The 230,686-nt window shown below is 70.8% G+C and carries 183 protein-coding genes, 3 rRNA genes, 14 pseudogenes and 2 riboswitches (2 of these 202 only partly in view); of the genes and pseudogenes, 145 read left to right on the plus strand and 55 right to left on the minus strand.

Annotation, left to right across the window (positions count from 1 at the left end):
* The 11 genes from pdxS to HUV60_RS28570 form a co-directional block, all read left to right on the plus strand.
* Positions 1 to 127, plus strand: the 3' portion of a protein-coding gene (gene pdxS / locus HUV60_RS28520) for a pyridoxal 5'-phosphate synthase lyase subunit PdxS (RefSeq protein ID WP_257850041.1). Its footprint begins 785 nt before the window's first position; only the last 127 of its 912 coding nucleotides appear in the window; its start codon lies beyond the left edge, outside the window; the stop codon is at positions 125 to 127.
* A gap of 9 nt (positions 128 to 136) precedes the next feature.
* Positions 137 to 742, plus strand: a complete 606-nt coding sequence (pdxT, locus tag HUV60_RS28525; protein WP_257850042.1) for a pyridoxal 5'-phosphate synthase glutaminase subunit PdxT — start codon at positions 137 to 139, stop codon at positions 740 to 742.
* 117 nt (positions 743 to 859) lie between these two features.
* Positions 860 to 1,612 (plus strand): YebC/PmpR family DNA-binding transcriptional regulator, encoded by a 753-nt coding sequence (locus tag HUV60_RS28530; protein ID WP_257850043.1) that lies wholly within the window; start codon positions 860 to 862, stop codon positions 1,610 to 1,612.
* Positions 1,613 to 1,815: 203 nt separating this feature from the next.
* Positions 1,816 to 2,439, plus strand: a complete 624-nt coding sequence (gene ruvC, locus HUV60_RS28535) for a crossover junction endodeoxyribonuclease RuvC (protein WP_257850044.1) — start codon at positions 1,816 to 1,818, stop codon at positions 2,437 to 2,439.
* The gene (gene ruvA, locus HUV60_RS28540) at positions 2,436 to 3,041 is read left to right on the plus strand and encodes a Holliday junction branch migration protein RuvA (RefSeq protein WP_257850045.1); all 606 of its coding nucleotides are present in this window, start codon (positions 2,436 to 2,438) and stop codon (positions 3,039 to 3,041) included. The genes ruvC and ruvA overlap by 4 nt, the downstream gene beginning before the upstream one ends.
* 49 nt (positions 3,042 to 3,090) lie before the next feature.
* Complete coding sequence (gene ruvB / locus HUV60_RS28545; RefSeq protein WP_257850046.1) at positions 3,091 to 4,161, plus strand: Holliday junction branch migration DNA helicase RuvB; 1,071 nt, start codon at positions 3,091 to 3,093, stop codon at positions 4,159 to 4,161.
* A gap of 164 nt (positions 4,162 to 4,325) precedes the next feature.
* Complete coding sequence (gene yajC, locus HUV60_RS28550) at positions 4,326 to 4,889, plus strand: preprotein translocase subunit YajC (RefSeq protein WP_257850047.1); 564 nt, start codon at positions 4,326 to 4,328, stop codon at positions 4,887 to 4,889.
* Positions 4,890 to 5,024: 135 nt separating this feature from the next.
* A complete protein-coding gene (secD, locus tag HUV60_RS28555) occupies positions 5,025 to 6,830 on the plus strand; it encodes a protein translocase subunit SecD (RefSeq protein WP_257851809.1) in 1,806 nt (601 codons plus the stop codon).
* 3 nt (positions 6,831 to 6,833) lie between these two features.
* Positions 6,834 to 7,949: a protein translocase subunit SecF gene (secF, locus tag HUV60_RS28560; protein ID WP_257851808.1), complete on the plus strand. Its 1,116-nt coding sequence runs from the start codon at positions 6,834 to 6,836 to the stop codon at positions 7,947 to 7,949.
* Entirely contained in the window at positions 7,946 to 8,494 is a 549-nt protein-coding gene (locus HUV60_RS28565) for an adenine phosphoribosyltransferase (RefSeq protein ID WP_257850049.1), read from the plus strand. Before secF ends, HUV60_RS28565 begins: the two co-directional genes overlap by 4 nt.
* Before the next feature lie 219 nt (positions 8,495 to 8,713).
* Entirely contained in the window at positions 8,714 to 11,290 is a 2,577-nt protein-coding gene (locus tag HUV60_RS28570) for a RelA/SpoT family protein (RefSeq protein WP_257851807.1), read from the plus strand.
* Positions 11,291 to 11,389: 99 nt separating this feature from the next.
* Here the strand turns inward: HUV60_RS28570 and HUV60_RS28575 are convergent, their stop codons facing one another.
* Positions 11,390 to 12,619, minus strand: coding sequence for a DUF349 domain-containing protein (locus HUV60_RS28575; protein ID WP_257851806.1), 1,230 nt, complete (start codon positions 12,617 to 12,619; stop codon positions 11,390 to 11,392).
* A 136-nt stretch (positions 12,620 to 12,755) separates the two neighbouring features.
* The gene (locus HUV60_RS28580; protein WP_257850298.1) at positions 12,756 to 13,583 is read right to left on the minus strand and encodes a peptidylprolyl isomerase; all 828 of its coding nucleotides are present in this window, start codon (positions 13,581 to 13,583) and stop codon (positions 12,756 to 12,758) included.
* Positions 13,584 to 13,763: 180 nt separating this feature from the next.
* Between HUV60_RS28580 and HUV60_RS28585 the strand changes: the two genes are divergently transcribed.
* From HUV60_RS28585 to HUV60_RS28620, 8 genes are all read left to right on the plus strand, one after another.
* The gene (locus HUV60_RS28585) at positions 13,764 to 14,480 is read left to right on the plus strand and encodes an MBL fold metallo-hydrolase (RefSeq protein WP_257850050.1); all 717 of its coding nucleotides are present in this window, start codon (positions 13,764 to 13,766) and stop codon (positions 14,478 to 14,480) included.
* An 11-nt stretch (positions 14,481 to 14,491) separates the two neighbouring features.
* A complete protein-coding gene (gene hisS / locus HUV60_RS28590) occupies positions 14,492 to 15,754 on the plus strand; it encodes a histidine--tRNA ligase (RefSeq protein WP_257850051.1) in 1,263 nt (420 codons plus the stop codon).
* A gap of 346 nt (positions 15,755 to 16,100) precedes the next feature.
* The gene (locus HUV60_RS28595) at positions 16,101 to 16,577 is read left to right on the plus strand and encodes a hypothetical protein (RefSeq protein WP_257850052.1); all 477 of its coding nucleotides are present in this window, start codon (positions 16,101 to 16,103) and stop codon (positions 16,575 to 16,577) included.
* A gap of 505 nt (positions 16,578 to 17,082) precedes the next feature.
* Positions 17,083 to 17,871 (plus strand): IS5 family transposase, encoded by a 789-nt coding sequence (locus tag HUV60_RS28600; protein WP_257851805.1) that lies wholly within the window; start codon positions 17,083 to 17,085, stop codon positions 17,869 to 17,871.
* 277 nt (positions 17,872 to 18,148) lie between these two features.
* Entirely contained in the window at positions 18,149 to 18,781 is a 633-nt protein-coding gene (locus HUV60_RS28605; RefSeq protein ID WP_257851804.1) for a hypothetical protein, read from the plus strand.
* 155 nt (positions 18,782 to 18,936) lie between these two features.
* On the plus strand, positions 18,937 to 19,278 hold the full coding sequence (locus HUV60_RS28610) for a hypothetical protein (protein ID WP_257850300.1): 342 nt from the start codon (positions 18,937 to 18,939) through the stop codon (positions 19,276 to 19,278).
* On the plus strand, positions 19,271 to 19,546 hold the full coding sequence (locus tag HUV60_RS28615) for a DUF7848 domain-containing protein (RefSeq protein WP_257850054.1): 276 nt from the start codon (positions 19,271 to 19,273) through the stop codon (positions 19,544 to 19,546). Before HUV60_RS28610 ends, HUV60_RS28615 begins: the two co-directional genes overlap by 8 nt.
* Positions 19,547 to 20,120: 574 nt before the next feature.
* Complete coding sequence (locus HUV60_RS28620; protein ID WP_269441247.1) at positions 20,121 to 20,636, plus strand: hypothetical protein; 516 nt, start codon at positions 20,121 to 20,123, stop codon at positions 20,634 to 20,636.
* A 185-nt stretch (positions 20,637 to 20,821) separates the two neighbouring features.
* Here the strand turns inward: HUV60_RS28620 and HUV60_RS28625 are convergent, their stop codons facing one another.
* Complete coding sequence (locus HUV60_RS28625; RefSeq protein ID WP_257850056.1) at positions 20,822 to 21,526, minus strand: transposase; 705 nt, start codon at positions 21,524 to 21,526, stop codon at positions 20,822 to 20,824.
* A gap of 362 nt (positions 21,527 to 21,888) precedes the next feature.
* Between HUV60_RS28625 and istA the strand changes: the two genes are divergently transcribed.
* Positions 21,889 to 23,121, plus strand: coding sequence for an IS21 family transposase (gene istA / locus HUV60_RS28630; RefSeq protein WP_443047441.1), 1,233 nt, complete (start codon positions 21,889 to 21,891; stop codon positions 23,119 to 23,121).
* Positions 23,118 to 23,609: pseudogene (locus tag HUV60_RS28635) on the plus strand (ATP-binding protein); the annotation flags it as partial. The gene istA and the pseudogene HUV60_RS28635, both read left to right, overlap by 4 nt.
* Positions 23,610 to 23,645: 36 nt before the next feature.
* Here the strand turns inward: HUV60_RS28635 and HUV60_RS28640 are convergent.
* The 3 genes and pseudogenes from HUV60_RS28640 to HUV60_RS28650 all read right to left on the minus strand — a co-directional run bounded on the left by HUV60_RS28640 (position 23,646) and on the right by HUV60_RS28650 (position 25,675).
* Positions 23,646 to 24,960 (minus strand): annotated as a pseudogene (locus HUV60_RS28640) (ISAs1 family transposase).
* A 239-nt stretch (positions 24,961 to 25,199) separates the two neighbouring features.
* Positions 25,200 to 25,445, minus strand: coding sequence for a DUF7848 domain-containing protein (locus HUV60_RS28645; RefSeq protein WP_331462026.1), 246 nt, complete (start codon positions 25,443 to 25,445; stop codon positions 25,200 to 25,202).
* The gene (locus HUV60_RS28650) at positions 25,433 to 25,675 is read right to left on the minus strand and encodes a hypothetical protein (protein ID WP_443047443.1); all 243 of its coding nucleotides are present in this window, start codon (positions 25,673 to 25,675) and stop codon (positions 25,433 to 25,435) included. Before HUV60_RS28650 ends, HUV60_RS28645 begins: the two co-directional genes overlap by 13 nt.
* 283 nt (positions 25,676 to 25,958) lie before the next feature.
* Between HUV60_RS28650 and HUV60_RS28655 the strand changes: the two genes are divergently transcribed.
* The 3 genes from HUV60_RS28655 (at position 25,959) to HUV60_RS28665 (ending at position 28,150) form a co-directional block, all read left to right on the plus strand.
* Positions 25,959 to 26,678, plus strand: a complete 720-nt coding sequence (locus tag HUV60_RS28655) for an XRE family transcriptional regulator (protein WP_257850302.1) — start codon at positions 25,959 to 25,961, stop codon at positions 26,676 to 26,678.
* 2 nt (positions 26,679 to 26,680) lie between these two features.
* Complete coding sequence (locus HUV60_RS28660) at positions 26,681 to 27,151, plus strand: NUDIX domain-containing protein (protein WP_257850060.1); 471 nt, start codon at positions 26,681 to 26,683, stop codon at positions 27,149 to 27,151.
* Positions 27,152 to 27,628: 477 nt separating this feature from the next.
* Positions 27,629 to 28,150 carry a hypothetical protein gene (locus tag HUV60_RS28665; RefSeq protein WP_257850061.1) on the plus strand — a complete coding sequence of 174 codons (522 nt, stop codon included), beginning with the start codon at positions 27,629 to 27,631 and terminating at the stop codon, positions 28,148 to 28,150.
* 32 nt (positions 28,151 to 28,182) lie between these two features.
* Here HUV60_RS28665 and HUV60_RS28670 read toward each other — a convergent pair whose 3' ends face one another.
* Positions 28,183 to 29,349 carry an IS630 family transposase gene (locus HUV60_RS28670; protein WP_257850062.1) on the minus strand — a complete coding sequence of 389 codons (1,167 nt, stop codon included), beginning with the start codon at positions 29,347 to 29,349 and terminating at the stop codon, positions 28,183 to 28,185.
* Between the two features lie 87 nt (positions 29,350 to 29,436).
* Here HUV60_RS28670 and HUV60_RS28675 point away from each other — a divergent pair, with 87 nt between their 5' ends.
* The 19 genes from HUV60_RS28675 to nusB all read left to right on the plus strand — a co-directional run bounded on the left by HUV60_RS28675 (position 29,437) and on the right by nusB (position 47,277).
* Positions 29,437 to 29,763 (plus strand): hypothetical protein, encoded by a 327-nt coding sequence (locus HUV60_RS28675; protein WP_257850063.1) that lies wholly within the window; start codon positions 29,437 to 29,439, stop codon positions 29,761 to 29,763.
* A 233-nt stretch (positions 29,764 to 29,996) separates the two neighbouring features.
* Complete coding sequence (locus HUV60_RS28680; RefSeq protein ID WP_257850064.1) at positions 29,997 to 30,656, plus strand: vitamin K epoxide reductase family protein; 660 nt, start codon at positions 29,997 to 29,999, stop codon at positions 30,654 to 30,656.
* Between the two features lie 116 nt (positions 30,657 to 30,772).
* On the plus strand, positions 30,773 to 32,128 hold the full coding sequence (locus tag HUV60_RS28685) for a replication-associated recombination protein A (protein WP_257850065.1): 1,356 nt from the start codon (positions 30,773 to 30,775) through the stop codon (positions 32,126 to 32,128).
* A gap of 330 nt (positions 32,129 to 32,458) precedes the next feature.
* A complete protein-coding gene (gene rpsD, locus HUV60_RS28690; RefSeq protein WP_257850066.1) occupies positions 32,459 to 33,073 on the plus strand; it encodes a 30S ribosomal protein S4 in 615 nt (204 codons plus the stop codon).
* Positions 33,074 to 33,379: 306 nt separating this feature from the next.
* On the plus strand, positions 33,380 to 33,853 hold the full coding sequence (locus HUV60_RS28695) for a DUF948 domain-containing protein (RefSeq protein WP_257850067.1): 474 nt from the start codon (positions 33,380 to 33,382) through the stop codon (positions 33,851 to 33,853).
* A 7-nt stretch (positions 33,854 to 33,860) separates the two neighbouring features.
* Positions 33,861 to 34,232, plus strand: coding sequence for a hypothetical protein (locus HUV60_RS28700; protein WP_257850068.1), 372 nt, complete (start codon positions 33,861 to 33,863; stop codon positions 34,230 to 34,232).
* Entirely contained in the window at positions 34,232 to 36,901 is a 2,670-nt protein-coding gene (alaS, locus tag HUV60_RS28705) for an alanine--tRNA ligase (RefSeq protein ID WP_257850069.1), read from the plus strand. Before HUV60_RS28700 ends, alaS begins: the two co-directional genes overlap by 1 nt.
* A 35-nt stretch (positions 36,902 to 36,936) precedes the next feature.
* Positions 36,937 to 37,401: a Holliday junction resolvase RuvX gene (gene ruvX / locus HUV60_RS28710; protein ID WP_443047552.1), complete on the plus strand. Its 465-nt coding sequence runs from the start codon at positions 36,937 to 36,939 to the stop codon at positions 37,399 to 37,401.
* 124 nt (positions 37,402 to 37,525) lie between these two features.
* The gene (mltG, locus tag HUV60_RS28715) at positions 37,526 to 39,283 is read left to right on the plus strand and encodes an endolytic transglycosylase MltG (RefSeq protein ID WP_257850070.1); all 1,758 of its coding nucleotides are present in this window, start codon (positions 37,526 to 37,528) and stop codon (positions 39,281 to 39,283) included.
* The gene (locus HUV60_RS28720; protein WP_257850071.1) at positions 39,283 to 40,110 is read left to right on the plus strand and encodes a shikimate dehydrogenase; all 828 of its coding nucleotides are present in this window, start codon (positions 39,283 to 39,285) and stop codon (positions 40,108 to 40,110) included. Before mltG ends, HUV60_RS28720 begins: the two co-directional genes overlap by 1 nt.
* Before the next feature lie 50 nt (positions 40,111 to 40,160).
* On the plus strand, positions 40,161 to 40,457 hold the full coding sequence (locus tag HUV60_RS28725) for a hypothetical protein (protein ID WP_257850072.1): 297 nt from the start codon (positions 40,161 to 40,163) through the stop codon (positions 40,455 to 40,457).
* A 172-nt stretch (positions 40,458 to 40,629) separates the two neighbouring features.
* On the plus strand, positions 40,630 to 40,803 hold the full coding sequence (locus tag HUV60_RS28730) for a hypothetical protein (RefSeq protein ID WP_257850073.1): 174 nt from the start codon (positions 40,630 to 40,632) through the stop codon (positions 40,801 to 40,803).
* A 182-nt stretch (positions 40,804 to 40,985) separates the two neighbouring features.
* Positions 40,986 to 42,170: a chorismate synthase gene (aroC, locus tag HUV60_RS28735; protein WP_257850074.1), complete on the plus strand. Its 1,185-nt coding sequence runs from the start codon at positions 40,986 to 40,988 to the stop codon at positions 42,168 to 42,170.
* Between the two features lie 26 nt (positions 42,171 to 42,196).
* Entirely contained in the window at positions 42,197 to 42,679 is a 483-nt protein-coding gene (locus HUV60_RS28740) for a shikimate kinase (protein WP_257850305.1), read from the plus strand.
* Entirely contained in the window at positions 42,676 to 43,770 is a 1,095-nt protein-coding gene (gene aroB, locus HUV60_RS28745; protein WP_257850075.1) for a 3-dehydroquinate synthase, read from the plus strand. Before HUV60_RS28740 ends, aroB begins: the two co-directional genes overlap by 4 nt.
* A gap of 228 nt (positions 43,771 to 43,998) precedes the next feature.
* Positions 43,999 to 44,844 carry an ATP-binding protein gene (locus HUV60_RS28750; protein ID WP_257850076.1) on the plus strand — a complete coding sequence of 282 codons (846 nt, stop codon included), beginning with the start codon at positions 43,999 to 44,001 and terminating at the stop codon, positions 44,842 to 44,844.
* 265 nt (positions 44,845 to 45,109) lie between these two features.
* Positions 45,110 to 46,216: an aminopeptidase P family protein gene (locus HUV60_RS28755; RefSeq protein WP_257850077.1), complete on the plus strand. Its 1,107-nt coding sequence runs from the start codon at positions 45,110 to 45,112 to the stop codon at positions 46,214 to 46,216.
* 57 nt (positions 46,217 to 46,273) lie between these two features.
* Positions 46,274 to 46,840 (plus strand): elongation factor P, encoded by a 567-nt coding sequence (gene efp / locus HUV60_RS28760; protein WP_257850078.1) that lies wholly within the window; start codon positions 46,274 to 46,276, stop codon positions 46,838 to 46,840.
* A 2-nt stretch (positions 46,841 to 46,842) separates the two neighbouring features.
* A complete protein-coding gene (gene nusB, locus HUV60_RS28765; protein WP_257850079.1) occupies positions 46,843 to 47,277 on the plus strand; it encodes a transcription antitermination factor NusB in 435 nt (144 codons plus the stop codon).
* 118 nt (positions 47,278 to 47,395) lie between these two features.
* Here the strand turns inward: nusB and HUV60_RS28770 are convergent.
* Positions 47,396 to 47,786: pseudogene (locus HUV60_RS28770) on the minus strand (transposase); the annotation flags it as partial.
* 196 nt (positions 47,787 to 47,982) lie between these two features.
* Positions 47,983 to 48,486 carry a transcriptional regulator BldD gene (bldD, locus tag HUV60_RS28775; protein WP_042174065.1) on the minus strand — a complete coding sequence of 168 codons (504 nt, stop codon included), beginning with the start codon at positions 48,484 to 48,486 and terminating at the stop codon, positions 47,983 to 47,985.
* Between the two features lie 275 nt (positions 48,487 to 48,761).
* Here bldD and pyrR point away from each other — a divergent pair, with 275 nt between their 5' ends.
* The 14 genes from pyrR (at position 48,762) to HUV60_RS28845 (ending at position 65,495) form a co-directional block, all read left to right on the plus strand.
* Entirely contained in the window at positions 48,762 to 49,319 is a 558-nt protein-coding gene (gene pyrR, locus HUV60_RS28780; RefSeq protein WP_257851629.1) for a bifunctional pyr operon transcriptional regulator/uracil phosphoribosyltransferase PyrR, read from the plus strand.
* Positions 49,320 to 49,427: 108 nt separating this feature from the next.
* Entirely contained in the window at positions 49,428 to 50,408 is a 981-nt protein-coding gene (locus HUV60_RS28785; RefSeq protein WP_257851624.1) for an aspartate carbamoyltransferase catalytic subunit, read from the plus strand.
* A 4-nt stretch (positions 50,409 to 50,412) separates the two neighbouring features.
* Positions 50,413 to 51,726, plus strand: coding sequence for a dihydroorotase (locus HUV60_RS28790; RefSeq protein WP_257851623.1), 1,314 nt, complete (start codon positions 50,413 to 50,415; stop codon positions 51,724 to 51,726).
* Positions 51,723 to 52,304 (plus strand): PH-like domain-containing protein, encoded by a 582-nt coding sequence (locus tag HUV60_RS28795; protein ID WP_257851622.1) that lies wholly within the window; start codon positions 51,723 to 51,725, stop codon positions 52,302 to 52,304. Before HUV60_RS28790 ends, HUV60_RS28795 begins: the two co-directional genes overlap by 4 nt.
* The gene (gene carA / locus HUV60_RS28800) at positions 52,301 to 53,455 is read left to right on the plus strand and encodes a glutamine-hydrolyzing carbamoyl-phosphate synthase small subunit (RefSeq protein ID WP_257851621.1); all 1,155 of its coding nucleotides are present in this window, start codon (positions 52,301 to 52,303) and stop codon (positions 53,453 to 53,455) included. Before HUV60_RS28795 ends, carA begins: the two co-directional genes overlap by 4 nt.
* A complete protein-coding gene (gene carB / locus HUV60_RS28805; protein ID WP_257851619.1) occupies positions 53,448 to 56,756 on the plus strand; it encodes a carbamoyl-phosphate synthase large subunit in 3,309 nt (1,102 codons plus the stop codon). Before carA ends, carB begins: the two co-directional genes overlap by 8 nt.
* A gap of 96 nt (positions 56,757 to 56,852) precedes the next feature.
* Positions 56,853 to 57,959, plus strand: a complete 1,107-nt coding sequence (locus HUV60_RS28810) for a quinone-dependent dihydroorotate dehydrogenase (protein ID WP_257851617.1) — start codon at positions 56,853 to 56,855, stop codon at positions 57,957 to 57,959.
* Positions 57,956 to 58,804 carry an orotidine-5'-phosphate decarboxylase gene (gene pyrF / locus HUV60_RS28815; protein ID WP_257851615.1) on the plus strand — a complete coding sequence of 283 codons (849 nt, stop codon included), beginning with the start codon at positions 57,956 to 57,958 and terminating at the stop codon, positions 58,802 to 58,804. The genes HUV60_RS28810 and pyrF overlap by 4 nt, the downstream gene beginning before the upstream one ends.
* A gap of 257 nt (positions 58,805 to 59,061) precedes the next feature.
* Entirely contained in the window at positions 59,062 to 59,385 is a 324-nt protein-coding gene (locus HUV60_RS28820) for an integration host factor (protein ID WP_003977346.1), read from the plus strand.
* A 37-nt stretch (positions 59,386 to 59,422) separates the two neighbouring features.
* A complete protein-coding gene (gmk, locus tag HUV60_RS28825; protein ID WP_257851573.1) occupies positions 59,423 to 60,016 on the plus strand; it encodes a guanylate kinase in 594 nt (197 codons plus the stop codon).
* A gap of 84 nt (positions 60,017 to 60,100) precedes the next feature.
* Positions 60,101 to 60,373, plus strand: coding sequence for a DNA-directed RNA polymerase subunit omega (rpoZ, locus tag HUV60_RS28830; RefSeq protein WP_028814064.1), 273 nt, complete (start codon positions 60,101 to 60,103; stop codon positions 60,371 to 60,373).
* A 157-nt stretch (positions 60,374 to 60,530) separates the two neighbouring features.
* Positions 60,531 to 61,733, plus strand: coding sequence for a bifunctional phosphopantothenoylcysteine decarboxylase/phosphopantothenate--cysteine ligase CoaBC (coaBC, locus tag HUV60_RS28835; RefSeq protein ID WP_257851572.1), 1,203 nt, complete (start codon positions 60,531 to 60,533; stop codon positions 61,731 to 61,733).
* 248 nt (positions 61,734 to 61,981) lie between these two features.
* Positions 61,982 to 63,190 (plus strand): methionine adenosyltransferase, encoded by a 1,209-nt coding sequence (gene metK / locus HUV60_RS28840; RefSeq protein ID WP_257851571.1) that lies wholly within the window; start codon positions 61,982 to 61,984, stop codon positions 63,188 to 63,190.
* Positions 63,191 to 63,338: 148 nt separating this feature from the next.
* Positions 63,339 to 65,495 (plus strand): primosomal protein N', encoded by a 2,157-nt coding sequence (locus HUV60_RS28845; RefSeq protein ID WP_257851570.1) that lies wholly within the window; start codon positions 63,339 to 63,341, stop codon positions 65,493 to 65,495.
* 279 nt (positions 65,496 to 65,774) lie between these two features.
* Here the strand turns inward: HUV60_RS28845 and HUV60_RS28850 are convergent, their stop codons facing one another.
* The gene (locus HUV60_RS28850; protein WP_257851569.1) at positions 65,775 to 66,323 is read right to left on the minus strand and encodes a hypothetical protein; all 549 of its coding nucleotides are present in this window, start codon (positions 66,321 to 66,323) and stop codon (positions 65,775 to 65,777) included.
* A 418-nt stretch (positions 66,324 to 66,741) separates the two neighbouring features.
* On the opposite strand from HUV60_RS28850, the gene fmt reads away from it, so the two are divergent.
* Both fmt and HUV60_RS28860 read left to right on the plus strand, forming a co-directional pair.
* Positions 66,742 to 67,674, plus strand: a complete 933-nt coding sequence (fmt, locus tag HUV60_RS28855; RefSeq protein WP_257851568.1) for a methionyl-tRNA formyltransferase — start codon at positions 66,742 to 66,744, stop codon at positions 67,672 to 67,674.
* A gap of 104 nt (positions 67,675 to 67,778) precedes the next feature.
* Positions 67,779 to 69,188 carry an RsmB/NOP family class I SAM-dependent RNA methyltransferase gene (locus HUV60_RS28860; RefSeq protein WP_257851566.1) on the plus strand — a complete coding sequence of 470 codons (1,410 nt, stop codon included), beginning with the start codon at positions 67,779 to 67,781 and terminating at the stop codon, positions 69,186 to 69,188.
* On the opposite strand, the pseudogene HUV60_RS28865 reads toward HUV60_RS28860, so the two are convergent.
* Positions 69,169 to 70,282: pseudogene (locus HUV60_RS28865) on the minus strand (MMPL family transporter). The gene HUV60_RS28860 and the pseudogene HUV60_RS28865 overlap by 20 nt on opposite strands.
* A gap of 151 nt (positions 70,283 to 70,433) precedes the next feature.
* On the opposite strand from HUV60_RS28865, the gene rpe reads away from it, so the two are divergent.
* The 6 genes from rpe (at position 70,434) to HUV60_RS28895 (ending at position 74,959) form a co-directional block, all read left to right on the plus strand.
* Positions 70,434 to 71,120, plus strand: a complete 687-nt coding sequence (gene rpe / locus HUV60_RS28870; protein WP_257851565.1) for a ribulose-phosphate 3-epimerase — start codon at positions 70,434 to 70,436, stop codon at positions 71,118 to 71,120.
* A 79-nt stretch (positions 71,121 to 71,199) separates the two neighbouring features.
* On the plus strand, positions 71,200 to 72,246 hold the full coding sequence (locus HUV60_RS28875; protein ID WP_257851564.1) for a sugar-binding transcriptional regulator: 1,047 nt from the start codon (positions 71,200 to 71,202) through the stop codon (positions 72,244 to 72,246).
* Positions 72,247 to 72,326: 80 nt separating this feature from the next.
* A complete protein-coding gene (locus HUV60_RS28880; RefSeq protein WP_257851563.1) occupies positions 72,327 to 72,683 on the plus strand; it encodes a ribonuclease domain-containing protein in 357 nt (118 codons plus the stop codon).
* Positions 72,684 to 72,711: 28 nt separating this feature from the next.
* Positions 72,712 to 72,912 carry a hypothetical protein gene (locus HUV60_RS28885; protein WP_257851562.1) on the plus strand — a complete coding sequence of 67 codons (201 nt, stop codon included), beginning with the start codon at positions 72,712 to 72,714 and terminating at the stop codon, positions 72,910 to 72,912.
* 67 nt (positions 72,913 to 72,979) lie between these two features.
* Positions 72,980 to 74,422 (plus strand): GuaB1 family IMP dehydrogenase-related protein, encoded by a 1,443-nt coding sequence (locus HUV60_RS28890; RefSeq protein WP_257851796.1) that lies wholly within the window; start codon positions 72,980 to 72,982, stop codon positions 74,420 to 74,422.
* 84 nt (positions 74,423 to 74,506) lie between these two features.
* Positions 74,507 to 74,959: an Lrp/AsnC family transcriptional regulator gene (locus HUV60_RS28895; protein ID WP_042174027.1), complete on the plus strand. Its 453-nt coding sequence runs from the start codon at positions 74,507 to 74,509 to the stop codon at positions 74,957 to 74,959.
* A gap of 337 nt (positions 74,960 to 75,296) precedes the next feature.
* Here the strand turns inward: HUV60_RS28895 and HUV60_RS28900 are convergent, their stop codons facing one another.
* Positions 75,297 to 76,631 carry an ISL3 family transposase gene (locus HUV60_RS28900; protein WP_257851561.1) on the minus strand — a complete coding sequence of 445 codons (1,335 nt, stop codon included), beginning with the start codon at positions 76,629 to 76,631 and terminating at the stop codon, positions 75,297 to 75,299.
* Between the two features lie 499 nt (positions 76,632 to 77,130).
* Between HUV60_RS28900 and HUV60_RS28905 the strand changes: the two genes are divergently transcribed.
* Complete coding sequence (locus tag HUV60_RS28905) at positions 77,131 to 77,919, plus strand: carbon-nitrogen hydrolase family protein (RefSeq protein WP_257851560.1); 789 nt, start codon at positions 77,131 to 77,133, stop codon at positions 77,917 to 77,919.
* A 71-nt stretch (positions 77,920 to 77,990) separates the two neighbouring features.
* Positions 77,991 to 79,688, plus strand: a complete 1,698-nt coding sequence (locus HUV60_RS28910) for a flavin monoamine oxidase family protein (protein ID WP_257851559.1) — start codon at positions 77,991 to 77,993, stop codon at positions 79,686 to 79,688.
* A gap of 76 nt (positions 79,689 to 79,764) precedes the next feature.
* Here the strand turns inward: HUV60_RS28910 and HUV60_RS28915 are convergent, their stop codons facing one another.
* The 3 genes and pseudogenes from HUV60_RS28915 to HUV60_RS28925 form a co-directional block, all read right to left on the minus strand.
* On the minus strand, positions 79,765 to 80,451 hold the full coding sequence (locus HUV60_RS28915; RefSeq protein ID WP_257851558.1) for a DUF5995 family protein: 687 nt from the start codon (positions 80,449 to 80,451) through the stop codon (positions 79,765 to 79,767).
* A gap of 292 nt (positions 80,452 to 80,743) precedes the next feature.
* Positions 80,744 to 80,896: pseudogene (locus tag HUV60_RS28920) on the minus strand (nitrate reductase); the annotation flags it as partial.
* A gap of 135 nt (positions 80,897 to 81,031) precedes the next feature.
* Positions 81,032 to 82,237, minus strand: coding sequence for an MFS transporter (locus HUV60_RS28925; RefSeq protein ID WP_257851557.1), 1,206 nt, complete (start codon positions 82,235 to 82,237; stop codon positions 81,032 to 81,034).
* A 184-nt stretch (positions 82,238 to 82,421) separates the two neighbouring features.
* Here HUV60_RS28925 and HUV60_RS28930 point away from each other — a divergent pair, with 184 nt between their 5' ends.
* On the plus strand, positions 82,422 to 83,630 hold the full coding sequence (locus HUV60_RS28930) for an ROK family transcriptional regulator (RefSeq protein WP_257851555.1): 1,209 nt from the start codon (positions 82,422 to 82,424) through the stop codon (positions 83,628 to 83,630).
* Between the two features lie 86 nt (positions 83,631 to 83,716).
* Here HUV60_RS28930 and HUV60_RS28935 read toward each other — a convergent pair.
* A pseudogene (locus HUV60_RS28935) lies at positions 83,717 to 84,510 on the minus strand (SDR family oxidoreductase).
* 479 nt (positions 84,511 to 84,989) lie between these two features.
* Positions 84,990 to 85,120, plus strand: a riboswitch (FMN riboswitch).
* A 144-nt stretch (positions 85,121 to 85,264) separates the two neighbouring features.
* Between HUV60_RS28935 and HUV60_RS28940 the strand changes: the two are divergent.
* From HUV60_RS28940 to HUV60_RS28970, 7 genes are all read left to right on the plus strand, one after another.
* A complete protein-coding gene (locus HUV60_RS28940; protein ID WP_257851553.1) occupies positions 85,265 to 85,909 on the plus strand; it encodes a riboflavin synthase in 645 nt (214 codons plus the stop codon).
* Positions 85,906 to 86,550, plus strand: a complete 645-nt coding sequence (locus tag HUV60_RS28945; protein WP_257851551.1) for a nicotinamide mononucleotide transporter family protein — start codon at positions 85,906 to 85,908, stop codon at positions 86,548 to 86,550. The genes HUV60_RS28940 and HUV60_RS28945 overlap by 4 nt, the downstream gene beginning before the upstream one ends.
* Positions 86,547 to 87,836: a bifunctional 3,4-dihydroxy-2-butanone-4-phosphate synthase/GTP cyclohydrolase II gene (locus HUV60_RS28950; protein WP_257851550.1), complete on the plus strand. Its 1,290-nt coding sequence runs from the start codon at positions 86,547 to 86,549 to the stop codon at positions 87,834 to 87,836. Before HUV60_RS28945 ends, HUV60_RS28950 begins: the two co-directional genes overlap by 4 nt.
* Positions 87,837 to 87,924: 88 nt before the next feature.
* Complete coding sequence (ribH, locus tag HUV60_RS28955) at positions 87,925 to 88,410, plus strand: 6,7-dimethyl-8-ribityllumazine synthase (protein WP_257851548.1); 486 nt, start codon at positions 87,925 to 87,927, stop codon at positions 88,408 to 88,410.
* 34 nt (positions 88,411 to 88,444) lie between these two features.
* Positions 88,445 to 88,717 (plus strand): phosphoribosyl-ATP diphosphatase, encoded by a 273-nt coding sequence (locus tag HUV60_RS28960; protein ID WP_010046365.1) that lies wholly within the window; start codon positions 88,445 to 88,447, stop codon positions 88,715 to 88,717.
* A 73-nt stretch (positions 88,718 to 88,790) separates the two neighbouring features.
* Positions 88,791 to 89,654, plus strand: a complete 864-nt coding sequence (gene hisG, locus HUV60_RS28965) for an ATP phosphoribosyltransferase (protein WP_257851795.1) — start codon at positions 88,791 to 88,793, stop codon at positions 89,652 to 89,654.
* 25 nt (positions 89,655 to 89,679) lie between these two features.
* Positions 89,680 to 90,174 carry a PH domain-containing protein gene (locus tag HUV60_RS28970; protein WP_257851545.1) on the plus strand — a complete coding sequence of 165 codons (495 nt, stop codon included), beginning with the start codon at positions 89,680 to 89,682 and terminating at the stop codon, positions 90,172 to 90,174.
* A 148-nt stretch (positions 90,175 to 90,322) separates the two neighbouring features.
* Here HUV60_RS28970 and HUV60_RS28975 read toward each other — a convergent pair whose 3' ends face one another.
* The gene (locus HUV60_RS28975; protein WP_257851544.1) at positions 90,323 to 92,194 is read right to left on the minus strand and encodes an AAA family ATPase; all 1,872 of its coding nucleotides are present in this window, start codon (positions 92,192 to 92,194) and stop codon (positions 90,323 to 90,325) included.
* A 430-nt stretch (positions 92,195 to 92,624) separates the two neighbouring features.
* On the minus strand, positions 92,625 to 93,245 hold the full coding sequence (locus tag HUV60_RS28980; protein ID WP_257851543.1) for a hypothetical protein: 621 nt from the start codon (positions 93,243 to 93,245) through the stop codon (positions 92,625 to 92,627).
* A gap of 274 nt (positions 93,246 to 93,519) precedes the next feature.
* On the opposite strand from HUV60_RS28980, the gene HUV60_RS28985 reads away from it, so the two are divergent.
* The 4 genes from HUV60_RS28985 to HUV60_RS29005 all read left to right on the plus strand — a co-directional run bounded on the left by HUV60_RS28985 (position 93,520) and on the right by HUV60_RS29005 (position 97,878).
* On the plus strand, positions 93,520 to 94,902 hold the full coding sequence (locus HUV60_RS28985; RefSeq protein WP_257851541.1) for a peptidase C39 family protein: 1,383 nt from the start codon (positions 93,520 to 93,522) through the stop codon (positions 94,900 to 94,902).
* 169 nt (positions 94,903 to 95,071) lie between these two features.
* Positions 95,072 to 95,230, plus strand: coding sequence for an SCO1431 family membrane protein (locus HUV60_RS28990; protein WP_257851540.1), 159 nt, complete (start codon positions 95,072 to 95,074; stop codon positions 95,228 to 95,230).
* A gap of 99 nt (positions 95,231 to 95,329) precedes the next feature.
* The gene (locus tag HUV60_RS28995; protein ID WP_257851539.1) at positions 95,330 to 96,001 is read left to right on the plus strand and encodes a TetR/AcrR family transcriptional regulator; all 672 of its coding nucleotides are present in this window, start codon (positions 95,330 to 95,332) and stop codon (positions 95,999 to 96,001) included.
* A 701-nt stretch (positions 96,002 to 96,702) separates the two neighbouring features.
* Positions 96,703 to 97,878: an acyl-CoA dehydrogenase family protein gene (locus HUV60_RS29005; RefSeq protein ID WP_257851538.1), complete on the plus strand. Its 1,176-nt coding sequence runs from the start codon at positions 96,703 to 96,705 to the stop codon at positions 97,876 to 97,878.
* A gap of 516 nt (positions 97,879 to 98,394) precedes the next feature.
* Here HUV60_RS29005 and HUV60_RS29010 read toward each other — a convergent pair.
* Complete coding sequence (locus HUV60_RS29010) at positions 98,395 to 98,838, minus strand: hypothetical protein (RefSeq protein ID WP_257851537.1); 444 nt, start codon at positions 98,836 to 98,838, stop codon at positions 98,395 to 98,397.
* A gap of 265 nt (positions 98,839 to 99,103) precedes the next feature.
* Here HUV60_RS29010 and HUV60_RS29015 point away from each other — a divergent pair, with 265 nt between their 5' ends.
* The 4 genes from HUV60_RS29015 (at position 99,104) to fxsA (ending at position 103,385) form a co-directional block, all read left to right on the plus strand.
* Positions 99,104 to 99,544 (plus strand): Lrp/AsnC family transcriptional regulator, encoded by a 441-nt coding sequence (locus HUV60_RS29015; protein ID WP_109379411.1) that lies wholly within the window; start codon positions 99,104 to 99,106, stop codon positions 99,542 to 99,544.
* Positions 99,545 to 99,656: 112 nt separating this feature from the next.
* Positions 99,657 to 101,276 (plus strand): amidohydrolase, encoded by a 1,620-nt coding sequence (locus tag HUV60_RS29020; protein ID WP_257851535.1) that lies wholly within the window; start codon positions 99,657 to 99,659, stop codon positions 101,274 to 101,276.
* 527 nt (positions 101,277 to 101,803) lie between these two features.
* On the plus strand, positions 101,804 to 102,697 hold the full coding sequence (locus HUV60_RS29025; protein ID WP_257851533.1) for a polyprenol monophosphomannose synthase: 894 nt from the start codon (positions 101,804 to 101,806) through the stop codon (positions 102,695 to 102,697).
* A 106-nt stretch (positions 102,698 to 102,803) separates the two neighbouring features.
* Positions 102,804 to 103,385 (plus strand): FxsA family membrane protein, encoded by a 582-nt coding sequence (gene fxsA, locus HUV60_RS29030; protein ID WP_257851532.1) that lies wholly within the window; start codon positions 102,804 to 102,806, stop codon positions 103,383 to 103,385.
* Positions 103,386 to 103,512: 127 nt separating this feature from the next.
* On the opposite strand, the gene HUV60_RS29035 is transcribed toward fxsA, so the two are convergent.
* From HUV60_RS29035 to yczE, 4 genes are all read right to left on the minus strand, one after another.
* Positions 103,513 to 103,887, minus strand: a complete 375-nt coding sequence (locus HUV60_RS29035; RefSeq protein WP_042173984.1) for an RNA polymerase-binding protein RbpA — start codon at positions 103,885 to 103,887, stop codon at positions 103,513 to 103,515.
* Between the two features lie 266 nt (positions 103,888 to 104,153).
* The gene (locus HUV60_RS29040) at positions 104,154 to 105,503 is read right to left on the minus strand and encodes an MFS transporter (protein WP_257851530.1); all 1,350 of its coding nucleotides are present in this window, start codon (positions 105,501 to 105,503) and stop codon (positions 104,154 to 104,156) included.
* Between the two features lie 47 nt (positions 105,504 to 105,550).
* Positions 105,551 to 106,318, minus strand: a complete 768-nt coding sequence (locus HUV60_RS29045) for a glycerophosphodiester phosphodiesterase (protein WP_257851528.1) — start codon at positions 106,316 to 106,318, stop codon at positions 105,551 to 105,553.
* Positions 106,315 to 106,980, minus strand: a complete 666-nt coding sequence (gene yczE, locus HUV60_RS29050; protein ID WP_257851527.1) for a membrane protein YczE — start codon at positions 106,978 to 106,980, stop codon at positions 106,315 to 106,317. Before yczE ends, HUV60_RS29045 begins: the two co-directional genes overlap by 4 nt.
* Before the next feature lie 98 nt (positions 106,981 to 107,078).
* Here yczE and HUV60_RS29055 point away from each other — a divergent pair, with 98 nt between their 5' ends.
* Positions 107,079 to 108,578: an SCO1417 family MocR-like transcription factor gene (locus HUV60_RS29055; protein WP_257851526.1), complete on the plus strand. Its 1,500-nt coding sequence runs from the start codon at positions 107,079 to 107,081 to the stop codon at positions 108,576 to 108,578.
* Between the two features lie 169 nt (positions 108,579 to 108,747).
* Here HUV60_RS29055 and HUV60_RS29060 read toward each other — a convergent pair whose 3' ends face one another.
* Both HUV60_RS29060 and HUV60_RS29065 read right to left on the minus strand, forming a co-directional pair.
* Positions 108,748 to 110,478 (minus strand): hypothetical protein, encoded by a 1,731-nt coding sequence (locus HUV60_RS29060; RefSeq protein ID WP_257851525.1) that lies wholly within the window; start codon positions 110,476 to 110,478, stop codon positions 108,748 to 108,750.
* A gap of 64 nt (positions 110,479 to 110,542) precedes the next feature.
* Positions 110,543 to 110,737, minus strand: coding sequence for a hypothetical protein (locus HUV60_RS29065; protein WP_257851524.1), 195 nt, complete (start codon positions 110,735 to 110,737; stop codon positions 110,543 to 110,545).
* 312 nt (positions 110,738 to 111,049) lie between these two features.
* Between HUV60_RS29065 and HUV60_RS29070 the strand changes: the two genes are divergently transcribed.
* The 9 genes from HUV60_RS29070 to HUV60_RS29110 all read left to right on the plus strand — a co-directional run bounded on the left by HUV60_RS29070 (position 111,050) and on the right by HUV60_RS29110 (position 124,542).
* Positions 111,050 to 111,442: an ankyrin repeat domain-containing protein gene (locus HUV60_RS29070; protein WP_257851522.1), complete on the plus strand. Its 393-nt coding sequence runs from the start codon at positions 111,050 to 111,052 to the stop codon at positions 111,440 to 111,442.
* A gap of 404 nt (positions 111,443 to 111,846) precedes the next feature.
* On the plus strand, positions 111,847 to 113,265 hold the full coding sequence (locus tag HUV60_RS29075) for a HEAT repeat domain-containing protein (RefSeq protein WP_257851521.1): 1,419 nt from the start codon (positions 111,847 to 111,849) through the stop codon (positions 113,263 to 113,265).
* Positions 113,266 to 113,427: 162 nt separating this feature from the next.
* Positions 113,428 to 114,552, plus strand: a complete 1,125-nt coding sequence (locus HUV60_RS29080) for a glycosyltransferase family 4 protein (protein ID WP_257851519.1) — start codon at positions 113,428 to 113,430, stop codon at positions 114,550 to 114,552.
* The gene (locus HUV60_RS29085; RefSeq protein WP_443047446.1) at positions 114,549 to 115,883 is read left to right on the plus strand and encodes a glycosyltransferase; all 1,335 of its coding nucleotides are present in this window, start codon (positions 114,549 to 114,551) and stop codon (positions 115,881 to 115,883) included. Before HUV60_RS29080 ends, HUV60_RS29085 begins: the two co-directional genes overlap by 4 nt.
* Positions 115,880 to 116,866, plus strand: coding sequence for an SGNH/GDSL hydrolase family protein (locus HUV60_RS29090; protein ID WP_257851516.1), 987 nt, complete (start codon positions 115,880 to 115,882; stop codon positions 116,864 to 116,866). The genes HUV60_RS29085 and HUV60_RS29090 overlap by 4 nt, the downstream gene beginning before the upstream one ends.
* Positions 116,749 to 117,090: an FCD domain-containing protein gene (locus HUV60_RS29095; protein ID WP_257851515.1), complete on the plus strand. Its 342-nt coding sequence runs from the start codon at positions 116,749 to 116,751 to the stop codon at positions 117,088 to 117,090. Before HUV60_RS29090 ends, HUV60_RS29095 begins: the two co-directional genes overlap by 118 nt.
* A gap of 69 nt (positions 117,091 to 117,159) precedes the next feature.
* Positions 117,160 to 118,686 (plus strand): hypothetical protein, encoded by a 1,527-nt coding sequence (locus tag HUV60_RS29100; RefSeq protein WP_257851514.1) that lies wholly within the window; start codon positions 117,160 to 117,162, stop codon positions 118,684 to 118,686.
* A gap of 187 nt (positions 118,687 to 118,873) precedes the next feature.
* A complete protein-coding gene (locus HUV60_RS29105) occupies positions 118,874 to 119,755 on the plus strand; it encodes a hypothetical protein (protein ID WP_257851513.1) in 882 nt (293 codons plus the stop codon).
* 137 nt (positions 119,756 to 119,892) lie between these two features.
* Positions 119,893 to 124,542, plus strand: coding sequence for a hypothetical protein (locus tag HUV60_RS29110; protein WP_257851512.1), 4,650 nt, complete (start codon positions 119,893 to 119,895; stop codon positions 124,540 to 124,542).
* A 105-nt stretch (positions 124,543 to 124,647) separates the two neighbouring features.
* Here HUV60_RS29110 and HUV60_RS29115 read toward each other — a convergent pair whose 3' ends face one another.
* Entirely contained in the window at positions 124,648 to 125,286 is a 639-nt protein-coding gene (locus HUV60_RS29115; RefSeq protein WP_257851511.1) for a hypothetical protein, read from the minus strand.
* Between the two features lie 416 nt (positions 125,287 to 125,702).
* Between HUV60_RS29115 and HUV60_RS29120 the strand changes: the two genes are divergently transcribed.
* The 5 genes from HUV60_RS29120 to HUV60_RS29140 are packed head-to-tail and all read left to right on the plus strand — an operon-like array spanning position 125,703 to position 133,814.
* Positions 125,703 to 128,672, plus strand: coding sequence for a nitrate- and nitrite sensing domain-containing protein (locus HUV60_RS29120; RefSeq protein WP_257851510.1), 2,970 nt, complete (start codon positions 125,703 to 125,705; stop codon positions 128,670 to 128,672).
* A complete protein-coding gene (locus HUV60_RS29125) occupies positions 128,669 to 129,103 on the plus strand; it encodes a roadblock/LC7 domain-containing protein (protein ID WP_257851509.1) in 435 nt (144 codons plus the stop codon). The genes HUV60_RS29120 and HUV60_RS29125 overlap by 4 nt, the downstream gene beginning before the upstream one ends.
* Before the next feature lie 9 nt (positions 129,104 to 129,112).
* On the plus strand, positions 129,113 to 129,508 hold the full coding sequence (locus tag HUV60_RS29130) for a DUF742 domain-containing protein (protein WP_257851508.1): 396 nt from the start codon (positions 129,113 to 129,115) through the stop codon (positions 129,506 to 129,508).
* A gap of 24 nt (positions 129,509 to 129,532) precedes the next feature.
* Positions 129,533 to 133,228 carry a hydantoinase B/oxoprolinase family protein gene (locus tag HUV60_RS29135; RefSeq protein ID WP_257851507.1) on the plus strand — a complete coding sequence of 1,232 codons (3,696 nt, stop codon included), beginning with the start codon at positions 129,533 to 129,535 and terminating at the stop codon, positions 133,226 to 133,228.
* Positions 133,209 to 133,814 carry a GTP-binding protein gene (locus tag HUV60_RS29140; RefSeq protein WP_257851506.1) on the plus strand — a complete coding sequence of 202 codons (606 nt, stop codon included), beginning with the start codon at positions 133,209 to 133,211 and terminating at the stop codon, positions 133,812 to 133,814. Before HUV60_RS29135 ends, HUV60_RS29140 begins: the two co-directional genes overlap by 20 nt.
* Here the strand turns inward: HUV60_RS29140 and HUV60_RS29145 are convergent.
* From HUV60_RS29145 to HUV60_RS29155, 3 genes and pseudogenes are all read right to left on the minus strand, one after another.
* Positions 133,804 to 134,517, minus strand: coding sequence for an ATP-binding cassette domain-containing protein (locus HUV60_RS29145; RefSeq protein WP_257851505.1), 714 nt, complete (start codon positions 134,515 to 134,517; stop codon positions 133,804 to 133,806). The genes HUV60_RS29140 and HUV60_RS29145 overlap by 11 nt on opposite strands.
* Positions 134,518 to 134,823: 306 nt before the next feature.
* Positions 134,824 to 134,958, minus strand: a pseudogene (locus HUV60_RS29150) (IS5/IS1182 family transposase); the annotation flags it as partial.
* A gap of 175 nt (positions 134,959 to 135,133) precedes the next feature.
* Positions 135,134 to 135,931: an HARBI1 family protein gene (locus HUV60_RS29155; RefSeq protein ID WP_443047447.1), complete on the minus strand. Its 798-nt coding sequence runs from the start codon at positions 135,929 to 135,931 to the stop codon at positions 135,134 to 135,136.
* A 249-nt stretch (positions 135,932 to 136,180) separates the two neighbouring features.
* Between HUV60_RS29155 and HUV60_RS29160 the strand changes: the two genes are divergently transcribed.
* Positions 136,181 to 136,717 (plus strand): NUDIX domain-containing protein, encoded by a 537-nt coding sequence (locus tag HUV60_RS29160; RefSeq protein ID WP_257851500.1) that lies wholly within the window; start codon positions 136,181 to 136,183, stop codon positions 136,715 to 136,717.
* Positions 136,718 to 136,781: 64 nt separating this feature from the next.
* Here HUV60_RS29160 and HUV60_RS29165 read toward each other — a convergent pair whose 3' ends face one another.
* Positions 136,782 to 139,148 carry a glycoside hydrolase family 31 protein gene (locus tag HUV60_RS29165; RefSeq protein WP_257851498.1) on the minus strand — a complete coding sequence of 789 codons (2,367 nt, stop codon included), beginning with the start codon at positions 139,146 to 139,148 and terminating at the stop codon, positions 136,782 to 136,784.
* A 212-nt stretch (positions 139,149 to 139,360) separates the two neighbouring features.
* On the opposite strand from HUV60_RS29165, the gene HUV60_RS29170 reads away from it, so the two are divergent.
* Positions 139,361 to 141,328 (plus strand): acetoacetate--CoA ligase, encoded by a 1,968-nt coding sequence (locus tag HUV60_RS29170; RefSeq protein WP_257851497.1) that lies wholly within the window; start codon positions 139,361 to 139,363, stop codon positions 141,326 to 141,328.
* A 91-nt stretch (positions 141,329 to 141,419) separates the two neighbouring features.
* Positions 141,420 to 142,307 (plus strand): hypothetical protein, encoded by an 888-nt coding sequence (locus tag HUV60_RS29175; RefSeq protein WP_257851495.1) that lies wholly within the window; start codon positions 141,420 to 141,422, stop codon positions 142,305 to 142,307.
* A gap of 86 nt (positions 142,308 to 142,393) precedes the next feature.
* On the opposite strand, the gene ptsP is transcribed toward HUV60_RS29175, so the two are convergent.
* Positions 142,394 to 144,064, minus strand: coding sequence for a phosphoenolpyruvate--protein phosphotransferase (ptsP, locus tag HUV60_RS29180; protein ID WP_257851494.1), 1,671 nt, complete (start codon positions 144,062 to 144,064; stop codon positions 142,394 to 142,396).
* 76 nt (positions 144,065 to 144,140) lie between these two features.
* Positions 144,141 to 144,590, minus strand: coding sequence for a PTS sugar transporter subunit IIA (locus tag HUV60_RS29185; RefSeq protein ID WP_257851493.1), 450 nt, complete (start codon positions 144,588 to 144,590; stop codon positions 144,141 to 144,143).
* Between the two features lie 565 nt (positions 144,591 to 145,155).
* On the opposite strand from HUV60_RS29185, the gene HUV60_RS29190 reads away from it, so the two are divergent.
* The 13 genes from HUV60_RS29190 (at position 145,156) to HUV60_RS29250 (ending at position 160,889) form a co-directional block, all read left to right on the plus strand.
* A 16S ribosomal RNA gene (locus HUV60_RS29190) occupies positions 145,156 to 146,683 on the plus strand.
* 309 nt (positions 146,684 to 146,992) lie between these two features.
* A 23S ribosomal RNA gene (locus tag HUV60_RS29195) occupies positions 146,993 to 150,113 on the plus strand.
* A gap of 97 nt (positions 150,114 to 150,210) precedes the next feature.
* Positions 150,211 to 150,327: ribosomal RNA gene (gene rrf, locus HUV60_RS29200) — 5S ribosomal RNA — on the plus strand.
* The 16S, 23S and 5S rRNA genes sit together here, the layout of an rRNA operon.
* A gap of 108 nt (positions 150,328 to 150,435) precedes the next feature.
* Complete coding sequence (gene pgsA / locus HUV60_RS29205) at positions 150,436 to 151,044, plus strand: CDP-diacylglycerol--glycerol-3-phosphate 3-phosphatidyltransferase (protein WP_257851491.1); 609 nt, start codon at positions 150,436 to 150,438, stop codon at positions 151,042 to 151,044.
* 114 nt (positions 151,045 to 151,158) lie between these two features.
* Complete coding sequence (locus HUV60_RS29210; protein ID WP_257851793.1) at positions 151,159 to 153,654, plus strand: mannose-1-phosphate guanyltransferase; 2,496 nt, start codon at positions 151,159 to 151,161, stop codon at positions 153,652 to 153,654.
* Between the two features lie 110 nt (positions 153,655 to 153,764).
* Entirely contained in the window at positions 153,765 to 154,682 is a 918-nt protein-coding gene (locus HUV60_RS29215) for a DUF881 domain-containing protein (protein ID WP_257851490.1), read from the plus strand.
* The gene (locus HUV60_RS29220; protein WP_030808725.1) at positions 154,679 to 155,011 is read left to right on the plus strand and encodes a small basic family protein; all 333 of its coding nucleotides are present in this window, start codon (positions 154,679 to 154,681) and stop codon (positions 155,009 to 155,011) included. Before HUV60_RS29215 ends, HUV60_RS29220 begins: the two co-directional genes overlap by 4 nt.
* A 59-nt stretch (positions 155,012 to 155,070) precedes the next feature.
* Positions 155,071 to 156,024, plus strand: coding sequence for a DUF881 domain-containing protein (locus HUV60_RS29225; RefSeq protein WP_443047553.1), 954 nt, complete (start codon positions 155,071 to 155,073; stop codon positions 156,022 to 156,024).
* A gap of 61 nt (positions 156,025 to 156,085) precedes the next feature.
* Positions 156,086 to 157,033: a zinc-ribbon and FHA domain-containing protein gene (locus HUV60_RS29230; RefSeq protein WP_257851487.1), complete on the plus strand. Its 948-nt coding sequence runs from the start codon at positions 156,086 to 156,088 to the stop codon at positions 157,031 to 157,033.
* Positions 157,034 to 157,079: 46 nt separating this feature from the next.
* Positions 157,080 to 157,823: a transcriptional regulator FtsR gene (gene ftsR, locus HUV60_RS29235; RefSeq protein ID WP_257851486.1), complete on the plus strand. Its 744-nt coding sequence runs from the start codon at positions 157,080 to 157,082 to the stop codon at positions 157,821 to 157,823.
* 83 nt (positions 157,824 to 157,906) lie between these two features.
* Positions 157,907 to 158,380: a bifunctional nuclease family protein gene (locus HUV60_RS29240; protein ID WP_003988851.1), complete on the plus strand. Its 474-nt coding sequence runs from the start codon at positions 157,907 to 157,909 to the stop codon at positions 158,378 to 158,380.
* Positions 158,381 to 158,597: 217 nt separating this feature from the next.
* Positions 158,598 to 159,284 (plus strand): MerR family transcriptional regulator, encoded by a 687-nt coding sequence (locus HUV60_RS29245; protein WP_257851478.1) that lies wholly within the window; start codon positions 158,598 to 158,600, stop codon positions 159,282 to 159,284.
* A 108-nt stretch (positions 159,285 to 159,392) separates the two neighbouring features.
* Entirely contained in the window at positions 159,393 to 160,889 is a 1,497-nt protein-coding gene (locus HUV60_RS29250) for a DNA polymerase IV (RefSeq protein WP_257851477.1), read from the plus strand.
* Between the two features lie 106 nt (positions 160,890 to 160,995).
* Here HUV60_RS29250 and HUV60_RS29255 read toward each other — a convergent pair whose 3' ends face one another.
* Positions 160,996 to 161,370 carry a PRC-barrel domain-containing protein gene (locus HUV60_RS29255; protein WP_257851476.1) on the minus strand — a complete coding sequence of 125 codons (375 nt, stop codon included), beginning with the start codon at positions 161,368 to 161,370 and terminating at the stop codon, positions 160,996 to 160,998.
* A 120-nt stretch (positions 161,371 to 161,490) separates the two neighbouring features.
* A riboswitch (glycine riboswitch) is annotated at positions 161,491 to 161,587 on the plus strand.
* 171 nt (positions 161,588 to 161,758) lie between these two features.
* On the opposite strand from HUV60_RS29255, the gene gcvP reads away from it, so the two are divergent.
* Positions 161,759 to 164,644, plus strand: a complete 2,886-nt coding sequence (gcvP, locus tag HUV60_RS29260; RefSeq protein ID WP_257851474.1) for an aminomethyl-transferring glycine dehydrogenase — start codon at positions 161,759 to 161,761, stop codon at positions 164,642 to 164,644.
* A 161-nt stretch (positions 164,645 to 164,805) separates the two neighbouring features.
* On the opposite strand, the gene HUV60_RS29265 is transcribed toward gcvP, so the two are convergent.
* Positions 164,806 to 165,201, minus strand: a complete 396-nt coding sequence (locus tag HUV60_RS29265; protein WP_257851470.1) for a TOBE domain-containing protein — start codon at positions 165,199 to 165,201, stop codon at positions 164,806 to 164,808.
* A 513-nt stretch (positions 165,202 to 165,714) separates the two neighbouring features.
* Between HUV60_RS29265 and HUV60_RS29270 the strand changes: the two genes are divergently transcribed.
* The 3 genes from HUV60_RS29270 (at position 165,715) to HUV60_RS29280 (ending at position 168,971) form a co-directional block, all read left to right on the plus strand.
* Positions 165,715 to 167,007 (plus strand): extracellular solute-binding protein, encoded by a 1,293-nt coding sequence (locus HUV60_RS29270; RefSeq protein WP_257851469.1) that lies wholly within the window; start codon positions 165,715 to 165,717, stop codon positions 167,005 to 167,007.
* 6 nt (positions 167,008 to 167,013) lie between these two features.
* Positions 167,014 to 168,012 carry a carbohydrate ABC transporter permease gene (locus HUV60_RS29275; protein WP_257851468.1) on the plus strand — a complete coding sequence of 333 codons (999 nt, stop codon included), beginning with the start codon at positions 167,014 to 167,016 and terminating at the stop codon, positions 168,010 to 168,012.
* Between the two features lie 194 nt (positions 168,013 to 168,206).
* The gene (locus HUV60_RS29280; protein ID WP_257851792.1) at positions 168,207 to 168,971 is read left to right on the plus strand and encodes a carbohydrate ABC transporter permease; all 765 of its coding nucleotides are present in this window, start codon (positions 168,207 to 168,209) and stop codon (positions 168,969 to 168,971) included.
* A 115-nt stretch (positions 168,972 to 169,086) separates the two neighbouring features.
* Here the strand turns inward: HUV60_RS29280 and HUV60_RS29285 are convergent, their stop codons facing one another.
* Positions 169,087 to 169,293, minus strand: coding sequence for a DUF5999 family protein (locus HUV60_RS29285; RefSeq protein ID WP_331462027.1), 207 nt, complete (start codon positions 169,291 to 169,293; stop codon positions 169,087 to 169,089).
* Between the two features lie 390 nt (positions 169,294 to 169,683).
* Entirely contained in the window at positions 169,684 to 170,268 is a 585-nt protein-coding gene (locus tag HUV60_RS29290; RefSeq protein WP_257851466.1) for a hypothetical protein, read from the minus strand.
* A 556-nt stretch (positions 170,269 to 170,824) separates the two neighbouring features.
* Here HUV60_RS29290 and HUV60_RS29295 point away from each other — a divergent pair.
* From HUV60_RS29295 to HUV60_RS29310, 4 genes and pseudogenes are all read left to right on the plus strand, one after another.
* A complete protein-coding gene (locus tag HUV60_RS29295) occupies positions 170,825 to 172,342 on the plus strand; it encodes a glutamate-cysteine ligase family protein (protein ID WP_257851465.1) in 1,518 nt (505 codons plus the stop codon).
* 146 nt (positions 172,343 to 172,488) lie between these two features.
* Positions 172,489 to 173,289 (plus strand): CPBP family intramembrane glutamic endopeptidase, encoded by an 801-nt coding sequence (locus HUV60_RS29300; protein ID WP_257851464.1) that lies wholly within the window; start codon positions 172,489 to 172,491, stop codon positions 173,287 to 173,289.
* 143 nt (positions 173,290 to 173,432) lie between these two features.
* Positions 173,433 to 174,213, plus strand: a pseudogene (locus HUV60_RS29305) (transposase); the annotation flags it as partial.
* A 148-nt stretch (positions 174,214 to 174,361) separates the two neighbouring features.
* A pseudogene (locus HUV60_RS29310) lies at positions 174,362 to 175,253 on the plus strand (transposase); the annotation flags it as partial.
* Positions 175,254 to 175,527: 274 nt separating this feature from the next.
* Here HUV60_RS29310 and HUV60_RS29315 read toward each other — a convergent pair.
* Positions 175,528 to 176,339: pseudogene (locus HUV60_RS29315) on the minus strand (PhzF family phenazine biosynthesis protein); the annotation flags it as partial.
* Between the two features lie 162 nt (positions 176,340 to 176,501).
* Here HUV60_RS29315 and HUV60_RS29320 point away from each other — a divergent pair.
* From HUV60_RS29320 to HUV60_RS29335, 4 genes are all read left to right on the plus strand, one after another.
* A complete protein-coding gene (locus HUV60_RS29320) occupies positions 176,502 to 177,131 on the plus strand; it encodes a PadR family transcriptional regulator (protein ID WP_257851462.1) in 630 nt (209 codons plus the stop codon).
* A gap of 292 nt (positions 177,132 to 177,423) precedes the next feature.
* On the plus strand, positions 177,424 to 177,984 hold the full coding sequence (locus tag HUV60_RS29325; protein WP_257851460.1) for a Clp protease N-terminal domain-containing protein: 561 nt from the start codon (positions 177,424 to 177,426) through the stop codon (positions 177,982 to 177,984).
* Positions 177,985 to 178,106: 122 nt separating this feature from the next.
* Positions 178,107 to 179,120: an EamA family transporter gene (locus HUV60_RS29330; protein ID WP_257851791.1), complete on the plus strand. Its 1,014-nt coding sequence runs from the start codon at positions 178,107 to 178,109 to the stop codon at positions 179,118 to 179,120.
* Positions 179,121 to 179,371: 251 nt separating this feature from the next.
* The gene (locus tag HUV60_RS29335; RefSeq protein WP_257851459.1) at positions 179,372 to 180,328 is read left to right on the plus strand and encodes a DMT family transporter; all 957 of its coding nucleotides are present in this window, start codon (positions 179,372 to 179,374) and stop codon (positions 180,326 to 180,328) included.
* Between the two features lie 76 nt (positions 180,329 to 180,404).
* Here the strand turns inward: HUV60_RS29335 and HUV60_RS29340 are convergent, their stop codons facing one another.
* Entirely contained in the window at positions 180,405 to 181,103 is a 699-nt protein-coding gene (locus HUV60_RS29340; RefSeq protein ID WP_257851457.1) for a pyridoxamine 5'-phosphate oxidase family protein, read from the minus strand.
* Positions 181,104 to 181,138: 35 nt separating this feature from the next.
* On the opposite strand from HUV60_RS29340, the gene HUV60_RS29345 reads away from it, so the two are divergent.
* A complete protein-coding gene (locus HUV60_RS29345; RefSeq protein WP_257851456.1) occupies positions 181,139 to 182,476 on the plus strand; it encodes an aminotransferase class I/II-fold pyridoxal phosphate-dependent enzyme in 1,338 nt (445 codons plus the stop codon).
* Between the two features lie 38 nt (positions 182,477 to 182,514).
* On the opposite strand, the gene HUV60_RS29350 is transcribed toward HUV60_RS29345, so the two are convergent.
* Positions 182,515 to 182,982 carry a pyridoxamine 5'-phosphate oxidase family protein gene (locus HUV60_RS29350; RefSeq protein ID WP_257851455.1) on the minus strand — a complete coding sequence of 156 codons (468 nt, stop codon included), beginning with the start codon at positions 182,980 to 182,982 and terminating at the stop codon, positions 182,515 to 182,517.
* A gap of 228 nt (positions 182,983 to 183,210) precedes the next feature.
* Positions 183,211 to 183,708, minus strand: a complete 498-nt coding sequence (locus tag HUV60_RS29355; RefSeq protein WP_257851453.1) for a Rieske (2Fe-2S) protein — start codon at positions 183,706 to 183,708, stop codon at positions 183,211 to 183,213.
* A 329-nt stretch (positions 183,709 to 184,037) separates the two neighbouring features.
* On the opposite strand from HUV60_RS29355, the gene HUV60_RS29360 reads away from it, so the two are divergent.
* From HUV60_RS29360 to HUV60_RS29370, 3 genes are all read left to right on the plus strand, one after another.
* Positions 184,038 to 184,280 carry a DUF6411 family protein gene (locus HUV60_RS29360; RefSeq protein WP_257851452.1) on the plus strand — a complete coding sequence of 81 codons (243 nt, stop codon included), beginning with the start codon at positions 184,038 to 184,040 and terminating at the stop codon, positions 184,278 to 184,280.
* Positions 184,281 to 184,618: 338 nt separating this feature from the next.
* Entirely contained in the window at positions 184,619 to 185,389 is a 771-nt protein-coding gene (locus tag HUV60_RS29365; protein ID WP_257851450.1) for a HipA family kinase, read from the plus strand.
* Entirely contained in the window at positions 185,386 to 185,787 is a 402-nt protein-coding gene (locus tag HUV60_RS29370; protein WP_257851448.1) for a DUF3037 domain-containing protein, read from the plus strand. Before HUV60_RS29365 ends, HUV60_RS29370 begins: the two co-directional genes overlap by 4 nt.
* 149 nt (positions 185,788 to 185,936) lie before the next feature.
* Here the strand turns inward: HUV60_RS29370 and HUV60_RS29375 are convergent, their stop codons facing one another.
* Positions 185,937 to 186,386, minus strand: a complete 450-nt coding sequence (locus tag HUV60_RS29375) for an excalibur calcium-binding protein (protein WP_257851446.1) — start codon at positions 186,384 to 186,386, stop codon at positions 185,937 to 185,939.
* Between the two features lie 306 nt (positions 186,387 to 186,692).
* Here HUV60_RS29375 and fabG point away from each other — a divergent pair, with 306 nt between their 5' ends.
* The 5 genes from fabG (at position 186,693) to HUV60_RS29400 (ending at position 191,608) form a co-directional block, all read left to right on the plus strand.
* Positions 186,693 to 187,457 (plus strand): 3-oxoacyl-ACP reductase FabG, encoded by a 765-nt coding sequence (gene fabG, locus HUV60_RS29380; RefSeq protein ID WP_257851443.1) that lies wholly within the window; start codon positions 186,693 to 186,695, stop codon positions 187,455 to 187,457.
* Positions 187,458 to 187,582: 125 nt separating this feature from the next.
* The gene (locus HUV60_RS29385) at positions 187,583 to 188,341 is read left to right on the plus strand and encodes an SDR family oxidoreductase (protein WP_257851441.1); all 759 of its coding nucleotides are present in this window, start codon (positions 187,583 to 187,585) and stop codon (positions 188,339 to 188,341) included.
* A gap of 243 nt (positions 188,342 to 188,584) precedes the next feature.
* Complete coding sequence (locus tag HUV60_RS29390) at positions 188,585 to 190,180, plus strand: ABC transporter substrate-binding protein (RefSeq protein ID WP_257851439.1); 1,596 nt, start codon at positions 188,585 to 188,587, stop codon at positions 190,178 to 190,180.
* A 78-nt stretch (positions 190,181 to 190,258) separates the two neighbouring features.
* Positions 190,259 to 190,942 (plus strand): uracil-DNA glycosylase, encoded by a 684-nt coding sequence (gene ung / locus HUV60_RS29395; RefSeq protein WP_257851438.1) that lies wholly within the window; start codon positions 190,259 to 190,261, stop codon positions 190,940 to 190,942.
* 135 nt (positions 190,943 to 191,077) lie between these two features.
* Complete coding sequence (locus tag HUV60_RS29400; RefSeq protein WP_257851436.1) at positions 191,078 to 191,608, plus strand: hypothetical protein; 531 nt, start codon at positions 191,078 to 191,080, stop codon at positions 191,606 to 191,608.
* Positions 191,609 to 191,620: 12 nt separating this feature from the next.
* Here HUV60_RS29400 and HUV60_RS29405 read toward each other — a convergent pair whose 3' ends face one another.
* Both HUV60_RS29405 and HUV60_RS29410 read right to left on the minus strand, forming a co-directional pair.
* On the minus strand, positions 191,621 to 192,118 hold the full coding sequence (locus HUV60_RS29405) for a hypothetical protein (protein WP_257851434.1): 498 nt from the start codon (positions 192,116 to 192,118) through the stop codon (positions 191,621 to 191,623).
* A gap of 148 nt (positions 192,119 to 192,266) precedes the next feature.
* A complete protein-coding gene (locus HUV60_RS29410; RefSeq protein ID WP_257851432.1) occupies positions 192,267 to 192,776 on the minus strand; it encodes a DinB family protein in 510 nt (169 codons plus the stop codon).
* A 492-nt stretch (positions 192,777 to 193,268) separates the two neighbouring features.
* On the opposite strand from HUV60_RS29410, the pseudogene HUV60_RS29415 reads away from it, so the two are divergent.
* The 3 genes and pseudogenes from HUV60_RS29415 to HUV60_RS29430 all read left to right on the plus strand — a co-directional run bounded on the left by HUV60_RS29415 (position 193,269) and on the right by HUV60_RS29430 (position 196,872).
* Positions 193,269 to 194,512, plus strand: a pseudogene (locus HUV60_RS29415) (IS110 family transposase).
* 234 nt (positions 194,513 to 194,746) lie between these two features.
* Positions 194,747 to 195,967, plus strand: a complete 1,221-nt coding sequence (locus HUV60_RS29425; protein ID WP_257851428.1) for an FAD-dependent monooxygenase — start codon at positions 194,747 to 194,749, stop codon at positions 195,965 to 195,967.
* The gene (locus HUV60_RS29430; RefSeq protein ID WP_257851427.1) at positions 195,964 to 196,872 is read left to right on the plus strand and encodes a Gfo/Idh/MocA family protein; all 909 of its coding nucleotides are present in this window, start codon (positions 195,964 to 195,966) and stop codon (positions 196,870 to 196,872) included. The genes HUV60_RS29425 and HUV60_RS29430 overlap by 4 nt, the downstream gene beginning before the upstream one ends.
* On the opposite strand, the gene lnt is transcribed toward HUV60_RS29430, so the two are convergent.
* Together lnt and HUV60_RS29440 are read right to left on the minus strand one after the other, a co-directional pair.
* Positions 196,793 to 198,370: an apolipoprotein N-acyltransferase gene (gene lnt, locus HUV60_RS29435; protein ID WP_257851426.1), complete on the minus strand. Its 1,578-nt coding sequence runs from the start codon at positions 198,368 to 198,370 to the stop codon at positions 196,793 to 196,795. The genes HUV60_RS29430 and lnt overlap by 80 nt on opposite strands.
* 80 nt (positions 198,371 to 198,450) lie before the next feature.
* Positions 198,451 to 198,939 carry a nuclear transport factor 2 family protein gene (locus tag HUV60_RS29440; protein WP_257851425.1) on the minus strand — a complete coding sequence of 163 codons (489 nt, stop codon included), beginning with the start codon at positions 198,937 to 198,939 and terminating at the stop codon, positions 198,451 to 198,453.
* 167 nt (positions 198,940 to 199,106) lie between these two features.
* On the opposite strand from HUV60_RS29440, the gene HUV60_RS29445 reads away from it, so the two are divergent.
* On the plus strand, positions 199,107 to 199,847 hold the full coding sequence (locus HUV60_RS29445; RefSeq protein WP_257851424.1) for an SDR family NAD(P)-dependent oxidoreductase: 741 nt from the start codon (positions 199,107 to 199,109) through the stop codon (positions 199,845 to 199,847).
* 50 nt (positions 199,848 to 199,897) lie between these two features.
* On the opposite strand, the gene HUV60_RS29450 is transcribed toward HUV60_RS29445, so the two are convergent.
* A complete protein-coding gene (locus tag HUV60_RS29450) occupies positions 199,898 to 200,077 on the minus strand; it encodes a hypothetical protein (RefSeq protein WP_257851423.1) in 180 nt (59 codons plus the stop codon).
* A 223-nt stretch (positions 200,078 to 200,300) separates the two neighbouring features.
* On the opposite strand from HUV60_RS29450, the pseudogene HUV60_RS33675 reads away from it, so the two are divergent.
* Positions 200,301 to 201,047 (plus strand): annotated as a pseudogene (locus HUV60_RS33675) (transposase); the annotation flags it as partial.
* A 140-nt stretch (positions 201,048 to 201,187) separates the two neighbouring features.
* A complete protein-coding gene (locus HUV60_RS29470; RefSeq protein ID WP_257851417.1) occupies positions 201,188 to 201,397 on the plus strand; it encodes a hypothetical protein in 210 nt (69 codons plus the stop codon).
* Between the two features lie 54 nt (positions 201,398 to 201,451).
* Here the strand turns inward: HUV60_RS29470 and HUV60_RS29475 are convergent, their stop codons facing one another.
* The gene (locus tag HUV60_RS29475; RefSeq protein ID WP_443047555.1) at positions 201,452 to 202,000 is read right to left on the minus strand and encodes a Uma2 family endonuclease; all 549 of its coding nucleotides are present in this window, start codon (positions 201,998 to 202,000) and stop codon (positions 201,452 to 201,454) included.
* Positions 202,001 to 202,373: 373 nt separating this feature from the next.
* Here HUV60_RS29475 and HUV60_RS29480 point away from each other — a divergent pair, with 373 nt between their 5' ends.
* Both HUV60_RS29480 and HUV60_RS29485 read left to right on the plus strand, forming a co-directional pair.
* Positions 202,374 to 202,820 (plus strand): hypothetical protein, encoded by a 447-nt coding sequence (locus HUV60_RS29480; protein WP_269441248.1) that lies wholly within the window; start codon positions 202,374 to 202,376, stop codon positions 202,818 to 202,820.
* A complete protein-coding gene (locus HUV60_RS29485; RefSeq protein ID WP_257851415.1) occupies positions 202,817 to 203,179 on the plus strand; it encodes a hypothetical protein in 363 nt (120 codons plus the stop codon). Before HUV60_RS29480 ends, HUV60_RS29485 begins: the two co-directional genes overlap by 4 nt.
* Before the next feature lie 555 nt (positions 203,180 to 203,734).
* On the opposite strand, the gene HUV60_RS29495 is transcribed toward HUV60_RS29485, so the two are convergent.
* The 8 genes from HUV60_RS29495 to HUV60_RS29530 form a co-directional block, all read right to left on the minus strand.
* On the minus strand, positions 203,735 to 204,769 hold the full coding sequence (locus HUV60_RS29495) for a ketoacyl-ACP synthase III family protein (protein WP_257851414.1): 1,035 nt from the start codon (positions 204,767 to 204,769) through the stop codon (positions 203,735 to 203,737).
* The gene (locus HUV60_RS29500) at positions 204,759 to 217,340 is read right to left on the minus strand and encodes a type I polyketide synthase (protein WP_269441249.1); all 12,582 of its coding nucleotides are present in this window, start codon (positions 217,338 to 217,340) and stop codon (positions 204,759 to 204,761) included. Before HUV60_RS29500 ends, HUV60_RS29495 begins: the two co-directional genes overlap by 11 nt.
* 330 nt (positions 217,341 to 217,670) lie before the next feature.
* Positions 217,671 to 218,126, minus strand: a complete 456-nt coding sequence (locus HUV60_RS29505; protein ID WP_257851412.1) for a transposase — start codon at positions 218,124 to 218,126, stop codon at positions 217,671 to 217,673.
* Positions 218,123 to 219,202 (minus strand): transposase, encoded by a 1,080-nt coding sequence (locus HUV60_RS29510; protein WP_257851411.1) that lies wholly within the window; start codon positions 219,200 to 219,202, stop codon positions 218,123 to 218,125. The genes HUV60_RS29505 and HUV60_RS29510 overlap by 4 nt, the downstream gene beginning before the upstream one ends.
* Before the next feature lie 893 nt (positions 219,203 to 220,095).
* Positions 220,096 to 220,800, minus strand: coding sequence for a VC0807 family protein (locus HUV60_RS29515; protein ID WP_257851410.1), 705 nt, complete (start codon positions 220,798 to 220,800; stop codon positions 220,096 to 220,098).
* Between the two features lie 51 nt (positions 220,801 to 220,851).
* Entirely contained in the window at positions 220,852 to 221,472 is a 621-nt protein-coding gene (locus tag HUV60_RS29520) for a TetR/AcrR family transcriptional regulator (RefSeq protein WP_257851408.1), read from the minus strand.
* An 83-nt stretch (positions 221,473 to 221,555) separates the two neighbouring features.
* Positions 221,556 to 222,554 carry a Gfo/Idh/MocA family protein gene (locus HUV60_RS29525; RefSeq protein WP_257851407.1) on the minus strand — a complete coding sequence of 333 codons (999 nt, stop codon included), beginning with the start codon at positions 222,552 to 222,554 and terminating at the stop codon, positions 221,556 to 221,558.
* A complete protein-coding gene (locus HUV60_RS29530) occupies positions 222,551 to 223,930 on the minus strand; it encodes an NDP-hexose 2,3-dehydratase family protein (RefSeq protein WP_257851406.1) in 1,380 nt (459 codons plus the stop codon). The genes HUV60_RS29525 and HUV60_RS29530 overlap by 4 nt, the downstream gene beginning before the upstream one ends.
* A gap of 353 nt (positions 223,931 to 224,283) precedes the next feature.
* Here HUV60_RS29530 and HUV60_RS34110 point away from each other — a divergent pair.
* Together HUV60_RS34110 and HUV60_RS29535 are read left to right on the plus strand one after the other, a co-directional pair.
* Positions 224,284 to 225,765, plus strand: a pseudogene (locus tag HUV60_RS34110) (beta-ketoacyl synthase N-terminal-like domain-containing protein); the annotation flags it as partial.
* Between the two features lie 153 nt (positions 225,766 to 225,918).
* Positions 225,919 to 230,686: pseudogene (locus HUV60_RS29535) on the plus strand (type I polyketide synthase) (its annotated part continues 5,542 nt past the right edge of the window); the annotation flags it as partial.

A 230,686-nucleotide genomic window follows, 5' to 3' on the forward strand; every position in this document is an offset into this window, starting at 1 on the left:
GGCGACCACCTTCTTCGACGACCCCGAGGTGATCGCGGAGGCGTCCCGCAACCTCGGCGAGGCCATGGTCGGCATCAACTGCGACACCCTCCCCGAGGCCGAGCGCTACGCCAACCGCGGCTGGTAGGTCCCGGGCATGAGTGACATCGTCATCGGTGTCCTGGCCCTCCAGGGCGACGTACGAGAGCATCTCGTCGCCCTGGCCGCGGCCGACGCCGTCGCCAGGCCGGTGCGGCGCCCGGAGGAACTCGCGGAGGTCGACGGCCTCGTCCTTCCCGGCGGGGAGTCCACCACCATCTCCAAGCTGGCCGTCCTGTTCGGCCTGATGGAGCCTCTGCGCGCGCGTGTGCGCGACGGCATGCCGGTCTACGGCACGTGCGCCGGAATGATCCTGCTCGCCGGCAAGATCCTCGACCCGCGCTCCGGCCAGGAGACCGTGGGCGGCATCGACATGATCGTGCGCCGCAACGCGTTCGGACGGCAGAACGAGTCCTTCGAGGCGGCAGTCGACGTCCGGGGCATCACGGGCGGCCCCGTGCACGGGGTCTTCATCCGTGCTCCCTGGGTCGAGTCCGTCGGCGCCGGCGCGGAGGTGATCGCCGAGCACGACGGCCACATCGTCGCCGTCCGCCAGGGCAACGCGCTGGCCACGTCGTTCCACCCGGAACTGACAGGCGATCACCGGGTGCACGGCCTGTTCGTCGACATGGCGCGCGGACACGGGGCGGCCGGCTCCCGGTAGGGCTTGGTCCGGCGTCCTCTGCCTGCCCGGCGGGCGGACGACGGGAAATGTCGGACCGGGCCCTTGTAAGATTCCTGCGTTCGTTGCAGAGATGGGTTACGCGAAGGAGACAGGCAGATGTCCGGCCACTCTAAATGGGCCACGACGAAGCACAAAAAGGCCGTGATCGACGCCAAGCGCGGCAAACTCTTCGCGAAGCTGATCAAGAACATCGAGGTCGCCGCGCGAATGGGCGGTGTCGATCTGGAGGGCAACCCGACTCTCTACGACGCCGTCCAGAAGGCCAAGAAGCAGTCGGTGCCGAACAAGAACATCGACTCCGCCATCAAGCGCGGCGGAGGTCTCGAGGCCGGTGGCGCCGACTACGAGACGATCATGTACGAGGGCTACGGTCCCAACGGCGTCGCGGTACTCATCGAGTGCCTCACCGACAACCGCAACCGCGCGGCCTCCGACGTGCGCGTCGCGATGACCCGCAACGGCGGCTCGATGGCCGACCCGGGCTCGGTGTCGTACCTGTTCCACCGCAAGGGTGTCGTCATCGTTCCCAAGGGCGGGCTGACCGAGGACGACGTCCTCGCCGCCGTCCTGGACGCGGGCGCCGAGGAGGTCAACGACCTCGGTGAGTCCTTCGAGGTGCTCAGCGAGGCCACCGACCTGGTCGAGGTCCGCACCGCTCTGCAGGACGCCGGGATCGACTACGACTCCGCCGAGGCCAACTTCGTCCCGACCATGCAGGTCGAGCTGGACGAGGAGGGCGCCAAGAAGATCTTCAAGCTCATCGACGTACTGGAGGACAGCGACGACGTGCAGAACGTCTTCGCCAACTTCGACGTGAGCGACGAGATCATGGAGAAGGTCGAGGCGTAGCGCCGCCGCGTGCACGACGATCCCGGCGGGCCGGTGGGGGACGGGTCCTCACCGGCCCGCCGCTCCTGTCCGTGGCAGCCGTTAGCCTGGCACACGTCAAGGATCACCGTCCGCCGGACCGCAACCATCGATTGAGGAACCCCGACGGTGATCAACCAGGTCTGCGAGAGCGGCGGCGGGTCAGCCGCGAAGAGGGGTGCAGGGTGCGCGTGCTGGGGGTGGACCCGGGACTGACGAGGTGCGGTGTCGGGGTGGTCGAAGGGGTCGCAGGGCGGCCGCTGGTCATGCTCGGCGTGGGTGTCGTGCGCACGCACACCGACGCCGACCTCGGGCACCGTCTCGTCGCCGTCGAGCAGGGCCTCGAGCAGTGGCTGGACGAATACCGGCCGGAGTTCGTCACCGTCGAGCGCGTCTTCAGCCAGCACAACGTCCGTACGGTGATGGGCACCGCCCAGGCGAGCGCCGTCGCCCTGCTGTGCGCCTCCCGCCGCGGGATCCCGGTCGCCCTGCACACCCCCAGCGAGGTCAAGGCGGCCGTGACCGGTTCCGGGCGTGCGGACAAGGCCCAGGTCGGTGCGATGGTCACCCGCCTGCTCCGGCTCGACGCGCCTCCGAAGCCCGCCGACGCGGCCGACGCCCTCGCCCTCGCCATCTGCCACATCTGGCGGGCCCCTGCGCAGAACCGGCTCCAGCAGGCCGCCGCCCTGCACGCCTCACGCACCGCCGTGCGCACGGCCGTCTCCAGGGCGTCCGGCCCGAGAACACACACAGCACCGAATCCGTTGCCCGGCCCATCGCCCGACCCATCGAAGGGGCGCACCGCATGATCGCCTTCGTCAGCGGCACCGTCGCCGCACTCGCACCCGACGTCGCGGTCGTCGAGGTCGGCGGTGTCGGCATGGCCGTCCAGTGCACGCCGAACACGCTGTCCACGCTGCGCGTGGGCCAGGCCGCCCGGCTCGCCACCTCCCTCGTCGTGCGCGAGGACTCGCTCACCCTCTACGGCTTCGCGGACGACGACGAGAGGCAGACCTTCGTCCTGCTGCAGACCGCCAGCGGTGTCGGCCCCCGCCTCGCCCAGGCCATGCTGGCCGTGCACACCCCGGACGCGCTGCGCCGCGCGGTCGCGACCGCAGACGAGAAGGCGCTCACCGCCGTTCCCGGCATCGGCAAGAAGGGCGCCCAGAAGCTGCTCCTGGAGCTGAAGGACCGCCTCGGCGCACCGGTGGGGGCGGCGGTCTCGGCGAGCCCCGTCACCGCGGGCTGGCGCGACCAGCTGCACGCCGCCCTGATCGGTCTCGGCTACGCGGCGCGCGAGGCCGAGGAGGCCGTCGCCGCCGTCACCCCCCAGGCAGAGGCGGCCGAGGGCACACCCCAGGTGGGCGCCCTGCTGAGGGTGGCCCTGCAGACCCTGAACCGCGCCCGCTAGCCCTGTATCCCTCGCACCGCCCGCCGCCCCGCCCGGCTAGGAGACTTCAGTGAACTGGGACGACACGACCGACCCCACGGCCGCCGAGCGGCTGGTGGGATCCGTCGCCGACGGGGAGGACCAGGCAGTCGAGGCCGCCCTGCGCCCCAGGGACCTGGACGAGTTCATCGGCCAGGAGAAGGTCCGCGAGCAGCTCGACCTCGTGCTGCGCGCCGCACGCGCGCGCGGCGCCACCGCCGACCACGTGCTGCTCTCCGGCGGCCCCGGCCTCGGCAAGACCACCCTCTCCATGATCATCGCGGCCGAGATGGAAGCCCCCATCCGCATCACCTCGGGACCGGCCATCCAGCACGCCGGCGACCTCGCCGCGATCCTCTCCTCCCTCCAGGAGGGTGAGGTCCTCTTCCTCGACGAGATCCACCGCATGTCCCGGCCCGCCGAGGAGATGCTCTACATGGCGATGGAGGACTTCCGCGTCGACGTCATCGTCGGCAAGGGCCCAGGCGCCACCGCCATCCCCCTCGAACTGCCGCCCTTCACCCTGGTCGGCGCCACCACCCGGGCGGGCCTGCTGCCACCCCCGCTGCGTGACCGTTTCGGCTTCACCGCGCACATGGAGTTCTACGAGCCCACCGAGCTGGAGCGGGTCGTCCACCGCTCGGCGAGCCTCCTGGACGTGGGGATAGAGGCCGACGGCGCCGCCGAGATCGCCGGCCGTTCGCGCGGCACGCCCCGCATCGCCAACCGCCTGCTGCGCCGCGTCCGCGACTACGCGCAGGTCAAGGCCGACGGATGGATCACCAGGGAGATCGCCGAGGCGGCCCTCGCGGTCTACGAGGTCGACGCCCGCGGCCTCGACCGGCTCGACCGGGCGGTGCTGGAGGCCCTGCTCAAGCTGTTCGGCGGCGGCCCCGTCGGCCTGTCCACGCTCGCCGTCGCGGTGGGGGAGGAGCGGGAGACCGTGGAAGAGGTCGCCGAACCCTTCCTCGTACGGGAGGGGCTGCTCGCCCGTACCCCGCGCGGCCGGGTCGCCACGCCGGCTGCCTGGGTGCATCTCGGCCTTGCCCCGCCCGGCTCCCAGGCTGCCGGAAACGGACAACGGGACCTGTTCGGGGCGTGAGGCGGACGGCACTGGCCACGCCAGGAACCCCGGTGCCATGCTGAGCGTTGTTCCCTGCGCGCGAACTCGCCTAGACTCCGCCGGTGCCACCCTTGTCGGCGGCATCACATACCCCCAACCATCAGGCCGTTCACCATCGCGGTCGTGTGAAGGAAGTCCGACCCGTGAGTCTCCTGACCCTCCTCCCGTTCATTGTGCTCATCGGGGCCATGTTCCTGATGACCCGGTCGGCCAAGAAGAAGCAGCAGCAGGCCATCGATATGCGGAACCAGATGCAGCCGGGTTCCGGTGTCCGCACGATCGGGGGTATGTACGCCACGGTGAAGGAGGTCAGTGACGAGACAGTTCTCCTCGACTCCGGTCCCGGCGTGGAGCTGCTGTTCGCGAAGAACTCCATCGGCGCCGTCCTGACCGACGACGAGTACAACCGCATCGTTCACGGCATCGAGCACGACCTGAAGTCCGACGCCGATGCCGTTCCCGACGACGCCTCCTCCCTCACCGAGACCGACGACGACTCCTCCTCCGCCGCCTCCGACGACGCGCCGGTCGATTTCGGAAAGAAGGACGCGGCCGACACCGCCGGCGCAGAGCCCGCCGACACCGCCGGCGCAGAGCCCGCCGACACCGCCGGCGCAGAGCCCGCCGACGCCGACGCCGACACCGCGGACAAGACGAAGACGGACGAGCAGGCGAAGAAGTCCGACGGCGGTTCCGAGGCGAAGTAGTCGTGTCCCGGGGTGCGCGGGCCGTACCGCCCGCGCACCCCGGGACATGCCCAGCTCGCGCGGCACCCCGAGACCATGGCACGGCCGCCCGTCCGTCGACCGGGCGCGAGGCGGCCCGAGAGGGAGTACGAGAAGGTGGCAGCACTCAAAAAGGGACGCAACGCGAGCGCCACAGGCAAACCGTGGCGCTCGCTGGCCCTGATCCTGATCGCCATCGTGGCGCTCACCGGGGGGATGTTCGCCTCCGGCCACACCACTCCGCGTCTGGGCATCGACCTCGCCGGCGGCACCAGCATCACGCTGGCAGCCGTCCCCGAGGCCGGTCAGGAATCCGCGATCAACCCGACCAACATGGCGACCGCGGTCTCCATCATGGAGCGTCGTGTCAACGGCCTCGGTGTCTCCGAGGCCGAGGTCCAGACGCAGGGTGACCGCAACATCATCGTCAACATTCCCAAGGGCACCAACTCCGAACAGGCCCGGGAACAGGTCGGCACCACCGCCAAGCTCTACTTCCGTCCGGTCGTCTCCACCGAGCTCGCCGCGGGCGGTGCCGCTCCCACGCCGAGCGGCACCGGTGACACCTCCGCCGAGGGCGCCGAGGACACCGACGGCGACAAGGCCACCGACGGCGCGAGCGAGGGGGAGGCCACGGACAAGACCACCGACGAGGGGTCCCCGTCCGCCTCCACCAGCCCCTCGGCGAGCGCCACCACCCAGGGCCGTGCGGTCACCGAGGCCCTGAAGGCCGACCCCACCCCGTCCACGACCGCCGGCGGCTCCGCCGAGGCCAGCCCTTCCGGGCCCGCGACGGACGGCGCCGCCGAGGCCGACAACGAACTCCAGGCCCAGTACGCCGCGCTCGACTGCACCAAGGCGAGCGTCCGCGCCACCGCCGGTGACGGAGCCAAGGCCACCGACTCGACCGTGGCCTGCGGCCAGAACTCCCAGGGCCAGTGGCAGAAGTACGTCCTCGGCCCAGCCGCCGTCGACGGCACGGACGTCGACGACGCCCAGGCGATCCTCAACACGCAGACCGGTGCCGGCTGGACCGTCACCATGGACTTCACGGACGAGGGCAGCAAGAAGTTCGCCGACATCACCGGCCAGCTCGCCCAGAACCCGTCCCCGCAGAACCAGTTCGCCATCGTCCTGGACAACGAGGTCGTCTCCGACCCGTACGTCAGTCAGGCCCTCACCGGCGGCAACGCGGAGATCTCCGGCAACTTCACCCAGAAGTCGTCCGAGGAACTCGCCAACATGCTGTCCTACGGCGCCCTGCCGCTGACGTTCCGCGAGGACAGCGTCACCACCGTCACCGCCGCGCTCGGCGGAGAACAGCTCGAGGCCGGCCTGATCGCCGGCGCGATCGGCGTCGCCCTGGTCGTTCTGTACCTGCTGCTCTACTACCGCGGCCTGTCGTTCATCGCCATCGTCTCGCTGCTGGTGTCCGCCTCCCTCACCTACGTGATCATGGCGCTGCTCGGCCCGACCATCGGCTTCGCGCTGAACCTGCCGGCCGTCTGCGGCGCCATCGTCGCGATCGGCATCACGGCGGACTCGTTCATCGTGTACTTCGAACGGGTGCGGGACGAGATCCGCGAGGGCCGCGTCCTGCGCACCGCCGTGGAGCGTGCCTGGCCGCGTGCCCGGCGCACCATCCTGGTCTCGGACTTCGTGTCCTTCCTCGCCGCCGCGGTGCTCTTCGTGGTCTCCGTCGGCAAGGTCCAGGGCTTCGCGTTCACACTCGGCCTGACCACGCTGCTCGACGTCGTGGTGGTGTTCCTGTTCACCAAGCCGCTGCTGACGCTGATGGCCCGCCGGAAGTTCTTCGCGAGCGGCCACAAGTGGTCCGGCCTGGATCCGAAGGCCCTCGGGGCGAAGCCCCCGATCCGCCGTACCCGCCGCCACTCCGCCCCCGCCCAGACGAAGGAGGCGTGAGAGATGTCGAAGCTCGGTCAGCTCGGCGCCCGGCTGCACCACGGTGAGGTCGGCTACGACTTCATCAAGAACCGCAAGATCTGGTACGGCGTCTCCATCCTGATCACCGTCGTGGCCATCGTCGGCCTGGCGGTGCGCGGCCTGCACATGGGCATCGAGTTCCAGGGCGGGGCGGTCTTCACCACCCCGAAGAACATGAGCGCCTCGGTCTCCCAGGCCGAGGAGTACGCGGAAGAGGCCTCCGGGCACGACGCCATCGTCCAGAAGCTCGGTGACGGCAGCCTGCGCATCCAGATCGCGGCCATCGACACCAGCACCTCGGACAGGATCAAGACGGCGCTCTCCGAGGACCTGGGCGTCGAGGCGGAGCAGATCAACGCCGACCTGGTCGGACCCAGCTGGGGCGAACAGATCGCCAACAAGGCGTGGCAGGGCCTCGGCATCTTCCTGGTCCTGGTCGTGATCTATCTGGCGATCGCCTTCGAGTGGCGCATGGCCCTCGCCGCGTTCATCGCGCTGATCCACGACATCACCATCACCGTCGGTGTCTACGCCCTCGTGGGCTTCGAGGTCACACCGGGCACGGTGATCGGTCTGCTGACCATCCTCGGCTATTCGCTCTACGACACGGTCGTGGTGTTCGACAGCCTCAAGGAACAGACCAAGGACATCACCAAACAGTCCCGCTGGACCTACAGCGAGATCGCCAACCGCTCCATCAACGGCACCCTGGTCCGTTCCGTCAACACCACGGTGGTCGCGCTGCTGCCGGTGGCGGGCCTGCTGTTCATCGGTGGTGGTGTCCTCGGCGCCGGCATGCTGAACGACATCTCGCTGTCCCTGTTCGTCGGCCTCGCCGCCGGCGCGTACTCGTCGATCTTCATCGCCACCCCGCTCGTCGCCGACCTCAAGGAACTCGAGCCGTCGATGAAGTCCCTGAAGAAGCGCGTCCTGGCCAAGCGCGCCCAGGGCACCGGCACGGACGACGAGCCGGGGGAGGCCCGGGTGCCCGACGACGGTCACGACGACGGGCCGGACGCCGCCGCTGCCGCCGTCGTCGGCCCCCGCAGCCAGTCCGCGTCCCGTGGCCGCGGCCGACCTTCGGGAAAGCGCCGATGACCGAACTCACCGATGTCCCCGCACTGCTGCTGAGCCGCATCCGGGACGTGGCGGACCACCCGGAGCCGGGCGTGATGTTCAAGGACATCACCCCGCTCCTGGCCGACCCGGCGGCGTTCGGCGCCCTCAGTGACGCCCTCGCGGAGATCGCAGGACGCACCGGCGCCACCAAGGTCGTCGGCCTGGAGGCCCGCGGTTTCATCCTCGGTGCCCCGGTCGCCGTCCGCGCGGGCCTCGGCTTCATCCCCGTGCGCAAGGCGGGCAAGCTCCCCGGAGCCACGCTCAGCCAGGCGTACGACCTGGAGTACGGCTCCGCCGAGATCGAGGTGCACGCCGAGGACCTCGACGCCACCGACCGCGTCCTGGTGATCGACGACGTGCTCGCCACCGGCGGCACCGCCGAGGCGTCGGTCCAGCTCATCCGCAGGGCGGGCGCCGAGGTCGTGGGCCTCGCCGTGCTGATGGAGCTCGGCTTCCTCGGTGGCCGGGCGCGCGTGGAACCGGCTCTGGCCGGCGCGCCGCTGGAGGCACTGCTCACGATCTGACAAGCGACGCAGAACGCCGTTCCCCAGCGCCGCACGACGTGGGACGGGCGCGACGGACACCGCACGGGGCGGGCACCGGAGGAATCCGGCGCCCGCCCCGTGCGTTTCACGGGGAAACGGTCCGCACACCGGTCCGAAGGAGATCCGCCGGCCCGGGATGGCTACCATGGGGGCTCCGGAACCTGACCTGGGGACCCGGATCGCGTACGAGGAGTCCTCTTGGCAGACGAGGCCCAGCACCTGACCGCAGACAAGCCCGAGTCCGGCTCGGCTGCCGCGGCCAAGCCCGTGCCGAGCGCGCCCCACGCGAAGAACGACCCGCGCGGGCCGGTCCGGCATGCCCAGGCCGCCGCCGCCGAGAAGCCCGAGCAGCCACGCCCCAAACCGTTCCCCGCTCCCGACGCCGACCGCGCGGGGGAATCCCCGTCGCCCGACCGCCCCGCCCCCGTAGGCCGCCCCAACAGCGGGCAGCCGTCCCGTTCCGGCTCCTCCAACCGCGTCCGTGCCCGGCTCGCCCGGCTCGGTGTCCAGCGCGCCAACCCGTACAACCCGGTGCTGGAGCCGCTGCTGCGGATAGTGCGCGGCAACGACCCCAAGATCGAGAACGCCACGCTCCGCCAGATCGAGAGCGCCTACCAGGTCGCCGAGCGCTGGCACCGCGGCCAGAAGCGCAAGAGCGGCGACCCGTACATCACGCACCCGCTCGCCGTCACCACCATCCTCGCCGAGCTGGGTATGGACCCGGCCACCCTGATGGCCGGCCTGCTGCACGACACGGTGGAGGACACCGAGTACGGGCTGGAGCAGCTCCGCCGCGACTTCGGTGACACCGTCGCCCTGCTGGTCGACGGCGTCACCAAGCTGGACAAGGTCAAGTTCGGCGAGGCCGCGCAGGCCGAGACCGTGCGCAAGATGGTCGTCGCCATGGCCAAGGACCCCCGTGTCCTGGTCATCAAGCTCGCCGACCGTCTGCACAACATGCGCACCATGCGTTACCTCAAGCGCGAGAAGCAGGAGAAGAAGGCGCGCGAGACCCTGGAGATCTACGCGCCGCTCGCCCACCGGCTGGGCATGAACACCATCAAGTGGGAGCTGGAGGACCTCGCCTTCGCGATCCTCTACCCCAAGATGTACGACGAGATCGTCCGCCTGGTCGCCGAGCGCGCCCCCAAGCGCGACGAGTACCTGGCGATCGTCACCGACGAGGTCCAGCAGGACCTGCGCGCGGCCCGCATCAAGGCGACCGTCACCGGCCGCCCCAAGCACTACTACAGCGTCTACCAGAAGATGATCGTCCGCGGCAGGGACTTCGCGGAGATCTACGACCTGGTGGGCATCCGCGTCCTCGTGGACACCGTCCGCGACTGCTACGCGGCCCTCGGCACGGTGCACGCGCGATGGAATCCGGTCCCCGGCCGGTTCAAGGACTACATCGCGATGCCCAAGTTCAACATGTACCAGTCGCTGCACACGACGGTCATCGGCCCCGGCGGCAAGCCGGTCGAGCTGCAGATCCGCACGTTCGACATGCACCGCCGCGCCGAGTACGGCATCGCCGCGCACTGGAAGTACAAGCAGGAGGCCGTCGCCGGCGCCTCGAAGGTGCGCACCGACGCCGCCCCGGGCAGGTCCGGCAAGGCCGACAAGGACTCCGCCGGCGTCAACGACATGGCGTGGCTGCGGCAGCTGCTCGACTGGCAGAAGGAGACCGAGGACCCCGGAGAGTTCCTGGAGTCCCTGCGCTTCGACCTGTCCCGCAACGAGGTCTTCGTCTTCACCCCCAAGGGCGACGTCATCGCGCTCCCCGCGGGCGCCACCCCGGTGGACTTCGCGTACGCGGTCCACACAGAGGTCGGCCACCGCACCATAGGAGCCCGGGTCAACGGCCGGCTCGTACCGCTCGAGTCGACCCTGGACAACGGCGACCTGGTGGAGGTCTTCACCTCCAAGGCGGCCGGCGCGGGCCCCTCCCGGGACTGGCTCGGCTTCGTCAAGTCGCCGCGTGCCCGCAACAAGATCCGCGCCTGGTTCTCCAAGGAGCGCCGCGACGAGGCGATCGAGCAGGGCAAGGACGCCATCGTCCGCGCGATGCGCAAGCAGAACCTGCCGATCCAGCGCATCCTCACCGGCGACTCCCTGGTCACCCTCGCGCACGAGATGCGCTACTCGGACATCTCCGCGCTGTACGCGGCGATCGGCGAGGGCCACGTCGCCGCGCAGAACATCGTCCAGAAGCTGGTGCAGGCCCTCGGCGGCGAGGAGGCGGCCACCGAGGAGATCGACGAGTCGGTGCCGCCGGCCCGCGGCCGGGGACGCAAGCGCCGCTCCAACGCCGATCCCGGCGTCGTCGTCAAGGGCGTCGACGACGTCTGGGTCAAGCTGGCCCGCTGCTGCACACCGGTCCCCGGCGACCCGATCATCGGCTTCGTCACCCGTGGCAGCGGCGTCTCCGTCCACCGCAGCGACTGCGTGAACATCGACTCGCTCTCCCGTGAGCCCGAGCGCATCCTCGAGGTCGAGTGGGCGCCCTCCCAGTCCTCGGTGTTCCTCGTCGCCATCCAGGTGGAGGCCCTGGACCGCTCCCGCCTGCTCTCGGACGTCACCCGCGTGCTGTCCGACCAGCACGTCAACATCCTCTCTGCGGCTGTCCAGACCTCCCGTGACCGAGTCGCCACCTCCCGCTTCACCTTCGAGATGGGCGACCCGAAGCACCTCGGGCACGTCCTGAAGGCGGTGCGGGGCGTGGAGGGCGTCTACGACGTGTACCGGGTGAACTCGGCCCGCAACCGGACGTAGGGTCCGTCCGGCCGCAGCGCACGACACGCACGGCAGAGGGGCTCCCGTACACGCGGTACGGGAGCCCCTCTCACCTCGCGGTGACGGTGACGGCGGTCGTCAGCCGCCGAACTCCTGCAGACCCTTCAGAGCCTGGTCCAGGAGTGCCTGGCGCCCCTCCAGCTCACTCTCGAGCTTCCGGGCCCTGGCGTCGTTGCCCTGCGCCCGTGCCTGCTCGATCTGGCCCTTCAGCTTGTCCACGGCCGCCTGGAGCTGACCGGTCAGACCCTCGGCACGCGCGCGGGCCTCCGGGTTGCTCCGGCGCCACTCGGCCTCCTCGGCCTCCTGCATGGCCCGCTCGACGGTGTGCATCCGGCCCTCGACCTTCGGCCGGGCGTCCCGCGGCACGTGGCCGATGGCTTCCCACCGCTCGTTGAGCGCGCGGAACACGGCGCGGGCGGCCTTCAGGTCCGTGATCGGCAGGAGCTTCTCGGCCTCCCCGGCCAGCTCCTCCTTGAGCTTGAGATTCTCCGTCTGCTCCGCGTCACGCTCGGCGAAGACCGAGCCGCGAGCGGCGAAGAAGACGTCCTGGGCACCGCGGAAGCGGTTCCACAGGTCCTCCTCGTGCTCGCGCTGGGCGCGGCCCGCGGTCTTCCACTCCGACATCAGGTCCCGGTAGCGCGCCGCCGTCGCACCCCAGTCCGTCGACTTCGACAGCGTCTCGGCCTCCGCGACCAGACGTTCCTTGGTCTTGCGGGCCTCCTCGCGCTGCGCGTCCAGGTGCGCGAAGTGCTGCTTGCGCCGCTTGGAGAACGCCGACCGCGCGTGTGAGAAGCGGTGCCACAGCTCGTCGTCGGACTTGCGGTCCAGTCGCGGCAGGCCCTTCCAGGTGTCCACCAGCGCCCGCAGCCGCTCACCGGCCGCCCGCCACTGGTCGGAACCCGCCAGCTCCTCCGCCTCGGCGACCAGAGCCTCCTTGGCCTTGCGCGCCTCGTCGGACTGCTTCGCCCGCTGCGCCCTGCGCTCCTCGCGCCGGGCGTCCACCAGCTCCACGAGCTTGTCCAGCCGCACCCGGAGGGCAGCCAGGTCACCGACCGCGTGATGGGCGTCGACCTGCTCGCGCAGGTGCCCGATCGCCGTCGTGGCGTCCTTCGAGGACAGGTCGGTGGTCCTCACCCGCTTCTCGAGGAGGCCGATCTCCACAACCAGGCCCTCGTACTTGCGCTCGAAGTAGGCCAGAGCCTCCTCGGGGGAGCCCGCCTGCCAGGAACCGACGACCTGCTCTCCGTCGGCCGTACGCACGTACACGGTCCCCGTCTCGTCGACGCGGCCCCACGGGTCGCTGCTCACAGCGCCTCCTCCACATGATGCCTGCGGGGGCTCTGCTGCCCCCGGGCATCGTCCACAGTTTTCGTCACGGCCAATCTAGGCGACCGACGGGATGCCTGTCCGCATCCCGCGCGACCGAAATTCCGCGGTGAAGCGGTCAGGATTCGCTGACAGTGGCCTTGTCGATGACGACCGTCGCGTTGGGGGCACCGTCACCCGCTCCGGTGCTGTCACCGGCCTCGGCGATCTTCTTCAGGACCTTCAGGCCGTCCGCCGAGACGGTGCCGAACGGCGTGTAGCTCGGCGGCAGCGGACTGTCCTCGTACACCAGGAAGAACTGGCTGCCGCCGCTGTCCTTCTGCCCGGTGTTCGCCATGGCCACGGTGCCCGCAGGGTAGGTGTCGTCCTTGAGGCTCTTGTCCTTCAGGTTCTCGTCCGGAATCGTGTAGCCGGGGCCGCCGGTGCCGGTGCCCGTCGGGTCACCGCACTGCAGCACGTAGATGCCGTTGGTGGTGAGCCGGTGGCACGTGCTGTGGTCGAAGTAGCCCTCACCCGCGAGGAACTCGAACGAGTTGACGGTGTGCGGGGCCGCCGACGCCTTCAGCGCCATGTCGATCGTGCCGCAGGTCGTCTCGAGCGTCATCGTGTACTTCGCCGACTCGTCGATGGACATCGCCGGCTCCTTCTTCCAGGTCTTCGAGGCGACCTTGCCCTCCGCCGGCTTCTCGCACGGATCGGGCGCCTTGCTCGGCGCCTCGGCGCTGGGTGTGGCCTCCGCGTTCGCGTTGGACTTGTCCTGGTCCTCGTCCTGGTCGAACGCCCCGGCCGTGTACAGCCCGAGGCTGCCGACCAGGACCACACCGAGGGCGGACGCGATCACCGAGTTGCGGACCCGCGACTTGCGGCGCGCCTCGGTACGCCGCTGCTGCTGCCGCAAGAACTTCTCCCGGGCGAGCTGACGCCGCCGCTGCTCCTGGCTGACCACCGGGTTACTCCTCATGCCTCTCGTGTGCCGACCGAATACGCGTGCGGGCGGCGGGCCGACTGACTGCGTGTGTCCCGTACCGTATATGGGTTGGCTGAGGAAACGGCAGCGCCGGTAGGCTCTGCCCACGGGCGCGAGCCCCGTGGCAAGCCTCCCGTACCGACACAACGAAGGACGAACGTGCTCATTGCCGGGTTCCCCGCCGGGGCCTGGGGGACGAACTGTTATCTCGTCGCCCCCGCCGCCGGTGAGGAGTGCGTGATCATCGACCCCGGCCATCAGGCCGCCCCCGGAGTCGAGGAGGCGGTCCGCAAGCACCGGCTGAAGCCCGTCGCCGTCGTCCTCACCCACGGCCACATCGACCACGTGGCCTCGGTCGTCCCCGTGTGCGGCGCGCACGACGTGCCGGCCTGGATCCACCCCGACGACCGGTACATGATGAGCGACCCCGAGAAGGGCATCGGCCGTGCCATCGGCATGCCGCTCATGGGCGAGCTGAGCGTCGGGGAACCGGCCGACGTCAAGGAACTGGCCGACGGAGCCAAGCTCGGCCTGGCCGGACTGGAGCTGACGGTCGCGCACGCGCCGGGCCATACCAGGGGGTCGGTGGCCTTCGGCCTGCCCGAGGCGGCGGACATCCCGCCGGTGTTCTTCTCGGGCGACCTACTGTTCGCCGGCTCCGTCGGACGCACCGACCTGCCCGGCGGTGACATGGCCGACCTGCTCGACTCGCTGGCCCGCGTGTGCCTGCCGCTCGACGACTCGACCGTGGTGCTGTCCGGACACGGCCCCCAGACGACCATCGGCCAGGAGCGCGCCACCAACCCGTATCTGCGGCAGGTGACGGCGGACCGTCAAGGACGCGGCGCCGCCGAAGCTCCCCGACGAGGAATGTGACAAGACCTTCCGTGAGCACCTTCAAGGCCCCCAAGGGCACCTACGACCTGATCCCGCCGGACAGCGCCAAGTACCTCGCCGTCCGCGAGGCCATCGCCGCCCCGCTGCGCGGCTCCGGCTACGGCTACGTCGAGACGCCCGGCTTCGAGAACGTCGAGCTGTTCGCGCGCGGTGTCGGTGAGTCCACCGACATCGTCACCAAGGAGATGTACGCCTTCGAGACCAAGGGCGGCGACCGGCTCGCCCTACGGCCCGAGGGCACGGCCTCCGTGCTGCGCGCGGCTCTCGAGGCCAACCTGCACAAGGCGGGCAACCTCCCGGTCAAGCTCTGGTACTCCGGCTCGTACTACCGCTACGAGCGCCCTCAGAAGGGCCGCTACCGTCACTTCTCCCAGGTCGGCGCCGAGGCGATCGGGGCCGAGGACCCGGCGCTCGACGCCGAGCTGATCATCCTTGCCGACCAGGCGTACCGCTCCCTGGGGCTCAGGGAATTCCGCATCCTGCTGAACTCCCTGGGAGACAAGGAGTGCCGCCCCGTCTACCGTGCCGCGCTCCAGGACTTCCTGCGCGGTCTCGACCTGGACGAGGACACCCTGCGCCGCGCGGAGATCAACCCGCTGCGTGTCCTGGACGACAAGCGGGAGGCGGTGCAGAAGCAGCTGACCGGCGCCCCGCTGCTGCGCGACTACCTGTGCGACGCCTGCAAGGCGTACCACGAGGAGGTCCGCGAGCTGCTCACGGCCGCGGGCGTCGCCTACGAGGGCGACCCCAGGCTGGTGCGGGGGCTGGACTACTACACGCGCACCACCTTCGAGTTCGTCCACGACGGTCTGGGCTCCCAGTCCGCGGTGGGCGGCGGAGGCCGCTACGACGGTCTCTCGGAGATGATCGGCGGCCCCGCGCTGCCGTCCGTCGGCTGGGCGCTCGGCGTCGACCGCACCGTGCTGGCCCTGGAGGCAGAGGGCGTCGAGCTCGAACTCCCGGCCACCACCAGCGTGTTCGCCGTCCCGCTCGGCGAGGAGGCCCGCCGGGTACTGTTCGCCAAGGTCACCGAACTGCGCAAGAACGGCGTCGCCGCCGACTTCGCCTACGGCGGCAAGGGCCTGAAGGCGGCGATGAAGGCAGCCAACCGCTCGGGCGCGCGCTACGCCCTGGTGCTCGGCGAGCGCGACCTCGCCGAGGGAGTCGTCCAGCTCAAGGACATGGATTCCGGCGAGCAGACCGCGGTGGGCGTCAACGAGATCGTGGCCGAGCTGGAGGCCCGGCTCGGCTGACTTCCGTCCCTGCCCCCACGCGCACGAAGGCGCCGTCGTGCCCCGAAAGCACCGGCGCCTTCGTCGTCGATGCGCGTCGTCGCGTCAATGCCTCGGACGTCGATTCCCTCGATCGGGGACTTAGTGGTCCGCTCCGTAAGTCCTTCGGGGGTTGACTGCGGAGGCGGTGCTGTGGAGGCGGCTAGCGCTGCGTCAGGCAACGTTGGCCCCGTCGTGCGCCTGGCCGCGCTCTTCCGGGTCACCCATGCGGGGCCACTCCGCGGCCGATCCTGCGCCTTGCCCTGCACCGCGCCGGACACCGATCCTCCCGGACAGGCCCGCCTGACGTGGGCGCTAGCATTGCGCCATGGGCCGGGGCAAACAGCGCAGCAGGGTCACGAACCCACGCTGGCAGTGGCCGTCCGGCGACGAAGAGGCGCCGGAGCTGGCCGACTTCAAGAACGTCTGCTTCGAGGTCGCTCGCCAAACCGGTGGGCACGTCGAGTCGGCGTCCGACGGTCGCTTCCCGCCCAACTTCCACCACGTGGTGATCACTTTCCGTGATCGCCGGGTGGCGGTCCTGTGCCATCAGGCCCTGGCGCTGCTCGCCCTGGCGACCCCTCCCGTCGAGTCGTCGATCTGGCCGCTTTCTTTCGTCGACGACCCCGCCATTGGACCGACCATCGCGGCCCTGTTGCGGGTTCGCCTGCTGACGGCGGCCGAGCTGGAACTGGACTGGTCACGGGCGGCCACCCACCCGCCGGCGGAGGTGGCCCACGAGGAGGATCTGAAGTACTGGCGGCCTGGATCTGTCGGTGACGTGATCTTCAACATGTGGGACTGACCAGTGCCGGTCGGCAGGTGTGTCCGGGAGAATCGGCGCCCGGCGCGGTGCAGGGCAAGGCGCAGGATCGGCCGCGGAGTGGCGCGTTACGTCACACAACAGGGCCAGCGTTGCTTGATGCGGCACTCGTCAGATGTCGGGGGCGGCGAGGTGGAGTCGGCAGGCGCAGTCGAGGGCGTCTGCGGTTCAGGGTGCCTGTGGCGCTGCCGGTGGGCAGCATGGAGTTCCCAGAGGGCGTTCATCCAGATTTTCTCCTGAATGCGGCTTTCATCGCTGCCCTAATTTGGGGCCTTTGATCGCGTGCGCAACATTTACACTGCATCCGACAGGGAGGGGCGGTGTCCATCTCATCCGCTTCCATGCCCGGAAGTACGTCTGATTTGAGAATGCTCCAGACTCTCCTAACGATCGGCGGAACGCTGCCTTCCGAGCATCGATGTGATCGATCTTGGGCGTGAGTCAGCGCAAGCCATACCCCAGTGACCTGTCCGACGCCTGATGGGCCTTGATCGAGCCGACCTTGACGGCCTGGCGACAGGCCCGGCTCGACCGCCGGCCCACGGGTGCGCCGGCCAAAGTCGAACTGCGCGATGTGTTCAACGCGATCCTCTACGTGAACCGCACCGGAATCCCCTGGAAATACCTCCCCCACGACTTCCCGAGCCACGGCACCGCCTACTTCTACTACGCCGCCTGGCGCGACGAGGGAATATTCGAACAGCTCAACTACGACCTCGTCGGCCTCGCCCGGGTGAAGGATGGGCGCAAGCCCGAACCGACGGCCTCCGTGATCGACACCCAGAGCGTGAAGACCTCCTCCAACGTGCCTGTGACCAGCCAGGGAACGGATGCGGCGAAGAAGATCGTCGGCAGGAAGCGAGGCATCCTCACCGACACGATCGGGCTCCTCCTCGCCGTGACCGTCACCGCCGCGAGCCTCTCCGAGAACGCTGTAGGAATTCGCCTTCTCGACCGGGCCAAGGAGGCCTATCCGACCATCTCCAAAAGCTGGGTCGACACCGGCTTCAAGAACGCCGTCATCGAGCACGGAGCCAGCCTCGGAATCGACGTCGAAGTCGTCAACAGAAACCCAGGCGTTCGCGGATTTCACGTAGTCAAAAGGCGCTGGGTAGTGGAGCGAAGCATCGGATGGATCATGATGCACCGCCGCCTTGCCCGCGACTACGAGACGCTGCCCTCCAGCTCCAAAGCCATGATCCACATCGCCTCGATCGACAACCTCGCCAAGCGTATAACGGGCGAAGTCACACCCACCTGGCGAGGAACCTACTAGGAGATAAAGGGCAATTCATCTAGATCAAACGCCCTCTGACAGCTACAAGAGCGTCGCCTCCCAACTCCCTGGCCTTCTACGGGACGCCAACAGCGCGGTCGCCTACTACGACAATGGTGAGGAACACCGTCAGGCGCTTCTGGCCCGAGCTGAAGCCCTGCAACTGGCAGGGCGGTACCTGACTCAGGTCCGGCAGTACGACCTCGGCTACACCGCCCTGGCCGGGGCGATCACCGACGCCCGCCGTGCCGCAGACACCCTCACCGCAGCATCCGGCGTGATCGGCATGTGCTGGCTGCTTTTGCGCCAGGGCCGACTGGACGAGGCAGAAACCCTCGCCGCCCAGACCGCCGACATGATCGAGCCGAGGCTGTCCAGGGCCACCCCCGACGAATGCGCGGCGTGGGGCTGGCTGGCACTACGGGCTGCGGCTGCCGCAGGCCGCAACAACCGCCCGCAGGAGGCCCGCCACTACCACCGCGTGGCCACCACGGCGGCATCAGCGGTGGGACGGGAACACACCGGCTCGTTCTTCCGGCACTGGACGACTTTCGGTCCGCTGACCGTCGGTATGAAGGGCGTGGAGGACGCCATGGTCGTAGGGGACGCGCGGACCGTTGTCTGCAAGGCCGGCGAGGACGCACTGTCGCCGAAGGCGTGGAAGAGCACCGGGCGGCCGAGTGACGACAACTGGAACCGCCACCGCATGGACGTAGCACGCGCCCACGCCCGTACCGGCGACCTGACCGCGGCCATGGACGAGCTGACTGGAGTACGCCGAGCATCCCCCCAGTGGCTCCAGCATCAGCACGTGGCCGCCGAGACCATGCAGGAGATCCTGAAGAAGCGCAAGCGCACCCTCACCGCCGCGATGCGCGACATGGCCTCCTACCTGGGCGTCGTCGGATAGTCACCACGCAGCGCAGCACTTCGCACACCCTGTGTCGCAAACTGCCCTGGTCCATACATGGAGTGACGGTCAGTCAGCTCCTACGGTCACCGTGTCTCTATCAGCGACCCAGCCGGGGGTGCACGGTGACCAAACCCAGGAGCGACGTGGACCGCATGCGACGCAGGGAGCTGTACGACGCGGCAGCAGGCGTGGCCGGTCCCCGCTTACTCCCGTGGACCACCCCGGACGGGAACCCCTGCTACCTCAGCACCGACGGCAGGGGCTACCTGTCCACACTCGCCGACAGCATCGAAGCCGTCCAACTCGGCATGGGCGAAGAACTGCTGGAACACGCTCGCGAAGTCCTGGCGCCCGGCGCACGAGCCCTGTCGGCCACCGAGTATCGCTGGCTCGCCTTACGGCTGGCCGAAGCCCTCACCGACGCGCTCCGGGTGGCTGAATCGCGAGGACAGCGCATCCCCGACCCGCAGGAAGAGGCGGCCGAGCATGCCTGACCCGGCAACCACCGGCACGCCAGCCCGCAAGCGCTACCGCTTCCGCGAGTACCACGTGACCGCGGTCGTGGACCCTATGACCCTGCCCACCTTCGCGGCCGTCTGCGTTACCGGCGAAGACCAGGACTGCGGCGCTACCTCCGGCGAACTCCACGCCGAGGACGAACTGACCCGCTGGATCGCCGAGCACTGCGCCGGGACCGGCCACGACTTCTACCACCGGACCACCCGCGCCATCCTCCGGGCTGAACCCGGCGCCTGGCAGTAGCGGCCCTTCCGCCGCCCGTACGTCCTGACGGCAGTAGCGACGGCAACAACCACGGATTTCCACGCACAACCACGGACGCCAGCGGATCGCAAAACCAGCACTGACCAGCGAAGAAGCAGGTAGAGGGGTGTCGCGTAGCACACGTACTATGTACTCGCGGGCCAGACTCCGGTTCTCGTTCACAACTGCAATGCGAACGGCGAAGCCGAGGTCAGGATCCCCGAGTGGGCTACAGATGACGAGGCACAGCAGTTCGCGGACTACGTAGATGCAGCCAGTGACGCCATTGCCCAGGGGCAGATGTCACCCACGGGCCGGGTTTCTACTGCTGGTGCAATCAGGAGGGAGGCAGCTCGTGAGGCAGCGAGCGAGCGGCGCCGTGCGGCGGCGGCCGGCATCCCCTACTCCGGTGTTGCCGGGCATGCACCTGACGCGATGTGGCTGGGCCATGGAAAGCCGCCGACCTGGATCGATATGACGAAGCGGGTGAACAGCAGTCTTTCTGCCCAGGGGCAGCGCTGTCCCGTGGGGTGCAGTCCTAGGAGGTTCGTACTGGTGGATAATAGGGGCGGCGGTGTCTGACTGGTCGGCGCTTTTTGCGGAAATGGAAACGGCTAAGCGCAGGTTGGCGGTGAGTGACCGAGACGGGCTCTGGCGTCATGAGTCACGTCGACCTCCAGTCGTGTCGGAGCGGATCACAGAGATCGCTACGGTGACGCACTGCCCTGTGGACCCTGAGTATGCCGATTTCCTGCTGCATGCGGATGGTTGGCCAGCCATTTTGCAGGACATCGACCTCTTTGGGACAGCAGACTTCGGTACCGCCGCTTACGTGGAGGCCGAGGAACTGGTGCGTGTGATCGAGGATGAGGTGGAGATCGAGCGCGGAGAAAATTTCACCCGCTTGATTCCCATCGGTGCCTCACGGGCAGACATCGACATCCTCGTCATGCCGTGTGCGAGAGAGTCGAATCGACCGACCCCGGTTATCTGGCTTGCAGGCGGGGAAATCGAAAGGTATCGAACCTTCTCCGATTTTTTTCGTGGGATGATCGCCGAGAATCATGCGGAGGCGGACTCTCTGGCGTAAACCCGCCAGGCCTCGACCTGGATTCGTCTGTGGGCTGATCGGTTCGGCTGCTCCGGCGGCTTGCCCCGGTTTGTCCAGCCGGTTGGCGCGGGGGCCTTCGCATCCGCTGCGGGGGCGTCGGGTTCCACGGGCCCGAGGTGGTGCGGTCCTCTCCTCTCCGGGATCGTCGGGATGGTGTCCGGCCGTCAGGCGAGGGCGGGGAGCTGGGTGGCCCGCTGCCAGGCGGTGGTGAACTGGCGTGCCCAGGGCCAGGTTTGGTCCAGGTGCAGGGTGCGGCGGCGGACGTGGGTGCTGAGGCGGGCGGGCAGGTGGTAGAGCTTCATCCGGATTGTCTCCGGTTCGGCGGCGGCGAGTTCGGGCTCGTCGTGCAGGAGGAGGAGCCGCATCCAGGCATCGAGGTCGGCGGCGATCGTGGCGGCGAGCACCCAGGCCGTGTTGAGCTGCCAGGACTTGGACGGCATCAGGCCGAGCCCGACCCGCTTGATCGCCTTCACACGGTCCTCGACCTCGGCGTGGTCCCGGTAAAGGGCGTCGACGAACCAGGCCTGCCCGGAGCCGGGAACCCCGCAAAGCCCCTGGTGAGCGGGGATGTTGGTGGCAACGATCTGGTAGCGCCGGCCGGTCTGCTTCTCGAAGGCGGTCAACTTCTTCGCGTCGCGGCGCGAGGGCTTGACCCGCCGCACGATCAGCCGCGTCCCCTCCGGCCGGCCGGTCAGGTCGCGCAGGCCGGTGATCTCGGCGACCTGGTAGGAGATCCGGTCGCCGTCGGGCCCGGTGATCTCGTGCACGCGGCCGTCCTGCCGCAGCGCGGTGGTCCACACGCGCTCGGGCAGCAGCGCGATGGCCTGTTCGTCCACCTCGTTGATGGCCCAGCCGGTGACCCGTCGCACCCGGCGCCGACTTGTGGTCAGGGCCTGGAGGTGGTCGATGTCGGCGTACGGGCTCTGATGCAGGGGTCCGTACGGGCTGATGTACAGAGATCATCCGGCGTGTCCGTACGGTGCTCGGGGGTGATGGGAGGAGCCTGGCGCTGATCGTGTGCGGCGTTGAGGAGGGCTTGGGCGGGTGTTGCTGGAACCGGAGCGGTGGCTGGAGCTGCGGCGTTTCCGAGCTCTGCACGAGGCGGGCGCGACGATCTCCGAGATCGCCCGGGAGACCGGCCTGAACTGGCGGACGGTCAAGAAGTACCTGGAGAGCGACGGCCCTCCCGCCGGCGCCGGCGCCGGCTCCGCGTTCCGATCTGGGCAATCAGGTGATCAAGCCGTGGGCGCATGTCATCGATGCCTGGCTGCGGGCCGAGATCCTGTTGAAGGCCGCGGTCATCCATGAGCGCCTGGTTGAGCAGTACGGCTTCCCGCACCACTACCAGCGGGTGAAGATGTATGTGCGGCAGGCCCGTCCCAGGGTTGCGGAGGAGCTCGGTTTCACCCCGCGCGAGCTGGCGAAGCTGCATCGTCGCTTCGAGGTGGTTCCCGGGGCCCAGGCCCAGGTCGACTGGGGCGACGAGGGCAGGATCCTTACGCACATGGGCATCGAGAAGGTCTGTTCCTTCCACATGGTGCTGTCCTACTCCCGGGATCCGTTCTGCTGTTTCACCACCAGTCAGAACCCGGCCTCGTTCTTCGAGTGCCACCGCCGGGCGTTCGCGCACTTCGGCGGGGTGCCCGGGGTGATCGTCTACGACCGGACCAAGACCGTCGTACGCCGTCACGTCGCACCCGGCGAGGCCGTGCCCCTGCACCCGGAGGCCGTCGCGTTCGCCGGGCACTACGACTTCGACATCGACGTCCTGGCCGCCTACCGCCCGACCGGGAAGGGGCGGGTGGAGCGGCAGGTGCGGATCGTTCGTGATCATGTGCTGGCCGGGCGGTCCTTCTCCTCGATCGAGGACATGGACGGGGCGTTCATGGCCTGGGTGCCCAGGCGCCGGGCGGTGACGCACCGCACCCACGGCGAGGTGATCGGGGTGCGGGCCGAGCGGGACCGTGCCGCGCTGCGAGCCCTGCCCGCCAAGCCCTATATCGTCGCCGACCGCTTCCTTCGGCACGTCGCCAAGGACTGCCTGGTCGCCTTCGACGCCAACCTCTACTCGGTGCCCGCCACCAGGGTCCGCCACCGCCAGCTCGTCGAGGTGCGGGCCTCGGCCGCCACCGTCGCCTTGCACTCCACGGTCCCCGACGCACAGGGCATCACGCTGCTGGCCGTCCACTCCCGCGCGGTCGGCCGCGGCGCGAGGATCGTGGACGAGGACCACTGGAAGGCTCTGCCCGACGGGCATACCCGCGCCACCACCACCGACCCCGGCACCCCGAGCCCAAGGCCGGCCCGTCCGCCCGAGCAGGAACCGGGAGGGCTCATCTCGCTGCTGGCCCGGGCCCGCGCCGCGCAGGTCCACGTCGGGACCCGCCCGCTGGCCCTCTACGACCAGATCACCGGGACCCGCCCGTTCACCCCCACCCCTGTCGACCCCAAGGACATGCGTTGAGCGAGCTGGTCACCTCCCGGATCCGCACCACCGCCACCAAGCTCGGCCTGCCGCACCTCACCGAAGCCCTGGCCGAGCACGTCGGCCGGGCCGACGCAGGTCAGATGGCCTACCTCGACTTCCTCGACCTGGTCCTGGAAGAAGAACTCGCCGTCCGCGAAGAGCGCCGCTTCCGTCATGCCCTGCGAGTCTCCCGGCTGCCGCACCACAAGACCATCGAGGAGTACGACTTCTCCTACCAGCCCGAACTCGACCCGCGGAAGGTCAAGGACCTCGCCACCCTGGCGTTCGTCGAGGCCAGGTCCAACGTCGCTCTGCTCGGCCCGCCCGGGGTCGGCAAGACGCATATCGCTGTCGCGCTGGCGGTCGCCGCCTGCCGGGCCGGCTACACGATCTACTTCACCACCCTCGACGACATGGTCCGCCAGCTGAAGGCCGCCGACTCCATCGGCCGCCTGGCCAGCAAACTCCGCACCTACCTAAGGCCCCAGGGCCCCGGCGAGTGCCTGGATCGTCCGGTTTGATCATGTGATGCCGTAGAGGGCGAGGGTGAGGGCGAGGGCGAGGGCGCGGGGGCGTTCGGTGTGGGCTCGTCGTCCGGCGGCGGTGTTGATGTAACCCGCGAGCTTGAGTGTGCTGCGGATCAGGTCGCGGAGGGCTGCGAGTACGGCGGGCGTGTTGTGGGTCCTGACCTGGGACTTGTCCTCGTTGAAGGTGGCATCGCGGCACCAGTGGACGGTGTTTTCCGCGGTCCAGTGCCCGCGAGCCCAGGACGCGATCTCGGCGGCGTTCGCTTCCTCGGCGGGCAGGTCGGTGATCGCGTAGACGGTCTCGCTGGACCACTTCTTCGCCCCTGTAGAGGCGGCGTCTGCGCTGGATGCGCAGGACCTGGGCCGCGTGCGGGAAGAGCAGGCCGTCGACGGTGACGACCTGCACGAGCCGCTGCTCGTGTCGGCCGTGGCCCCGGGCGTCGTCACGGTGGATCACGGGGATCTTCTTCCAGGGCAGGGCGTGGAGCTGACGGGCTTGTGCGCGTTGGTTGTTCTTGATGGTCAGCAGGTAGTGAGCGCCGCGTTCGTGCAGGTAGGTGGCGTGGTCGCGTGGGGCATGGAGTGCATCGGCGGTGACGATCGTCCCCGCGAGATCTGCGTCGTCGATTCCGTCGAGGAGGGGTGCGAACTCGGGGATTTCGTTGGTCTTCGCGCCGATCTCGCGGGAGGCGAGCGTGACGCCGTCGCCGTGGCGGACGGCGGACAGGACGAAGACCCGGCTGCCGTCCGGGCGGCGGGCGCCGCGCAGGCACTTGCCGTCCACAGCGATCGCCCGCCGCCGGATGCGTACCGGATCGGCGTGGGCGGCTGTCCGGTGGGCCCGGCGCTGTTCGCGCTCGGTGCCGCCGTCGGGCATGACCGGTTCCGGCCGGCGGGGCCGTGGGGACAGCAGGGGCCGAAGGTAGCCATAGGCCGCCGCGCTGATCTCGCCGGGATCCAGGCGTCCCAGGACACTGCGCAGGGTCTTCTCGCTCGGCACCCGGTAGCGGCCGAGGAGCGGATGGTAGGGCAGGCCGAAGGCAGCCAGTTCCTCCGGCGTCGCGCGTCGGCACCACTCCGCCGCCGCGGTGATCGAGTCGTGTCCGGACGGGGTCATAGCGCAGACCATCAGGGCCAGCAGCGAGGAGAGCCGGTAGCGCACCCCGCGCGCCCCTCTCGGATCGGTGACCGACTCGAACTCGACGATCAGGTCACGGACTTGGTCCTTGGCGGCTCCCTCGCCGAGGGCTTCCAGGCGGGGCACCGCGCAAGCGGGGGCAGCGACAGGGGATGATGGAGGAACGAACACGGCACCTTCGTGGATCTTGAAGCGGAGAGAACTCCATGATCCACAGGTGCCGTGTTCACCTGCTTCCCGGGCCCACCCTCCAGATCAACACCCCAGAACAGGATGTTCCCGACACTCGCCGGGGCCCTGCCCGTCCCTGCCGGGGCTGATGAGGATGGGGGAGCCTCAATCGGTCACGCCTGGCAGGGACGGGGGTCGGGTGGGTCGGCCCGGTCCGGTGCGTGGGCCAGCGGGGCGGGTCACGTCTGGCGCCAGGTCCGCCAGGGGCGGGTGATGATCTCCCGGTAGGTGTGGTGGGACGGGTTCTGGCCGCAGTGGCGCAGGACCCAGTTCTGCGGTTCGGCGAAGTCCTCGCTTGTAGGTGAGGTCTCTCCGTCCACGGCGCACTGCATCGCGTACAGGACCGGCTCCGCGTCCGGCTCGCGGTCGGGCTGGAGCGTCCAGGTCTCGTAGCGCAGGACCGAGCGCGGGGTCACCGTCCCCACCTCCGGTTGGCCACCGCCACCTTGGCGCTCAGCTCCTCGGCCGGGGTCGGCGTACGTACGTCCTTGGGCGGTACGTCCCACTCCTGGCCACCGTGCGGTGGCCGAAGCTGCACGTACGGCCCCACATGCCCTATCACCACGCCCACCTTGCCGCTTCGCCGGTCGACCACCAGGGCGCCGGCATCGGGCGAGACGGTGTGCCCGTCGGCATCAGGGGTGGGGGCCGTCATCGTGACCACCCCGGCGAGGCGGCGCGGGGCCGGGCGTCCAGTCGCAGGGCGGGAACACGTGGGGTGGCGCTCATTCGCACGGTGACGCTCCTCGGCGGCGTTGATGCGTGCCCCTTGGGCCTGTTGGTGCCGCAGGGTTGGCACCGATCCTCACGCCGGTCACCGGGACGAAGGAACCTCCACCAAACCCCACTCCGGGACGTCCCGCACCGTGTAGAACGTCCCTGGTGCCGTCCTGAGATGTAGGGGGAGACTCGTGCCGAACGAGAGACTACGAGCCGTCATGGCAGCCGGAGGCTGGACGTACGCGACTCTTGCCCAGGAGGTCGAGGTCGACCCCAAGTCGGTCGAGCGCTGGGTGCACCTCGGACGTATCCCACGTCGTGCCACCGCCCTCCAGGCGGCCAAGGCCCTGGGAGAAGACGTGCACGCACTCTGGCCGGCGCTCCGCCAGGCCCGCCCCGCCCGCGCCATCAGCCCCGAACTGGTGGCGCTCTACGAACAGCGGGCCGACCTCCCCGTCTCGACGTTCACCGACCTGATGGCCCAGGCCCGAGAACGGATCGACATCCTCGTCTACGCGGCCGTCTTCCTCCACGAGGCGTACCCGCGACTGAACGAACTCCTCACCGAACGCGCCGCCGAAGGCTGCACCGTCCGCATCACGATCGGGGACCCCGACAGCGACAACGTCCAAGCCCGCGGCCAGGAGGAGCGGTTCGGCCACGGCATCGAATCCCGCTGCCGCCTCGCACTCATGCACTACAAGCCGCTCGCCGACACCCCCGGCATCGAAGTCCGCACCCACGCAACTACCCTCTACAACTCCTTCTACCGCGCCGACGACCAGCAACTCGTCAACGCACACGTCTGGGGCGTCAACGCCTACGCCGCCCCCGTATGGCATCTTCGCCGACACGAGGCAGGCGGCATGTTCGACACCTACGCCGACAGCTTCGACGCCGTGTGGACGGCGGCAACCCCCGTGCGAGAGGAAGGCTGACCGTGGCCCGCACCGAGTACTACGACGACCCCAACGCGCCCGAGCCGAACAGCATGGTCGTCGCCGCATCCGCCGTCGTCACCGACGACCACGGCCGCATCCTCCTCCAGCGCCGCCGCGACAACGACCTGTGGGCCCTGCCCGGAGGCGGCATGGACCTCACCGACTCCCTGCCAGGCACAGCCGTCCGTGAGGTCAAGGAAGAAACCGGCCTCGACGTCGAGATCACCGGCCTGGTTGGCACCTACACCGACCCGAAACACATCATCGCCTACACCGACGGTGAGGTCCGCCGCCAGTTCAACGTCTGCTTCACCGCCCGCATCACCGGCGGCCAACTGGCAATCTCCGACGAGTCCACCGAACTCCGGTTCGTGCCGCCGAAAGAGGTCGAGCAGTTGCCGATGCACCACACCCAACGACTCAGGCTTCAGCACTTCCTGGAACAGCGCGAGAAGCCGTACCTGGGCTGAGCCGTCTGACGGCAGTAGCGACGGCAACAACCCCGCACAACCACGGACACCCACGCACTTCACCGGACCAGCAAACTGCGCTTGACCTGCGAAAAATCAGGTCGAAGGTGTCGCGTAGCACACGTACCATGTGCTGGCGGGGGCTACGCCGGTCCTCGTTCACAACTGTGGTGGATCGCAACCCGGACACTCCGATCTTTGCAGGTGCGACCCGGAGAAGCCCCGCAGCGAGGTTGTCCTGGACGCGGACTCGTTCGAACAGGCCAGAAACCAGGCCCTGGACACCGTGGGGCCCATCGATACCGGTTCGTGGCAGCGTCGGCAGGGGACGATGGAGTCTGCGGTCGAAACATTCGGTAGGGATACCGGGTTCACCGCGACCAGTGGTGGGGAATACAGGTCGTTCCGCCTGGATACCGACGACCGAATCGGCCCGCACATCAATGTGATGACGGGTAAGGGTGCGGCGGTTCGAAAATGGGCGATAAGGTTCCCTGGCGGGAGCGGGGGTATTTCGACGTGGTTGAGGCGGAACGTATGACCGACGGTAGTTCTTATGGGAGTCATCCGGAATACCTTCCGGACTTCATGAATGACCCCCGTGACGATGACGGCCGACAGGTGATGAAGCTGGATCTCGCCGAGAACCGCGCGCTGGCGGCAGCGACGCTGAGCAGATTTCCGGCTGCTACCGGCGACGTGATCGACTTCGAGTCCGCTCCGTTCGAAGACCGACTCTGGTGGGACGATGAGGAGCACTGGACGAGGATGGCGGCGGAGCTGCTCTCCTCGTACGTACAGCGGGGTGAGCAGATCGCCGTCATCTGGGGCAACTATCTGATGCCGGCCGTGACCATGCCTGCGGATGTTGCGGTGCGACATGCGTGGGACATCCTGGACGCTGGGCCGCACTTCTGGATCCATCCGCTTGGCGGTTCGGTGCTCATCGAATGCCTAATGGATGGACAAGTGACGGTCGTGACGATTCCGTCAAGCTAAGTGGTCCGCGTCGTAAATCCTTCGGGGGTTGATCAGGCTGCGAGATGGGCGGAGGATTCTTCTGGGTGATCGGCGGTGTGCCGGTCGAGCCTGGCCAGGAGATCGTCCAGGTCGGAGGTGGTGAACTTCCACTGGAACGGCTGTGCCGTGGCGTTGTAACGGTCTTCGAAGGATCGGAGCCGGTCCCTGACCTGGGCAAGGTCGGTGAAGTCGTTGGGCGAGACGACCTTGCGCTGGACGACGGAGAAGTAGATCTCCACTTGGTTCAACCACGAAGCGTGGACCGGGGTGTGGACCATGACCGCGTTCGGGAACGCGCTGGTCAGCCGGTCGGCAGCCTTCTTGCCGCGGTGGGAGGAGCCGTTGTCGACGACCCAGAACACGCGTTTCGCGCTGGCGTACGGCTCCTGGGTCATGATCTGGGCGACCAGGTTCATGAACGGGTCGATGCCGGTCCTGGGTTCGGTGCGGCCGGACACTTTCGCGCGGTGCACGTCGTAGGCGGCCAGGTAGGCCAGGGCGCCGCCGCGCCCGTAGGTGTGGTTCACCCGCATCGCTCTGGCCTGGCCGGGGGCGAGGGTGGGGTGGCAGCGGCAGCGGGCCTGGACGGAGGTCTTCTCGTCCGCGCTGATCACGTACTCGTCCGCGCCGAGAGCCTTGCCCTGCCAGGTGCGGGCGTACAGATCGAGAACGCGCTCGGCCCTGGCACGGAAGTCGGGGTCGGTGATGAAGATCCAGGACTGGTACTGCCAGGGCTTGAGCGCGTCCTGCGTGAGCCAGCGCCGCACGGTGGAGGCGGAGATCGCGCCGGCGATGGCGCGGCCGACGACCTCGCGGGCCGGCTCCGGGGCCGACCAGCGCGAGAGAGGGGTGCCGCTCTCGGCGGGCAGTTGGCAGGCCAGGGCCTTGACCTGGGCTGTCTGCAGCGCGGTGAACGACGGCGGCCGCCCGGACCGCTCGCGGTCCCCCAGCCCGCCGAGACCGTGCTCGGCGAACCGGCCCGGCCAGCAGCGGACCGTGTCCAGGTGCAGGCCCGTCTCCCGGGCGATGCGCGCGTTGGAGCGTCCCCGTGCGGCATGCAGCACCACCTGCGCGCGGGTGCGTAACCGGTACTCGGTCTTGTGGCCGTAGGCCATCTTCTTCAGTCGCTCGCGCTCGGCGGCGCGCAGTGCTATCGGGCGTGCGGTGGCAACGGGCAAGGCAGGCAGGCCGATCGGGAGAAGTGAATCACGACAGGCCAGAGCCTGCCGTACCCGACGACCGGCCCCTCGGGCAGGATGGACGCCATGCCCACGCCTTCGGAACACACCCGGCTCTCGCTGGAGGGGCGCCTCGGCGAGCACGCCCGCACTGCCTGGCCGCAACTGGAGCAGTTGCACGTCCGCCACCGCGGCGCCTTCGCCTATGTGGAGGCCGAACTCGCCGACGGCGAACAGGTCAAGCTGATGCGACTGCGCTACACCGGCGCCGTCGGCAAGTGGGGCTTCGCCCTCTACTACGCCGGCAGCGACCGCTACGAAGACTCCCTGCTGCCCACCGGCAGCCCCACCGGCACCCCCGCAGACGCACTCGACTGCGCCTGCCGGCTCCACCTCACAGCCCCCGACATCTGACCAGACGCCAGCCACAGCACCGCCTCCGCCGTCAACCCCCGAAGGATTTACGACGCGGACCACTTAGGCTGGAGTGTATGTACGGCTGGGGCACACACTGCGGCCGAAACCGCACACCTGCGGGGACTGTTCGTACGTTCTTATGACCGGAGGACGGGGAACCCACAGCCACGTGCGGCACAATGGCCCTGCCCGAAGCAGGTCCACACTCTCCAAGTGACGGAATCGGCGTGATGAGCAAGACGACAGTGAAGGACGTTTCCACCGGGCCCGATCCCGCTCCGGGGCCCGCCGCCGGGCCGCCGCGTGAGGGCACCGGCCGTGCGTTCGCCCTGCTGCTGGTCATCACCGGCGCCGCCGGTGTCCTGGCCGCGTGGATCATCACCCTGGACAAGTTCAAACTGCTCGAGGCCAAGGTCAAGGGCGAGACCTTCGTTCCCGGCTGCAGCCTCAACCCGGTGGTCTCCTGCGGCAGCGTCATGGAGAGCGACCAGGCGAGCGTCTTCGGTTTCCCCAACCCGATGCTGGGCCTCGTGACCTACGGCATCGTCGTCTGCGTGGGCATGAGCCTGCTCGCCGGGGCACGCTTCCCGCGCTGGTACTGGCTCACCCTCAACGCGGGCACCCTCTTCGGCGTCGTCTTCTGCGCCTGGCTGATGATCCAGTCCCTGTACCGGATCAACGCCCTGTGCCTGTGGTGCTGCCTGGCCTGGGTCGCCACCATCATCATGTTCTGGTACGTCACGTCGTTCAACATCCGCAAGGGCTTCCTGCCCGCCCCCGGCTGGCTGAGGAGCTTCTTCGGCGAGTTCACCTGGGTCATGCCCGTGCTGCACATCGGCATCATCGGCATGCTGATCCTGACCCGCTGGTGGGAGTTCTGGACCAGTTGACCGCACCGGCCGCACCGCCCCCCCCGGGCCGCGGGAACCGCACAGGCCCCCGGAGCCGCGAGGACCGCACCGACCGCGCGAGCCGCGCTGTCGGTGCGGTCCTTTAGGGTTTCGGTGTGGAGCCCGACCTGTTCACCGCCGCAGCAGAAGAACGCCAGGAGAAGGACCCGACCGGCAGCCCCCTCGCCGTCCGGATGCGCCCGCGCACCCTCGACGAGGTGGTGGGCCAGCAGCATCTGCTGAAGCCGGGCTCACCCCTGCGCCGGCTGGTCGGCCAGGGTGCCTCCGGCCCCGCGGGCCCGTCCTCGGTGTTTCTGTGGGGACCGCCCGGCACCGGCAAGACGACCCTGGCCCACGTCGTCTCCAAGGCCACCGACCGGCGCTTCGTCGAACTGTCGGCGATCACCGCGGGCGTCAAGGAGGTCCGCACGGTCATCGACGGCGCCCGCCGCGCCTCGGGTGGGTACGGCAAGGAGACCGTCCTCTTCCTCGACGAGATCCACCGCTTCAGCAAGGCGCAGCAGGACTCCCTGCTCCCCGCGGTCGAGAACCGCTGGGTCACGCTGATCGCCGCGACCACCGAGAACCCCTACTTCTCGGTCATCTCCCCGCTGCTGTCCCGCTCGCTCCTGCTCACCCTCGAACCCCTCACCGACGACGACATCCGGGACCTGCTCCACCGCGCGCTCGGCGACGAGCGGGGTCTGAAGGGCGCCCTCACCCTCCCCGGGGACACCGGCTCCCACCTGGTGCGCATCGCCGGCGGGGACGCCCGCCGCGCCCTGACCGCCCTGGAGGCCGCCGCGGGGGCCGCACTGGACAAGGGGGAGACGGAGATCTCCCTGGCCACCCTGGAGGAGACGGTCGACCGGGCCGCAGTGAAGTACGACCGTTCCGGAGACCAGCACTACGACGTCGCCAGCGCCCTGATCAAGTCCATCCGCGGCTCCGACGTGGACGCCGCCCTGCACTACCTCGCCCGGATGATCGAGGCGGGTGAGGACCCCCGCTTCCTCGCCCGCCGCCTGATGATCTCCGCCAGCGAGGACATCGGCCTCGCCGATCCGAACGCCCTGCAGATCGCGGTCGCCGCCGCCCAGGCCGTCGCCATGATCGGCTTCCCGGAGGCGGCCCTCACCCTCAGCCACGCCACCATCGCCCTCGCCCTCGCCCCCAAGTCCAACGCGGCCACCACCGCGATCGGCGCCGCCCTCGACGACGTCCGCAAGGGGCTGGCCGGGCCCGTCCCGGCCCACCTGCGTGACGGGCACTACAAGGGCGCGGCCAAGCTGGGCCACGCCCAGGGGTACGTGTACCCGCACGACCTGTCCGAGGGCATAGCCCAGCAGCAGTACGCCCCGGACGCCCTCAAGGACCGCGCGTACTACGAACCCACCCGGCACGGCGCCGAGGCGCGGTACGCCGACGCGGTGGAGTGGACCAGGAAGCACCTCGGCCGGAAGCAGCCGTGAGCACCCTGTAGAATCTGCCGAAGCTGCGTCCCGCGTCCGGTACCCGCAAGGGAAACCGGCACCACCAGAGCGGGACATCCAGCCGGAGACCCCCGCCCTCCGGGGCAGGGAATCCAGGAGCGTCGCGCACCGTCGAACGGTGTCGCGGGCAGCCCACCACCACCCGGATTTCCGGGAGCGGCCGGTGGGCCACTCGCGTACTGCACGTATGTGCCCAGATCAGGGGAGCGGCTGCCCGGCAGGTCCGTCACGGACCCGCGGGGTTTCCCCGGCTGCGGATGCGACCTCCCTTAACCCTGGTGAGCCGACAACACGAAGGTGAAAGAGACAGTGGCTAATCAGCCCCGCCCCAAGGTCAAGAAGTCGCGTGCCCTGGGTATCGCGCTGACCCCGAAGGCCGTCAAGTACTTCGAGGCCCGCCCCTACCCGCCGGGTGAGCACGGCCGCGGCCGCAAGCAGAACTCGGACTACAAGGTCCGTCTGCTGGAGAAGCAGCGTCTGCGCGCCCAGTACGACGTCAGCGAGCGCCAGCTCGTCCGCGCGTACGAGCGTGCCGCCAAGACCTCGCTCAAGACCGGTGAAGCGCTCGTCATCGAGCTCGAGCGCCGTCTCGACGCCCTGGTCCTGCGTTCGGGCATCGCCCGCACGATCTACCAGGCCCGCCAGATGGTCACCCACGGCCACATCCAGGTCAACGGCAAGAAGGTCGACAAGCCCTCCTTCCGTGTCCGCCCGGACGACGTCGTGCAGGTCCGCGAGCGCAGCAAGGACAAGACGCTGTTCACGATCGCCCGCGAGGGTGGCTTCGCCCCCGACGGCGAGATCCCGCGCTACCTCCAGGTGAACCTCAAGTCCCTGGCGTTCCGCCTGGACCGTGAGCCGAACCGCAAGGAGATCCCGGTGATCTGCGACGAGCAGCTGGTCGTCGAGTACTACGCCCGCTGACCCCGGCAGGCACGCGGTACCTCAGCCCGCCGCTTCTCCCGCCCGTGAGGGCGGGAGAAGCGGCGGGCTGCTGCGTGGGCGCCCCGGCAGCCGCCTGTCGCACGGTCGTGCCCGGCCGGGCCGAAGCGGCCCGCCACGGCTCCGCCTCCCGGCCCCGTGCAGAGCCCGGCGGACCGCCTCGGCCCGGCCGGGCAGCGCTCCCGCGCCGGGCGGTAATCCGGTACGGAGTCCCGCCGGCGGCGCGATAGGCTCGGTCCACGATTCTCTCGATGTTCAGGCATGTTTCTCAGGGAGCAGGTGCGCACAGTGTCCGGTGGAGAGGTGGCCGGAATCCTGGTGGCCGTGTTCTGGGCGATCCTGGTCTCCTTCCTCGCCGTTGCGCTGGCGAGGCTGGCCCAGACGCTCCGGGCCACCACCAGGCTCGTGGCGGACGTGACCGACCAGGCCGTTCCGCTGCTGGCCGACGCCTCCACCGCGGTGCGCTCCGCACAGACCCAGATCGAGCGGGTCGACGCGATCGCCTCCGACGTCCAGGAGGTCACCTCCAACGCCTCCGCCCTGTCGACCACCGTCGCCTCCACCTTCGGGGGCCCGTTGGTCAAGGTCGCCGCTTTCGGCTACGGCGTGCGCCGGGCCGTCAGCGGCCGCAAGGAGGACGCGTCCGCCAGGCCGGCGTCCGACAGGACCGAGCCCGCGAAGGCGCCGGGCCGCACCGTGATCGTGGGCCGCACCGTCCCGGGCACGCGGCGGGCCAGGCGTACCCGGGGAAAGAAGGACTGACCCAGCGATGTTCCGCCGTACGTTCTGGTTCACCACCGGCGTCGCCACAGGTGTGTGGGCCACCACCAAGGTCAACCGGAAACTGAGGCAGCTGACGCCCGAGAGCCTCGCCGCGACCGCGGCGAACAAGGCGATCGAGGCCGGCGGCCGCATCAAGGACCGGGCGGTGGACTTCGCCCTCGACGTCCGCGACAACATGGCCCGGCGCGAGGCCGAACTGGGCGACGCCCTCGGCCTCGACGCCCCGGCAGACCGGGAACTGCCGCGCTCCGGCCGGTACGCCGTCCTCGAGAACCGCAACAGCCCGAAGAGCAGCCCACGGTACGCCGAGGGCTCGGCGTACCCGACGAGCCCGTACAACCGGAATGAGGACCACTGATGGAGTCGGCCGAGATCCGCCGCCGCTGGCTGAGCTTCTTCGAGGAGCGCGGGCACACCGTCGTCCCTTCGGCGTCGCTCATCGCGGACGACCCGACTCTGCTCCTCGTCCCGGCCGGCATGGTGCCCTTCAAGCCCTACTTCCTGGGCGAGGTGAAGCCGCCCTTCGCGCGCGCCACCAGCGTCCAGAAGTGCGTCCGCACGCCGGACATCGAAGAGGTCGGCAAGACCACCCGGCACGGCACCTTCTTCCAGATGTGCGGCAACTTCTCCTTCGGCGACTACTTCAAGGAAGGCGCCGTCAAGCTGGCCTGGGAGCTGCTCACCAGCCCCCAGGACAAGGGCGGCTACGGCCTTGACCCCGAGCGCCTGTGGATCACCGTCTACAAGGACGACGACGAGGCCGGGCGTATCTGGCGCGACGTCGTCGGCGTGCCCGCCGAGCGCATCCAGCGCCTGGGCAAGAAGGACAACTACTGGGACATGGGCGTCCCCGGGCCCTGCGGTCCCTGCTCCGAGATCAACTACGACCGCGGCCCCGAGTTCGGCGCCGAGGGCGGCCCCGCCGTCAACGACGAGCGGTACGTGGAGATCTGGAACCTCGTCTTCATGCAGTACGAGCGGGGCGAAGGGGCGGGCAAGGACTATCCGATCCTCGGCGACCTGCCGAGCCAGAACATCGACACCGGTCTCGGCCTCGAGCGGCTTGCCATGATTCTGCAGGGCGTGCAGAACCTGTACGAGATCGACACCTCCATGGCCGTCGTCGACAAGGCCACCGACCTGACCGGGGTCCGCTACGGCGATGCCCAGGACTCGGACGTCTCGCTGCGCGTGGTCACCGACCACATGCGCACCTCGGTCATGCTCATCGGTGACGGCGTCACCCCGGGCAACGAGGGCCGCGGCTACGTGCTGCGCCGCATCATGCGCCGTGCCATCCGCACCATGCGCCTGCTCGGCGCCACCGGCCCGGTCGTCGAGGACCTGGTCGACGTCGTCATCGGCATGATGGGGCAGCAGTACCCCGAGCTGATCACCGACCGCGAGCGGATCGAGAAGGTCGCCGTCGCCGAGGAGAACGCCTTCCTCAAGACGCTGAAGGCCGGCACCAACATCCTCGACACCGCCGTCACCGAGACCAAGCAGTCCGGTGGCACGGTCCTCTCCGGCGACCGGGCCTTCCTGCTCCACGACACCTGGGGTTTCCCGATCGACCTCACCCTGGAGATGGCCGCCGAGCAGGGGCTGTCCGTGGACGAGGACAGCTTCCGCCGGCTCATGAAGGAGCAGCGGGAGCGGGCCAAGGCCGACGCGCGGGCCAAGAAGACCGGCCACGCCGACCTCGGGGCCTACCGCGAGATCGCCGACCGGGCCGGTGTCACCGACTTCACCGGCTACACCGCCACCGAGGGCGAGTCCACCGTCGTGGGCATCCTGGTCGACGGCGTCTCCTCACCGGCCGCCGCCGAGGGCGACGAGGTGGAGATCGTCCTCGACCGCACCCCGTTCTACGCCGAGGGCGGCGGCCAGATCGGCGACACCGGGCGGATCAGGGCCGACTCCGGCGCCGTCATCGAGGTCCGTGACTGCCAGAAGCCGGTCCCGGGCGTGTACGTCCACAAGGGCGTCGTCCAGGTCGGCGAGGTCACCCTCGGTGCCAAGGCCCACGCCTCCGTCGACGAGCGCCGCCGCACGGCCATCGCCCGCGCCCACTCGGCCACCCACCTCACCCACCAGGCACTGCGCGACGCCCTCGGCCCGACGGCTGCCCAGGCCGGTTCCGAGAACCAGCCCGGCCGCTTCCGCTTCGACTTCGGCTCGCCGTCCGCCGTGCCGACGGCCGTGATGACCGACGTCGAGCAGAAGATCAACGAGGTGCTCGCCCGTGATCTGGACGTGCGTGCCGACGTCATGGGCATCGACGAGGCCAGGAAACAGGGTGCCATCGCCGAGTTCGGCGAGAAGTACGGCGAGCGCGTGCGCGTGGTGACCATCGGCGACTTCTCCAAGGAGCTGTGCGGCGGCACCCACGTGCACAACACCGCCCAGCTCGGCCTGGTCAAGCTGCTCGGCGAGTCCTCCATCGGCTCCGGTGTGCGCCGTATCGAGGCCCTGGTCGGTGTGGACGCCTACAACTTCCTCGCCCGCGAGCACACAGTCGTCGCCCAGCTCCAGGAGCTGATCAAGGGCCGCCCGGAGGAGCTTCCGGAGAAGGTCTCCGCCATGCTCGGCAAGCTCAAGGACGCCGAGAAGGAGATCGAGAAGTTCCGTGCCGAGAAGGTGCTCCAGGCCGCCGGAGGCCTTGCCGAGTCCGCCAAGGACGTGCACGGCGTCGCCCTGGTGACCGGCCGGGTCCCGGACGGCACCACCGCCGACGACCTGCGCAAGCTGGTCCTCGACGTACGCGGCCGGATCCAGGGAGGCCGGGCCGCCGTCGTCGCCCTGTTCACCACCGTGGGCGGCAAGCCCCTCACCGTCATCGCCACCAACGAGGCCGCCCGCGAGCGCGGTCTCAAGGCCGGCGACCTGGTTCGCGCGGCTGCCAAGACCCTCGGCGGCGGCGGTGGCGGCAAGCCGGACGTCGCCCAGGGCGGCGGCCAGAACGCAGCCGCCGTCGGCGACGCCGTCGACGCCGTCGAGCGGCTCGTGGCGGACACGGCCAAGTGAGCGACCCGATGCCCGGTCCGTCGGACGGCCCGGCGATGCGCCGTGGCCGCCGGCTCGCGATCGACGTCGGGGACGCCCGGATCGGGGTCGCCTCGTGCGACCCCGACGGGATCCTCGCCACCCCGGTGGAGACCGTCCCCGGCCGGGATGTCCCGGCGGCCCGCCGGCGCCTTCGTCAGCTCGTGGAGGAGTACGAGCCGATCGAGGTCGTCGTCGGCCTTCCCCGCTCCCTCAAGGGGGGTGAGGGCCCCGCCGCGGCCAAGGTCCGCGGCTTCGCCCGGGAACTGGCCCGTGGGATCGCACCGGTGCCGGTGCGGCTCGTCGACGAGCGCCTGACGACGGTGGCGGCGAGCCAGGGGCTGCGGGCCTCCGGAGTGAAGTCCAGGAAGGGACGCTCCGTCATCGACCAGGCCGCCGCTGTGATCATTCTCCAGCAGGCCCTCGAATCCGAACGGGTGTCAGGCAACCCACCCGGTGAGGGCGTCGAAGTGGTGAGCTGATCGCGGTACGGTAACGTTCCGCGCGATGCGGTGGTGTTCGAACAGCCGCCGCGAAAGAGAGGCGGAACGGACGCCGGCAACCCCCACAGCCGCGTGACCGCCGCCTCGCGGCTCTAGGGGATCGATGACTGAGTATGGCCGGGGCCGAGGCTCCGAACCGTGGCATCCGGACGACCCGTTGTACGGGGACGGCGGATGGGCAGGGCAGCAGACCCAGCAAGGTCAGCAGACCCCTTACGACGGCCAGGCGCAGCACTATCCGCAGCAGCAGCAGTACGGCGAATGGGGCACCGCCGGGCAGCAGGGCGGGTACGGACAGCAGCCGTACGCGCAGTACGACCAGCAGCAGGGGCACCAGCAGCAGTACGACCAGCAGTACGCCCCCCAGCAGGTCCACCACTCCCACCAGCACGGGGACCAGCCGCATCCGGACCAGCAGCAGTACGACACGGGCGGCTGGCAGACCGGTGCCCAGCCCCACCCCCAGGACCCGTACGCGGCCGACCCCACGGACCCGTACGGGCAGCAGGGCGGGGCGTACGGCGCCCAGCAGTCCGACTACTACGCGACCCCCGACGCCTATCCGCCGCCGGAGCCCCCGGCCCGTCGCAACACCGAGCCCGGCCGGCAGCCTGAGCAGGACGCGGAACCGGAGCCGCGGACCGACTGGGACCCGGGGCCGGACCAGGGCGAACACGCCTTCTTCTCGGGCGACGACGGGGACGGGGACGGGGACGACGAGCCCGGCGGCCGCGGCGACCGCCGGGGGAGAGGCGCAAGGGGTGGCAAGGGAGCCAAGGGCAAGAAGCAGCGCGGCGGGTGCGCCTGCCTGGTGGTGGTGCTGGTCATCGGCGGCGGTGTGGCCGGTGTGAGCTATGTCGGCTGGCAGTTCGTCAAGGATCGTTTCGCCAGCGCCCCGGACTTCGCGGGCGAGGGCAACGGCGAGCAGGTGACCGTCACGATCCCCAAGGGTGCGGGCGGGTACGCCATCGGCCAGGTACTCAAGAAGGAAGGCGTGGTCAAGAGCGTCGACGCCTTCGTCGCGGCCCAGGCGGGCAACCCGCAGGGCGCCACCATCCAGGACGGCGTCTACACCCTCGAGCGGGAGATGTCGGCCGCCAGCGCGGTCGAGATGATGCTCAGCCCCGAGAGCCGCGACAACCTGATCATCGCCGAGGGCCGGCGCAACGCCGCGATCTACCAGCTCATCGACCAGCGCCTCAAGATCGACGAGGGGACCACCGCCAAGGTCGCCAAGGAGGACTGGGAGAAGCTCGGCCTGCCCGACTGGGCGGTGAACAACGAGGACGTCAAGGACCCGCTGGAGGGATTCCTCTTCCCGTCCAGTTACGGTGCGGCCGAGGGGCAGACGCCCGAGGACGTGCTGAAATCCATGGTCGGGCAGGCCACCGCGACCTACGAGAAGCTCGGCGTCGTGGAGAAGGCCGAGAGTCTCGGTCTCGAGGACCCGTGGCAGCTGGTCACCGTGGCGAGCCTCGTCCAGGCCGAGGGCACCAGCCACAGCGACTTCCGCAGGATGTCCGAGGTCATCTACAACCGGCTCAAGCCGGGCAACACCGAGACCAACGGCATGCTGGAGTTCGACTCCACCTACAACTACGTCAAGAACCAGAGCAAGCTCGACCTGACGATCAGCGAGCTCCGGAACTACGACAACCCGTACAACACGTACTTCTACAAGGGCCTGCCGCCCGGACCGATCAGCAACCCCGGCGAGGACGCCATCAAAGGCGCGCTCAACCCGACGGACGACGGCTGGTACTACTTCATCTCGCTCGACGGCAAGACCAGCGAGTTCACCAAGACCAACGCCGAGCACGCGAAGCTGGTCGAGAAGTGGAACGCATCGAGGGGCAACTGATGGCCGTACCCCGCCGTGCCGCCGTCCTCGGTTCCCCGATCGCCCACTCCCTCTCCCCGGTGCTGCACCGCGCAGCGTACGCGGAACTGGGGCTGGAGGACTGGACGTACGACCGCTTCGACGTCGACGAGCAGGCCCTGCCGGGCTTCTTCGAGGAACTCGGGAGCGACTGGGCCGGCCTGTCGTTGACCATGCCGCTGAAGCGGGCCGTGATCCCGCTGCTGGACAGCATCAGCGGGACCGCGGCCTCGGTCGACGCGGTCAACACCGTTGTCCTCACCGAGGACGGTCGCCGGACGGGTGACAACACCGACATCCCCGGCATGGTCGCCGCCCTGCGTGAGCACGGCATCGACAAGGTGGACACCGCCGCGATCCTCGGCGCCGGAGCCACCGCGTCGTCCGCGCTCGCCGCGCTCGCGAGGATCTGCACGGGCGAGGTCGCCGTCTACGTCCGCAGTGAGGCCCGCGGCGCCGAGATACGGCAGTGGGCCGAGCGCCTGGACGTGGCGGTGCGCATCGCCGACTGGGACGACGCCGAGCAGGCCCTGCACGCACCACTGGTGGTCGCTACGACCCCGGCGGGCGTCACCGACACCCTCGCCCGAGCCGTTCCCGAACGTCCGGCGGCTCTCTTCGACGTCCTCTACGATCCCTGGCCGACCGTTCTCGCGGCCCGCTGGTCGTCGTACGGCGGCGCGGTGGTCGGCGGGCTCGACCTGCTGGTGCACCAGGCGGTGCTCCAGGTCGAGCAGATGACGGGGCGCTCACCGGCCCCGCTGGACGCCGTGCGGAAAGCGGGGGAGCGGGCGCTCGCGGCCCGATAGGGTCCCGTCCGGTTCCGCAGGGGACGGAGCCGGGGGAGGGACACGCGTTCATGTCCGCAGGCACGCCACTGGTGTCCTGGAAGACTCGGATCTTCGAGTCCGTACCGGGCTTTCTGCCCGACCGGGTGCAGATCACGGTGCTGGCCCTGGTCGTTCTCGTCGTCGTGTCCCGGGCCGTCAGGACCAAGCGCCGGACCGCCCACCGGCGTGCCACCCGTGCCGGCCGGCCGGTCCACGTGGCGGCCCCGCACGGACAGGACTCCGCTGCTCAATTCGGCGAGCGATCACGTGCCGTGCTTTCAGGGCTCGGCCGCGCCCGGCCTGCCTGCATCCGCGACGCGCTCTGAAGGCCGTATCGGCACGGCGTCATCACGCCGGGTAATTGCGCGGCAGAGTCGGACAGGACTCTGCTGCTCAATTCGAGGGATGGTCACGCACCGCATCCGAGAGGGGCCGGACCGCCTCCTCGCGAGGCCCGTTCCACGCGCCCCGTCGAGGGGCCGGCGTCACTCTCCGCAATTGAGCAACAGAGTCGGACAGAGCGGCAAAGCCGACCACCTGGGCCAGTACGCGCCGCGGTCCGCTCAGCCCGCACCGCACGTCACCGCGCAGGTCACGGCGGGACAGAGCGGCGCCGGCTTCCTCGGGGCCCACGCCCCCGGGCAGCACCGCCCGGGCGACGGCCGCGCCTGACGCCCCGGCGGTCCTGCCGCCCCGGCGGTGCTCGTCCGACTGATGGACCGGCGACCGGACACGCCGCCCGGACGTGGGAGGATCGGACGTGGCGGGCCGGGGCCGCGCACCCCGTCGCGCCGTAGCCGTACGCGACGACGCGTGCGCAGGGCAGTACCGGGCGCGAGCATGGAGGAGCACCGTTGAGCAGGTTGCGCTGGCTGACCGCGGGGGAGTCCCACGGTCCCGCACTCGTCGCGACGCTGGAGGGTCTTCCCGCCGGCGTGCCGATCACCACGGACATGGTGGCGGACCATCTCGCGAGGCGGCGGCTGGGCTACGGACGCGGTGCCCGGATGAAGTTCGAGCGGGACGAGGTCACCTTCCTCGGTGGTGTCCGGCACGGCCTCACCCTCGGCTCCCCGGTCGCGGTGATGGTGGGCAACACCGAATGGCCGAAGTGGGAACAGGTCATGGCGGCCGACCCGGTCGACCCCGAGGTGCTGGCCGGCCTCGCCCGCAACGCCCCGCTGACCCGCCCCCGCCCCGGCCACGCCGACCTCGCCGGCATGCAGAAGTACGGCTTCGACGAGGCCCGCCCGGTGCTGGAACGGGCCTCCGCGCGGGAGACCGCGGCCCGGGTGGCACTGGGCGCCGTGGCACGCTCGTACCTGAAGGAGACGGCCGGCATCGAGGTCGTCTCCCACGTCGTGGGGCTCGCGGCAGCCCAGGCCCCCTACGGCGTGTACCCGACCCCGGACGACGTGGAGCGGCTGGACGAGGACCCGGTGCGCTGCCTGGACGCCGACGCGTCGAAGGCGATGGTGGCGGAGATCGACCAGGCCCACAAGGACGGCGACACCCTCGGCGGGGTGGTCGAGGTGCTGGCGTACGGCGTACCGGTGGGACTCGGCTCGCACGTGCACTGGGACCGGCGTCTCGACTCCCGGCTGGCCGGCGCCCTGATGGGCATCCAGGCGATCAAAGGCGTGGAGGTCGGCGACGGCTTCGGCCTGGCGCGGGTGCCCGGCTCCCAGGCGCACGACGAGATCGTCGCCACCGACGACGGCATCAGGCGTTCCTCGGGCCGCTCCGGCGGCACCGAGGGCGGCCTGACCACCGGTGAACTGCTGCGGGTGCGGGCGGCGATGAAGCCGATCGCGACCGTGCCGCGGGCGCTGAAGACCGTGGACGTCGTCACCGGCGAGGAGACCGCCGCCCACCACCAGCGCTCCGACGTGTGCGCCGTACCGGCGGCCGGCATCGTCGCCGAGGCCATGGTCGCCCTGGTCCTCGCGGACGCGGTCGCGGAGAAGTTCGGCGGCGACAGCGTCACCGAGACCCGCCGCAACGTGACGTCCTACCTCGAGAACCTGGCCATCCGGTGACCCCGCTGATCGTGCTGGTCGGCCCGATGGGCGTCGGCAAGTCCACCGTCGGACAGCTGCTTGCCGAGCGGTTGGGCGTCGGCTACCGGGACACCGACGACGACATCGTCGCCGCCAGGGGCCGCAGCATCGCCGAGATCTTCGTGGACGAGGGCGAGAGCGCCTTCCGCGCGATCGAGAAGCAGGCGGTACGCGCCGCCCTCGCCGAGCACGAGGGCGTCCTCGCTCTGGGCGGCGGTGCCGTCCTCGACGCACGGACGCGCGCGCTGCTCGCCGGACGGCGGGTCGTCTATCTGTCGATGGACGTCGAGGAGGCGGTCAGGCGCACCGGCCTCAACGCCGCCCGGCCACTGCTGGCCGTCAACCCGCGCAAGCAGTGGCGCGAGCTGATGGAGGCCCGGCGCCATCTGTACGAGGAGGTGGCCACGGCCGTCGTGGCCACGGACGGCCGTACGCCCGAAGAGGTCACCGCCTCCACCCTGGACGCACTGGAGTTGAAGCAGGCATGAGCAGCGAGGCAGTGACGCGGATCCACATCGGCCCCGCCGCGGGCACCGACCCGTACGAGGTCCTGGTGGGCCGGCAGCTCCTGGGTGAGCTCGGCGGGCTGATCGGGACCGACGCCAAGCGGGTCGCGGTCGTCCACCCCGAGGCCCTGGCCGAGACCGGCGAGGCGCTTCGCGCCGATCTTGCCGGCCAGGGCTATGAGGCCGTCGCCATCCAGGTACCCAACGCGGAGGAGGCCAAGACCGCCGAGGTCGCCGCCTACTGCTGGAGGGCGCTCGGACAGTCCGGGTTCACCCGCACCGACGTCATCGTCGGCGTGGGCGGCGGAGCCAGCACCGACCTGGCCGGGTTCGTGGCCGCCACCTGGCTGCGCGGGGTGCGCTGGATCGCGGTGCCGACCACCGTGCTGGCCATGGTCGATGCGGCCGTCGGGGGCAAGACCGGCATCAACACCGCAGAGGGCAAGAACCTGGTGGGCGCCTTCCACCCGCCCGCCGGGGTCCTGTGTGACCTCGCCGCCCTGGACTCCCTCCAGACCAACGACTACGTCTCCGGGCTGGCGGAGGTCATCAAGGCCGGCTTCATCGCCGACCCGGTCATCCTCGATCTCATCGAGGCCGATCCGCAGGCCGCACGCACCCCGGCGGGCCCGCACACCGCCGAGCTCATCGAGCGCTCGATCCGGGTCAAGGCCGACGTCGTCTCCTCTGATCTCAAGGAGGCGGGCCGGCGGGAGATCCTCAACTACGGCCACACGCTCGGCCACGCCATCGAGAAGAACGAGCGCTACAAATGGCGCCACGGAGCGGCGGTGTCGGTGGGCATGCACTTCGCCGCCGAACTCGGCCGGCTCGCCGGCCGGCTGGACGACGCCACCGCCGACCGGCACCGCGCCGTCCTCGAATCGGTCGGGCTGCCCCTGCGCTACCGCCACGACCAGTGGCCCAGGCTGCTGGAGAACATGAGGGTCGACAAGAAGTCCCGCGGCGACCTGCTGCGCTTCATCGTCCTCGACGGCCTCGCCAAGCCCACCGTGCTGGAGGGCCCGGACCCGGCGGTGCTACTCGCCGCGTACGGGGAAGTGGCGGAATAACACCCGAGGGGGCTTGCCCGGCCGGGCAACCGGTGAATCGGCCCGGCGGTCAGGGCACTCGAAGCCGCCTTCGGCCGTTCACCGGACAACGGCAGGGACGGTACTCGTTCGAACAGCCGCTCCGACGCTCTAGGCTGTCGGAGAGCAGGGGGGATTCCCCCTGCCATCAGTGCTTGTCGCCTGCGGCGAGTGAACCGAGCCCAGCAGACCGAGACGGAGTGGCACCGGATGCAGCACGCAGGGGGTTCTCCGCTGCAACCGCCCCACCGGCCGGGGCACGGACCGGCCGACGGCTGGTCACCGCCCGCACACCATCCGGGACCGCGCCAGGGATCCGTCCCGGTGCCCGCGCCGCCGCCGGCTCCCGGCTACCCCGCCCCCCCGCCCGGACCCACACAGCGGCCCGCGGGCGCCCCGCATCAGCCGCCGGACACCACCGGGCACGTGCCGCTGCCGCCGGGCGGCCCCGTCGCCATACCCAGCGTCCCGCAGGCACCCGCGGCCCCCGACCCGGCCGGTACGACCCTCGCGGTCCTGCTCATAGGCCCCGCGGGCGCCGGGAAGACCAGCGTCGCCAAGTACTGGGCGGACCACCGCCGGGTACCGACCGCGCACATCAGCCTGGACGACGTACGCGAGTGGGTGCGGTCCGGCTTCGCCGACCCGCAGACCGGGTGGAACGACCACTCGGAGGCGCAGTACCGCCTGGCCCGACGCACCTGCGGCTTCGCCGCGCGCAACTTCCTCGCCAACGGGATCTCCTGCATCCTCGACGACGCCGTCTTCCCCGACCGACCGGTCGTCGGCCTGGGCGGCTGGAAACGGCATGTGGGGCCGGGCCTGCTGCCGGTCGTGCTGCTGCCCGGTCTGGACATCGTCCTGGAACGCAATGCCGAGCGGTCCGGCAACCGCCGCCTCGACGACGAGGAGGTCGCCCGCATCCACGGCCGCATGGCCGGCTGGTACGGCTCGGGCCTCCCGATCATCGACAACTCCCAGCTCGGCATACCGGAAACGGCCGCCGTCCTGGACGACGTCCTCGCCAGGTCCATCGCCAGCCCGCCGTCCTGGTGAGCCACCGGCGGCGACCGCCCCGGCACGACAGGTGCGCTGCCCGGCCGCCCTGCACCGGGCAGCCGGAGCCGTGCGACCGGCCGGCATGCCGACCGCTTTCGCCGGACACGGCCGCAGCGGCCCGGCGGGCCACAAGCGCCTGGAGCGCACGCAGGGCCGTCGGACCGCCCGGGCCTGCCCGGGACACTGCCGCAGGCGCTGCACACCGCCGCCCACTCGGACCTCTCGACCGGCGGTTCTCGGCCACCGCTCATAGGCTCGTGACATGTCTGAGGTGTACGCGCTCCGCCGGAGGCGGCTGAGGGAAAGCTGCAACGCGGGAGGCAGCGCGGCGGCGCTGGTCACCCGGCCCGCCAATGTGCGCTATCTCACGGGCGCAGCTCCCGAAGGCGCCGCGCTGCTGCTGGGCCCCGCCGAGGACCTCCTGCTGTGCGTCGGCCCGCCCGACGACCGTTCCCCGCAGACCCGGCCCGACGAGGCGCTGCGGGTGCACGTCGTGCCCGGCTCCGGTGGTGATTCCGCCGTCGCGGCCGCCGGGCTCGCCGCCACCGGGGGCGCCGACTCCCTCGCCGTCGAGGAGCACCACCTCACCGTGACCCGGCACCGCGCCCTCCGCTCGGCCGCCCCCGGACTGCGCCTGGCGGGCGTCGGCAGCGCCGTCGAACAGCTCCGTGTGGTCAAGGACGAGGAGGAGATCTCCTGTCTGCGCATCGGCGCGGAGATCGCCGACCAGGCCCTCGGCGAGCTGCTGGAGTCCATCCTCGTCGGCCGCACCGAACGCCATCTCGCACTGGAACTGGAGCGCCGCCTGGTCGACCACGGCGCCGACGGTCCCGCCTTCGCCACCTCGGTCGCCACCGGCCCGAACGCCGGGCGGCCCGGTCACCGGCCCACCGACCGGCGGGTGGAGGAGGGCGACTTCCTCTCCGTCTGTCTCGGCGCCACCTACCGCGGGTACCGATGTGAGATCGGACGTACGTTTGTCATCGGCACCGCTCCCGCGGACTGGCAGATCGAACTTTACGACCTCGTCTTCACCGCTCAGCGGGCCGGCCGGGAGTCCCTCGTACCGGGCGCCGCCTGCTGTGACGTGGACCGTGCGGCCCGCCAGGTGCTGGACAGCGCGGGGTACGCCGCGGCCCTTCCGGCGCTCACCGGACACGGGGTCGGACTCGAAATCGACGAGGACCCGCAATTGACCCCCGGGGCCATGGGTAAACTGGAGGCTTGTGTGCCGGTCACCGTCGAACCGGGGGTCCACCTCCCGGGCCGGGGCGGTGTCCGGATCGATGACACGCTCGTCGTACGCCCCGAGGCGGACGGCGGACCCGAGCTACTCACCATCACGACCAAGGAACTGCTGGCGCTCTAGCTTCGCGCCGAGTGCCGGCCCCGGGTCGTCTCACGTCAGTCCAGGAGATTGCGCAACGTGGCTTCCACGAACGACCTCAAGAACGGCATGGTGCTCAAGCTCGACGGTGGCCAGCTCTGGTCCGTCGTCGAGTTCCAGCACGTCAAGCCCGGCAAGGGCCCGGCTTTCGTGCGCACCAAGCTCAAGAACGTGCTCTCCGGCAAGACCGTCGACAAGACCTTCAACGCCGGTGTGAAGGTCGAAACGGCCACCGTCGACAAGCGGGACATGCAGTTCTCCTACATGGACGGCGACTACTTCGTCTTCATGGACATGGAGACCTATGACCAGCTGCACGTCGACCGCAAGGCCGTCGGCGACGCCGCCAACTTCCTCATCGAGGGGTTCGGGGCCACCGTCGCGCAGCACGAGGGCGAGGTGCTCTTCGTCGAGCTTCCGGCCGCCGTCGAGCTGACCATCGCCGAGACCGAGCCGGGAGTCCAGGGCGACCGCTCCACCGGCGGTACCAAGCCGGCCACACTGGAGACCGGGCACCAGATCCAGGTCCCGCTCTTCATCACCACCGGTGAGAAGATCAAGGTCGACACCCGTACGAGCGACTACCTCGGCCGGGTGAACAGCTAACCGTGGCTGCCCGCAACACGGCCCGCAAGCGCGCCTTCCAGATCCTCTTCGAGGGCGACCAGCGCGGCGCCGACGTCCTGACGGTCCTCGCGGACTGGGTCCGGCACTCCCGGTCCGACACCCGGCAGCCGCCGGTGAGCGAGTACACGATGCAGCTGGTCGAGGGGTACGCGCAGCACGCGACGCGCATCGACGAGCTGATCGCGCAGTACTCGGTCGGCTGGACCCTGGACCGCATGCCGGTCGTCGACCGCAACATCCTGCGTCTCGGCGCCTACGAGCTGGTCTGGGTCGACGAGACCCCGGACGCCGTCGTGCTCGACGAGATGGTGCAGCTGGCGAAGGAGTTCTCCACGGAGGAGTCGCCCTCGTTCGTCAACGGCCTCCTCGGCCGGTTCAAGGAACTCAAGCCCTCGCTGCGCCGCGACGGGGTCTGAGCAGGCGTCGGCCAAGGGCGCACAGGCCGTGACCCGGCACGGACACGCCGGAGGGGCCCGCAGCGGTCGCGGACGCTGTTGGTTGATTCGGGTCTTGTTGCTTCGCCCCGCCGACTTGGTCGGCGGGGCGAAGCGCTGCGAAGTGGCGGGTGCGGGTTCGTGGTCGTCCGGTGAGGTGGGTGTCAGTGCGGGCGAGGTTGATCGCGGCGCCGGTCAGCTGGTGCTGGAGGCTGGTCTTCGCCAGGCCGCGGTAGCGGGATCTGCGCAGGCCGCAGCGCCCGACGCCTTGGGAGATGGTGCCTTCGACGCCGGCGCGGACCTTGTAGCGGTCTTTCCGGTCATCGGTCATCGGTCTGCTGGAGAGCGCGGGTGCGTTGAAGGGCCTGGTGCTTGTCGTGCTGCCGCAGAGTGAGTTCCCTGCGCTCGGCCTTGGGTGAGCTGACGCAGTCTCGCAGTGCGGGGCAATGGCGGCAGTCGGCGGGAGAAAATCTGACCCGGATCACGGGAAGGTGAATGCGCTCCGGGCCCCTCCGGCATGTCCAGGGCTTTCCCCCCCGGGGCAGCACGGGCCCGTCCGGGGCCCTGGCTGCATCCTGGGGCCGGAGAACGGCTGCCGGACAAACGCCGCCGGGGTGGCCCGGCCTCTGCAGGCCGGGCCACCCCGGCGGTACGTTTCTGCTCGGGGCTGCCCGGGTGGTGGTGCGATCAGCCCTCGTCGTGCGAGGCGACCGCGCGGCGCGCGTCCGCGTCCAGTACGCCCCAGCTGATCAGCTGCTCGGTGAGAACCGAGGGCGACTGGTCGTAGATCACGGCGAGCGTGCGCAGGTCGTCCTGGCGGATCGAGAGCACCTTGCCGTTGTAGTCGCCGCGCTGGGACTGGATCGTCGCCGCGTACCGCTGCAGCGGGCCGGCCTTCTCCGGCGGCACCGTGGCCAGCCGCTCCAGGTCGAGGACCAGCTTCGGCGGAGGCTCGGCGGCACCGCCCGGCGTAGTACCCGGAAGCAGTTCCTGCACCGGAACGCCGTAGAAGTCCGCCAGCTCGGCGAGACGCTGCACGGTCACTGCGCGGTCGCCGCGCTCGTACGAACCGACCACGACCGCCTTCCAGCGGCCCTGGGACTTCTCCTCGACACCGTGGAGGGAAAGGCCCTGCTGGGTGCGGATCGCGCGGAGCTTGGCCCCGAGCTGTTTGGCATATTCGCTGGACATATAGCTCCCCGGCACTGTGTCGACGCGGCCGGCATGGTTTCCGGGCCGCGCGGCTGGTAACTCACTGTGATGTTACGCAGAGTTACTCTCGCCCGTCAAGCCGAATGGTCCACACCGACTCTTCCAGGGCCGGCGGGAACCGTTGCGCCGATGAGGTGACCGGCGCCCGCGGGAGGGGGACTCGGGGGTGTCGCTCCCCGCCTGGTAGCGTGGCCGCCGTACACCCGACGTCCTTTAAGATCCGTCCCGTGAGGCGGAGAAGGAGGTCCGTTCACATGGACACGCACTCCGATGCGCGGCCCGTTCTCGAGGGCCCCGACATCGCACGGGTACTGACCCGCATCGCCCACGAGATCGTCGAGCGCGCCAAGGGCGCCGACGACGTGGTGCTCCTCGGCATTCCGACCCGGGGCGTCTTCCTCGCCCAGCGGCTCGCCGTCAAGCTCGAGCAGGTCACCGAGCGCAAGGTCCCGGTCGGCTCGCTCGACATCACCATGTACCGCGACGACCTGCGCATGCACCCCCCGCGCGCACTGGCCCGCACCGAGATCCCCGGCGACGGCATCGACGGCCGCCTGGTTGTCCTGGTCGACGACGTGCTCTTCTCCGGGCGCACCATCCGCGCCGCCCTCGACGCGCTGAACGACATCGGGCGCCCGCGCGCGGTGCAGCTCGCCGTCCTCGTCGACCGCGGCCATCGCGAACTGCCCATCCGCGCCGACTACGTCGGCAAGAACCTCCCCACGTCGTTGCGGGAGACGGTCAAGGTCCTGCTCGCCGAGGAGGACGGTCGCGACACCGTACTGCTCGGCGCCAAGCAGCCCTCCCCGTAGCGATCCGGGCGCGCGCCGCACGCGTACGCCGGCCCGGTGCGCCACCATGCGCACGCCTGCCCGGATTCTCCCGTTCTTCCTATTGAACCGCCTTACGGAGCCTGACAGATGCAGCGTCATCTCATCTCGGCCGCCGACCTCACCCGCGACGACGCCGTCCTGATCCTCGACACCGCCGAGGAGATGGCCAGGGTCGCCGACCGGCCGATCAAGAAACTGCCGACCCTGCGCGGCCGGACCGTCGTCAACCTCTTCTTCGAGGACTCCACCCGGACCCGGATCTCCTTCGAGGCAGCCGAGAAGCGGCTGTCCGCGGACGTCATCAACTTCACCGCCAAGGGCTCCAGCGTCTCCAAGGGCGAGTCCCTCAAGGACACCGCCCAGACCCTGGAGGCCATGGGGGTCGACGCCGTCGTCATCCGGCACGGCGCCTCCGGGGCCCCGTACCGGCTGGCCACCTCCGGCTGGATCGACGCGCACGTCATCAACGCCGGCGACGGCACCCACCAGCACCCCACCCAGGCACTGCTCGACGCCTTCACCATGCGGCGCCGGCTCGTCGGCCGGGACGCCGGAATCGGCCAGGACCTCTCCGGCCGGCGCATCACGCTCGTCGGCGACGTCCTGCACAGCCGGGTCGCCCGCTCCAACGTCGACCTGCTGCACACCCTCGGCGCAGAGGTCACCCTCGTCGCCCCGCCGACCCTGCTGCCGGTCGGCGTCGAGGCCTGGCCCTGCGAGGTCTCCTACGACCTCGACCGCACCCTGCCCAAGTCCGACGCCGTGATGATGCTGCGCGTGCAGCGCGAGCGCATGAAGGCCGCGTTCTTCCCGACCGAGCGCGAGTACTCACGGCGCTACGGCCTCGACGGCGAGCGCATGCGGCGGATGCCCGGGCACGCGATCGTGATGCACCCCGGCCCCATGGTCCGTGGGATGGAGATCACCGCCGAGGTGGCCGACTCCGAGCGCTGCACCGTCGTCGAGCAGGTCACCAACGGGGTCTCCATCCGGATGGCCGTCCTGTACCTGCTACTCGGGGGCAACGAACCCGCCGTCACACCCGCCCGCACCACGGAGGAGAAGTAACACGATGAGCAAGACCCTGATCCGCGGTGCGAAGGTGCTCGGCGGCGATCCGCAGGACGTGCTGATCGACGGCGGGACCGTCGCGGCCGTCGGCACCGGACTGGGCGCCGAGGGTGCCGGCCGTGCCGGAAGCGCGCAGGAGGTGACCATCGTCGAGGCCCACGGCAAGGTGCTGCTGCCCGGCCTGGTCGACCTGCACACCCATCTGCGCGAGCCCGGCCGCGAGGACTCCGAGACCGTGCTGACCGGCACCCGCGCGGCGGCGAGCGGAGGGTACACCGCAGTGTTCGCCATGGCCAACACCTTCCCCGTCGCCGACACCGCCGGCGTCGTCGAGCAGGTCTGGCGGCTCGGCAAGGAGCACGGCTACTGCGACGTACGTCCCGTCGGCGCCGTCACCGTCGGCCTGGAGGGCAGCACGCTCGCCGAACTGGGCGCCATGCACGAGTCCGCGGCCGGCGTCACCGTCTTCTCCGACGACGGCAAGTGCGTCCACGACGCCGTGATCATGCGGCGCGCCCTGGAGTACGTGAAGGCCTTCGACGGGGTCGTCGCCCAGCACGCCCAGGAGCCCCGACTGACCGAGGGCGCCCAGATGAACGAGGGTGTCGTCTCCGCCGAGCTGGGCCTGGGCGGCTGGCCGGCCGTCGCCGAGGAGTCGATCATCGCCCGGGACGTACTGCTCGCCGAGCACGTCGGCTCCCGCGTCCACATCTGCCACCTGTCGACCGCGGGCAGCGTCGAGATCGTCCGCTGGGCCAAGTCCCGCGGCATCGACGTCACCGCCGAGGTCACCCCGCACCACCTGCTCCTCACCGACGATCTGGTGCGCTCGTACAACCCGGTCTACAAGGTCAACCCGCCGCTGCGCACCGAGCGGGACGTCCGCGCGCTGCGCGAGGCGCTCGCCGACGGCACCATCGACATCGTCGCCACCGACCACGCCCCGCATCCGCACGAGGACAAGGACTGCGAGTGGGCCGCCGCGGCCATGGGAATGGTAGGCCTGGAGACCGCGCTGTCGGTGGTCCAGGAGACCATGGTGGACACGGGTCTGCTGGACTGGGCCGGGGTCGCGGACCGGATGTCCTTCGCTCCCGCGCGCATCGGACGGGCCGAGGGCCACGGCCGGCCCGTCTCGGCAGGCGAGCCCGCCAACCTCACGCTCGTCGACACGGCATACCGTGGTTCCGTGAACCCCGCGGGCTTCGCCTCGCGCAGCCGCAACACCCCGTACGAGGGCCGCGAGCTGCCGGGCCGTGTCACCCACACCTGGCTCCGGGGCACGGCCACGCTCACCGACGGGAAACTCACGTGACACCTGTAATCCTGCTGGCCGCCGAGAAGGAATCGGCGGAAGTGACCGACTGGGCCGCCCGGATCGGCTGGGTGGTCGGACTCGCCCTCCTCGTCGCGCTCGTCTACTGGCTGATGCGCGAGGGCTGGAAGTGGCGCGGCACCCTCCAGGGCGACCTGCCCGAACTGCCCACGGCCCCGGCCGCTCCCGGCCCGGCGAAACTGAGCGCGAGCGGCCGCTACCACGGCTCCACCACCGCCGGTCAGTGGCTCGACCGCATCGTGGCGCACGGCCTGGGCACCCGTAGCCGCGCGGAGGTCACCCTCACCGACGCGGGCCTGGACGCCGTACGCCCCGGAGCCGGCGACCTCTTCGTCCCGGCCGACGCGCTGCGCGGGGCCCGGCTCGACAAAGGCATCGCCGGCAAGGTGCTCACCGAGGGCGGGCTGCTGGTCGTCACCTGGGCGCACGGCGAGCGGCTGATCGACTCCGGTTTCCGCCTCGACCGGGCGGCCGAGCACACCGCGTGGGTCGAGACCATCAACTCCATGAGCAAGACGATCTTCACAAACGTCACGACGGAAGGCGCCGAACGATGACAACCTCCACCCGGGGAACCACCTCTCGTGAGGAGGTGGTTCCCGCCGTACTCGTCCTGGAGGACGGCCGGATCTTCCGCGGCCGCGCCTACGGGGCGGTGGGGGAGACCTTCGGCGAAGCGGTGTTCTCCACCGCCATGACCGGCTACCAGGAGACCCTCACCGACCCGTCCTACCACCGCCAGGTCGTGGTCATGACCGCCCCGCACGTCGGCAACACCGGCGTCAACGACGAGGACCCCGAGTCCCGGCGGATCTGGGTCGCCGGCTACGTCGTGCGCGACCCCGCGCGCGTGCCGTCCAACTGGCGCTCCCGCCGCTCCCTGGACGAGGAACTCGCCGCCCAGGGCGTCGTCGGCATCAGCGGCATCGACACCCGCGCCCTCACCCGGCACCTGCGCGAGCGGGGCGCCATGCGCGTCGGCATCTTCAGCGGCGACGCCGTACGCGACGACGCCGCACTGCTGGCCGGGGTCCGGGAAGCGCCCGAGATGAAGGGCGCCGACCTCGCCGCCGAGGTCGCCACCACCGAGCCGTACGTCGTCCCCGCCGTCGGCGAGAAACGGTTCACCGTCGCCGCCATCGACCTCGGTATCAAGGGCATGACCCCGCACCGGATGGCCGAGCGCGGTATCGAGGTGCATGTCCTGCCCGCCACCGCGACCGCCGACGACGTCCACGCCGTGAACCCCGACGGCGTGTTCTTCTCCAACGGACCCGGTGACCCCGCCACCGCCGACCACCCCGTCTCCGTGATGCGGTCCGTCCTGGAGCGCGGCACCCCGCTGTTCGGGATCTGCTTCGGCAACCAGATCCTCGGCCGCGCCCTCGGCTTCGGCACCTACAAGCTGAAGTACGGCCACCGCGGCATCAACCAGCCGGTCCAGGACCGCACCACAGGCAAGGTCGAGGTCACCGCGCACAACCACGGCTTCGCCGTCGACGCCCCCCTCGACAAGGTCTCCGACACCCCGTTCGGCCGCGCCGAGGTGTCCCACGTCTGCCTCAACGACAACGTGGTGGAAGGGCTCCGGCTGCTCGACAAGCCGGCCTTCAGCGTCCAGTACCACCCGGAAGCGGCAGCGGGCCCGCACGACGCCGCCCACCTGTTCGACCGCTTCGTTTCCCTGATGGAGGGCCAGCGTGCCTAAGCGCACCGATATCCAGTCCGTCCTGGTCATCGGCTCCGGCCCGATCGTCATCGGCCAGGCCGCCGAGTTCGACTACTCCGGCACCCAGGCGTGCCGGGTGCTGAAGGCCGAGGGCCTGCGGGTCGTCCTGGTCAACTCCAACCCGGCGACGATCATGACCGACCCGGAGATCGCCGATGCCACCTACGTCGAGCCGATCACCCCCGAGTTCGTCGAGAAGATCATCGCCAAGGAGCAGCCGGACGCCCTGCTCCCCACCCTGGGCGGCCAGACGGCCCTGAACACCGCGATCTCGCTGGCCGAGAACGGGGTCCTGGACAAGTACGGCGTCGAGCTGATCGGCGCCAACGTGGAGGCCATCAACAAGGGCGAGGACCGCGACCTGTTCAAGGAGGTCGTGGAGGCCGTCCGCGGGAAGATCGGACACGGCGAGTCCGCCCGTTCGGTCATCTGTCACACCATGGACGAGGTCCTGGCCGGCGTCGACGAACTCGGCGGCTACCCGGTCGTGGTCCGTCCCTCCTTCACCATGGGCGGCGCCGGCTCCGGCTTCGCCCACGACGAGGACGAGCTGCGCCGCATCGCCGGACAGGGGCTCACCCTCTCACCGACCACCGAGGTGCTCCTCGAGGAGTCCATCCTCGGCTGGAAGGAGTACGAGCTGGAGCTGATGCGCGACAAGCACGACAACGTCGTGGTCGTCTGCTCCATCGAGAACTTCGACCCCATGGGCGTGCACACCGGCGACTCCATCACCGTCGCCCCCGCGATGACCCTGACCGACCGCGAGTACCAGATCCTGCGGGACATCGGCATCGCCGTCATCCGCGAGGTCGGCGTGGACACCGGCGGCTGCAACATCCAGTTCGCGGTGAACCCGGAGGACGGCCGGGTGATCGTCATCGAGATGAACCCGCGCGTGTCGCGCTCCTCGGCGCTGGCCTCCAAGGCGACCGGTTTCCCGATCGCCAAGATCGCCGCCAAGCTCGCCGTCGGCTACACCCTCGACGAGATCCCCAACGACATCACGAAGGAGACCCCGGCCTCCTTCGAACCGACCCTCGACTACGTGGTCGTCAAGGCACCGCGGTTCGCCTTCGAGAAGTTCCCGGGCGCCGACTCCACCCTCACCACCACGATGAAGTCGGTCGGCGAGGCCATGGCCATCGGCCGCAACTTCACCGAGGCGTTCCAGAAGGCGCTGCGCTCGCTGGAGAAGAAGGGCAGCCAGTTCGCCTTCGTCGGCGAGCCCGGCGGCAAGGCCGAACTGCTGGAGGAGGCCGCCCGCCCGACCGACGGCCGCATCAACGCCGCCATGCAGGCCATCCGCGCGGGCGCCACCCCCCAGGAGGTCTTCGACGCCACGAGGATCGACCCCTGGTTCGTCGACCAGCTCTTCCTCATCAAGGAGATCGCCGACGAGCTGTCCGAAGCACCCGAGCTGACCACCGGGCTGCTCGCCGAGGCCAAGCGGCACGGCTTCTCCGACCAGCAGGTCGGGGAGATCCGCGGCCTGCGTGAGGACGTCGTCCGCGAGGTCCGGCACGCCCTCGGCATCCGCCCGGTCTACAAGACCGTCGACACCTGCGCCGCCGAGTTCGCCGCGAACACGCCGTACTTCTACTCCTCCTACGACGAGGAGACCGAGGTCGCCCCGCGCGAGAAGCCCGCGGTGATCATCCTGGGCTCCGGCCCGAACCGCATCGGCCAGGGCATCGAGTTCGACTACTCCTGCGTCCACGCCTCCTTCGCGCTGAGCGGCGCCGGGTACGAGACCGTGATGGTCAACTGCAACCCGGAGACCGTCTCCACCGACTACGACACCTCCGACCGGCTGTACTTCGAGCCGCTCACCCTGGAGGACGTCCTGGAGATCGTCCACGCGGAGCAGCAGGCCGGACCGGTGGCGGGCGTGATCGTCCAGCTCGGCGGCCAGACCCCGCTGGGCCTGGCCCAGGCCCTCAAGGACAACGGCGTACCGGTCGTCGGCACGTCCCCCGAGGCCATCCACGCGGCCGAGGACCGGGGCGCCTTCGGCCAGGTTCTCAAGGAGGCCGGCCTGCCGGCCCCCAAGCACGGCACCGCCACCACCTTCACCGAGGCCAGGGCCATCGCCGACGAGATCGGCTACCCGGTCCTCGTCCGCCCGTCCTACGTGCTCGGCGGCCGCGGCATGGAGATCGTCTACGACGAGGCCCGCCTCGCGTCCTACATCGCCGAGTCGACCGAGATCAGCCCCTCCCGGCCGGTGCTGGTCGACCGGTTCCTCGACGACGCCATCGAGATCGACGTCGACGCGCTCTACGACGGCGAGGAGCTCTACCTGGGCGGTGTCATGGAGCACATCGAGGAGGCCGGCATCCACTCCGGTGACTCCGCGTGCGCCCTGCCCCCGATCACCCTGGGCGGCTTCGACATCAAGCGGCTGCGCGCCTCCACGGAGGCCATCGCCCGCGGCGTCGGGGTGCGCGGCCTGATCAACATCCAGTTCGCGCTGTCCGGCGACATCCTCTATGTCCTGGAGGCCAACCCGCGCGCCTCGCGCACCGTCCCCTTCACCTCGAAGGCGACCGCGGTGCCGCTGGCCAAGGCGGCCGCCCGGATCTCGCTCGGCGCGACCGTCGCCGGGCTCCGCGCGGAGGGCCTGCTCCCGGCCCGGGGCGACGGCGGCGACATCCCGCTCGACGCGCCGATCTCCGTCAAGGAGGCCGTGCTGCCCTGGTCGCGCTTCCGCGACATCCACGGCCGCGGCGTCGACACGGTCCTCGGCCCGGAGATGCGCTCCACCGGCGAGGTCATGGGCATCGACTCCGTCTTCGGCACCGCGTACGCCAAGTCGCAGGCGGGCGCCTACGGGCCGCTGCCCACCAGGGGCCGTGCCTTCATCTCCGTCGCCAACCGCGACAAGCGCTCGATGATCTTCCCCGCGCGTGAGCTCGTCGCCCACGGCTTCGAACTGTTCGCCACCTCCGGCACCGCCGAGGTCCTCAAGCGCAACGGCATCAACGCCACCGTGGTGCGCAAGCAGTCCGAGGGCACCGGACCGAACGGCGAGAAGACCATCGTCCAGCTGATCCACGACGGTGAGGTCGACCTCATCGTCAACACGCCGTACGGCACCGGCGGCCGGCTCGACGGCTACGACATCCGTACGGCCGCCGTGGCGCGCTCCGTGCCGTGCCTGACGACGGTCCAGGCGCTCGCCGCCGCGGTCCAGGGCATCGACGCCCTCAACCGCGGCGAGGTCGGCGTCCGCTCGCTCCAGGAACACGCGGAGCATCTGACAGCGGCCCGCGACTGACAGCCCCGAGGGGGACACCGGAAACGGTGTCCCCCTCTTCACGAGGCCCTTCAGGTTCGTCAGGCTCCTCACGGGGTCTTTCACGAGGACACAGGTATGTACAAGTACTTCTTCCGTCTGGTGTTCACACGGATGGATCCGGAGCGGGCCCATCACCTCGCCTTCCGCTGGATCCGTCTCGTCGCGCGCGTCCCCGGCCTGCGCACCTTCGTCGCCGCCGCACTCGCGCCCCGCCACAGGGAACTGCGCACCGAGGCCCTCGGGCTGCGTCTGCACAGCCCCTTCGGACTCGCCGCCGGCTTCGACAAGAACGCCGTCGGCGTCGACGGCATGGCGATGCTCGGCTTCGACCACGTCGAGATCGGCACGGTGACCGGCGAGCCGCAGCCCGGCAACCCGAAGAAGCGGCTGTTCCGGCTAATGGCGGACCGCGCACTGATCAACCGCATGGGCTTCAACAACGAGGGCTCGCTGGCCGTGGCCGCCCGTCTGGCCTCCCGCACGCCCGTCTTCAGGACGGTCGTCGGCGTCAACATCGGCAAGACCAAGGACGTGCCCGAGGCCGAGGCCGCCGCCGACTACGTGAAGTCCGCCGAGCGGCTGGCGCCGTACGCGGACTACCTGGTCGTCAACGTCTCCTCGCCGAACACCCCCGGCCTGCGGGACCTCCAGGCCGTCGACCGTCTGCGCCCGCTGCTCACCGCGGTCCGCGAGGCCGCCGACCGCGCCGTGCCCGCCCGCCGGGTGCCGCTGCTGGTGAAGATCGCCCCGGACCTCGCCGACGAGGACGTCGACGCGGTCGCCGACCTGGCGGTGGAGCTCGGTCTGGACGGGATCATCGCCACGAACACCACCATCGCGCGCGCGGGGCTCGGGCTGCGGTCCGGCCCCGCCGTCGTACAGGAGACCGGAGGCCTGTCCGGAGCGCCCCTGAAGGCACGCTCCCTCGAGGTGCTGCGCCGCCTGTACGCGCGCGTGGGGGACAGGATCACCCTGGTCGGTGTCGGCGGTGTCGAGAACGCCGAGGACGCCTGGCAGCGCATCCTGGCCGGCGCCACGCTGGTCCAGGGCTACAGTGCCTTCGTCTACGAGGGGCCCTTCTGGGCCCGCACTCTCCGCAAAGGGCTCGCCGGGCGCCTTCGCACCAGCCCGTACGCCACGCTCGCCGACGCGGTGGGCGCCGACGTGAGGACAACGGCATGAGCGGACGACCGGATTCCTTCGGCACACGGCTGCGACGGGCCATGGACACGCGCGGCCCGCTGTGCGTCGGCATCGACCCGCACGCCTCCCTGCTCGCGGAGTGGGGCCTGAACGACGACGTGGCCGGTCTGGAGCGGTTCAGCCACACGGTCGTCGAGGCGGTCGCGGACCGGGTCGCCGTGCTCAAGCCGCAGAGCGCGTTCTTCGAGCGCTTCGGCTCGCGCGGCGTCGCGGTGCTGGAGACGACGGTCGCTCAGGCGCGGGCGGCCGGCGCGCTGGTCGTCATGGACGCCAAGCGCGGCGACATCGGCTCCACCATGGCCGCCTACGCCGAGTCCTTCCTGCATCCGGACTCCCCGCTGTTCTCGGACGCGCTGACCGTGTCCCCGTACCTCGGCTACGGCTCGCTGAGCCCGGCGGTGGCGCTGGCCCGTGAGAGCGGCACGGGACTGTTCGTCCTGGCGCTGACCTCCAATCCGGAGGGTGGCGAGGTGCAGCACGCGGTACGGGCCGACGGGCGCAGCGTGGGCGCGACCATGCTCGGACACCTGGCCGCAGAGAACGCGGGGGAGGTCCCCCTGGGGTCCTTCGGCGCGGTCGTCGGCGCGACGCTCGGCGACCTGTCCTCGTACGACCTGGACATCAACGGTCCGCTGCTCGCGCCCGGCATCGGCGCGCAGGGGGCCACGGCGGCGGATCTCCCGGCGGTCTTCGGCCCGGTGGTGCGCAACGTCGTGCCGAACGTCAGCCGGGGAGTGTTGCGCCACGGTGCCGACGTGGTCGCGCTGCGTGACGCCGCGGAGCGGTTCGCGGAGGAGATCGCGACGGCCGTGGCGGCGGTCTGAGCCTCCGACGAGGGACGCAGGAGACCGCCGGGATCCCGGTACGACAAAAAAACCGGGTCATTATGCCCGTAAATGTCTGCCATCATGGAGGCTGACCAGGACTTTTCCGCCGTTCTCGCTGACTCTGGCGGACTTGGCCGCTAGTCTCCGACGGAGAGTGAACGGGCAAGCGTGTTGCTCGTGGCTCCCCTGGTGTGGGGCGACTAGGTTCCTCACCGGTCCGTATCCGACAGTTCGACATCCGAGGTGACGTAGGCGTGGCTCTTCCGCCCCTTACCCCTGAACAGCGCGCAGCCGCGCTCGAAAAGGCCGCCGCGGCTCGCCGGGAGCGGGCCGAGGTCAAGAATCGACTCAAGCACTCCGGCGCCTCCTTGCACGAGGTCATCAAGCAGGGGCAGGAGAACGACGTCATCGGCAAGATGAAGGTCTCCGCCCTGCTCGAGTCCCTGCCGGGCGTGGGCAAGGTCCGCGCCAAGCAGATCATGGAGCGACTGGGTATCTCCGAGAGCCGCCGTGTGCGCGGTCTCGGCTCGAACCAGATCGCCTCCCTGGAGCGCGAGTTCGGCAGCACCGGCTCCTGAGTCCCGGGCCCACCGGGAATACTGGAATAATCGCCGCATGGCTGCAACACCCCGGGGGACGACCCCCGTACCCCCGGACGTACGTCCGCGGCTGACCGTGCTCTCCGGCCCCTCGGGGGTCGGCAAGAGCACGGTCGTCGCGTATATGCGCAAGGCGCACCCCGAGGTCTGGCTCTCGGTGTCGGCGACGACCCGCAAGCCGCGTCCCGGTGAACAGGACGGGGTCCACTACTTCTTCGTCACCGACGACGAGATGGACAAGCTGATCGCCAACGGTGAACTGCTGGAGTGGGCCGAGTTCGCCGGCAACCGCTACGGCACACCGCGCGCGGCGGTGCTCGAGCACCTGGAGTCGGGCCTGCCCGTCCTCCTGGAGATCGACCTCCAGGGTGCCCGCCAGGTCCGCGAGTCCATGACCGAGGCCCAGCTGGTCTTCCTGGCTCCTCCCTCCTGGGAGGAGCTGGTGCGCCGGCTCACCGGCAGGGGCACCGAGTCGCCCGAGGTGGTCGAGCGTCGGCTGGGGGCCGCGAAGATCGAGCTGGCGGCCGAGCCGGAGTTCGACACGACCCTGGTCAACACCTCCGTCGAGGACGTGGCCCGCGAGCTGCTAGCCTTGATGGACGTCGTGTGATCGTCGGCGTTTCCTCAACGGTCATTCAACGGTCATTCAACGGTCATGCAGACCGATTCTTTCCCCTCCATCGGAAGGTAGAGCGTGTCCTCTTCCATCTCCACGCCCGAGGGCATCATCAACCCGCCGATCGACGAGCTTCTCGAGGCCACGGACTCGAAGTACAGCCTCGTGATCTACGCGGCCAAGCGGGCTCGCCAGATCAACGCGTACTACTCGCAGCTCGGCGAGGGTCTCCTCGAGTACGTCGGCCCCCTCGTCGACACCCACGTCCATGAGAAGCCGCTCTCGATCGCCCTGCGCGAGATCAACGCGGGACTGCTGACCTCCGAGGCCATCGAGGGCCCCGCCCAGTAGTCGCAGTTCGGTACGTCGTAGTGCAGTGAGTCGCATGTCCGAAAGTCGTACCAGCGGTTTTCGGCCGACTTTTCTACAGGCCCGGCAGCATGTCTGCCGGGCCTGTGGTGTGGTGGGGCGCGGAGCCGTTCTGTTCCAGGAAGAGACGGAGAGAGACGTGGGCAAGCCGAAGGTCGTTCTGGGCGTCAGCGGCGGCATCGCCGCGTACAAGGCCTGTGAGCTGCTCAGGAGACTGACGGAGTCGGGACACGACGTCCGCGTCGTCCCCACCGCCTCCGCGCTGCACTTCGTCGGCGCCGCCACCTGGTCCGCGCTCTCCGGCCACCCCGTCTCGACCGAGGTGTGGGACGACGTCCACGAGGTGCCGCACGTCCGCATCGGGCAGCACGCCGACCTGGTCGTCGTCGCCCCGGCCACCGCGGACACGCTGGCGAAGGCGGCGCATGGCCTGGCCGACGACCTCCTCACCAACACCCTGCTCACCGCCCGCTGTCCCGTGGTCTTCGCCCCCGCCATGCACACCGAGATGTGGGAGCACCCGGCCACACAGGAGAATGCGGCCACCTTGCGCCGGCGCGGAGCCGTCGTCGTCGAACCGGCGGTGGGCCGGCTCACCGGCGCCGACAGCGGCAAGGGCAGGCTGCCCGAACCGGACGAGATCTTCGAGGTCTGCCGCCGGGTGCTGGCCCGGGGCGTCGGCGAGCCCGACCTCGGAGGCCGGCACGTCGTGGTCAGCGCCGGCGGCACCCGGGAGCCCCTCGACCCCGTCCGCTTCCTGGGCAACCGCTCCTCCGGCAAGCAGGGCTACGCGCTCGCCCGGACCGCCGCGGCGCGGGGCGCACGGGTCACCCTGATCGCCGCCAACGCCGGACTGCCCGACCCGGCGGGTGTGGACGTCGTCCCCGTCGAGACCGCCGTACAACTGCGCGAGGAAGTACTCCGGGCCGCCGCCGACGCCGACGCGGTGGTCATGGCCGCAGCGGTCGCCGACTTCCGCCCCGCGGCGTACGCGGCCGGGAAGATCAAGAAGCAGGACGGCCGGGAGCCCGAGCCCGTCGCCCTGGTGCGCACCCCGGACATCCTCGCGGAGATCTCCGCCGACCGGGCCCGCCCCGGACAGGTGGTCGTCGGCTTCGCCGCGGAGACGGACGACGTGCTCGCCAACGGACGCGCCAAGCTGAAGCGCAAGGGCTGCGATCTGCTCGTGGTCAACGAGGTGGGCGAGCGCAAGACCTTCGGTTCCGAGGAGAACGAGGCCGTGGTGCTGGACGCCGACGGCAGCGAGACGCCCGTGGCGCACGGCCCCAAGGAAGCCCTGGCCGACACGGTCTGGGACCTGGTGGCAGGGCGCCTCGGCTGAGGGATCCGGGGGCGAATTTCGGCAGCTCGAGGATCCTGGAACCTTGCCGCCGGGGCGTGGCGCCTCTGGCCAACACGCCTCGGCATGGGCAGAATGCCCGTGCCGCAGGTCACGGGGCTTCCCGAGAGGCGAGACAGGAGGACCCGTGGCGAGGCGCGACCGATAAACTGTTCCACGGACGGTGTGCGGTGCAGCCCCTGCCGTCCGCCAATGATCAGCCAGCAGCCGCTGCAACCCCAGGGAGCGTTGTGTCCCGTCGTCTCTTCACCTCGGAGTCCGTGACCGAGGGTCACCCCGACAAGATCGCTGACCAGATCAGCGACACCATCCTCGACGCGCTGCTCCGCGAGGACCCGAACTCCCGCGTCGCCGTCGAGACCCTGATCACCACCGGCATGGTGCACGTGGCCGGCGAGGTCACGACCAAGGCCTACGCACCGATCCCGCAGCTGGTGCGGGACAAGATCCTGGAGATCGGCTACGACTCCTCGAAGAAGGGCTTCGACGGCGCCTCCTGCGGCGTGTCGGTGTCCATCGGCGCCCAGTCCCCGGACATCGCCCAGGGCGTCGACACCGCGTACGAGAACCGGGTCGAGGGCGACGAGGACGAACTGGACCGGCAGGGCGCCGGTGACCAGGGCCTGATGTTCGGTTACGCATCGGACGAGACACCGACGTTGATGCCGCTGCCGGTCTTCCTCGCGCACCGCCTGTCCAAGCGCCTGTCCGAGGTGCGCAAGAACGGCACCATCCCCTACCTGCGCCCGGACGGGAAGACCCAGATCACCATCGAGTACGACGGCGACAAGGCCGTCCGCCTCGACACCGTGGTGGTCTCCTCGCAGCACGCCTCCGACATCGACCTCGAGTCCCTGCTCGCCCCCGACATCCGCGAGTTCGTCGTGGAGCCGGAGCTGAAGGCGCTGCTGGACGAGGGCATCAAGCTGGACACCGAGAAGTACCGTCTGCTGGTCAATCCCACCGGCCGCTTCGAGATCGGCGGCCCGATGGGCGACGCGGGCCTCACCGGCCGCAAGATCATCATCGACACGTACGGCGGCATGGCCCGGCACGGCGGCGGCGCCTTCTCGGGCAAGGACCCGTCCAAGGTGGACCGCTCGGCGGCGTACGCGATGCGCTGGGTCGCCAAGAACGTGGTCGCGGCCGGTCTGGCCGCCCGCTGCGAGGTCCAGGTGGCGTACGCCATCGGCAAGGCCGAGCCGGTCGGTCTGTTCGTGGAGACCTTCGGCACTGCCAAGGTCGACACCGAGCTGATCGAGCGGGCGATCGACGAGGTGTTCGACCTCCGTCCGGCCGCCATCATCCGTGACCTGGATCTGCTCCGGCCGATCTACTCCCAGACCGCCGCCTACGGCCACTTCGGCCGTGAGCTGCCCGACTTCACCTGGGAGCGCACCAACCGCGTGGACGCGCTGCGCAAGGCGGCGGGGCTGTAGTCCGCGCCCCGGCTCCTTCGCCGAGGCCCGGCACCCCTTCAGGGGTGCCGGGCCTCGGCGTGGGCGGGGCACCCCCGGCCGGGGCGGGCGTACCGCTCGAGGCGACAGCGGCCGTCGTGTGTCAGTGCCGTTTGGTAAGAATGCAGGCGTGAGCAGCGAGAACGGCGGGAGCAAAGAGGCGGACGGCGGTGCGCGGGGCGCGCCGCCCGAGCAGCTCGCGCTCATCCGGGAGACCGTGCGCAAGGCCGGCACACCCCGGGCCAAGCCGCGGACCTGGCGAGGCACCGCGCTCGCCGGACACCTGCCGGTGGCGCGTGTCCTCGTCGACAAGGGCGTCCTGCACCTCGACCGGTACTTCGACTACGCCGTGCCCGAGGAACTCGACGCCGACGCGCAGCCGGGCGTCCGGGTGCGGGTGCGTTTCGGGGCCGGCCGGCACCGGGTGCGCGAGGGACGCCGCGAAGGCGGCGGGCTCATCGACGGGTTCCTGGTCGAGCGGCTCGCCGAGTCCGACTACGCGGGTCCGCTGGCCGCCCTCGCCCAGGTGGTCTCACCCGAGCCGGTCCTGAGCGGGGAACTGCTGGGGCTGGCCCGCGCGGTCGCCGACCGGTACGCGGGCAGTCTCGCCGACGTGCTCCAGCTCGCCGTACCGCCGCGCAGCGCCCGCGCCGAGCGGCGGCCCTCGCCCGACCCGGCGCCACCGCCCCCGGCCCCCGAGCCGGGCTCCTGGGCCCGGTACGAGCAGGGGCCCGGCTTCCTCCGGGAGCTGTCCGCCGGCGGGGCTCCGCGCGCCGTGTGGAACGCGCTGCCCGGACCGCTCTGGAGCGAGGAACTGGCCCGCGCGGTCGCCGCGACCCTGGCCTCCGGCCGAGGCGCCCTCGTCGTCCTGCCGGACGGACGGAGCGTCGCCCGCGTCGACGCCGCGCTCACCGGACTCCTGGGCAAGGGACGGCACGCGGTGCTGACCGCCGAGGCCGGGCCCGAGAAGCGGTACGCGCAGTGGCTGGCCGTGCGCCGCGGGTCCGTGCGCGCCGTGATCGGCACCCGGGCGGCGATGTTCGCACCCGTCCGGGACCTCGGGCTGGTCGCGCTCTGGGACGACGGCGACGACAGCCACGGCGAGCAGCACGCCCCGCAGCCCCACGCGCGCGAGGTGCTGCTGTTGCGGGCGGCACAGGACAAGTGCGGTTTCCTGCTGGGAAGCTGGAGCTGCACGGTGGAGGCCGCCCAACTGGTGGAGACAGGCTGGGCCGGGCCCCTGGTCGCCGGCCGGGACCGGGTACGGGCCGCCGCCCCGCTGGTGCGGACCGTCGGGGACGGGGATCTCGCGCGGGACGAGGCAGCCCGCGCCGCCCGGCTGCCGTCGCTTGCCTGGCAGGCCGTCAAGGAAGGGCTGCGGCACGGGCCGGTGCTCGTGCAGGTGCCCCGGCGCGGCTACGTCCCGCGGATGGCGTGCGCCAACTGCCGTGCCCCGGCGCGGTGCAGGCACTGCGCGGGGCCGATGGAAGCACCCGGCGCCGACGATCTGCGGTGCGGCTGGTGCGGGCGCGAGGAGAGCGGCTGGCACTGCCCGGAGTGCGGCGGGTTCCGGCTGCGGGCCCAGGTGGTGGGGGCGCGCCGGACCGCCGAGGAACTGGGCCGGGCCTTCCCCGCCGTACCGGTGCGCACCTCCGGGCGCGAGCAGGTGCTGGACACGGTTCCCGAGGCGCCCGCGCTGGTGGTGAGCACGCCGGGGGCCGAGCCGGTCGCCGAGGGCGGGTACGCGGCAGCGCTGCTGCTGGACGGCTGGGCCATGCTGAGCCGGCCCGACCTGCGGGCGGGGGAGGACGCGTTGCGCCGCTGGATCGCCGCGGCGGCGCTGGTACGTCCGCAGACGGAGGGCGGCACGGTCGTGGTGGTCGCCGAGCCGACCCTGAGGCCCGTGCAGGCGCTGGTGCGGTGGGACCCCGCAGGCCACGCGGTACGGGAGCTGGGGGAGCGGGCCGAACTGGGATTCCCGCCGGTCTCCCGGATGGCGGCCGTGTCGGGGCCCGCGGAGGCTGTCGCCGGGTTCCTCCGCGCGGCCGAACTCCCCGGGGAGGCGGAGGTACTGGGGCCCGTCCCGCTGCCCGTCACGCCCACTGGCCGCCCGCGGCGACCCGGCGGCCCGCCGCCCGGGGGCCACTGGGAGCGGGCCCTGATCCGCGTACCCCGGGGCAGGGGGGCCGCGCTGACCGCCGCCCTGAAGTCCGCCCAGGCGGCCCGCATGGCCCGCGGCGGTGACGAACCGGTGTGGGTACGGATCGACCCGCCCGACATCGGCTGAGGAACACGGGCCGGGCGACGCGGAGCGGTGGTCGTGGCCGGGGGAGCGGGCGAGCGGGGAACTCCTCGACGGTGCCGCATACGGATCGCGCCCTCGGGCGGGGGAGGGGAGGGGGGGGGGAGGCACAAGTGCCGACGTGGGGCGCGGCGTTGCCCGCCGCGCGTACGCCGACGCCCGTTTAGGCCCGCCTGGCACGACGGCGACAGGACAGGCCGGTTGCGGAGTCCGGCCCTCCAAAGCGGTGGTCGTGTCCGGAAGGGCCTGGAGCGGGTGGTGCGGTCAGCCGTTGCGCGGGCCCGGGAAGGCGGTGGGGCACGGGTCGTCGCGCAGGGACGAGACGCCCGCCGCCGGCCGCGTCGGCATGGAACGGCCGGCGGGGAGCGTGGGCGCCCCGGAGACCCCGGCGCCCACGTCGACCGTGCGCGTCCCCGACGGCTCGGCGGTGTGCTCCGGCTCCATGGCCTGGTTCTGGGCGGCTGCGGCACGGCGGGCGCCGTAACGGCGGTGGACCGCCTGCTTGGTGACGCCGAGCGCGGAGCCCACCGCGTCCCACGAGAAACCCAGCGAGCGGTCGAAGTCCACGGCCGCGGTGACCAGCGTCTCGACGCTGTCCCGCAGTTCCTGGGCGAGACGGACCGTCGGGGCGGGGGCGCGTCCGTAGACGACGAAGCCCGTGGAGGGGCCGGAGCGGCGCGGGCGGTAGACGTTGCCGAGCTGGGCGGTGAGCGTGCGCAGTGCGTCCACCTGCCGGCGGACCCGCTCGATGTCCCGCACCAGCAAGTGCAGGCTGGCGCGAGCCTGGGCGTCGTGGGTTGCGTGGTCGGCCATGAACAAGCCTCTCGAACCGGCGTTGAAAGGAACGGGCCGCGTCGGAGCGGCCCGGTGTGGTCAACTCTTTCTTGACCAACGCGGATTCGCTCAGTGGGTCACGGGGTGGGGGCGCGGTGGCATATGCGTACGCCCCCGCGCGGGAGCGTACGCATCGGTCTCGTCCGACGCGTCGTCCTTCCCTCCCTGACCTTCCGTGGGAATCCCGGCCTTCAGGCCGGGCGGGAAACGCGTCCTGATGTCCGGAGCCGCGAAGCGGTGTAGTACGCTGCGTGCCCGCTTCGGCAGCGGTCAGGGCTTGGCCGTCATGAGACCCCTCAGGGTCGAGAGTGAGAAGCCTCCTCGTTCACGAGGGGGAGGAGCCACAGACTGGTGCGCTGCCCGCATCCGTCCCCGCCCGAGAGGCCCGAACCACCCCATGAAGCTCGTCTTCGCCGGTACCCCCGAGGTCGCCGTTCCCGCTCTGGACGCTCTTCTCGCCTCGGAGCGGCACGAGGTGGCCGCCGTCGTCACCCGGCCCGACGCACCCGCCGGGCGGGGCCGCAGGCTGGTCGCCTCCCCGGTCGCCGAGCGGGCGCAGGAGGCCGGGATCGAGGTGCTCAGGCCGGTGAAGCCGCGAGACCCGGAGTTCATCGAGCGGCTGCGTGAGATCGCCCCCGACTGCTGTCCCGTCGTCGCCTACGGCGCCCTGCTGCCCCGGGCCGCCCTCGAGATCCCGGACCGGGGCTGGGTCAACCTGCACTTCTCGCTGCTGCCCGCCTGGCGCGGGGCGGCGCCCGTGCAGTACGCCGTCATGGCGGGCGACGAGATCACCGGCGCGTCCACCTTCCTCATCGAGGAAGGGCTCGACTCGGGGCCGGTCTACGGCACCGTCACCGAGGAGATCCGCCCCACGGACACCAGCGGCGACCTGCTCACGCGGCTCGCCTTCGCCGGCGCCGGACTGCTCGCCGCGACCATGGACGGCATCGAGGACGGCACCCTGAAGGCCGTACCGCAGCCCGCCGACGGGATCACCCTCGCCCCGAAGGTCTCCGTGGAGGACGCCCGCGTCGACTGGAGTGCCCCGGCCCTGCGCGTCGACCGCATCGTGCGCGGCTGCACGCCCGCGCCCGGTGCCTGGACCACTTTCCGGGGTGAGCGGCTCAAGCTCGTCCAGGTCACGCCCGCCCCCGGCCGTACGGATCTCGCACCCGGACGGCTGGCCACGGGCAAGAACAACGTGTACGTCGGCACCGGCTCGCACGCCATGGAACTGCTGTGGGTGCAGGCCCAGGGCAAGAAGCCGATGCGCGCGGCCGACTGGGCCCGCGGAGTACGGATCGGGACCGAGGAGACCGTAGGCGGCTGACGTCGCCGCCCCCAGGCCCGGTGCCCTGCGTCGCACGACCCCGCACCGTCCTGACGGCGTACGCTGGAGCGCGCACTTCGTCCCACACCCGGAGCACCTTTTTCGTGAGTGACCAGCCCCGTCGTCCCCGCAAGCCCTACCGCCGGCCCAAGAAGGACCCCGTCCGTTTCCTCGCCTTCGAGGCCCTGCGGGCCGTGGACGAGCGGGAGGCCTACGCCAACCTCGTTCTGCCGCCCCTGCTGCGCAAGGCGCGCCAGGGCGGTGACTTCGACGCCAGGGACGCGGCGCTCGCCACCGAGCTGGTCTACGGCACGCTGCGCCGGCAGGGGACGTACGACGCGGTCGTCGCCGCCTGTGTCGACCGGCCGCTGCGTGAGGTGGACCCGCCCGTCCTCGACGTGCTCAGCCTCGGCGCGCACCAGCTGCTCGGGACCCGGATCCCGACCCATGCCGCCGTGTCCGCCTCCGTCGAGCTCGCGCGCGTGGTGCTCGGCGACGGGCGGGCCAAGTTCGTCAACGCAGTCCTGCGCAAGGTCGCGCAGCACGACCTCGACGGCTGGCTCGAGCGGGTCGCGCCGCCGTACGACGAGGACCCCGAGGACCATCTCGCCGTGGTGCACTCGCACCCGCGCTGGGTCGTCTCCGCGCTGTGGGACTCCCTCGGCGGTGGTCGGGCCGGCATCGAGGAACTGCTGCGGGCCGACAACGAGCGGCCCGAGGTGACGCTCGTGGCCCGCCCCGGCCGGGCCACCACCGGGGAACTGCTGGCCGAGGAGGCAGCCCTGCCGGGCCGCTGGTCGCCGTACGCGGTACGGCTGAGCGAGGGCGGCGAGCCGGGTGCGATCCCGGCCGTGGCGGACGGCAGGGCCGGCGTGCAGGACGAGGGAAGCCAGCTCGTCGCGCTCGCCCTGGCCAACGCCCCGCTGGACGGGCCCGACCGGATGTGGCTGGACGGTTGTGCCGGCCCCGGCGGCAAGGCCGCGCTGCTCGCCGCGCTCGCCGCCGAGCGCGGCGCCGTCCTGCTGGCCTCCGAGAAGCAGCCGCACCGGGCCGGACTGGTCGCGAAGGCGCTGGCCGGGAGCCCCGGCCCCTACCAGGTCGTTGCCGCCGACGGGACCCGGCCGCCGTGGCGGCCCGGCACCTTCGACCGGGTGCTGGTCGACGTGCCGTGCACCGGCCTCGGCGCCCTGCGCCGGCGCCCCGAGGCGCGCTGGCGGCGCCGGCCGGGCGACCTGGAGGGCTTCGCCCCGCTGCAGCGCGAGCTGCTGCGCACCGCCCTGGAGTCCGTACGGGTCGGCGGTGTCGTCGGCTACGCCACCTGCTCGCCGCACCTGGCCGAGACCCGGGCCGTGGTCGCCGACCTCCTCAAGCAGTTCCCGGACGCCGAACTCCTCGACGCCCGGCCGCTGCTGCCCGGCGTCCCGGAACTGGGCGAGGGCCCCGACGTCCAGCTGTGGCCGCATGTGCACGGGACCGACGGCATGTATCTGGCGCTCATCCGCCGGACCGGCTGACGCCCGCCTCCTCCGGCTCGCGCACCGTGCCGACGCCGTCCTCGCGAGCGAGCCGGTGGGGCCACCACACCTCGGGGCCCACGTCCAGGAACAGGGACGTGGCCAGAACCGACCGCACGGCGAAGGTGTCCAGCAGCACGCCGAGGGCGACCGCGAAGCCGACCTCGGCGAAGGCGACCATGGGCAGGGTGCCGAGCGCGGCGCAGGTGCCCGCGAGGACCAGGCCCGCCGAGGTGATGACGGCGCCCGTGTGGCGAGTCCGGTGACCACGCCCCGCCGGGTGCCGCTCAGGCGCGCCTCCTCGCGGATCCGGGTGCTCAGGAAGACGTTGTAGTCGATGCCCGGGGCCACCAGGAAGACGAACACGAACAGCGGGAGGTCCGTCGACTCGCCCGCGTGGTCGAACACGTACCGGAAGGCCAGGGCGCTGCCTGCGCGGTGAACAGGGCACAGATCACCGACAGCAGCGGGACCAGCAGGAGCGTGGGACCGCGACAGGCGAGCGGCAGCATCACGACGACCACGCCCATCGCGGCGAACAGCAGCGTCAAGTCGATGCCCTCGAACGCCTCGGCGAAGTCCGCCGAGGTGCCGCCCGGCCCCGTGGTGTGCACGGCGAGCCCGCCGTCGCTCCCGCCGACCTCGTCCCGTACCGAGTCGACGGCGGGCACGATCCGCTGCCAGCCCTGCTCGTCCGTCGTGACCGGTACGAGGATCTGCGCCGCCCGCGGACCGGTCTCGCGGTCGTAGACCGGGCCCCGGGCCTCGGCGCCCCGGATGCCGTGGTCGGACAACCGCCTCGGCTGCGCCGCGCCCTCGGCGATCCGCTCCCGGTCGGCGGCCGTCAGACCGCTCGCGCGCGCAGACCACGATCGCGGGGTCTGCTCGGGTCTGAAGTCCTCGGAGATCTCCAGGACCTGGGTGGACTCCGCGGACCCCGGCAGCCAGGACGCCGCATCGTGGTCCTGGGCGTCGGTCAGCTTCTGCGCGAGGGGCGCCGCCAGGAACAGCACCACCAGCCACAGTGCCAGGACCAGCCACTTGGCGCGGCGCCCGCAGACCGAATACCCGATGCCGCGCCTGCCGCGCGGCAGGCGTCCGGGCCGTTCCCTGCCTCAGGTGCGCCGCGGGTCGCGCTCACGGCCACCTCCGGAGCCGGCCGGCCCGCGGCGCGGAAGACCGGTACGCCCGTATCCGTCCCCGGCCGGTGGCACCGACCGCCGGAGGGCATGGCAGGCTTGGTGCATGGCCGCGCAGATCAACCCCAGTATTCTCTCCGCCGACTTCGCCCGCCTCGCGGACGAGGCGCAGGCGGTCGAGGGAGCCGACTGGCTTCACGTCGACGTCATGGACAACCATTTCGTCCCGAACCTCACACTCGGTGTGCCGGTCGTGGAGTCGCTCGCCCGCGCGACGGACATTCCACTGGACTGCCACCTGATGATCGAGGCCCCCGATCGCTGGGCGCCCCAGTACGTCGAGGCGGGGGCCGGTTCCGTCACCTTCCACGTCGAGGCGGCCGCGGCACCCGTGCGGCTGGCCCGGGAGATCAGGGCCAAGGGGGCCAGGGCCTCCATGGCCCTGCGGCCCGCGACGCCGATCGAGCCGTACGAGGACCTCCTCCCCGAGCTCGACATGCTGCTGATCATGACGGTCGAACCGGGTTTCGGGGGCCAGGCCTTCCTCGACGTCATGCTTCCGAAGATTCGCCGCACCCGCGAGTTGATCAGCAAGCACGGTCTGGACCTCTGGCTCCAGGTCGACGGCGGTGTTTCGGCGTCCACCATCGAGCAGTGCGCCGACGCCGGGGCCGATGTCTTCGTCGCGGGATCCGCCGTGTACGGGGCACAGGACCCGGCCGAGGCGGTACGTGCACTGCGCACGCAGGCAGAGGCCGTCACGGCCAAGGCATCCTGGGCGTGCGGCCACTGAGTCACGAGAACATGAACGGCTCCCCAGCAGGGCTGATCGACCGCGCCGGATCTGCAAGGATGAACGGCGAATCCAGAATGTGAACAGCAGTGAGGAGATCGCCGTGTCGGGTATGTCGGCGGCGGGCCGTTCAGCCATGCGGATGGGACCCGCTGAGCTGGTGCAGGCGGCGGCCATGGCCCGCCGCTTCTACCTAGAGGGCAAGTCCAAGATCCAGATCGCCGAGGAGTTCGGCGTCAGCCGCTTCAAGGTGGCACGGGTCCTGGAGACCGCCCTCGAACGGGATCTCGTACGCATCGAGATCCGCGTGCCGGCCGAGCTGGATGCGGAGCGCTCCGACGCGCTGCGCGCCCGCTACGGCCTCAGGCACGCCGTCGTGGTGGAGTCCCCGACCGAGGCCGCGGAGACACCCGACCCCGAGAACCTGGGAGAGGTGGCCGCCGACCTGCTCGGCGAACTGGTCAACGAAGGAGATGTGCTGGGCCTGGCCTGGGGCCGGTCCACCATCCACATGGCTGCGGCCCTGGACCGGCTGGCGCCCTGCACGGTCGTGCAGCTGACGGGCGTGTACGACGCCGGGACCGCCGAGCGCGGCTCGGTGGAGGCCGTACGGCGGGCCGCGCAGGTGTCGGGCGGCGACGCCCACCCCATCTACGCGCCGATGCTGCTCCCTGACGCGGCGACCGCCGAGGCGCTGCGCCACCAGACCGGTATCGCACGGGCCTTCGAGTACTTCGACAAGGTGACGGTCGCCTGCGTCTCCATCGGCTCCTGGGAGCCGGGCATCTCGGCGGTGCACGACATGCTCTCGGACGAGGAACGGGAACACTACGCCTCCCTGGGCGTCGCCGCCGAGATGTCCGCGCACCTCTTCGACGCCGACGGGCGCAGGGTCGGCCGGGACCTGGGGGAGCGCTGCATCACGGTGAAGACCCACCAGCTCCGCAAGGTCCCCGAGGTCGTCGCGATCGCCGGCGGGCAGCGCAAGGGCCCCGCGATCGACGCGGTGCTGAGCTCCGGCCTGGTCACCAGCCTGGTGACGGACACCTCCGCCGCCGACTACCTGATGGCGGCGGGGCCCGCGCCCAGGCCCGCCCTCAACCGGTCGGACCCGGACGGCTCCTGACCGCGCGAGGGACGAGGGCGGGCGTGGCAGCATCGCCGCACGGTACTGCGGCTCCTCCCTGGTCTCCCGGCCTGCCTCCCGTGCTGCCCCGGCGCGCCCGCCCCTCGGGGGCCGCCCGCCCACCGGCGCGGGACGAGGCGGCCCCCGCCCGGGCCGACGGCATGGCCACCTTCCAGGAGCCCGACCTTCCTGGGCAGGCGCGGCGCACGCCGGACCTCATCGCCACGGGCGGCCCCTTCCCGCACGACCAGGACGGCCCCGTTTCCGGCAGCTTCGAAGGGCTGCCGCCCCAGCGGGAACACGACTGCCGTCACGAGTACGCGGCGGGGACACCGGGCTCGCCCGGCCACGGGGCGTGGCGCGTCGTCACCGGGCGCGACGGCGGGACGTACTGCACCGACGACCCCCACGCACCGTTCAGGGCGGTACCGGAATGACGCACGAACCGGCGGACCGGCCCGTCGTGTGAACGCGGACCGCCGGTCGTCGGTGGCCGGCCTGCGCGACCACGTCTGGGAGGAGACCGCGCGGGAGGTGTTCGCCGAGGCGGTGCGGCGGGCCCCGTCGCCCACCGTGGCGCTCACGCTCGGAGACTCCTCCGAGCCGGGCGCCCCCTGCCTGGACGATCGCACCGGCACGGGCGGTCCAGCCGTCATGGGACAATGAAGTACGTGCTCTTCCCCCTGGCTGACCTGTCCGGGGGCCACCTCTGATCGACTGGGATGTGCAGCACGTGCGTTTCCTCAACGACATCCAGCCCGCGTACGACCTGACGTACGACGACGTCTTCATGGTGCCGAACCGTTCCGCCGTCGGCTCGCGTCAGGACGTGGACCTCGGCTCCCCGGACGGTACGGGCACCACCATCCCGCTCGTCGTCGCCAACATGACGGCCATCGCCGGCCGCCGCATGGCCGAGACGGTGGCCCGCCGCGGCGGGCTCGTGGTCATCCCGCAGGACATCCCGATCGAGGTCGTGACCGAGGTCGTCGCCTGGGTCAAGAGCCGCCACCTGGTCCTCGACACCCCGATCGTGCTGGCCCCGCACCAGACCGTCGCCGACGCGCTCGCCCTGCTGCCCAAGCGCGCGCACAACGCGGGCGTCGTCGTCGACGACGGGCACCGCCCGGTCGGCGTGGTCACCGACGCCGACCTGACCGGTGTGGACCGCTTCACACAGCTCAGCGAGGTCATGTCCCGCGACCTGCTGCTCGTCGACGCCGACATGGACCCACGTGAGGCCTTCAACACCCTCGACGGCGCCAACCGGCGCTACGCCCCCGCCGTGGACAAGGACGGCCGCCTCGCCGGCATCCTCACCCGCAAGGGCGCCCTGCGCGCCACCCTGTACACGCCGGCCACCGACGACCGAGGGCGGCTGCGCATCGCCGCGGCCGTCGGCATCAACGGCGACGTCGCGGGCAAGGCCCGGCAGCTGCTGGACGCGGGCGTCGACACGCTCGTCATCGACACGGCGCACGGGCACCAGGAGTCGATGGTCAGCGCCCTCAAGCTGGTCCGCGACCTCGGCCCACAGGTTCCGGTCGCCGCGGGCAACGTGGTCTCCGCCGCCGGCGTCCGCGACCTGATCGAGGCCGGGGCCGACATCGTCAAGGTCGGCGTCGGCCCCGGCGCCATGTGCACCACCCGCATGATGACCGGCGTCGGCCGGCCGCAGTTCTCCGCGGTTCTGGAGTGCGCGGCGGAGGCGAGGAGGCACGGCAAGCACGTGTGGGCCGACGGCGGCGTCCGTCACCCGCGCGACGTGGCCATGGCGCTCGCGGCCGGCGCGTCCAACGTGATGATCGGCTCCTGGTTCGCCGGGACCTTCGAGTCCCCGGGCGACCTCCAGCACGACGCGAACGGCCGCCCCTACAAGGAGTCCTTCGGCATGGCCTCTGCGCGCGCCGTACGCAACCGCACCTCGGAGGAGTCGGCGTACGACCGGGCGCGCAAGGCGCTGTTCGAGGAGGGCATCTCCACCTCCCGCATGTTCCTCGACCCGGCCCAGCCCGGTGTCGAGGACCTGATCGACTCGGTCATCGCGGGCGTCCGCTCCTCCTGCACCTACGCGGGTGCGGGCTCCCTGGAGGAGTTCGCGCGGAAGGCCGTCGTCGGCATCCAGAGCGCCGCCGGATACGCCGAGGGCAAGCCGCTGCACGCCAGCTGGACCTGACCGGGCCCCGGCCGTCGGCCGCCCGGCTCCCCGGGCGGCCCTCCCCTCCCAGAAGCCTTCGAGAAGCGAAGTGAACCGCCCACCGTGCTGAACGATCTCGACGAACGCATCGTGCACGCCCTCGCCGAGGACGCCCGACGCTCCTACGCGGACATCGGCAAGCTCGTCGGCCTGTCCGCGCCCGCCGTCAAGCGGCGTGTGGACAGGCTGCGCGCCACCGGCGCCATCACCGGCTTCACCGTACGGGTGGACCCCGCCGCCCTCGGCTGGGAGACCGAGGGTTTCGTCGAGATCCACTGCCGCGGCAACACCTCCCCGGAGACCATCCAGCGGGGCCTGGAGCGCTATCAGGAGGTCGTGTCCGCCTCCACCGTCACCGGGGAGGCGGACGCGGTCGCCCAGGTCTTCGCCGCCGACATGCGGCACTTCGAAAGGGTCCTGGAACGGATCGCGGGGGAGCCCTTCGTCGAGCGCACCAAATCCGTGCTGGTGCTGTCCCCGCTGCTGCGACGATTCTCGTCAGGGCCGCCCGCCTGACCGCCGAACCGGCTACCATCGGTGTCATGATCTGGCGACATTGATCCACAGGTAACGCCTCCCGAGGGCCACCCCGGATGCCGTACGTCCTCCACGTCCGGTGTCCGAACCGCCCTTACAGGAAGGCCTCATGACCTTCACGCCCACGCGTGCGCACGACCCCCGCGTCCGACGGCTGACGACCACGCTGTACTGAGGGGCCTCGCGTTTTCCGGACAGTGAGCTGACCGTCTATTTCACGCAGCTATGTGCAACTCCGTGTATTCGGCGTGGACTTCTCGCGGCGGGCGGTAACCAACAGCCGAGTGGAGGCGCTTGTGATTGTGGGTCTTCGAAGTTAGTCGGGGACCCCCTCGCGGCGGGCTCGTCTCGTGGTCGCGCAGAGTGACCGTAGGCGTTGGTTGGCGCGGTTGCGATAGCCGAAGGCGCATCGCGCGTCGAGCTTGATGACGCGGTTGTTGCCCTCGCTGGCGGCGTTCGTGATCCCGGTCAGGACGTATGCCTTGATGCCGTTCCACCACTGATCGACGGTTTCGGCGAGGGTGACGAGTTCGGGCAGGTGGGCGTGGTCGGCGACGTGGGCGTTGAAGCGGTGGCGGGCTGCGGAGATCGCGGAGCGGTCGGGGGTGACGTGGGTGCGGTGGACGGCCAGGCCGAGGAGGTCACGCAGGAGTTCCTTGGCCTGCCAGGCCGCGTAGATCTGACGGCCGTAGGTGCCCATGTACTCCAACTCGACCTTGAGCAGGGCGAGTTGTTCTCCGGTGAGGTCTTCCTTGTTGCGGCGCAGGAGTTTGCGGACGGTGTAGACGCTGTCTCCCTTGCGGGCCCGGCGGCCGTGCTGTTTCCAGGTGAGGCGTCGGCGCAGGTCGGCGAGGTGGCGCTGGGCGAGTTGCACGATGTGGAAGCAGTCGATGACGACGGTGGCGTGGGGCAGGGCGCGGTGGATTGCGGCGCGGAAGGTGGCGCACAGGTCGATGGCGACGTAGCGCACGTGTTCGCGCCAGGCGGCGGGCTGGGCGCTGAGCCAGTCGGCGACCGAGTCCGCGTTGCGGCCCTCGACCTGGCCGAACAGGCCGCGTCCGCCGATCGCGTCGACGAAGCCGATGTGCCAGGCATCCGCGACCAGCTCCCACTTCTCCGTGTCCGGGTTCTGCTTCCATACCGGCTTGCCCCGCCTCGTCTCGTCGATCCCGATCGCCTCGGTCGTCGGCAGTGCGGCGGGCAGGTGGCGCTCGGCGTAGGTGCGGGTGGCGCGCATGACGACCGGCCAGGACGGCCCCAGGTCGCGGCCGGTCTGCACCACGGTGCGTCCGCCGTCGGCCACGGCCTGCCCGCACGCGGTCCGCAGCCGCTCGGTGAGCCGCATCCGTGCGGGTATCTGGGGAATCTGTTCGGTGAACGAGCCCCGCTCACAGGCATCTTCACGACACTGCCAGCGCCGTTTGTGCCAGCGGATCCGTACCGCGCCACCGCCATGGGCGAGGTCACGAGGCCGCGTCACGGCCCGTTCCTTGACCCGGGTGGCGAAGGTCCCGCACGCCGGGCAGGCCCGCGCCGCCGGGTCCGTGGTCACCAGACGCACCGTACGTATCCCGTCCTCGTCGCGGACGACCTCGGCCACCGCGACCCCCTCCAGATCGAACAGCGCCGTCGCGCCGGTATCGTGGCCCATGCCGCCCGTGTCTGTTTGAAGATCGGCTGTCTAGACACCAGTCATGATCCACAAGCAGCGCGGGCGGTCTGCGTTCACCCCTCACGCACCCACGACGGTCACTCTCGGCAACCGGCGGTACAGGTCACGGGCGGCCCTCCCCGACTAAATTCGAAGACCCGAAATAGACGGTCAGCTCACTGTCCGGAAAACGCGAGGCCCCTCACCCTCGGCGGACGGCGGACGGCGGACGTGAGGTGCGGGACTGGCTCGGGAAGGTGCCGGCTGTCCTGCGGCGAGGTGGGGTGGGCTCCGCGGCCCCGCCTCGCCGGGTCGGTCCCGGGCGGCGCGCGCAACGAATCGCCGCCGGAATCGCCCCGGACGCAACGATCCGCTCACCGGCGCGCAACGGCTTCCGCTTGTCCGGCCGAGCCGGCCGAACGTACCGTCTAGGCGATCCCTCCCCGCGGTCCCTCCGCCTCCTCCCCTGCCCTCCCGCGCCCCGACGAGGAACACACGCATGCGTACCGCCCTGCTCCAGAGCTCCGGACGGCCCGGCTCCGTCGTCGAGAACCTCAAGGTCCTCGACGAGGCCGCGGGCCGTGCCGCCGCGGCCGGCGCGGGGCTGCTCGTCACCCCGGAGCTGTTCCTGACCGGTTACGCGATCGGCGACGCCATCGCGGTGCTCGCCGAGCCCGCCGACGGCGACGCGGCCGCCGCGATCGCCCGGACCGCCACCCGGCACGGGCTCGCCATCGCCTACAGCTACCCGGAGCGCGCGGGCGACACCGTTCACAACTCCGCCCAGCTCATCTCCCCGGACGGCACCCGTCTCGCGAACTACCGCAAGACCCACCTCTTCGGCTCCTTCGAGCAGGACCACTTCGCCCCCGGCGGCCGGCAGGTCGTCCAGGCCGCGCTGCACGGCCTCACGGTCGGTCTGCTGACCTGCTACGACATCGAGTTCCCGGAGAACGCGCGGGCCCACGCCCTGGCGGGCACCGACCTCCTGCTGGTGCCGACCGCGCTGATGCACCCGTTCCAGTTCGTCGCCGAGTCCCTCGTGCCGGTGCGGGCGTTCGAGAACCAGATGTACATCGCGTACGTCAACCGGGTGGGCCAGGAGGGTGAGTGGGAGTTCGCGGGGCTCTCCACTCTCGCCGGACCCGACGGAGTCGCCCGCGCCCGGGCCGGGCGCGGCGAGGAACTGGTCCTCGCCGACGCGGACCCCGTGCTCCTCGCCGCCTCCCGCGAGCACCACCCGTACCTGCGGCACCGCCGCCCCGCCCTGTACGGGTCCCGCGGCTGAACCTCTCCCCTCCACAACACCCTTCTCCCCGCAACGCCTTCGACATCATCAGCGCAAGGAGTCCGTACCCCATGACGTCCACGGTGCCCAACGCCGTCGAGTACGCCGACGAGCAGCAGCCGCCGATCACCATGTTCGGCCCGGACTTCCCCTACGCGTACGACGACTTCCTCGCGCACCCCGCGGGCCTCGGCCAGATCCCCGCGACGGAGCACGGCACCGAGGTCGCGGTGATCGGTGGCGGCCTGTCCGGCATCGTCACCGCCTACGAGCTGATGAAGATGGGCCTCAAGCCCGTCGTGTACGAGGCCGACCGGATCGGCGGCCGGCTGCGCACCGTCGGCTTCGACGGCTGTGACCCCTCGCTCACCGCGGAGATGGGCGCGATGCGCTTCCCGCCGTCCTCCACCGCCCTCCAGCACTACATCGACCTGGTGGGCCTCGAGACCCGCCCGTTCCCCAACCCGCTCGCCGCATCGACGCCTTCGACCGTCGTCGACCTCAAGGGCGAGTCCCACTACGCCCGGACGCTCGATGATCTCCCGCAGGTCTACCGGGACGTGGCCGACGCCTGGGCCCGGTGCCTGGAGGAGGGCGCCGACTTCTCCGACATGAACCGCGCCCTGCGCGAGCGGGACGTCCCGCGCATCCGGGAGATCTGGTCCCGGCTCGTCGAGAAGCTCGACAACCAGACCTTCTACGGCTTCCTCTGCGACTCCGAGGCCTTCAGGTCCTTCCGGCACCGCGAGATCTTCGGCCAGGTGGGCTTCGGTACCGGCGGCTGGGACACCGACTTCCCCAACTCCATCCTGGAGATCCTGCGCGTCGTCTACACCGAGGCCGACGACCACCACCGCGGCATCGTCGGCGGCTCGCAGCAACTGCCCCTGCGTCTGTGGGAGCGCGAGCCGGAGAAGCTCGTCCACTGGCCGTACGGCACCTCGCTGAAGTCCCTGCACGTGGGTGGCGAGCCGCGCCCCGCGGTGACGCGGCTGCACCGCACCGCGGGCCACCGCGTCACGGTGACGGACGCGAACGGAGACGTCCGCACCTACAGGGCGGCCGTCTTCACCGCCCAGTCCTGGATGCTGCTGTCCAAGATCGCCTGCGACGACGCGCTCTTCCCGATCGACCACTGGACCGCCATCGAGCGCACCCACTACATGGAGTCCAGCAAGCTCTTCGTACCCGTCGACCGGCCCTTCTGGCTCGACAAGGACGAGGAGACGGGGCGGGACGTCATGTCGATGACGCTGACCGACCGGATGACCCGCGGCACCTATCTGCTGGACGACGGCCCGGACCGGCCCGCAGTCATCTGCCTCTCCTACACCTGGTGCGACGACAGCCTGAAGTGGCTGCCGCTGTCACCGAACGAGCGGATGGAGGTCATGCTGAAATCGCTCGGCGAGATCTACCCGAAGGTCGACATCAGGAAGCACGTCACCGGCAACCCGGTCACCGTCTCCTGGGAGAACGAGCCCTACTTCATGGGCGCGTTCAAGGCCAACCTGCCCGGTCACTACCGCTACCAGCGGCGCCTGTTCACGCACTTCATGCAGGACCGGCTGCCCGAGGACAAACGGGGCGTCTTCCTCGCCGGCGATGACGTCTCCTGGACGGCCGGCTGGGCCGAGGGCGCCGTCCAGACCGCGCTCAACGCCGTCTGGGGCGTCATGCACCACTTCGGCGGAGGGACCGACGCGGCCAACCCGGGGCCCGGTGACGTGTACGACGAGATCGCCCCGGTGGAACTCTCCGACGACTGAGCCGGATCACATCGAGAGCGCGGCCACAGACCGGGTCGCACGCCGGTCGTGGGGAGTGGCCGGCCGCGGTCCCTGCTCAGTCCGGCAGCGGTGTGAGCAGCATGCGCCCTGCGAGGCCCACGGCCGTGTCCAGGCGTTCGGTGAACTCCTCGGTGAGGTCCGGCAGCCCGCGCAGCGCCCACAGCGCGCGGGCCGCCGTCCATGCCGCGCCCCGGGCGCGGTCCAGGCTCCACGCGCCGGCCAGATGGGTGAGCGGGTCGGCGAGCTGGAGAACATCGGGACCGGGCATCAGGTCCTCGCGGATGCGCTCCTCCAGCGAGACCAACAGGTCGCCCACCTGCTCGAACTCGTCCTCCAGTCGAGCGGGTCCGCAGCCGAGCGTGCGGCAGGCGTCCACGACGGCGAGCGCCAGGTCGTGACCGATGTGCGCATTGATGCCCGCCAGCGCGAACTGCAGCGGACGTACGCCGGGATGGTGGCGGAACTGGAACAGCGGACGCCAGCAGGCCGGCGGGCAGCGCCCCTCGGACACCGCTTGGACGGCGGCCAGATAGCGCTCGGCGAACACCACGTTCAGGGTGACCGCCGCCCCCTTGCCCCCGAGCGGACCCGCGTCGATACGCCGGCCGGCCTCCGTCGTCACCGCGAGGTAGACCCGGTTGAAGACGGCGACCCCGTCCCGGCGGGGCAGGACGGAGTCGAGGGCGCGCATGCGGGAGACGACCCTGTCTACAGGGGTGTGGACTTGCTCGCCTCGCGCCATGAGCGCAGAGTCGCACCTTTCGTGTGATGCCCGTGGCGGCGGGCCCGCCGTTTCCCCGGAACGGGGTAACGCGCCCGTCGTGGGGGGAGGGGGAGTCGTACGTGTCGGGCTCGCGTGCCCCACGCGTGGCAGCCCGGCGCTCCGCGCGCAGAGGCGTGGCCCGGCGCGGCACCGTCGGCACCGCCACCGGGATGATCTCGGCGCTCGGCGAGGGCCGCGGCTCGGACGGAGCACGGCCGCCCGAAATGACCGCGTCCCCCCGGCTGGAACCCCCGCCCGCACTCCCGCCCCCTGCGACGAACGACGCCCCGAACATCGCGACGACGTGCTGGGCGCCCAGCCCCGCGGTGCGGGGCCACGAGAGCCGTTCGTCGGGCCGGACCACCGCACCGGAGGCCGGTGTGCGTCCGTCGCCGTGCAGCGTCCAGCGGACGCCGAGATCCATGCGCTGTCGCTTTCGCCGTCCGTGCAGCGTGTCCGGACCATTGTGAGGGCCGACCAGGGATGCCCCGTCCACGCGTGCGGTCCCGGAGCGGGAGTCCGTCGGGACGGTCCGTGGGACCTTCGGGCCGGGTGACCTTCAGGTCCGAGGGCCGGGAACCGCCGTGTCCGGCCGGGTGACCTTCACCCGGTCCCCGGCACGCAGCACGCCGGCCAAGCCGGCCAGACCGCACGACAACACCGTGACCAGGACGAACGACGCCATCAGACTGGTCGCCTGGGCGAGCAGCCCGATCGCGCTCGGAGCGATCAGCCCCGAGGTGTACGTGATGGTCGCGACGCCCGCGATGGCGAGGCTCGGGTTGCTGCCGCTGCGGCCGGCCGCGGCGAAGCACAGCGGCACCACCACCGCGATACCGAGACCCATCAGCGCGAACCCGGCCATCGCCGCCGCGGGGTGCTGCGCGAGGACGATCAGCAGTCCGCCGCAGACGGCGACCACACCGCTCGCCCGGACGGTGCGCACCGCGCCGTAGTGGTCCACCACCCGGTCCCCGGCGATCCGGGCGACCGCCATGGTGAGCGTGAAACCGGTGGTGCAGGCCGCCGCGAGACCGGCCGAGGCCTCCAACCGGTCGCGCAGATAGACCGCCGACCAGTCGAGGCTCGCGCCCTCCGCGAAGACCGCGCAGAAGCCGATCGCGCCGATCAGCAGCGCGGAGCGGGGCGGCAGCGCGAACCTCGGGGGCGGCTCCTCGTCCACGGCGGACCGCAGATCGAGGACGTGGCCGGCGGCGGCGACGCCCACCACCGTCAGGACACCTGCCGCGAGCGTGTGATGCAGCCGGGCGTCCGTGCCGAGATGGGCGGCGAGCGTGCCTGCCGCCGAACCGGTCAGAGCGCCCGCGCTCCACATGCCGTGCAGCCCGGACATGATCGACCGGTCGAGCCGGTTCTCCACCTCCGCGCCCAGGGCGTTCATCGCCACGTCGGACATGCCGGCCGTGGCGCCGTAGACGAACAGGGTCAGGCAGAGGGCGAGCAGGTTCGGGGCGACGGACGGCAGGACGAGCGCGAGGGTCCACAGGGCGATCAGCCCGCGCAGCGCGGCGCGGGCGCCGAAGCGGTGGCTGACACGCCCCGCCAGCGGCATCGCGACCGACGCGCCGAGCGCGGGGAAGGCGAGCGCGATCCCCAACTGCCCGGCGCTCACACCGGCATGGTCCTGGATCCACGGCACACGGGTGGCGAACGAGCCCGTGACCGCTCCGTGCACGGCGAACACCGCCCCCACGGAGTACCGCGCCCGTCGTACCTCCCGCTGCCCGTACACCTCTGCACGCATGGTCCGCCCCTCCCGGTCGTCCACGGCATCCCTGACGCGCCACGTAAACTATCAGGATCCCTTCCTGAAAGATGAGGGGATTTCCGCCGGCCCTCGTCCAGCCCGGTCCCGTGCCCTCACCGGCTCACCCAGCCGGCCCGGTCCTGCCGCCGTCCGCCGTCCGCCGATCTGGAAGGATCACGTCATGGCCGCATCCCCGAGCACTGCCCGAGCCATCAACGACCGGCTCGCCCTGCGTCTGCTCCAGCGGGAAGGACCGCTGACGGCCGGGCAGTTGAAGCAGCTGACCGGGCTGTCCCGGCCGACCGTCGCCGACCTCGCCGAGCGGCTGACCGCGGCAGGGCTGATCACCGTGGTCGGGGAGACCGGGGAACAACGCCGGGGACCGAACGCGAAGGTGTACGGGATCGTCGCCGACCGGGCGCACCTGGCCGCACTCGACGTACGGACCGGGGGCGTCGCCGTGGCCGTGTCCGACCTCGTCGGCGCGGTCCTGGCCGAGGCCTCGGCGCCGATCGCCGTGGACACCGGCACCGGGCCCGCCGTGGAGCGGGTGGTGACCCTCGTCGAGCGGACGGCGAAGGAGGCGGGCGCCGACCGGCTGCACACCGTCGGCGTCGGAGCCCCCGGGCTGATCGACCCCGCGAGCGGGGAACTGCGCGACTCCAAGGGGCTGCCGGAGTGGCACCGCCGACTGGCCGCCGCGCTTCAGGAGCGGCTGCCCGGGGCGCGGGTCAGCCTTGAGAACGAGACCAACCTCGCCGCCCTGGCCGAGCAGCGCGACGGGGCCGCCCGCGACCGCGACACCTTCGTCCTGCTGTGGCTCGGTCATGGCACCGGCGCGGCCGTCGTCCTGGACGGTGCCCTGCGCCGGGGCGCCTCCGGGGGCACGGGTGAAATCGGCTTCCTGCCGGTCCCGGGTACACCCGGCCTGCCGTCGGCCACGGACTGCGGCGGCGGCTTCCACTCCCTCGCGTCGGCGGCGGCGGTCGCGGAACTGGCGGGGGAGTACGGGATCGTGTCCGGACCGGACGTGCGACCCGCGGCGGCGCGCGCGGTGCGGGCTGCCACCGTGCGGGCACGGGAGGGACAGAGCTCGGCGGACACGCGCTTCCTCGACGCCCTCGCCGGCCGCATCGCCGTGGGGGTCGCGTCGGTGGCCGCGCTGCTGGATCCCGGGTGCGTGGTGCTCGGCGGGGAGATCGGCCAGGCGGGCGGGGAGGAACTCGCCGCCCGCGTACAGGAGCGGACGGCCCTGATGTCACCGCTGCCCACCGAGGTGCGGGCGAGCGCCCTGGGGGGCGGCGCGGTTCTGCGCGGCGCCCTCCTGACGGCCCGCGACCACGCCCAGGACGAACTCTTCGGCCCGGCCGCACGGGGACACGCCCACTGACCGGCCGCCCACCGGCGGGCCCGCTCGGCGCCGCGCACGCGCCCCCGAGTCCCGGCACCCGCGGCGGCTCACTCCACCCGGCGCGCTCACCTGCCCGCGCGTGCGCGCTCCGCCCGCGCCGTCAGGAAATCCTCGAAGGTGCCCTTGCCCACGGCGTGCTCCGGGCCGAGATGGCCGCCGGCCCGGAAGGCGCGGTACGCCGCACCCCGGAGGGGGACCTTGACCACCGCGCGGCGGCGGCCCGCGGCCTCCAGGTAGGAGCGCGCCAGGGACTCGAACGTGCGCACCTCCGGCCCGCCCATGCCCGCGACGCGCCCCGCGGGCCCGCCCCGGGCCGGCTCCGCCAGACGGTCCGCGACCTCGGACACCTCGATCGGCTGGTCCTTCACACGGGCCGGCAGCAGCATCACCGGAGCCTTGCCCCGTTGCCGGAGGAGCGCGAGCACCAGGTCGTGGAACTGGGTCGCACGCAGCACGGTCCAGCCGAGCCCCGACTCCTCGATCAGCCGCTCCACCGCGAACGTGGTCCTGTAGTAGCCGAACGGCACCTGGTCGACCCCTGTGATCGAGATGTGGACGAGGTGCCCCACCCCACCCCGGCCCACCCCACCCCGGCCCACCCCACCCCGGCCCGCCGCGCCGCATCCAGCAGGTTCCTCGCCGCCGCCCCGTCGCCGCCGCGCGGGGCGCTCGCGCAGTGGACGATCGTGTCCACCCCCGTGACGGCCGTGTCCAGGGCGCTGCCGCCCCTGCGCAGGTCGACGGCGTACGGCCGGGAGTGCCGGTTGAGCACCCGCACCTTCTGCGCGTCCCTCCGCAGCCGCTCGACGACGTGCCGGCCGAGTGTTCCCGTACCGCCGGTCACCAGGATCGTGGTCATGCCGTTCAGCTCCTCAGGTCCTGTCGTCGGGCGCCGGCACTCCTGTCTGTACACCTTCGTCAAGCTCGTCAGGAGAGGGACGGAACCATCGCCGGGAAGGTGACACAGGGCCTCGGACGGGCCCGGCGGGGCGGGTCGGCGGGGCACGGTGGTGAGGCCCGGCGGCGGGCAAGGGCCGTCGTCACCGCCGCCGGGCCGGTCTCTGGGGAGGCTGAAGCAGACGCTAAGAGGACTAGACCAGGCCGTCAATAGGTATGGACCAGTCACGGGGAGCGTTCGGGAGCGCTCCGGTGGCATCCCCTGGCGCACAAGGGCGCGAAAGCGGACGGCTGCCGGGCGGTCGCCGACCCGGTGGCAGGCTGTCTCCGGGGAGCTCCTCCAGCGGTGACGGTGCACGGTGTCGCCATCTGTGAGTCACCCCACACCCGATGCCTGTGTGGACAGGGGGCGGGCGTGGCACACTGGCCCTGTATCAGCAGCAGCGCACTCCGGGGTCGGTGAAAGTCCGAACCGGCGGTTACAGTCCGCGACCCGGCCACTTCCAGTGGTCGGTTGACCAGGCGAAATTCCTGGACCGACGGTTAAAGTCCGGATGGGAGGCAGTGCGCGGCGGGCGGGCATCCATGCGCGCCGCCGTATCGGTCCGCCATCATGGCGGGCTCCGTCCGGCGTCGTCCCCGGTGACCTTGCCCGTTCTTCTGTCCTCGTCGGCAGCCCCGGAGTCCGTGCCCGAAGAGGCAGGAGGACCCGGGAAGTGTTCACCGGAATCGTCGAAGAACTGGGCGAGATCACCGCCGTCGAGACCCTCGACGACGCTTGTCGCTTCCGGTTGCGCGGCTTCGTCGTCACCGAAGGCGCGAAGCACGGTGACTCGATCGCCGTCAACGGCGTCTGCCTCACCGTCGTGGACCATGAAGGCGACGAGTTCACCGCGGACGTGATGGCCGAGACCCTGAACCGCTCCAGCCTCGGCTTCCTCGCCGTCGGCTCCCGCGTGAACCTCGAACGTCCCATGGCCCTGGGAACCCGCCTCGGCGGCCACATCGTGCAGGGCCACGTCGACGGCACCGGCCGGATCCTGGAGCGCGAGCCGTCCGAGAACTGGGAGATCGTCAGGATCTCCCTCCCCGCCGAACTCTCCCGCTACGTAGTGGAGAAGGGCTCCATCACGGTCGACGGCGTCAGCCTCACCGTCGTAGCCGCCGGGCAGGACTTCTTCACCGTCAGTCTGATCCCCACCACCCTCGCCCTGACCACCCTCGGGCTCAAGCAGAGCGGCGACCCGGTCAACCTCGAGGTGGACGTCATCGCCAAGTACGTCGAGCGGATGGTCGGCGACCGTGCGACGGGTGCCCCGGCCGGCGGTGACGGTACCGCCGGTAAGGGGGCCGTGCGGTGAACTGGCTGAACTCGGAGGCGTTCACCCTCTTCGACCAGCACATCAAGTGGTCGGACATGATCGGCAACGTGATCGGACTGGCAGCCCTGGCCCTTGGCTGGCGGCGCTCCATCTGGACCTGGCCCGCCCAGTTCGTCTCGGGCCTCATCCTCTTCACGGCCTTCGCCACCGCCCACCTCTCCGGCAGCGCCGGCAAGCAGATCGTCGTCATGGCCGTCGCCGCCTGGGGCTTCTGGCAGTGGAACCGCGGTCGGCAGCAGGCGCAGGACGGCTCCATCGCGGTGCGGTTCGCCACCTGGCGCGAGCGCGGTGCGCTGGTCGTCCTCGCCGCCGTCGGCACCCTCGCCGTCGGTGGCCTGTTCACCGCCTTCCCGTCCCTGTCCTGGGACCCCTGGCCGGACGCGTACCTCTTCGTCGGCACCATCGTCGCGATGTACGCCCAGGCCCGCGGCATGGTCGAGTTCTGGTTCGCCTGGCTGCTGGTCGACCTCGTCGGCGTACCGCTGAACTTCGCCAACGGCTTCGCCTTCTCCGGCTTCGTCTACGCGCTCTACGGCGCGCTGGTCCTGTGGGGACTGCGCGACTGGTGGCTGCGCTCCCGCGAGGACGCGCGCCCTGCACTGGAAGGAGCGCCGGCATGAGCACGGCACCGATCCTTTACCGCACCGAGGAGTTCGAGGATCCCATGCTCGACCCGGTCGAACAGGCCATCGCCGACATCGCGGCCGGCCGCCCCATCGTGGTCGTCGACGACGAGGACCGCGAGAACGAGGGCGACCTCGTCGTGGCCGCCGAGAAGGCGACCCCCGAGATCGTCGCTTTCATGATGAGCGAATGCCGTGGACTGATCTGCGCCCCCATGGAGAGCGACGAGCTGGACCGGCTCCGCCTCCCGCAGATGGTCGAGGACAACACCGAGTCGATGAGGACGGCGTTCACCGTCTCCGTCGACGCCTCCGCTGCCCACGGCGTGAGTACCGGCATCTCGGCCGAGGACCGGGCCACCACGCTCCGACTGCTCGCGAGCGGCACCGCCGAACCCGCCGACTTCGTCCGCCCCGGCCACGTCTTCCCGCTGCGAGCCCGCTCTGGCGGCGTGCTCGAACGCGACGGCCACACCGAGGCCGCCGTCGACCTCGCCCGTCTCGCGGGACTGCGCCCGGCTGGCGCCATCGTCGAGATCGCCGGGGAGGACGGCCGGATGCTGCGCCTGCCCGAACTGGTCCCGTTCGCCCGCAAGCACGGCCTGACGATCATCTCCATCGAGGACCTGATCGCCTACCGCCGCAGCTCCGAGCCCACCGTCCGCCGTGAGGCCGAGGTCCGGCTGCCCACCTCCCACGGCGTGTTCACCGCCTACGGCTACCGCTCCACCGTCGACGGCGTCGAACACGTCGCCCTCGTCCACGGAGACATCGGCGACGGCAGGGACGTCCTCGTACGCGTCCATTCCGAATGTCTCACCGGCGACATCTTCGGCTCCCAGCGCTGCGACTGCGGTCCCCAGCTGGACGCCTCGATGGACCGCATCCAGGCGGAGGGCCGGGGGGTTCTCGTCTACCTGCGCGGGCACGAGGGGCGCGGCATCGGCCTGATGTCCAAGCTGCGCGCCTACGAACTCCAGGAACGCGGACGCGACACCCTGGACGCCAACCTCGAACTCGGCCTGCCCGCCGACGCCCGCGACTACGCCGCCGGAGCGCGGATACTCGCCGACCTCGGGGTGCGCGGTGTCCGCCTGCTGACCAACAACCCCGACAAGTCCCAGGCGCTCGTCCGGTACGGCATCGAGGTCACCGGCCGCGAGCCGATGCCCGTCACCGCGGGCGAGCACAACATCCGCTACCTGCGCACCAAGCGCGACCGGATGGGCCACGACCTGCCCTGGCTGGATACGCCGACCGTGCCCGCCTGCGGCAATCAGTGACCGTGCCCGTCCGCGGCAGGCAGTGACCGCGACGACCAGTCAAGAGAGCCGGCCCGCGGTGGCCGGCCGAGAACCACCGAGGAGAGATGTGAGCGGCAAGGGTGCACCCGAACTGTCCGTACGCGACGTGGGGGACCTCCGCGTCGCCGTCGTCGCGGCACAGTGGCACGAGAAGGTGATGGACGGACTGGTCGACGGCGCCCTGCGCGCCCTGCACGACCTCGGCATCGACGAGCCGACCCTGCTCCGGGTCCCCGGCAGCTGGGAACTCCCGGTCGTCGCCAAGGTCCTCGCCGGACGCGGTTACGACGCGATCGTCGCCCTCGGGGTCGTCGTCCGGGGCGGCACACCCCACTTCGAGTACGTGTGCCAGGGCGTCACCCAGGGCCTCACCCAGGTCAGCACCGACACCGGCGTGCCCGTCGGCTTCGGCCTGCTCACCTGTGACACCGAGGAACAGGCGCGGGACCGCGCCGGACTGCCCGGCTCCACCGAGGACAAGGGGCACGAGGCCGTCACGGCGGCGGTGGCGGCCGCGGCCACGCTGCGCTCGGTATCCGAACCCTGGCGGTGAGCAGTCCCCGGCACCGCGTAGGGTAAGGACCACCATGTCCAAGAAGACGTTCGAGGAGCTCTTCACCGAGCTCCAGCACAAGGCCGCGCACGGCGACCCCGCCACCTCCCGTACCGCCGAACTGGTGGAAAAGGGCGTCCATGCCATCGGCAAGAAGGTCGTCGAGGAGGCCGCCGAGGTCTGGATGGCCGCCGAGCACGAGGGCAAGGAAGCGGCCGCCGAGGAGATCTCGCAGCTGCTCTACCACGTCCAGGTGATGATGGTCGCCCGGGGGATCTCCCTCGACGACGTCTACGCCCACCTGTGAGCGCGGGCACTCCCTGCCATCCCTGACCACCGGTACACCGTCATACCGTCACACCGTGAAGGAAGCCGACCTCATGCTGCGCATCGCACTCCCCAACAAGGGTTCACTGGCAGGCCCTGCGGCGGAGATGCTGCATGAGGCCGGCTACCAGCAGCGCCGGGAGTCGAAGGAACTGCGGATCGTCGACCCGGTCAACGAGGTCGAGTTCTTCTACCTCCGGCCCCGCGACATCGCCATCTACGTCTCGTCCGGCCGCCTCGACATCGGCATCACCGGCCGCGACCTCCTGATCGACTCCGGTGCCGAGGCCGAAGAGATCCTGCCGCTCGGCTTCGCCCGCTCCACCTTCCGCTTCGCCGCCAAGCCCAGCGCCGCCAAGAGCGTCGCGGACCTGAACGGCAGCACGGTCGCCACCTCCTACGAGGGCGTCGTCGCGCGGTACCTCGCCGACCAGGGCATCGACGCCTCCGTGGTCCACCTCGACGGCGCCGTCGAGACCGCCATCGAACTCGGTGTCGCCGAGGTCATCGCGGACGTGGTCGAGACCGGCACCTCCCTGCGCAACGCGGGCCTGGAGGTCATCGGCGAACCGATCATGACCTCCGAGGCCGTCGTCATCCGCCGCACCGGCGCCGAGGCCGGGGCCGACGGCACGGTAGAGCCCAAGGTGGGCCAGTTCCTGCGGCGCCTCCAGGGCGTCCTGGTCGCCCGTACCTACGTGATGATGGACTACGACTGCCGGGTCGAGCAGCTGGAGAAGGCCGTCGCGCTGACCCCCGGTCTGGAGTCCCCGACCGTGTCCCCGCTGCACAACGAGGGCTGGGTCGCCGTCCGCGCCATGGTCCCCTCCAAGGAGGCCCAGCGGGTCATGGACGACCTCTACGACCTCGGCGCCCGTGCCATCCTCACCACGGCCATCCACGCCTGCCGCCTCTGACCCGGACCGATCCCGGAGCCGCACCATGCCGGACGCCACCCCCGAGCCCTCCCCGGACGCAGCTCCGGGCCCCCTGCCCGCCCTGCCCGTCACCTTCCGGCCGGGCCGCACCCGCGCGGTGCTGCTCGTCGCGGCCGGCGGGCTCTTCGCGGCCATCTCCCTGATCGCGCTGCTGCTGGAGCAGCTCAGCCCCGGCGAGCGTCTCAGTTTCGTGTCCACCGCCGCCCTGCTGGCCGGAGTCCTGGTCCTGCTGGCCCGGCCGAAGGTCGACGCCGACGAGACGGGCGTCACCGTCGTCAACATCACGACCCGGCGCCGCCTGGACTGGGCCCAGATCCTTCAGGTGAACCTCCGCCCGGGTGACCCCTGGGTCTTCCTCGACCTCAGCGACGGCACCAGCCTGCCGGTGCTCGGCATCCAGCCGGGCATCGCCCCCAAGCGCGCCGTCGCCGACGCGCGGACCCTGCGGGCACTCGCCGAGGCACGGACCACACCCCCCGGCTCCGAGGCCTCCCGGTGAACCTCCTCGGCGAGGGGCCGATCGCCCTGCGGCGGCTCTGACCCGCACGCCGGCCCTCGGGCCCCGGACCGCCGCAGGCCGACGCCCCACCGTCGTGCGCCGCGGGCGTCCGGCCGGGCCCGGGGGTGCAGCCGCGGGCCCGGCGGCGTCACGCCGCCGGCGGGTCCTGCGGACCTCGCCCGGACAGGACCTCCCCGTACGCCTGCATCAGATCCGGCAGCCGCAGCGTCGCCAGGTCCTCCCGGGTCAGTGTGCCCGGATAGGCCGGGTACGCCGACAGCCGCAGGTCCCGGTACGCGCAGCTCTTCTCGTACAGCGTCCGCAGGAACCGTCCGTTGCCCAGTTCGTCGATCCACCCCTGGTCCACCACGTGCCCGGCGATGGACCGCAGTTCGTCCAGCGCCTCCTCGTCCCACACGTCGCCGTTGTCGGCGGCCAGTACCTCGCCGATCGCGGTGAGTTCGAGGGGCCGGTAGGAGGGGAAGTCGACGCGGGTGGTGAAACGGGACGACAGACCCGGGTTGGCGCCCAGGAGGCGGTCCATGCCCTCCGGGTAGCCGGCCAGTATGACCACCAGATGGTCGCGGTTGTCCTCGGCCCGCTTCAGCAGTACCTGGAGTGCCTCGTCGCCGTACGCGTCGCCCTTGCCGTAGCCGGAGTTGGAGAGCGCGTACGCCTCGTCGACGAAGAGGACCCCGCCGAGGGCGGAGTCGATCAGCTCGTTGGCCTTCACCGCTGTCTGGCCCAGGTACTCGCCGACCAGATCGGCGCGCTGGGCCTCCACGAGATGATCACCGCCGAGCAGCCCCAGAGCGTAGAAGACCCGGCCCAGGATGCGGGCCACCGTGGTCTTGCCGGTGCCGGACGGCCCGGAGAAGACGAAGTGTCGTTTCGGCGGCTGCACCGGCAGCCCCTGTCCGGCCCGCAGCCGAGCCATGTTCAGCTGCGCCGACAACGCCTTGACCTGGCGCTTCACCGGCTCCAGCCCGACCATGCGCTCCAGCTCGGCGAGCGCCTCCTCCAGTAAGGCGGGATCGGTGGGACCCGTGGGCAGCGGAGTCACCGGATCGCCGGTCCGCGCGCGCACCGAAGGGCCCGTGACCGGTGACAGGGGTGGGGGCGGTGGTTCCTGCTCGGACAGCATCAGATCGCGGCCCTCGGTGTCGAACAGCGGGTCGAGAGCGTCCGGGCCGTCCAGCGGATCCGCGCCCGCACCACCGAGCGCGACCGCGCCGAGGTCGGCCGATTCGTCGTAGCCGTCCCCCTCGGCGATGGCGGCGAGCCGGGCCGACGTGTCCATGAAGGCGGGATCGATCCGGTGCACGGCCCGGTACAGGGGGAGCGCGGCGGCACTGCGACCGGTCCCCTCGTGGGCGCGAGCCAGCCAGTAGCGCAGCTCCTTGCGCTGCGGCTGCTCGCTGCGGCAGCGCATCAGGGCCGCCGACAGCAGCGGCTCGGCCTGCCCGTACATCTCCAGGCGTACCCGGGCCATCCCGCCGAACAGGCCTGTCTCGATCCCGAGCAGCGGATCGCCGTGCAGCGGGTCGGTGTGCCGGACCAACTGCTCCCAGTCCTTGACCAGATAGGCGCGGCAGGCGTGCAGGAAGCGGACCTGGGGGTCGGCATCCACCGGAGGAAGCCCGGCGAGCGCGCGGTCCAGTTCGGGGACGTGGCGGCCGTCCAGCCAGTGGGAGGCGTGCGCGAGCAACAGATCACGCGGGTTCTCCAGCACCGGCTGCACCCACCAGCCGAGCCAGTACCAGGAGTTGAGGGTGCGGCGGTGCCGCGCGCGCTGCTCGCCGAAGCGGTCCCGGTGCCGGAACATGCGCAGCAGGGCGGCCGTCGTGTCGACGCGCAGCGCATGCAGCCCGAGCCAGCCGTCCGCCATCCCCGCGTCGATCCGTACCGCGGCCCGGAACTCCTCCTCGGCCTGCGGGTAGGCGCCCACCGTGTAGGCGTCCACGCCCCGCAGCCAGGCGAGGTCGGCAGGGGCCTGCGGGCCCTGCGTGCCGAAGTCCATCACGTCCCTCACAAACCGTGCCCCGTCGGTATGCCCCACCGGCCTTCGCCCGCCGGCTGCCCTGGGGCGAACCGCTGTACCGCGGACCGGAGTTGCACGGTGCGCGAAGCAGCATCCGTAGGCCGCACCGAGGGCATCGTACCTGCGGCGCCGTCGCTTCCGCAGGGGGCCGTACCCGCAGCGGGCGACGCGGGAGGAGGAGGCGCCCGTACCATGCTGTGACCGAGAGTGATCGTCATATGCCGCTGGACGTCCAGAAAACGTGAAGAAGGCAGAACGAAGCCCCCGATCACGGGGGAACAACCGGGGGCTTCGTGTCTGCGGGCGGCTCCGAACGGCCGCACGTTGAGAACGTAAGACCTGTACGGCCCCCCGGTCAAGCGGCGTTGGGGCACTCCGGCCGCTCGTCCGGGAGGGGGTCTTCACCAGTTCAGCACACTGCGGACGGCCCGTCACCGTGCGTGAGGGGCGCGTTCGGGGCGACGGTCCCAGCAGGCCCGGGAAGCACCTCATATCCCTTCCCGCGCTCCCGAACCAGCAGGTCGGCGAAGGGACGTGACGGGTCGTCGGCGAAATGCCGCTGTTCCGCCCCGACCCAACCGTCCCAGAACTCCCGCTGCTCCTCTCCGTCCCGCGCCCGCCCCCGCGACCAGGAGGCCCCCGCGGGCAGCTCCATCCACAGCAGCAGCGCCAGGTACGGCCGCAGCGCCCGCCGCCCCGCGCCGACGCCCTCAACGACGACCACCGGGGCGGGCGGCAGCGGGCGCGGTGGCCCGAAGTCGCGGGCCCGCCAGTCGTAGGGGGCGTAGGACGCCTGCTCGCCGCGGCCGAGCGGAAGGACCACCTGGCTCAGCAGCCGCGCGGTCCAGCCGAAGAGCTCCTCGTGGCTGGCGACGTCGTCGAGCCGCAGCACAGGGGCGCCGTCCAGCGCGTCGGCCAGCCGCCCGGCGAACGTGGACTTCCCCGAGCCGGCGTGCCCGTCGACCCCGACGAGCCGGACCGGGCCGCAGGAGGGGCCGAGCCGGCGGATGCGGGAGACGAGATCGTGCATGGCTGGTTCCGGGGTGAGACGGAGCGGGGAGAGACGGTGACGGCGTCTCACTCTAGGACCTGCCCGCCGTACCGGAACCGACGGCCTGCCGCCCCGGGCGCCAGGGGCCGAGGCCGATAACGGTCGGCGTGGCACGGCCCGGGGTGCTGGCGGGGTCCACCCGGTGCGTCCATAGTGGGCGGACGCCGCTCCACCCGGTGGACACGGTCCGCCCGGCCCGCCGTGCACCGGACCCGCACCGACTCCGAGTCCGACACCTGGGGGCCCTTCACTCATGAGCAGAGCCGAACAACCTTCCCGTAGAACCCTCCTGTCCGCAGCGGTCGTCGCCGCCGTGTCGAGCGCGGGCCCGGCGTCCGCCCACGCCGGGCCCGGCCGGTCCGCCGGCCCGGCAGGCGGCTCCGCAGACCCCGGCGGAGCCGCGGCCCGCCGCGTCGACAACCGGGCCTGGACCTCGTACGGCGACTGGCGCACCGGCGGCGCCGAGGGCACCCGCGCCGTCGCGGGCGTCCGCCCCGGCCTGGTGATCGCGAAGGCGGCCGGCACCACCGACTACACCGATCCGCACACCGGCCGGACCGCCGCCTGGGAGTACGCGACCTGGACGTCACCCGTCCACCGGCTCACCGTGCCGGCGACGGAGGCCGTCGTCTCCTGGAACGCGCGCACTCCCGACGGCACCTGGATCCAGGCCGAGCTGCAGGGCACGTACACGGACGGCACCGACACACCCTGGTACGTGATGGGCCGTTGGGCGGCCGGCGACCAGGACGTCCTTCGCACCTCGGTGGACGACCAGGGTGACGGCCGGAGCACGGTCTGGACCGACACCCTCGCCGTCGACGACGCGGCCTCGGGCCTGCGCCTGGTCTCGTACCGGCTGCGGCTGACCCTCCACCGCCGTCCCGGCACGAAACTCACCCCTGTCGTGTGGCGGATCGGCGCGATGGGCTCCGACGTGCCCGACCGCTTCACCGTCCCGGTGTCCACGCCCGGCGCGTCCCGGGAGCTGATCGTCCCGCGCTACTCGCAGGAGATCCACAAGGGCCGGTACCCGGAGTACGACAACGGCGGCGAGGCCTGGTGCGGTCCGACCTCCTCGCAGATGATCGCCGAGTACTGGGGCGGCCGGCTCACCGGGGAGCAGTTGTCCTGGGTCGACCCGGCCTACACCGATCCGCAGGTGTGCCACGCGGCCCGCCACACCTACGACCACCAGTACGCGGGCTGCGGCAACTGGCCGTTCAACGCCGCCTACGCGGCCACCTTCGAGGGCCTCCAGGGCGTCGTCACCCGGCTCGGCTCGCTGACCGACCTGGAGACGCTGATCACGGCGGGCATCCCGGCCATCACGTCCCAGTCCTTCCTCGAGGAGGAACTGACCGGAGCGGGGTACGGCACCGCTGGGCACCTGATGACCGTGACCGGCTTCACACCCGGCGGCGACGTCATCGCCAACGACCCCGCCTCCCCGGACAACGAGTCCGTCCGGCGCGTCTACCGGCGTCGCGAATGGGAGAACATCTGGCTCAGGACCAAGCGGTACAACGCCTCCGGCAAGGTCGCCTCCGGCACCGGCGGGCTCTGTTACCTCTTCTTCCCGGCGCACCCCGCCCCGCGCATGCGCCGGGCGCTCGCGACCGTCGGCGTGCGCTGAACCGGCCCGTGCGGCGGGTTCCCGCCGGTCCCCGACAGTCGTCGGAGGGGCCGCCACCCCGCCCCGGTGCGTACCGTGTGACCAAGCTCTCGGCCGTAAAAGCCGCTCACGGTGGCAAGGTGGACAGCGCCGTGGGGGAGTCCACGGTCCCCGAGACCAGCGAGAAGCCATGACCGCGAACGCAGCCACCGTCATCGCCCCTGCCGTCATCACCGGTGCCCGCACCGGCGGTCCCCGGGAGGACGGCCCGAAGATCCTCGAGCACGTCATGGGGTGGGCCCTCGTGGTGGTCGTCGCGATGCTCGTGACGCAGCTCGGACTCCTCTGACCTTCGCAGTCCCCGGTCTCGCGGGCCGCTGCGGCCTGCCGCGAGGGCCGACCTGCCATACTGCGGATGTCCCGCCCTCCGCAGGAAACCAGGTCAGGATTGAATACCGGTCAGCAATCTGCCGTGCGCCCCGGAGCGCGCAGCACCGAGCGCTCACTGGCACGCCGTGCCGAACTCATCGCCATCGGGCGGAAACTGTTCGCCGACACGTCGTACGACGCGCTCTCCATGGACGACATCGCACGTCAGGCGCATGTCGCCAAGGGGCTGATCTACTACTACTTCCACTCCAAGCGGGGCTACTACCTCGCCATCATCCAGGATTCGGTCGCCGGCCTGGTCACCTTCGCCTCGGGTGGTGTCGAGCTGCCGTCCGCCCAGCGGGTGCACCGCACCGTCGACAGCTATCTGCGCTACGCCGAGCGCAACCAGGCCGCTTACCGCACGATCGTCAGCGGGGGCGTCGGCTTCGACGCCGAGGTGCACGCCGTCCGGGACGGGGTGCGCGAGGCGATCGTCGCGACCATCGCCGAAGGCGCGTACGGGACCGCCGGCATCACGCCGGTGGCGCGCATGGGCCTGCTCTCCTGGGTTTGCAGCGTCGAGGGCGCCACCCTCGACTGGATCGACCGCCCCGGACTGCCCCGCGAGACCATGTGCGAGCTGTTGGTCAAGACACTCGGTGGAGCCATGCGCGCCATCGAGGAACTGGACCCCGCCCACCCGGCGCCCGCCCACCCGGCTCCGGCGCCCGCCCGCCGCGACGGCTGACGCACCGGGCACTGCGCGGGGGCGGAAGCCCTCCGTCGACGGACTCGGCGGCGGTGCAGGTACGCTCGGCGGCTGCCTGCGTAGTCGTCGCCCGCCGCGCACCTGCCGCCGGTGACGTTGCCGAAGGCGTAGGTGATGTGCGTGAGCTTGTCCGCGGAACCCGAGGTCCCGGTGTTCTTGACGTGGTAGGCGCGGTCGTAGGTGCCCCATTCGGTGAAGTACCCGATGACCTTGGAACCTGCGGCCTCCTGAGCCGGGGCCGCCGCGGTGGCGGTCGAGGCACCCGCGCCGGCGAGCAGCCCGGTGCCGAGCGCGGCGGCGCATGCGGCGGACACGAGCGCCCGCAAGGTGCGGACGCGGTGGGGGAATGCATCCGGTGTCTTTCCTCGTGGGGGAGAGGAACGCGAGTCGCTTGGCATGGACGCGGTAATTCGATGGAGCGGAACAGCGGGAGGAGTAGACCGGATCGGTCAATGGTTCGGACCCATTTCGGTGTCCGGAAAATTCTTGGAGTAAGCGGTCGTTAACAAGTGACGTGCTCTGGTGGATCAGGCATACTCACAGCTCACAGCGGCTGGCCGGCCGCCTCCGAGACCCGGAGGCCCACGCCTCGGCCAGGCGCCGGAACGACCCGGCGGAGCCGCCCTCCAACCCGAGGCGCAGAGCCGCCGACGTGCCCGAACAGGGAGGAGAGCGTCGCCATGTCCGACCACGCCCCGCAGCCGGTGGACCGGCAATTGCCCACGGACGAGGCGCGGGACCTGATCTCGCTCGTCCGCGACATCACACAGCGCGAGATCGCCCCGAAGGCGGCGGAGGAGGAGGACGGGGCCCGCTTCCCGCGTGAGGCCTTCACCCTGCTCTCCGAGTCCGGACTGCTCGGCCTGCCCTACGACTCCGCGTACGGCGGCGGGGAGCAGCCGTACGAGGTCTACCTCCAGGTGCTCGAGGAGCTTGCCGCGGCCCGGCTGACCGTCGGTCTCGGGGTCAGCGTGCACACCCTCGCCTGCTACGCACTCGCCGCCCACGGCACCAAGGAGCAGCAGGCCGAGCACCTGCCGGCGGTGCTCGGTGGCGGCCTGCTCGGTGCCTACTGCCTCTCCGAGCCGGCCTCCGGGTCGGACGCGGCCTCCCTGCGCACCAGGGCGGTGCGTGAGGGCGGGGGAGACTGGGTGCTCACCGGAACCAAGGCGTGGATCACGCACGGCGGCATCGCGGACTTCTACACCGTCATGGCCCGCACCGGTGGGGACGGCCCTCGCGGGATCACCGCGTTCCTGGTGCCCGGCGACGCCGAGGGGCTGAGCGCCGCCGTGCCGGAGAAGAAGATGGGCATGAAGGGCTCGCCCACCGCGCAGGTCCACTTCGACGGCGTACGGGTCCCCGACCACCGGAGGATCGGTGAGGAGGGACAGGGTTTCGCCATCGCCCTGTCGTCGCTGGACGGCGGCCGGCTCGGCATCGCGGCCTGCGCGATCGGCCTGGCGCAGGCCGCGCTCGACGAGGCGCTCGGGTACGCGTCCGGACGACGGCAGTTCGGACGGCCGATCGCCGACTTCCAGGGACTGCGGTTCATGCTCGCGGACATGGCCACGCAGATCGAGGCCGGACGCGCGCTGTATCTCGCGGCGGCCCGACTGCGTGACGCCGGGCGTCCGTTCGCCAAGCAGGCGGCCATGGCGAAGCTGCACTGCACCGATACCGCGATGCGGGTCACCACCGACGCCGTCCAGATTCTCGGCGGCTACGGCTACACCGCGGACTTCCCGGCCGAACGTTACATGCGCGAGGCCAAGGTCCTGCAGATCGTCGAGGGGACGAACCAGATCCAGCGCATGGTCATCGCACGCCATCTCACGGGGCCGCAGACGAGCTGAACCGGCCGAGCCCCTGCCAGGGAGCCGCGAGCCGGGACCACTCCGGTTCGTGCCGCCCGGGCAGGGCGCGGCCCTTGCCGGCCCGGGACCGCGCCAGCTCCCGGTAGATCGACGACTCTGCTGCTCAATTCGAGGGATGGTCACGCGCCGCATCCGGGAGGGGCCGGACCGCCTCCTCGCGAGACCCGTTCCCTGCGCTCCGTCGACAGGTCGGCGTCACTCTCCGCAATGGAGCAACAGAGTCATCGACGGGTCCAAAGGCACCGGGGCGGTGGCGGCGTGGCGGGTGCGGGCAGCGCCGCGCCCGCGGTGCGCGCCGTGAGCTGCGGTACGCGCCGGGGTGCGGACGGTGGGGCGAGGGCAAGGCGCTGACGCCCGGTCGTCTCGTGCGTGGAGGTCGTCATACCTGGGCAACGCGGGAGCGGCCGGGCAGATGGCCGACCGCCCGGACGGTGCGTGCGTTCGCGGACGGACTGCCGGCCGGTCCGTTTTCCGGTGCCGGCCGGGGCGGGTGTCTCAGGCCGCGTGGCGCTCTATGGCGGGGACCCGCATCGGACGCGAGGCCGGGCCCCCCACGTGCGAGAACGGCTGGGTGCGCCAGTCGAGCCCCTGAGGGAGCGTCAGCAGCAGGGCGGCGTCCTGCTCCTGGGGCGTCGCGGACTCGTCCGCCGGCCGCGCCTCGTCGGCGCTGCGGCCCGTACCGGCGCAGACCGTCAGCCCGAACGGGTTCCACGGGGTGGCGCACAGCGCGTGCTCCGGCAGGACCTCCTCGTCCGCCGGCAGGGCGATGGGCTGAGCGCAGTCCGGGCACACGACCCGGTACACCTCGAAGGTGTCGTACGCGTCGAGTTCGTCGTCGAGTTCGTCGAGTTCGTCGGGACCGACGTACTCCGGGACGAGTTCGACGACCGGCTGCTGCCGCTTGGGCGTGCTGCGACCGGGACGTTTAAGACTCTGCATGGACTCTCCCCCTGGGGCTGGGCCGTGAAGGCACTGCGACCTCGACCACAGCAAGCACTTCCCGTCCCCCATCGGGGGTAATCACGAGAGCATCACGGAGACTGTTCGAAGGCTGTGGCCTTCGTCACATGCCGACCGCAGGTGCCCCCTGCGACGGCCTTGTCCTCCCGCCGGCCCGGGACGGCGCCCGGCACATCAGGAACCGGCCATGACCTGGAGAGCTCAGGTATCCGACGAGATCAACGGCACTGTAGGTTCTAGCGCCATGGAGGAGCTGGACCGACAGATCGTGCAGTTGCTCGTCAAGGACGGGCGGATGAGCTACACAGACCTGGGCAAGGCCACGGGCCTGTCCACGTCGGCCGTGCACCAGCGGGTGCGCAGACTGGAACAGCGTGGCGTCATCCGCGGCTACGCCGCGGTCGTCGACCCCGATGCCGTCGGTCTGCCCATGACCGCCTTCATCTCGGTCAAACCGTTCGACCCCAGCGCCCCCGACGACATCGCGGACCGGCTCGCCGGCGTGCCCGAGATCGAGGCCTGCCACAGTGTCGCGGGAGACGAGAACTACATCCTCAAGGTGCGTGTGGCCACCCCGCGCCAACTGGAGGAACTGCTGGCGCGCGTGCGCTCGCTCGCGGGCGTCTCGACCCGGACGACCGTGGTCCTGTCCACACCGTACGAGGCACGCCCGCCGCGCGTCTGAAACCGTCAACCGCGCGGGAGCGTCGGCGTGCGCGGGCGTATACGGCGCACCCGGGGCGTGAACAGCGGCCCTGGGTGCGGGCCGGGCCCTTTGAGGGGCGAGACTGTGGGGCATGAGTGAACGCACCGCCCCGCCGTCCGCGGACCCGCCGCGCACCGTCCTGCTCCGCCGCGGGGAGGTCCACAGTCCCGCCGACCCCTTCGCCACCGCGATGGTCGTCGAGGGCGGCCAGGTGGCCTGGGTCGGTTCCGAGGGTGCCGCCGACTCCTTCGCGGACGGGGTGGACGAGGTGATCGACCTCGACGGGGCGCTGGTCACCCCGGCGTTCACCGACGCTCATGTGCACACCACGGCCACCGGACTGGCGCTCACCGGCCTCGACCTGTCCGAGGCGCCCTCACGGGAGGCCGCGCTGGCCCGGGTGAGGGAGTTCGCGGCCGCCCGCCCGGCCGACAGGGTCCTGCTCGGGCACGGCTGGGACGCCGCCCGCTGGCCCGGCGGCCGTCCGCCGACCCGCGCCGAACTCGACGCGGCCACCGGCGGTCGCCCTCTCTACCTCAGCCGGATCGACGTCCACTCCGCGGTCGTCAGCACCGCGCTGCTCGACCTCGTCGACCGGAAGGACGCCGACGAGGGCGGGCCGCTCACCGGCGACGCCCATCACGCCGTACGCGCCGCCGCGCTGGATGCCGTCACGCCCGCCCAGCGCACCGAGGCCCAGCGCGCCGCGCTGGCGCACGCCGCCTCGCTCGGCATCGGCACCGTCCATGAGTGCGGCGGCCCGGAGATCTCCTCCGAGGGCGACTTCACCGGCCTGCTGCGGCTTGCCGCCGAGGGAACCGGCCCGCGCGTCGTCGGCTACTGGGCCGAGCGGAACGTCGCCAAGGCGCGCGAACTGGGCGCGGCCGGCGCCGCGGGCGACCTGTTCGCCGACGGTGCCCTCGGCTCGCACACCGCCTTCCTGCACGCCCCGTACGCCGATGCCGGCCACACCGGTACCGCCCATCTGGATGTCGCCGCCATCGCAGCCCATGTCGTCGACTGCACCGAGGCGGGCCTTCAGGCGGGCTTCCACGCCATCGGTGACGCTGCCGTCGCCGCGGTGACCGAGGGCGTGCGCGCCGCCGCCGAGAAGGTCGGCCTCGACCGCGTCAGGGCCGCCCGCCACCGTGTCGAGCACGCCGAAATGCTCGTCCCCCGGACCATCGCCGCCTTCGCCGGACTGGGTCTGACCGCCTCTGTCCAGCCCGCCTTCGACGCCCTGTGGGGTGGCGAGGACGGCATGTACGCCCGGCGTCTGGGCGCGGAACGGGCCCGCACCCTGAACCCCTTCGCGGCTCTGCTGCGCGCCGGTGTCCCGCTCGCCTTCGGCTCCGACAGCCCGGTCACCCCCCTCGCTCCGTGGGGCACCGTCCGGGCCGCCGCCTTCCACCGCACGCCGGAACACCGCGTCTCCGTGCGGGCCGCGTTCACCGCGCACACGCGCGGTGGCTGGCGGGCGATCGGACGCGACGACGCGGGCGTTCTGGTGCCGGGCGCGCCCGCCGACTACGCGGTCTGGAACACCGGCGCCCTCGTGGTGCAGGCGCCCGACGACCGGGTGGCGCGCTGGTCCACCGACCCCCGCTCCGGCACCCCCGGCCTGCCGGACCTGACCCCGGGGGGTGACCTGCCCGTCTGCAGGCGCACGGTGGTCGGCGGACGCACGGTCTTCGTACGGCCGGGCGAGTGATCTACGCGGGCCGCCCGGTGGCGACCTTGCGGCGCGCCACCGTCGCGCGGACCTGCACATCCTCCCGCTGGATAGGTATGAAAATCGCATTGCGTAGATCGGGCGGATGTTGACAGGCGGCGGGGGGCCGGTAGGTTCGGCCGGGTCCACCACCGGACGCCCGACCGGGGTCTTCCGCCCGCTCGTGGCAGCGCCGCTGGGTCAGGGACGGTGTGCCGCACGGCCCACCGCCACTGGGAGCCAGGCTCAGCGACGGCGCGGCACCGAGGGAACGTTCCGGCGGGTTGACCGGAAGGTGTGACCCGGGTGGGGCCCGGTCGCTCAGTAGACAACGGCTTCAGGTCGACTCGCAGCCAGCGGGTCCCAGGTCGGCCCGAAGGGCGCCGGGCCCCCATCCGATGTGCGTACAACGGTGCCCTGCTGCCCGATCCTCGGACAGCAACAGCACCGTATGAACGCCCTTTCACGCATCGTTGGCGGCTGTGACCACTATGGTGGGACCCTGCACAGGAGATGAAGGGGCTGCAGTGAACGACGGCGACGGGACCCGCGCGGCGGAGACCCAGGGGAGGACCTTCGGCCCGCTCGGCAAAACCTTGGTGATCATCCCGACCTACAACGAGGCGGAGAACATCGAGGCGATCGTCGGCCGGGTGCGCAAGGCGGTTCCCGAGGCGGACGTTCTCGTGGCCGACGACAACAGCCCCGACGGCACCGGCACGCTCGCCGACGGCCTGGCCGCCGAGGACGCCCAGGTCCAGGTGCTGCACCGCAAGGGCAAGGAAGGCCTGGGTGCCGCTTACCTCGCGGGCTTCCGCTGGGGCGCGGAGCACGGTTACGGCGTACTCGTCGAGATGGACGCCGACGGCTCCCACCAGCCCGAGGAACTGCCCCGTCTGCTCACCGCGCTCAAGGGCGCCGACCTGGTGCTCGGTTCGCGCTGGGTGCCCGGCGGCCGGGTGGTCAACTGGCCGAAGTCCCGTGAGTACATCTCGCGCGGCGGCAGCCTCTACTCGCGCGTGGCGCTCGATCTGCCGCTGCGCGACATCACCGGCGGCTTCCGCGCGTTCCGCCGCGAGGTCCTGGAGGGCCTCGGTCTGGACGAGGTGGCTTCCCAGGGCTACTGCTTCCAGGTCGACCTCGCCCGTCGCGCGATCAAGGCCGGCTACCACGTCGTCGAGGTGCCCATCACCTTCGTCGAACGGGAACACGGCGATTCGAAGATGAGCCGCGACATCCTCGTCGAGGCGCTGTGGCGGGTCACGGCGTGGGGCGTGGGGGAGCGAGTGGGCAAGGTCCTCGGACGCGAGGACGACAAGCGGGCCGGGCGGCCGGAGCAGGGCGAGCGGGCCGGGCAGGCCGCCGGGCCGGCGGAGGCCGATGCGGAGCGGGCCGGACCGACGGAACAGGTCAAGCCGTAGGCCGGCCTGCCGCTTGGATCGTCCCGGCGTCGCGCGTTCCTGGTGGCATGCTGTCGCAGAGGCACCGCTTATCCCGAACCGAGCCGGTGTTCGGCACACTGGGACCATGACGACTGGCGCTCAGACCCCGAACCCCGTCCGGCCCCGGCGCTCCCGGCTGCGCACCTTCCTGCCGCTCGGCGCCGCCGCATGGCTGGTGCTGGAGATCTGGCTGCTCACGGTCGTCGCCGGGGCGTCCAACGCGCTGGTGGTCTTCCTGGTACTGCTGGCCGGCCTCGTTCTCGGCTCGTTGGTCATCAAGCGGGCCGGCCGCCGTGCCTTCAAGAACCTCACCGAGACGCTGCAGCAACAGCAGAACGGCGCGCTGACCGAGCGCCGGCCGAACAGCGAGGGCAACGGCCTGACGATGCTGGGCGGACTGCTGCTGATCCTCCCCGGCCCGGTCTCCGACGCGATCGGTCTGCTCCTGCTGGTACCCCCGGTCCAGAAGGCCGTGAGCCGCCGTGCCGAGCGCGCTCTCGAGCGCAGGCTCCGCGAGGCCGCCCGGGGCCCCCTGGGGGACGCCTTCCAGCAGGCGCGCATGCACCGGCCCGACGGAAAGGTCGTCCAGGGAGAGGTGGTCCGGGACGAGTCCGGGGTCACGCCGGGAGACTTCCCGCAGGAGCCCCGCCCGCCGCTTTCCCGCTGAGAACGGCGGGCGGCGCCACGGACGCCGGCCGGACGCACACAGGACCGTGGGCGCCGCACCGATCGGTGCGGCGCCCACGGTCCTGTGTGTCGCTGTGCTCAGTTCTCCCGCCGGTCCTCTGCCGGGATCAAGCCGACTTTCGGCTGTCCCGGGGATGAACCGCAATGTTCATCGCACCGGAGCGCAGAACGGCGAGACGCTCCTCGAGGACCTCTTCGAGTTCCTCTCGGGTACGTCGCTCCATCAGCATGTCCCAATGCGTACGCGCGGGCTTGGCCTTTTTCTCCTCGGGGCCATTGCCGTCGACCAGGAGTGCCTGGGCACCGCAGACCTTGCACTCCCACTCCGGCGGGATCTCCGCCTCGACCGAGAAGGGCATCTCGAAGCGGTGCCCCTTCTCGCATGCGTACTCCACGGCCTGGCGCGGGGCCAGGTCGATGCCGCGGTCCGTCTCGTAGCTGGTCACCACGAGGCGCGTGCCGCGAAGAGCTCGCTCACTCATGAATCGTGCCTCCCGGGCTTGTCGCCCACAGGACAGGTGTCGCTGTCGTCGTCATCCGGTCAACGTCCGGTCGGCGGTAAAGATTCCCGTTCCGGGCCATGTGTCGCCGTCGTAGCCGCAGCCTTGTCAATCAGTGCAGTACCCACCGGCGCCCGGTTTGTCACATCTGATGAAAGACGTGACACAGCGTTTCGGTATCTTTGACGCGTAGTAACGGTACATCTGGCAGGCCAAACGCGTACCCTACAGCCCTTTCGCTCCGAGTGCTAAATCCTCTCCGGAACGGGATTCCCCGCGTCGGCGATCGCCCGGCGCACCGGCACCCGCGCGAGCAGCGCGAAACCGAGGGCGAAGAAGGCCACCAGCGAGATGATCGCGTCCCGGTAGCTGCCCGTCAGCTGGTAGGTCAGCCCGAACAGCAGAGGTCCGAGCCAGCTCGTCCCACGGTCGCTCAGCTCGTACGCCGAGAAGTACTCGGCCTCCTTGCCGGGCGGTACGAGGTGCGAGAACAGCGACCGGGACAACGCCTGGCTGCCACCGAGGACCAGGCCGATCCCCGCGGCCAGGGCGAAGAACCACACCGGCTCCCCGGCGGGCAGGAAGTAGCCGGCGGTCAGCGTGAGCGTCCAGGCGACCAGGGAGCCGAGGATCGTCCGCTTCGCCCCGTGGGTCCGGGCCAGCCTGCCCAGCGCCAGCGCGCCCGCCACCGCCAGCACCTGGACCAGCAGTACGGCCACGATGAGGGTGGACTGCCCGAGCCCCAGCTCCTTCGAGCCGTAGACCGAGGCCTGCGAGATCACCGTCTGGATGCCGTCGTTGTAGACCAGGTACGACAGGAGGAAGGCGAGCGTCAGAGGGTGGCGGCGCATGTCGCGGAGGGTCGCCGCGAGCTGCCGGAAACCAGTCGGGGCGCCCGCCTTCCGCACGGGAGCGCGGCGGTCGCGCAGCCGCCGCAGCGGCACCAGGGTGAAGGCACCCCACCACAGGCCCGCCGACGCCAGACAGATACGGACCGCCATGCCCTCGGAGAGCCCGAAACCGTCATGGGCGGTGTAGAGCACCAGGTTGGCGACGAGCACCAGGGCGCCGGCCGCGTAGCCGAAGGCCCAGCCCCGCGAGGAGACCGCGTCCCGCTCCTGGGGCGTCGCGATCTGCGGCAGGTAGGAGTTGTAGAGCATCATCGCCACGGACTGCGCCGCGTTCGCCACGATCAGCAGCGCACCGCCCAGCAGATAACGCTCGCCCTCGAGGAGGAACATGCACGCCGTCGCGGCGGCCCCGGTGTAGGCGGCGGCCGCGAGCAGCGGCTTCTTGCGGCCGGTGCGGTCCGCGGCGGCGCCCACCAGGGGCATCGCGAGCACCGCCATGATCACAGACAGGGAGACCGCGTACGCGAAGAAGGACCCCGCGCGCACCGGAATGCCGAACGGATGCACGAACCCGTCCGCGTCCGCGGCGGCCTCGGCGACCGAGGTCAGGTAGGGGCCGAGGAACACGGTGAGCACGCTCGTGGAGTACACGGAGCATGCCCAGTCGTAGACGTACCAGCCGCGCTGCTCGTACCGCCGGCCGGCCGCCCCGTCCGCCGCCGGTGGCCGCACGGTGTCGTTGCCCACCCGCGCCCTCGCTTCCCCGTGAACGCGCTCGGCGGCCGGGCAGGTCCTCAGACCCAGATGCCGCGGTCCTCCATGACCTTGCGCAGTATGTCGATGTGATCGGTCATGATGCCATCCACCCCCAGGTCCAGGAGCCGGTGCATCCGCTCCGGCTCCTGGACCGTCCACACGTGCACCTGAAGCCCCCGTGCATGGGCGGTGCGCACGAAGCGACGGTCCACCACAGGGACGCCGGACCGGGCCTGGGGCACCTGGGCGGCGACGGCCGACCGGCGCACCGCCACCGGCACACCCCACGACCGCAGCCGGAGATTCAGCACCCCCCGCGTGCCGTACGACGTCGCGAGGCGGGGCCCGGCCAGCCGCTGGGCACGCACCACGCGTGCCTCCGAGAACGAGCCCAGGCAGACCCTGTCCCAGGCGTCCGTCCGCCCGATCAGATCCAGAAAGGGCAGGAGGGCAGGCTCTGCCTTGACGTCGACGTTCCACCGCACCTCGGGGAAGGCGGTGAGCAGTTCCTCGAACAGGGGTACCGGTTCCTGGCCCGCCACCCGCGCCTGCTCCACGTCCCGCCACGGCAGGTCGGCGATCAGGCCGGCTCCGTCCGTCACCCGGTCCAGGGTCGCGTCGTGGAACGCGACGAGCCGGCCGTCGCGGGTGACATGGACGTCGGTCTCGATGTAGCGGTAGCCCGCCTCGACGGCGCACCGGAACTGGCGCGCCGTGTTCTCCAGGCCGTCCCCCGCCCCGCCCCGGTGGGCGAAGGCGATCGGGCCGGGATGGTCGAGGTACGGGTGGCGTATCGGTGGAGTCACGGACGCAGTATCGCGCCATGCGGTTGACCTGTGGCAACGACCGTGCTGCCGCCGGATGCCGGGGAGACGGCGAACACCCGCAGGAACAGCTGGGCGAGCGGACCGATCGTCACCGCGTACAGCAGGGTCGCCACGCCCACGGTGCCGCCGAGGGCGAAGCCCGTGACGACCACCGTGGCCTCGATCACCGTACGCACCAGCCGGATCGACACCCCCGTGCGCCGGTTCAGCCCCGTCATCAGCCCGTCGCGCGGACCGGGCCCGAAGCGTGCCGCGATGTACAGTCCCGTCGCCGCGCCGTTCAGCACGATGCCGGCCGCCGTCATCGCCACCCGGAGGGCCGTGCCGTGCGCTTCGGGTACCACGGCCAGGGTCGCGTCCATGGCCGCCCCGATCACCAGGACGTTGGAGACGGTTCCCAGTCCCGGGCGCTGGCGCAGCGGGATCCAGAACAGCAGCACCGCCGCGCCCAGGACGGTCAGCACCACACCCATCGGCAGACCCGTGCGCTCGGACAGACCCTGGTGCAGCACGTTCCACGGCTCCAGGCCGAGGCCGGACCTGACCAGCAGCGCCGAACTCGCGCCGTACAGCGCCAGGCCGGCGTAGAGCTGGGACAGCCGCCGTGCGAGGTGCCTGTGCCGGGGCGGGTGGCTGGACAAGATATCCCCCTGTGGCGGAAGTGGACCGATGCATGACACCCTGTGGCATATATGGAGACCTCATCCATGGCCAATTTAGGGAAGGTGGACTGATTGTGGTGGCGCAGTGGACCTCTGCAGTGGGTGCGGCGCAGCTCGCCCGGCTGCTCAACTCCCAGCAGGACCGCCCTGCCGGCCCCGGGACCCGCCGCCCGCCCGCCTACCGGGCCCTCGCCGACGGCATCCGGCTCCTGGTGCTCGAAGGGCGCGTCCCCGTGGCCGCCCGGCTGCCCGCCGAGCGGGAGCTTGCCCTGTCCCTGTCCGTCAGCCGCACCACCGTCGCCGCCGCCTACGAGGCGCTGCGCGGCGAGGGCTTCCTGGAGTCACGGCGCGGTGCCGGCAGCTGGACCGCCGTCCCGGCCGGGAACCCGGTCCCCGCGCGGGGACTGGAACCGCTGCCCCCCGAGATGCTCGGCTCGATGATCGACCTCGGCTGCGCCGCGCTGCCCGCGCCCGAACCCTGGCTCACCCGCGCCGTGCAGGGCGCTCTGGAGGAACTGCCGCCCTACGCGCACACCCACGGCGACTACCCGGCCGGACTGCCCGCGCTGCGCGCGACGATCGCCGACCGGTACACCGCGCGGGGCATCCCGACCATGCCCGAGCAGATCATGGTGACGACCGGGGCGATGGGCGCCATCGACGCCATCTGCCACCTCTTCGGCGGCCGCGGCGAGCGCATCGCCGTCGAATCGCCGTCCTACGCCAACATCCTCCAGCTGATGCGCGAGGCCGGGGCCCGGCTGGTTCCCGTGGCCATGGCGGAAGGGCTGGCCGGCTGGGACGTGGACCACTGGCGCCGGGTGCTGCGGGAGGCGGCGCCGCGCATCGCGTACGTCGTCGCCGACTTCCACAACCCGACCGGCGCGCTCGCCGACGAGGACCAGCGCCGCCGGCTCGTGGACGCGGCGCGGTCGGCCGGGACGGTGCTGGTCGCCGACGAGACGATGAGCGAACTCTGGCTCGATCCGGACGTGGAGATGCCACGCCCCGTGTGCGCCTTCGACCCGGCCGGGTCCACGGTGATCACGGTCGGCTCGGCGAGCAAGGCCTTCTGGGCCGGCCTGCGCATCGGCTGGGTGCGCGCGGCCCCCGATGTGATCCGCAGCCTCGTCGCCGCGCGCGCCTACGCGGATCTGGGTACGCCCGTCCTGGAGCAGCTGGCGGTGAACTGGCTGTTCGGCACGGACGGCTGGGAGCGGGCCGTGGAGATCCGGCGTGTACAGGCCCGGGAGAACCGGGACGCGCTGGTCGGAGCGGTGCGCCGGGAACTGCCCGACTGGCGGTTCGAGGTCCCGCGCGGCGGGCTCACCCTGTGGGTACGCACCGGAGGGCTTTCGGGGTCGCGGATCGCCGAGGCGGGGGAGCGGGTCGGTGTGCGAGCGCCTTCGGGGCCCCGCTTCGGGGTCGACGGGGCGTTCGAGGGATATGTGCGGCTGCCGTTCACCGTGGGCGGCGCGGTGGCCGAGGAGGCGGCGCTACGGCTGGCCGCGGCGGCACGGATGGTCGAGAACGGCGGGACGTCCGGGGCGGAGGCGCCGCGCACCTTCGTGGCGTAGGGCCTGCCCGGCGGACCATGCCGAAGACGCGGGGCCCGGCGCCCTTTCCCCAAGCTCCCTCGGGCAGGGGCGCGCCCCATGAGCGGGGGCACCCCCCATCGTGTCGGCGCCCGCACGAAGGGACGGCGGGAGCGGGGGCGGGGCGCCACGGCCGACGCGCGGCGGACGGTCAGGAGGACTCGGTGGCGGCCGACTCCGCGGGAACCGGCTCCAGAGGGGTCTTCTCCGCGTTCGCCGTATGCGTGTCCGTGGTGGTCTTGTCCGTGGCGGTCAGGTCCAGGGGTGGCTTGTCCCTGGAGTTCTTGTCCACGGACATCGTGTCCGCCGTGACCCCGTGCACGGGGTCGGGTTCCGGTGCGGTGCGCTCCGGCTCCGCCCGTGCGTGGTCCTGGACGGAGCGGGCCGGGAGCAGCTCCAGTACCGCCTGCCGGTGGTCGTCGCCGGTCGCGTCGTCGTACGGGTTCGGCGTGGCCGGGACCTGGAGACGGTGCACCGGGCCTGTACCCAGGCGGGCGTATCCGCGGCCCGCGGGGACGTGATCGAGGGGGGTGGTGCGCGGGGGAGTGCCCAGGACGGCCGTCACCTGTTCCGAAGTCGCGGGGCCGAGGACGACACGCGCGCGGGTGTGCTGCCGTACCGCGGTGCTGAGGGTCTCCAGACTGTCGAGCTGATCGGCGACGACGACCGTGACGTTCGCCGGGCGGCCGTGCCGCAGCGGGACCTGGAGCAGCGACTGGGGGTCCTCCCGGCCGTCGGCGGCGGCGAGGTGGGTGAACGTGCTGGGGCGGTCCAGCAGGATCCACAGCGGCCGCCTGGTGTCCTCGGGTGGCGGATCGCCTGCCTGGTGAGCACGGTTGGCCGCGGTCAGCCGGCGCTCCGTTTCGTGCGCGGCCCACTGGAGACTCCCCAGCACGCCCGCCAGGCCGCACTCGACGGCGAGCACACCATCCCGTCCGGTCAGGCACGCGTACTCACCGGTGCCGCCGCCGTCGACGATCACCACGTCGCCGTGGAGCAGCGCCTGGAGGGCGACCGAGCGCAGCAGGGTGGTGGTGCCGCTGCCGGGTTGTCCGGCCGCCAGCAGGTGCGGTTCGGTGGAGCGGATGCCGGTGCGCCAGACGACCGGGGGGACGTCGCGCCGCTCCTCGCCGTGGGTGAGTGGCAGGGTCCGGCGCACCTGCGTGGGGTCGGTGAAACCGAGGACCGTCTCACCGGGCGACGTGACGAAACGCTGGGCGGCGATGTCGGCGGGCAGCGGGGCGAGCACCTGGACCGTGAGCTCATTGCCCTCCTCGTCCCAGGCGAAGTGGTATTCGCGGCCGCGCCCCGACTTGGCGGCGAGCAGATGCTCGATCCGTGCGCGGGACTCCGCCTCGCTGTCGGTGTAGTAGGCGGGGTAGACGATCACCAGGCGCGTGATACGGCCGGTGCCGTCGAACTCGTACGCCGGGAAGGCCTTCTCCCATGTGCCGCCGTGGGTGTACAGGGGGTTGGGATCGCCTGCCGAGGAGAAGTACGGCACCAGGGCGTCGTACAGCGACCTGAGACGCTGGGCCTGCGACTCGTCGGGGCCGTCCGGTGCGGCCGGGGTGAGGTTCCGGCCCTGCCAGGCCGCCGCCGCCATCAGGGTGATGGCGGCGAGCAGCGGACCGTACGGGAGCAGTGCGACGGCCAGGATCACCGACGCCACCAGGAAGAGCAGCGCACCGCGCCGGTCCTTGGGGGTGTCGAGCCACCTGCGCCGCCCGGCCGAGGCCAGTCGGCGCAGTCCGCGCGCGATCGTGATCAGCGGGTGGAGGACGTCGGTGGCGCCGTCGGCCGCCGTCCGGGCCAGCTCCCGGCCCCGGGCGAGGTGAGCGCCGCGGTTGCTCAGGATGCGGGGAAGGGGGCGCCGGGCCACTGCTGCCTCCAGGGCGTGGGTGGGTGGGTGGGGGGTGAGGGTGGGCGGGGGCTTGGAGGCGGGGTCAGAACCTGATGCCGCCGAGGAGGCCGGCCAGGCTCTCTCCGCCGGCCTTGATGCTCGGCGCGATGGCCGTACTGGCCAGATAGAAGCCGAAGAGCATCGCCACCATGGCGTGCAACGGCTTCAGGCCGTCCTTGCGGCAGAGGATGAAGAGGACGATGCCGAGCAGGACGACGCCTGAGATCGAGAGGATCATGTGAGTTCTCCTGGTTCGCGGGGGCAGTCACCATGAGTACTTCCAGGGTCACAGAATGTATCTATACGACAAAAGGTGCAAGTGAGTGAATTGATGCTTATTTCGCCCGGTCGGCGGACTGTTCCCGCCCTGAGCGACGTGGGCGGTTGCGCACGGCCGGATATGCCGTGATCTTTACCTCGGGAGCGTCGGCCCATGTGCCGGGCGAGCCAGTACCCTGGCGATTCACCCGTACGGCTCTGCCCCGCTCGCAGACGTACGCCCTGTCCCCGATACGCGGAGTGATCCGTGGTGAGAGGCGGTCCGGCCGATATGACCGAAGCCCCTGACCCCGAGGTCGTGGAGCTGGCGACCAGGATCTTCGACATGGCCCGGAGCGGCCGGACCGAGGAACTCGTGGCCTACGTCGACGCGGGCGTGCCTGCCAACCTCACCAATGACCGGGGCGACTCCCTCGTGATGCTCGCCGCGTACCACGGTCACGCCGACGTGGTCCGCGCGCTGCTGGAACGCGGCGCCGACGTCGACCGGATCAACGACCGGGGGCAGACCCCGCTCGCGGGAGCCGCCTTCAAGGGCGACACCGAAGTGGTCAAGGCCCTCCTGCAGGGCGGTGCCGATCCGGCCGCCGGCACTCCCTCGGCCGTCGACACGGCCCGGATGTTCGCCCGGGTGGAGCTGCTCGAGCTGTTCGGCGTGAGCTGAGGCGTACCGGCGCCGCGGATGAACGCGGCGGACGGAAGGCCGCGCGATCAAGAAGCGCACCGAAGGGCACTGACCCGCGCGGACGCGCACGCTCCGACCGGCGGAGGCGCGGAAACGGCAGCGGAATCACGCAGCAAACGGGGGAGGCGGTAGAAGGCCGCCGGAATTCGGTCGCGGCAGATGTGACCGCCGGGTCATCATGACGACGTGATTCACGGACGCGATGGCTGGGCAGGTGTTGCCGCACCGCGCGGGCCGTGATGCGGTCCGCAAGGGCCACCGACGAGAGGCAGAGGAAGATGGTCTACAGCAAGCAGGAAACGGCGGGCGCCCCGACGTGTTGGCACGCGGCCAGGTAAGGCACGTCCCCGGTTGCGTCGACGCTCGATGTGAGGCTGTTTCCCATGTTCGATCCGGTCATAGCGCCCAGCGGTACGCTGCTCGGCCTGCTCCAGCGGGGTCGTGGCGACGGCACGCTGCATGCGCTCACCGCCCCGCGCTCCGAAACGCTCGAGGCGCTGAACCACTGCGTGCTCCACGACCCGCGCCACGACTGGCAGGTGGAGAACCGCTCCCTCTACTACGCCCGCCTCTACCTGGACCTGCACGGCGAACTGGACGCCATCGAGGCCCACCTCGTCGATGCCGAGGACATCCTCGACACCGACGAGTCCCGCACCGGCCTCGCCCTCGCCGTACTCGGACACCTGGCCTCCTACGGCAGGCGGGACGCGCTCGCCCTGTTGCGCAGGTACGCCGCCGAGGGGACCAACTGGGCCTGGGCCCTGGACGAACTGGCCCTCCGGGACGACGACGCGGGCCTGCGCGCCCTCGCCGCCCCCGTGCTCGCGCGATTCGCCACCGACCCCGAGGGCGAGGCCGAACTGGCCGCCACCGTCCGCGACGCCTTCGAACCGCGCCCCTGGCGTTTGTGGGCCGACGACCCGCGTGAATCCGTCGCCACGCGCGTGCGGGCCGCCCAGGAGGCCGGCTACTTCGACCGTTGGCAGCGGCAGATGCGCCCCGCCGGTCCCCGCCCCGGGTGGAGCGTGCAGGCCGTGTTCGCATGGGCCCAGCAAGGGATCGAGCGTGGTGCTGCTCTGCACGTCCCGGCCGCCCGCTGCCTCACCGCCGTCGCGGGCCCCGAGGACCGGCCCGAGATCGTCCGCGCCGCCGAGGACGGCACGGAGGGCGCCCGCTGCACCGCCCTGCGCTACCTGGCCGACGGCAACGACCCGGACGCCCTCACCCTGATCGAGTGGGCCGTGGCCGCCGGGCCCGCGCCCGTGGTGGAGGCCGCCGTCGACGCCTTCGAACGGATGCGGAGTCTCGCCGCCGTCGACCGCGCGCGCCGCTGGGCCGGCCGGCCCGACGCCCTGGGCGCCGCCGCCGGCCGCGTCCTCGCCTGCCGGGGCGCTGTCCAGGACCGCGACATGGTCCTCGGCGCCCTGCGCGAGGCGGTGCGGGGGGAGGGCCCCGACGCGCCGACCCTGTGGACTCTCGTCGACGGTGCAGGACGCCTGGACATCGCCTGCGCCGCTCCCGTGCTCCGGCACATCTACCGCGAGACCGCCTCCTCCCACCTGCGCGGCCGGGCCGCCCGTGCCCTCGCCGCCACCGACCCCTCCTACGGCAGCGGCTTCGCCGTCGAGTGTCTCTGGGACTGCGAGGAGTCCACCCGCGAGATCGCCGCGCGGCACGCCGAGACCGGCGACGCCCGGGTCGTCGAGCGCCTGCGCCGGCTCGCCGCCGACCCCGCAGAGGAGGCCGAGGTGCAGACCGCCGTACGCAGCCGGATGGGTCCCGGGGAGACCGTCGTGTGACCGCCCGGACGCGCGCAGCGTGAACAAGGGACGACCCGCGGGCCAGGCGCGCGTGGACGGCGTTCGGCCCGAGTGGGTGCGCGGGGCAACGCTCACGGGACGTTCCCCCAGCGGAAAGATCCACGTTGACGTGGCCACGTCCGGTACGGCGAGAACACCCGTATGCGAGTCGTCATCGTGACCGAATCCTTTCCCCCCGATGTGAACGGCGTGGCCCACTGCGCGCTCCAGACCGCCCGGCACCTCGTCGACCGCGGCCACACCCCTGTCGTCGTCGCCCCCGCCACCGCGGGCCACGAGCCCGACGGCCAGGCTCCGTGCCCCGTCGTCCGGGTCCCCTCCCTTCCGCTCCCGGGTTACCCGCAGGTCCGCGTGGCTCTCCCCAGCCGACGCGTCACCGCGGCGATCGCCGAGCACGGGGCCGACCTCGTCCACCTGGCCAGCCCCTTCGTGCTCGGGGTGCGCGGCATGGCGTCGGCCTCGCGTCTCGGCCTGCCCGCCGTCGCCGTCTACCAGACCGATCTCGCCGGCTACGCCCGCACGTACATGGGCGCCGGTCAGGCCACGGCCTGGCGCCGTATCAGGTCCGTGCACTCGGCCGCCGACCTCACCCTCGCCCCGTCCGGCGCCGCACAGAGCGACCTCCAGGCGCATGGCGTCCCCAGGGTCAAGCTGTGGCCGCGCGGCGTGGACACCGTCCGCTTCCGGCCCGACCTGCGCGACGAGGCACTGCGCCGGGAACTCGCCCCGAACGGTGAGCTGATCGTCGGCTACGTCGGCCGGCTCGCCCCCGAGAAGCAGGTCGAGCTGCTGGCCGGGGCGAGCACCCTGCCCGGAGCACGGGTCGTCGTCGTGGGCGACGGACCGAGCCGGCCGAGCCTGGAACAGGCCATGCCCGGCGCGGTCTTCCTGGGACGCCGCACCGGCGACGAACTCGCCCGCCTCTTCGCCTCGCTGGACGTCTTCGCCCACACAGGCCCCTTCGAGACCTTCTGCCAGACCGTGCAGGAGGCCATGGCGAGCGGCGTACCCGTGGTCGCGCCCGCCGTGGGCGGCCCGCTCGACCTGGTCGTCCACGGGCGAACCGGGTTCCTGGTGCCGCCGCGCGACGCCGCCGCGGTCCGGGACGCGGTGTGGTCCCTGGCCGCGGACCCCGGCCTGCGGGCCTCCTACGGGGCGGCGGGGCGCGCCATGGTCGAAGGACGTACCTGGGCCGCCGTCGGGGACCAGCTGATCGGCCACTACGCGGACGTGCTCGCCGGGCGCCGGACGGCGGTGGCGGCATGAACGCGACCGCGGGAACGGGCGCTCGACCGACCGGTGCTCCCCCTGCAGGGGACCCGGCGCTCCGCCCGGTGCCGGCGACGGCGGACGGCTCCCAGGGGGCCGAAGGCCCGCTGCGGATCGTACGGCTCGCGAACTTCGTCGCACCGGCCTCCGGCGGACTGCGCACCGCCCTGCGGGAACTCGGCAAGGGCTACCGGGCGGCGGGGCACGAGTCCGTGCTCATCGTCCCCGGCGACCGGGCGGGCGACCGGCAGACCGGGCAGGGGCGGGTGATCACCCTGCCGGGACCGCTGTTGCCCGGCACCGGCGGCTACCGCGTCCTCACCGACAAGCGACGGCTGACCGCCCTGCTCGAGGAACTGGCGCCCGACCGGCTCGAGGTGTCCGACCGTACGACCCTGCGCTGGACCGGGAGATGGGCGCGGCGGGCGCGGGTGCCCGCGGTCATGGTCTCCCACGAGACCGCCGACGGCGTGCTGCGTACCTGGGGCATGCCGGAGGGGGGCGCGCGGCGCACCGCCGACGCCCTCAACATCCGTACCGCCCACACCTACGCGCGCGTCGTGTGCACCACCGAGTTCGCCGAGCGGGAGTTCACCCGGATCGGCGCCCGCAACGTCGTACGGGCGCCGCTCGGTGTCGACCTGACGGAGCGGCACCCCGCGCTGCGCGCCCCCTCGGTGCGGGCCCGCTACGCGCGCGCGGCGGAGACACTGCTGCTGACCTGCACCCGGCTGTCCGTGGAGAAGCGGCCCGGTACGGCGCTGGACGCGCTCGAGGCGCTGAGACGGCGTGGACGGCAGGCGGTGCTGGTGGTGGCCGGTGACGGTCCGCTGCGGAAGCGGCTCGAACAGCGTGCGCGGGAACGCGGACTGCCCGTCGTCTTCCTGGGCCACGTCCTCGACCGGACGTTCCTCGGCGCCCTCCAGGCCTGTGCCGACGTGTGCCTGGCGCCGGGCCCCGCGGAGACCTTCGGGCTCGCCGCGCTGGAGGCGATGGCCTGCGGGACGCCCGTGGTGGCGAGCACCTCGTCCGCGCTGCCGGAGGTGCTCGGCCCCGCCGGGGCGATTGCCGCGGACCGGGGAGAGTCGTTCGCGGACGCCGTCGAACTCCTGCTGGGACGGCCGGAGACGGTGCGGCGCGAGGCGGCACGCGCGCGTGCGGAACGCTTCGGGTGGGAGGCGGCGGTGACGGCCTTCCTCGACGCCCACGAGGCCCCGCGGCAGGTGACCGTACGGGACGGCCTGCGGGAAAGCGCCCTGGACAACGGACGGGAGAGCGTGGTGCCGGACCGGTACGTACCCGCGGTGCTGCCGGGAGGCCCGCTGTGAGACCCGTGCGCTTCGTGGCCCTCGGAGACTCACTGACCGAGGGCGTGGGGGATCGCACCGCCGGCGGATGGCGGGGCTGGGCCGCGCTGCTCGCCGGGTCGCTCGGTGAGCAGCCCGCGCGGTTCACCAACCTCGCGAGGAGCGGGGCGCGGACGTGCGACGTGCTCGAAGCGCAGCTGACCGCGGCGCTGACCCTGGAGCCCGAGCTGGTCTCGGTCGTCGTCGGGGTCAACGACACGCTGCGCCAGAGCTTCGACATCCACGCCGTCGACAGACGACTGGACCAGGTGTACGCGGCCTGCACCGCCCAGGGGGCCGTGCTGCTCACCGCGCGCCTGCCCGACCCCGGCGGCGTCATGGGCCTGCCCGGGGCACTGGCCAGGCCGCTGGCCCGGCGGCAGCGTGCGGTCAACACCGTCGTCCACGCACTGTCCGACCGCTACGGCGCGGTCCACCTGCACGCCGGTGAGGACGACTGGGTCACCGACCGCGCGATGTGGAGCGTGGACCGGATGCATCCCGGAGAGCGGGGGCACCGTCAACTGGCGCTGAGGTTCCGCGCACTGCTGGCGGAACGTGGCCTCGCGGCCGGACCGGCGCCCTCGCCGGAGCCGCAGTCCGCGGCGCCCGCCCCGGGGGCGAGCCTGTGGTGGATGGTCACCGCCGGCACCGGATGGGTGGCCCGCCGGTGCACCGACCTGCTGCCCCAGCTCCTCATGCTCGCCGCCGACGAACTGCGGCATCGCGCGCGGGGCACGAGCATCCGGCTCGACCTGCGGGCCTCCGCCTCGGTGTCGGCGGCACTTGCGCCGTCGTACGAGGTCTCCGGGAGTCGCCCTGCCGGTTCGACGCGCTCTCCGAGGCGGTGCGCGAAGCGTGCGCTGCGGCGCGCGAAGGCGACTGGAACGCAGTGGGTACGGCCAACATCCACTTCCACCGGGAACTGGTGGCGCCGGCCGGCAGCGAACGCACGAACGAGCTGATGCGCGGCGTGTTCGCTGAACCGAGGCCGGCTTTCCACGTGGTGGACGAACCTCGCCGGCTGCACGAACCGTACACGGCCCGCAATGCGGACATCCTCCGGGCTCTGCGGTCCGGGGAGCGGGACCGGGCCGAGGCGCTGCCGGCGGGGTACCTCGACGACTCGCCCGAGCGCATGGCGGAGGCGTACCGGCGCAGGGCGGGGGAGGAGGAACGGGGTGTGTGACAACCGCGACACCGTGACGCGTCTGCGTCGTTCGGGTGGTTGTCAGGCCGAGGACCTAGTCTGTGCACCGTGACTTCACCAGCATCGACGGACAGTGCTCCGCCCCAGCTCAGCGCGGGGCCGCGGCCCGCGCTGGGCCCGGCGGCCGACGAGGGGCTGGCCCGGCGGCTGCGCGCGCTCGCCTGCACCGCGCCGTTGCACGACCTCGACGCGCGCAAGGCCAACCTGGCCGGCGAGTACTCGGTGTACGGCATGGCGGAGATCGCCCTGGCGGCCATCGACCTGGTCACGCTGAACATGGACTTCGACACGGGCGCCGACCACGAACAGATAGTGGCCCGGCTCATCCCTCGCATCGCCGCCCAGGCCCCGCGCCGGCCCGCCGGTGAGCACGAGCGGGCGGCCCGCTGGGTCCTGGAGAACCTGATCAACGTCGGCAGCGTCGACCGCGGCTTCCGCACCGTGTACGGCGTGTTCGGCGCGGACGGCACCTACGTTCGCCGCGACTACGACTTCAAGCTCATCGAAGAGGTCCCCGGCCCCGGCGGCACGGTCTACCTCCGCACCACGGACGAGGCGGTCAACGTCCTGGTCGGCGCCCTGGACACCGACGTCACCAGCGCCCAGATCGCCGCCGAGGTCAAGCTCGAGGTACTCATCAACCGCGGCAGGCTCGCCGACGCCCAGCTCGCCGCCGAGCAGGCCCGCTACCGGACCGTGCAGTACTCCGAGTCCCTGCGCCGCGCGCTGGACGCCACCCGGCGCAATGTGCGCGCGGTGGACTGGCTGAGTGCCGTCCCGGACATGATCGCCGAGGCCCTGGACCACGTCGCGGACCGGTACCGCCACGAGAACGCGATCCTCACCAACATCCGCAGAGCCCGCGACGAGTCGGAGGACCCGGAGCACAAGCGCAGGGCCGCCGAACTGGTGGACATCGTCAAGGACTGCATCCGCAGGCACACCCAGCTGCAGTCCCGGCTGCTGGAGGCCGGCCCACTGTTCCGCGCCGAACAGGACCGACAGGCCTTCGCCACCCCCGCGTCGTCCTCGGGCACGGACCTCTACGGACACCTCCTGGCGCCGCTGCTCCCGCTGCCCCTGGAGCAGGCGGTCCGGGTCACCGACGCCTTCTTCGCCCGCGGCACCGGACTGCGTACACCGGTGTCCGTCCGGGTCGCCGACCTCGTCGGCATCCTGCTGACCCCGCCGGTGGAGCGGGAGCACCTGGGCGCCGAGATGCCGGAACCGGACCTGATCGCCACGCCGGACGACAGCCGCTTCACCGAGGGGCAGCTGGCGGCCGCGACCACATTGCTGGAACTGCCGGCCGACGCGCCCCGCCGGCTGTCCGGACTGCTCGCCGAGGCACGCCGTCAGGACCCCGAACTGCCGTACCTGGTGGCCCTGCTGGCGGTCCACGCCGCCAGCCCGCCGGTCGGCACCGCCTACCGCCAGGGCGAGCGGCGGCTGCTCTTCGCGGTGGACGACGGCGTCGAGTTGGAGGATCCCGAGTTCGGCGGCGCCGACCTCATCGTCGGCACGGCCCTGCTCGACGCGGCGGGCATGGCGGCGGACCGGACGGAGGCGGCGTGATGATGCTTTCGCCGGGGATCCGGCCACCGTCCACGGCCGACGGCCCCGGGACAGCAGTCCGCGTGCTCCGCGCTGTCGGCACGGGCCGTGCCGCTCGTACGGTCCGCGCAGTCCGCGGCGCCTTCACCGGCCTTCCTGCCGTTTCTGCCGCTCCCGTCGTTGCCCCGTGCGAGGAGGACCCGTGTCCGTGACCGAGCATGCCGAGTGGAGCGAGGCGGAGTCCTCCGCCGTACCGGCGGGCGGGGCCGTCACCCCCGCCGACGCCGCCGACGCGGCACGGCTCGTCGCCTTCGGCCTCCAGCCCAAGCTCCAGCCGGCCCGTGACCAGGAGTACGCGGACTTGCTGCGCCGCTACCGCGAGGACCCGCCGTTCGCGCGGCTCACCGACGCCGTGGCCACCGGCCTCGGCCTGATCGTCCTGGAGGTGTCCCCACGCGCGGGAATGGCCGTGACCGCCGCCGAGGACTCGGTGTTCGCCATCCGCATGGGCGACTACGCGCGGCGCACCTCCGCCGACGGCGGGGACAGGTTCCTGCACGGACTCGCGCACCTTGCCGTCGCCGTCATGGCGTTCCCGCGCCCCGAGGACCTCGCCGACGACGGCTACATCGGGCGGGTCACCGTCAACGGCGTCGACGCCTTCGTGCGCCAGACCTGCCACCGGCTCGAGGAGCGGGCAGCGGAGCAGGGCGAGAACACCGACCCGGCCAGTGACGCCCCCGGGCTGGAGACAGCCTGGCGGATCTGGGCGAGACGCAGCGCAACCGGCGCCACCAAGGACGCACGCAGGCTCGCGGGCTCGACCACCGGCATCGTCGCCAAGGCCGCTGCCTTCCTCACCGACTCCGGCTTCCTGCAACGCACCGGCGACGACAACGGCGGCACCTACCGCACAACGGCCCGTTACCAGCTGCAGGTACGCGACCTGGCCGGCAGCGCGGCCCTGGCCGAACTGCTGGAGCTGGGCGTCGTCCCGGTCACCGACGGCACCCCGACCCTGCTGCCCGCAGACAGCGGAGAGGACCTGGATCTGGTGGCCGACGCAGGACTGCCCTTCCACTCGACCTGAGCCGCCGACCCCGCCGGCACCGCGGCCCCGCCGCCCACCTTCGCGTCCCCCGCCCCTGTCCCCCGTCCCCGTTCCTTCCTTCCTTCCTTCCTTCCTTCCGAGCCACCCCGACCTGCCGAAGACTTCGAGAGTCCGCCATGTACGAGCTGTCCCGGGTCCGCCTCTACTCCATCGGACCCGCCGGTGCGCGCTACGCCGACACCGTGCTTGACCTGCGCGGTGTCGGTGAGACTGTGCCGCAGCCTGCGCCGACGCAGGCGGAGTTCTTCGCGGAGGAGCCCGTCGGCCCGCCCCGCCGGCCCGCACCCGCCGGGGTGCTTTTCCTGGAGAACGGCGGCGGCAAGTCCGTCCTCCTGAAACTGATCTTCTCCGTGATGCTCCCGGGCCACCGCAACACTCTCGGCGGTGCCAGCTCCGGTGTGCTGCGCAAGTTCTTGCTGGCCGACGACTGCGGCCATGTGGCCCTGGAGTGGCAGCACGTGCTGACCGGCGAGTGCGTCGTCGTGGGCAAGGCCAGCGAATGGCGCGGGCGCCAGGTCTCCAACGACCCGAGGAAGTTCGCCGAGGCCTGGTACTCCCTGCGGCCCGGCCCGGGGCTCAGCCTGGACAACCTTCCCGTCGCCGAGGCCACCTCCGTACGGCCGCCCGCCGACGGACAGTCGGGGGCGCGGGGCCGCCGCCGCACCATGAAGGGCTTCCGGGACGCGCTCACGGAGGCGGGCAGGACGTATCCGCACCTGGAGGTGCACTGGGAAGAGACCCATGAGCGCTGGACCGAACACCTCGGCGAGCTGGGACTCGACCCCGAACTCTTCCGCTACCAGCGGGAGATGAACGCCGACGAGGGCGAGGCCGCCGGCCTCTTCGCGGTCAAGAAGGACTCCGACTTCACCGACCTGCTGCTGCGCGCGGTCACCGACACCCGTGACACCGACGGACTCGCCGACCTGGTCGGCGGCTTCGGCAACAAGCTGGGCCGACGCGCCGAGCTGATCGCCGAACGGGACTTCACCGCCGGGTCCGTCGAACTCCTCGGCCGGATCGTCGAAGCCGCCGGCGCCCGCACCCGGGCGCGCGAGATCCACACCGCCGCCGAGCGCCGCACCCGCACCCTGGCCCGCAGGCTCTCCGCGCGCGGCCACCAGGAACACCTCCGCGCCGCGGACCTAGCCCACCGGGTCACCGCCGCCGCCCACACCGTGACCAGGGCCGGGGCGGAGTGCGAGCACAGCGCGTTGATCTCCGCGGAGATCGCCTACCGGCACGCCTCCCTGGCTCTGGCCGCGACCGAGAAGTCCGCCGCGGCCCAGAAGCGTGAACTCGCCGACGCACGCACCCTGCACGCGGCCTGGCAGGCCGCCGAGGCGGCGCTGCGCCACCGGGCCGCCGCAGACAGGGTCGCCAGGGTCTCCGCCGCGATCCAGGAGGCCGAGCGGGACGCGGCACCGGCTCTCGCCGCCCGCGCCAAGGCCGCCGTCGACCTCGTACGTGCCCTGCACACGGCCGCCCAGAACGCCGAGAACCTCGCCAACGAGGAGGAGGAGCGGTCCGCCGCTCTGCAGGAGGTCAGCGACACGGCCCACCGCGACGCCACCTCCGCCGCGACCGAGGCACAGCGCGCCCGCAGCGAGATCGGCCACCTCCGGCAGCGGCTCGCCGAGGTCGAGCAGGAGACCGCCGAGGCCGTCCGGGCCGGCTGGCTCGACGACAGTGCCCCCGACGCCGACCCGGCCCGCGCCGCCCTCGCGGCCAGCGACGCGGAGAAGACCGCGGTCGCCGCCTGGGGCGCGGCCCGTGAGGCTTCCCACCGGGCGACCGAGCACGCGCGTGAGGCCGCGGCAGGCGAGGTCCGCGCAGAACTCACCGCCGCCCGCGCGGCGGACGCGGCCACGGCGGCCGGCCGCGCCCACGAGGGCGAGCTGCGTACCGCCCAGGCGCTGGCCGCCGAGGAACGCCCGGCCGAACTGCTCGGCCTGGCCGGCACCGGAACCCGCCCGTCCGTGCCGAGGTCCCGCCCCGGCAGGGACACCGAGCCGGGCGGCGACCCCGTCACCGAAGGCGCCCTCACCGCCACGGAACTGGACCGCTTCGCCGACGACCTGCACGAACTGCTCGAGGAGGCGGTCTCCTCCGCCGAACGGCAGCTGTTCGAACTGCGCACCGCCGCCGCCGACGACGCCCGCATCCTCGGTGCCCTCGGCGACGGCGGACTGCTGCCGCCGGGACCGGATGTGCTGGCCACGGTCGAGTTCCTCGGCGAGCACGGCATCCCCGCCCTGCCCGGCTGGCGCTACCTCGCCCAGGCCGTCGACCCCGCCGACCACGCGCGCGTGCTCGCCGCCCGCCCCGAACTGGTCGATGGCGTTGTCATCACCGACCCGGACTCCCACACCCGCGCCCGAGAGGTCCTGAGCGACGCCGCCCTGCTGCCCCGCTCCGCGGTCGCCGTGGGCACGGCCGCCGCCCTCCTCGCGCCGGCCCCGGCACCGGAGGCGGACACCGGCGATGTCTTCCTGGTACCGCCGAACCCGGCCATGCACGACGAGCACGCCGCCGACGAGGAACGGCAGACACTGCGCGCCCGTGCGACCGCACGCGACGAGGAGATCCGGGCGCTCGCGGCACGGCTCGCCAAGGACCGCGAACTGACCGCGCGGCTCACCTCCTGGCGCACCGGCTGCCCGGCCGGCCGGCTCACCGAACTGGCCCGCGCCGCCCACGACGCCCGCGCCTTCGCGCAGGAGTCCGAGGCGGAGCTGGCCGAGGCACGCGCCGTGCGAGCGGAGGCCGAGGAGACCGCGGCCGAGGCTGCCCGGGTGCGTGACGAGCGCCAGGAGGTCGCACAGAAGGCCAGGCGTGCCGCCGACGCCCTCGCGGGACTCGCCTTCCGGCTCCGCGAACGGGCAGGCCGGCAGGCCAGTCTGCGTGGACTGGCCGACGACGCCACCGAGGCGGAGGCCCGCGCCCAGGCCTGCCTGGAGCGCGCGCGGGCCGCCGACGAGGACCGGCGCGGCGCACAGCGGGCCGCCGACGACGCCCGGCGCACCGCGCGTGCGCTGCGTGCCGAGCGCTCGGAGATCGCCGGCGCCCCCGACGACGTATCCGGTGATCCGCCCGGGGCCGGCACCGAGCCGCCGCGGGTCTCTCTGCCTGCCCTGCGCGAGGCCTACCGTGCCGCGTCCCAGGTGTACGAGAAGGTCGGTGTCGGAGCCGATCTGCGCGCCGAGCAGGCCCGCGCGGAGAGCGACGAGAGCACGGCCCGCGCGGAGCTGGACCGGCTGAGCAACAAGGTCCGCAACCGCGCGGAGCAGCTGCTCGAGTCGCCCGAGGGCTCGGACGGCCCCAGCCGGCAGGCCGCCGCTGCCCGCGCCGAGGAGCTGGTGCAGCTCCTGGAGACCCGCACGACGAGCGCGAGCGAGCAACTCGGCCGGCTGCGCGGCGAGGCAGAACGGCTGGCGCCCGAGGACGGCGACCGGCACACCGCGCTTCCCGAGGAGATGGTGCCGCGCGACGCCGAGCACGCACAGGCGCTGCTGCGTACCGCCACGGCCGAACTGGCCGCCCTGACCGGGGAGCTGGACAACGCCAGGGAGATCCACGGCGAACTCCTCGACGCGCACCGCGCCGCAGAGGACGCGGCCGGAGGATTCGACGAGATCACCGCCATGCTCCGCGACCTGCTGCGGGAACACGCCTTTGAGGAGGAGCCGGAGCAGTCCGACCCCTATCCCGGCAACCCGGAGGAGGCCCGCCGGTCCGCCGCGGAAGCCCGCAGGTCACTGCGGGTCTGCGCAGCCGGCCTGTCCGCCGCCGAGTCCGCGGTGCGCGAAGCCAGCGACATCCTCGTCCGGCACGCCAACTCCACACGCTACGAGCAGGTCCGCACCCCCGCGCGGCAGCAGATCCGCGAGCTGCCCGCCTCCGCGCTGCCCGAGCACGCCCAGAAGTGGGCGGACGCCTTCGCTCCCCGGCTCCGGGTTCTCACCGACGAACTGGCACAGCTGGAACGCAACCGCGACTCGATCGTGGACCGGCTCAGAGGGCTCGTCGAGTCGGCCCTCGCCACTCTGCGCTCCGCCCAGCGGCTGTCCCGGCTGCCCGAAGGGCTCGGCGAGTGGTCCGGGCAGGAATTCCTGCGCATCCGCTTCGAGGAACCCGACCAGGCGACCCTCACCGAGCGGCTCGGCGAGGTCGTCGACGAGGCGACCCGCGCGGCCGTCCGCAAGAACTCCGACCTGCGCCGCGACGGGATGTCCCTGCTGCTGCGCGGAGTCGCCGCCGCCGTCCGGCCGAAGGGCATCGCCGTCGAGATCCTCAAACCGGACGCGGTGCTGCGCGCGGAGCGGGTGCCCGTCGGACAGATGGGCGACGTGTTCTCCGGAGGGCAGCTGCTCACCGCCGCGATCGCCCTGTACTGCACGATGGCCGCGCTGCGCTCCAACGACCGGGGCCGCGACCGGCACCGGCACGCCGGGACCCTGTTCCTCGACAACCCCATCGGCCGCGCCAACGCCACCTACCTGCTGGAGCTCCAGAGGGCCGTGGCCGACGCGCTCGGTGTGCAGCTCCTCTACACCACCGGCCTGTTCGACACGACGGCCCTCGCGGAGTTCCCCCTGGTCATCCGCCTGCGGAACGACGCCGACCTGCGAGCGGGGCTCAAGTACATCAGCGTCGAGGAGCACTTGAGGCCGGGCCTGCCCCGGGAGACCCCCGAAGAGGGAGCCGTGCACAGCGAGATCACGGCCACCCGGATGTTCAAGAGGCCCGCCCCTGCGAACGGTTGACCGGGCAGCCTCTCCCCGGGGCACCGGTGCCCCGGCCCGTGCGAGCGGGCCCCGGGCCTGATCGGGTGTCCCGCAGGGCGGCGGAGCGTCAGGGGCAGGGCGGAATCAGGGGTGGGACAGCTGACCGGCCCCGCCGCCCTGCCGGCGTATTCGCGCCTGCGCACGCTGCGCGGACCGTCCCTGACGACGGGCACGGCGCCGCTCGCGCCGCAGGGCCCGCGCGGTGCTGCTGGGTGCGGACACCACGCCGTTGCGCTGGTTCCAGACCTGGCGGGTCACCCACACGTCGAGGACACCCCAGGTGGCCAGGACGGTGCTGACGACACTGCTGATGACCATGGGGAACGCGAGCCAGGAACCGGCGAGCGTGCAGAGGAAGGCCACCATGGCCTGAATCAGCGTGATCGCGACGATGATGACCGCCCGCACGGCCGACGTACGCACCGGATCCGGCAACCGGCGCCGACGCGCGGGTTCCTCGACCCACAACGGACGGCGGTTCGCCCGCCGGTGGTCCTCGGCCCGGGTGGCGCCGTCGCTCCCACCGGCCGTTCCGGCAGGCGGTGTCCCGGTCACGCCCGCCGACACCCGGTCGGTGCCGTTCGCCGGAACGTCCTGGGCGCCGGCCGCCCCTCTTCCGGCCGCAGGCGCGCCGCGGTTCGGGGTCTCGGTATCCGGCCGCTCCACCACCTGTGCCACCGCGTCGCCCTCGGGTGACCTGTACCGCTCCGCCGTGCCCGTCAACGTGTCACTCCCCACCGCCGCAGACCGCTTTCTCGGGTCCGAGGACCCGGTTCCCCAACGACTGCCCGGCTTGCGCTGATTTACGCCGCCCGGATACGGGACGTGGCTCCTGCGGCCGATTCCGTCCCCATCGCCCACAGAGAAGGACGAACGGCACGTCACAAAGATTCCCGAGTAAGGATAAGGAACCGGCCAAACCCTACCGGCGGGCGTCACGGCCCAGCCCGGCGGCCCCCCTGCGAACCGGGAGTCAATCTCACGCAATGCCCCGACAACTCACCATGTCTCGCCGCCGGTGCGGAAGTTCGGATTCCGGAGAGCTCTTCGAGTTGGCCGTGGCGCGGTAGTAGGCTCGCGCCGTTTATTGACGCACATGTGTGCTCCTGGCTGTCCCGGGAGTCGAGCTGGGGGAGGCCATGCGCTTTCGCGGGAAGTCCATCCGCCGGAAGATCGTGGCGCTGCTTCTCGTGCCGCTGGTGTCCCTGACGGCGATCTGGGCCTTCACCACCGTGCTGACGGGCCGTGAGGCAAGCCATCTGTTCGATGTGTCGTCGGTGATGGAAGAGGTCGGGTACCCCGTCGAGGACACCGTCCGCGTCCTCCAGCAGGAACGCCGCCAGACCCTCGTCCACCTTGCCGACCCGCGTGCCTCCGACGGGCTCGCCGCACTCCGCCGCAGCCGGGTCGCCACCGACAAGGCCGTCAACAGCGTGCGGGAGAACGCGGCGAACCCCGATGTGCGAGACGCGATGGGCCAGGACACCGAGGCACTGGACGCGGTACTGGACTCCCTCGAGGGCATCGAGTCCCTGCGCCGCAGTGTCGAGGACGGCACCGTCGACCGTTCCCAGGCCCTCGACCTCTACAACGGGCTGGTCGACCCGTGCTACATCCTGTTGGCCGATTTGCACGTGGTCGACGACGTCGGGCTGGACAAGCAGTACCGCGCCCTCGTCGGTCTCGCCCGCGCCCGTGAACTCCTCGCCCGCGAGGACGCCCTGCTCGGCTCCGCCCTCGTCGTCGGCACGCTCTCCCCCTCCGAGGTCCGGGACATCTCCGACTTCATGGCCCAGCGCACGCTGCTGTACGACGTCGGTCTGCCGCAGTTGCCCGCGTCGGAACGGGACCGCTACGAGAGCTTCTGGAAGAACGCGGCGTCCGCTCCGCTGAGGGTCGCCGAGGAGGCGGCCGTTTCCTCCGGCACCGGACCGCCCCGCGGGATCACCGCGAAGAGCTGGGACACCGCGGCCGGTCATGTGCTCGAGGAACTCGGTACCCTCAACGACCAGGTGACCGACCGCTACCAGGACCGCGTCCGGCCCGTCGCCACGGGCGTCATCATCCAGGCCGCCGTCGCCGGCCTTCTCGGACTGGTCGCCCTGCTGGTCTCGCTCGTCCTGTCCGTGCGCGTCGGCCGCGGTCTCATCCGTGATCTGCGGCAACTGCGCCTGGAGGCCCACGAGGCGTCCGGTGTGCGACTGCCCGGTGTGATGCGCCGCCTCTCTGCGGGCGAACAGGTGGACGTCGAGACCGAGGTCCCCCGCCTGGAGTACGACAGGAACGAGATCGGCGAGGTCGGCCAGGCCCTCAACACCCTGCAGCGCGCCGCCGTGGAGGCGGCCGTCAAACAGTCCGAACTGCGCTCGGGCGTCTCGGAGGTCTTCGTCAACCTCGCCCGTCGCAGCCAGGTCCTGCTGCACAAGCAGCTCACCCTGCTCGACGCCATGGAGCGCAGAACCGACGACACCGAGGAACTCGCCGACCTGTTCCGTCTGGACCACCTCACCACCCGCATGCGCCGGCACGCTGAGGGCCTGGTGATCCTGTCCGGCGCCGCGCCCTCCCGGCAGTGGCGCCAACCCGTCCAGCTCATGGACGTCGTGCGCGCCGCCGTCGCCGAGGTCGAGGACTACGAGCGCATCGAGGTCCGCCGGCTGCCGCGGGTCGCCGTCACCGGCCCCGCCGTGGCCGACCTGACCCACCTGGTGGCCGAACTCATGGAGAACGCCACGGTGTTCTCCCCGCCGCACACCGCCGTCCAGGTCCTGGGGGAGCGCGTGGCCAACGGCTTCACCCTGGAGATCCACGACCGGGGTCTCGGCCTGGCCGCCGAGGCGCTGCTCGATGCCAACCTGCGGCTCGCCGGGACACCGGAGTTCGAGCTCTCCGACACCGACCGGCTCGGACTGTTCGTGGTCAGCCGTCTCGCACAGCGGCAGAACGTCCGGGTCTCGCTGCAGCCGTCTCCCTACGGCGGCACCACCGCGGTCGTCTTCATCCCGGACGCGCTCCTCACCGACGACGTCCCCGACACCAACGGCGTCGGCTTCCGCCTCGACCGGCCCCGGCGCGCCAAGGACAGCGAGCCGGAGGACGGCCGCCGTCTCGCGCTCTCCCAGGTGCCCGCCCAACTGCCCGGACTGCCCGCCTCGCTCATGGACGGCCCGGTCGAACTCGAGGCCCCCGTCGATCTGGACTCCCTCGACGACTACCCGGGCGTACCCGCGGACGAGGATGACGAGCGCGGCGGCCTGTTCGGCCACCGCCGCTCCCCGTCCCGTGCCAAGGACGAGCGGCCGGGCCGCCGCCGCGAGCCCCAGCAGCAGGCCCCCGGCATCGGCAAGGGCAACGGCGTCGGACCGGACCTGGACACGGAAGGGCGGACGGAGGCCCCGCTCCTGCCGGTCCGCAGGGGAACGCCCAAGCTGGTCAGTTCCCACGGACGTCCTGTCGGCGACGAGCACACCGGCCGGGAGCGGACGGACCAGGACACCGGTACGTCGTCCGGCTGCCCGGGGCAGGAACCGGCGCCCGTACTGCCGACCCGCCGCCGCGGTGAGCAGCCCTCCCCGGGCCGGGGTCCGGGATCCTTTGACGCTGAGAAGCCGCCGCCCCTGCCCGCCCGCCGGCGGGGAGGGGCGCCCCGTCCCCGGATCGGAGCACGCGCCGAGGACCGTCCCGCGGACCAGGCGCCCCACGGCCCTGCTCGGGACGACGGTCCCGTCCCCCCGGCCGCCGGTGACTTCCCGGGAGGACCCGCACACCCCACGGTCGCGGCGGACACCCGCCGGGAGCACTCCGCATCGGATCCTGCGGAGCCGGGCTTCGGCAGCGCCCCGCGGGACACGGGTACCGGCGGCCCGGCCGACACCGCGCCGCTGCCCCGGCGCGTACGGCAGGCCAGCCTCTCCCCTCAGCTCAAACGGGGCACGCCACGACGGGACGGGGAGAGATCCCAGCCCGTCGAACGGGACGCGGAGGAGGTGCGCAGCCGCATGGCCTCGCTCCAGCGCGGCTGGCAGCGCGGCCGTGAGGAGAACGCCGCGGGCGACGACGCCCCCGGCGGGGCAACACCACCAGGAACGACTGAGGGGGATGGCCGATGACCGCACCGCACACGACCGGCCACGCCGACGAGGGCAAGGGGGAGCTCAACTGGCTCCTCGACGACCTGGTGGCCCGCGTCGCGCGGATCCGAAAGGCCGTCGTGCTCTCCGGCGACGGCCTCGCCACGGGGGCCTCCAAGGACCTCACCCGCGAGGACAGCGAGCATCTGGCCGCTGTCGCCTCCGGGTTCCACAGCCTGGCCAAGGGGGTGGGCCGCCACTTCGGGGCAGGCAGCGTCCGTCAGACCGTCGTCGAACTCGACGAGGCGTTCCTGTTCGTCACCGCCGCCGGGGACAGCAGCTGCCTCGCCGTATTCGCCGATGCCGACTCGGACGTCGGGCAGGTCGCCTACGAGATGACCCTCCTGGTGAAGCGGGTCGGTCCGCATCTGGACTCCGAACCGCGTACCGATCTGCCCCCGGGCGGGTAGTGGGATGGCATGAGCGCTGACGGTGAGGGAAGAAGCCACTGGTTCGACGACGATGCCGGACCGGTCGTCCGTCCGTATGCCATGACGCGGGGCCGCACCTCGAGTGCGGCCCAGCACCGCCTCGACCTGATCGCAGTGGTCGTCACCCGGCCCGACGCCGCCGATCCGGAGACGGACCCCGCGCTCTCCCCGGAACACGTGGACATCGTCGAAATGTGCCGTGCCACTCCGCAGACGGTCGCGGAACTCGCGGCGGAACTCGACCTGCCGGTCGGAGTGGTACGCGTCCTCGTCGGTGATCTCGTCGACCTCGAATCCGTCCACGTGAACCGGCCCGTCCCCCCCGCCGAACTGCCGGACGAGAGTATTCTGCGCGACGTGATCAACGGCCTCCGGGCGCTGTGAGCGGCACGGAAGCGAGGTACTGACGTGACAGGCTGGCAGTTCTGGGTCGACCGAGGCGGCACCTTCACCGACATCGTCGCCCGCCGCCCCGACGGGCGGCTCCTCACCCGCAAACTGCTGTCGGACAACCCGGCCCTCGACCGGCCCGAACCTCCTCCCGGCGAGGCGGAACCCGCCGCCGACGCGGCGGTCACGGGCGTCCGCGAACTGCTGGCCGGCTCCCGCGATCCCGTCGAGTCCGTGCGCATGGGAACCACGGTCGCCACCAACGCCCTCCTGGAGCGTACGGGCGAACGCACCCTCCTGGTCATCACCCGCGGCTTCCGCGACGCTCTGCGCATCGCCTACCAGAACCGCCCCGACATCTTCGCCCGCCGCATCGAACTGCCCGAGCTCCTGTACGAACGGGTGGTCGAAGTGGACGAACGCGTCGCCGCTGACGGCACCGTCCTGCGCGCCCCCGACCTCGACGCCCTCGGCGGCCCGCTGCAGCGGGCCCACGACGACGGCATCCGTGCCGTTGCCGTGGTCTGCATGCACAGCCACCTCCACCCTGCCCACGAAAAGGCGGTCGGGAAACTCGCCGCCCGCATCGGCTTCCCGCAGATCTCGCTGTCCAGCGAGGTCAGCCCGCTGATGCGACTCGTCCCGCGCGGGGACACGGCCGTCGTCGACGCCTACCTCTCGCCCGTGCTGCGCCGCTATGTCCGGCAGGTGGCCGGCGCACTCGACGGCGTACGGCTGATGTTCATGCAGTCCAACGGCGGCCTCGCCGAAGCCGCGCAGTTCCGTGGCAAGGACGCTGTCCTGTCCGGGCCGGCCGGCGGCATCGTCGGGATGGCCCGCATGTCGCAGCTCGCCGGCTTCGACCGGGTCATCGGCTTCGACATGGGCGGCACCTCCACCGACGTCTCCCACTTCGCAGGGGACTACGAACGCGTTTTCACCACCCGGATCTCCGGTGTCCGGCTGCGCGCGCCCATGCTGGACATCCACACCGTCGCCGCCGGCGGCGGCTCGGTCCTCCACTTCGACGGCTCCCGCTACCGTGTGGGACCGAACTCGGCCGGCGCCGACCCCGGCCCCGCCTGTTACCGGGCCGGCGGACCGCTCACCGTCACCGACGCCAACGTCATGCTCGGACGTATCCAGCCCGCCCACTTCCCCGCGGTGTTCGGCCCGGACGGCGACCAGCGCATCGACGCCGGACTCATCCGCGACCGCTTCACCACCCTCGCGCGTGAGATCCGCGAACAGACCGGCGACGACCGAACCCCGGAGCAGGTCGCCGAGGGCTACCTGCGGATCGCCATCGCCAACATCGCCGCCGCGGTGAAGCGGATCTCCGTCCAGAAGGGCCACGACATCACCCGTTACGCCCTCACCACCTTCGGTGGTGCGGGCGGGCAGCACGCGTGCAGGGTCGCCGACTCCCTCGGCATCCGTACCGTCCTCGTGCCGCCCATGGCGGGGGTCCTCTCGGCACTCGGTATGGGCCTCGCCGACACCACGGCCATGCGCGAACACTCCGCCGAGGCACCCCTGGAGCCCGCCGAGATGCCCGGCATCCACCGGATCGCCGACGATCTGGAAGAGGCGGCCCGCGCCGAACTCCTTGCCGAGGACGTCCCCGGGGACCGGATCGAGGTCACACGGCGCGCCCAGCTCCGCTACGACGGCACCGACACCACCCTCACGGTCGAACTGACCGACCCCACCGCCATGCGCCGCGCCTTCGAAGAACGTCATCGCGCCACCTACTCCTTCACGCTCGACCGCCCGATCGTCGTCGAAGCCCTCTCCGTCGAAGCCACCGGCATCACCGAACCCCCCGATCTCTCCGCCCTCGCCCCTTACGAAGGCAGCCCCGCCGCTCCACGCCCCGTCCGCCTCCACACCGGCGGTACCTGGCGCGACGTCCTCCTCCACCGTCGTGAGGACCTTCCCCCCGGCGAGGCGGTCGCCGGCCCGGCGATCATCACCGAGGCAGGCGCCACGACCGTCGTCGACGAAGGCTGGCGAGCCGCTCCGAACCAGGACGGGCATCTGATCATGGAACGCGTCGCGATTACACAGGGTTCCGATCCCGACGCGGAGCCGGACAGGGGATCCGGCCCGGAAGCCGACCCAGTGATGCTTGAGGTCTTCAACAACCTCTTCATGTCCATCGCCGAACAGATGGGCGCCCGCCTCGAGTCCACCGCCCAGTCCGTCAACATCAAGGAGCGCCTGGACTTCTCCTGCGCCCTCTTCGACCCGGACGGAAACCTGGTGGCCAACGCCCCCCACATCCCCGTCCACCTGGGCTCGATGGGCACCGGCGTCAAGGAGGTCATCCGGCGGCGCGGCTCCACCATGTGCCCAGGTGACACCTACGCCGTGAACGACCCGTACCACGGCGGTACCCATCTCCCCGACGTCACCGTGATCACCCCGGTCTTCGGCACCGGGCCCGCCGGCACCACGCAGGGTGACAGAAAGGTTCTCTTCCACGTCGCCTCTCGTGGCCACCACGCCGAGATCGGCGGCATCGCCCCGGGGTCCATGCCCGCCGACAGCCGCAGCATCGACGAGGAAGGCATCCTCTTCGACAACTGGCTGCTCGCCGAGAACGGCCGGTTCCGCGAAAAGGAGACCCTCCTCCTCCTGACCGACGCCCGGTACCCCTCCCGTGACCCGCAGACCAACCTCGCCGACCTGCGCGCCCAGATCGCCGCCAACCAGAAGGGCGTCGACGAGGTCGGCCGGATGATCGAGAACTTCGGCCTCGGCGTGGTCCAGGCGTACATGCGGCACGTCCAGGACCATGCCGAGGACTCGGTACGCCGCGTGATCGACGCCCTCGAGGACGGCGAGTACTCCTACGAGACCGACTCCGGCGCCGTCATCCGTGTGAGCGTACGGGTGGACCGCGCGGATCGCTCCGCCACCATCGACTTCACGGGTACCACAGGGCAGTTGCCCACCAACTTCAACGCGCCCTTCTCGGTTGTCAACGCGGCAGTCCTGTACGTCTTCCGTACCCTGGTCGGCGACGACATTCCGCTCAACGACGGATGCCTGCGGCCGCTGCGGGTCATCGTGCCGCCCGGCTCCATGCTGGCGCCCCGGTCACCCGCCGCCGTCGTCGCGGGCAACGTGGAGACCTCCCAGAGCATCACCGGCGCCCTCTACGCGGCGCTCGGCGTCCAGGCCGAGGGCTCCGGCACCATGAACAACGTCACCTTCGGCAACGCCCGTCATCAGTACTACGAGACCGTCGCCTCCGGCTCGGGCGCGGGGGACGGCTTTCCCGGAGCGCCCGTCGTGCAGACCCACATGACCAACTCGCGCCTCACCGACCCCGAGGTCCTGGAGTGGCGACTGCCCGTCCGTGTCGACGCGTTCGCCGTACGCGAGGGCAGCGGCGGAGCAGGCCGGTGGCACGGCGGGGACGGCGCGGTCCGCCGCATCCGGTTCCTGGAACCCATGACCGTTTCCACGCTGTCCCAGCACCGCAGGATCCCTCCGTACGGTATGGCGGGCGGCGTGCCCGGGGCGCTCGGCGCCAACCGGATCGACCGGGCGGACGGTGGCGTCACCACACTCGACGGCAGCGATTCGGCGGACGTCCGCCCCGGCGACGTCCTCGTCATCGAAACCCCCGGCGGTGGCGGCTACGGTCCACCGCAGGACCTTCACCCAGCAGGAGAAAAGTACGATGATCTTCGGGCGTTCTGAGCGCGGCAAGCCCCCGGTCGAGCCCGTCACGCTCAAGATCCTGGTGGCCGGCGGCTTCGGCGTGGGCAAGACCACGCTCGTCGGCGCGGTCAGTGAGATCAGGCCGCTGCGCACCGAGGAACTGCTCACCGAAGCAGGGCGTCCGGTCGACGACCTCAGCGGGGTGGAGGCCAAGAACACCACCACGGTGGCCATGGACTTCGGCCGCATCACGCTCCGCGAGGATCTGGTGCTGTACCTTTTCGGCACGCCCGGTCAGGAGCGGTTCTGGTTCATGTGGGACGAGCTCGCCGAGGGCGCCCTCGGTGCTGTCGTCCTCGCCGACACCCGGCGGCTGGAGGACTGCTTCGCGGCCGTCGACTACTTCGAGCGGCGCTCCATACCGTTCCTCGTCGGCGTCAACTGCTTCGAGGGAGCTGCGCTTCACCCGGCCGAGGACGTCCGCCGAGCGCTCGATCTCGACCCGGACGTACCGCTCCTGATGGGCGACGCCCGGGACCGCGAGTCGGTCAAGAGCGTCCTCGTCGGCGTCGTCCAGCACGCCATGGCACAGGCGGCGCAGCGCCGCCAGGCCGTCACCATCTGAACCGGAGGAGGTCCGGCCGGACCTCGCCCCGCGGGTGCCGTGGCCCTCTCCGCATCACGCGGGGCCGGACGCTTCCCTGATTCAGGAGGATGACCGTGTCGTAGCTGTGCGCCAGGTCCTCGGTCTGATGCGTGGAGACCACGAAGCTCGCCCGGTCCTTGAGATCGTCGAGAAGCGCGCGGAAGACCCTCCGCTGCGTCGGGTCAAGACCAGCAGTTGGTTCGTCCATCAGTACCACCTGGGCCGAATGCACGAGCGTCTGGGCGATACCCAGGCGCCGCAGCTGGCCTCCTGACAGCTGGGCGGCGGAGCGTTCGGCCAGTTCCCCCAGACCCACCTGCTTGATCGCTTCCCAAGACCTGTCCCAGGCGTTCCGCCTCGACAGGCCCTTCAACCAGCCGGCATACGCGGCCTGCTCCCTGACCCGCAGCCCTGGAACGGGAGTCACCTGCTGCGGCAGCCAGCCGACCTGCTGCCGGTACTGCTTCAGATCACCCCGCTTGCGGGTGTCGAGGTCGCCGAGCGTCATGCTGCCCGCCCGGGGTCTGCGTGCGGATGCCAGTAATGACAGCAGCGTCGACTTCCCGGCGCCGTTCGGCCCGAGGAGCACAGCGCATCCTGACGGCAGATCGAGCATCAGGTCTTCGAGGACGAGATCCCGGCGCCGGTATCCGAAGGAACAGCGCGAGATATGGATGGTCATTCCGGCCTTCTGTCAACTTCCGTGGGAGGCGGCCCCCGGAAGAACCGGGGCCGCCAACGGGTCCGATGCTGTCAGTAGCGGGTGACGACACTACCGACGCTGAGCCTGGTGGAGCCTACGTAGATGAAGCAGAAGTCTCCGCTGGTCTGAATCTCGCCCCAGGACACCGTGTTGCAGCTGTTGCTCCTCTGGCCGTGGCCCACGTCCGGAAGCAAGTCTCCGACCCGGTGAGGTGCCCCGGAGTTTCCGGACAGGGACCCAATGAACCCTTCTCGGTAACGTCTCGTGACGGTTTGTGATCTTCGTTCAGGTGGTGCGGCCGTGTTCCATCTGGAGCAGGACGAGGGCGGCTCGGGCGATCCGGGTGATGCTGCCAGGGTCGAGGCTGACCCGGCGCAGAGCCTTGAACGTGACTTTGAGCAGGGCATTGACTCTGTTGCTCAATTGCGGAGAGTGACGCCGACCTGTCGACGGGGCGCGTGGAACGGGCCTCGCGAGGAGGCGGTCCGGCCCCTCTCGGATGCGGTGCGTGACCATCCCCCGAATTGAGCAGCAGAGTCGGCATTGACTCTGCTGCGCAATTACCCGGCGTGATGACGCCGTGCCGATACGGCCTTCAGAGCGCGTCGCAGATGCAGGCAGGCCGGGCGCGGCCGAGCCCTGAAAGCATGGCACGTGATCGCTCGCCGAATTGAGCAGCAGAGTCGGCATTCGCGCGCTCGGCGACGCCGTGGATGCCACGGATCACCTTGTTGAACGTCTGCTGTTCGAGGTCGAGTTCGCCGCCCTGCGGCTTCTTGGCCGGGTGGCGGAAGCCGTCGCCGGCGTTCTCGTAGCCGAGATCGGTCAGAGTCGGGATGTCCAGAGTGGCGGCGAGCCGGTTCAGCGCGCCGATCAGGTTGTGGGTGCGCGCGCAGGTGGTGTCGTGCTCGCGGCCGGGGCGGACCGGGGACACCCAGAGCGGCCAGCCGTCCGGGGCGGAGATGACCTGCACATTCCCGCCATGATGCTTGTGCTTCCCGGACCACCAGAGATCTGCCCCGTTGGGACCGGGGGCGGCGACGCGGTCGGTGCGGATGACAGTGCCGTCCAGGTTGAGGTGGGTGTACCCGGCGGCCGCCGCCCGCTCCAGTGCGGTGGCCAGGTCCGGGGCGTGGTCGGCGAGCACGGTCAGCCCCTCGTGGAGATAGCGGTAGGCGGTCGGCACCGAGATCCGGCTGTCCCGGGCGAGTTGGGCCAGCCGGGTTCCGTCGACGAACCACCGCAGGACGAGGATCCCCTGCTTGAAGACGCCCAGGGCGCGGGTGTTCTTGCGGGTGCCGAGCCGGTCGCGGTGCTCGCGCAGGAGCCGGGCCAGGGTCTCGGCGGTCTCCCTGCCGACATCGAGCACGGCGGTGTAGGTGATACTGGTCAACGTGTGAAGCCTCTGGCCGTACGGAACTTGATTTTCGCAGACCTGTTCCTACCAGGGGCTTCACCCATATCTGACAGCGGGGCACTCGACGCGGTCCGGCTCACCCCGCACGCGGTCACGCACCGCAACCGTCACGTTGCCGAGAAGACCTCACTGTCCGGAAAACGCGAGGCCCCTCACCGGCCACCGCTGAACGCCCCCCGGACACCCCCAGGAGACGCCTCCACCCCGATCGGCTACAGTCCGCGCGTGCCCACAACCCAGACCCCCGGCCCTGACCCCGTGCCGGACTCCCACTGTTCGAGCTGCGGAACGTCCTTCGGCGGGGGCGTCCTGGGCTGGCCCCGCACCTGCCCGGCATGCGGCACCGCCGCCTATCGCAACCCGCTGCCGGTAGCGGTCGCCCTCCAGCCCGTGTACGACCCGAAGGGCACCGCCCTCGTCGTCATCACCCGGACCATCGCCCCCGCGCGCGGAGGAACGGCCCTGCCCGGCGGCTACATCGACGACCGGGAGGACTGGCGCCAGGCCGTCGTCCGCGAACTCCAGGAGGAGACCGGCATCGACGCGGCGAGCCGGGACGTGCGGCTTGCCGACGCCATGAGCTCGCCCGACGGACACCTGCTGCTGTTCGGGCTGCTCCCGGAACGTCCCGCGGAAGGGCTGCCACCGTCGGACGCCACGGACGAGACGGAGGGCTGGCACCTGCTGCGGCGCGCGGAGGAACTCGCCTTCCCGCTGCACACGCGTGCCGTGCGGGCTTGGTTCGAGGGCCGGTACATCTGACGCGACGCGGCACCTCGGCCTCGCCGGCCGCAGGCCCTGCCGGGGCGGGCCGCGCCCCGCCCGCTCAGCCGGGCCCGAGCCCGCGGACGCGCACCGGATGGGGGAGGCCGCAGGTGCCGTCCCCGCCCTCCCGCTCGACGACGATTCGGGAGCCCGCCCAGCGGGTGGTGTACCGCTCGAGGTCCGGCTCCTCCCAGCCGTCGCCGGCGTCCGCTACGACCGCTCCGCCGCCGACCCGCCCTCTGACGGGTGCCCACACCTCCAGTTCCAGCCCGCCGTCCTCCCCGCGCACGGGAATGACGGCGCCCGCGCGGGCGAACACCGGAACGCGGTCCAGGGGCGCGTCGACCACCACCTGGGCAGGCCCGTCGAACACCCGGCCCGTCGCCGTCTCGTACCAGCGGCCGCCGGGCAGCCGCACCGTGCGCCGCTCCACGCCCGGATCCAGCACCGGTGCCACCAGCAGGCTGTCGCCCAGCAGGAAGGCATCCTCGCAGTCGCGCAACCCCCGCTCCTCCGGCGCCGACCACCACAACGGCCGCACATAGGGAGCCCCGGTGCGCCGGGCCAGATGTGCCAGAGTCACGAAGTACGGTTGCAGCCGCCGACGCTCGACGAGAGCCGCGTGCGTGTGTGCCAGCACCTCGGTACCGGACTCCCACGGTTCCCTGTGTCCCGTCCCCGTCCCCGCGAGGGTGCGGAACAGCGGCAGATGCGCGCCCAACTGGAGCCACCGCAGATACAGCTCGGGAGACGGATCCCTGCCGGTCCCGCCGACGTCCGGCCCCACGTACGGGACTCCGCACAGCCCGAGCCCCAGCACCAGGGCCAGCGAGGCCCGCAGCCCGGGCCAGCCCGGGGCCACTCCCCCCGACAGGATCCCGCCGTAGCGCTGCATGCCGGCCCAGCCCGAGCGCGAGAACAGGAACGGCCGCTCCTCGGGCAGCAACGCCCGCAGTCCCTCGTGAGCCGACCTGGCCATACACAGTGCGTACACGTTGTGCGCCTCGCGATGATCACCGTCCCGACCGTCCAGGGCGTGACGGGCCGAGCGGGGGAGCGTCGGCTCCCCGAACGCGGTGAACGACGTCGGCTCGTTCATGTCGTGCCAGAAACCCGCGAACCCCTGCTTCAGCCGCTCCGCATACAGATCGCCCCACCACGCGCGCACGGGCGGGTGGGTGAAGTCGGGGAAGACCACGTCCCCGGGCCAGGACACACCCTGGACGACATCTCCCGACGCGTCGCGCACGAACGCGTCCCGGGCCGTCCCCGCGTCGTACACGGCATGGCCGCTCCCGGCGGGGACCGCAGGACCGACGACCGACACCAGTCGGATCCCGTCCTGCCGCAGCTCGTCGGCCAGGGCCGGCAGCTTGGGGAAACGCTCCTGGTCCACGGTGAACGCCCGGTGGGCGTCGTGGTGGCCGCTGCCGAGGTGGAGGGCGTCGAGCGGCAGCCCGTGCTCCTGATAGCCGGCGACGGTCCGCCGCACCTCCCGCTCACCGCCGTCGCCCCACCGCGCGTGATGATGTCCGAGGGCCCATGCGGGCGGCAGCGCGGGCGCACCGGTCAGTGACGCCCAGGCGAGCAGCACCCGCGCGGGAGTGCCCACCATCACCCAGCAGCGCAACGGTCCCCCGTCCATCCGCAGCTCGCAGGTCCCCGCCCGGTCGTGCCCGGAGCCGGCACCCTCCGCCCCCTCCCGCAGCGTGACGGTGCCGTCCCACGAACTGTCGTGGAACGCGAGATGCGTGCCCGCGTCGGCCACCACCAACTGCACCGGCATCGTGACGGGCGGCGGAGCGTCGCCCGGCCCGACACCGCGGCCGGGCCCCGTGTTCCACAGTCGGTAGGTACCGTCCCGCAGCCACGGCCCCGACACCCGTCCGCCGAGTCCGAAGAACCGGGCGTCGGCACGTACCTCGGACCGCTGCATCCAGCGTGCCGGGCCTCCTGCCACCGGCTCCCACCACCGCGGCGGCAGCTCCCGGCGCAGCACCACGCCCCCCGGAGTGAGTACCTCCACCGCGCCGTGCCTCGAGACGGCGACCGTCACCCGCTCGGCGACCACCCGCCAGCCGCCGTCGGTGTCCGGTTCCAGCACCGCTCGCGGATCCGGGTCGGGACAGCGCCCGGCCAGCGCGTACGACGGCTCCGGAGCCGCCCCGTCCCAGCCCCAGAAGACGGCCCCGTTCACGGCGACGCGGATCCGCAGCTCGGAACGGCCGAACCGGACGACACCCCCTCCGGGCCCGGGGTCCACCTCCCGCACAGGCCCGGGAGTGCGCGCGCGCTCCGCGCCGCGGGGCGGCAGCCCAATGGCGTCGGCCCGCTGCCTGCGCCACGCTGCCCGTACGGTACGCAAACCCTGTGCCGTCCCCACCGGGCCGACCGATCTCACCGAACGCAGCAGGTCACGACCGTCCATGGTGCTCACCCTGCCACTGCCGGCACCTCGCAGGCGTGTCGTTCAACTGCCGTTCACCCATGATCGGACCACATCTTCACGACCGGGACCATGTGGGCCGTGCCCTGGTACGGAAGACGATCACGTGGCATCGTCCCTGTCAGCCGCGTCACGCGCACACCCCAGCCCGTGCGCGCAGGACGCACACGACGCGCACAGTCCGGGAGCCGCCCATGTCGACCGTGAACCTCCAGCCGCTCTGGCAGCCAGATCCGGAACGCATCGCCCGTGCCCGGATCACCCACTTCCGCACATGGGCGGCCGAGCACCACGGCGCCCCTGCCGAGGGCGGCTACACGGAACTGCACCGCTGGTCCGTGGACGAGCCGGAAACCTTCTGGAAGGCCGTGACGGAGTGGTTCGACGTCCGCTTCTCGACCCCCTACGCACGCGTGCTGGGCGACCGCTCGATGCCCGGCGCCCAGTGGTTTCCCGGTGCCACCCTCAACTACGCCGAACACGCACTCCGCGCGGCCTCGACCCGCGCGGAAGAGCCGGCGCTCCTCCATGTCGACGAGACCCACGACCCGAGGCCCGTCACCTGGGCCGAGCTGCGCCGCCGGGTCGGCTCCCTCGCAGTCCGACTGCGTGCCCTCGGCGTACGTCCCGGCGACCGCGTCAGCGGCTACCTGCCCAACATCCCGCAGGCCGTCGTCGCCTTCCTGGCCACCGCGGCCGTGGGCGGAGTGTGGACCTCCTGTGCGCCCGACTTCGGTGCCCGTAGCGTGCTCGACCGTTTCCAGCAGGTCGAACCGGTCGTCCTGTTCACCGTCGACGGCTACCGCTACGGGGGCAAGGAGCACGACCGCCGTGACGTCGTCGCCGAACTGCGCCGAGAACTGCCCACCCTGCGCGCCGTGGTGCACATCCCCCTGCTCGGCACGGATGCCCCCGACGGTACGCTCGACTGGCAGGCCCTGACCTCAGCGGACACCGAACCGGTCTTCGAGCAGGTGCCCTTCGAACACCCTCTCTGGGTGCTCTACTCCTCCGGCACCACCGGGCTGCCGAAGGCGATCGTCCAGTCCCAGGGCGGCATTCTGGTCGAACACCTCAAGCAGCTCGGACTCCACTGCGACCTGGGCCCCGAGGACCGCTTCTTCTGGTACACGTCGACCGGCTGGATGATGTGGAACTTCCTCGTCTCCGGCCTGCTCACCGGAACGACGATCGTCCTGTACGACGGCAGTCCTGGCTACCCGGACACGGGTGCCCAGTGGCGGATCGCCGAACGCACCGGCGCCACCTTCTACGGCACCTCCGCCGCATACGTCATGGCCTGCCGGAAGGCGGGCGTGCACCCCTCGCGCGGCTTCGACCTCTCGACGGTGCAGTGCGTCGCCACCACCGGCTCCCCCCTGCCGCCCGACGGTTTCCGCTGGCTGCACGACGAGGTGCGTGACGACCTGTGGATCGCCTCCGTCAGCGGCGGTACGGACGTGTGCTCCTGCTTCGCCGGTGCCGTACCCACCCTTCCCGTCCACGTCGGTGAGCTGCAGGCACCCTGCCTCGGCACCGACCTGCAGTCCTGGGACCCGAGCGGCAGATCCCTGACCGACCAGGTCGGCGAGCTCGTTGTCACCAACCCGATGCCGTCCATGCCGATCCACTTCTGGAACGACCCCGACGGCAGCCGCTACCACGACAGCTACTTCGACACCTACCCCGGCGTCTGGCGGCACGGCGACTGGATCACTCTCACCTCCCGGGGTTCCGTCGTCATTCACGGCCGCTCCGACTCCACGCTCAATCGCCAGGGCGTCCGCATGGGGTCGGCGGACATCTACGAGGCCGTCGAGCGCCTTCCCGAGATCAGGGAATCCCTCGTCATCGGCATCGAACAGCCCGACGGCGGTTACTGGATGCCCCTGTTCGTCCACCTGGCACCGGGCGCCGTGCTCGACGAGGACCTGGCGGGCCGCATCCGGCGGACCATCCGCGAGGAACTGTCCCCGCGCCACGTCCCCGACGAGATCATCGAGGTGCCCGGTGTCCCGCACACCCTGACGGGCAAACGCATCGAGGTCCCGGTCAAACGCCTTCTCCAGGGCACACCGCTGGAGAAGGCGGTCAACGTCGGCTCCGTCGACAATCTGGAGCTGCTCACCTTCTACGAGGACCTGGCCCGCAGGCGAGCCTGAACCCACCCCGGCCGCCGGGTCCCGACCGGACGTCGCTGTCAGTGCCCCCGATTACTGTGAGTGAGCATCGATCGACCGTGCAGGGGGAGACATGACGTACACCGACCACCGAACCATGCGACGCGTCCTGCGCCGCGAAATCGCGGGCACCATCGGGCTGCTCACCGACGAACACGACTTCCGCGCCATGCGGCACTACCGGAGCTTCACCTTCGACGACCACCGCACGTACCTCGAGCACGTGGAGGCCCTCCTCAGGGCGCGTGCCCTGCAGGGCAGCCACACCACACTGGCCCTCTTCGACCCCGAGCAGTACGCGGAGTTCTGCGCGCAACGCGACCTCGACCCGGACAGCCACGCCAGCCGCACCCGCTTCACGGCCGAACTCGCGGCCACCGGGCCCACCGTCCCCTACGAGGGACAGCCCCTGACCGACCTCCTGCCCGCCCTCGTCGACGAGGGCGTCCGCCAGGCGACCTGGGAGTACGCGGCCACGCTGCTCGCCCGTCTCGGCGCCTGCCCCTCATGCGAGAAGGACCTGGGAGGCGAGGCCTTCGCCCGCGCCTCCCAGGTGATCGTCCGCATTCTCGAAACGGCAGGCCCTGGAAGCCGGCATCTCGTCTGCAGCGTCGCCGGACCACCCGAGACCCTGGTCGCGGTCCTCCACGCCGACGACAACGGCGGGCGTCTCGAACCGGACGACGCCGAGATCCTCGAATTCACCACGGTGCTGGCCGTCGGCCTCGCCACCGACAGCCCGGGCGGGCTCGTCATGCGGACCACGGCCCCGGACACCCCCGACCGCATTCACGGCTGGCGGTTGCGCGCCCACGGCGTCGAACCCCTCACCGCGGGCGAGGTGTTCGACGCCTACTGCACCGACGTCGAATCGGGAGATCTCATCTCGCCGGAGTCCAACGTCGACTACTGCGAGCCACCCGACCTCGGGGAAGGCCTGAAACCGCACCACCGCCACTGACCCTCCTCGAACGGGGAGCGGGGCCACGGAAAGGGGCGCCCCTCGAACGGAGCGCCCCTCCGTATCGTATTTTCCTGCTTGTCCTGCTACTCGCCCGACAGCACGGCCCGAGCGGCCCTACGGGCCTCCTCGGCGCTGTCCGTCGCACGGGCCGCCGCCGCGGCCCGCTCGCACTGCGCCAGAGTGAACTTCGCCAGCGCCGCCCGCACATAGGGAATGGACGCCGCACCCATGGAGAGGGAGGTGACACCCAGACCGGTCAGCACCGAAGCGAGAAGCGGGTCGGACGCGGCCTCACCGCAGACACCACAGCTCTTGCCCTCGGCCTTCGCGGCCTCCGCCGACAGCGCGACCAGGTCGAGGAGCGCGGGCTGCCACGGATCCTGCAGTCGGGACACCGCACCCACTTGACGGTCCGCGGCGAACGTGTACTGCGCGAGGTCGTTCGTCCCCAGTGACAGGAACTCCACCTCCTGCAGGATCGAGCGTGCGCGCAGCGCGGCCGACGGAATCTCGACCATCGCGCCGAACTTCGCGTGCAGACCCGCCTCACGGCACGCGTCGGCGAAGGCCTTGGCATCCGCGCGGTCCGCCACCATCGGGGCCATCACCTCAAGGTGGACGGGCAGCCCCTCCGAGGCCTTGACCAGAGCCGACAGCTGGGTACGCAGCACCTCGGGGTGGTCGAGCAGCGACCGCAGACCGCGCACGCCCAGTGCCGGGTTCGGCTCATCCGCCGGGGTGAGGAAGTCCAGCGGTTTGTCCGCGCCCGCATCCAGCACCCGCACGACCACACGGCCCTCGGGGAACGCTTCGAGTACCTGCCGGTAGGCCGAGACCTGCTTCTCCTCGGAAGGGGCGTTCTTGCTGTCGTCCAGGAAGAGGAACTCGGTACGGAAGAGACCGACGCCCTCGGCGCCCGCCTCGACCGCGGTCGGCACGTCCGCCGGACCGCCGATGTTCGCCAGCAGCGGCACCTTGTGGCCGTCCGCGGTCGCACCGGGGCCGGTCGACGCGCCCAGCGCCGCCCGGCGCTCGGCCGCTGCGGCTTCGAGCTGCCCCCTCTTCTCCTCGCTCGGGTTCACGAAGATCTCACCGGTGCTGCCGTCGACGGCGATCAGCGTCCCCTCGGCGAGTTCACCGGCCCCAGGCAGGGCCACCACGGCCGGCACACCGAGCGCCCGGGCCAGGATCGCGCTGTGACTGGTGGGTCCCCCTTCCTCGGTCACGAAACCGAGCACCAGGGTCGGGTCCAGCAGCGCCGTGTCCGCCGGTGCGAGGTCACGGGCCACCAGAACGTAGGGCTCGTCGCTGTCCGGGACGCCCGGCATCGGCACGCCGAGCAGCCGGGCGACGATACGGTTCCGCACGTCGTCGAGGTCGGCGACACGGCCCGCCAGGTACTCACCGGCAGTGGCCAGCAGTTCGCGGTACGCGGCGAACGCGTCGTACACCGCACGCTCGGCTGTGCTGCTTTCGGCGATGCGACGTTCCACGTCCGTCATCAGCTCGGGATCCTGGGCCATCATGGCCTGGGCCTCGAGCACCGCCTGAGCTTCCCCGCCCGCCAGGTTGCCGCGCGCCATCAGATCGGCCGCCACCGCCTCCACGGCCTTGCGGGCGCGCCCCTGCTCACGTTCCGTCTCCTCAGTCGGGACCTGCCTGACCGGCGGCTCGAGCACCGCAGTTCCCATGTGCCGAACCTCGCCGATCGCCACACCATGGCTCACACCGACGCCTTGCAGCGTTGTCTCCATCTCACTGTCTCCGCTAGTGCGGCGTTTCCGCCGCCGTGTGGGTTGTCCTGCTGACCGTCGGAAGACGGCACCGGTGTCACTTCCAGAGGAAGAGGCGTTCACCGGCCTTCACCTCGCTGTCGTCGCGCAGTTCGGAGAGGGCCTCCACCATGGCGTCCAGGGCCACGACCGGGCACACCGGGGACTTACCGGAGGCCTCGACCGCGGCAGGGTTCCAGCGCACGATGCCCTGACCGCGGGTCACGGTGTCGCCCTTGTTGACGAGGAGTTCGAAGCCGTCACCGTTGAGCTGCACGGTGTCGATGCCGAGATGGGTGAGCACGCCGTGCCCGCTCTGGTCGACCACGACGAACGCGTGTGGGTGCAGGGAGACGACGACGCCGTCGACGGGTGAGACAGCCGTGGAGGGCTCCCGTACGGGGTCGATCGCCATACCAGGGCCGACCATGGCCCCGGAGAAGACGGGATCGGGCACGGAGTCGAGTCCGATTGCCCGTCCTGTGAGCGGGGACGTCACGGTGGTCATGGGAAGCCTCCCAGGGGCGGAGATTCATAGGGGCCCGTCACTGTCGGTCTCGGACGGCGCGCTGTGATGCAGCGTATGTCACCGGTAGTACCGGTTCCGTGTGAGAGGACCGATTAGAGGTCTAGACCACATCTTCTTGTCGATTTGCACCCGTCGTGCGGCTCCATGTACAGTCGGGCGACCTGCCTGGGGCCGAGCGGCGCGATCTCGTGTCACTGTCCCGCAGTAATCCAACTTGCCGATCCTAGCCCGGGGTCAGCTTCTGCGTGCTCGCAGGGTGGCGGTCAGGGGGCCGGAGAAACACTGGTAGTGTTGGAGACGCAGGACCGAAGGGAAGTGCCCGGAGGAAAGCCCGAGAGGGTGAGTACGAAGGAAGCGTCCGTTCCTTGAGAACTCAACAGCGTGCCAAAAATCAACGCCAGATATGTTGATACCCCGTCCTCGGCCGTTCGGCCGGGACGAGGTTCCTTTGAAGAAAACACAGCGAGGACGCTGTGAACGGTCGGGCCTGTTCCGCTCGACTGTTCCGCTCTCGTGATGTGTCCTTCCCGGTTACGGGAGAGCATTCACGGAGAGTTTGATCCTGGCTCAGGACGAACGCTGGCGGCGTGCTTAACACATGCAAGTCGAACGATGAACCACTTCGGTGGGGATTAGTGGCGAACGGGTGAGTAACACGTGGGCAATCTGCCCTTCACTCTGGGACAAGCCCTGGAAACGGGGTCTAATACCGGATAACACTTCCACTCGCATGGGTGGGGGTTAAAAGCTCCGGCGGTGAGGGATGAGCCCGCGGCCTATCAGCTTGTTGGTGAGGTAATGGCTCACCAAGGCGACGACGGGTAGCCGGCCTGAGAGGGCGACCGGCCACACTGGGACTGAGACACGGCCCAGACTCCTACGGGAGGCAGCAGTGGGGAATATTGCACAATGGGCGAAAGCCTGATGCAGCGACGCCGCGTGAGGGATGACGGCCTTCGGGTTGTAAACCTCTTTCAGCAGGGAAGAAGCGAAAGTGACGGTACCTGCAGAAGAAGCGCCGGCTAACTACGTGCCAGCAGCCGCGGTAATACGTAGGGCGCGAGCGTTGTCCGGAATTATTGGGCGTAAAGAGCTCGTAGGCGGCTTGTCGCGTCGATTGTGAAAGCCCGGGGCTTAACCCCGGGTCTGCAGTCGATACGGGCAGGCTAGAGTGTGGTAGGGGAGATCGGAATTCCTGGTGTAGCGGTGAAATGCGCAGATATCAGGAGGAACACCGGTGGCGAAGGCGGATCTCTGGGCCATTACTGACGCTGAGGAGCGAAAGCGTGGGGAGCGAACAGGATTAGATACCCTGGTAGTCCACGCCGTAAACGGTGGGAACTAGGTGTTGGCGACATTCCACGTCGTCGGTGCCGCAGCTAACGCATTAAGTTCCCCGCCTGGGGAGTACGGCCGCAAGGCTAAAACTCAAAGGAATTGACGGGGGCCCGCACAAGCAGCGGAGCATGTGGCTTAATTCGACGCAACGCGAAGAACCTTACCAAGGCTTGACATACACCGGAAAGCATTAGAGATAGTGCCCCCCTTGTGGTCGGTGTACAGGTGGTGCATGGCTGTCGTCAGCTCGTGTCGTGAGATGTTGGGTTAAGTCCCGCAACGAGCGCAACCCTTGTTCTGTGTTGCCAGCATGCCCTTCGGGGTGATGGGGACTCACAGGAGACCGCCGGGGTCAACTCGGAGGAAGGTGGGGACGACGTCAAGTCATCATGCCCCTTATGTCTTGGGCTGCACACGTGCTACAATGGCCGGTACAATGAGCTGCGATGCCGTGAGGTGGAGCGAATCTCAAAAAGCCGGTCTCAGTTCGGATTGGGGTCTGCAACTCGACCCCATGAAGTCGGAGTTGCTAGTAATCGCAGATCAGCATTGCTGCGGTGAATACGTTCCCGGGCCTTGTACACACCGCCCGTCACGTCACGAAAGTCGGTAACACCCGAAGCCGGTGGCCCAACCCCCTTGTGGGGAGGGAGCTGTCGAAGGTGGGACTGGCGATTGGGACGAAGTCGTAACAAGGTAGCCGTACCGGAAGGTGCGGCTGGATCACCTCCTTTCTAAGGAGCACTTCCAGGCTGCCGGGCTTGCCCGGTGGTCCAGGGCCAGTACACCGGCGCGTGTCCGGTGCTGGTTGCTCATGGGTGGAACGTTGATTAGTCGGCCGGGTTTTCCGGGTCGGGGTGTGTGAGTACTGCTCTGCGGAGTGGGGAAAGCATGATCTTCGGGCGGAGGTCGGCCGGGCACGCTGTTGGGTGTCTGAGGGAATGATCCCTCTGGATGCCGGCCCCAGTGAACTCCGGTTGTTGCCGGGGGTGGTGGGTGGTTGGTCGTTGTTTGAGAACTGCACAGTGGACGCGAGCATCTGTGGCCAAGTTTTTAAGGGCGCACGGTGGATGCCTTGGCACCAGGAACCGATGAAGGACGTGGGAGGCCACGATAGGCCCCGGGGAGTCGTCAACCAGGCTTTGATCCGGGGGTGTCCGAATGGGGAAACCCGGCAGTCGTCATGGGCTGTCACCCATACCTGAACACATAGGGTATGTGGAGGGAACGCGGGGAAGTGAAACATCTCAGTACCCGCAGGAAGAGAAAACAACCGTGATTCCGGGAGTAGTGGCGAGCGAAACCGGATGAGGCTAAACCGTATGTGTGTGAGACCCGGCAGGGGTTGCGCATGCGGGGTTGTGGGATCTCTCTTCTGTTGTCTGCCGGCAACAGGGCGAGTCAGAAACCGTTGATGTAGGCGAAGGACATGCGAAAGGTCCGGCGTAGAGGGTAAGACCCCGTAGTCGAAACGTCAGCGGCTCGTTGGAGAGACACCCAAGTAGCACGGGGCCCGAGAAATCCCGTGTGAATCTGGCGGGACCACCCGCTAAGCCTAAATATTCCCTGGTGACCGATAGCGGATAGTACCGTGAGGGAATGGTGAAAAGTACCGCGGGAGCGGAGTGAAATAGTACCTGAAACCGTGTGCCTACAAGCCGTGGGAGCGTCGCGTCGAGTGCGTGCACTCGGCGTCGTGACTGCGTGCCTTTTGAAGAATGAGCCTGCGAGTTTGCGGTGTGTTGCGAGGTTAACCCGGGTGGGGAAGCCGTAGCGAAAGCGAGTCCGAACAGGGCGTTTCAGTAGCATGCTCAAGACCCGAAGCGGAGTGATCTAGCCATGGGCAGGTTGAAGCGGAGGTAAGACTTCGTGGAGGACCGAACCCACCAGGGTTGAAAACCTGGGGGATGACCTGTGGTTAGGGGTGAAAGGCCAATCAAACTCCGTGATAGCTGGTTCTCCCCGAAATGCATTTAGGTGCAGCGTCGTGTGTTTCTTGCCGGAGGTAGAGCACTGGATAGGCGATGGGCCCTACCGGGTTACTGACCTTAGCCAAACTCCGAATGCCGGTAAGTGAGAGCGCGGCAGTGAGACTGTGGGGGATAAGCTCCATGGTCGAGAGGAAACAGCCCAGAGCATCGACTAAGGCCCCCAAGCGTACGCTAAGTGGGAAAGGATGTGGAGTCGCACAGACAACCAGGAGGTTGGCTTAGAAGCAGCCATCCTTGAAAGAGTGCGTAATAGCTCACTGGTCTAGTGATTCCGCGCCGACAATGTAGCGGGGCTCAAGCGTACCGCCGAAGTCGTGTCATTGCGATATGTGCCCCCAACGGGGATCGTGATGGGTAGGGGAGCGTCGTGTGCCGGGTGAAGCAGCCGCGGAAGCGAGTTGTGGACGGTTCACGAGTGAGAATGCAGGCATGAGTAGCGATACACACGTGAGAAACGTGTGCGCCGATTGACTAAGGGTTCCTGGGTCAAGCTGATCTGCCCAGGGTAAGTCGGGACCTAAGGCGAGGCCGACAGGCGTAGTCGATGGATAACCGGTTGATATTCCGGTACCCGCTGTGAAGCGTCAAACATCGAGCATCGTGATGCTAAGGCCGTGAAGCCGTTCCGGACCCTTCGGGGAAGGGAAAGTGGTGGAGCCGCCGGTCCAAGCGGTCAGTAGGTGAGTGATGGGGTGACGCAGGAAGGTAGTCCAGCCCGGGCGGTGGTTGTCCCGGGGTAAGGGTGTAGGCCGTGCGGTAGGTAAATCCGTCGCACACGGGGCTGAGACCTGATGCCGAGCCGATTGTGGTGAAGTGGATGATCCTATGCTGTCGAGAAAAGCCTCTAGCGAGTTTTATGGCGGCCCGTACCCTAAACCGACTCAGGTGGTCAGGTAGAGAATACCGAGGCGTTCGGGTGAACTATGGTTAAGGAACTCGGCAAAATGCCCCCGTAACTTCGGGAGAAGGGGGGCCATGTCCGGTGATGGGGTTTTCCCTCTGAGCTGGGTGTGGCCGCAGAGACCAGCGAGAAGCGACTGTTTACTAAAAACACAGGTCCGTGCGAAGCCGTAAGGCGATGTATACGGACTGACGCCTGCCCGGTGCTGGAACGTTAAGGGGACCGGTTAGTCATTCTTCGGGGTGGCGAAGCTGAGAACTTAAGCGCCAGTAAACGGCGGTGGTAACTATAACCATCCTAAGGTAGCGAAATTCCTTGTCGGGTAAGTTCCGACCTGCACGAATGGCGTAACGACTTCTCGACTGTCTCAACCATAGGCCCGGTGAAATTGCACTACGAGTAAAGATGCTCGTTTCGCGCAGCAGGACGGAAAGACCCCGGGACCTTTACTACAGTTTGATATTGGTGTTCGGTTCGGCTTGTGTAGGATAGCTGGGAGACTGTGAAGCTGTCACGCCAGTGGTGGTGGAGTCGTCGTTGAAATACCAGTCTGGTCGTGCTGGATGTCTAACCTGGGTCCGTGATCCGGATCAGGGACAGTGTCTGATGGGTAGTTTAACTGGGGCGGTTGCCTCCTAAAGAGTAACGGAGGCGCCCAAAGGTTCCCTCAGCCTGGTTGGTAATCAGGTGTTGAGTGTAAGTGCACAAGGGAGCTTGACTGTGAGACCGACGGGTCGAGCAGGGACGAAAGTCGGGACTAGTGATCCGGCGGTGGCTTGTGGAAGCGCCGTCGCTCAACGGATAAAAGGTACCCCGGGGATAACAGGCTGATCTTCCCCAAGAGTCCATATCGACGGGATGGTTTGGCACCTCGATGTCGGCTCGTCGCATCCTGGGGCTGGAGTCGGTCCCAAGGGTTGGGCTGTTCGCCCATTAAAGCGGTACGCGAGCTGGGTTTAGAACGTCGTGAGACAGTTCGGTCCCTATCCGCTGTGCGCGTAGGAGTCTTGAGAAGGGCTGTCCCTAGTACGAGAGGACCGGGACGGACGAACCTCTGGTGTGCCAGTTGTCCTGCCAAGGGCATGGCTGGTTGGCTACGTTCGGGAGGGATAACCGCTGAAAGCATCTAAGCGGGAAGCCTGCTTCGAGATGAGGACTCCCACCTCCTGGAGAGGGTAAGGCTCCCAGTAGACGACTGGGTTGATAGGCCGGATATGGAAGCACGGCAACGTGTGGAGTTGACCGGTACTAATAGGCCGAGGGCTTGTCCTCAGTTGCTCGCGTCCACTGTGTTGGTTCTGAAACCACGAACGACCCCGTCGTCACCGGTATGCGGTGGTGGGCGGTGCGGTTGTCTGTTTCATAGTGTTTCGGTGGTCATAGCGTAGGGGAAACGCCCGGTTACATTCCGAACCCGGAAGCTAAGCCCTACCGCGCCGATGGTACTGCAGGGGGGACCCTGTGGGAGAGTAGGACGCCGCCGAACTCCTTTTAGAGCTCTGGCTCTTGGGCACGCAGCCCGAGAGCCAGAGCTTTTTTGCTTTGAGGTAAGGTCAGTGAGCATCATCGGCACGTTTCCCACAGGAGGTTCCGGGTGGAGGTCCAGGAGACTCGCGTCCAGACGGACCGTGTCCTCACCATCCCGAACATCCTCAGCATGGCGCGACTTCTCGGTGTACCCCTCTTCCTGTGGCTGATCCTCAGGCCGGAGTTCGGCGGCCCGAAGAGTGACGGCTGGGCGCTCCTGGTGCTCGCCCTGAGCGGTATCACTGATTACCTGGACGGCAAGCTCGCGCGGCGATGGAACCAGATCAGCAACCTCGGCCGGCTTCTGGATCCCGCGGCGGACCGGCTCTACATTCTTTCGACCCTTGTCGGGCTCACCTGGCGCGAGATTCTCCCGCTTTGGTTGACGGCCGTACTGCTGGCCCGTGAGCTGGTTCTGCTGGTGATGGTGGGTGTCCTCCGGCGCCACGGCTACCCGCCGCCGCAGGTGAACTTCCTTGGGAAGGCAGCCACCTTCAACCTGATGTATGCCTTCCCACTGCTCCTGCTCAGTGACGGGAGCGGCTGGATCTCGTCACTCGCTGCTATTTTCGGATGGGCGTTCGCCGGATGGGGTACAACGCTCTATTGGTGGGCAGGAGTCCTCTACGTGGTGCAGGTCCGCCGCCTGGTTCGTGCGGACGCCATGGCCGGTTGACCTCGCTGGGTGGCACGCGCAACGTCGCGCGATGGCCCGCAGTGGAAAAATGCGGGACAATCTCGGCGGGGGAAGTCGGCTATACCGTCATCTCATGAGGAGGACGCTTCCGACATGAAGGCCGTCGTGATGGCCGGGGGCGAGGGCACGCGCCTTCGTCCCATGACCTCAAGCATGCCCAAGCCGCTCCTGCCGGTGGTCAATCAGCCGATCATGGAGCACGTTCTGCGGCTGCTCAAAAGGCATGGGCTCAACGAAACCGTTGTAACCGTCCAGTTCTTGGCTTCGCTCGTCAAGAACTATTTCGGTGACGGCGAAGAGCTCGGAATGGAGCTCACCTATGCCAACGAGGAGAAGCCACTCGGTACCGCAGGAAGCGTCAAGAACGCCGAGGAGGCACTGAAGGACGATGCCTTCCTCGTCATTTCCGGTGACGCGTTGACGGATTTCGATCTCACCGAGCTGATCAATTTCCACAAGGAGAAGGGCGCACTGGTCACGGTCTGTCTGACCCGGGTGCCGAATCCGCTGGAATTCGGTATCACCATCGTGGACGAGGAAGGCAAGGTCGAGCGTTTCCTGGAGAAGCCGACGTGGGGGCAGGTCTTCTCCGACACGGTGAACACCGGCATCTACGTCATGGAGCCCGAGGTCTTCGACTATGTCGAGGCCGACGTGCCCGTCGACTGGTCCGGAGATGTCTTCCCGCAGTTGATGAAGGAAGGCAAGCCCGTCTACGGCTTCATCGCCGAGGGCTACTGGGAGGATGTCGGCACGCACGAGAGCTATGTGAAGGCTCAGGCAGATGTCCTGGAGCGCAAGGTCGACGTCGACATCGACGGCTTCGAGATCTCCCCGGGCGTATGGGTCGCGGAGGGAGCCGAAGTACATCCCGATGCCGTGCTGCGCGGGCCGCTCTACATCGGCGACTATGCCAAGGTCGAAGCCGGCGCCGAGATTCGCGAGCACACGGTCGTGGGGTCCAATGTCGTCGTGAAGAGCGGGGCCTTTCTGCATAGGGCCGTCGTGCACGACAACGTGTACGTCGGGCCGCACAGCAACCTGCGAGGGTGCGTGCTCGGCAGGAACACCGACGTCATGCGCGCGGCAAGGATCGAGGACGGAGCCGTCATCGGCGACGAGTGCCTGATCGGTGAGGAATCGATTGTTCAGGGCAACGTACGGGTGTATCCGTTCAAGACGATCGAGGCGGGCGCGTTCGTCAACACCTCGGTCATCTGGGAGTCCAGAGGACAGGCACACCTCTTCGGTGCCCGTGGGGTGTCGGGAATCCTGAACGTCGAGATCACGCCGGAACTCGCCGTTCGGCTGGCCGGCGCCTACGCGACGACCCTGAAGAAGGGATCGACGGTCACCACTGCCCGGGACCATTCCCGTGGTGCCCGTGCCCTGAAGCGTGCGGTCATCTCCGCGCTGCAGGCCAGCGCCATCGACGTACGGGATCTGGAGAACGTACCGCTGCCCGTGGCCCGGCAGCAGACCGCGCGGGGCAGCGCGGGCGGTATCATGATCCGAACCACCCTCGGGGTGCCGGACTCCGTCGACATCATGTTCTTCGACGGACAGGGTGCCGACCTCTCGCAGGGCAGCCAGCGCAAACTGGACCGGGTGTTCGCGAGGCAGGAGTACCGGCGCGCGTTCCCGGGCGAGATCGGTGATCTGCACTTCCCGGCGAGCGTCTTCGACTCGTACACCGGTTCACTGCTGCGGAACGTCGACATCACGGGAATCGCGGAGTCCGGACTGAAGGTGGTCGTGGACGCGTCGAACGGCAGCGCGGGGCTCGTGCTGCCGAGTCTGCTCGGCAAGCTCGGAGTGGACTCGCTGACCATCAACCCGGGGCTCGACGAGTCCAGGCCCACCGAGACGGCGGATGTCCGGCGGTCGGGGCTGGTGCGGCTCGGCGAGATGGTGGCGTCCTCCGGTGCCGCGTTCGGTGTGCGGTTCGACCCGGTAGGCGAACGGCTCTCCCTTGTCGACGAGAAGGGGAGGATCATCGAGGACGACCGGGCGCTGCTCGTCCTGCTCGACCTCATCGCGGCCGAGCGACGCAGCGGCCGGGTCGCGCTTCCCGTGACCACCACCAGGATCGCCGAGCAGGTGGCGGCCTACCACGGCACCCAGGTGGAATGGACGACCACCTCGCCCGACGACCTCACCCGCGTGGGTGGCGAGGAGGGCACGATCTTCGGCGGTGACGGCAAGGGCGGTTTCATCGTTCCGGAGTTCAGCAGGGTCTACGACGGCACCGCGGCCTTCGTCCGGCTCATCGGTCTGGTGGCGAGGACGCAGCTCACGCTCAGCCAGATCGACGCGCGTATCCCGCGTGCGCACGTGATCAAGCGTGACCTGGCGACCCCGTGGGCGGTCAAGGGGCTGGTGATGCGGCGGGTCGTCGAGGAGGCCGGCGACCGCTTCGTGGACACCACCGACGGTGTGCGGGTGGTGGAGGCCGACGGCCGCTGGGTGATGGTGCTACCCGACCCGGCCGAGGCGGTCACCCATCTGTGGGCCGAGGGCCCCGACGACGCCTCTGCCCAGGCTCTGCTCGACGAGTGGGCATCGGTCGTGGACAGCGCCGGGCGGTAGCCGGAACCGTCGAACGAACGGTACGCGTGCGTGCCGGACAGGCGTCCCCGATGAGGCCTGTCCGGCACGTCGGCAGGCCCGTTCGGAGGTAGCGCCCGTGGCATGCGACGATGTGCGGCATGCCGCAGCAACCCCCCGTTCGGACCACCTCCCGGCGGCTACCGCGTCCGGACGCGTCCATGTCGTTGATCACCAACGTGATGGACCACAGCCTCGACGAGGGATACGCCGAGGCTGCCGCGCGGAAGCAGGCCGACGGGGACGGAGGTATGCCGAAGACCCTCAGGGCGAAACTGGGGCTTGCCGGCGGTCTGGTGCTCGCGGCCCTGGTGGTGACCGTCGGGGCCGCGCAGGCCAGAGTGGAGGCTCCCGTCGTCGCCAAGGAGCGCGAGGAACTGATCGAGAGGATCGACCGGGAGACCGAGGCGGCGGACAAGCTCGAGGACGGCATCGACACCCTCCGTGCCGACGTGAGCGCGCGGCAGCGCGAGGCGCTCAGACAGAGCGGTGAGAGCGACCGTGCCGACCTGGTGGGCATCCTGGCGGGAGCCGTCGCGGTGCACGGCCCCGGCGTGAAGCTCGTGGTGAACGACGCCAAGGACACAAGCGGCGGCGGGGACGGCGACGCGAGGTCGACCACCGGGTTCTCCGACACCGGGCGGGTCCGCGACCGGGACATGCAGCGCGTGGTCAACGGTCTGTGGGAGTCCGGAGCCGAGGCGATCTCCATCAACGGGCAGCGGCTGACCGCTCTTTCTGCGATCAGGGCCGCGGGGGACGCGATACTGGTCGACAACAGGCCGCTGGTACCGCCGTACACGGTCTTCGCCGTGGGGGACGGCCAGGAGCTGAGCAGCCGGTTCCAGAACAGCTCGGACGGGCTGTACCTGCATGCCCTGCAGGAGAACTACGGCATCCGTACGGCTCTCTCGGTGGAGGACGACCTCCGGCTGCCCGCCGCACCGAGTGTGATCGTACGAACCGCACAACCGATAACCGAGACTGCACCTGAGAAAGGCACATCGTGATCGCCGTACTGGGCCTCGTCGTGGGCGTCGTGGCCGGCCTGTTGGTCCGGCCCGAGGTTCCGGCGGTCGTCGAGCCGTACCTGCCGATCGCCGTCGTGGCCGCGCTCGACGCCGTCTTCGGCGGGCTGCGGGCCATGCTCGACGGCATCTTCGACGACAAGGTCTTCGTGGTGTCGTTCCTGTCGAACGTGGTCGTCGCCGCGCTGATCGTCTTCCTCGGCGACGAGTTGGGTGTGGGTGCCCAGCTGTCCACGGGCGTGGTGGTCGTGCTCGGTATCCGGATCTTCTCCAACGCCGCGGCAATCCGCCGGCACGTGTTCCGGGCGTGAGACCGATGAGCGATCAGGACCACGAGCCCGAGCACGAGGACCCCCGTCAGGGCGGCAGGATGACGCCCGAGCCGCAGACCGGACCGCGCGCGGCGGCCCCCGGCGCCCGTCAGGTGTCCCGGCCCCATCCTGCCCCGGCACCGCGCCCTGCCCTCGCGCCGCGTCCCGTCGCGGCATCCGGCGGCGGGTTCCGCAAGGAACTGCCCGACGAGGTGCCCGCGTCCGCGAATGCGTCCGCGGAGTCCGCCTCCCCGGAGGGGGAGACGCCGCCGGATCGGCCCGGATCCGGGCTGTCCGGACGGCAGCGGCTGGTGAACAGCCTGTGGCCGCCTCGGATCACCCGGGCCCAACTCATCGTCGCCCTGCTGCTGTTCGGTCTCGGCTTCGGCCTGGCAGTCCAGGTGGCCTCGAACAGCGACGGCGACAGTGCCCTGCGTGGTGCCCGCCAGGAGGATCTCGTCCGCATCCTCGACGAACTCGACGACCGCACAGAGCGTCTTGAGGAGGAGAAGCAGGGACTCGAGGAGCAGCGCGACGAGCTCGAGAACAGCTCGGACCAGGCCGAGGAGGCTCGTCGGCAGACGCTGGAGAGGGAACGCCAGCTCGGCATTCTGGCGGGCACGGTCGCCGCACAGGGCTCCGGCATCACGCTGGTCGTCGAGGACCCGAAGGGGATGGTCGCGTCGAACATGCTGCTCGACGCGGTCCAGGAGCTGCGCGCGGCCGGCGCCGAGGCCATTCAGGTGAACGGCATACGGGTCGTGGCGGGCACCTACCTGTCGGATTCCGGCGACGGAGTGAGCGTCGACGGGAACAAGATCACCGCACCCTATCGTTTCAAGGTCATCGGCAAGCCGCAGGACCTCGAGCCGGCGCTCAACATCCCTGGAGGAGTGGTGCAGACTCTCGAGAAGGAACAGGCCACCGCCTTGGTGGAGAGGTCGACCAAGATCGTTGTGGATGCCTTGCGACCGGCGAAGCAGCCTGGCTACGCTCGGTCGTCCTCGCAGTGAACCGGGGGTGCATGGAGGGCGACCGGCGAGAGCAGGAGGTTGCGGGGGGTCGGCGCACCGAATGGGTGGTGCGTGGTGGAAACTGTCTGGTGGATACGGACGTTGTGAGGATGTCCGGGTCGGCCAGTGTGTTCAGTCAGGGTTCGTCCTGCCCCACGGGCGGGTCTGTTTCGGTCAAGGGGAATCGCCCGTGAAGTTGTTTGGGAAGTTGTTCGGCAAGAGCGCGCGAGAAGGCCGCGCCAACGCGACCGCTCGTCATCGCGCACAGCCCGACGCGGAGGCGTCGCGTCCGCTGTACCGGGATCAGGTCGGTGGTCCCGGGGAGAACGTTGCGGGAGGCCAGGGCGCGCCGTCGGTTGACCCTGCGCAGTCGAGCGGCATAGGTTTCGGGCAACCGTCAGCCTCAGGTACGGGTGGAGGGTTTTCCGCCCCGTACGCGTCCCAGGCCCCCGGTGGGCAGGAGGATCCGTCCATGTCGGCCTTGGTGTGTACGAGGTGCGGTAACCGCAACGCGGAGAACAGTCGCTTCTGTTCGAACTGCGGCGCCCCGCTCAGGCCCGGAGCCGTCCCGGAGCGCCCCTCCGAGACGACGTCCACCATCTCCATTTCCGGTCTCGAGGCGTACGACGCAGAGGTCACGGGCCAGACGCAGGTCCCGGCGCTGTCCCCGGAGGCGCAGGCTGCTGTCGACGCGCTGCCGATGGGTTCCGCGCTCCTGGTCGTACGCCGCGGGCCGAACTCGGGCAGCCGTTTCCTGCTGGACGGCGATCTGACCACGGCCGGCCGCCACCCGCAGAGCGACATCTTCCTGGACGACGTGACGGTCTCCCGCCGGCACGTGGAGTTCCGCCGCGGCCAGGACGGTTCGTTCACGGTGGCCGACGTGGGCAGCCTGAACGGCACGTACGTCAACCGTGAGCGGATCGACCAGGTCGGCGTGTCGAACGGTGACGAGGTGCAGATCGGCAAGTACCGACTGGTCTTCTACGCGAGCCAGCGGGGCTACTGACCCTCCCCGGACTCCGTCCGGGGCACCCTGACCCCAGGGAAGGTCCATGCTTCACACACCGAGCGGCGGTGCCGGGCACGGTATCGCCGCAGCGGAAACTGGACTGATGAGCATCGGTACGGTGCTGAACGTGCTGCGCGAGGAGTTCCCCGAAGTCACCATCTCCAAGATCCGTTTCCTGGAGTCGGAAGGGCTCATCGAGCCGCGGCGGGCCCCCTCGGGGTACCGCAAGTTCAGCGCCGAGGACGTGGAGCGCCTCGGCCACGTCCTGAGGATGCAGCGGGACCACTATCTGCCGCTCAAGGTGATCCGCGAGCACCTGGACGCCATGGAGCGCGGGGAGGCCGTGCCCCTTCCGGTACTGTCCCGGCAGCGGGACGGGGAAGCCGGTCCCGAGCCGGTTGCCGACCGGCTCGCCACAGTGGCCCGGATCGGGCGGGCGCAGCTGCTGGCGGCGTCCGGCGTCGACCAGCGCCAGCTCGCGGAGTGGGAGTCGTACGGGCTGCTCGCGCCGGTCGAGGACGAGGTGTACGACGCCGAGGCGGTCACCGTCGCCGGCCTCATCACCGAGCTGGGGCGGTTCGGGATCGAGCCGCGGCATCTGAGAGCGATGAAGGCCGCCGCCGACCGGGAGGCCGGGCTGGTCGACCAGGTCGTCGCCCCGCTCAAGCGTCACCGCAACCCGCAGACCAGGGCGCACGCGCAGGCGCGCACGAAGGAGCTCGCCGGTCTCACGGCGAAGCTCCACGCGGCGCTGGTGAGCTCGGCGCTCGGGGTGCGGCTGCCCTGAGAGGGCGAGTGGGGAGGCCCGGATCGGCCGTCCGATCCGGGCCCGACTACCCAAACGTCCCGGGCACGGCCTAGGGTTGCTGTGTGAACGAGCTCGATGTCGTAGGTGTCCGGGTCGAAATGCCCTCGAACCAACCGATCGTGCTGCTGCGTGAAGTGGGAGGCGACCGGTACCTCCCCATCTGGATCGGACCGGGGGAGGCGACGGCCATCGCCTTCGCCCAGCAGGGTATGGCTCCCGCACGCCCGCTGACCCACGACCTCTTCAAGGACGTGCTGGAAGCTGTCGGCCAAGAGCTCACGGAAGTGCGCATCACGGACCTGCGTGAGGGGGTCTTCTACGCGGAGCTGGTCTTCGCCAGCGGTGTCGAGGTGAGCGCCCGGCCGTCCGACGCCATAGCGCTGGCGCTGCGCACCGGTACGCCGATCTACGGCAGCGACACGGTGCTCGACGACGCGGGGATCGCCATCCCGGACGAGCAGGAGGACGAGGTCGAGAAGTTCCGCGAGTTCCTCGACCAGATCTCGCCGGAGGACTTCGGCTCCAGCAGCCAGTGAGGAGCTTCGGCCGTTCCGCCGGAACGCTGCTCGGGATCCGGTGCGTGAGAGCGTTGCCCGGCCCGTGCGGAGGGTATTCGGCTAGCCTTTCCCCGCGGTGGGGCACGGGAAACCACTCTTAGGGTGATTATCACTCGGCGTGCCGAGTGTGGCGATCGTTGACGCACCCTTGGCGACTGCCTACCGTCGAGGAGGCAGGTCAAGGACGGAGGTCGGCGTGAGAAGCACCGGCGACGGTACGGCTGGGGGTGCCCCCGGACATGGTCTCGGGGTGAGCGGTCCGTACCCTCCCCCAGGCTCTCAGCTCCGCGCGAGCGGGGCGTATGCCCATCACGGCAGCCCGGCCGATCCTGCTCCGCAGCGACCGGCGGCCGTGCCGAGCAGCGGAGGGGCGACGACGTCCATGGAGCCCGAGGAGATCGGCTACCGCGGCCCCACGGCCTGCGCGGCCGCCGGCATCACCTACCGGCAACTGGATTACTGGGCTCGCACCGGACTGGTCGAGCCGAGTGTGCGGCCTGCCCATGGTTCGGGGACCCAGCGGCTGTACAGCTTTCGGGACGTTGTCGTCCTGAAGATCGTCAAGAGGTTCCTGGACACCGGTGTCTCGCTGCAGAACATCCGGACCACCGTCCGGCACCTGCGGGAGGGGGGCTTTCACGACCTGGAGCGCATGACGCTGATGAGCGACGGCGCCACGGTCTACGAGTGCTCCACGCCCGACGAGGTCCATGCCCTGCTCCAGGGCGGCCAGGGAGTCTTCGGGATCGCCGTGGGCGTGGTGTGGCGGGACGTCGGGAGCGCGCTGTCGCAGCTGCACGGGGAGCGCATCGACACCGGAGAGACGCTGATTGGCCCCAACCCGACGGACGAGCTGGCAAGGCGGCGCAACCGCGCCGTATGAGCCGCTGCGCCGCACGGGGCCCGTCCCGTCCGCGCTCCTGTGCGGTGGGTACGGGGCGGCGGCACGTGGGGTGGGGCGTTGTCAGTGGCGTAGGGCAGCATCGGAGCTGTGAGATCCGCGCCCACCGTCCTGCACCTCGACATGGACGCCTTCTTCGCCTCGGTGGAGCAGGCGTCCAAGCCGAGCCTGCGCGGGAAGGCCGTGGTCGTGGGCGGGCTCGGGCCGCGGGGTGTGGTCGCCACCGCCTCGTACGAGGCCCGGTTCTTCGGTGTCCGCTCTGCGCTGCCCATGGCGCAGGCGCGGCGGCTCGCGCCGAACGCGGCGTATCTGGTGCCCCGCTTCGCGTTGTACCGGTCGATCAGTGACCAGGTGATGGGTCTGCTGCGGGCGCTGTCACCGTTGGTGGAGCCGTTGAGTCTCGACGAGGCGTTCGTGGATCTGGAGGCCGGGGGGGCGGCCGGGGACGAGCGGTCCGCGAGGCTTGCCGGGGCGAAGCTGCGCGCCGACATCCGGGCGGTTACGGGGCTCACCGGATCGGTGGGGCTGGCGGCCTCCAAGATGCTGGCGAAGATCGCCTCGGAGCAGGCCAAGCCGGACGGCCTGGTGCTGATCGAGCCGGGGACCGAGCGGGCCCTGCTGGCACCACTGCCGGTCCGGACTCTGCCGGGTGTCGGGCCGGCCACCGGTGACCACCTGCGGCGTGCCGGGATCCACACGGTCGGGGAACTTGCCGAGGCGGGGGAGGCCGAGCTGGTACGCCTGCTCGGCAAGGCACACGGACACGCTCTGCACGCCATGTCCCTGGCGCGGGACGAACGATCCGTGGTGGCCGAGCGGGAGACGAAGTCGGTGTCGGTCGAGGACACCTACGACGTGGACATCCACGACCGGGTGCGGGTCGGAACGGAGGTCCAGCGCCTCGCCGACCGCTGTGTGCGCCGGCTGAGGACGGCAGGGCTGTCGGGCCGGACCATCGTGCTGAAGGTGCGCCGGTACGACTTCTCGACGCTCACCCGCTCCGAGACCCTGCGAGGGCCCACGGACGATCCCGCGGTGGTGCGCGAGGCCGCGGCGCGGCTGCTGGACTCGGTCGACACGACGGGCGGCGTGCGGCTGCTGGGCGTGGGGGTCAGCGGGCTCGCGGACTACACGCAGGAGGACCTGTTCGCACAGGCGGCGGGGGAGCGGGAGAAGGAGCTGCTGGGCGAGGAGGCGGGGGCGGCCGCACCCTCGGAGGAACAGCAGCAGGCGGACGCCGAGCGGCGCTGGCCTGCCGGGCACGACGTACGGCACAGTGAGTACGGCCATGGGTGGGTCCAGGGCAGTGGCCTGGGGAGGGTCACCGTGCGGTTCGAGACGCCCGGGTCGGTGCCGGGGCGGGTGCGGACCTTCCGGACCGGGGACCCGGCCCTGCACCCCGCGGATCCGCTGCCGTTGGTGGAGAGAAGACCTCGGGACGACAGGGAGAGCGCGGACGGCCCGAGCAACAAGGACGGTCGGGCCGGCGACGGTCGGCACGCTGAGGGCGGCCAGGGCGGCCGGGAGGTCCGGGGCAGCCAAGAGGCAGCGGCCGGTGTACCGGATCCAGGGCTCTCGGGAGGGTAGGACCCAGGGCTGCCCCGGACGTGGAACAGTGACGAGGACCGTGCGGATTGTGCCCGCAGAGGCCGGAGGGCGGGGCAGCAACGGCACGTGGGTGCCACGGAGGGCGTCAGGCTGAGTCGTCGCTGCCGGCGAGTTTGCCGAAGTCGTGGTCCGGGAGCGGGGGAGGGGCGGCGATGTCCAGGCCGTAGTGGTGGTAGAGCTGGAGCTCCTGCTCCGGGGAGAGGTGACGGCCCACGCCGAAGTCGGGGGCGTCCTTGATCAGGGCGCGTTCGAAGGGAATGTGGAGGCCGCCGTCGATCAGCTCGCTCGGCTCCAGAGGAACGAAGGCGTCCCTGCTGAACAGGCCGGTGCGTATCGCCGCCCACTCCGGCACGCCGGTGGCGTCGTCGAGATAGACCTCGTCGATCGTGCCGATCCGGGTGCCGTTGCGGTCGAATGCCTTGCGGCCGATCAGGTTGCGCGGATCGATGTCGGTCTGCACGGGCCCTCCACTGGTCGCAATTCCGCACACCACTCGTCAGCACTACAAAACGGCACAATCGGCGCGTCGGCCACTCGAACGTCCGGATCTTGCCCTCGCTGGTACGCTGGCAGCGGCTGCTGACCCCGTGCGGGAGAGTCCTCCAGGCGCCACCGGAGGGCGCCGAAGGAGCAAATCCTCCCCGGAATCTCTCAGGCCCACGTACCGCATGGACGAGGTCACTCTGGAAAGCAGAGCGGGTGTCCACGGTTTCCGCTCTCACCGACGGTGAAAGCCGGCTGCCCCGGGCAGCCGGTGAAGCTCTCAGGTTGAGATGACAGAGGGGGAGGCCGTCCGGGCACCCGTCACGGTGCCCCTCGAAGGTCGTCAGACCAGGAGGCCTCCGCACATGACCGTCCATCGCATTCCCCTCTCCGAGCTCGAACAGGGAACGCCCTTCGAGCGGCGTCACATCGGCCCCGACCACGAGGCCCGCGCCAAGATGCTCGCGCAGGTCGGCTACGGCTCGCTCGACGAGCTGACGGCCGCCGCGGTCCCGGATGTGATCAAGAACGCTGACGCGCTGGACCTGCCGGATGCCCGGACCGAGCCCGAAACGCTGGACGAACTGCGATCGCTGGCCGACCGCAACGAGGTGCTCGGCTCCATGATCGGGCTGGGGTACTACGGGACCTTCACGCCGCCCGTCATCCTGCGGAACGTGATGGAGAACCCCGCCTGGTACACGGCGTACACGCCGTACCAGCCGGAGATCTCGCAGGGACGGCTCGAAGCGCTGCTGAACTTCCAGACCATGGTCGCCGAGCTCACCGGCCTGCCGACCTCCGGTGCCTCCCTGCTCGACGAGGGCACCGCGGCCGCCGAGGCGATGGCCCTGTCGCGCCGCATGGGCAGGAACAAGAGGGGCCTGTTCCTGGTCGACGCGGACGCGCTGCCGCAGACCGTCGCCGTCATCGAGACCCGGGCCGAGCCGGCCGGCGTCGAGGTCGTGGTCGCCGACCTGAGCGAGGGCATCCCCGCCGAGGTGGCCGAGCGCGAGATCAACGGCGTGCTGGTCCAGTACCCGGGCGCCTCCGGTGCCGTACGCGACATCAAACCGGTGATCGACCAGGCGCACGAGCTGGGCGCGCTCGTCACCGTGGCCGCCGATCTGCTCGCCCTCACGCTGCTGAGGTCCCCCGGCGAACTCGGCGCGGACATCGCCGTCGGCACGACACAGCGCTTCGGAGTGCCGATGGGCTTCGGCGGACCGCACGCCGGATACATGGCCGTGCAGGAAAAGATGGCGCGCAGTCTGCCCGGCCGGCTCGTCGGCGTCTCCGTCGACGCGGACGGGCACAAGGCCTACCGGCTCGCCCTCCAGACCCGTGAACAGCACATCCGCCGTGAGAAGGCCACCAGCAACATCTGTACCGCCCAGGTGCTGCTCGCCGTCATGGCCGGCATGTACGCCGTGCACCACGGCCCCGAGGGGCTGCGGACCATCGCGTGGCGCACCCACCGCTATGCGACGGTCCTCGCCGAGGGACTGCGGGCCGGCGGCGTGGAGATCGTCCACGCAGCCTACTTCGACACGCTGACCGTACGGGTCCCCCGGCGGGCCGCCGAGGTCGTGGCCGCCGCCCGGGACAACGGCGTCAACCTGCACCGCGTCGACGCCGACCTCGTCTCGATCGCCTGCGACGAGACCACCACGCGCGACCGGCTCGCCGCAGTGTGGAGCGCCTTCGGCCTCGAGGGTGACGTCGAGTCCCTGGACGCGGCCGCGCGCAACGCCCTGCCGGACGCCCTGCTGCGCACCGACGAGTACCTGACGCACCCCGTCTTTCACCAGCATCGCTCCGAGACGGCGATGCTGCGCTACCTGCGCAGGCTCGCCGACCGCGACTACGCGCTGGACCGCGGCATGATCCCGCTGGGCTCCTGCACCATGAAGCTCAACGCGACCGCGGAGATGGAGCCCGTCACCTGGCCCGAGTTCGGGCAGTTGCATCCCTTCGCGCCGGCCGGGCAGGCCCAGGGTTACCTCACCCTCATCCGCGAGCTGGAGGACCGGCTCGCGGAGGTCACCGGCTACGACCGGGTGAGCCTCCAGCCCAATGCGGGCTCCCAGGGCGAACTGGCCGGGATGCTCGCCGTGCGCGGCTACCACCGGGCCAACGGCGACGAGCAGCGCACCGTCTGCCTCATCCCGTCCTCCGCGCACGGAACCAACGCCGCCAGCGCCGTCATGGCCGGCATGAAGGTCGTCGTCGTGAAGACCGCAGAGGACGGCGAGGTCGACATCGACGACCTGCGCGCGAAGATCGAGCGGTACCGCGACGAGCTGTCGGTGCTGATGATCACCTACCCCTCCACGCACGGTGTGTTCGAGGAGCATGTCGCCGACATCTGCGCGGCCGTGCACGAGGCCGGCGGCCAGGTGTACGTGGACGGCGCGAACCTCAACGCGCTGGTCGGGCTGGCCAAGCCCGGACACTTCGGCGGGGACGTCTCGCACCTGAACCTGCACAAGACCTTCTGCATCCCGCACGGCGGCGGTGGTCCCGGCGTCGGCCCGGTCGGCGTGCGGGCGCATCTGGCGCCGTACCTGCCCAACCATCCGCTGCAGCCCGAGGCGGGGCCGGAGACCGGGATCGGGCCCATCTCGGCGGCGCCGTGGGGCTCTGCGGGAATCCTGCCCATCTCGTGGGCGTACGTCCGGCTGATGGGCGGCGAAGGGCTCAAGCGGGCCACCCAGGTAGCGGTACTCAGCGCCAACTACATCGCCAAGCGCCTCGAGCCGCACTATCCGGTGCTGTACGCCGGTCCCGGCGGGCTGGTCGCGCACGAGTGCATCATCGACCTGCGACCCCTGACCAAGGCGACCGGCGTGAGCGTGGACGACGTGGCCAAGCGGCTGATCGACTACGGCTTCCACGCGCCGACGATGTCGTTCCCCGTGGCCGGGACGTTGATGATCGAGCCGACCGAGTCCGAGGACCTGGCCGAACTCGACCGGTTCTGCGAGACGATGATCGCGATTCGCGCGGAGATCGAGAAGGTCGGCTCCGGTGAGTGGCCCGCGGACGACAACCCCCTGCGCAACGCCCCGCACACCGCCGCCGCGCTCGGCGGGGAGTGGGAGCACGCCTACAGCCGTCAGGAAGCCGTCTTCCCGACCGGAGTGAGCGCCACCGACAAGTACTGGCCGCCGGTCCGCCGCGTCGACCAGGCCTTCGGCGACCGCAACCTGGTGTGCTCCTGCCCGCCGCTCGAGGCGTACGAGGACTGACGCGGCGGGAGAAACCTGCGGGAAAACCTCCTACCGGGGAGTGGAAGGGCTCTGCTTCGGCCGGCCGAAGCAGAGCCCTTCGCCGTACCTCCGTCCGTACCTCCCGCCTGCCCTGTGGGACCGGGCCGGAGCCTGGGCGGGACCGGGACCGCTTCCGCGTGTCAGATGCGGTCGATATGGACGTTTGTCGACTTCACCCGGGCGGTGGCCTCCATGCCGACCTCCAGCCCGAGTTCCTCGACGGCCTCGCGGGTCAGCAGCGAGACCAGTCGGTGCGGGCCCGCCTGGATCTCGACCTGGGCGGCCACGTCGCCGAGCTTGATCGCGGTGACGATGCCGGGGAAGGCGTTGCGCGTCGAGGTGTACGGCGTGCCCTCCTCGGTCGCGCCGGCCTTCGCGAGGTCGACCGAGAACGCCGCCAGGTCCTGCCCGTCGATGAGCCGCCGGCCGCCTTCGTCGCGGTGGGTGGTGACCCGGCCCGCGTCCGCCCAGCGGCGGGCGGTGTCCGGGCTGACGCCGAGCAGCCGCGCTGCCTGGCCGATCGTGTAGGACTGCATGCCGATCACGATAGGGCGGGAGGTGGAGCCGGACGGTGCGGGGGCGATGAGGGGAGCGGCCGTGGCGCCCTCCGATCATCAGGTTCGTCGAATCCGCGCGTAAGGTTCGCGGCATGATCCGAAAGTTTCGTACGTCCGGGTGGAACTGATGCGGCGCGGCCCGGTGTGCTCGGTGGTCGTCGCCGCGCCGTGATCGGCCGTTTCGAACCGGCTCCCCGGTCGCGCCGTGGTCCGAGGCGCCGTTGGTGCGGAGGGATTGTGCCGGACCGGCCGGTCGGCGGGAGTGTCGCCTTTCCGGGGATGGTGGAAACGGGCGGCGCGGCCCCGGTGCGCGACCGCCGCGGCGTGTGCGGTGAAGGGTGGCGGCAGATTCACCGCGTACAAGGGGTTGCCACCGTTTGTCGGCTGTCTCTAGGGTGCGGCAACAACGCATGTTTCCGGACCTCTTCCGAATCTTTCGAATCGGTGGGTGGGTAGGGAGATGTCCGCCCCAGACTCCAAGGAGCGCATGACATGGGCGACCCGGCACTGTCCCGCCGCGGCTTCCTGGCGGCCTCCGCCGCGGCCGGCCTGGGCATCACAGCACTGAGCGCGTGTGGTGGCGACTCGGAGGGAGGGTCGTCGGGGACGACCACGATCGAGTGGTGGAACATCTCCACCACCCAGCCGACAAAGGATGTCTGGGCCGCTCTCGCCCGAAAGTTCGAGCAGCAGAACCCCACGGTCAAGATAAAGATCGTGCAGCTCGAGAACGACGCCTACAAGTCCAAGATGACCGCGCTGACCGCATCCGGGAAGCTGCCGGACATCTTCCACACCTGGGGCGGTGGCGTACTCAAGCAGCAGGTCGATGCAGGGCTCGTCGAGGACCTCACCGGCTCCACCAAGGCGTTCGCCGACGGGCTGCTGCCGGTCGCCAAGGAGCCCTATCTCCTCGACGACAAGCTGTACGGCATCCCGTTCGACATCGGCATGGTCGGCTTCTGGTACAACAAGGCGCTCTTCCAGAAGGCCGGCATCGCCGAGCCGCCGACCACCTGGAGCGACTTCCTGGGCGCGGTGAGCAAGCTGAAGGCCGCCGAGGTCACGCCGATCGCCCTGGCCGGCAAGGAGGCCTGGACCGGCATGTACTACTGGGCGTACCTCGCGATGCGCACCGTCGGCATCGACGCGCTCGCGAGGGCCGACGAGGACAACGACTTCACCGGCCCCGGTTTCGTCCAGGCCGGAGAGCACCTCAAGGACCTCGTCGACCTGGAACCGTTCCAGAAGGGATTCCTCGGCGCCTCCTACTCCACCCCCACCGGCCAGGCCGCCGCCGTCGGCAACGGCAAGGCGGCCATGGAACTGATGGGCCAGTGGGCTCCCGTCGTCGAGGCCGACGCGGGCAAGGGCCTCGGGGACGACCTCGGGTTCTTCCCGTTCCCGGCCGTCGAGGGCGGGAAGGGCGCTATCACCGAGGTGTTCGGAGGGGGCGGCGGGCACGCGCTGCGCCGGGGCGCGCCGCAGGCAGCCGTCGACTTCCTGGAGTTCTTCGCCTCCGAGGCGACGGACCGCGAACTGGTCGAGGAGACCGGTGTGCTGCCGGTCGTCCCCGCCGCGGAGGCGGCGCTGACCGACCCCAACCTCCAGGCCGTGCAGCAACAGCTCAAGGGCAGCACCGGCTTCCAGCTCTACCTCGACCAGGCCTACGCCCCCGCCCTCGGCCAGGAGATCAACGCCTCCGTCGGCGCGCTCATCGCCGGCTCCAAGTCGCCCGGGCAGGCCGCCGAGTCCATCACGAAGACGGCGAAGGAAGAGCAGTAGCCGGCGATGGCCTCCACGTTCCTGCCGGACAAGAGGACCGGCCCCGAAACCGATCCCCCGCCCCCGCCCACCTTTGACGCGCGTGGCCGCCGACGCCGCCGCGCGCGGCACTGGCTCACCGCGGTCGGCTTCCAGGTGCCCGCGCTGGTGCTGTTCGGCGTCCTGGTACTGCTGCCGATCCTGTTCGCCGTGTACGCCGCCTTCTTCCGGTGGGGCGGCTTCGGCATGCCGTCCGACTTCGTCGGCGGCGACAACTTCGTCCGGCTGTTCCAGGACCCCGTGTTCCTGGGCGACCTGTGGCGCTGCCTCCTGCTGGTCGCCCTGTCGCTGGTCCTCCAGCTGCCGTTCGCGCTGGCTCTGGCCGTGGCGCTGAACCAGAGGGTACGCGGCCGGGCGGTGTACCGCATGCTGTTCTTCGCCCCGTACGTGCTGTCCGAGGCCATCACCGGCGTGCTGTTCGCGATGATCTTCGCCCCGGGTGAGGGACTCGCCGACGAACTCCTGGGCAAGGTGGGGCTGGAGGGCCTCGGCGGGGAGTGGTTCGCCGATCCCGACATGGTGATGGCGACCCTCTTCCTGGTCATGACCTGGAAGTACTTCGGCTTCCATATGATGCTCTACCTGGCCGGACTCCAGTCCATACCCAAGGAGTTGACCGAGGCGGCGCTGATCGACGGCACGGGTCCCTGGCAGCGCTTCCGCAAGGTCACCCTGCCGCTGCTGGCCCCGACCCTGCGCATCAGTATCTTCCTGTCGGTGATCGGCGCCATCCAGCTGTTCGACCTGGTGTGGGTGATCACCCAGGGTGGTCCCGACCACCACTCCGAGACCATGGCCGTGACCATGTTCCAGTACGGCTTCAAGCGCTACCAGGTGGGCTACGCCAGCGCGATCAGTGTGGTCATGTTCGGCATCAGTCTCGTCTTCGCCCTCGCCTACCAGCGCTTCGTGCTGCGCCGGGACCTCGAAGGGGCGACCACGACCATGCGCGGAGGCGGAAAGTGACGCTCCCTCAGAGAAATTCGTCTCTCGGCGCGTCCGCGTCCGCACAGGTGCCCCTGGACACGTCCGTGGGAGGGGCCGGGGCCGGCTCCGTGTCCGGTTCAGGGACCGGGGCCGGGGCCGTGCCCCGGCCTCCGCGCCGGCGTTCTCTCCGGACCCTGCCCCTGCATCTCGTCCTGATCGCCGTCGGCGCGGTGATGGCGGTACCCCTGCTCTACGCCGTGCTCTCCGGGTTCAAGTCCACCGACCAACTCTCCGGCAACCCCGTCGGACTGCCCGACCCGTGGGTCGGCGCCAACTACACCGGCATCCTGGCCTCCGGTGACTTCTGGAGGTTGGTCGGCAACAGCACCCTGATCGCGATTGCCACGGCCCTGATCGCGGTCGCGGTGTCCGCGCTGGCGGCGTTCTCCTTCGCCCGGTTCGCCTTCCGGGGACGGGAGGTGCTGTTCACACTGTTCACGATGGGGTTGATGTTCCCGTTCGCGGTGGCCGCGCTGCCGCTGTTCCTGCTGCTGCGCTCCATGGGCCTGCTGGACAACCCGCTCGGCGTGATCCTCCCGCAGGCCGCCTTCGGCCTGCCGATGACGATCATCATCCTGCGCGGATTCTTCCGGCAGATCCCGGGAGAGCTGGAGGAGGCGGCCACACTCGACGGCTGTAGTCCGTTCGGCTTCTTCTGGCGGGTGCTGCTGCCGATGGCACGGCCCGCGCTGGGCACCGTCTCGGTGCTCGCCGTGGTCACCAGCTGGAACAACTTCTTCCTGCCGCTGCTGGTGTTCACCGACGACACCTGGTGGACGATCCCCATCGGTGTCCAGCAGTTCCAGGGCCAGTACTCCGCGGACACCGCGCGGGTCTTCGCTTATCTGGTCCTGGCGATGGTTCCCGCGCTCGCCTTCTACTCGGTCGCCGAGCGCCAGCTCGTCGGCGGCCTGACCGCGGGCGCGACCAAGGGGTGACGTATGCATGGGTGGGGTGTCGCGCGGTGTGACGAACCCTGGATGCGTGTCGGGGTCGGTTCGCGGAAGTCCCGCGGTCCGGCCTCTGATGTTCCGCTGGCGGGCCTGCTCCGCCCTAGGCGGTGGTCATCATCTGGACGGCGTCCCGGGGGCGCTGCGGAGCGATGCAGCTGCCGTCGGGCAGGAGCTCGCCGGTGTCCTCGAAGAGCACGACACCGTTGCACAGCAGGCTCCAGCCCTGCTCCGGATGGTGCGCCACGAGACGGGCGGACTCCCGGTCGGCGGAATCGGCTGAGGGGCACGGTGACTGGTGCTGGCACATGGATGGGATCTTTCGCTCTGGCGTGACCTGTGGGCTGGCTGTCGTTTCAGTTCCGCGGCGTGAAGCTTCGTTCATGGCCGCCCCCCGTGGTGATAGGCCCGTCGAGACAGGCCGGTCGGAAACCAGTGTTGCCCTTTGGAGGGCGATCCGCAGGAATTTCGCGGCACCTCCTCCTCACAGGTTGATGACGCATCACCCGGGCGGACGGTTCACCTCAACGGCACCGTCACTTCGGGTGGTTTGGTGTAGCCGGATGAGGCTAGTCCGGTCCGTGGTCCTGGTTGCTCCGGGTGCTTGGGCCGTCTCGGTCCTCCTCGTGGCATGCGCGTCCCCCGCCGTCGGTGGTCCGGCGGCGGGGCACGGAAGGGCGCGCGCGAGGCGGGGCAGGTGTCAGGCGGGTGAGCCGAGCAGCCGGTCGGGTGCGACCCGATGGGTCAGCACCGGGAGCAGTTCGGCGGCCCGGTGCGGCCGGTGGGCCGCGATGCCCGGCGGCGCCGGGGCGAGGGGGACGAGCAGGTCGGTGGCGGCCGGATGGCCGGTGGCACCGTCCGCGGTGCGGTCGCCGTGCAGCCAGAGGGCCAGCATGTAGAGGCCGGGCACCGACAGCAGCCGGGGCTGGTACGGCTGTGGCAGGGCCTCGGCCTGACGCAGGGCCAGTTCGGTGGAGGTGATGTAGGGGCCTTCGAAGAAGCGCGAGAAGGCCCAGCCGTCGGGAGTGAGCACGGTGTCCGCCGCGGCCACCGCCCGGTCGCCGCAGCGGATCAGGAAGCGCCAGCCGGCCAGCCGCGTCGCGGACACGCCCTCGGCGGTGACCCGGTCCAGGACGTGTACGGGCAGAGGAAGTTCTGGTGAAGCAGACCCCTCGGCACCGAGGAGGGAGGGGGTTCGGGCCTCGCTGACCGCGGTGGGGGAGGAGAGCGCGGTCAGGACGGAACGCAGTGCGGGCGCGGGGGCCGGGGGGACATGCAGGGGCATGGTGGGTCGCCTCTCATTCGAAGGCACAGTGGCGCGAGGGCGGGACGGACGGCGCTGTCAGCTCGCGAAGGCCGGAAGGCAGGGGCCGGGGGTCCGAGTGCGAGAGGTGGGGGTGAGGAGTGGCCGCACGTCACCTCGTCGGCTGGATCACTCGACCGTGGGCGCCAACCTTCTGCCTTGTCCACGGAGTTTATACGACGCGTGTTCGGGCCATGTTTCAGCTAGCCGTTTCCGAACCGCGAAACAAGGGTAATTTTGGACGATGAAACGGGGGAATCATCCCGATTCCCGGCCGGGGGCGCGGCGATGACCTCGACAAATGGCCGCACCGTGGTAGGCCTATTGTCGTCGGCGCTTTTCATGAGTTCGCCGTCGCCTTGTGACGTGCACCATCGGCCATGCCGCGTGAATGTGCCACTGGTTACCCTCGGCCAGCGTAGCGGCCGACAGGGCAGTTCGGGGCGTTATCGATCGCATCCGCTGGGCATCCTCCTCTGTGGACCAGAACCCCGGCGGCCGGTCATCGGGTCGCCCATTCGACGAGGAGGACGCTTCGATGGGGGAGAAGGTAGTGGCAGGCGGGTTCGACCTGTCCGATCGCCAGCGCTACCGCGACAAGCTCCACAGGTGTCTGACGGGCTTGGAGCGACTCCTGGCGGAGAAGCGGTTCGACCGCCCCAGGAACCTGATGGGGCTGGAGATCGAATTGAATCTCACGGGCGCCGACGGCATGCCGAAAATGTTGAATGGGCAAGTCCTCGAACGGATTGCGAGCCGCGACTTCCAAACAGAACTCGCCATGTTCAACCTGGAAGTCAACATTGCCCCACACCGTTTGGACGGCCGGGTATTCGACCGGCTCGCCGAGGAACTGCGCACCTCCCTCGCGTACGCGGACCGGAAAGCCGCCGAGGTGGACGCGGGAATCGTGATGATCGGCATTCTGCCGACGCTGGACCGCGACGACCTGGTCTCCTCGAACCTCTCCGCCGTTGATCGCTACACCCTGCTCAACGACCAGATCGTGGCCGCCCGGGGGGAGGACTTCACCCTCGACATCGAGGGGGTGGAACGTCTCAGCTGTACTTCCAGGTCCATCGCGCCGGAGGCAGCCTGCACGTCGGTCCAACTGCACCTCCAGGTCACCCCGGCACGCTTCGCCGACGCGTGGAACGCGGCCCAGGCGGTTGCCGCCGCACAGATCGCCGTCGGCGCCAACTCACCCTTCCTGTTCGGACGTGAACTGTGGCGCGAGTCCCGGCCGCCGCTGTTCCAGCAGTCCACCGACACCCGTCCGCCCGAGCTCCAGGTACAGGGAGTACGGCCGCGCACCTGGTTCGGCGAGCGCTGGGTCGACTCGGCGTTCGACCTCTTCGAGGAGAATCTGCGTTACTACCCGGCACTCCTGCCGATCTGCGACGACGAGGATCCGCTCGACGTGCTGGACCGGGGCGGCACCCCCTCGCTCGCGGAACTCGTCCTGCACAACGGCACGGTCTACCGCTGGAACCGCCCGGTCTACGATGTCGCCGACGGCGTGCCCCACCTACGGGTGGAGAACCGGGTCCTGCCCGCCGGCCCCACCGTCGTCGACGTGGTCGCCAACGCGGCGTTCTACTACGGTCTGGTCCGCGCCCTCGCCGAGGACAGCCGCCCCGTGTGGACCCGGCTGCCCTTCGAGGCCGCCGCCGCCAACTTCGACGCCGCCTGCCGGCACGGCATCGACGCCCGCTTCACCTGGCCCCGGCGCGGGCGCTACGGAGGTACGGCCGAGGTGGATGCAGTCACCCTCGTACGCGACGAACTGCTGCCGCTGGCCGAGGCGGGACTGGACGCGTGGGGCATCGAATCCGCGGACCGGGACCTGTACCTCGGCGTGATCGAGGAGCGCTGCCGGCGTCGGCAGAACGGGGCGAGCTGGCAGGCAGCGACCTTCCACCGGGCGCTGGACGGAGGCCTGTCCCGGGAGGCAGCACTGGCGGCCACCACCCGGCGCTACCGTGAGCTGATGCTACGGGGCGATCCCGTGCACACCTGGCCCATGGGGCTCCCGGAGCCGGTATCCGCGGACTGAGCCCCGGGCGGGGCTCGAGGCGGACGATCCTGGACAGCCGGAAGGACGGCCGGCCGCGGGACCGGCGGCCGAGGACCGCCCGCCGGGCGCTCCACCGGTGCCTTCATACTGAACCGGTCGGACAGCTCGGTGATGTGGAGGCAGGTGTGCAGGCGGAGGCGGGGCCGGAGGCCGGTGTGTATCCTCAGCGGCGGCTCACGCGGAAGACGCTCCGCGACGAGACGCTGCTCGTGCTCGCGGTGTCGCTCGGCGCGAGCGCGGTGTCCGCGCTGATCAGTTTCGTCGGCTCGGTCACCCGGCCGGGCGGCCTGAAGGACCAGGCGGCCACCCTCAACGGCTCGGCGGCACCGGGACGCCCCTGGCTCGACCTGGCCTGGCAGCTCTTCGGGATCACCAGCGCGCTCGTCCCCGTCGCGCTCGTCGCCCACTTCCTGATCCGCGAGGGTGCGGGACTGCGCACCCTCGGCTTCAACCGCACCCGGCCCTGGTCCGACCTCGGCCGCGGGGCGGCGGTCGCGGCGGCCATCGGCAGCAGCGGCATCGCCTTCTACCTGGCCATGCGCGGCCTCGGCTTCAACCTCACCGTGGTACCCGAGGCGCTGCCCGAGGTGTGGTGGAAGTTCCCCGTGCTGATCCTCTCGGCGATGCAGAACTCGATCCTCGAAGAGGTCATCGTCCTCGCCTATCTGCTGCGCCGGCTCGAGCAGTTGGGCTGGTCACCGGGCGCCGCGATGGCGGCCAGTTCGGTACTGCGCGGCTCGTACCACCTCTACCAGGGCATCGGCGGGTTCATCGGCAACATGGTGATGGGCGTGGTGTTCGTCCACCTCTACCGCCGCTGGGGCCGGGTGGGGCCCCTGGTGGTCGCGCACACGCTGCTCGACATCGGGGCGTTCGTGGGGTACGCGCTGCTCGCGGGCAAGGTGGACTGGCTGCCTACGGCATGAGTGGCCGGGGGGGGAAGGGGGCGCGCCGTGGTGCCGTACGCCCCCGTTGTCGTATCGGGCTCGGCTTGGGGCCTGCCCGGCGGATCATGCCGAAGACGCGGGGCCCGGCACGCCTTCGACGTTGTCGTATGGGGTGGGTGTCGATGTCTGTGCAGCCGAAGGGGCCGGGGGAGATTCCGGGGGAGACGGTGCGGGGGGGCCAGGGCCGCGTTCCCCAAGGGGGCTGGCGATCCGTGTCCGGGACGAGCTGGGCCCGCTGTTCACCGACGAGGAGTTCGCGGACCTCTTCCCGGCGCGGGGAAAGCCCTCCTGGTCACCGGGGCGCCTCGCGTTGGTGCTGGTGTTGCAGTTCGTCGAAGGGCTCACCGACCGGCAGGCCGCGGAGGCGGTGCGGGCGAGGATCGACTCCGAATACGCCCTCGCGTTGGAACTGGCCGATCCGGGCTTCGACTTCTCGGTGCTGTCGGAGTTCCGGGACAGGCTCATCGAAGCGGGGGCGGGCAGGCGGGTGCTGGACGGCATCCTGGCCGCCGCTCGGGAGAGGGCGCTGCTCAAGACCGCCGGTCGGGCTCGTACGGACTCCACGCATGTGCAGTCCGCGGCACGGGAGCTGTGCTGGCTGGAGATGGTCGCGGAGACGCTGCGTTCGGCGTTGAACACGCTCGCGCAGGCTGCCCCCGACTGGCTGGCCGGGATCGCCGGGCCGGACGGGTTCCGGCATTACACCACCCGGGCCGGGGATTCCCGGTTCCCCAAGGCCCACACGAAGCGGGAGGAGGTCGGCCGACGGATCGGGACGGACGGTATGCAGCTGCTTGACGCCGTCTTCTCGCCCCGGGCACCGGCCGGACTCCGCGAGCTGGAGCGGGGGAGATCCTGCGGCAGATGTGGGTCCAGCACTTCCACCTGGCTGGGGGCGAGGTGCGGTAGCGGGACTCTGCTGCTCGATTCGAGGGAGGGTCACGCACCGCATCCGAGAGGGGCCGGCCGGGGCGCCGGACCGCCTCCCCGCGAGGCCCTTTCCCTGCGCCCCGCCGACAGGCCGGCGTCACTCTCCGTAATCGAGCGGCAGAGTCGGCGGGACCCCAAAGACCGCCCGCCGGGCGCTAAGCGCCTGGTCACGCCCCATGGCCCCGAAGCCAGGGGGAGCAAGAAGCGCGACATCCTCTGGGACGGATACAAGACCCATTTGACCGGGACCTGTGACCCGGACACCCCGCATCCGATCACGAACGTGGCCACCACCGTCGCTACCGTCCCCGACAGCGTGACGGGCGAGAAGATCCACAACGGCCTGGCCGGACGGGACTGCCTGCCCGGCGGACACCGGGTCGACACCGGATACGCCACCGCCGCCCAGACCGCGGCCGCCCGCCGTGCCCACGGCATCGAGCTGCACGGACCTCTCCAGGAAGTCACCGTTGCCCAGGTGAAGAACGGCGGCGGCTACGGCCAGGACGCCTTCACCATCGACTGGGACCAGCAGTACGTCACTTGCCCGAACGGAGCTGTCAGCACCCAGCGGGCTCTGCGCAGCTCTCAGCAGCAGCTTCCCGTGATCCGGGTCAGATTTTCTCCCGCCGACTGCCGCCATTGCCCCGCACTGCGAGACTGCGTCAGCTCACCCAAGGCCGAGCGCAGGGAACTCACTCTGCGGCAGCACGACGAGCACCAGGCCCTTCAACGCACCCGCGCTCTCCAGCAGACCGATGACCGATGACCGGAAAGACCGCTACAAGGTCCGCGCCGGCGTCGAAGGCACCATCTCCCAAGGCGTCGGGCGCTGCGGCCTGCGCAGATCCCGCTACCGCGGCCTGGCGAAGACCAGCCTCCAGCACCAGCTGACCGGCGCCGCGATCAACCTCGCCCGCACTGACACCCACCTCACCGGACGACCACGAGCCCGCACACGCACCCGCACTCGCACTCGCACCCGCCACTTCGCAGCACTTCGCCCCGCCGACCAAGTCGGCGGGGCGAAGCAACAAGACCCGAATCAACCAACAGCGTCCGCGACCGCTGCGGGCCCTTCGAGCAGGGGGCGCCCCCATCGGCGTTGTCGTCGGTTGCCGGCTCCCCCGCTCCCGGCTGCGCTCGAGCGCGGGCACCCCCATCGCGCCGACACCCTCCTCGACCCAGCTGGACGGACGCCGCCGGTCACCTCCGACTCGACCCACCGGACAGGCCCTGGTCCGAGGGTCCGCCGCCGCCCGCGATCCCGCCGCCCGGCAGGGCGGCGCTCAGCAGTTCGCCTTCGATGACGGTCACCGCCCGTCCGCCCAGCAGGGTGCGCTCGCCGCGCAGCTCCGTACGCACGCGGCCCGAGCGGGGTGAGGCCTGCAGGCCGGTGAGAGCGGTGCGGCCCAGGCGCTCGGCCCAGTAGGGGGCCAGCGCGGTGTGAGCGCTGCCGGTGACGGGATCCTCGTCGATACCGACGTTCGGGAAGAAGCACCGGGAGACGAAGTCGTGGCCCAGGGAGGGGTTCTCCGCGCGGACGGTGGCGATGACGCCGCGCGCGGAGCGGGCGCCGAGGGTTCTGAGGTCGGGCCGCAGGGCGTGGGCCGTCCGCTCGTCGGCGACCTCGACCAGCAGATCACCGACGAGCGGACCGGTGTCGAAGGCCGTGAGCGGTTCGGCCCCCAAGGTCTCGGCGAACGCCTCGGGCAGGTCGAGCGGGGTGAGCGGGGCCGTGGGGAAGTCCATGGTCACGGATCCGTCCTCGGCCGGCGCCGCGACGAGAACGCCACTGCGGGTGGAGAACCGGACGGGGCCCTTGTGAGCGCCGGTGGTGTGCAGGACGTGGGCGGTGGCGAGGGTCGCGTGACCGCACATCGCCACCTCGGCGGCGGGAGTGAACCAGCGCAGCGCCGAGTCGGCCCCCTGCCCCCGGGCAGCGGGTGCGCGAAGGCGGTCTCGGCGTGGTTGACCTTCAGGGCGACGTTCTGGAGCCAGCCGTCGTCCGGGAAGGCGTCTGTGTCCAGGAGCAGGACTCCGGCCGGGTTTCCGGCGAAGGGCCGGTCGGTGAAGGCGTCGACGACTCGTATGCGCATCCCCTGACGGCAGGACGTCGGTGAAGCCGCAGACCAAGGCCAATCCAGAGGTGCCGGCCCGGATTGTGCGGCCGTCCCTGCGGCAGAGGTTGCCTTGCCCATTTCTCCGATATATCGTTGAGTTGTCGCGACAGGTCAACGATGGAATGGAGAGTGGTTGCGATGCGCACCCATGGTTTCGAGCACGGACACGGTCACGGTGGCCCGAAGGGCGACCGGGGTGACTTCGACAGGCTGCGGGCCGCTTTCGGCCCCTTCGGCCCCGGTGGGCCGGGTGGCCCCGGGGGTCCCGGCTTCGGTCCGGGTTTCGGGCACGGCCCCTGGGGCGGACGAGGGCGTGGCGGGCCCAGGGGGAGGGCGCGGCGCGGTGACGTACGGGCATCGATCCTGGCCCTGCTGAAGGACCGGCCGATGCACGGCTACGAGATGATCCAGGAGATCGCCGAGCGCAGTGGCGGGGCGTGGAAGCCCAGCCCCGGATCGGTGTACCCCACCCTCCAGATGCTGGAGGACGAAGGGCTGATCATCAGTGAGTCCGAGGGCGGCAAGAAGCTGTTCGCACTCACCGGCACCGGTCACGCCGCGGCCGAGGAAGGTCCCGAGGCGCCCTGGGAGGAGGCCTCCCGCGGGGTCGACTGGGAGGCGCTGAGCGAGGCCCGGCAGGCCGGGTCCGGCCTGATGGAGGCGTTCGGACAGGTCTGGAAGACCGGTACCAAGGAGCAGCGCGAGAAGGCGCTCGCCATCGTCAACGAAACCCGCAGGAAGCTGTATCTCATCCTCGCCGACGACTGAGGCTGAGGGCCGAGGTCGGTGTCTGGAGTGCCGGGTGGTCGGCCGGCGTGAACATGGTGTCCCGTGGAGCGATCCGCGGGACACCATCGTGGCTGCGTGTTTCCACGCTGACTTCTGCCGGGCGGCCGTCCCTCGGTCTCGGGCTGCGGCGGCGCGGCGGGCCCGAGGGGAAGCGGGTTGATTCTCCTTCCCAAGGAGGAGATCGCGGCCCCGCGCGTCCACTTCCCGTGGGACGGGAAGATGCTCCTCGCCGGGGATGCCACGGACCCGCGGGGCTGATGTGGTGGGAGGCGTGCAACACCGTACCCCTCGGCCGTCGGCCTACCGGACCCAGGAACAGGGCAGCCACCGCGCGGAACACGGTGCCGGACTCGGCGTGGAGCTGGCAGCGGTGGTCAGCGGTGCCCGCCGCAGAGCGGTCAGGGACGCGGACCGGCAGATCGACACCGCCCATCTGCTGCACTCGCTGCTGGAGTCCGACGCCGAGGTGTGCGCGGTCCTCGGCGAGGGCAGGCGCACCGCCCGGTTGCTCGGCTACCTGGTCCAGCGCAGCATCGGCTACGGCCTGCGCTGGCAGGGTGCCGTCGAGGGCGCCGGCTCCGTTCCGGTGGTGGTGCGGACCATCGGGTTCTCGCCGCTGGCGGCGGCCGGTCTGGAGTACGCCCGTGAACGCGCCGCACGCCATGGCGGTCCCGCGTGCGGCGTGGACCTGCTCGCGGCGATCATCGTGGACCCGCGGGCGCGGGCGGTGGAGGTGCTCGAGCACGCCGGAATCGGCCACCGCGACGTCCTCGCCCGTCTCGACGGGGCACACGGGCCGGTGACCCTGCTCACTGAGAGGCCGACGGGCTGAGAGCGCGGTGAGGGGCGGGCGGCTCCCGCCAGTGGATTTTCCCCATTCGGTCCCGGGCCGCGCGTCCAGCCCGTGAGACAGGTGTCATGAGGGGTGACGCTCCTGTCGGCGCCTGGCACCATGTGCCGGTGCCTACCTCTGCCAGCACCCGGAGCGCCCGGGACACTCGTGGGAAGGGCGCCGGGCTCGGCCTCGCGCTCCTGTCCGCGGCGGCCTTCGGCGGATCGGGAGTCGCCGCCAAGCCGCTGATCGAGGCGGGCCTGGACCCGCTGCACGTCGTGTGGCTGAGGGTGGCGGGCGCGGCCCTGGTCATGCTGCCGTCGGCCGTGCGCCACCGGGGACTGCTGCGCAGCCATCCGGTGCTGCTCGCCGGGTTCGGACTGTTCGCCGTCGCCGGGGTCCAGGCCTTCTACTTCGCCGCCATCTCCCGTATCCCCGTCGGCGTCGCGCTGCTCGTCGAGTATCTGGCGCCCGCGCTCGTCCTCGGCTGGGTGCGGTTCGTGCAGCGGCGGCCGGTTACCCGGGCGGCGGCGGTCGGTGTGGTGCTGGCGGTGGGGGGACTGGCCTGTGTCGTGGAGGTGTGGTCGGGCCTCGGCTTCGACCTCGCCGGACTGCTGTTCGCGCTCGGCGCCGCCTGCTGCCAGGTCGGCTACTTCGTCTTTTCCGACCAGGGCAGCGATCACGGTGACCGGGCTCCTGACCCGCTCGGGGTGATCGCCTACGGTCTGCTCGCCGGCGCCGCTCTCCTCACCGTTGTCGCCCGTCCGTGGTCCATGGACTGGTCGGTGCTCGCGGGCAGCGCGCGCGTGGACGGCACCCCGGTCGCCGCCTTCGCGCTGCTCGCCTGGCTCGTCCTCGTCGCCACGGTCGCCGCGTACGGCACCGGCGTGCTCTCCGTGCGCCGGCTCTCGCCGCAGGTCGCCGGGGTGGTGGCCTGCCTCGAAGCGGTGGTCGCCACCGTGCTGGCCTGGGTCCTGCTCGGCGAGCACCTGTCGGCACCGCAGATCATCGGCGGCGCGGTGGTCCTGGCGGGAGCGTTCGTCGCCCAGGCCTCGGCACCCGCCAGAAGCCCCGACCGCCCGGTGGCGAGCGGGGGAGCCGAAAGGGAGTTGTCCACACCGGGAACCGCGGCCTAGGATGATGATCATGCATGCACGCGCACTGGTTCTTCCGCCGCCCGCCGCCTGAGGCGGGCCCTGAGTCCCCCGCGCCCGGTGCGTTGTCGCCGGGCGTAGTGGTGCTGCCCGCACACGCAGTCCGCGGGCCCCGCGGGACCGGTTCGATCCGGGCCTGATCCGGGGCTCCCTTCCGGCCTTTCGCGCAGCGCGGGCACTTCCGTGAGTGGTGCGTACGCGCGCGTATCTGTGTGCAACTGCGGAGAGAACACGTGTCGAACACCGTCACCGGCCTGCCCGTCGGGCGAGGCCTGCTCTATCTGCTCGGCGCCGGTGCCGCCTGGGGCACCGCGGGCGCCGCCGCGTCACTGGTCTACCGGACCAGTGACATGGGACCGGTCGCCCTCTCCTTCTGGCGCTGCGCGACCGGCCTGGCGCTGTTGCTCGGCGCCCGGATGCTGGTCCCGCGTGCCCGGACCGCCGTGACCGGGGCTCCGGGCCCCAGGGTGCGGCGGGCCGTGGCCACCGGGGCGGGGCTCGCTGTGTTCCAGACGGCCTACTTCGCGGCCGTCGCCGCCACGGGGCTCGCCGTGGCCACCGTCGTCACCCTCGGCGCCGGACCCGTACTGATCGCGCTCGGCGCGCGGCTGTTCCTGGGGGAGCGGCTCGGGCGGGGTGGGGTCGCCGCCGTCGTGGGGGCGCTCGCCGGGCTCGCCATGCTCGTCCTCGGCGGCGGGGAGACGACCGTGGACCCGGGGGGCATCCTGCTCGCACTGCTGTCCGCAGCAGGCTACTCGGTGATGACCCTGCTCACCCGGTGGTGGGGGCGCGACGGTGGGCTGGACGCCTCCGGCACGACCGTCGGGGCGTTCGCCGTCACCAGCGTGCTGCTGCTGCCGTTCGCCGCAGTCGAAGGGCTGGTGCCGTACACCGGCGATCCCTCTCTGCTGCTGTGTCTCCTGGTGTACATCGCCGCGGTTCCGACGGCTCTCGCCTACGGCCTGTACTTCGCGGGCGCGGCGGTCGTGCGGTCGGCCACCGTGTCCGTGATCATGCTTCTCGAACCGGTGAGCGCGGCGGTGCTCGCCGTCGCCCTGCTCGGCGAGCGGCTCACCCCCGCCGTGCTGGCCGGCACCCTGCTGATGCTCGGCTCGGTCGCGGGGCTCGCGATCGGCGAGGCGCGGGACGCGCGGACCGGCAGGGGGCAGAGAGGCGCGGCGTCGGCGTGACGGCGCAGGTTCTCAGGGGACATGCCCAGCCCGGGAGTGCGGGGCATGTCCCGCCCGCGGCGCGCGCCCGCGGCGTTCACAGGGTCGCCAGGTACTCCGGCGGCTCCGTGCCGACGGGCAGGGCGGGGTCCGCGAGCGGGATGCCGTACGTGCGGGTCACGGGGACGACGCCGGCCCAGTGGGGGAGGGCGAGGTCCTCGGGCTCGTCGTTCACGCCGCCGGTGCGGAGCTTGGCGGAGACCTCGGTCAGGTCGAGGCGGATCACCGCAGTGGCGGCCAGCTCCTTCTTGTTCGCCGGGCGCGAGTCGGCGGCGCGGCCGGGGACGACGTGGTCGACGAGGGCGTCCAGCGCCTGCCGCTTCTCCTCGGTGTCGGTCACGTCGTACGCGAGACCGTGTACCACCACGGAGCGGTAGTTGATCGAGTGGTGGAACGCCGAGCGGGCCAGCACCAGCCCGTCCACGTGCGTGACGGTCAGACAGACCGGGAGCCCGGGGTCGGCCAGACCCGCCGCGCGCAGCGGGCGCGAGCCCGTCGAACCGTGCACGTAGAGACAACCGCCGACCCGGGCGTACAGCGTGGGCAGCACCACCGGCGCGTCGTCACGGACGAAACCGAGATGGCAGACGTAGCCCTTGTCGAGTATGGCGTGCACCAGGTCCCTGTCGTACGCGGCGCGGTCCGGGGAGCGGGTGGGAACCGTGCGTCCGGTGGGACGGTAGCTGTCGGTGTGGGCGGCGTCGGCCGGCTGCTGCGGCGTCCGGGTCCCCGGCATGGCGTCCTCCATTGCATTAGTGCATACTTGGCTTTGTGCTAGGAGAGTACAGGATCACAGGTCGGCGCGCTGCGGAGATCTCAGCGGGCATCGAGCGCGCGGTGGGCGAAGGGGCGCTCCAGCCGGGTGAACCGCTGCCGCCGATGCGGGAACTGGCGGAACGGCTCGGGGTGAACCCCAATACCGTCGCGTCCGCGTACCGGACCCTGCGCGAGCGCGGGGTGATCGAGACCGCAGGCCGTCGGGGGAGCCGTGTGCGGCCCAAACCCGCCACCACGGCGCGCGACTCCGCCCGGGTGGAGGTCCCGCAGGGCGTACGGGACCTCTCCGACGGCAACCCCGACCCCGCACTGCTGCCCCCGCTCGCCGAGGCCTTCGCCGTCGCGGCCGAGCAGGGTGACCGGGAACCGATGCTCTACGGGCACGCACCCGTGGAGCCCGGGCTGGCCCGGTTCGCCCGCGCCGGACTGGACGACGACGGCGTCCCCGGCGGTCCGGTCGCCGTGACCTCCGGCGCCCTCGACGCCATGGAGCGGGTGCTCGCGGCCCACCTCCGACAGGGCGACGCGGTGGCAGTGGAGGACCCCGGATGGGGCAGCGTGCTCGACCTCGTTCTGGCGCTCGGCCTGCGGACCGTCCCGGTCGGCGTCGACGACGAGGGGCCGGTCCCCGACGACGTACGGCAGGCCCTGGCAGGCGGGGCGCGCGCGCTGATCGTCACGGACCGGGCGCAGAACCCGACCGGTGCCGCGCTGAGCGCGGCACGCACGCGGGCCCTGCGGGCAGTGCTCGCGGACCACCCGGAGACGCTGCTGATCGAGGACGACCACGGGCATCACATCGTCGACCTGCCCCTGCACCCACTCGCCGGTGCCACCCGCAGCTGGGCCTTCGTCCGTTCGGCGGCCAAGGCGTACGGTCCCGACCTGCGGCTCGCCGTGCTCACCGGGGACCCGGTCACCATCGACCGGGTACGGGGACGGCAGCGGCTGGGGCCGGGCTGGGTCAGCCGCACGGTCCAGCGCGCGGTGCTCAGGCTCTGGGCCGGCGGCACGGTGGACCCGGCGGCGGTGGCGGCGCGGTACGGGCGGCGCCGAAACGCCCTGATCGGGGCGCTGGCCCGGCAGGGGATCACGGCGCACGGACGCAGCGGCATGAACGTGTGGGTGCCCGTGCCGGACGAGACCGGCGCCGTCGCCCGGCTGCTGCACGCGGGCTGGGCGGTGGCGCCCGGTGCCCGCTTCCGGATGAGCGCCCCGCCCGCCATCCGCGTCACCGTGTCGACGCTCACTGCGGACGACATCGGGCCCTTGAGCGAGGCCATCGGCGCGGCGATCGGACCGCAGGCGAGGGAGTCCAGGACGTATGCCTAGAGCAGGCGTGGGGGCCGGACCGAACCCTGCCCCGCCCGCTACCGCGCGCCCAGTTTCCGGAAGTCCCAGGACACGGTCTTCTCGGGAGTGAGCCGTATCCAGGCATGCCGGCCGTCGTGCGGAATCTCGTCGAGGTTGAAGTTCTTGCGCGCGAACAGCGCCTCGGGGACGTCGAGTTCGGCGCGGAGTTCGCCGGTTCGGGGTATCTCGCCCACGAACTCCACCTGCCCGGACAACTCGGCACCGCGCAACTCGTCGTATTCCTCGCCGGTGTCCACGACGATCGCCACCCGCTGGTTTCGGCGCAGGTCCGCCCAGCGTTTGGAGCGCACCACGGAGTACAGCCACAGCGAGGTGCCGTCCCAGGCGAACCAGAGCGTGCTGACATGCGGTGCTCCGTCGGCCGACACCGTGGCCACCCGGCAGGTGCGCTGAGCGGTGAGGAAGTCGTCCAGTTCGCCCGGCGTCATCATGATCTTCCGGCCCCGGCGCTGCGTGGCAGTCATGCGGCCCCCTCTTCTCTCACGTCGTGCCAGAGAGATTCTCTGACATCACGTCAGAAAAGGATGGGTCGCCTTCCTTCTGCACGCAAGGGTGGCCAACCTCCTCCGCCCGGCCGCCGCCGACCGGGGGAACCGCGCGCACACCCTGGCCGTGGTCGCGACCCTCGCGACCACGGCCGATGTGCCGGCGCGCATGGAACCGTCAGCGCCGTACGGTCCGGCGCTGACGGCTCACGCGAGCGTGATCGAGTCCCCGCTGACGGTGATCTCCATGGCGGGCAGCGGCTTGGTCGCCGGGCCGCTCTGCACACTGCCGTCGGCGATCGAGAAATTACTGTTGTGACAGGGGCAGTTGATGACCCCGTCGGCGACGCTCTTCACCGCGCACCCCTGGTGGGTGCAGGTTGCCGAGAACGCCTTGAACTCGCCTGCCGTCGGCTGGGTGACCACCACCTTGCTGTCGGCGAAGACCTTTCCGCCGCCCTCGGGGATGTCGGCGACCGAGGCGAGCGCGGCACCGGCGGCATCGTTGCCCTCGTCACCCGAACCGTTGCCGGTCGCTCCGTTGTTGTCCGGGGAGTCGCCGGGGGCGGCGGAGTCCGGCGAGCCGGAAGGCTCGTCGGAGCCTCCGCAGGCGGTCAGCGCGACGGCGAGGCCCGCCGCTCCGGCCGCCGCCACGACGGTTCGACGGGCCGGTCCCGATGCGAGCTGATGCGATGCGCTGGTCATGCGGTTGTGTCCCTTCCGGGGGTTGCGTGATCTGGGGAGAGGTACGGTCGGCGTGCCCACGCTGTTCAGGCACTGCCGAGCTTGCCCCACACGGGGTCGGACGGACGTAAGCCACCGCTGTCGTTTCCCTGTCGGGGCACGGGCCCGATGCGCCCGGCGGGAAGCCGACGCGACGGGAGCGGACGGGGCTGTCGTCGGCGTTCGGGCACTCGCTCCATGAACAGGGCAGTGCGGGGTCGAGGAAATTGCCGAGCGTGTGAGGTCTTGCAGGGGGCATGCGGGATTACACGGGTGACGGTCGCCCAAAGTCCCGATTCAGGAGACACGACATGGTTATCGTAGGCATCATCGCCCTCTGCGTCGTACTGGCGATACTCGCCTTCCTGGTGCCCCGCCTGTCGCGGCACCCACAAAACGGTGCGCAGCGCACCATGGGCGTCGGCTCACGGGCCGGGTCCAAGGCTCCCGGGCCGCTGGGGCGGCTGTTCAGCAAGCCCTTCCGCTCCAGCTCCCGCGCTCTGGGCCGCAGCGGTTCAGCAGGCCGCCGGGCCAGGGGACGCATGCCGTTCTGATCCCGGCGGTTCGAGAGACAGAACTTCTGACAGCGGTCAGCCCCGCTCGGCAAGCATGCCGAGCGGGGCTCATCAGCTGCGTGGTCGTCAAGGACGGTCGCCCACGGGGCGAAGCCCACGTCAGCTGTCCACCGCCTTCAGCGACACCCCGAACACGGCAGCGACGCCCGGTTCCTGCCCGCCGCCGGCACTGCCCTGCCCGCAACCGCACGGCTTCCTGCGCTCACTTCGCGGCGGAGGCCGGGAGCAAGGGACGTACCCTGGTCGGCCCTCCCGGAACACGGGAGTTTTGAGAGGGTCATGGATTGCAAGGTCAAGGGATCGCGTAACCTGGGGAAATGCTGACCGAGGTCACCGCAACCCGCTACATCACGCCCCTGCGGGAGGGCGGCTCGCTGCCGGGACTGATCGAGGGCGACGACCTCGGCACCTACGTCGTGAAGTTCACCGGTGCGGGGCAGGGGCGCAAGACGCTGGTCGCCGAGGTCGTCTGCGGGGAACTCGCCCGGCGGCTGGGTTTCCGGGTGCCGCGTCTGGTGACGGTGGAACTCGATCCGGTCCTGGGGCTGGGCGAGCCCGACGAACAGGTTCAGGAACTCCTCAAGTCCAGCGGGGGCACCAACCTGGGCATGGACTTCCTCTCCGGGGCGCTCGGCTTCGACCCGCTCGCCTTCGAGGTCGGTCCCGAGGAGGCCGGGCGGGTCGTCTGGTTCGACGCGCTGGTGAACAACGTCGACCGTTCCTGGCGCAACCCCAACCTGCTGCGCCGACGCGGCGAACTCTGGCTCATCGACCACGGCGCGACCATGATCTGGCATCACCACTGGCCCGGCGCGGAGCGCTCCGTCGCCCGCCCCTACGACGCCTCCGACCACGCCCTGAGGCCCTTCGGGCCGAACGTGGCCGCCGCGGCGGCGGAACTCGCACCGCGCGTCACCGCCGACCTGCTCGCCGAGGTCACCGCGGAGATCCCCGACGTATGGCTGGCCGGTGAACCCGGATTCGACACGCCGGACGAACTCCGGCAGGCCTACGCGCGCGCCCTGCTCGCCCGCGCAGCCACCGTCCACGAGTGGGTCCACGGCGTCGGGGAGAAGGCGAACCAGTGAGCGACCGCAGCGACCTCAGCGACCGGCACGTCTTCGAGTACGCACTGCTGCGGGTCGTGCCGCGGGTCGAACGAGGCGAGTGCGTCAACGCCGGGGTGATCGTGTACTGCCGTCACGAGGCGTTCGTCGGGGCCGGTACCCACCTCGACGCGTCCCGACTGCTGGCCCTCGACCCGCACGTGGACCTGGCCGGCGTCCGGGCCGCACTGCGTGCCGTCGAGGGCGTGTGCGCGGGCGGGAACGCGGCGGGTCAGGCCGCGGGCGACGATGCCGGGCGGCGGTTCCGCTGGCTGATCGCCCCGCGCTCCACCGTCGTCCAGCCCGGTCCCGTGCACACCGGGCTCACCGCCGATCCGGCGGCCGAGGTGCGGCGACTGCTCGACCTGCTCGTGCTCTGACCCGGAGGGCCGGCGCCCACGACGGGTCGGCACGGTGAACCACCACGGCGGGCCGCCGCAGCGGGAAGACTGCGACGGCCCGCCGCTCACAGGGGCACGGGAGCCGGGAGAGGGGGAGCGGTGTACGGAGGCACGCGCCGGCCCCCGCGTCAGGTGTGGCGGCGGTGGCGCCTCACCAGGTACCCGGTCGTGGCGAGAGCGCCGGCCGCGAAGGCCAGGCCGACTCCGGCCTCCCAGTCGCTCGGTCCGGCGGCCGACGAGCCGCCCAGCCCGCCCTCCACACCACGCGTCGGCGCGACCGTGGCGGGTGCGGGGGGAGTCGCGGACGCGGCGGTGGTGGCCGTCGCCCGGGGAGCGCTGGTGGAGGAGGTGAGGGTGTCCTCGCGGCGGGGCAGGGCCTCGCAGGCGATGTTGTCGTCGGGGCCCTGGTCCTCGTCGAGTCCGTTGGGGTCGCTCCGGTCGAGGTTGAACAGGGCTTGCGCTTCCTCCTGGTAGGTGAAGTCCGAGCAGTCCAGGTTCTGGGCGTGAGCGGTGTGGGCCACCGGCAGTGTCGCGGCGAGCGCGACGAGTATGCCGAGGGCACCGGTGCGTCGGCGCATGGTGCGCCTCCTTTCCGGCCACAAGTGGCTCGTGCTTGGACACTAGGCGCGCCCCCGTGCCGGGGCGCGCAGCCATGGGCCGATCGGGTGGTAATCGAGGGAGCCGGGCATGGGACGGCACCGGGCGGACGTGGTGTGCCCGGGGTCCGGCGGGCCGGGGAATGGATCACACAGCAGGGTGGGCCGTTGACACCGGGTGCCCGGGCTTCTAGCGTCACCTCCACTGAAGGTACTAAGCGGTCGCTCACCCATTCGGGCGGGTCGCAGGAGCCGCATCCGAAGGTCCAAGGTCGAGGAGAAGCAGCGATGTCCACCACTGAGCAGCAGCGGGTCGCCGTCGTCACCGGTGCCGCGCGCGGTATCGGCGCCGCCACCGCGGTACGACTGGCCGCCGAGGGCCGCGCGGTCGCCGTGATCGACCTCGACGAGGGAGCCTGCAAGGACACCGTCGAGAAGATCACCACCGTCGGTGGCAGGGCCCTCGCGGTCGGCTGCGACGTCTCGGACGAGACGCAGGTCGAGGCCGCCGTCGCCAGGATCGCCGAGGAACTCGGCGCGCCGACCATCCTGGTCAACAACGCGGGCGTGCTGCGCGACAACCTGCTGTTCAAGATGAGCGTCTCCGACTGGGACACGGTCATGAACGTGCACCTGCGCGGTGCCTTCCTGATGTCGAAGGCCTGTCAGAAGCACATGGTGGACGCCGGCTTCGGCCGGATCGTCAACCTTTCCTCCTCCTCCGCGCTCGGCAACCGCGGCCAGGTCAACTACTCCGCAGCCAAGGCCGGCCTGCAGGGCTTCACCAAGACCCTTGCCAAGGAACTCGGCAAGTTCGGCGTGACCGCCAACTCCGTCGCCCCCGGATTCATCGCCACCGAGATGACCAAGGCCACCGCCGACCGCGTGGGCATGGGTTTCGACGACTTCAAGGCCGCCGCCGCCACCCAGATCCCGGTGGCCCGGGTCGGCGAGCCGGAGGACATCGCCAACGCCATCGCCTTCTTCACCGGTGAGGCCGCCGGATTCGTCTCCGGCCAGGTGCTGTACGTGGCGGGCGGACCGCTCGACTGAGGAACGCCGGGCCACGGGCTGCCAGGGGACCGCCCGTGGGCGGCCGGGGCAACGGCGGTCGACTGCGACGAGCAGGAACCACCAGGGACGACTAGGACGACTAGGCACGACTAGGGGATACGGACATGACTTCAGTGGAACTCTCGGGCAAGGCCGCCCTGGTCACCGGTGCCAGCCGCGGCATCGGGCTCGGCGTCGCCGAGGCGCTGGTGGCGCGCGGTGACCGCGTCTGCATCACCGGCCGCAACGAGGACACCCTCAAGGAGGCCGTCGAGAAGCTCGGCGCCGACCGGGTGATCGGAGTGGCCGGCAAGGCGCACGACGAGGCCCACCAGGCCGTCGCCGTCGAGCGCACGATGGAGGCCTTCGGCCGGGTCGACTTCCTCGTCAACAACGCCGGGACCAACCCGGTGTTCGGGGCGATCGCCGACCTCGACCTGAACGTGGCGCGCAAGGTGTTCGAGACCAACGTGATCTCGGCGCTCGGTTTCGCCCAGCGGACCTGGCACGCCTGGCAGAAGGACAACGGCGGGGCGATCGTCAACATCGCCTCTCTCGCGGGCGTCGCGCCCTCGCCCTTCATCGCCGCGTACGGCGTCAGCAAGGCCGCGCTGATCAACCTGACCGGGCAGCTGGCGCACGAGTTCGCGCCGAGGGTACGGGTCAACGCGATCGCCCCGGCGGTGGTGAAGACCAAGTTCGCGCAGGCGCTGTACGAGGACCGGGAGGAGGAGGTTGTCGCGTCCTACCCGCTGGGCCGGCTCGGTGTGCCGGCCGACATCGGCGGCGCCGCCGCGTTCCTCACCTCGGACCAGTCGGACTGGGTCACCGGCCAGACCCTGGTGATCGACGGCGGCATCCTCCTGAACGCCGGCGTGGGCTGAGCCGGCGTGGGCCGAGCCGATGTGGCGTGGGCCACGATTGTTCCGGTACGGGCGTCCGTTGACGAAACGGCGCCCGTACCGGTGTTTTCGAAGACGAGTGGACTGATGACAACGTAGTCAACGCAGAGTGACCACGTGATCTACAACGAGTTGATCTCAACGGGCATGCGAAGGAGGGTCCGAGGCGGAAACAGCGCGGTATCGTCTGCCGACTCTTGGGACGGCAGATCGAGGAGCGTGCGCGTGTTCAAGCGGAACCGATGGCTGCGAGGGGTGGCGGCGGTCGCGTCCATCGCGTCGATATCGTCCTTGTCCACCGGTTGCGGTGTGCTGACGTCCGACACTCCGGACGACGACGTGCCGATCGTCGTGGGGACGACCAGCTCGCCGAGCACGCTCGATCCCGCGGCCTCCTGGGACAGTTCCTGGGAGCTGTTCCGCAACGTCTACCAGACCCTGCTGAGCTACCCGGTCGGCGCGAGCACGCCCCAGCCGGACGCGGCCGAGGGATGCGAGTTCTCCGACAGCTCCCACCAGGTGTTCCGCTGCGAACTGCGTGCGGGGCTGACGTTCTCCGACGGCAGCACGCTCGACGCCAAGGCGGTCAAGTACTCCGTCGACCGGATCCGCAAGATCAAGGTGAACGGCGGTCCGGCCGGTCTGCTGGGCAGCCTCGAACGGGTGGAGGCGCCGAGCGCCCAGGAAGTGGTCTTCCACCTCAACAAGCCCGACGCGACGTTTCCCTTCGTGCTCGCCACCCCGGCCCTGTCGATCGTCTCCCCGAAGGCCTATCCGGCCGAGGCCCCGCGCGAGGAGTCCGGCATCGTCGGCTCCGGGCCGTACACCCTCGAATCGTACGAGGAGGGCAGCGAGGCCCGGCTCGCCCGCAACGAGCAGTACAAGGGCTACGCAGAACGGCAGAACAACGCCGTGACGGTCCGCTACTTCCAGGACTCCGCCGAGATGGTCGAGTCGCTGCGGGAGGACCGGATCGACCTCACCTACCGGGGTCTCGCCGCGGACGACGTCATCGAATTCCAGGGCAAGGCCTCCAAGGAGGAGGAGATCAAGCTGGTGGAGGGCACCGGCACCAGCATCAACTACCTGGTGTTCAATCCGAAGGACCCGTGGGCCGGCAAGAAGCCGGTGCGCCGGGCCGTCGCCCAGGTCGTCGACCGGGGCGCGATCACGCACAAGATCTACCGGGACACCGTCGACCCGCTGTACTCGATGGTCCCCAAAGGGCTGACCGGCCACACCACCGGCTTCTTCGACAACTACGGCGATCCCAGCGTCGACAAGGCCCGAAGGATCCTCACCGAGGCGGGCATCACGGGGCCGGTGCCGCTCACCCTCTGGTACACCACGGACCGCTACGGCTCCGAGACCAAGCTGGAGTTCAAGGAGCTGGAGCGCCAGCTGGAGGCCTCCGGGCTGTTCGAGATCACCCTTGAGAGCCGCCCCTGGAAGACGTACGTCGATGGCTACCAGAAGGGTGAGTACCCGGTGTTCGGGCGCGGCTGGGCCCCCGACTTCCCGGACGCCGACAACTTCATCGCCCCGTTCGTCGGCGAGCAGAACGCGCTCGGCACGCCGTACGAGGCGAACGAGATCAGCAATGTCCTGCTGCCGCGGTCGCGCCGGGAGAGCGACCGCGGCAACGTCGTGAAGGACTTCGAGGAGGCCCAGCAGATCCTCGTGGACGACGCGCGGCTGCTGCCGCTGTGGCAGGGCCGGCAGTACGTCGCGACGAGCCGGGACATCTCGGGCGCGGAGCGGGCGCTGGACCCGTCGACGATCATGATGTTGTGGCAGCTCTCCCGCAAGACCAGCTGGTAGCCGTACCGAGGGGCGGTTGTCGGTGGTCGCCTGTAGGTTCTGAGGCCGGGAAGTGACCGCAATCGTGAGGACGTTGACGTGACCGACATCGCCGTGCTGCCCAAGTCCTGGCGCGGGGTTCTGGGCGACGAACTGCAGCAGCCCTACTTCAAGGAGCTGACGGAGTTCGTCGAGGAGGAGCGGGCGAAGGGTCCCGTCCACCCGCCCCGCGAGGAGGTCTTCGCGGCGCTGGACGCGACGCCGTACGACAGGGTGAAGGTCCTGGTTCTCGGTCAGGACCCCTACCACGGTGAGGGGCAGGGGCACGGCCTGTGCTTCTCGGTGCGCCCCGGAGTGCGGATCCCGCCGTCGCTGCGGAACATCTACAAGGAGATGCACGCCGAGCTGGGCACACCGATCCCGGGCAACGGCTACCTGATGCCGTGGGCCGAACAGGGCGTACTGCTGCTCAACGCGGTGCTCACGGTGCGCGGCGGCGAGGCCAACTCGCACAAGGGGCGGGGCTGGGAGAGGTTCACCGACGCGGTGATCCGCGCCGTGGCCGACCGGCCCGACCCGGCGGTGTTCGTGCTGTGGGGGAACTACGCGCAGAAGAAGCTGCCGCTGATCGACGAGAGCCGGCATGTGGTGGTCAAGGGGGCCCACCCGTCGCCGCTGTCGGCGAAGAAGTTCTTCGGTTCCCGTCCGTTCACGCAGATCAACGAGGCGGTGGCCGCGCAGGGCCATGCGCCGATCGACTGGACCATCCCGGACCTGGGCTGACACCTGCCCGTCCGGGGCGCGGCCGGTTGCCGCCGACGGGAGCGGTCCGGTGCGTCGCGAGGCGGTTCGACCCGGATCGTCCCTGCCTGCCGTAGCGTCGGCAGGGACGATCGGGCGAGCGGTGCGGAGGGCGTGGTGGCGGACCGACAGGAGCAGGTGGCGCCGGATTCCGTGCTGACGCGGATCGGGCAGGTCGTGATGCTGCACCACGCGGGGGACCGCGAGGAGGCGAGGCATCGTCTCCTCGGGCTGTGGACGGAGATCGGGGCCCACGGCGACGCCCTGCACCGCTGCACCCTGGCCCATTACCTGGCCGACACCCAGGACGACCCCGAGGACGAACTCGCTTGGGACCTGCGGGCGTTGGCGGCAGCGAACGAGGCCGAGGGGGAAGCGACCGCCGACCGCCCCGCCGGGTACGAGGGCATGCTCGCGGTGCGTGCCCTCTATCCCTCCCTGCACCTCAACCTCGCCGCCGACTACGCCCGGCTGGCCCGTCCCGACGCCGCCCGCGTCCACCTGCACCGGGCCCGCGGAGCCGCCCGTGCCCTTGCCGGCGACTCCTACGGCGACAGGCTCCGGGCCGCCATCCGGCGTATGGAGATCCGGCTGGGCGAGGAGGGCGGGGCGGCCGGGGGGTGGGGACCGCCGCGGCAGCGTCCGTAGACCTTGCAGCGGTCAACGCCCGTACCTCTTCTCGCAGATGGCCGCCTGAGGGCTGCCCGCGGGCCAGCGGCCGTACTCCTTGCCCAGGGCGCAGACGTCCGCCTGCCCGCCGAGGTCGCCACGGATGGTGTCCGCGGCCTCGGAGACCTCCACGGCGGGTGCTGGTGGTGCGGTTCTGTCGTAGGCCGGGCCGTCGGCACCCGGCCGCGGGTTCCGGCCGTCGGACGGCGCGGTCCGTTCCGGAGCGGGTGCCGTGGGGGCGGCACGGCGCGAGGGGGAAGCGGGCGGCTCGGTGGGCCGGCGGGACGGGGCGATCATCTCCAGGGCCTCGCGTGCCGGTGCCTGCACCACCTCCCGCGTCCGGTCGTCCGGGCGCGGCTCCGGGAACCGGGCCGCGCCCGCGGGCGGGCCGAGCTCGGAAGGGCGCTGAACTGTCACACAGCCCGCGAGAGCGGAGACCGCCACGGTCACCAGCAGCGTTGCTGCGGTCGTCTGTCGATGCACCCACATCACTCTGCAGTCTCCGGCCCTCCGGGAGCCGGAGGACGGGCGGAGGATGCCCCGCACGGGTGATCTCCGGCCCCGTACGGGGGCATGGGAGTGCCGAGGGTTTACGTGCGGCTGACGGGCCCGGCCGGCCCGGGGCCCGGCGTCGCCCTCAGCTGCCGGTGGCGCCGTCGAGACGCTCGCGGAGCAGGTCGGCGTGGCCGTTGTGACGCGCGTACTCCTCGATCATGTGCGTGTGGATCCAGCGCAGGGTGAACCGTTCGCCGGACCTGTGCCGCCCCTTGGCCAGGTCGTCCAGACCGAAGCCGGCCGCGTTGCGCCGGGCGATGCCGATCTCGGCCTGCCAGGCGGCGTGCACCTCCTGCCAGGTCTCCGCGCCGGTGAGGTGGAACTCGCCGTCCGGGTCGGCCTCGTCGTAATGGAGCGGGCCGGCGTCCTCGTTCGCGAGCACCCTGCGGTACCAGCCGCGCTCGACGTCCGCCATGTGCCGCACCAGCCCCATCAGCGACAGCTCGGACGGTGGCACCGAGGCGGTGCGCAGTTGTCCGTCGGTCAGGCCCTCGCACTTCCAGGCGAGGGTCTGGCGGTGGTAGTCGAGCCAGCCCTCCAGCATGGTGCGGTCGTCGGCGTCGGTGGCGGGTTCGTGGCGCTGAGTGGTCATGCCTGTGTCTTTTGCGGTCCGGTGGATCCGCCGCAGGCGTTTTGCCGTCGGATGTGACTCTGCTGCTCGATTCGAGGGAGGGGCACGCACCGCGTCCGAGAGGGGTCGGCCGGGGCGCCGGACGGCCTCCTCGCGAGGCCCGTTCCACGCGCCCCGTCGACAGGCCGGCGTCACTTTCCGCAATTGAGCAACAGCAACTCAGCACGGCTTCGCCGTGCGCCGGGGGCACAGTAAATGGGTCGGCGTGCGCCGTGCGCGGTCCTGACCGCCCTGTCGCGGGAACGATCGCGTCGGGACAGTGGAACTGCTCGTTCCGGACGAGACCGACGACTCTGTGATGCCTCCGAGCTCGCACGACAGCATGGTACTGAGGGCCGTCCACGGGAACCGTGGAGTGTTGCCATGAGCACGCGCGTCAGATTCTGCGCACTGCCTTGGCCCTCCCGGAACGGCACCGCGAAGCGACAACCGAACAGAAGCGGAGCCGTGGCCATGGACGTCCTTCACGAACGCTGCGCCGGCATCGACATCAGCAAGCGGGACGCCAAGGTGTGCGTGCGCACCCCCAGCCCCAGACGCAAAGGGACGTTCACCCAGCAGACCACGACCTTCGGCGCCACCACCAACGCCATCCTCGACCTGCGCGAACACCTCCTCGGCGCGGACGTCACCCTGGTGGTGATGGAGGCAACCGGCGACTACTGGAAGCCCTTCTACTACCTGCTGATCGAGGAACTGAACGTCATCCTGGTCAACGCCCGTCAGGTGAAGAACCTGCCCGGCCGCAAGACCGACGTCTCCGACGCCGCCTGGCTGGCCCAACTCGGCTCCCACGGCTTGGTGCGGGCCTCGTTCGTGCCTCCACAGCCCGTACGCGAGCTGAGGGATCTCACCCGGGCCCGCACCCAGCTCACCCGCGAACGCGCCCAGGTCGTGCAGCGCCTGGAGAAGCTGCTGGAAGATGCCGGCATCAAGCTCTCCGCCGTCGTCTCCGACCTGATGGGAGTCTCCGGCCGCGCCATGCTCCAGGCCCTGATCGACGGGCAGCGTGATCCGCAGGTCCTCGCCGACCTCGCCAAGCGCCGCATGCGTAGCAAGATTCCCGAGCTGACCCAGGCGCTGACCGGCCGCTTCCGCGAACACCACGCCTTCCTGACCCGCCTCTATCTCGACCAGTACGACCACCTGTCCGGTGCCGTCAACCAGCTGACGGCCCGCATCGAGGAGGCGATGACCCCTTTCGCCCGGCGCTGGACCTGCTGGACACGATCCCGGGAGTGAACCGGGCGGTGGCGGAAGTGATCGTGGCCGAGACCGGGGGTGACATGGCCCGGTTCCCCTCGGCCAAGCACCTGGCCTCCTGGGCCGGGCTGTGTCCGGGACACCACGAATCGGCCGGCCGGGTCCGCAGTACCCGGGTCCGGCCCGGCAACCCCTACCTGAAAGGGGCACTGGGGATGGCCGCATTCGGAGCGGCACGGACCAAGGACTCCTTCCTGCAGGCACGCTACAAGCGGCTGACCGCTCGCCGCGGCCCGATCAAGGCGCTGGTCGCCGTCGAGCACTCGATCATCACCGCGATCTGGCACATGCTCAACGACAACGTGCCCTACCACGAGCTCGGCGGCAGCTACTTCACCCAACGAGATCCCGAGCGGGCCGCACGCCGAGCCGTCTCCCGGCTGAACGAACTCGGCTACCGCGTCACCCTCGACCCGATGGACGCCGCTGGATGAACGAGCATGTCCGAAGCCCGGCGGAGACGACTCCGACCGGGCCGATACCCCTGTCCGAGAGAGCACCCACCTGCAGTTATTTACGCGTCAGAGTCAGGTGTTCGTCAGGCGGAGAGCATCCCGTCCAGCAGCTCCGCAGGCCCACCCGCACCTCCTCCAGGGTCGGTACACGCGCGCTGAAGGCCTCGGCAACGCAGGAGAACATCAGCCCGCCCACCCAGGCGATCAGCGACAGTGCGTGCCGGTCCGGGGGTGACCGTGCTGGAGCGGTCCGGCTCCCTGGAGCCGGCCGGCGCCGCCAGCTCCCTCGCGCCCAACGGGCTGCGCGGGCTGGACGTCATCGGGCTCGGCGACGAGATCCGCGCCCTGTCCGCCGGGCAGGGCGACGGAGGGCTGTGCGCACCGGGCGGGCGCTGGCTCGCCCGGTCCAGCGAGGCCGCCGCGGCCGAGTGCTTCGGCGGGCCTCTCGTTCTGCTCCACCGCGCCACCCTCATCGATCACCTGGCCGGGCAGCTCCCCCCGGACACCGTCCGCACGGCCGCCGTCGCGCACCTTGTCGATCCGGGAGACCCCCGCGATCCCACCCGGCCCGCACGTGTGGGCACCTCCGACGGCGAACTCGAGGCCGACCTGGTGGTGGCCGCCGACGGCATCCACTCCGCCGTGCGCCACGCGCTCTTCCCGCACCACCCCGGACCCGTCTACTCCGGCTTCACCACCTGGCGGGTGGTGGTCCCGCTGCCGGGCGTGCGGTTCGCCCCGCACGAGACCTGGGGCCCGGGCCGCATCTGGGGAACCCATCCGCTCAAGGACAGCCGGGTCTACGCGTACGCCGCCGCCCTGGCCCCCGCCGGGGAACACGCACCCGACGACGAGCGCGCCGAACTGCTGCGCCGACACGGGGACCGGCACGAGCCGGTCCCCGCCGTGCTGGCCGCCGTCCGCCCCGAGGACGTGCTGCGGCACGACGTCCACCACATCACCGATCCGCTGCCCGCCTACCACCACGGCCGGGTCGCGCTGGTCGGCGACGCCGCGCACGCGTTGCCGCCCACCCTCGGCCAGGGCGGCAACCGGGCTCTCGAGGACGCGGTCACCCTCGCCCACCACGCCGACGACCTGCCCGCGTACACCGCAGACCGGCTGCCCCGCCCGACCGGCATCGTCCGCCGGGCGGTGCGGGCGGCCCGACTCCACCTGATGACCAACCGCGCCGGGACCGCCGTACGCGACACCTCGATCACCGTGCTCTCGAAGGCCGTCCCGTCCCTGCTCCTGCGGAGCTTCAACGAGGTCGCCTCCTGGCGGTCGCCGGTGGAGGACACCGTATCCTTCGGGGCGGACCACGACAGTGATCAGGGCCGTGACGGTCACCGCGATGACGACGCGCGTGACCGAGGCCGTGCCCCTGACCGCGCATCTGACAGGCAACCGCTGGAGGAGAACACCCCGTGAAGGTCGGCTGCATCGGACTCGGTGACATCGCGCAGAAGGCCTACCTTCCGGTGCTCGCCACCCGGCCCGGAGTGGAACTGCACCTGCAGACCCGCACTCCCGCGACGCTCACCCGCGTCGCCGACGGCCTCCACCTCCCGCCCGGACAGCGGCACGCCGACCTCGAGGCCCTGCTCGCGCAGGGCCTCGACGCCGCCTTCGTGCACGCCCCGACCCAGGTCCATCCAAAGATCGTGTCCCGGCTGCTCGAAGCGGGCGTACCGACGTACGTCGACAAACCACTCGCCTACGAACTCGCCGACTCCGCACGGCTCGTCGCCCGCGCAGAGGAGCGGGGCACGAGCCTCGCCGTCGGCTTCAACCGGCGCTTCGCCCCCGGCTACGCGCAGTGCGCCGACCACCCGCGCGAGCTGATCCTGCTGCAGAAGAACCGGATCGGGCTGCCGGAGGATCCGCGCACGATGATCCTCGACGACTTCATCCACGTCGTCGACACCCTGCGCTTCCTGGTGCCCGGCCCGGTCGACGACGTGACCGTACGGGCCCGTACCGAGGGCGGGCTGCTGCACCACGTGGTGCTCCAGCTCGCAGGGGAGGGCTTCACCGCGCTCGGCGTGATGAACAGGCTCAGCGGCTCGGCCGAGGAGATCCTCGAGGTCTCCGGCCAGGACACCAAGCGGCAGGTGGTCAACCTCGCAGAGGTGATCGACCACAAGGGCCAGCCCACCGTGCGCCGGCGCGGCGACTGGGTGCCGGTGGCGCGCCAGCGCGGTATCGAGCAGGCGGTGCTCGCGTTCCTGAGCGCGGTCGGCGAGGGCAGGACGCTCAGTGCCCGGGACGCGCTGGCGACCCATGAGCTGTGCGAGCGTGTGGTGCGGGAGGTCCAGGAGCGGGCCGCCGCCTGAGTCGTGCGGTCCGTACGGTCTCGGTGGCCCCCCACAGGGCCAGGACCAGCAGCGCCGCGTGCAGCGGCCAGGCGCCGAAGCGGACGTAGGGAGTGGTGCCGTGGGCGAGCGGGACGTCGTACACCCGCGTGGTGCTCGCGTCCGTACCGAGCCACGGCCCGGCCCGCCTGCCGTCCGGGCCATGGACGGCGGACACACCGGTCAGCGTTGCGTGGACCATCGGACGCCCGGTCTCGGCGGCGCGCAGCGCGGCCAGCGAGGCGTGCTGCTCGGGCGCCCAGCTCTGCTGGAACGTCGACGTCGACGACTGGGCGAGCAGTACATCGGCACCCTCCTCGGCCAGGTTCCGGCTGACGTCCGGGAACGCGGACTCGAAGCACACCATCGGGCCGATGCGCAGCCCGTTCTCCGCTTCCATCACCACCTGCCCGGTGCCGCGCCTGCGGTCCTCGCCCGCTGCCTCACCCACGGACGTCGCCCAGCCCAGCAGGGAGCGGGCCGGGATGTACTCACCGAACGGAACCAGGCGCATCTTGTCGTACCGGTCCCCGGTGAGACCGTCGGGGCCGACCAGCACCGAACTCTTGTAGATGCCGGGCTGGTCGGAGCGTCGCGCGTCCACGTTGACCAGGATCTCGGCGCCCGTCGAGCGGGACAGCGCCGCGAGCCGCCGCGCCAGGTCGGACCGGGCGCCGAGGTCGAAACCGACACTGCTCTCGCCCCAGACGACCAGGTCGACGCCTTGGCCCGCGAGCCGGCGGGTGAGCCGTTCTTCGAGGCCGAAGCGCCGGTCCGCACTGTCCGGCCCGGCGGCGACGCCCGGTTGGACGACCGCGACCCTCGCCCGTCCGCCGGCCTCCGGGACGGGCGCGCCCACCCAAGCGGCGGACGTGACCACACCTGCGGCGACCAGACCGGCCACGGCCGACACCCGCGCCTGTCGCACCACGAGCAGCACGGCCACGGCGACGTTCAGGAGCACCACCAGGAAGCTGAGCAGCCACACCCCGCCGGCCGACGCCAGCCGCAGCGCCGCCGTCACCTGCCACTGACTCGCGCCGAGCACGCCCCAGGGACCGCCCAGCGCCTCCCAGGAACGGACCAGTTCGACGGCCAGCCAGGCCGACGGCAGCACGACCAGCGCGGCCGCGACCCGCACCCACGACGGCACCCCGCCCAGCAGTCGCCGCACCAGCCACCCCCAGGGCGCCCACAACGCACCGAGCAGGGCCGCGAGGACGAACGTGAACACCTGCAGGTTCGGCAGCAGCCAGTGGTGCATCACGAGCATGAAGCCGAACCCGCCCCACCATCCGTCGAACGCGGCACGCCGGCCGGTGGGAGCAGTGCGCGCCAGCGCGATCCACGGCACCAGCGCGACGTGGGCGAACCACCACAGGGACGGCGCCGGGAAGGCCAGTACGGGCAGGGCACCCGCGACCATGGCGACGGCCGAGCGCCGCCACGGGGAGGCGAGCCAGGGGCTGAACGTCTTCACCGGCGCCTCCTACCCCCTCCCCACCCCGTACGTGCCCCCAGTGTGCGCCCCGGACAAGATCCGGGTCGGGGCGCGTCGGCTCAGTGGACCACGGGCGCCGCGGACCGGGCGAAAGGGCGCCGCCACTTCTCGCGCACGACCACCTCGCTCAACCGCCAGCCCTCGTCCGTACGCAGCATCCCGAACGCGTACCTGCCTCCGCACAGGACATCCGGCGAGGGCGCCCCGTCCTCGCCGCCGACAGCCGTACCCATCGGGTTCACGTAGTCGGCCTGTACACGGGCCGTGTCACCGGTGTCCTGCTCCCAGATCCCGAAGCGCGCCCGCCGGTTCACGACCAGGTGCTGCCGCATCGGGAACACCCGCAGGCTCTCCGCGAGCCACGCCGCCACTTTCCCGGCATCGCCCTCGATGCCGCCGGCCGAGCGGTAGTCGGCCCGCCCGCCCGGGGTGAACAGCCCTCGGTACGCCTCCCAGTCCCCGTCGTCGACCGCCACCGCGTACTCGGTGACGATCTCGTCCACGGCCAGTCTGTCCCGCACGGTCGCAAGCTCCACACGCTGCGTCATCGGCTCAGTGTTGGCCATCCCGGACCAGGAACCAAGGGCCCTGCGCAGATATTCACCCGGCGTGGATCTGTGCTTCCCCCCAGTCGGCAGCATCTACGAGCGGCGCCGCGGGTGTGTCAGGCTGTGGATCTTCGGTTGTCGGGCGGGCTGGCTGTTCGGAGGTTGGCGTGAAGAGGCTTGTCACGGTGGTGACTGGTGGTGGCCGGGGGATCGGGGCCGCTACCTGCCTGCGGCTCGCGGGGGAGGGGCACGACATGGTGGTGGGGCACCTGCGGGACGCCTCGGCGGCGGAGCGGGTGGCGGAGGGGGTACGTGCGGCCGGGGCGCGGGCCGTCACCGTGCGGGGGGACACTTCCGACGAGGTGGACGTCGAGCGTCTGTTCGATGTTGCGGAGCGGGAACTGGGGCCGGTGACAGGGCTGGTGAACAACGCGGCGGTGACCGGGCCGCTGGGGCGGTTCACCGATGTCGACACCGCGACCCTGCGCCGGGTCGTGGACGTCAACCTGACGGGGGCGCTGCTGTGTTCGCGCCGCGCCGCACAGCTGATGACGCCCCGGGGCGAAGGTGTCATCGTGAACATCTCGTCGGGGGCGGCCACTCTCGGCAGTCCCGGCGAGTACGTCCACTACGCGGCGACCAAGGCCGCAGTCGACGCCCTCACGGTCGGGCTGGCCAAGGAGCTCGGCCCGGTCGGCATCCGTGTCAACGCGGTCGCGCCGGGTGTGATCGACACGGAGATGCATGCCGCCATGGGCGCCCCGGACCGGGCTCGGCAGGCCGGCGCCGCGGTTCCGCTGGGCCGCCCGGGGCAGCCGGAGGAGATCGCCGCGGCCGTCGCCTGGCTGATGTCGCCGGACGCCTCGTACGCGACGGGGGCGGTGCTGCGGGTGGCGGGTGGGCGCTGAGCGTGTGCACGTCGCCGCCGCGTGGGCGGGCCCGACGCGGCGGCGGGGGCTCAGGCCGCCTTGACGACATGGCTCCGGACCGCTGCCGCCCACTCGACCACCAGGAGCTCGTACTCCGCGCGCTCCCCGGCCGACAGGGAACCGCCCGCGCGCAGCCACAGTGCTCGGATGTGCTCGTTGACCTCGGCGGCCGACCGCGCGGAACCAGGGGTCACGGAATCGGGGGACATGCCGAACAGCCTAGGGCCACGCACTGACAGCGCACTACCGGGCGGCTACCCGTCACCTATGGGTTCGGTCACGTCCCCGCGGACGGCCGGGTCGCGGACGTCGGGGCAGTGCGCCGACTCCACCGCGTGCGGGCTGAGGGCACCCGTGGCCTGACCATGTGCGGTCGGCCCAGAGAAACGGAACGGCAGCAATGCCGCCACCGCGCTCTGGGCCGACCGCACATTGACAACGGCACTCTACGTCCGGATCGACGACACGTTGCAGGCTTCGCCGGAACTTGCCCTGCGACGCCCGGCGGTCGGGATCGCACCCACGCTCAGTGACTCCGAACTGCACACACTCGCCGTAATGTCGGCGCTGCTCGGCTACACCTCCGAGCGGCGCTGACTGCGCCGTGTCGCGGCGGACCGCCGCGGCATGTTCCCCCACGTACCCGACCAGTCCGGCCACAACAAGCGGCTGCGAGCGGCCTCGTCGCTGCTCACCCGCATGATCCGGATCCTGGCGGCGGACACCACGCTGTGGAGCGACGATGTCTGGGTGGTCGACTCCGCCCCGGTCGGCTGTGGCTGCTCGCGAGAAACCGCGAAGCGCTCCGACCTGGCCGGCTGAGCGCAGTACGGCTACTGCTCGTCGCCCTCCCGGTACTTCTGGGGACTACGGCTGCACCAGGTGTGCACGATCGGCGGGCTGCCTGTGCTGCTCGCACTGACCGGTGCCAAGGCCGACGAGCGCGAGACGTTGCGCGACATGCTCGACACCGCGCCGGACATGACGGCCCCCCACTCCCGGCAGACGATCACCGGTGACAAGAACTACTACGGCCGCGAGTTCGAGCGGGACCTGACCGAGCGTGAGCTGGTGCTGTCACGGCTGGCCCGCAAGGGAGAAGCCGAGCGGGCCGGGGCGCATCTGTTCAAGCCGCTGCGGCAGGTCATCGAGTCGATCAACCAGACCTTCAAGGGACAGTCCTGGTCGACCGCGGCGCCCAGGCCGGGCCCGCGCCCCCGCCGCTTGATCAGCAGCTGGACCATCTGAAACGGTACGAGGTGTTCGGCGGCGCCCTGCCGCTGCCGGGCACGACGGAGGCGGCCCGTCCGAACATCTCCATGTCAATCTGGCGCACCCTCGCCGACCTCACTCACCGCGTCTACGCCTTCGAGTCCTCCTTCAGCGCCGACATCGCCTGGACCCGCCTCGACCGCGTCGACGTCACCCGCGCCGCCCGCCTCGACCCGACCGCCGACAACCTGGTCGGCGACGTCACCGGCCGGTACGAGCCCCGTGAACCGTTCACCTTCGCCCTCGCGGGGGTGTGAGGCGGCTTACGCTTCCAGCTCGCGAAGCCGTGGCCCGGCGTCCGGGAGGGGCGGTCAGGGCACGAGACTGTCGAGGTCGATGTCGAGGGGGATGGGGACGGAGACCTTCAACCGGTTGCGGTGGATGCCGGTGGCCACGTAGGTGCTGGTCATGGTGTCGAGTTCGTAGGTGTGGACGGTGGGGGCGCCGGTCTCGTCCTCGACGCGCCAGAAGTGGGGGATCCTGGCCTGTGCGTACTTGAAGGGCTTGAGGGAACGGTCGCGGTCCGCCGACTCCTCCGAGACGACCTCGATGACCAGGGTGACGTCCTCGGGCGCGTACCATGTCCGGTCGGGGTCGTAGGAGGCGGTGGTGAGCAGGATGTCGGGCTCGGGGCGGCTCTTCTTGTCGAGCCGGACGGTCATCTCACGCTCGGCGTCGAACTCGTCGGGGGCGGCCTGGCGCAGGGCGAAGGTCAGGTTCTCCACCAGCCGGGCGTGCCAGGACCGCTGCGGCGACATCATGAAGATCAGGGCTCCGTCGATGAGTTCGGTGTGCCGCGGTGCTTGGGCGAGGAGGTCGAGGTCATCGGCTTCCCAGCCGCTGATCCTGGGCGGGATCATCCAGTCGGGGAGTTCGGCGGTCACGGCTTCCTCCAGGCGCCTCGAAGAGGTCAGGGGCCCTCATCCCGGATCGCGGACGCGGGCGCAACGCTGGTGTCAGCGTAGTCGAGCGACCGGACCTCTCACTCGGCCCGTGTGGGTCCGAGGAGCCGGAGGCCGGTGATCATCTCGGTGTGGATCTGGACGACGTGGTCCATGGACGGGCTGCTTCGGAGGAGTGGTGCACGTCAGCTTGAGTGCCGGGTCGAGGTCGGCCGACACCAGGCTTGCGATGTCGTCGAGGTCGCAGTGGAAGCCCTCCGTCCTTGTCCTCACAGGTCAGGGGGCCCCGCAAGTGGTGCCCTGGCGTACGGCGGTGCCGCGGCTGGTTCCCATGTCCCAGCAAGTACGCGGCGTCGTCGCCCGTGCCAAGGGTGAACCGGTACGCGTCGAGACGATCGTCGTGCCAGCTCCGGGCGCTCTACGCGCCGGTCGGCCGATGCCGCCGTTCGCGCGCCGGGCGCCGGCCTTCGGATCCCCGGAGGCCGCGGCCGGTGTGGTCACGTTCCTCGCCTCGGACGCCTCGGACGCCTCGGACGCCTCGGACGCCGCGGACGCCTCGGACGCCTCGGACGCCTCGGACGCCTCGGACGCCGCGGCCGGCCAGGCGATCGGTGTGGGCGGAGACAGCCTGTGGACCCACCCGACACAGGCTGTCTCCGCCTATGCCGGCGGCGGCTGGAGCGCCGACGCCATCGCCGAGGCGTGGCCCACTGTGTTCGCCGGCCACCAACAGAGCGTCGGGAAAACGCTGCCCGAGCCGAAGACCGACGCCTCGTGAGCCCCCCGGCCACGGGCCTCGACCTCGACACGCTCGACGCAATTGACGTACACGCCCACGTCGAGGTGGACGGACACGGTCATCTGTCCCTGCCCGACGACTTCGCCGAGGCTTCTTCGAAGTACTTCGCCGCCGAGCGCCGGGCACCGACTCTGGACGAGATCGCCGGCTACTACCGGGAGCGCAGAACGGCTGTCGTCGTCTTCAGCGTCGACATCGAATCCGCGACCGGACATACGGCGCTGTCCAACGAGGAGATCGCCGAAGCCGCAGCCCGTCATAGAAAAACCTCGCGCCAGCGCCGCCGGGGTATCAGCCTGGACAGGGCGGCGAACCACACCCGGTCGGCCATCTCGTAACGGACCGGGCCAGCCAACTGCCGGCGCAGGACCGCGTTCTCGTGCCGCAGCACGAGAAGCTCCGCGTCCTTCGCCACCTGAGCACGGAGCAGCACCGACGGGACGGACAGCAGTTTCCGGGCCACCTTGTACAGCAGGGACACGATCACCCGAACATGCTCCCACCTGGCGAACCTTCACTCCTGCCATCAGCGACGATGACTTTTCGAGCGGCACAGGTGCCGGGGCGACAGCCCGCCCCGGCATCGGGCCCACTTCCGTAGGCCATCGACGAGCCGCCCCGGAGCCGGCGCGGCGCCCGCACGACCTGCCCACGCCGACACCTCGTCCCGGTCGGCTCCCGTCCTCGGCCGGGGCTTCCTGCAGAGGTTCGGGGAGACCCCGGCTGGGTCTGTCCGGGGACGTGGCGTCTTTCGTCATCGAACCGGAAGGCCACGGATCTCCTGGCCCAAGGAGCGCGAGGGCATCCGTGTGCTCACCGCCTGCTGGGTCCTGCACCGCCGTCACCGGCGACCGTCGACATGTCGAAGACGATCCTGCGGTGGCGGAGGCACGTCATATCGCCCAGGTGGGAAGGTCGACGAGGGTGACGACACAGGCCGTGCACATCCAGCCCGGGCCCTGGGAGATCAACAGTACGTGGTCACCGGGAGCCACCTCGCGCGTACGGACCAGGTGCTCCAGGGTGATGATCACGTCGGCGCCGCCCACATGCCCGATGCCCCTGCCGAAGTCCCACGTGCAGCGGTCCATGGTCAGGCCGAGAGGCATCATGACCGAGTACTCGATCATCCGGCCGTCCATGTTGATCGGTACGACCTTGGCGATGTCGTCGGCGTTCAGGTCGGCGTCGACGAGTGCCCGGCGAATGACACCGAGATTGAAGAGGGTGAGTTTCTCGAGGGTCTCGGAGAGCGGGGTCTCGGTCTCGCTGTAGCGAGTGGCCCGTTCCGCCATGTCCCCGTCGTTCTCCCGGCCCTCGTCCGGCAGCAACGAGCCGTCACCACGATGCCACCGTTCGAGCTCCGGCAGGATGCCCGAACTCAGCGACCTGATCTGCGCGAAACCTTCGTCCGCGCTGATCAGGGCCGCGGCGCCGCCGTCAGCGAGGAAGTACGCCTGGCCCAGTCCCGTGTAGCGGTTCAGGCCCGTGGCGGTGAAGTTCTCACCCGACGTGAGCAGTACGGTCTCCGCCTGGGCGGCGCCCGTCATCTGCCCGACGGCCACCTCCAGGGCACCCAGCATGCCGTTGCAGCCCTGGCGCAGGTACAGCGACGAGACCGGCTCCACCTCCAGTTCGCGCAGGATGTATCCCGGTGGATAGGACCCCTGCGGGCCCTGGTAGTACACACCGCTGTGCACGTGGTCCGTGATGTCTTCCACTTGCAGCTTCGAGCGCTCCATGGCGACGCGCGCGGCGGAGATCGCGAGTTCCACGGCCGGAATGTCGTGCGCCAGGTGGGTCCCGGTCAGCCCGTTCGCCTCCACGGTCTCCTGGCTGATCAGCCCCTGGGCCACAGCCCGCTCGACGGGCTCGAACTCGTGCAGCACGACACCGAGCGAGTCGATGAACACATTGTCAATTCTCATCCGAGAGCCTTTCATTTCCGCCGAAATGTGAAGATGCCGAGGCGAGGAGCCGCTCGATCAGGTGCTCCGCGAGGCCCACCGGTGTGTCGAACTCGAACGCCACACTCGCCGACAGCCTCAGCCCGGTCGCCTCGACGAGGGCCGTGCGCAGTTGCAGGGCGGTGAGCGAGTCGAATCCGAGGTTCTTCAGCGGGGCGTCCGCGGCCACGCTGCCCGGTGCGGTGTGCCCGAGAACGGCACCCGCCCGGTCCCGTACCAGGTCGGTCGCCACCGTCTCCCGCTCCGCCCTGCTCATCGCCGCCAGCCGGTGCCGGAGGTCAGTGTTCTCCGCCGGGGTGTCCCGGGCCGTGCGGCGCGTGCCAGCGGGCACGAGAGCCCGCAGCACGGAGGCCACGTCGCCGGTCTCCGCGTCGCCGGTCAGTTGGGCGAAGTCCAGCCGGGACGCGATGACGAGACTGCGCCCGGCCGCCCATGCCGCGTCGAAGAGTCCGAGACCCTGTTCCTTGACGAGCGGATGCGTTCCGCGCAGCGCCACCGGCTGCCGGTCCTTCCCGGACGGGCCCGACAGACTGCTGGCCCCGGTCCACAGACCCCACGCGATCGAGGTGGCGGCGACACCCCGGGACCGCATGTGGTGGGCGAACGCGTCCAGGAAGGTGTTCGCCGCCGCGTAGTTGGCCTGTCCCGGACCGCCCAGGATGCCGGCGAACGAGGAGAACAGCACGATCTGGCGCACCCCTGCCTCGCGGACCAGTTCGTACAGGTTCACGACCGCGTCCACCTTGGGGCGCAGCACCTTGCTCAGGCGCTCCGCCGTCAGAGACGGGAGGATCCCGTCGTCCGCCGCGCCCGCCGTGTGCACCACGGCATCGATCCGCCGGTCCGCGAGCAGGCCGGCCAGGGCTTCTCGGTCCGCCACATCGCAGGCAGCCACCTGGACCCGGGCCCCGAGCTCCGTCAGTTCGGCCTCCAGGACCGCAGCCTGAGGCGCGTCCGGCCCCTGACGGCTCGTCAGCAGCAGGTCCTTCACACCGTGCTCGGTCACCAGGTGACGGGCTATCGCGGAGCCCAGCATGCCCGTCCCGCCAGTGATCAACACCGTACCGTCCAGGCCGACGTCCAGCCTCGGGAGAGCAGTGCCCGGTAGGAGGCGGGCCATCCGCGGGACCCGTGTCGTCCGCCCGCGCAGCGCCCACTGCGGCTCCGTGGAGGACACCACGCGGTCCAGGGCGCGCCAGGTGGGCTTGGCGAGGTCGGTGTCCACGAGCGCGAAGCGGTCCGGGTACTCCGTCTGCGCGCTGCGGATCAGACCCCAGATGCCGGCTCCCGCGAGGTCGAGCGGTGACGCGTCGTCGGGCCCGGCCACCGCGGGGACGGCACCACTGGTGAGGAACACCAGCCGGGAGCGGTCGAAGACCGGTGTGTTTACCCAGGCTCGGGCTGTCTCCAGGGCACGGACCGTCGTGGCGTGGACGGCGACCACCAGTTCCTGCCCGGACAGCTCGCCGTACTTCTCCAGGAAAGGGGCCACGACGACGTCGGGGACGTCTCGGCCCCCCTCCACTGCGGCTGTCAGCGCTGCCAGGTCCGGGTAGGTCTCCGTGTAGCGTCCCGCCGTCATCAGCGAGGACCGCATGCGCACCCGGTCCTCGCCCACGATGGCCCATGTGGCGTCGGCGTCGGAGGTGTTCGCCCGCGTGTCCACGGCGGTCCACTCGATGCCGAACACGCTGTCCTGCTGCGCCACGTCCGCGGCCCTGAGCACCTCACGCGCAACGGGTTCGAGCCGCAGGGCCGGGACCGAGAGAACAGGGGCTCCGGTGGCGTCCGCAGCGGTCAGCGACACCGAGCCGTCCGGCCCCGAGGAGACCCGGGCGCGCAGGATGGAGGCGCCGGACGCGTGCAGTGACACCTCCCCCCAGGCCCGTACCCGCAAGGATGCGGCGGTCTCGAGCGCGACGCCCTTCATACCCGCCAGGCTGAGCAGGGCCTGTGCCAGCACCGGGTGGAGACCGAACCGCCGTGCCTCCTCACGCAGCGCGTCCGGTACGGAGATCTCCGCGAACACCTCGCTGTCCCGTCGCCACACGCCGTGTACGGCGGAGTGCACGGACCCGTACTCCAGGCGCAGTTCGGGCTCGGGCATCGGGAGGGCGTCCGCGGGCGGCCAGGCCTCCAGATCCCAGTCCGGCTCGGCTGCCGCCGCGACCAGCTCACCCGTCGCGTGGCAGGTCCACGGCAGCCCCAGGACGTCGTCGCCGCGCCGGGAGTGCACCAGGACCGCGCGTACGCCGGGCTCCTCACCCTCGCCGACCGTGACGCGGACCTGAACGGCGCCGGACCCCGGCATCACGAACGGTGCCTGCGCGGTCAGGGCACGCAGTCGGCTCCTGCCCAGCTGCTCACCGGCCGAGAGGGCCAACTCCGCGGCGAGCCAGTCGAGTTCCCGCTCTACACTCTCGGTGCCCTCATCCGTCGGCCAGGCGAGCTTGCCCGCCGAAAGCCGGCCGGTGAACACCACCGTCTCGGTGCCGGGCAGTTCCACGGCCGCACCCAGCAAGGGATGCGAGGTGGGGACCGCGCCCAGCCCGGACGCACCGCGAGAGGTGCCCGACGGTGTGTTGAGCCAGTGGTGGGTGCCTTGGAAGGGGTAGGTGGGGAGGTCGGGGTGGAGGGGTGGGGTGGTGGGGCGGAGGGTGATGCCGTGTGTCCATGCGGTGGTGAGGGCGTGGGTGAAGTCGTGGGTGTCGCCGTGGTCGCGGTGGAGTGTGGCGAGGACGGTGGGTTCTTCTGTGAGGTTGTCGAGGGTTTGGAGTGTTTCCTGGGTCGGGAGGGTGAGGACGGGGTGGGGGCTGACTTCGATGTAGGCGGTGATGCCTGCTTGGGCGAGTGTGTGGGTGGCGGCTTGGTAGTCGACGGTGTGGCGGAGGTTTTGGTACCAGTAGTCGGCGTCGAGTTCGGTGCCGTCGACGGGGCCGCCGGTCAGTGAGGAGTAGAAGGGGAGTTCGCCGGTGTGTGGTGTGACGGGTGCGAGTGTTTCGAGGAGTTGGTCTTTGATCGCTTCGACGTGGGAGGAGTGGGAGGCGTAGTCGACGGGGACGCGTCGGAAGCGTGTCTGGTGTTTTTGGCACCAGGTGGCGAGTTGGTCGAGTGCGTGTGCGGGGCCGGAGAGGACGGTGCTGGCGGGGCTGTTGACTGCGGCGATGTCCAGTCCGAGGTCGGTGGCGATGGTTTCGGCTTGGTGTCGTGGCAGTGCCAGGGATGTCATGCCGCCGTTGCCGGCTATGTGGGCGATGAGTTGTGATCGCAGGGCGACTACGCGTGCGCCGTCGGAGAGGGTGAGTGCGCCGGAGACGGTGGCGGCTGCGATTTCGCCTTGTGAGTGTCCGATGACTGCGGCGGGGCGGATTCCTGCGGCGTGCCATTGTGCGGCGAGGGAGACCATGACTGCCCAGAGTGCGGGCTGGACGACGTCGACGCGGTTGAAGTCGGGTTGGTCTGGTTCGCCGCGTAGTACGGCGAGCAGGTCCCAGTCGACGAAGGGTTGGAGTGCCTGGCGGCATTCTTGGAGGCGTTGTGCGAAGGGGCCGTTGTCGTCGAGGAGTTTGACGGCCATGGTGGGCCATTGGGCGCCCTGGCCGGGGAAGACGAGTGCGGGGTTGCCGAGGGGGCGGCCGGTGCCGCGCATCACGCCGGGCTCGGTGGCTGTTCCGGTGTCGAGGGCAGCGTCCGTGGTGGCGAGTGTGCGCAGGCGTGTCAGGAGTTCGGTGCGGTTGGTTGCGGTGATGGCGGCGCGGTGTTCGAACATGGTTCGTGTGCCGGTGAGCATGCGTGCTGCGGTGTCGGTCGGCAGGTCCGGGTAGCGTTCCAGGAAGTCCGCCATTCGCCCGGCCTGGGCCCGCAGCGCGCCCTCGCCACGTCCCGACAGCAGCATCGGGACCATCGTGTCGGGTGTTTGGGGAGCGGCCGTGGGAACGTGTTCGGCGGGTGCCTCCTCCAGGATCAGGTGCGCGTTCGTACCACTGATCCCGAACGACGAGACGCCGGCGCGGCGCGGTGTGCCGGTGCGCGGCCAGGGTTCATTCTCCGTCAGCAGTCGGGCTTGGCCTGTGTCCCAGTCGACGTGGGGTGAGGGTGCGTCGATGTGGAGGGTGCGTGGCAGGGTGTCGTGGTTCATGGCCATGACCATCTTGATGACGCCGGCGACGCCTGCGGCGGCCTGGGTGTGGCCGATGTTGGACTTCACCGATCCGAGCAGGAGGGGGTTTCCGGCTGGTCGGTCCTGGCCGTAGGTGGCCAGGAGTGCCTGGGCTTCGATGGGGTCGCCGAGGGTGGTGCCGGTGCCGTGTGCTTCGACGGCGCTGATCTCGGCGGGGGTGAGGCGGGCCTGGGCCAGGGCGGTGCGGATGACTCGTTGTTGTGCGGGGCCGTTGGGGGCGGTGAGGCCGTTGGAGGCGCCGTCCTGGTTCACGGCGGAGCCTCGTACCACGGCGAGTACCGGGTGTCCCAGTCGTTGTGCGTCCGAGAGTCGTTCCAGCAGGACCAGGCCGACGCCCTCGGCGAAGCCGGTGCCGTTCGCCCCGGCGGCGAACGCCCGACACCTACCGTCGGAGGACAAGGCGCGCTGTCGGCTGAAGGCGGTGAACGTACCGGGCGTCGCTATGACGGTGGCGCCGCCCGCGAGGGCGAGGGAGCACTCGCCCTGCCGCAGTGACTGCGCCGCCAGATGGATCGCCACCAGCGACGACGAACACGCCGTGTCCACCGTGATCGCCGGCCCCAGCAGCCCCAGCAGATACGAAAGCCGACCGGAGATCACACTGGTGGCGTTGCCCGTGAGGAGCATGCCGTCCAGCCCCTCAGGGGCCTCGTGCAGCAGGGTCGAGCCGTACTCCTGGGCGATCGCGCCGACGAAAACGCCGGCCGTGCTGTTGCCGAGGGACGTCGGGTCGATGCCCGCGCGCTCGAAGGTCTCCCAGGCCGTCTCCAGCAGCAGCCGCTGCTGCGGATCCATCGTCAGAGCCTCACGCGGCGATATACCGAAGAACGCCTCGTCGAACCGCCCGGCGCCCTCCAGGAAGCCACCGTTGAGGGAATAGGACGTGCCCGGCTTGTCCGGGTCGGGGTCGTACAGGGTGTCCAGGTCCCAGCCGCGGTCGGTGGGGAACTCGCCGATCGCGTCGGTTCCGGACCGCAGCAGCTCCCACAGGTCCTCCGGGCCGGCGACCCCACCGGGCAGGCGGCACCCCATCGCGACGACGGCGATGGGGTCGGCGTCCGTCGTGGCGCTTGCCCGGAGCGCCGGGACGGATGCCGCTGCCGTGGCTCCGTCGCGGCTCTCGGCCAGGTGCTCCGCCAGGACCTGCGGGGTCGGATAGTCGAAGACGACGGTCGGGGCCAGCCGGAGACCGGTCGCGGTGTTGAGGCGGTTGCGCAGCTCGACCGCGGAGAGCGAGTCGAAGCCGACATCCTTGAACGCGCTGTCGGCGCGTACCGCCTGCGGCGACTCGTGTCCCAGGACCGCTGCGGCGTGCCGGCGCACCACGTCGAGCAGGGCGCGTTCGGCCTCCTGTGACGAGAGTCCGGCGAGCCAGGCGCCGGCGTCCTCCGCGGCACCGGATCCGCCGGCGGCGGTGCGGCGCGTGACAGCGCGGACGAGACCGCTCAGCAGGGTGGGCACCCCGCCGGACCGCCGCCGCAGGGCGGCGTGGTCGAAGCGCGCGGCGACGAAGGCGGCACCTTGGCGGGCGATGGCGGCGTCGAGAAGCGCCAGTCCCTGATCGGCGGCGAGCGGCCGGACGCCGTTGCGGGCGATGCGGACGCGGTCGGTGGTACCCAGATGCTCGGTCAGGCCGCCGTCCTCCCAGAGGCCCCAGGCCACCGCGGTGGCGGGCAGCCCGAGCGAGCGCCGGTGCTCCGCGAGGGCGTCGAGGAAGGCGTTGGCCGCGGCGTAGTTGGCCTGTCCGACGCCGCCGAGCGTGCCGGCGACGGACGAGAACAGGACGAAGTGGGTCAGGTCGGCGTCGCGCGTGAGGTCGTGCAGGTGCAGCGCCGCGTCCACCTTGGGACGCAGAACGGCGTCGACCTGTTCCGGGGACAGACCGGATACCGTCCCGTCGTCGAGGACGCCGGCGCTGTGCACCACGGCGGTCAGGGGCCGGTCGAGGCCGTCGAGCACAGTGGCCAGGGCGTCCCGGTCGGCCACGTCGCACGCTTCGACGGTCACGGACGCGCCCAGGGCGGCGAGTTCGTCGATCAGGTCGGCGGTGCCCTCGGCTGTGGGGCCGCTTCTGCTCAGCAGCAGCAGGTGGCGGGCGCCGTGCGTGGCGGCCATGTGCCGGGCGACGAGCCGGCCCAGGCCGGTGGTCCCGCCGGTGACGAGGGTGACGCCCTCGGGATCGAGCGTCCGCGGTTCTCCGAGCGCCAGGCCGGCCGCGCGCGTCAGGCGGGGGACCAGCACGAGGCCGGCGCGAACGGCAGTCTGCGGCTCACCGGACGCGACCGCGGCGCGCAGTCCCGCCATGTCCGCGGCGCGCAGTCCCGCCATGTCCGCGGCGCCGGCCGGGCAGTCCGCCTCGGGGGCCAGGTCGATCAGGACGAGGCGTCCGGGGTGTTCGGCCTGCACCGTCCGGGCGAGACCCCACACGGGGGCCCCTGCCAGGTCGGCCACGCCGGACGCGGGATCGGCCGCCATGGCGCCACGGGTCGCGAGGACGAGACGAGTGGCCTCGTACCGTTCCTCGCGCAACCAGCGCTGCACCTGTGCGAGGGCGACCTGCACGCGTGTTCGGGCCGCGACCGCGGTGTCGGCGGCTTCCGGCCCGGGACGGTCACAGAGCAGGAGCAAGGTGTCGGGCGCGGGCCCCGTGGTGTCCGCCGCCAGGTCCGGCACACCGTGCGTGTCGAAGCCCGCGTCGGTGAGGACGGAGGCGGAACGCGCGGCGTCGGGTCCCACCGCGAGCCATCGGCCCGCGGGCTGCGGCACGGGTGGGGTTGTCACGGGCTTCCACTGCGTATGCAGCAGCATCTGCCGGACGGTCTCGTCCGCTGCGGATGCCGCTCCTTCCCCCATGGGCCGCGTCGACAAGGTGGTCACGGAGACGACAGGGGCTCCTGCCGGGTCCACGGCGAGCAGCGCGACGCCCTCCGGCTCCGGCCAGGTCAGCCGGACTCGCAGCGTGGTGGCACCGGAAGCGTGCAGCCGTACACCGTGCCAGGAGAACGGCAGGCTGAGCGGCTGGGACTCGTCCTTGTCCACCTCGCCCAAGACGTCCGGGTGGAGGGCCGCGTCCAGCAACGCCGGGTGCAGCCCCCAGTCGTCGGTGCTCTCCCCTTCGGACAGGGCGATCTCGGCGAAGACCTCCGAGTTTCTGCGCCACATGGCTCGCAGGCCTCGAAACGCGGGGCCGTAGCCGTACCCGGCCTGGGCCATCCGCTCGTAGGCGTCCGCGACGGGCACCGCCTCCGCGCCCTGCGGTGGCCAGGTCGCCAGCGCTTCGGCGGCGTCGGTGTCATCCGGCAGGGCGGGGACCAGGAAGCCGCGGGCGTGCCGGGACCACAGTGGGTCGGCCGTCGACTCGGCGCCGCTCTGTGGCGCGGAGTGGACGCTCACCGCACGGCGTCCCGACGCGTCCGGCGCCCCGACGGTCAGCTGCAGGCTGACGGTCTGCTGTGCCGCGACCACCAGCGGGGTCTCAAGGACCAGTTCTTCCAGACAGGGGGTGCCCACCTCGTCACCCGCCCGGATCGCGGCCTCGACGAAAGCCGTTCCGGGAAACAGGACGGACCCGCGCACCACGTGGTCGGCAAGCCATGGATGCGTGGCCGCGGAGACCCGCCCGGTGAACACCACACCTTCCTCGTCCGCGCGGTGGATCGCGGCGCCCAGCAGCGGGTGAACGACGGGGCGCAGGCCGAACGACTGCGGGTCGCCGCCCGACGGTGTGTTGAGCCAGTGGTGGGTGCCTTGGAAGGGGTAGGTGGGGAGGTCGGGGTGGAGGGGTGGGGTGGTGGGGCGGAGGGTGATGCCGTGTGTCCATGCGGTGGTGAGGGCGTGGGTGAAGTCGTGGGTGTCGCCGTGGTCGCGGTGGAGTGTGGCGAGGACGGTGGGTTCTTCTGTGAGGTTGTCGAGGGTTTGGAGTGTTTCCTGGGTCGGGAGGGTGAGGACGGGGTGGGGGCTGACTTCGATGTAGGCGGTGATGCCTGCTTGGGCGAGTGTGTGGGTGGCGGCTTGGTAGTCGACGGTGTGGCGGAGGTTTTGGTACCAGTAGTCGGCGTCGAGTTCGGTGCCGTCGACGGGGCCGCCGGTCAGTGAGGAGTAGAAGGGGAGTTCGCCGGTGTGTGGTGTGACGGGTGCGAGTGTTTCGAGGAGTTGGTCTTTGATCGCTTCGACGTGGGAGGAGTGGGAGGCGTAGTCGACGGGGACGCGTCGGAAGCGTGTCTGGTGTTTTTGGCACCAGGTGGCGAGTTGGTCGAGTGCGTGTGCGGGGCCGGAGAGGACGGTGCTGGCGGGGCTGTTGACTGCGGCGATGTCCAGTCCGAGGTCGGTGGCGATGGTTTCGGCTTGGTGTCGTGGCAGTGCCAGGGATGTCATGCCGCCGTTGCCGGCTATGTGGGCGATGAGTTGTGATCGCAGGGCGACTACGCGTGCGCCGTCGGAGAGGGTGAGTGCGCCGGAGACGGTGGCGGCTGCGATTTCGCCTTGTGAGTGTCCGATGACTGCGGCGGGGCGGATTCCTGCGGCGTGCCATTGTGCGGCGAGGGAGACCATGACTGCCCAGAGTGCGGGCTGGACGACGTCGACGCGGTTGAAGTCGGGTTGGTCTGGTTCGCCGCGTAGTACGGCGAGCAGGTCCCAGTCGACGAAGGGTTGGAGTGCCTGGCGGCATTCTTGGAGGCGTTGTGCGAAGGGGCCGTTGTCGTCGAGGAGTTTGACGGCCATGGTGGGCCATTGGGCGCCCTGGCCGGGGAAGACGAGTGCGGGGTTGCCGAGGGGGCGGCCGGTGCCGCGCATCACGCCGGGCTCGGTGGCTGTTCCGGTGTCGAGGGCAGCGTCCGTGGTGGCGAGTGTGCGCAGGCGTGTCAGGAGTTCGGTGCGGTTGGTTGCGGTGATGGCGGCGCGGTGTTCGAACATGGTTCGTGTGCCGGTGAGCATGCGTGCTGCGGTGTCGGTCGGCAGGTCCGGGTAGCGTTCCAGGAAGTCCGCCATTCGCCCGGCCTGGGCCCGCAGCGCGCCCTCGCCACGTCCCGACAGCAGCATCGGGACCATCGTGTCGGGTGTTTGGGGAGCGGCCGTGGGAACGTGTTCGGCGGGTGCCTCCTCCAGGATCAGGTGCGCGTTCGTACCACTGGCGCCGAACGACGAGACGCCGGCGCGGCGCGGTGTGCCGGTGCGCGGCCAGGGCTGGGGTTCGGTCAGGAGCTGGAGCCGGTCTGCGTTCCAGTCGACGTGGGGTGAGGGTGCGTCGATGTGGAGGGTGCGTGGCAGGGTGTCGTGGTTCATGGCCATGACCATCTTGATGACGCCGGCGACGCCTGCGGCGGCCTGGGTGTGGCCGATGTTGGACTTCACCGATCCGAGCAGGAGGGGGTTTCCGGCTGGTCGGTCCTGGCCGTAGGTGGCCAGGAGTGCCTGGGCTTCGATGGGGTCGCCGAGGGTGGTGCCGGTGCCGTGTGCTTCGACGGCGCTGATCTCGGCGGGGGTGAGGCGGGCCTGGGCCAGGGCGGTGCGGATGACTCGTTGTTGTGCGGGGCCGTTGGGGGCGGTGAGGCCGTTGGAGGCGCCGTCCTGGTTCACGGCGGAGCCTCGTACCACGGCGAGTACCGGGTGTCCCAGTCGTTGTGCGTCCGAGAGTCGTTCCAGCAGGACCAGGCCGACGCCCTCGGCGAAGCCGGTGCCGTTCGCCCCGGCGGCGAACGCCCGACACCTACCGTCGGCCGAGAGTGCCCCCTGGCGGCTGAACTCCACGAGCGCGCCGGGCGTCGACATGACGGTGGCGCCGCCCGCGAGGGCGAGGGAGCACTCGCCCTGCCGCAGTGACTGCGCCGCCAGATGGATCGCCACCAGCGACGACGAACACGCCGTGTCCACCGTGATCGCCGGCCCCAGCAGCCCCAGCGTGTAGGAGATGCGGCCGGAAGCGACGCTGACGGCCGAACCGTTGCCGAGGTAGCCCTCCAGGTTCTCGGGGGCACGCTCGTGGAGGCCGGGGCCGTAGCCCCCGTGCATCACACCGGCGAAGACACCAGTCCGGCTGCCCTTCAGCGAGACCGGGTCGATGCCCGCGCGCTCGAAGGTCTCCCAGGCCGTCTCCAGCAGCAGCCGCTGCTGCGGATCCATCGCCAGTGCCTCACGCGGCGATATACCGAAGAACGCCTCGTCGAACCGCCCGGCATCGTCAAGGAACGCGCCCTGCCGGGCGGACGACTTTCCACCGCCGCGGCTTTCGTCGTCCAGGAGCCGGTCCAGGTCCCAGCCCCGGTCGTCGGGGAGCGGGCCGACCGCGTCGGTTCCCGCCATGAGCAGGTCCCACAGCTCCTTGGGCGTCCGGGTGCCGCCGGGCAGACGGCAGCCCATCGCCACGATGGCGACGGGCTCGTTAGGCTGCCCCGTCACAGCCGTTCCCTCCGCGTCCTCAGTGGCCTCCGCGCCCGCAGCGCCGAGGCCACCCTGTGCCAGGCCGTCGAGGTACCGCGCGAGGGCCTGCGGGGTCGGGTAGTCGTAGGCCACAGCGGCCGAGAGACGGTGGCCGGAGGCGGCGGACAGCCGGTCGCGGAGGGTCACGGCGGACAGGGAGGTGAAGCCGAGTTCGTGCAGGGGCCGATCGGCGGTCACCTCCTCGGAGGGCAGACCGAGGACGTCCGCGACCACGGAGCGCACCAGGCCGAGCAGACCGTGCTGTGCCGTCAGGAGGACGGCGCCGGCGGACACCGGGGGCACGGCGGACGCTGTTCCGGACGGGCCTTCGGCGGCCAGATCGGGGCGGACGTTCACCGACGGATTGACGACGAGCAGCGTTCCGGGCAGCTCGGCCAGCCGCCGACGGGCGGTCTTCCCCGTCGATGTACGCGGGACGTCGTCGATGATGTGGAACTCGTCGGGCACCTTGAAGTAGGAGAGTTCCCGGCGGCAGGTCTCCAGAAGCTCGCGGGCGTCGATGCCTCCGGGGCCCTCCGGTCCCGGCACCAGGTAGGCGACGGGCACTTCGCCCAGTACGGCGTGGGGCTTGCCCGCCACCGCGGCCTCGGCCACGCCGGGCACCCCGGCCAGAACGCGCTCCACCTCTGCGGGGTGGATGTTCTCGCCGCCGCGGACGATGAGTTCCTTGACCCGGCCGGTGATGGTGAGCAGGCCGGCCGGGTCCTGTCGGCCGAGGTCACCGGTGCGGTACCAGCCGTCCACGAGTACGGCCCGGGTCGCTTCCGGGTCGTTGTGGTAGCCGGCCATGATGCCCGGACTGTGCACCCAGATCTCGCCCTCCTGCCCGGCGGCCACCTCCTCGCCGGTCCGCGGGTCCGCCAGACGCAGCGTCAGGCCGGGCAGCGGGGTGCCGCAGGTGCCCAGGACGCGTGGCCCGGTGGGCGCCTGAGTGGTGATGGCGCCTCCGGTCTCGCTGCTGCCGTAGCTGTCCAGGAGGCGGATGCCGAAGGCGTCTTCGAAGGCTTCGTGCAGCGCGGGCGGGCAGGCCGAGCCGGCCGCCATGCACACCCGCAGCTCCGGCAGTTCGAGCCCGCGCTCGCGCGCGAGGTCCACCATGCGGTGGTAGGTGGTGGGGGAGCCGACGAGGAAGGAGGCCTGCTCGCTGCGGACGGTCTCCATGATCTCGTCCGGGGCCGAGCCCTCCATGATGTGGGCAGAGGCACCGACGGCCAGCGTGGCGAGTACGCCGATGTTGTGCGAGGCGGCGTGGTACAGCGGCATCGGCCACACGAGGCGGTCGGTCGCGGACAGACCGAGGATCGGCTCGGTGCACGCGGCCGTGGCCCACAGGGACTTGCGCTGGGTCGAGACCACGCCCTTGGGGCGTCCGGTGGTGCCGGAGGTGTACAGGATCCAGGCCGTCTCGTCCAGGTCCAGGTCGTCCCGCGCGTCGGCGGGCGGCGAGGTGACGGCGAGGTGCTCGAAGTCGGTGGCACCCGCGATGGGCTCGGTGGCACCGACGACGATCAGGCCGCAGTCCAGGCCGCTGCTCCGAACGGTCCGTACCACCTGGGGTATCTGTGCCGCGCCGCTGATCACCGTGCGGGCGCCGCTGTCGACCAGGTGGTGGGCGAGCTCGGTGTCGGAGGACCGCGGGTCGACCGGCACACCGACGGCTCCCGCGCGCGTGACGGCGAGATAACTCTCCACCATCTCGACCCGGTTGCCCATGCGGAGCAGGACGCGGTCGCCGCGGCCGACCCCGAGTGCGGCGAGGTGCCCGGCCAGGAACCGGGTGCGCCGCTCCAGAGCGCCGTAGGTGACGGAACGCCGAGAGTCCTGGAAAGCCCGCTCGTCCGCTCGCTGCAAGGCGTGGTCCGTGAGGATCTGGTGCAGCGGGCGGACAAGTGCGACAGAGGGCTCTTCGGTCACAGCTCGACTTCCAATCACATGGACAATGGACGGACTCTGACAACCCGGGCCGCCATCCTCCAGGCACCGCCGGCACATGGAGCGGCAGAGATCTCCCCCGACCTTTGGCAAGCAGTATGTCGAGGGGCGCGCTAGGTCTTTTTCTAAACCCGGCAGGGTTGACCTCGATTCGTCTGTGGGCTGGTCGGTTCCGTTAGCCTGGCGTCTCGCCCCAGTTTGTCCTGTCGGTCGGCTGGGGGCCTTCGCGTGCGCTGCGGGGGCGTCGGGTTCCACGGGCCCGAGGATGGTGCAGTCCTCTCCTTCCGGTGTCGTCGGGGTGGTGAGCGGCCGTCAGGTGAGGGCCGGGAGTTGGTGGGCGCGTTGCCAGGCGGTGGTGAACGCGGTGGCCCAGGGCCAGGTGTGGTCGAGGTGGAGGATGCGTCGGCGGGCGTGGGCGGTGGGGCGGGCGGGCAGGTGGTACAGCTTCCCGCGGATCGTTTCCGGTTGTGCGGCGGCGAGTTCGGGCTCGTCATGCAGGAGGAGGAGCCGGGTCCAGGCGTCGAGGTCGGCGGCGAGCGCGGCGGCCGGCACCCAGGCGACGTTCAGCTGCCAGGATTTGGACGGCAAGAGCCCCAGCCCGATCCGCTTGATCGCTTTCACGCGGTCCTCGACCTCGGCGTGGTCGCGGTAGAGGGCGTCGACGAACCAGGCCTGACCCGAGCCGGACACACCCGAAAGCCCCTGGTGGGCGGGGATATTGGTGGCGACGATCTGGTACCGCCAGCCGGTGTGGACTCTGCTGCTCAATTCGGCGAGCGATCACGTGCCGTGCTTTCAGGGCTCGGCCGCGCCCGGCCTGCCTGCATCTGCGACGCGCTCTGAAGGCCGTATCGGCACGGCGTCATCACGCCGGGTAATTGCGCAGCAGAGTCGGTGTGCTTCTCAAAGTCGGTCAGCTTCTTCAGATCGCGCCGCGAGGGCTTGACCCGCCGTACGATCAGGCGCATCCCCGCGGGCCAGCCGGTCAGGTCGCGCACTCCGGTCAGCTCGGCGGCCTGGTAGGAGATCTTGTCGCCATCGGGGCCGGTGATTTCGTGGACCGTGCCGTCCTGCCGCAGCGCGGTGGCCCACACCTTCTCGGGCAGCAGTGCGATGGCGGCCTCGTCGGTGGTGTTGATGGCCCAGCCGGTCACCCAGCGCACCCGGCGCCGGCTGGTGGTCAGGCTCTGCAGGTGCTCCAGCAGGGCGTGGCTGAAGGCAGCCCCGTCGATACGGACCAGCACTTTCGACCACAGCGGCAGCGGGAGTTGCCGCAGCGCGGCCGTCAGCACCGTCCGGTGGTCGGCGACGTCGTTGGAGGTGGCGTTGCCGGGCCGTAGCAGCATCGCGACGCACTCGCGGGTGTTGGCCACCCACGCGCCCAGCGGATGATGCCCGAAGCCGCCCTTGAACGTGCCGGCCGCGCGCTCCTTCTTGCTGGTGCAGGTCACGAGGGTGGCATCGAGGTCCAGGACGTACCAGCCAGTCAGCTCCCGCCCGCCCACCGCGATCCAGGGAAACCCGCCGGGCCGCAGGGCCAGCAGGGTCCACACCACCCGGCGTATCGCGGCCCGCACGCGCTCGACGCGTGCGAGAACCGGCCCGTCGATCGCCTCCAGCGTGCGCCACAGCGTGCTGTCGGAGACCGGCCGAGGGAACAACGCCCGCCAGTGATACTGGAGTTGCTCGGCTTCCAGGACGTTGGCGGCCCCCAGTGCGATCGCGCACACCAGCTGGACCAGTGCCATGCCCCGATCCCGCCACCCCGGCCCGATGCCCTGCGGCAGGGCCGCGCCCAGAGCGGCGGTCGGCCCGACCCGGTCGGCAACCTTGCGCAGCAGCACACCCCCCGGCGTGGCCGATCAGGTTCTTGCCGTCGGCCCGCACAGCGAGCCGGTGGTCCCAGCCGGTACTCTTCACCCGTTGGGTGCCTCTTCTCTGCGACGGTTTTGATCTAGACAATCCAGATCATCGCAGGTAAGAGGCACCCTTCTGCTGTCGGAGCGTCAGCTCAGGGATTCAGCTGAATACATGAGGTTGATGTCCTCGACGCAACCTGTCTGGTTCTCGAACTCATCCGGAACGCATGGTGGGCGATCCAGTCGCCGACGCGGTCCGCAGCGCCGTCTCCCGGATCACCATCCGGATCACGGCTGACGGTCCGGCCGCAGGCAGCCTGACTTGACGGCGCGGACACGATGGCTGTGAGGTCAACAGACCTTGTCGGTCTCGGCCTTGGCCTCAACCTCTGTGCCGGTGCCGGTGCCGGTGCCGGTGGCTGAGTCGGATGTGGAAGTGGAACGGGTAGGCGTGCGGCGGGGGTTGGTCACCGCGCTCGTCATGCCGGTCGGCTGAAAGCACCCGGGCGGAGTCCGGGGAGACGGCCGCTCATGAGCACGGTCACGGACCACCGCACCATGGCCTCGCGCAGGGCGTGCAAGGTCTTGTCACCACAGGCCCGGCTCTGCCGGCCGACGGCGCCGACTGTGGCACCGTCTTATCATGGTGCGCTGCCCTGCCCGCCCTCGTCCTGGACGTACGCCGCGTGGCGGATGCGACGGCCGCTCGCACCGGTGACGGACGGACCGGTCCGTGCGGCTTGACGCGCGGCCTCCTGGAAGTCGGGCTGCTCGGGTCAGGGAGTCCACCGACGTGCGGTACGCCGCGTCCGGTCCGCTGCCGGAAACGCCGCTCGACAGGGTGATCCGCGCAGCGTGCCTGCCGGCTTCGGTTCCGCTCACCGACCTGGCTCACCGACCCGGCGCCTGCGGCGACCGAAGATCTTGGTCATGGTGCCCGACCGGTACAGGGCGACCTGGGTGATCACCTGCAGCAGGATCCACGACACCGCGTACAGGATGCCGTCCAGCGCGGGCACGGTGTCGACGGGCAGGGTGTAGGCCATCACCACCCGCAGCAGCGCGTCACAGCACAGGACCACGCTCCACAGCACCGTCAGCCCGCGCCACACCCCCCTGAAGGACGCGTCCGTTTCCCACAGGCGCTCCAGCAGCGTCGCCCGGCCCGGCAGCAGAGAGCGCAACGCCTGGTAGGTGAATGGGCGAGCGGTGAACAGAGTGATCAGCAGCCACAGTCCGGTCAGCGCGGTGAACAGGCCGTTGCGTGCGAGCGCGAGGCGCGGGTCCGCGGTCAGCAGTGAGCCCAGCGCGCCCACCAGCAGCAGCGCGATGGTGAACACCCCGAGGGCGTCCAGCCTGCGATGACGTATCGCGGAGTAGAGCGTGTGCAGGGCGGGCGCCGAGCCGCCCAGCAGCAGCGCCGTGATCTCTCCCACGCCGACCGCGCGGAGCGCGTAGTAGAGCCCGACGGGTAACACGATGTCGCAGACCACGGGGACGACGAAACCCCATGAGGAGGACGGGCTTTCGGTCGCGGTGGGGGCAGTGGCCGCAGGTTCGGAGCTGGACGTGGGGGAAGCCATGGCACTCCTGAGGCGTGGCTGGCGGGCCCTTGCCGGGGCCGGTGTCGGGTCCTACGCGGGCTGGGTACAGCGGTCGAAGGCGTTCGACACCTCGTGGGCGCACCGATCCAGGTCCATCGCCACGACCCGCAGATGCTGGCACAGGACGCCGTCGATGGCGCCGCGGATGACCAGGGCCATGGTGAAACAGTCGAAGCTGCCGAACTCGCCGGCTCTGCGGCCCTGTTCGAGCAGGGTGACCAGCCGATCGCCGGACATGATGCTGCGCTCGATGTCGTCCAGGCCGGTGATGTGCCGGTCGCGGATCATCCCGATGATCTCGGTCAACGCCCGGGCGTACAACGGGTAGCTGGCGATGAAGTCGAAGTTCGACCTGATGTACGCGGTGAGCTTGCCGCGGTAGGTCTTCTCGTCCTCCATGCGCGCGGCTGCCAGAGTGTCGGCCTTCACGACGACCGTGTGAGCCACTTCGGCGAAGAGTTCGGGCTTGCCGGAGAAATGATAGGAGATCATTCCGGTACTGCTGAGTTTCGCCTGCTGGGAGATTCTGTTGAACGACGTCTTCGCATAACCGGTTTCGGCGAGCGTTTCGATAGCCGCCTGAACTATCTGGGCTCGTCGTGCGTTCTGCGTGAATGTGCGGGTGTTCACCCTGTCTTTGTTGGCCGTCATGGTGTCAGATTAACCAGATCATGATCAAGATTTTCCTAGCGTTTCGAGAATTCCGTGGCGAGGTCTCGCCGTACGGCATTCGGTCAGCGCACGACGATCCGCCGCGCCGTAGCGGCGACGGTGTCCACGAGTGTCATCGCCGCGACCGACTCCGCACCCAGCTCAGCGTCGTTGCCGCCGCCTCTGCGCAAGGCTCCGGCGAACTCCGCTAGCAGAAGCATCAGTTGGTCGGCGGCGGGCAGGGCGAGCCGCTCCTCGCGGTCCTGTTCCTCCAGCACCAGCAGCGGCTGATGGGCGGGCGGCGGGGTGAACGCCCGCGTCGCGGTCAGCCGCGCCCGGTCGCCCCACAGCGTGTACGTGGAGGCGTAGGCGTGCTCGAAGCCGAACGCCACCTCGGCCAGCACTCCGGACAGCGAAACCAGCAGTACCTGCCCGGACAGATCGAGTCCGTCCGAGGCCCGGGTGCGCAGCGTCGCCCCCGCCACCTCAAGGCCCGGTCCGAGCAGCAGCGAGGCGGCACGCAGCGGATACACGCCGACGTCGAGCAGTGCGCCGCCGCCCAGACCCACGTCGTAGCGGATGTCGTCCTCCGGCAGCGGAGGGATGCAGAACGCCGCCTGCAGGGAGGCCAGTTGCCCCAGCCGGCCGCTCTCGACCAGCTCGCGCACCCGCGCATGCTGCGGATGGTGGAGGAACATGAAGTTCTCCCGCAGCACCAGGCTCCGCTCCGCGGCCAGCGCGTACAGGGCACGCGCTTCGGCGGCGTTCACCCCGATCGGTTTCTCCACCAGCACGTGCTTGCCCGCACGCAACGCGCGCTCGGCCCACCGGTGGTGCAGGGCCGTCGGCGTCGACACGTACACCGCGTCCACGTCCGGCCGTTCGAGCAGCGCCTCGGCGTCCTCCTCGGCCGCGCACCCGAACTGCTCCGCGAACCGGACCGCCTTCTTCATCGTGCGCCCGGCGACGGCCACCAGGTCCCATTCCGGCATGCGCGCCACCGTGGGCAGCACCCGCCGCCAGGCGATCGACGACGTACCCAGCGCGCCCAGGCGCAGTGGCCGCGCTGCCGCCGCCGTCACAGCGACCTCAGCGCGGTGACCAGCGTCCGTGCCTGCACATTCAGGTGGTGGCTGTAGCGCAGCAGTTCGTCCACCTGCCGCGGGGACACCCACTCGAACTCGTCCGACACCACGGGCACCTCGTCCTCGACCTCGATGATCACGTAGTGGCTCAGGGCGTTCAGGAAACGCCCGCCCTCCTCCGACAGCAGCACGTCGTACACGGCTCCGGCGCGCCGCGCGCGCACCTCCTCCAGATAGGGGGGCCAGGACGCGGGTGGGAGATGGGCGTAGTTCTCGGCCGTGCACTGCACCGTCGGGCCCAGCTCGACCACCGACAGGAACCCGGCCTCCGCGCGTGCCCGCAGCAGAACGTGCGGTACGCCGTTCACCCGCCGCACGAACAGCGCCGCCAGGCCCGTTCCGTGCGGCTCCAGCAGCGGCTGGGACCACGCCGCCACCTCGCGGCGGCCGGAGGACACGTCCACCGCCACGACACTGAAGTGATGCCCGCGCACATGGGACACGGTGTTGGCGTCGCGGCGCCAGCCGCTGGTGTCCGCCAGCCCGATCGGGGTGACGCTGACCTCGTGCTCGGCCCTCCGACGCGTGATCCAGCTGCGGATCTCGGTGTCCGTGTGCAGCGATCCGGCCACCCCGACGACGTCGGTCCGCCAGTCCGGCAGACACGACAGCACCGTACGGGCGTCCATGTTGACGACGTTGTCCTGGCGCAGCAGGGCGTTCACCTGCCGGAGAGTCAGCCAGGCGAAATCCTCGCCCGCCTCGACCTCCGGACCGACCCGCACGATCATGTTCCGGTTCCGCTTGTGCAGAAACCACGAGCCCTGCTCCGACTGGAGCACGTCGGCCACCACCGACCCCGGCGCGGGACGACGGAAACAGTCCAGATACTTCACGGCCGAACCGCCGTGCACCCTCAGATAGTTGCTTTTCGTCGCCTGCACCGTCGGCGACAGCTGCATCCCGTTGATGTTTCCCGGCTCCGACTTCGCCTGCATCAGCAGATGGGGAATTCCGTCGAATTCGCGCAGTGCGATGCCGAGGATCCCGATTTCGGGCTGATCGATGATCGGCTGCTCCCAGGCCGGCACCGGCCCGAAGTCCGAGCGGACCCGCAGCCCGTGCACCGAGAAGAAACGACCGCTCGCATGCCGCAGGTCACCGGTCCGCTGCTCGAACCGCCAGCCGTCCAGCTCCGCGAACGGCACCTGTTCGACCCGCTGCGGCTGCGTACGTCGCCGCTCCTCCAGCCACGCCGCGAGTTCCACGTCGCTCATCACACCGTCCGCGACGGCCGCCGCGGACGCTGCCAGCGCCGCGAGAGTGGCGGCCTGCTGGCCGCGCGACGGCGAAGGCGCGGTTGTCGGACTCATCGGTCTGCCCTTCTCTCGGTCCAGGAGCGTGGCCACGCGCCTTTCGGCTGCGGGGTGCCACCATCCGCACCCGGAGGACACGGGAGCCGAACGCGGCCCTCCAGACTGCACGCTCGGATTCGAGGATTCGCCTAGAGTGCGCCCCCTTGTGGGCCGCCGGTCCACTGGCTATGACCCGCCGCGGGCCCGCGGGCGGTCACGGGCAGAACCCTCCCGGCCACCGTCCCCGCCCAGCCCAGGGCGTGCCTAGAGATTCCCCTAGAGCGTTTCCCCGGACTGCCGGACGCCCCCTGACCGCGTGCGAATGTGTGAGCCACCCCCGCCCCTCGCCCCTGGTGTTTGGAGTGCCATCGATGAACGAGCCGGTGCCCACCGACGTACGGAACACCGTTTCGGGCCACGAGCCCGTGGCTGTCGTCGGCCTCGCGTGCCGGTTGCCCGGAGCCGACGGTCCGGCCGCGTACTGGGCCCTGCTCACCGAGGGCCGCAGCGCTGTCACCGACATGCCACAGGACCGGCGCGAGGGCGTGCCAGCCGACGGCTGGCCCACTCCGCACGGCGGCACCGCACCCCTGCGCGGGGGATACGTCTCGGCGCCCGCCGACTTCGACGCCGCGTTCTTCGGTATCTCGCCCCGTGAGGCCGACGCGATGGATCCGCAGGCCCGCCTCGCCCTCGAACTGGGCTGGGAGGCGCTGGAGCACGCAGGGATCCCCGTCGCCGCCGTACCGCGCGCCACCGCCGTCCACCTCGGCGCCGATGTGTGCGACTACGCCGACGTCGTCCGCAACGCCGGACAGCAGCCCGGACACCACACCCTCACAGGCCTCAACCGCTCCCTGATCGCCAACCGGCTCTCGTACGTGCTCGGCGTCAGCGGTCCCAGCATGACCGTCGACAGCGCGCAGTCGTCCTCCCTCGTCGCCGTCCAGCTCGCCTGCGACAGTCTGCGCACCGGAGACTGCGCACTCGCACTGGCCGGTGGCGTGCACCTCAACCTCAGTCCCGAAAGCTCCCTGGCCGCGGCCCAGTTCGGCGCACTCTCCCCGGACGGCGCCTGCCACACCTTCGATGCCGGAGCCAACGGCTACGTCCGCGGCGAAGGCGGCGGCATCGTCGTCCTCAAGCTTCTCTCCCGTGCCCTCGCCGACGGCGACGACGTGTACGCCGTCATCCGCGGCGGCGCCCTCAACAACGACGGCACGGGCGCCGCCCTCACCACCCCGGACGCCGACGCCCAGACCGCCGTTCTGCGCGCGGCCTGCTCCCGCGCCGGTGTCGACCCCGGCGACATCGGCTACGTCGAACTGCACGGCACCGGAACCCGCGTCGGCGACCCCGTCGAGGCCACCGCCCTCGGCGCCGTCCTCGGCACCGCCGAAGGCCGCCGCGCCCCGCTCGCCGTCGGCTCCGTGAAGACCAACATCGGTCACCTCGAAGGCGCGGCCGGAATCGCCGGACTCCTCAAGACGGTCCTGTGCCTGGCGCACGGCCGGCTCGTGCCCAGCCTCAACCACCACGAGCCGAACCCCGCCATCGACCTCGACCGCCTCGGCCTGCGCGTCCAGCGCGAGACAGGCGTCTGGACCCCGGCCACCCCTGGGACCCCCCTGCTCGCGGGCGTCTCCTCCTTCGGCATGGGCGGCACCAACGCCCACCTCGTTCTCGAACAGGCTCCGCCCACCGAGACCGCGAAGACCACGAAGACCGCCAAGATCGCGAAGACCGCGCAACAGCCCCGGACCACTCCCGTTCCCGTCACCATCCCCTGGCTGCTGTCCGCCCGTACCCCCGAGGCTCTGCGCGCCCAGGCCGACCGCCTCGCCTCGCACGTCCGCGACACCGGCGCCGACCCCGTCGACACCGCGTGGTCCCTGTTCAGCACCCGCACGCCTCTCACCCACCGCGCCCTCGCCGTCGGCGCGGACACCGACGGTCTGCTCGACGCCGTCGCCACCGCCGTCCCCGCGGGCCCCGTCGACGGCGACGTGCAGCGGCCCGTCTTCGTCTTCCCCGGTCAGGGCAGCCAGTGGGCCGGCATGGCCGCCGGACTCCTCACCGACTCACCCGCCTTCGCAGCCCGCCTCGCCGAGTGCGCGAACGCCCTCGCCCCGCACGTGGACTGGGACCTCGAAGCCGTCCTGCGTGGCGACGCCGACGCCCCGTCCCTGGACCGCTCCGACGTCGTCCAGCCCGCCCTGTGGGCCGTCATGGTGTCCCTGGCCGCCGCGTGGCGGGCCCACGGAGTGCACCCCGCCGCCGTCGTCGGCCACTCCCAGGGCGAGATCGCCGCCGCCTGCGTCGCCGGAGCGCTCAGCCTGGAGGACGCCGCGCGCGTCGTCGCCCTGCGCAGCCAGATCCTCGTCCCCCTCGAAGGCCGCAGCGGCATGGTCTCGCTCGGTCTCTCCGAGGAGGCCGCCAGAAGCTTCACCGCGCAGTGGGGCGACCGCGTCACCGTCGCCGCCCTCAACGGCCCCTCCTCCACGGTCGTCTCGGCCGACATCGACACCGTCGACGACATCCTCGCCACCGCCGCAGGGCACGACGTCCGCGCCGCCCGCGTCGGAATCGACTACGCCTCCCACTCCCCGCACGTCGAACCCGTCCGCGAGGAGATGCTCGAACTCCTCGCCCCCGTCACCCCGCGCCGCCCCGAGGTGCCCTTCTTCTCCACCGCCACCGGCGACTGGCTCGACGGCGCCGCCACCGACGCCCGGTACTGGTACGCCAACCTCCGCAACCCCGTCCTCCTCGAACCCGCCGTACGCGCCCTGACACTCGCGGGCCACGGAGCCTTCGTCGAGGTCAGCCCGCACCCCGTGCTCACCACACCGGTCCAGACGACCGTCGAGGCAGCCGCCGGCCCCCGGCACGCCGTGGTCACCGGCACCCTGCGCCGCGGCGACGGCGGCGCCGCCCGCCTCCAGACCTCCGTGGGCGCCCTGTGGACCGCAGGTGCCGACGTCGACTGGAGCCCCGTCTTCACCGACCTCGCCCCCCGCCGCGTCACCCTGCCCACCTACGCCTTCCAGCGCCGCCGCCACTGGGTCACCGGCACCCCCGCGACCGCCCTCGCACGGGCCACGGACACCGCCGCGACCGCCCCCGCGAGGGCCACGGACACCGCCGCCGAGCCGGCCCCGCAAACGGTCGTCGAGCCCGTCACCGCACTCGATTCCGCCGGGGCCCTGCGCCTGGTCCGGGAGAGCGCCGCGGTGGTCCTCGGCCACCCGGGCCCCGCCGCGGTGGATCCCCTTCGCTCCTTCAAGGATCTCGGTGTCGACTCCGTCACCGCCGTCGAGCTGCGCGACCGCCTCAACACCCTTGCCGGTGTCCACCTGCCGGCGACCGCCGTCTACGAGCACCCGACGCCCGCCCGGCTCGCCGCGCACCTGAGCGATCCCACGCCCGCCGACGCAGTGCCTCTCACCCGCCGCGCCGCCTCCGACGAACCGATCGCCATCGTGTCCATGGGCTGTCGCTTCCCCGGCGGCGTCCGCAACCCCGAGGACCTGTGGCGCCTGGTCCGTGACGAGACGGACGCCGTTTCCGCCTTCCCTGCCGACCGCGGCTGGGACCTCGACGCGCTCTACGACCCCGACCCCGACCGGGCCGGCACCAGCTATGTCCGCGAGGGCGGGTTCCTGCACGACGCGGCCGAGTTCGACGCCGGGTTCTTCGGTATCTCGCCGCGTGAGGCGACCGCGATGGACCCACAGCAGCGCCTCCTCCTGGAGACGACCTGGGAGACCGTCGAACGCGCGGGCCTCGACCCCCGCGCCCTGCACGCGACCGACACCGGCGTCTTCGTCGGCGCCACCGCCCCCGAGTACGGCCCCCGCCTCCACGAGGCAACCGAGGCCGTCGAGGGCCACGTCCTCACCGGTACGACCGCCAGTGTCGCGTCCGGGCGCATCGCCTACGTCCTGGGCCTGGAGGGTCCGGCGGTCACCGTCGACACGGCCTGTTCCTCGTCCCTGGTCGCCCTGCACCTCGCGGCGCGGTCCCTGCGCGCAGGGGAGTGCTCCCTCGCCGTCGCCGCGGGCGCGACCGTGATGTCAGGCCCGGGGATGTTCGTCGAGTTCAGCCGGCAGCGCGGTCTGGCCGAGGACGGCCGCTGCAAGCCCTTCGCCGCCGGAGCCGACGGCACCGGCTGGGGCGAGGGTGTGGGTGTGCTGCTGTTGGAGCGGTTGTCGGATGCGCGGGCCAAGGGTCATCAGGTGTTGGCGGTGGTGCGTGGTTCGGCGATCAATCAGGACGGTGCGTCGAACGGTTTGACGGCTCCGAACGGTCCTTCGCAGCAGCGGGTGATTCGGGCGGCGTTGGCTGATGCGGGGTTGTCGGGTGCGGATGTGGATGTGGTGGAGGCGCACGGTACGGGGACGAAGTTGGGTGACCCGATCGAGGCGCAGGCGCTGCTGGCGACCTACGGGCAGGAGCGGGCCGGGGACCGGCCGCTGTGGCTGGGTTCGGTGAAGTCCAACATCGGTCACACGCAGGCCGCCGCCGGAGTCGGCGGTGTCATCAAGATGGTTCAGGCGATGCGACACGGCACCCTGCCCAAGTCCCTGCACGCCGAAGCTCCCTCCACGCTGGTCGACTGGTCGTCGGGTGCGGTGGAGTTGCTGGGACAGGCGCGGGAGTGGGAGGAGAGCGACGGTCGGCCACGTAGGGCGGGTGTCTCGTCGTTCGGTGTGAGCGGTACGAATGCTCACGTGATCCTCGAAGAGGCCGGTCAGGTCGCTCTTGAGGAGGCTGGCCAGCCGGCTGTGGAGGAGCCGGCGGGTGCTTCCGCCGATGGGGCGGGCGCGGTGGTTCCGTGGCTGGTATCGGCTCGTTCGGAGAAGGCGTTGCGTGCTCAGGCGGCGCGGTTGGCGGTTCATCTGGAGGGTGCGGACGTCGCTGCGGTGGATGTTGCGCATTCGCTGTTGGTGGCTCGTGCGGCGTTGGAGGAGCGGGCTGTTGTGGTCGGCTCCGACCGGGAGAGCCTCGCCGCTTCGCTGCATGCTCTGGCATCGGGAACCGCCGGCACGGATGTGATCCGGGGTGGTGTGCGGCGTCCTGGTGACGCCGTCGACACGGTGTTTGTGTTTCCGGGGCAGGGGTCGCAGTGGGTGGGGATGGCGGTGGGGTTGTTGGATGCTTCGCCGGTGTTCGCGGCTCGGTTCGTGGAGTGTGGGGCTGCTCTGGAGGGGTTTGTCGAGTGGTCGTTGGTGGATGTGGTGCGGGGGGTGGAGGGTGCGCCCGGGTTGGACCGGGTGGATGTGGTGCAGCCGGTGTTGTGGGCGGTGATGGTGTCGTTGGCTGCGTTGTGGGAGTCGTTCGGGGTGCGGCCGGCTGCGGTGGTGGGGCATTCGCAGGGGGAGATTGCTGCCGCGGTGGTGGCGGGTGCGTTGTCGTTGGTTGATGGTGCGCGGGTGGTGGCGTTGCGGTCGCGGGCGATTGTGGCGTTGGCGGGTCGTGGGGGGATGGTGTCGGTCGGCCTTGATGCTGAGGGTGCGGCTGGGCTGGCGGGGCGGTGGCCGGGTCGGGTGTCGGTGGCTGCGGTGAACGGGCCTGCCTCCACTGTGGTGTCGGGTGATGCGGGCGCGCTGGACGAGCTGGTGGTGTTCGCGGAATCGGCGGGTGTCCGGGTGCGGCGGATCGAGGTGGATTATGCGTCGCATTCGGCTCATGTGGAGTTGATCGAGGGGGAGTTGGCGGAGGTTCTGGCGCCGGTGGTGGCGTTGGAGCCGGTGGTGCCGTTCCTGTCGACGGTGACGGGCGAGTGGATCGATTCGGCGGAGACCGATGCCGGGTACTGGTACCGGAACCTGCGGCAGACGGTGTGTCTGGAGCCGGCGGTGGCCAGGCTCCTCGCGGAGGGGCACGGCGCTTTCCTGGAGATGAGTCCCCACCCGGTGCTGACGGTGCCGGTGACCGAGACCGTCGAAGCGGCCGGCGCGGATGCCGTGGTGGTGGGTTCACTGCGCCGGGGTGAGGGCGGCCTGGAGCGCTTCTCTCTCTCCCTGGCGGAGGCGTGGGCGCATGGTGTGTCCGTGGACTGGACGCCGGCCTTTGAAGGGCTGTCCCCGCGCCGGGTGGATCTGCCGACCTACGCCTTCCAGCGCAGCCGTTACTGGCTGGACGTACCCAAGGCCAAGGCCAAGGCCGAGGCGGTGACGGATCCGGTGGAGGACGAGTTCTGGCGGACCGTCGAGGAAGGCGATCTGAAGGAGCTGGCCGGCACCCTGGGCATCGAGGACGGGCTGGAGACCGTGATCCCTGCCCTGGCCGCCTGGCGGAACACACGCCGTCAGCAGGGACGGATCGACGGTTGGCGGTACCGCGTGGAGTGGCGTGCCCTGCCCGCTCCGGCCCGCGCCGCCACCGGCGCAACCTGGCTGCTCGCCGTCCCGGCGCCGCTCGCGGACGACGAGTCGGTCACCGAGACCGTGGCCGCGCTGGAGGCCCGCGGCGCCCGCGCCGCCGTCGTGATCGTCGACGCCGACCACCTGAGCCGGGCCGGCCTGGGCGCCCTGCTCACACCAGCCGCCGAGTCCGTCGGCGCGTTCACCGGGGTCCTGTCGCTGCTGGCGCTCGACGAGAGGCCGCACCCGCGGTGGGCGGCGGTGCCGCTGGGGCTGGCCGCAACCCTCACGCTCGTACAGGCACTCGGCGACACGGGCATCGAGGCGCCCCTGTGGTGCGTGACCCGTGGAGCCGTGGGGTGTGGCCGTGACGGCGCGCCGACGGCGCCCGCGCAGGCCGGTGTCT

Source organism: Streptomyces sp. KMM 9044, from assembly GCF_024701375.2.
Taxonomy (GTDB): domain Bacteria; phylum Actinomycetota; class Actinomycetes; order Streptomycetales; family Streptomycetaceae; genus Streptomyces.

What these genes read in the sequence shown, in the direction of transcription:
- pdxT (WP_257850042.1), top strand. Translation starts at nt 137, where the DNA reads ATGAGTGACATCGTCATCGGTGTCCTGGCCCTCCAGGGCGACGTACGA.
- HUV60_RS28530 (WP_257850043.1), top strand. Translation starts at nt 860, where the DNA reads ATGTCCGGCCACTCTAAATGGGCCACGACGAAGCACAAAAAGGCCGTG.
- ruvA (WP_257850045.1), top strand. Translation starts at nt 2,436, where the DNA reads ATGATCGCCTTCGTCAGCGGCACCGTCGCCGCACTCGCACCCGACGTC.
- secF (WP_257851808.1), top strand. Translation starts at nt 6,834, where the DNA reads ATGTCGAAGCTCGGTCAGCTCGGCGCCCGGCTGCACCACGGTGAGGTC.
- HUV60_RS28565 (WP_257850049.1), top strand. Translation starts at nt 7,946, where the DNA reads ATGACCGAACTCACCGATGTCCCCGCACTGCTGCTGAGCCGCATCCGG.
- HUV60_RS28595 (WP_257850052.1), top strand. Translation starts at nt 16,101, where the DNA reads ATGGGCCGGGGCAAACAGCGCAGCAGGGTCACGAACCCACGCTGGCAG.
- HUV60_RS28610 (WP_257850300.1), top strand. Translation starts at nt 18,937, where the DNA reads ATGCGACGCAGGGAGCTGTACGACGCGGCAGCAGGCGTGGCCGGTCCC.
- HUV60_RS28615 (WP_257850054.1), top strand. Translation starts at nt 19,271, where the DNA reads ATGCCTGACCCGGCAACCACCGGCACGCCAGCCCGCAAGCGCTACCGC.
- HUV60_RS28650 (WP_443047443.1), bottom strand. Translation starts at nt 25,675, where the DNA reads ATGACGGCCCCCACCCCTGATGCCGACGGGCACACCGTCTCGCCCGAT.
- HUV60_RS28655 (WP_257850302.1), top strand. Translation starts at nt 25,959, where the DNA reads ATGGCAGCCGGAGGCTGGACGTACGCGACTCTTGCCCAGGAGGTCGAG.
- HUV60_RS28665 (WP_257850061.1), top strand. Translation starts at nt 27,629, where the DNA reads ATGGGCGATAAGGTTCCCTGGCGGGAGCGGGGGTATTTCGACGTGGTT.
- HUV60_RS28675 (WP_257850063.1), top strand. Translation starts at nt 29,437, where the DNA reads ATGCCCACGCCTTCGGAACACACCCGGCTCTCGCTGGAGGGGCGCCTC.
- HUV60_RS28680 (WP_257850064.1), top strand. Translation starts at nt 29,997, where the DNA reads ATGAGCAAGACGACAGTGAAGGACGTTTCCACCGGGCCCGATCCCGCT.
- HUV60_RS28700 (WP_257850068.1), top strand. Translation starts at nt 33,861, where the DNA reads ATGTTCCGCCGTACGTTCTGGTTCACCACCGGCGTCGCCACAGGTGTG.
- alaS (WP_257850069.1), top strand. Translation starts at nt 34,232, where the DNA reads ATGGAGTCGGCCGAGATCCGCCGCCGCTGGCTGAGCTTCTTCGAGGAG.
- ruvX (WP_443047552.1), top strand. Translation starts at nt 36,937, where the DNA reads ATGCGCCGTGGCCGCCGGCTCGCGATCGACGTCGGGGACGCCCGGATC.
- mltG (WP_257850070.1), top strand. Translation starts at nt 37,526, where the DNA reads ATGACTGAGTATGGCCGGGGCCGAGGCTCCGAACCGTGGCATCCGGAC.
- HUV60_RS28720 (WP_257850071.1), top strand. Translation starts at nt 39,283, where the DNA reads ATGGCCGTACCCCGCCGTGCCGCCGTCCTCGGTTCCCCGATCGCCCAC.
- HUV60_RS28725 (WP_257850072.1), top strand. Translation starts at nt 40,161, where the DNA reads ATGTCCGCAGGCACGCCACTGGTGTCCTGGAAGACTCGGATCTTCGAG.
- HUV60_RS28740 (WP_257850305.1), top strand. Translation starts at nt 42,197, where the DNA reads ATGGGCGTCGGCAAGTCCACCGTCGGACAGCTGCTTGCCGAGCGGTTG.
- aroB (WP_257850075.1), top strand. Translation starts at nt 42,676, where the DNA reads ATGAGCAGCGAGGCAGTGACGCGGATCCACATCGGCCCCGCCGCGGGC.
- HUV60_RS28750 (WP_257850076.1), top strand. Translation starts at nt 43,999, where the DNA reads ATGCAGCACGCAGGGGGTTCTCCGCTGCAACCGCCCCACCGGCCGGGG.
- HUV60_RS28755 (WP_257850077.1), top strand. Translation starts at nt 45,110, where the DNA reads ATGTCTGAGGTGTACGCGCTCCGCCGGAGGCGGCTGAGGGAAAGCTGC.
- bldD (WP_042174065.1), bottom strand. Translation starts at nt 48,486, where the DNA reads ATGTCCAGCGAATATGCCAAACAGCTCGGGGCCAAGCTCCGCGCGATC.
- pyrR (WP_257851629.1), top strand. Translation starts at nt 48,762, where the DNA reads ATGGACACGCACTCCGATGCGCGGCCCGTTCTCGAGGGCCCCGACATC.
- HUV60_RS28785 (WP_257851624.1), top strand. Translation starts at nt 49,428, where the DNA reads ATGCAGCGTCATCTCATCTCGGCCGCCGACCTCACCCGCGACGACGCC.
- HUV60_RS28790 (WP_257851623.1), top strand. Translation starts at nt 50,413, where the DNA reads ATGAGCAAGACCCTGATCCGCGGTGCGAAGGTGCTCGGCGGCGATCCG.
- carA (WP_257851621.1), top strand. Translation starts at nt 52,301, where the DNA reads ATGACAACCTCCACCCGGGGAACCACCTCTCGTGAGGAGGTGGTTCCC.
- HUV60_RS28810 (WP_257851617.1), top strand. Translation starts at nt 56,853, where the DNA reads ATGTACAAGTACTTCTTCCGTCTGGTGTTCACACGGATGGATCCGGAG.
- pyrF (WP_257851615.1), top strand. Translation starts at nt 57,956, where the DNA reads ATGAGCGGACGACCGGATTCCTTCGGCACACGGCTGCGACGGGCCATG.
- gmk (WP_257851573.1), top strand. Translation starts at nt 59,423, where the DNA reads ATGGCTGCAACACCCCGGGGGACGACCCCCGTACCCCCGGACGTACGT.
- HUV60_RS28850 (WP_257851569.1), bottom strand. Translation starts at nt 66,323, where the DNA reads ATGGCCGACCACGCAACCCACGACGCCCAGGCTCGCGCCAGCCTGCAC.
- fmt (WP_257851568.1), top strand. Translation starts at nt 66,742, where the DNA reads ATGAAGCTCGTCTTCGCCGGTACCCCCGAGGTCGCCGTTCCCGCTCTG.
- rpe (WP_257851565.1), top strand. Translation starts at nt 70,434, where the DNA reads ATGGCCGCGCAGATCAACCCCAGTATTCTCTCCGCCGACTTCGCCCGC.
- HUV60_RS28900 (WP_257851561.1), bottom strand. Translation starts at nt 76,631, where the DNA reads ATGGGCCACGATACCGGCGCGACGGCGCTGTTCGATCTGGAGGGGGTC.
- HUV60_RS28905 (WP_257851560.1), top strand. Translation starts at nt 77,131, where the DNA reads ATGCGTACCGCCCTGCTCCAGAGCTCCGGACGGCCCGGCTCCGTCGTC.
- HUV60_RS28910 (WP_257851559.1), top strand. Translation starts at nt 77,991, where the DNA reads ATGACGTCCACGGTGCCCAACGCCGTCGAGTACGCCGACGAGCAGCAG.
- HUV60_RS28915 (WP_257851558.1), bottom strand. Translation starts at nt 80,451, where the DNA reads ATGGCGCGAGGCGAGCAAGTCCACACCCCTGTAGACAGGGTCGTCTCC.
- HUV60_RS28925 (WP_257851557.1), bottom strand. Translation starts at nt 82,237, where the DNA reads ATGCGTGCAGAGGTGTACGGGCAGCGGGAGGTACGACGGGCGCGGTAC.
- HUV60_RS28930 (WP_257851555.1), top strand. Translation starts at nt 82,422, where the DNA reads ATGGCCGCATCCCCGAGCACTGCCCGAGCCATCAACGACCGGCTCGCC.
- HUV60_RS28950 (WP_257851550.1), top strand. Translation starts at nt 86,547, where the DNA reads ATGAGCACGGCACCGATCCTTTACCGCACCGAGGAGTTCGAGGATCCC.
- HUV60_RS28960 (WP_010046365.1), top strand. Translation starts at nt 88,445, where the DNA reads ATGTCCAAGAAGACGTTCGAGGAGCTCTTCACCGAGCTCCAGCACAAG.
- hisG (WP_257851795.1), top strand. Translation starts at nt 88,791, where the DNA reads ATGCTGCGCATCGCACTCCCCAACAAGGGTTCACTGGCAGGCCCTGCG.
- HUV60_RS28970 (WP_257851545.1), top strand. Translation starts at nt 89,680, where the DNA reads ATGCCGGACGCCACCCCCGAGCCCTCCCCGGACGCAGCTCCGGGCCCC.
- HUV60_RS28975 (WP_257851544.1), bottom strand. Translation starts at nt 92,194, where the DNA reads ATGGACTTCGGCACGCAGGGCCCGCAGGCCCCTGCCGACCTCGCCTGG.
- HUV60_RS28980 (WP_257851543.1), bottom strand. Translation starts at nt 93,245, where the DNA reads ATGCACGATCTCGTCTCCCGCATCCGCCGGCTCGGCCCCTCCTGCGGC.
- HUV60_RS28985 (WP_257851541.1), top strand. Translation starts at nt 93,520, where the DNA reads ATGAGCAGAGCCGAACAACCTTCCCGTAGAACCCTCCTGTCCGCAGCG.
- HUV60_RS28990 (WP_257851540.1), top strand. Translation starts at nt 95,072, where the DNA reads ATGACCGCGAACGCAGCCACCGTCATCGCCCCTGCCGTCATCACCGGT.
- HUV60_RS29005 (WP_257851538.1), top strand. Translation starts at nt 96,703, where the DNA reads ATGTCCGACCACGCCCCGCAGCCGGTGGACCGGCAATTGCCCACGGAC.
- HUV60_RS29010 (WP_257851537.1), bottom strand. Translation starts at nt 98,838, where the DNA reads ATGCAGAGTCTTAAACGTCCCGGTCGCAGCACGCCCAAGCGGCAGCAG.
- HUV60_RS29015 (WP_109379411.1), top strand. Translation starts at nt 99,104, where the DNA reads ATGGAGGAGCTGGACCGACAGATCGTGCAGTTGCTCGTCAAGGACGGG.
- HUV60_RS29020 (WP_257851535.1), top strand. Translation starts at nt 99,657, where the DNA reads ATGAGTGAACGCACCGCCCCGCCGTCCGCGGACCCGCCGCGCACCGTC.
- fxsA (WP_257851532.1), top strand. Translation starts at nt 102,804, where the DNA reads ATGACGACTGGCGCTCAGACCCCGAACCCCGTCCGGCCCCGGCGCTCC.
- HUV60_RS29035 (WP_042173984.1), bottom strand. Translation starts at nt 103,887, where the DNA reads ATGAGTGAGCGAGCTCTTCGCGGCACGCGCCTCGTGGTGACCAGCTAC.
- HUV60_RS29065 (WP_257851524.1), bottom strand. Translation starts at nt 110,737, where the DNA reads ATGATCCTCTCGATCTCAGGCGTCGTCCTGCTCGGCATCGTCCTCTTC.
- HUV60_RS29070 (WP_257851522.1), top strand. Translation starts at nt 111,050, where the DNA reads ATGACCGAAGCCCCTGACCCCGAGGTCGTGGAGCTGGCGACCAGGATC.
- HUV60_RS29075 (WP_257851521.1), top strand. Translation starts at nt 111,847, where the DNA reads ATGTTCGATCCGGTCATAGCGCCCAGCGGTACGCTGCTCGGCCTGCTC.
- HUV60_RS29080 (WP_257851519.1), top strand. Translation starts at nt 113,428, where the DNA reads ATGCGAGTCGTCATCGTGACCGAATCCTTTCCCCCCGATGTGAACGGC.
- HUV60_RS29085 (WP_443047446.1), top strand. Translation starts at nt 114,549, where the DNA reads ATGAACGCGACCGCGGGAACGGGCGCTCGACCGACCGGTGCTCCCCCT.
- HUV60_RS29110 (WP_257851512.1), top strand. Translation starts at nt 119,893, where the DNA reads ATGTACGAGCTGTCCCGGGTCCGCCTCTACTCCATCGGACCCGCCGGT.
- HUV60_RS29120 (WP_257851510.1), top strand. Translation starts at nt 125,703, where the DNA reads ATGCGCTTTCGCGGGAAGTCCATCCGCCGGAAGATCGTGGCGCTGCTT.
- HUV60_RS29125 (WP_257851509.1), top strand. Translation starts at nt 128,669, where the DNA reads ATGACCGCACCGCACACGACCGGCCACGCCGACGAGGGCAAGGGGGAG.
- HUV60_RS29130 (WP_257851508.1), top strand. Translation starts at nt 129,113, where the DNA reads ATGAGCGCTGACGGTGAGGGAAGAAGCCACTGGTTCGACGACGATGCC.
- HUV60_RS29140 (WP_257851506.1), top strand. Translation starts at nt 133,209, where the DNA reads ATGATCTTCGGGCGTTCTGAGCGCGGCAAGCCCCCGGTCGAGCCCGTC.
- HUV60_RS29145 (WP_257851505.1), bottom strand. Translation starts at nt 134,517, where the DNA reads ATGACCATCCATATCTCGCGCTGTTCCTTCGGATACCGGCGCCGGGAT.
- HUV60_RS29165 (WP_257851498.1), bottom strand. Translation starts at nt 139,148, where the DNA reads ATGGACGGTCGTGACCTGCTGCGTTCGGTGAGATCGGTCGGCCCGGTG.
- HUV60_RS29170 (WP_257851497.1), top strand. Translation starts at nt 139,361, where the DNA reads ATGTCGACCGTGAACCTCCAGCCGCTCTGGCAGCCAGATCCGGAACGC.
- HUV60_RS29175 (WP_257851495.1), top strand. Translation starts at nt 141,420, where the DNA reads ATGACGTACACCGACCACCGAACCATGCGACGCGTCCTGCGCCGCGAA.
- ptsP (WP_257851494.1), bottom strand. Translation starts at nt 144,064, where the DNA reads ATGGAGACAACGCTGCAAGGCGTCGGTGTGAGCCATGGTGTGGCGATC.
- HUV60_RS29185 (WP_257851493.1), bottom strand. Translation starts at nt 144,590, where the DNA reads ATGACCACCGTGACGTCCCCGCTCACAGGACGGGCAATCGGACTCGAC.
- HUV60_RS29210 (WP_257851793.1), top strand. Translation starts at nt 151,159, where the DNA reads ATGAAGGCCGTCGTGATGGCCGGGGGCGAGGGCACGCGCCTTCGTCCC.
- HUV60_RS29215 (WP_257851490.1), top strand. Translation starts at nt 153,765, where the DNA reads ATGTGCGGCATGCCGCAGCAACCCCCCGTTCGGACCACCTCCCGGCGG.
- HUV60_RS29225 (WP_443047553.1), top strand. Translation starts at nt 155,071, where the DNA reads ATGACGCCCGAGCCGCAGACCGGACCGCGCGCGGCGGCCCCCGGCGCC.
- HUV60_RS29230 (WP_257851487.1), top strand. Translation starts at nt 156,086, where the DNA reads ATGGGTGGTGCGTGGTGGAAACTGTCTGGTGGATACGGACGTTGTGAG.
- ftsR (WP_257851486.1), top strand. Translation starts at nt 157,080, where the DNA reads ATGCTTCACACACCGAGCGGCGGTGCCGGGCACGGTATCGCCGCAGCG.
- gcvP (WP_257851474.1), top strand. Translation starts at nt 161,759, where the DNA reads ATGACCGTCCATCGCATTCCCCTCTCCGAGCTCGAACAGGGAACGCCC.
- HUV60_RS29265 (WP_257851470.1), bottom strand. Translation starts at nt 165,201, where the DNA reads ATGCAGTCCTACACGATCGGCCAGGCAGCGCGGCTGCTCGGCGTCAGC.
- HUV60_RS29270 (WP_257851469.1), top strand. Translation starts at nt 165,715, where the DNA reads ATGGGCGACCCGGCACTGTCCCGCCGCGGCTTCCTGGCGGCCTCCGCC.
- HUV60_RS29275 (WP_257851468.1), top strand. Translation starts at nt 167,014, where the DNA reads ATGGCCTCCACGTTCCTGCCGGACAAGAGGACCGGCCCCGAAACCGAT.
- HUV60_RS29280 (WP_257851792.1), top strand. Translation starts at nt 168,207, where the DNA reads ATGGCGGTACCCCTGCTCTACGCCGTGCTCTCCGGGTTCAAGTCCACC.
- HUV60_RS29285 (WP_331462027.1), bottom strand. Translation starts at nt 169,293, where the DNA reads ATGTGCCAGCACCAGTCACCGTGCCCCTCAGCCGATTCCGCCGACCGG.
- HUV60_RS29290 (WP_257851466.1), bottom strand. Translation starts at nt 170,268, where the DNA reads ATGCCCCTGCATGTCCCCCCGGCCCCCGCGCCCGCACTGCGTTCCGTC.
- HUV60_RS29295 (WP_257851465.1), top strand. Translation starts at nt 170,825, where the DNA reads ATGGGGGAGAAGGTAGTGGCAGGCGGGTTCGACCTGTCCGATCGCCAG.
- HUV60_RS29320 (WP_257851462.1), top strand. Translation starts at nt 176,502, where the DNA reads ATGCGCACCCATGGTTTCGAGCACGGACACGGTCACGGTGGCCCGAAG.
- HUV60_RS29340 (WP_257851457.1), bottom strand. Translation starts at nt 181,103, where the DNA reads ATGCCGGGGACCCGGACGCCGCAGCAGCCGGCCGACGCCGCCCACACC.
- HUV60_RS29350 (WP_257851455.1), bottom strand. Translation starts at nt 182,982, where the DNA reads ATGACTGCCACGCAGCGCCGGGGCCGGAAGATCATGATGACGCCGGGC.
- HUV60_RS29355 (WP_257851453.1), bottom strand. Translation starts at nt 183,708, where the DNA reads ATGACCAGCGCATCGCATCAGCTCGCATCGGGACCGGCCCGTCGAACC.
- HUV60_RS29360 (WP_257851452.1), top strand. Translation starts at nt 184,038, where the DNA reads ATGGTTATCGTAGGCATCATCGCCCTCTGCGTCGTACTGGCGATACTC.
- HUV60_RS29365 (WP_257851450.1), top strand. Translation starts at nt 184,619, where the DNA reads ATGCTGACCGAGGTCACCGCAACCCGCTACATCACGCCCCTGCGGGAG.
- HUV60_RS29375 (WP_257851446.1), bottom strand. Translation starts at nt 186,386, where the DNA reads ATGCGCCGACGCACCGGTGCCCTCGGCATACTCGTCGCGCTCGCCGCG.
- fabG (WP_257851443.1), top strand. Translation starts at nt 186,693, where the DNA reads ATGTCCACCACTGAGCAGCAGCGGGTCGCCGTCGTCACCGGTGCCGCG.
- HUV60_RS29385 (WP_257851441.1), top strand. Translation starts at nt 187,583, where the DNA reads ATGACTTCAGTGGAACTCTCGGGCAAGGCCGCCCTGGTCACCGGTGCC.
- HUV60_RS29405 (WP_257851434.1), bottom strand. Translation starts at nt 192,118, where the DNA reads ATGTGGGTGCATCGACAGACGACCGCAGCAACGCTGCTGGTGACCGTG.
- HUV60_RS29410 (WP_257851432.1), bottom strand. Translation starts at nt 192,776, where the DNA reads ATGACCACTCAGCGCCACGAACCCGCCACCGACGCCGACGACCGCACC.
- HUV60_RS29440 (WP_257851425.1), bottom strand. Translation starts at nt 198,939, where the DNA reads ATGACGCAGCGTGTGGAGCTTGCGACCGTGCGGGACAGACTGGCCGTG.
- HUV60_RS29450 (WP_257851423.1), bottom strand. Translation starts at nt 200,077, where the DNA reads ATGTCCCCCGATTCCGTGACCCCTGGTTCCGCGCGGTCGGCCGCCGAG.
- HUV60_RS29470 (WP_257851417.1), top strand. Translation starts at nt 201,188, where the DNA reads ATGTCAATCTGGCGCACCCTCGCCGACCTCACTCACCGCGTCTACGCC.
- HUV60_RS29475 (WP_443047555.1), bottom strand. Translation starts at nt 202,000, where the DNA reads ATGATCCCGCCCAGGATCAGCGGCTGGGAAGCCGATGACCTCGACCTC.
- HUV60_RS29480 (WP_269441248.1), top strand. Translation starts at nt 202,374, where the DNA reads ATGTCCCAGCAAGTACGCGGCGTCGTCGCCCGTGCCAAGGGTGAACCG.
- HUV60_RS29495 (WP_257851414.1), bottom strand. Translation starts at nt 204,769, where the DNA reads ATGAGAATTGACAATGTGTTCATCGACTCGCTCGGTGTCGTGCTGCAC.
- HUV60_RS29515 (WP_257851410.1), bottom strand. Translation starts at nt 220,800, where the DNA reads ATGGCTTCCCCCACGTCCAGCTCCGAACCTGCGGCCACTGCCCCCACC.
- HUV60_RS29520 (WP_257851408.1), bottom strand. Translation starts at nt 221,472, where the DNA reads ATGACGGCCAACAAAGACAGGGTGAACACCCGCACATTCACGCAGAAC.
- HUV60_RS29530 (WP_257851406.1), bottom strand. Translation starts at nt 223,930, where the DNA reads ATGAGTCCGACAACCGCGCCTTCGCCGTCGCGCGGCCAGCAGGCCGCC.